The sequence below is a fragment of the Rhodoferax ferrireducens T118 genome (assembly GCF_000013605.1).
GTDB classification, from domain to species: domain Bacteria; phylum Pseudomonadota; class Gammaproteobacteria; order Burkholderiales; family Burkholderiaceae_C; genus Rhodoferax; species Rhodoferax ferrireducens.
In genome coordinates this window covers 2,514,851-2,745,536 of the sequence record NC_007908.1, presented here as the reverse complement: position 1 = coordinate 2,745,536, position 230,686 = coordinate 2,514,851, and the positions used below count along the sequence as shown (strand labels likewise).

The window sequence follows — 230,686 nt, the reverse complement described above, 5'->3', positions numbered from 1 at the left end:
GATCAACCAGGCCCCGGCGTCAGCATGGGAAATCTGAAGTGTGTGCTGCTCAACGGCACAAAGGCTTGCGTCGTCCTGCGCCAGAAAATTGAAGCCGTATTCGTTGGGTGCCGCGGCCAATAAAGCCAGACGGCCCACATCGTGCAACAGGCCTGCCAGATAGGCTTCTTCGGCGTGCGGATAGGCCATTTTTTTTGCGATCTCGCGCGCCACGACGGCGGTGGTCAAGGAGTGCTTCCAGAAGCTGCGCAGATCCGTGCTGCCGGAATGCGGAAATCCACTGAAGGTCTGGAACACCGACTCGCTGATGACCAGGGTCTTGATCATGTCTGAGCCCAGAACGCCCAGCGCCTGAAGCAGTCCCACTTTGTTGCCGCCGCGGTGGTAGGCGGCGCTATTGGCAACGCTCAGCACCTTGGCGGTCATACCCGCATCGTTGGCGATCAGTTTGGCGAGTTCAGCCATGCCCGCTTCGTCGGCCTGACACAGTTCGATCAACTTGAGGAGGATCTGTGGCATCGACGGCAACCGGGCCACCAGCAGGCGGTTGCGAATATCCTGATTATTTGGGGACATTTTTACGGATGTTATTGCCAATAAATTGTCAGACAGTCAACGCACGATCGGCATCCAAAACAGCAAGCCCAGTTCATTTTTTGTCTGGCCTCAAGATTTGTTTAACCCAAAATTGCCGCCTCAATCCAAGAATCAAAGCCGAAAATCCAATTTGTAAATCAATATAGCATCATGTTACAGAATGTGAAAGCGATGCTGACAAGCTGAGCACGAAAAGTGGTGCTAATTGGTCACATTGGCGCTGGGATGCCGTCAAAGTCATCGACGGGTTTGCCCGCTGCACGTTTTCAAACATGACCTCGCCCCCCTGGCTGCAATGGTCTTCATGGCGCGTCAGGGTCAATGCATGTTGATGACGCGCACGTCGGAAAACATATCCACTTGCGGCAGCATCTGGTTTGACTTTTGAATCAAGCACACATATTGGGCCAGCGCTTCGTCCTGAATAAAGCTTGCCGAAGACTCGGCTTTGAGCAGTCTGTCAGGGTGCTGGGCTCGTGCCACGGCAAATCCCTGCACATAATCAACCCCGATCTCGGTCAGGGTCTGCACCGTGGCATTGTCCTCGGCCCACTCGGCAATCACCTTCATGCCCAGGTTTTTGGCGAGGTTAACGATAGCTTCGACAATGGCGATGTTGGCTGGGTGCTTGTTCATGTTGACAATGAAGCTGCCATCGATTTTCAGCAGGTCTGCCGTGAACTCCTTCAAGTAAGAGAATGAGGTGTAACCGGCGCCGAAGTCGTCCAGCGCCACTTTGGCACCGTAGCCGCGCACCTTGTTGACGAAGCGGCGGGTATTTTCCAGATCGTGCAAGGCCACGCTTTCGGTGATTTCAAGGCACAGTTGCCCAACCAGATGCAGGTTTTGTTCAAGCATGACATACACCTCCTGCAGGAACTTCTCATCATTCAGTGAAGCACCGCTCAAATTCATGCAGACGAATTTCGTGTGCTTCAGTTGCGTGTAATTGGTGTTGAGCCAGGCCAGCGTGGTGGACAAGACCCAGCGGTCAATCATGCCCATGCGTCCGCTGTTCTCGGCTGCAGCAATCAGCCGGTCGGTGGGAACGACATTGCCATCGATGTCGCGCATGCGCAGCAGCACCTCAAAGTTAAGCGATTCATACGGCTTTGTGAGTGACATGATGGGCTGCATTTCCAGATACAGGCCATCGGTGGCGGAACTGGTGGCAAGCAGCGCAATCAGTTTGAGCTCGGCCTCATGCTTTTTGAACGCGATGGCATTTTTTTCATACACCACCAGGCCGCCACTGCTGCCGGACTTGGCCTGGCGACACGCGCGGTCGGCAGTGGACATGGCGTCGTTGAACTGCATGCCGGCCCTGACCTCGATAAGTCCGATGGAGCCGCGCACATGAAACGCGTTTTCGCCAACATGGTAGGGCAGGGTGTCAATGCTGTCGATGATGCCGCGGCACATGACCGCGGCCCGTGCAATGGGCGTGTCGGGAAACACGATGACGAACTCATCACCGCCAACGCGGCCAAATTGGAGTTCGCGGGAAAGCAGGTCCGACACGCGCCCGCATACTTGCTGCAACACTTCATCGCCGACCCCGTGGCCAAACAGGTCGTTGATCAGCTTGAAACGGTCGAGGTCAAGATAGGCCAGGGCCACGGGTGCATTACGGTCAGTCAGACTGGCAATGGCGCTGTTGAACGCTTTCGCGATACCGCGCCGGTTCAGCACCTTGGTCAGTGAATCATGGTCGGCCAGGAAATACAGATCCGCGGTGGCCCTGGATTTTTCGGTGACGTCCTGCAATGAACCCTCGATCTTGTCGCCAGCCAGCGTTGCCTTGACGAGAAAACATTTTGAACCACTGTAGCCAGGCACGGGTTTGCCCTGGATTTCCATTTCATCTTCACTTTTGTTATGCACCATTTGATGCAGCTGGGTCCAGGCACCATTGGTGAAATACTGCTGCCAGGCATTGGCGCCATCGGTCAGCACATTCGGTCCCAGCATGCCGACCAGGGCGGGGTTGGCACTCGTGAAGCGGCCACGCAGGTCGAGGGTGAAGAGGCCGATCGGCATGGCCGCGTAGGTGTGCTCCAGTTTGGCCTGCACTTCCAGGCGCTGCACATGCTCGTGCCGCATTTGTTCGGCAATCGCCAAGGCGGCCAGCAGGCTTGACACCAAGGCGGCAGTCACGCTATTGACCGATCCGATTAGTCCTTTGATGCCTAGCGCCGCAGAAAGAACCTCGTAAAAACTTGCGACCAAGGTGATGCTGATGGCGGCGCCATACCACATTGCGACACGGGAACGCGTTTTTCGCAGAATGCGAACCAGAAGGTATGCCAACATTGAAATGCCAGCGCCAACAACGGGCCAAAACAGCGGTAGATACGAAGAGGATGGCAGAAAACTTGACAGTATGAGCAAGGGAAAACATGTCCACTGAAATACACGCACGAGCCACTCATGTCCAACGTGCAATAAATCATCTCTGAAAAGTGACGTGAACAGTATCAGTGTCAGCACGTAGTACAGGGTAATGGTGATCATCCTGCCTTGTAACAACCAGTCGTAGGGCACCGTGTAGCCAAGCCACTGCGTATCCCACCCGGCAGAAAGAGCCCCCATTCTCAGATTGATCACGAGCCAAGCCGCGAACAGGACATACAGGCGGTTTCGATTGATCAAAGCCGTGACCAGCACAAAAATCGCCAGCACGATGATCCCGCCATCCAGCAGGCCTGACTTGCGGTGAAACTCCTGGGCGGAAGTTTGTAAATTGTTAGCTCGCCAAATCAGAGCGGATAGACGGGCCGGGCCGATAGCACTGGTGCGGCATACCACTTGCTCGTCTTTGAGTGCTGGACTGAGTTCAAGCGCAAAACCCGCCTTGATAGCGGTAATGCCGCCAGTCGTGCCTTGGTGATTGCCAGTGCCAAGCGCTTTCAGCGTCCTGGCATCCCAGCAGGCGATGTCCATGGCATGCCGCGAGGGAAATTCGACCATCATGGGTGTGTGTTCAACGTCTTCGGGTACTACAAAGGTCAGCCAGACAGGAACCTCGGAAAGCCGGGTGTCGTGGAATTGGCTGATCGAGCTCTCCCGTAACTGCGCCAGGGCCTGAGCGGGACCCGCCACGGCGGCTGACTCTTTGATCACCCGAATTTGCAGCTGTTGTGGGTCGGCCGCCGGGTATTGCGTTTTCCAGGCAAAAAGGGCCAGTAAAGACATCAATCCGATAAAGAAGGGCAGTGCGTAGGTCGAGAGCGCGTACAGCAGCCGGTCCAGTCCCTGATTGAGATTGTCCATTTGCTTCCCGAGGAGCTTAGATACTTTTGGCATTTTGTTGTTCACGGCTTCGGACCGGGATCTTTAGCATGGCATGGTGGCGCTCCATCGCGCCCTTCCGTGGCGAAGAACTCATCCAAAAAAAGTCGTGCACTTTGTCCTTTCGGTTTGTTGTCGAGCATTCCATATATTTATTTCATATATCGGCAAGGGCGGTGACAAATAAACATTACACCTGCTAAAAATGCACGATAACGGAATTCAATGACTGGTGTTATTTAAAAACAACATATTTATCATGGAGTTGCAGCAAAAACCTGATGTGTTACTTGTAATGTTAAATTTACATGCCTGGTCAATAATGCAATTGAGAACGCTCAATGACATGAAGCGTCGATGTCGGGGCTGTTGCGTTCAGGAGACATGCCGGATGGAACATGCCCGATCGGGTGGTCCACCGCTGACGCTTGGGGGAGATGCAAGGGGATCTCGCGGATCCGCCCCGCACGTGGAGGATGGGGTAATCCGAGTGCTGTTGTGTGGGCGCCCGGTCATGCTTGCCTACATCGGAAAGGCTGTTCCCTGAGCCGGAAACGCCGACATTGCCATATGCGGGACGTTCTGCCGACGTTGGCCGCCGAGGTTGATGTCTGGATGATGGGTGTGGCACATGAAACCGAACAGGGGATGTTTGGCCTGGGCCCAGCGATCCTCTGCGGTATTGACATCGAATAACATCACGCGGTGCGGCAGGTTGCCGGCGTGGGCCAGGGGAATGTAGCCCATGCCCGGAAATACGTCCTCGAACATCAGCCGGTCATACATCCGATCGACGGGCGCACGGCCCGCGACGACCATCCATTCGATGCCGGTTTGCTGGCAGTACTGAAAAAAGGCCTTGAAGAGCACGGTGGTGACAAGGCGCCCGCCCTTGCCGTCGGTCACGCCCAAGCGGGTGGCCTCTGCCAGCGGTCGTCTCTTGAGCCAGGCCGGCAACTGGACCGACTGTTCCAGACAGAGTGGTTTGAACTGGTTGGTCTGGATACGCATGGTGCCCAGCGGTGAGCCGTCCAGTTTCGATTCCGCCAGCAACACCACCACGCCATTTTCGGCATCAGCGGTCTCGGCTGATTTGAGCGTCTCAGCGAAGTCCGGCAGATGGCGGGCATACGCCGAGTGGCGGATCTGCACCGCCTTGCTCAGGTCGTCTTGGTCCCGCACCAACCTGACGGTGAACGGCAGCAGCTCCTCGGTCATGGCGGGTACGTTCGGTGCGCCGACGCGTGACAAAAGCGTCTTGATGCGATCAGGCTGGGAGACGGTAGACGTGGTTTGGTGAATCATGGTGATAATTCCTATGAGGAAGGTTGGTTGGATGCGTCGGATGGCCCGATTTGGCTCACGCGACGTATTTCAGTCTACGAGGTAACGGTGCCCTCCAGAAAGTGGTTTCCACGTCGGGACACAGCAGGTGTAGGGCGAACCCCACAGGCCAACTGTCAACTCCGCCTATGGCAAACTCGCGCCCTTCATTCAGTTTTAGTCAGCGCAAGGCTGGCGCCTCTTTTAGTCATGCAGAAAATCATCGCGCAAATCGCGCAGGAACTCCGGGTTCAAAACAAACAGGTGCAGGCCGCAGTCGATTTGCTCGACGGTGGTGCCAGCGTGCCTTTCATCGCCCGCTACCGCAAGGAAGCCACCGACGGGCTCGACGACATCCAGTTGCGCGAGCTGGAGGCGCGCCTGGGCTATCTGCGTGAGCTGCGTGACCGCCTCCAGACCGTCATCAAGGCCATCGATGAGCAGGGCAAACTCACGCCTGAGCTGCTGGCGGCGCTGGTCGCGGCTGCCAGCAAGCAAGAACTTGAAGACCTGTACCTGCCATTCAAACTCAAGCGCCGCACCAAAGGCCAGTTGGCGCGCGAGGCTGGGCTGGAGCCGCTGGCCGACGCCCTGTTTGCCAACCCTGAGCTGGTCCCGGCGGACGAAGCCCAGGCCTACGTGATTGCCATGCGACCGGTGGTGGAGGGCGAGGACAAGCAGCCTGATTTCTCCACCGTGCCAGCGGTGCTGGACGGCGTGCGCGATATTTTGAGCGAACGCTGGGCCGAGAACCCGGCCGTGGTGCAGGACTTGCGCGAATGGCTGTGGCAAGAGGGGCTGTTGAAATCCAAGCTGATGGACGGCAAGGACGAAAACCACCCCGATGTAGCCAAGTTCCGCGATTATTTTGACTATGACGAGCCGATTGGCCGCGTGCCTTCGCACCGCGCTTTGGCGGTGTTTCGTGGTCGTGGTCTGGAGATACTCGATGCCAAACTCGTGGTGTTTGAGCCAAATCAGGCGCCAGCCACCGTCGCACCTGAACATGCAGCTATTAAAACAAGAGTGGCCCCGGCCGTGTCGCTGGCCGAGGGTCGCATCGCTTTGAGGCTCGGTTGGAACCACCAGGGCCGCGCAGCCGATGATTTGATCCGCAAATGTGTGGCCTGGACCTGGCGCGTCAAACTGAGCCTGTCCACCGAGCGGGATTTGTTCACCCGCCTGCGCGAAGACGCCGAGCGCGTGGCGATCAAGGTGTTTGCCGACAACCTGCGCGACCTGCTGCTGGCCGCGCCGGCCGGGCCGCGGGTGGTGCTGGGCCTGGACCCCGGCATCCGCACCGGCGTCAAGGTGGCGGTGGTGGACGCCACCGGCAAACTGGTCGATACCGCAACCGTCTATCCGCACGAACCGCGCAAGGATTGGGACGGCTCGCTGCACATCCTGGCCAGGCTGTGCGAGAAGCATGGCGTCAGCCTGATCGCCATTGGCAACGGCACCGCCAGCCGCGAAACCGACAAGCTGGCTGCCGATCTGATCAAGCTCATGGCCAAATCATCCGAGCGCCTGATGGACAAAGTGGTGGTCAGTGAGGCGGGAGCCTCGGTCTATTCGGCGAGCGAATTTGCCTCGCAAGAGATGCCCGACGTGGATGTGAGCCTGCGCGGCGCGGCCAGCATCGCCCGGCGCCTGCAAGACCCGCTGGCCGAGCTGGTCAAGATCGACCCCAAATCCATCGGCGTGGGCCAGTACCAGCACGACGTGAACCAGGGCGAGCTGGCCAAAACGCTGGACGCGGTGGTGGAAGACTGCGTGAACTCGGTCGGCGTGGACCTGAACATGGCCAGTGTGCCGCTGCTCAGCCGCGTCTCGGGTTTGAGCGGCAGTGTGGCCAAGGCGGTGGTGCGCTGGCGCGAGGCCAATGGTGCCTTTGCCAACCGTCAGCAATTGTTGAAGGTAGCAGGCCTGGGGGCCAAAACCTTTGAGCAAAGCGCGGGCTTTTTGCGTATTCGCGGGGGCGACAACCCGCTGGACATGACCGGCGTGCACCCTGAGACCTATGCCGTGGTGGAGCGGATCATTGCCAAGACCGGCCAGCCGGTGGCCGACTTGATGGGCCGCGCCGACATGCTCAAGACCCTCAAGCCCGAGCTGTTTGCTAACGAGACATTTGGCGTGATCACAGTCAAGGACATTCTGGGCGAGCTGGAAAAACCGGGCCGCGATCCGCGACCGGACTTCAAGGTGGCACGCTTCAACGATGGCGTGGAAGACATCAAAGACCTGAAAGAAGGCATGGTGCTGGAGGGCACGGTGAGCAACGTGGCCGCCTTCGGTGCCTTTGTTGATCTCGGAGTGCATCAGGACGGGCTGGTGCATGTGAGCCAGTTGAGTCACAAGTTTGTGACCGATGCGCGCGAGATTGTCAAAACCGGCGATATCGTCAAGGTGCAGGTGGTCGAGGTTGACGTGGCACGCAAACGCATTGCCCTGACCATGAAGCTGGGCGCCGCCCCCAGCCGGCAGAGCAGCGCCGGCGACAACCGGTTTCAGGGCGTGGCCAACCACCAGCGCGCAGGGCGTGGCGCTCAAGGCGCGGCGGCGTCGGCAAACCCGCCCGCAACCTCCATGTCGTCGGCTTTTGCCAAACTCAAGGGCCTGGGTCGTTCCTGATCAGTTGAGGACAGCGCTTGCCCACCGCGTGTGGCGGCGGTCTGTTACGTCAGGTTTCAGGACATAATGATTTTGTCAGCCTCATCCATCCCTCGAATTTGTCAACGGAGTTGTGTAGCCGTGGATCTCAATACCCTGCTGGCCTCACAGTTTGTCCTGCCCAGTATTCCGAAGGTGGTGGCGCTTTTGCTCAGCGAGCTCGGGCGCAGTGAGCCCGATCTCAAGACCATCACCCAACTCATCAGCACCGACCCGGCCCTGACGACGCGCTTGTTGCAGACCGCCAATGCGGGCTTTTTCAAGCTCTCGGGCAAGATCAACAGCGTGTCGGAGGCGCTGGCCATCCTGGGCCTGGCGCATGTGCGGGCCATGGCCGCCCAGGCGGCATCCGCAGCTTCGCTGAAGGCGGTGCCGGGCATCAACCTGCAGCAGTTTTGGGCTTACAGCCTGAACGTGGCCAAGCTGTCGCGCTCACTGGCCGGGGTGGTGCGGCAAAACCCGCAGGCGGCTTTTACCTGCGGCTTGATCCATGCAGTGGGCGAACTGGCCATGCACATCGGCATGCCCGACGAGGTAGCGGCGCTGGACCGCGAAGTGGACCCGCTTGATTTGCGGCGTGCCAGGCTGGAGCACCGGTCTTTTGGTTTTTGTTACGCCGAGGTGGGTGCCGGTTTTGCCAGCAAGTGGCAGTTTCCGCAGCCGATTGTGGATGCGCTGGCGCACCAGTACGCGCCGTTCCAGGACGAGGTCTATGAACCGCTGGCAGGGGTTATTCACCTGGCTACCTGGCGTGTGCGCGCCCGCGAGGGCGGGCTATCGGCCAATGCCCTGGCGGTGACGTTTCCGGGCGCGGTGGGAGAGGTGCTGGGCCTGGACATTGACATCGTGCTGCAGCAGGACCCGATTGACTGGTCAGCCCAGATGCCGGGGCGATCCTTGATTTAAATACTGATCCAACGCAACCCTTCATCAAACCTGAAACGCTATAGTTTCTATTGCAGACGTCATTTTCCACGAAAGCCATCATGAAACTAAGCCTCAAGTTACCTCTGGCGTTTGCCTGGGCGCAGCTCTTTCTGTTCTGTGCGGCGCTGTTCGGCATCTACAGCTTGAACCAATCGCTTGGGACGTTTGAAAATGCGGTGGCCGCCACAGCCAACACCAATCACGAGGCCCAGGTCGCTGATATGGCGCTGGTTTTCAAGACCCAGGTACTGGAGTGGAAGAACGTCCTGCTGCGCGGTTCAAACGCTGAAAAGATGAGCACACATTGGGCCGGTTTTGTTCAGCATGAGCGCGATGTGGCAGAGCGGGCCAAGAAGCTGATGGCCGCATTACCCGAGGGCGAAAGCCGGGCGCTGGTGGCTAAGTTCGCGCAGGCGCACACCCAAATGGGGGAGAACTATCGCAAGGGTCTGGAATTTTTCAAGGCCGCCAATATGGATCCGGCCGGTGGCGACAACTCGGCGCAGGACATGGACCGGGAGCCCTTGAAGCTGCTTGAGCAGGCGGTTGCCCGGATCAAGGCCGACAATGCCGCCGTCTTGGCCCAGGCAGCGGCATCGGGCCGCCGGGCAACCCTCATCAGCGTGGTTCTCATGCTGCTGGTGTGCGCCGGTGGCATCGTGTTCGGTATTTTGTTGAGCCGAAGCATCATCAAGCAGCTCGGGGGCGAGCCGCAGGATGCCGTGAACCTGGCACAGCGCGTGGCCCAGGGTGATCTGAGCGAGGAAAACATGCTCAAGGCAGGCGACACCAGCAGCCTGATGGCCCATCTGGATCTGATGCAGGCCAGCCTGGCCCGGGTCGTTGCCAATGTTCACCGCGGCTCCGAGGGCCTGCAGGTCGCCAGCGCCGAAATTGCGCAGGGTAACCAGGATCTGAGTGCCCGCACGGAGAGTCAGGCCAGCGCGCTGGAACAAACCGCGTCTTCGATGGAGCAACTCAGCGCCGCCGTCAAACAAAATGCCGACAGCGCGCGCCAGGCCAACCAACTGGCTTTGAGTGCCAGCGCGGTGGCCGTCAAGGGCGGCGAAGTGGTGGCGCAGGTGGTGGACACCATGAAGGGCATCAATGATGCCTCACGCAAAATCTCAGACATCATCAGTGTGATTGATGGCATTGCGTTCCAGACCAATATCCTGGCTTTGAACGCGGCGGTGGAAGCCGCCCGGGCCGGTGAACAGGGGCGTGGCTTTGCGGTGGTGGCCAGCGAGGTGCGCAGCCTGGCCGGGCGTTCTGCCGAAGCAGCGAAAGAAATCAAGTCATTGATCAACGCCAGTGTGGAGCGGGTGGAGCAGGGCAGCACGCTGGTGGACCAGGCCGGCGTCACCATGGCCGAGGTGGTGAGCAGCATTCACCGTGTGACCGACATCATGGGCGAGATCAGCTCCGCCAGCAGCGAGCAGGCGCTGGGCGTGTCGCAAGTGGGTGAGGCGGTGACTCAGATGGACCAGTCCACGCAGCAAAATGCCGCGTTGGTGGAGCAAATGGCGGCTGCAGCCAACAGCCTCAAGTCGCAGGCGCAAGATCTGGTGCAAACGGTGGCCGTGTTCAAGCTCGTCAGCGTTGACTCGCCCCGGCGGGCACCACCACCGGCAGCGCTGCGCTCGAATCAGCCTGCCCCGGGTGTCCGCCAGCCCGTCGCGCGCCGCGCCCTGGCGGCGCCGTCGTCAGGTGCTGCGTTGAAGAATTCCGCCAAAGCGCCGGCGAAAACGCTCGCTAAAGACGCCCCAGCGGGTGAAGCGGATTGGGAAGCTTTCTGACCGGCAAAATAGAAGGTGACCTGGACCCTGGTTTGAGTGGAGCATTGTTTTAACCACAACGCCAAACGTGAACAGCATCCTGATCAGCCCGAACATCAGACACCCTTACGGCCTTCTCCTGTTTGTGTTTCTGGTTGCTGCCGGTCTGGCGGGCAACTATTTCAGTTTTCCGGTTTTTCTCAATATTGATTTCCTGTTCGGCAGCATCTTTGCGATGCTGGCCCTCCAATACTTCGGGCTCGGTTGGGGCACACTGGCTGCCGCGCTGATCGGCAGCTACACCTACGTTCTGTGGAACCACCCTTACGCCATCATCATCCTCGGCGCTGAGGCGCTGTGGGTTGGTGTTCTGATGACGCGGCGCCGGGTCGGCATGGTGCTGGCCGATACCTTGTTTTGGCTGCTGGTTGGCATGCCACTGGTGTTCTTTTTTTACCGCCTGGTGATGCATGTGCCGCTCAGTAGCGTTACCTTCCTCATGACCAAGCAGGCCAGCAACGGCATGGCCAATGCCCTGCTGGCCCGGCTGATTTTTACCGGGTTGGTGCTCGGGTTTCGATCGTCGCAGACCTCATTTCGCGAGATCATCTACAACCTGCTGACCGCTTTTGTCGTGTTTCCGGGCTTGATCATGCTTGCGATTGGCAGCCGCGCTGATTTTGCTGAAACCGACCACCGGATTCGGGCCTCATTGCTGCAAGACAGCGCCCGCCTGGATCACTATGTGAACACATGGGTGATCAACAGGAAATCTGCCGTTCTCAAGCTGGCCGAGACGGCGGCCGTAAAGACGCCGCAGCAGATGCAAGCTCATCTGGAGCAGGCGCAGAAGTTGGATTCCAATTTTTTGCGCCTTGGGCTGATGGACGCTCAGGCGACAACTACTGCCTACTATCCATTGCTTGATGAGTTAGGGCACAGCACCATTGGAAAGAACTTCGCGGATGGACCGTTCATTCCAGACCTCAAGCGAACCCTTCAACCGATGGTCTCGGAGGCCATCATGGACAGGATCGGCATCGCCAGGCCCATGGTGGCGGCGCGAGCGCCCGTGCTCCTGGATGGGAAATACGGCGGCTATGTGACCGGCATACTGAGTCTGACGCAGATACGCGAGCAACTTGACAGCAGCACGGTGGGTCATGCGGTGCTCTACACCTTGCTGGACAAAAAAAACCAGGTCATCATGAGCAATCGCAGCGACCAAACGGTCATGACACCTTTTAAACGCGGCAGAGGCCAGCTCAGTCAACTCGATGCCGGCATCAGTCAGTGGGTGCCTTCAGTGGCTGCCAATACCTCAATCTCCGATCGTTGGCAAGAATCGGTTTATGTTGCTCAAACTGCCGTCGGTGATCTGGCCGAGTGGACATTGATCCTGGAGCAGCCGGTCGCGCCTTTCCAGAAAACGCTCTACAAGAATTACAGCGACAAACTGACCCTGTTGTTTGTGATTTTGCTGGCGGCGTTGATACTGGCCGAAGTCCTGAGCCGCCAAATCATGGGCACGCTCGATGTTCTGGGTGCATTGACCCGCAACTTGCCGTTCAGGGTTGCAGCCAGCGACAACGACATTGTGTGGCCTGAAACAGCGATCAAGGAGACCAATGATCTGATTGGCAATTTCCGGGAGATGTCCAAACTGCTGAAGGCACAGTTTGATGAGATTCAGGAGGTCAACGAAACGCTGGAGCAGCGAGTGGCAGATCAGACCGCAGAGTTGAAGGCGAGTGAATTGCACTTGCAGACCATCATCGAGAACGAACCCGATTGCATCAAAATTATTGATGCCCAGGGGCGCTTGCTGCACATGAATCCGGCCGGACTGGCGATGATCGAGGCCGACGCGCTGGCGCAGGTGGCAGGGCGCCCGGTGCTTGATCTCATCGCCCCCGAATACCGCGCTGCTTATTGGGATTTGCATCAGCGTGTGCTGGCGGGTGCAAGGATGCAAATGCAGTTCGAGGTGATCGGTCTCAAGGGTGGCCGGCGCTGGCTGGAGACCCATGCAGTGCCCATGCTCGACCATGCCGAGACGATGCAGCTGGCCGTCACCCACGACATTACCGAGCGTAAACAGATGGAAGAGCAGGTGCGTCAACTCGCCTTCTATGACCCGCTGACCCTGCTGCCCAACCGTCGCCTGCTCACCGATCGCTTGGGCCAGGCCATGGCAGCCAGCAAGCGCAGTGCCTGCTATTGCGCGCTGATGATTCTGGACCTGGACAATTTCAAACCACTCAATGACACGCATGGGCACCTGTTGGGCGATTTGTTGTTGATTGAGGTGGCCAGGCGCCTGACCCATTGTGTGCGCGAGATCGACACCGTCGGGCGTTTCGGTGGCGACGAGTTTGTGGTGATGCTCAGTGAGTTGAGTACCGATCAGGCGCTATCGACCGCGCAGGCGCAAGCCGTTGCCGAGAAAATCCGCAGCAGCCTGTCTGAACCCTACCTGATCACGGTGCATCACGAGAGCCGCAGCGACACCTTGTTGACGCATTACTGCACGGCCAGCATCGGTGTGGTGATCTTCATGGACAACGAAACCCCGCAGGACGACATCCTCAAGTGGGCCGATGCGGCCATGTACCGGGCCAAGAAAGTTGGGCGCAATACAGTCAGGTTTTATGACTCAAAAGCCTGATGCGAGACCCCGATCCCCAGGCTGACAGGCCAGTTTGCTTCGCCTGGATCGGTTTGATTATCGCCATGCCACGGGTAAGAATGCTATATTAATAATAGCTACTTGTTGAGTATAGACGGGGGCTAGAGGTCAGTTTTTGTCGATAACTCGGGTAAACCCGTGTGACGGCGTGCGCATTGCAAGTCATAGTGGAGCACTACGCGCTCCGCTGACGCGAGAACAAAAAAACAGGATGCCCCATGCCCGATTCAAAACTGATCCTCGACTACGTCTACGACCACGCCGACGCGCACCCCGACCAGGTTTTCCTGAGTCAGCCCGTTGGCGGCGGGAAGGTGACGGACTACACCTGGGCGCAAACCGTCGATCAGGCGCGGCGCATGGCGGCGCATCTGCAAAGTCGCGGCCTGGAACGCGGCGCACGCGTCGCCATCCTGTCCAAGAATTGCGCGCACTTCTTCATGGCCGAATTGGCGATCTGGATGGCCGGCTACACCACGGTGGCGATCTTCCCGACCGAAGTCGCCGAGACCGTGCACTTCGTGCTGGAGCACAGCGGTGCCAGCCTGCTGTTCGTGGGCAAGCTCGACACCTGGGAGGCGCAGAAGCCGGGCGTGCCAGCCAGTCTGCCACGCATTGCCTTTCCGCTGGCGCCGCAGACCGACTACGACACCTGGGATGCCATCGTGGCGCGAACTGGTCCGCTCGGTGGCCGCCCGCAACGCGGCGCCAACGAGTTGGCGATGTTGATCTATACCTCGGGTTCGACCGGGCAGCCCAAGGGCGCGATGGTGAGCTTTGGCGCCATCACCCGCGCGGGGGAAGGTTTTTCCAACTACACCCGTGAGCGCCTCGGCCGGGAAACCGAAATCCGACTCCTGTCTTACCTGCCACTGGCGCACAGCTTCGAGCGCTCGTGCGTCGAAGCGTCGACGCTGGTCGGCGGTGACGCGCACGTCTTTTTCGCCGAGGCGCTCGACACCTTCCTGACGGACCTGCAGCGTGCACGGCCGACGGTCTTCATCTCGGTGCCGCGGCTGTGGCTCAAGTTCCAGCAGGGCGTCTTCGCGAAGATGGCGCCGGAAAAGCTCGATCGATTGCTCGGCATCCCGATCCTCGGGCGCATCGTCGCGAAGAAGGTGCTCAAGGGTCTGGGGCTGGATCAGGTCCGCAATGCGGCCAGCGGGTCGGCGCCGATCCCGCCCGACCTCATCGCCTGGTACCGGCGCCTCGGCCTGAAACTGTACGAGGGCTACGGCATGACCGAGGACAATTCGTTCTCGCACGGCTCGAACGAGAAGTTCAACGAGCCCGGTTATGTCGGGGTGGCGATGCCCGGCGTGCAGGTACGCATCAGCGACGAAGGCGAGATCCTGATCAAGTCGCCCGGGCAGTTCAGCGGCTATTACAAGCAGCCGGAGCTGACGGCGGCGTCGTTCACAGAGGACGGTTTTTTCCGTACCGGCGACCTCGGCGAGTTGAGGGCCGACGGGCTGCTCAAGATCACCGGCCGCGCCAAGGAGCTGTTCAAGACGGCCAAGGGCAAGTACGTGGCACCGGCGCCGATCGAGAACCTGCTTAATGCGCATCCGATGGTCGAGCTGTCGCTGGTGTCGGGCGTCGGTCAGCCTTCTGCCTATGCGATGGTGGTGCTGGCCGAAAGCCTGCGCCCGCAAATGGGTGACCCGAATGTTCGAGCGAGAGTGCAGGACGAGCTGGGCCAGTTGCTTCAGGACGTGAACCAGCAGGTGCCTGAATATGAACACCTGCGCATGATCGTCGTGGCACGCGAGCCCTGGTCGATCGAAAACGGCTGCCTCACGCCGACCATGAAAATCAAACGCGGTCGCATCGAAGCGGCGGTGGCGGCCCAGGTAGAGGTCTGGTACACCGGCCGCGGCCCGGTTCATTGGGCTTAGGCGGGAAACACGACAACATGCCAAGCACATCCATCCGCCACGGCGGTGACCGCGTCGCCGAAGCCCTGCAGGCACACGGCGTGCGCTGTGTCTTCACGCTCTGCGGCGGTCATATTTCTCCCATCCTGAGTGCCTCCAAAGCGCGTGGCATCCGCATCCTTGATGTGCGCGACGAAGCCACCGCGGTGTTTGCCGCCGACGCCACGGCAAGGCTGTCAGGCCTGCCAGGTGTCGCGGCCGTCACGGCGGGGCCAGGCATCAGCAACACCATCACGGCCCTGAAAAATGCGCAGTTGGCGCAGTCACCGGTGATTCTCATCGGTGGCGCTGCGCCCACCGCACTGCAGGGGCGCGGCGCCCTGCAGGACATCGACCAGCGCCCGCTGGTGGCGCCGCATGTCAAGCGCTTCATCAAGATTCAACGCGTGTCTGAACTCGGCCCCGCCGTTGATGAAGCTTTTGCCGTGGCGCAGGCCGGGGTGCCGGGGCCGGTGTTCATCGAGTGCCCGGTTGACCTGCTGTACGACGAGGTCTCGATTCGCCAGTGGTATGCCGACGCGGCGGGCAAAGGCACTTCCGTCGCCGACCGGTTGTTGCGCTTTTATCTGAATCGCCACGTTAAAAAGATGTTCGATGGCAGCGCGGCGGTGAGCGCGCCGCAGGTGCGCCCCGTGCTGCCGCCGCGCGCGCCTGATGGCCGCCTGCAGGCGGCGCTGGCAGCGCTGGCCAAGGCCGAGCGGCCGCTGCTGGTGATCGGCAGTCAGGCGCTGGTGCTCTCAAAACAAGCTGAGCATCTGGCCGAGGCAGTGGCCAGGCTCGGTATCCCGGTCTATTTGTCCGGCATGGCGCGCGGCTTGCTGGGGCGCGACCACCCGCTGCAGATGCGCCACCAGCGTCGCCAGGCTCTGCGCGAAGCCGATTGCGTGCTGCTGGCGGGCGTGCCCTGCGACTTCCGGCTCGATTACGGCAAACATGTGCGGCGCAGCGCCACGCTGATCGCCGCCAACCGCAGCGCCAAGGATGCGCGCCTGAACCGCAAGCCCGACATTGCCGCCATTGGCGACGCCGGCCTGTTCCTGCAGGCGCTGGCGCAGGCGCAACCGGCCAGCACCGCAGCCGGGTCACGCCTGGCCGCGTGGGTCGCGCAACTGCGCGGACGTGATGCCGCACGCGAGCTGGAGATCGACCAGCAGGCTCAGGCCAGCGGTGAGTTCGTCAACCCGATTGCGCTGTTTCGCACGCTGGAGAACGAGCTGGGCGATAACGCCCTGCTGGTGGCCGACGGCGGCGACTTCGTGGCCACGGCCTCCTATGTGCTGCACCCGCGTACGCCGCTCAGTTGGCTCGACCCCGGCGCTTTCGGCACCCTGGGCGTTGGGGCCGGCTTTGCACTCGGTGCCGCGCTGGCGCGTCCGGGCGGCGAAGTCTGGATCATCCTGGGTGACGGCGCCTGTGGTTATGGTCTGGTGGAGTTCGACACCTTTGTGCGTCACGGTATCCCGGTGATCGCGCTGGTTGGCAACGACGCCGGCTGGACCCAGATTGCCCGCGAGCAGGTCAAGATGCTGCATGACGACGTGGCCACCGTGCTGGCCCGCACCGACTACCACGCGGTGGCGGCCGGCTTTGGCGCCGAAGGCATCGTGGTGAAAACCATGATGGAGCTGCCCGCCGCCCTGGCCCGTGCCCGCGCGCTGGCGCACAGCGGCAAGCCGGTGCTGGTCAACGTCTGGCTCGACAAGACGGAGTTCCGGGAAGGGTCGCTGTCGATGTAGCTGGCGGGCGAGCGAGTGCCCCGAACACAGTGGGCAGGGCGATGGCTGCCGGTTTTGGCACAAAGGATTGCCTTTAAACTGCGGCTCATCACAAGGGACCTTGACCATGACTATCGGGGACATCGTGGCCAAGCCACGGCAAAGCATTGCGGCGGCTTTGCTGCTGGCGTCAACCTTCATTTCCGGCCTGGTTGCGGCGCAGGTTATGCCTGTTCGACCGGTTCCTCTGCACGTTCCGACACGCCTGGTTGTGCCCGATGCGCGCTTGCCTGTACGCCTGGAAAGCGTGCTGGTTCAGGCGGAAGTTCTGGGGGCCGCAGCGCATACGCGCATCGAGATGGTGTTCTACAACCCCAACCTGCGTCCGTTGGAAGGCGAGTTGCAGTTTCCCTTGCTCGATGGCCAGACGGTGACCGGCATTGCGCTGGACATCGACGGCGAATTGCGTTCAGCGGTGCCTGTAGAAAAGGTCAAGGGCCAGCAGGTGTTTGAGGATGTGGCGCGCGCAGAAGTTGACCCTGCGCTGCTGGAGAAGACCCAGGGTAACAATTACAAACTGCGCGTCTACCCCTTGCCGGCCAAAGGCACACGGCGGGTGGTGTTGGAGCTTGATGAAATGTTGTCACGCAACAGCAGCGGGGGCAGCACACAGTCTGCCTATTACACCGGCTACCGTTTGCCGCTGCAATTTGCAGAAACCGTTGAGCAACTTGATGTCACCGTGCATAACGCCGCTTCGCCTGGCCGGCACTCTGCCATGGCGGTTCGCGCCCTGCTGGGTGCTGAGCGCATCAAGGTCAGCTATGAATTTGACAAAGAACCACACACCGGTTCCAGGGTGAGCTTTTCACGCAGGAAGTTCACCGGCAAGGGGCTGCTGACGGTTGATTTTCCGCGCGTGCAAACGTCCTTGATGGCGACCGAGACGCGTGACGGTCAAACCTATTTTTATGCCGAAGTGCCAGCGCTGCTGACCAATTCCGCCCCCAGAGTGAATCCCAAAACCGTGGCTTTGGTGTGGGATGCCTCGGGTTCGGGCTTGGCGCGGGACCATGGCCGTGAGCTGGCCCTGCTCGATGCCTATTTCAAAGCCTTGAAAGACGTCAAGATAGAGCTGCTGGTGGTGCGCGACCAGGCCGAGGCGCCACAATTCTTCGCAGTAAAAAATGGCGACTGGCGCCTCTTGCGCGCCGAATTGGAGCAAATGGTTTACGACGGAGCCAGCAGCGCGATCGCGCTGTCTCCAGGCCATACCGCCGATCTGACCCTGATGTTTTCGGACGGCTTGAGCAATTACGGTGCGGGCCAGTTTGAGGCGGGCGATGCGCCGCTGTACGCTGTCAACGCGGCCGTCATGGCCGATGTGCCTCGCCTTCGCGCCATGGCCGAAAAAAGCGGCGGGCGTTTGCTCGATTTGCTGGCGACCACACCCGCCCAGGCCGTCACTGAGTTGACGCATCGGTACCCGCGTCTGCTGGGACTGCACAGCAACGGTGCCAAAGACTTGGTGAGCGCGTCGATTTATCCTGAAGCCAACCTGATCAAGATTGCCGGCATCCTGACCGAGCCGAAAGCCAGCGTTGAGTTGGATTGGCTCAACACCCAGGACCAGCACCAGCTACAACAAGTGACGGTTCAAAATGGGGCCAAAGCCGGGTCCTCTCTGGCGGCCAGTCGCTGGGTCAGCTTGAAGATCGCGCAACTGGAGGCCGACTACGCCACCAATCGGAGCGCTATTCGCCAACTGGGCCAGCGTTTTGGCCGGGTGACGCGTGAGACGTCGCTGATTGTGTTGGATCGTGTCGAGGACTACGTTCGCTACGAGATTGCGCCGCCCGCGTCGCTGCGGGTCGAATACGAAGCGCGGCAGGCTCAAAAAATACGCCAACTCAGCGATGAGCGCCACGACCATCTTGAGGACATCGCGAAGCGGTTCGCGCAAAAGGTAGCCTGGTGGGAACGAGGCTTCCCTAAAAGTGACATGCCGCAGCCAGCCGTCCACCAAGATACATCGGCCGGCGAGCGCACGGGCATGTCCGCATCGGCGCCAGTTCCGGTGGCCACGGCGATGGCCATGGCGCCACCGCCCGTACCGGTGGCGATGCTGCCGGCAGCGGCAGGTTCGGCCTCTGCGTCAATCAGTGCTGCGGCGACGGCGCCCGCCAGAATCGAGTTGAAGAAATGGCAGTCGGACGCCCCTTACGCCCAACGTTTACGCGACGTTGCCGCTGAGCAGATGTATCGGGTTTATCTGGATGAACGTCCGGCCTATGCCAACAGCACGGCATTTTTCCTCGATGTGGCAGATGTTTTCATGGAACGTGGTCAAGTGTCATTGGGCCTGCGTATCTTGTCCAACCTGGCAGAAATGAATCTTGAAAACCGGCAAATTTTGCGCATCCTGGCCTATCGCCTGTTGCAGGCCAAGCAATCCAAACTGGCGCTGCCGATTCTGCAGCAAGTGGTGGTTCTGAATCCCAATGAGCCGCAATCCTGGCGCGATCTGGGTTTGGCCTACGCGCAAGATGGTCAGTATCAGCGGGCCGTGGACAACTTATGGGAGGTCGTGGCACGTCCCTGGCACAACCGCTTCCCCGATATTGAATTGATCGCGCTGGGTGAATTGAACGCCATCGTGGCCCAAGCCGCGCCAGCAAGTGCGGTCGATACCAGCCGTTTTGATGAACGGCTGATGCGCAACTTGCCGCTGGCGGTGCGCGCGGTGTTGAGCTGGGATGCCGATAACACCGACATTGACCTTTGGGTGACCGATCCGAACAACGAAAAAGTCTATTACGGCCACCGGCTTGGGTATCAGGGTGGCAGCATGTCGCGCGATTTCACCCGTGGCTACGGCCCGGAGGAGTATTCCTTGCGCCAGGCCAAGCCCGGCAAGTACAAGGTGCAGGCACACTTTTACGGTAACCGTCAGCAAATTATTGCAGGCGCCACGACCCTGATGCTGCGCCTGAGCACGGGCTTTGGCAGCGCGCAGCAAAAAGATGACAACATCATCCTGCGCTTGAGTGGGCAAGGCGCGGTGGTTGATGTTGGCACGTTTGAGGTCGGCAACGTGGCCCCATGACCCGGCTTGGCCTGAAGAAGAGTCATCAAAAATTGAAGATTGGAAATGGCGACACGGTCGGTGATGGTCCTGTTTTTCAGGAAGTGGTGATGCAAACCGCTCCGCATCACACCGCTGGCACAACCGGACTGATTTTTCCAGCGCTGCTTGGTTTTGTGCTTGGCACTGCCGGGCAGTTGCAGCAAGCAACACTTTGGCCCTGGCAGGTCTATGGGTGTTTTATGCTTCTAGCCCTCGTGCTGTTTGCTCTAGCAGCTACTAAATATGTAGCAAATAATTCTCGGACGATATTGGCCGCGCTGCTTGCTCTGGCCTTTGCCTTGGTGGCTTTTTCCGTGGTGGGGCTGCGCGCCTCGGCTTATGCAGAGCAGGCGCTGGACGCCGGTCTGGAAGGGCGCGACGTCGCAGTGAGCGGCGTCATTGCCGCCATGCCGCAGCGCAGCGAGACGGGTTTGCGTTTTCGCCTGGACGTGGAGTCGGCGCAACAACAGGGGCAGACCGTTCGCCTGCCGTCGCGCCTCTATCTGGCCTGGTATGCCGACCGTTTTGCCGGCGGTGATGCAGATCTGGGGGATGAACTGCAGCGCCAGCCCGCCGCCCTGCAGGCAGGCGAGCGCTGGCAATTCACCGTGCGCCTGAAGGCACCGCATGGCGCCAGCAACCCCTTTGGCTATGACTTCGAGCTCTGGCTGTGGGAGCAGGGCTTGCAGGCCACCGGCTATGTGCGCGCCGGGCCCAAAGACCCGGCGCCGCAGCGGCTGATTCAGACGTATCGGCATCCGGTGGAACTGGCTCGCCAACTGGTGCGCGAGCAGATAGTTGGGCAGGTAGAGGATCGCAAATATGCCGGACTGATCGCCGCCCTGGTGGTGGGCGACCAAAACGCCATCGACCGCGCGGACTGGGATGTTTTTCGGGCCACCGGCGTGGCGCACCTGATGAGTATTTCAGGCTTGCACGTGACCATGTTTGCCTGGCTCGCCACGCTGGTGGTGGGCTGGTTGTGGCGGCGCTCCAGTCGGCTGTGCCTGTGGCTGCCGGCGCCCAGCGCTGCCCTGGTCGGCGGCGTGTTGCTGGCGGCGGCCTATGCCCTGTTCAGCGGCTGGGGCGTGCCCTCGCAGCGCACCGTGCTGATGCTCGCGACCGTGGGTTTGCTGCGCCTGAGCGGCAAGCGTTGGCCCTGGCCGCATGTCTGGCTGCTGACCTGCGCGGTGGTGGTGGCCGTGGACCCGTGGGCGCTGTTGCAGGCCGGGTTCTGGCTCAGCTTTGTTGCCGTGGGCATCCTATTTGCTTCTGATTCAGGAGCTGATTACGAAGAAAGGACGGGGGCTAGAGGCCGATTAGTCTCCATGTTTCGGGAGCAGGCGGTGATCACACTGGCGCTGACGCCCTTGACGCTGCTGCTGTTTGGGCAGGTCTCGGTGGTGGGGCTGGCGGCCAATGCGCTGGCTATTCCCTGGGTCACGCTGGTGGTGACGCCGCTGGCGATGGCGGGTGTGGCGGTGGCGCCGCTGTGGGATGTGGCGGCGTGGGCCATTGCCGCCTTGACCTGGTATCTGCAAATGTTGGCGGCCTTGTCCTTTGCAACGATCACCGTGGCGCAAGCGCCGCTGTGGGCAGGCGTGGCCGGTGTCATCGGCGGCGCCGTGCTGGTCATGCAGTTGCCCTGGAGTCTGCGACTGCTGGGCCTGCCCTTGATGCTGCCGGTGTTACTGTGGCAGGCGCCGCGCCCCCCAGAAGGCCAGTTTGAGCTGCTGGCCGCCGACATCGGGCAGGGCAATGCCGTGCTGGTGCGCACCGCCCACCATGCCTTGCTGTATGACGCCGGGCCGCGCTTCAGCCGTGAGAGTGATGCGGGTCACCGCGTGCTGGTGCCTCTCTTACGCGCACTCGATGTGCGACTCGATACCTTGCTGCTGAGTCACCGCGACAGCGACCACACCGGTGGCGCGCTGGCGCTGTTGGCGATGCAGCCGCAGGCGACGGTGCTCAGTTCGATTGAGGACACGCACGAGTTGCAGGCGGTGCACCCGGTTACGCGTTGCGCGGCCGGGCAGCGCTGGCGTTGGGACGGTGTTGATTTTGAAGTGTTGCACCCGCAAGCCGCTGACTACGGCGCGGTGCGCAAGAGTAACGCCATGAGCTGCGTGCTGCGCCTGTCCAATGGCGTCCAGTCGGCGCTGCTGGTGGGTGATATTGAGCAGGCGCAGGAAGCCCGGCTTGTGAGCGAGGGGGGCAATCTGAGGTCCGATGTGTTGCTGGTACCGCATCACGGCAGTAGATTCTCCAGCAGCGCGGCGTTTCTGGACGCTGTGCAGCCGCGGACTGCGCTGGTGCAAGCCGGTTACCGCAACCGCTTTGGCCACCCGGCGGAGTCTGTTTTGGTGCGCTACCAGGAGCGTCACATTCAGGTGATCGATTCGCCCCATTGTGGTGCTGCGACCTGGCAATCGGCCCTGCCGCAAGAGCTGCGATGCCAGCGATCAGATGGCTTGCGCTATTGGCAGCATCGTCTACTGTAAGCACGAAATTTTGCAATCTGTTGGGAATACCCGACACCACGCTGATTTCGGCGGTGATAACTTTGCGCCTTCATTCCTAACTTGTCATGCACCATGCCCAAAACCCTGATTGAACCGTTTCGTATCAAAAGCGTCGAGCCCATCCGAATGACCACCCGACCCGAGCGTGAGCGACTGCTGGCAGCCGCCAAGCTCAATGTCTTCAAGCTGCGCGCCGAAGACGTGCTGATTGACTGGCTGACCGATTCCGGCACCGGCGCCATGTCCTCCAAACAATGGGGCGCCATCATGGAGGGCGACGAAAGCTACGCCGGGGCGCGCAGCTTCTACCGGTTAGAGGCCGTGATCCAGGGCATCACCGGCATGCAGCACTTTGTGCCGACGCACCAGGGGCGCGCGGCCGAAAAAGTGTTGTTCACCGCCGTCTGCAAAAAGGGCGATCTGGTGCCCAACAACAGCCACTTCGACACCACCCGCGCCAATCTGGAATACCTCGGTGTCGAGGCGGTCGATCTGGTCATCCCGGAAGGCTTGCAGCCCGCGCTGCTTTACCCGTTCAAGGGCAATATCGATCTGGCCCGGGTCGAGGCGCTGCTCAAAACCGAGGGCGATCGCATCCCGTTTGGCATGATCACCGTGACCAACAACACCGGTGGCGGCCAGCCGGTGTCCATGGCCAATATCCGCGCTTATGCCAAGCTGCTCAAAGCCTACGGCAAACCCTTGATCATGGACGTTTGCCGCTTCTCGGAAAACGCCATGTTCATCAAGATGCGCGAGCCGGGGTACGAAAACACCCCCATCAAGCAAATCGTGCAGGAGATGTTCAGTTACGCCGACGGGGCCACCATGAGTGCCAAAAAAGACGGCATGGTCAATATCGGCGGCTTCATCGTGCTGCGCAGCGAAGAGTGGATGGACGCCGTGCGCAATGTGCTGATCATGACCGAAGGTTTCCCCACTTACGGCGGGCTGGCCGGGCGTGATCTGGAAGCGCTGGCTGTGGGGCTGGAAGAAGGCATGCAGGAAGACTATCTGCGCTACCGCCTGCGCACGGCAGAGTACCTGGGCGAGCGGCTGGAAGCTTCGGGCGTGGGCTTTGTCAAACCCACCGGCGGCCACGCGGTTTACATCGATGCCAAAACGGTGCTGCCCAACATGCCCATTCAACATTACCCGGCCTGGGCGTTGTGCAATGCGCTGTATCTGGAGGGTGGCATTCGCGGGGTTGAAATCGGCTCTGTGATGTTCGGCAAGCGGCTGCTTGACGGCAGCGAGACCTACCACAGCATGGAACTGGTGCGGCTGGCGTTTCCGCGGCGCATGTACACGCAGAGCCACTTCGATTACGCCGCCGAGGTGATTGACGAGGTCAAGCAAAAAGCGGCCAGCATCCGGGGCGTGAAGATCACCAAGCAGCCCCAGTACCTGCGCCACTTCACTTGCGAATGTGACTGGGTTTGAGGTTCGCTGGTTACCTGGGCTGGTGCAAGGGCTTGTCTTTCCCATTCACTCAGACCACGCGTTGACAAAAAAGTAACAATCAGACCAGTGCACCAAGTTGGATTGGCGCAAACCTTGCTAAGCTAGAAGCAGGAGCGATCAAGTTTATGCAGAAATTCGACGAGATGTATACCCGGCTGCCCTACCAGTTTTATACGAAAGGGGCGCAGATTCGGGACCACTACAAGATTTATGACGAGTGGCTGGCGCGCCAACCCGGCGACATGATGGCCAAGCGGCGTGAAGAGGCTGAGATGATCTTCCGTCGCGTCGGCATCACCTTTGCCGTTTATGGCGAAAAAGACGAAGAGGGTGCCGGCACCGAGCGCCTGATTCCGTTTGACCTGATCCCTCGCATCATTGCCGCCCAGGACTGGGCTTTTCTGGAGCGTGGACTGGTACAGCGTGTCACCGCGCTCAATCGTTTTTTGCATGACGTCTACCATGAGCAGGAGATCGTCAAGGCCGGGGTGCTGCCACGTGAGCAGCTTGAGCACAACGCCCAGTTTCGCGCCGAGATGATGGGCGTGGATGTGCCCAACAACATCTATTCGCATATTTCGGGCATCGACATCGTGCGCGCGCCCGATGCCGCAGGCGAGGGTGTGTACTACGTGCTGGAAGACAACCTGCGTGTGCCCAGTGGCGTGAGCTACATGCTGGAAGACCGCAAGATGATGATGCGGCTGTTTCCTGCGTTGTTCAATGCGCACCGCGTGGCGCCGATTGCGCATTACCCCGATTTGCTGTTGGAAACCCTGCGTGACAGCAGCCCCGCCACCACGGCCGAGCCCACGGTGGTGGTGCTGACCCCGGGCATGCACAACAGCGCCTACTTTGAACACGCGTTTCTGGCGCAGCAAATGGGGGTGGAACTGGTCGAAGGGCAAGACCTGCTGGTGAAGGACAACTTTGTCTACATGCGCACCACGCGCGGCCCGCTGCGGGTGGATGTGATTTATCGACGGGTGGATGACGACTTTCTGGACCCCACGGTGTTCCGGTCCACCTCAACCCTGGGGTGCGCCGGCCTGCTGGACGTGTACCGCGCGGGCCACGTGACCATTTGTAATGCGGTGGGCACCGGCGTGGCCGATGACAAGTCGATCTACCCCTACGTGCCCAAGATGATCGAGTTCTATCTGGGTGAAAAACCGATTCTCAACAACGTGCCCACCTACATGTGCCGCAACAAGGACGATCTGGCCTATACGCTGGCTCACATGAAGGAGCTGGTGGTCAAAGAGGTACATGGGGCCGGTGGCTATGGCATGCTGGTCGGACCGGCCGCCACCAGCGCCGAGATCGAAGTTTTCCGAAAAGCGGTGCTGGCCAACCCAAGTGGCTACATTGCGCAGCCGACACTCAGCCTGTCGAGCTGCCCCACTTTTGTGGAGAGTGGCATTGCGCCGCGCCACGTCGATTTGCGCCCCTATGTTCTGAGCGGCAAGACGGTGCAGATGGTGCCCGGCGGCTTGACCCGCGTGGCGCTGAAAGAGGGCTCGCTGGTCGTCAATTCGTCACAAGGCGGCGGTACAAAAGATACCTGGGTTCTGGAGACGGACGAAACGCCCCGCACCGCCGCTTTGCCAACACCGTCCGGGGCGTCGACCGCCACGCAGACCCAGAATCAACCTCAAACCCGGTCGTCCTGAGCACAAGGAGAAATTTCATGTTGTCACGCACTGCCGATCACCTGTTCTGGATGTCGCGTTACACCGAACGGGCCGAGAACACGGCCCGCATGCTGGATGTGAATTACCAGACCTCACTCTTGCCCCAATCCAATGCGGCGGCGCAAGTGGGCTGGAAAGGCTTGCTGAGTATCAGTGAGTTGCTGCCGAGCTACACCCAAACCCATGGCGGGATCAATGTTCGCAACGTGATGGATTTCATGGTCAAGGACGACAGCAATCCATCGAGCATCGTCTCGTGCCTGAGTGCAGCGCGCGAAAATGCGCGGGCGGTGCGCGGCACGCTCACCACCGAAGTGTGGGAGACGCAGAACCAGACTTGGCTGGAGGTCAAACGCATGATCAAGTCGGGCGAGTTTGAACGCGATCCGGGTCAGTTTTTTGAATGGGTCAAGTTCCGTTCGCACCTGTCGCGCGGCGTCACGGTGGGCACTATGCTGATGGACGAAGCGCTGCACTTCATGCGGCTGGGCACTTTTTTGGAGCGCGCCGACAACACGGCGCGTCTGGTGGATGTGAAGTTTTATGCGCTGCAAAGCGACCCTTCTGATGCGTCCAATGGCAAGGCGACGGAGTACGACTTCTACCACTGGAGCGCGATTTTGCGCAGCGTGTCGGGTTTTGAGGTCTATCGCAAGGTGTACCGTGACATCATCAAGCCCGAACGTGTGGCCGAACTGTTGATTTTGCGGGCCGACATGCCGCGCTCGCTGCACGCCAGCATGAACGAAGTGGTTAGCAATCTGGAGTTGGTGGGCAGTGAGCAATCGGGCGAAACCCAGCGCCGGGCGGGCAAGCTGCGGGCCAGTCTTCAGTATGGGCGTATTGATGAAATTCTGGCGACCGGACTGCATGCCTTCTTGACGCAGTTTCTGGACCGCGTGAACGACCTGGGTGTCAGTATCAGCCGCGATTTTCTGGTTCCAGCCCCCGCCTGAAGTGATTGAGCTGACAGGGCTGTGGCCGCGGCCCATTAATGTCATCAAATCAGCGATGAATTCGGGGATAATCCGTGCTTGCTAGAGGTGTCGCCTGCGGGTGACTGAGACATACTCTTTGAACCTGATCTGGGTCGTACCAGCGTAGGGAAGCTTCATTTTTTCCTTCCTCGCCAGTCTGGCCCATGTCTTCTTTTTTCAGGAACCACATGGCCGCAAAACTTTCATTTTCTGATCTTTGGTCTGATGTCTGCGCGGTGCGCGACCGCTCTCCTCTTGTGCACAGCATCACCAACCTGGTGGTGATCAATTTCAATGCCAATGTGCTGTTGGCGGCCGGGGCGTCACCGGTCATGGCGCACGCGCATGAAGAGGTGGCTGACATGGTGGGCATTGCCCAGGCTCTGGTGCTCAATATTGGCACGCTGGACCCGTACTGGATCGAGAGCATGCAGTTGGCGCTGCGCGCTGCCGCCAAGCGAGGCATTCCCGTGGTGCTGGACCCGGTGGGGGCAGGTGCCACCAAGTACCGAAACGAAGCCATTGAACAGCTTTTGATGACGTCCTTGCCGACGGTGGTGCGGGGCAACGGCTCGGAGATCATGAGCGTGGCAGGCTCCGCCGCACAGACCCGCGGTGTGGACAGCAGCGCCGCCGCCACCGATGCGCTGGGCGCGGCCCAGTCCTTGGTCCAGCGGACTCAGGGCGTCGTTTGCGTCAGTGGGCAAATCGACCATATTCTGGATGCCAGCCATCGTTGGGCGCAACTGTCCAACGGGCATGCGTGGATGACACGTATCACCGGCGTGGGGTGCTCGGCCACCGCACTCATTGGCGCTTTTTGTGCCGTGCAGCCCGATGCCTGGCGCGCCACAGTGGCCGCGATGGCCTTGCTGGGCGTGGTGGGTGAAGTGGCGGCGGAAAAGGTAATCGCACGTGGCAAGGGTGTCGGCAGCTTGCAAATGGCTTTGTTGGACGAGTTACAGCTGCTTGACCAGGGCACTTTTGAGCAGCGGCTGAAACTCGAAGTCGCTCAGTGGTAGGCGCCAGCACCTTGGCACACGACGTGCGCTTGCAGGCACTGCGTTTGTATCTGGTCACCGACCAGTTCTGCGCCGGTGGCCGTACGCTGGCTGATGTGGTGGCCGCGGCGGTGCAAGGCGGCGTCACCTGTGTGCAGCTGCGCGAGAAGCAACTCAATACCCGTGATTTTTTAGCCCAAGCGCTGGCATTGAAGGATCTGCTCGCGCCGCATGGCATTCCACTCGTCATCAATGACCGGATTGACGTTGCGCTGGCCTGTGGCGCGCAGGGTGTGCATCTGGGGCAGAGCGATATGCCGGTGACGCAGGCGCGCCGGCTGTTGCCACCCGAGGTCTTCATCGGCTGGTCGGTTGAGACCCTGGAAGACGTTGCGCGCAGTGCCGAGCTGCCGGTGGATTATTTGGGCGTCAGCCCGATCTTTGCCACACCCACCAAAACCGATACCTTGCCACCGTGGGGACTGGAGGGCTTGCGCCAGGTCCGGCGGGCGACAACCGTACCCTTGGTGGCGATTGGGGGCATTCATGTTGGCAACGCGCGCGAGGTGCTATTGGCCGGTGCCGATGGGCTGGCGGTGGTGAGCGCGCTGTGTGCGGCGCAAGACCCCTGTGTGGCGGCGCTCAGGCTGAGACAACTCATCGACGCGGTCTGATCGAGACCCGACAAGCGAGGACTAATTGATGATTACCAATATATTCAAATTTGAGTACCCCCGGGTTCTTTCCATTGCAGGCTCAGACAGCGGTGGTGGCGCGGGTATACAGGCTGATCTGAAAACATTTTCGGCGCTGGGTTGCTACGGCATGACCGCCATTACCGCGCTCACGGCGCAAAACACCTGCGGCGTGCGCGCGATCCATGCCGTGCCGCCGCAGATGCTGCGCGACCAGATTGACGCCGTGATGGAAGACATTGGCGCTGATGCGGTCAAGATCGGCATGTTGCACTCGCCGGAAATCGTGCAAACGGTCGCCCAGGCGATTGACCGGCATGCCATGCACCATGTGGTGTTCGACCCGGTGATGGTGGCCACCAGTGGGGCGGTGTTGATTGACGACGCTGCGATCGAGGTGCTGGTGCGCGAGCTATTTGGCCGCGCTGCAGTGATCACCCCCAACCTGGATGAGGCCGCGCTGCTGGTGGGCTACCCCCTGGTCTCAAAGCAAGATATGGAGCGGGCGGCACTTGACTTGCTGGCCAAAGGCGCGCGCGCTGTTTTGCTCAAAGGGGGTCACTTGCCGGGCCACAACGTGATGGACTTGCTGCTGAGCGCCGGCGGTGAAAAACTCTGGATGGAGGCGCCACGCATTGACAGTCCCAACACCCACGGCACCGGCTGCACCCTGTCGTCGGCCATCGCGGCCTATCTGGCCCTGGGCGCTTCACTGCCCGATGCCGTGCAACAGGCCCGCAACTTTGTGCGCGAGGCCTTGCAGGCGGGTGCACAGGTGCGTACCGGCAAGGGCAGTGGACCGCTTAACCATGGCTACGCACCGATTGCCATGCGACCGCGTAAATCTTGATTTTTTTTTGAGCGGTTCTGCTCGCTGCTTGAGCCCTTAACGCCGGTTCTTCTTGGTGGAAGTTCCGAGGTTTTCCCGGTTTCTGTCAATTCGATCCTGCCTGCGACTATTTTCACGTTCCATCGCTTTCTTTTTTGTGTAGCCGGAGTTGTCAGCCCATGCCCACCAGAGCACGGCGAGGCCAAAGGGCGCCAGAACAACCCACCAACTCCATGCCGCCACTGGGCCGACCTCCAGATACTTCATGACGAGAAAAGCCAGCCCCAGTCCTAATAAATACATATCAAAATCCTGTCATTTGTTGCATGTCATTACGGCGGTGAGTGTCAACGCCAATCAATACAATGGCGTTTATCAGCTTTAAGCCAACCGATAAGGTGTCAATGATTAAACGTTCCATTCTCGCTTTAATTGCCGCTGTCGCGGTAACTCTTCCTGCATGGGCCGATCTGGCGCTTGCCAAATCCAAGAATTGTTTGGCCTGTCATACCGTCGACAAAAAATTGGTGGGTCCGGCGTATCAGGATGTTGCGAAGAAATACGCCGGTCAAAAAGACGCGGCCGGCAAGCTGGCAACAAAAATCATGAAGGGCGGCTCTGGCGTCTGGGGTGCGGTGCCGATGCCGGCCAATACGCAGGTCAACGAAGCGGAAGCCAGAAAACTGGCAGAGTGGGTTCTGAGCCTGAAATAAGTTGCCGAATCGATTGTTCCACGGCACCCGCGCGCAACGCCCAGCATCTCAAAGCGCGGGCTCAGGCGCCATAGCCGAGAGCCTGTCGTTGATCTTGGCTTGCAGACTATTGGCCATGACCTCAGGATTTTCAGCGGCCACCAGGGCACGTACCACCGCAATCGATCCCACGCCGCAGTTCAGCACGTCCAGCAGTTTGCTGGCGTCAATTCCCCCAATCGCCACTTTGGGGTAGTCACGCATCAGCCGGGCATAAGCACCCAGTCGTGCCAGGCCTTGCGGTGGTGTCAGCATGCGTTTGAGCGTGGTGGCAAACACCGCACCCATGGCGATGTAGCTCGGACTGTAGTGATCTGCCCGCAGCATCTCGGCGTAACCGTGACTGCTCAGACCCAAACGCAAGCCCGCCGCCCTGATCTTTTCCAGGTCTGCTTCGACCATGTCCTCCTGCCCCAGATGCACGCCATAGGCCCCGGCATCGATGGCGGCTTGCCAATGGTCGTTGATAAAAAGCCGGGCATTCGTGCCTTTGACCGCCATAACCGCAGCGCGTACTTCACGGGCAATGACCACCGTGTCATCGGATTTGAAGCGCAGTTGAACGGTGGACACGCCAGCGCGTGCCATACGCCCCACCCAGACCGCATCGGGCAGGACCGCGTACAGGCCCAATTGACGCGGGCAAGCCGCAAACGCAGTTGGGCGCGGCCAGGCCTGCATACTGAAATCCTCAGGCTGGTCGGGCCAGACCGTCACGTCAAAATGCCCGGTGCGATCAGTCTGGTTTTGCCAGGCCAGTGCCACGCATTCGGCATCCGCCTCAATGAAACCGAGCGCCAGGCAGGCGCTTTTGGCGGCGCGGTAAGCCGCTGCATCACAGGTGAAGGTGGCGGTGGCTGCGCGCTGCGATGTGCCGGCGCCAGGCGCCAAAGCGAGATCGGCGTGGGCCGTGACGATGGTCTGCACCATGCTGTCATGCTGGCTCATGTAGCGGCTCCAAGCTGATGCCAAAAGGGTGTGCCCAGCACGGGGGTGCTGGGCTGCGCCGCCTGCTGCTCGGGCATGGCGCCGCTTAAATATGCAGTGCGTCCCGCCTGGGTGGCAGCGGCAAAAGCTCCTGCCATGGCCACGGGGTCTTGCGCCAGGGCCACGGCGGTGTTGAGCAGCACGCCGTCAAAACCCCATTCCATCACCTGGCAAGCGTGTGATGGCAGGCCCAAGCCGGCGTCCACGATCATGGGCACGCTCAGGCGCTCACGCAGGGTGCGCAGCGCGTAGGCGTTGATGGGGCCTTTGCCGGTGCCAATCGGCGCCGCCCACGGCATGATGGCCTGGCAACCTGCGTCCACCAGGCGCTGGCACAGCACCAGGTCTTCCGTGCAATACGGCAGCACGTTGAAGCCCTCCTTGATCAGCTGGCTGGCCGCCTGCACCAGATTCAGGGTGTCAGGCTGCAAGGTGTAGTCGTCGCCAATGAGTTCGAGCTTGATCCAGGGCGTCTCAAACACCTCGCGTGCCATCTGCGCGGTCGTGATGACCTCCTGCATGCTGTGGCAACCGGCGGTGTTGGGCAGCACCGGCGTACCCAGTGTTCTTAGCAGTTCCCAAAACCGGTTAGGTGTATCCGGGTCGCTGACGTTTTGTCGCCGCAGCGATGCGGTGAGCATGGCCGGCTGGGCCAGGCGCAGCGCCGCCTCCAGAATGCGTGGCGAGGGGTAACGGGAGGTGCCCAGCAACAAGCGGCTGTCAAAGCGCTGGCCGTACAGCAGCAATGGATCGGCGCTGGGGGTATCTGCGCTTGAATTCAGGGAGGTCATTGACATGGTGAAAATTTTCTAAAACGTTCCGGGACCCCTATCCGCCAGTGACCGGTGCAATGATGTCGATCCGGTCGTCGCGCTGCAGTCGGGTTTGGCTGTAGCGGGTATGGGGCACAAACTGCAGGTTCACGGCCGCCGCAAAAGGCGCCCGCGCTTGCAGCAACTCAATCGCATCGGCCAGTGTGGCACCCTCAGGGAGAGTGTGCCGGGTCTGGTTGATGATGACGTTCATGGCAATTGGTGGATCGACAGGGCAAAATCGTTCGCCAGCGGCGATGCGCCGGTTTCAAACAGTTCCAGCGCCACATCCAGCAGGGCCGGGGCCATCAGGTAGCCGTGGCGATAGAGGCCGTTGATTTGCATCACGCGCGGGCCCAACTGGCGGATGCAGGGCAGGTTGTCGGGCAAGGCTGGGCGGCACTGGGCGACCAATTCCACAATGCGCGCCTCGGCAAAACCACTGTCCACCGTATAGGCGGCGCCGAGCAGCTCCAGCGCTGAGCGCACGCTCATCGGTGAGAGGTCATCGGACTCAATTTCGGTGGCGCCGACCAGAAAATAGCCGTCTTGTTTGGGCGCAATGTAGATCGGGTAGCGCGGATGGAGCAGTCGCGTGGGGCGCGACAGTTTCACGTGCGGCGCCAGCAGCGTGATGATCTCGCCGCGCACGCCACGCAACGCGGACCACTGCGGGTGCGCACCCAAGCCCCGGCAGTCAAATACCCAGTGGGGCTGCCCCGGCTGCCCCGGGGAGAAGTCGCTGAGGACGCGTGGACTGTTCCAGTGAATCGTCACCTGCAGTCGCTGGAGTTGATGCAGCGTGGCGGCGAGCAACTGGTGGTTGTCCAACTGGCCTTCGCCCGGCAGGTAGAGGCCTTGTGAAAAATGCGCAGCCAGACAGGGCTCCAACCGAGCGATGCCCGACGCATCCAGCGGCTGCGCTATGGGCAGCGTTGGCAGGCGTTGCGCCGTGGCATCAAGCTGGCGTGAAAAGCGTGTTGCCTCAGCCACATCTTGCCGATGCCAGACCACCATCGTGCCCTGCTGCTGAAAGAACACCGGCTCATCGAGTTGCGCAATCAGCGCAGGCCAGCGGCCGAGCCCGTACACGCCCATTTTCACCACCGGGTCCTCGGCGACGGCCGACTCCGCCAGCGGTGCCAACATGGCTGCCGCGGCACGGGCCGCCGAGTTCAGCGCCTCGGGGCCACCCGCATCAAATAATTCAAGCTGGTGACCTGCACGGGCCAATTCACACGCGAGCAAGCGCCCCATCAGACCGGCACCCAAAATAACGATGTTCATGCGGGTTCTCCCAATTGATTCATAGACACGTTGGCGCGTGTCAACCAGGCCAAGCCAAAGGTCAGTGCCAGCGTGGGTAAGGCAGCACCCCATTGCGGCGCCCATTTCGCCAGCAAGTGATAGACCGCAATGCCAGCCAGCCACAGCAAAGCGGCACTGAAGTCCACCTTGCGCTGCATTGGTTGCAAGCGCACTGAAACACCGCTCAGGCGCCCCAGAATAACCCCGTACAGCGGCACAAAAACCGAGCTCAACAACAACAAAAACGGCTCCAGACTGTGCATCGGCAACACCAGCGCCAGGCCCGTGCACAGCAACGCCAGCCCGAGCCCCCATTGCCGCACCGTCCATGACGACTTGATGCTGTGCGCCGACACCGCGCCAGAGTAGACGTCGCCATAGGCGTTGTCAATTTCATCCACCAGGATCAGGCTCAGCGCGATCAGCCCGCCCTGTGCCAGCAGCAGGGCGCTGACCAGATTGACATCGGGCTGCGCCACACTGACCACCATCACGCCGAGTGCGTAACACCAGATGTTGGCCAGCGCGTAGCCGAGCCAGGTGCCGCTCAGGGCGCTGCGGCCTGACTTGCCGTAGCGCGCATAGTCGGCCACCAGCGGCAGCCATGACACCGGCATGGCGATGACCAGGTCCATCGCCGAGAGCATGCCCATGCTGCCATCGCCCTCTCTGGCCCAAAACGCTTCAAGCCCCTTGCTGTGCAGTTGGCCGCCAAACTGCCAGGTCAGCCACAACAGCGACGCAATCACCAGCGGCAGGCCGACCCGGCTGATGACTTTTCGCACCAGCTGCGTCATGGAGCCTGCCAGCAGCAGCGTCAGCACCGCGCCCCACAACAGCGTGGTGACGACGATGCCGCCCGTGCCGTCCAGCGACAGACCCAAAGATTGTTGGGCGATGGCGGCCGTGCCGTCGCGCATCACCACCAGCTCAAAGGTGGTCCAGCCGATGAGCTGGGCCAGGTTCAACAGCACCGGCAAACGTGCAAAGTAACTGCCATAGGTGGCGTGCATCAGGCCGGCGCTGGACAGGCCGCTGTCGCAACCCAGCTTGGCCGTCCAGGCCAGCAGGCCGGCGCCCAGCAGCGATCCCAGCACAATGGCAATGACCGCATCACGGCTGCCCACGGCCGGCACCAGGTAAGCGCCGACCTGCATCACCAGCAGGCCCACGCCCAGGCTGAACCAGAGGGAGGCGTGGTCGTGCCAGCTAAAGACCCGCTCAGCGGTCCCCACTGGCGTTAAAGCCTGGTTGACCTGGTCGGTGAAATTTGTATTTGCCATCTATTTGCTCCATGCAAAAAAGTTGGCAGGTTGGCTGAATCTGAAAACGCAGTTGTGTCAGCAGAGAAGGCGGTGACACCTATGTTCAGACTTGCTTCCCTGCGCGAGGATTACCTCAGTCAGGTTCAAAGGGACTTTCTCAGTCACCCGCTTTCATTAAAAGCCTGGCAACACCCCTAGCGAAATGCGCTCCAGCGAAAGAGCGCGATGCAGATTCTACTCAGTCAAACACCGGCGACTCTACCCCCAACACTTTGTGCAGCTTCGGACTGGTGGTGGTGTACTGCAAAAAGACCTTTTTTTCGGGCGAAATGATCGGCATGGCGCCAAAGGCGGCGAGTGCGCATTCATGAAAGCCACTCAAGATCAGTTTCTTTTTGCCGGGGTAGATGTTGATATCGCCGACGGCAAAAATACCTGGCTCGCTGGTTGAAAACTTCTCGGTGTCCACCTTGAGCTGTTTGCGCTCGATGTCCAGACCCCACTCGGCAATGGGGCCGAGTTTGGGCGACAAACCAAAAAATACCAGTAACACATCGAGCGGCACGACACGGGTGACGCCGTCAGCACCGGTGACTTTGATGCCGGTCAGCAGGCTGTCCTGGGCTTCAAAGCCGGTGACTTGACCCACGATGAACTGCATCTCCAGCGCGTCGCACAGTTCGCGCATCTTGGCCACACTCGCCGGCGCCGCCTTGAAGCCGTCGCGACGATGGATCAGGATCACGCTGGCGGCTTTGTTGGGGCCGTCCTTGACAAAGTCCAGGGCCCAGTCGAGGGCGGAATCGCCGCCACCGACGATGACCAGATTCTTGTCCGCAAAATCGGCCGGGTTGCGCACGCGGTAAAACAATTGCGAGTCTTCAAACACCTCCAGGCCGTCAACCTTGAGGGTGCGCGGCTGGAAGGCGCCCACGCCTGCAGCAATGAAGATGGTTTTGCTCAGGAAGCGTGTGCCCTTGGAGGTTTCTACAAAAAAACGTCCGTCGCTTTGTTTTTCCACCACCGTGACTTCCTGCCCGTAGTGAAAGGTGGCACCAAACGGCGCAATCTGTTTCAGCAGGTTTTGCGTCAGCTCCCGGCCGGTACAGACCGGCACCGCCGGAATGTCATAAATCGGTTTGTCCGGATAGAGCTCAATGCACTGACCGCCGGGGTAGGCCAGCGAATCGACCACGTGGGCCTTGATTTCGAGCAGGCCGAGTTCGAACACCTGAAACAGCCCGACCGGGCCGGCACCGACGATCACAGCGTCGGTTTCTATGGGGTCTTGATGGTTGCGCACCGGCGGGTCAACGAATCAGATACGGCAGCTTGCCGGTCTTGTCTTTCCACTCTTCGGCCTCAGGCAGCGCGGGCTTGCGCTTGGTGATGGTTTTCCAGCCTGGTAACTTGGCCAGCTCGGCGTTGATTTTGGTCATGTGCTGCTGATCTTTGGGCACGTCTTCTTCGGCGTAGATGGCGTTGACAGGGCACTCGGGGATGCAGACGGCGCAGTCAATGCACTCATCGGGGTCAATGGTCAGAAAGTTGGGGCCCTCGCGAAAGCAATCCACGGGACAGACATCAACGCAATCGGTGTACTTGCATTTGATACAGGCTTCAGTGACGGTATGTGTCATGTTGTGTTTTTCGACAAGGTGGGTGAAAAGCAGTGATTTTATTGGGTTTCAAGATCGATTGATCCAAATTGACCTTGCAGGCCACGGGATTACTTGAACGGAGTCAATTGATCAGCACCGCGCCCGAGGTTTTGTGCGAGGCCGTGTCCACCAGCACCAGCGCACCCAGCACCCGGGACTGGCTGAAGGGCCGCGCCGCTATCGGCTCTTGCAGCAGCAGCTCGACATGGCCGATGGCATTCGCGGCCAGCGCCGTGGCGGCTTCTTCGGCCAGGGTGTTGATGTCGAGCTTGTGCACGATGCGCTTGATCCGGGCTTTGACCCAGCGGTGCCCATGCAGCGCCCAATAAACGCGACCCGCGACCAGCGGCTCGTCGTCCATCCAGGCAACGGTGACCTTGAGTTCGCGGCTGGGTGCCAGGCTGGCGCTGGCTGGCACGGTATCGAAATCATCCTCGGCCATCGGGGTCTCTGTTGGAGCAGGTTCAACCGCCAGCAGCCAGTCGCCGCGCGACACATCGACCTCACGGTCCAGCACAATGCCGGCGCTGTGCCCGGCGGCCACCGCGCCGGGTTGGCGCGTGTGGCCCAGCACCTGTGCAATGCTGGCGCTCTGGCCGCTGGGCAACAGTTTGACGGTTTGCCCGACCTGGGCAAAACCGGTGGCGACACGGCCCCAAAAGACACGCCGACCCTGCGAGGTGTCGCTGCTGGAGGAGAATTTTTCGACCCACTGCACCGGAAAGGCCAGCGGCAAGGCGGTATCCGCCGGGGTCACGGGCAACAATTCCAGAATGTCGAGCAGACTCGGGCCGCTGTAGCCGCACCAGCCCTCGGCCGCTTCCACCACGTTGTGCCCCTTGAGCGCAGAAATCGGCACGATCGCCGCCACCTCAATGCCAGCGGCTTGCGAAAATGCTGCCAGCGCGTGGCTGATATTGGCAAACGCCAGTGCGGCCTGGCCCGCCGTCTCGGGCTTGGCCGTGTCTTCCAGCGCATCGAGCTTGTTGACGGCAAACACGATGCTGTTGACGCGCAGCAAGTGGGCCAGCAGCGAATGGCGCCGGGTTTGCGGCAGCAACTCCAGGTTGGGGCTTTGCCATTGCAGTTTGGTGGCATCGACCAGCACCACGGCGGCATCGGCGCTGCTGGCGGCGGTGACCATGTTGCGGGTGTATTGCTCGTGGCCGGGGGCATCGCCAATGATGAATTTGCGCTGCGCGGTGTTGAAGTAACGGTAGGCCACGTCGATGGTGATGCCTTGCTCGCGCTCGGCCGACAGGCCGTCGGTGAACTGCGCCAGGTCCGCCTCGCCGCTCTTGGAGACGTTGGCCAGTTGGTCCAACAGCACCGAGCGGCTGTCGATCAACAGGCGGCCAATCAGCGTACTTTTGCCGTCATCGACGCTGCCGCAGGTGATGAAGCGCAAGGCCGATTGCGTGTCAATATTTATATCATTTCGGCCGCTAGCCCCCGTGGAATAAGCGCGAGCAGCTATTGAAGTCGTAGTGTCCATCAGAAGTATCCGTCTTTCTTGCGCTTCTCCATCGAAGCCTCAGAGGTTTTGTCGTCCATGCGGGTCGCGCCGCGCTCGCTCACATCGGCGGCCAGGGTTTCGATCACGATGTCGTCCGGCGTCGCGGCCCGGCTTTCCACCGGGCAGGTGCAGGTGATGTCGCCCACGGTGCGAAACCGCACGTTGCGTGTTTGCACTTGCTCACCCGGCTTGGCCGGGGTCAAGTCGGTCACCGGCACCAGCAGGCCTTTGCGCTCCACCACCGCCCGTTGGTGCGTGTAATAAAGCGAGGGCAGGGCGACCCGTTCACGGGCAATGTACTGCCACACATCGAGCTCGGTCCAGTTGCTGATCGGGAATACCCGGAAGTGTTCACCTGGGTGCAGGCGAGTGTTGAACAGCGTCCACAGCTCGGGGCGTTGCTCTTTCGGTTGCCATTGACCAAAACTGTCGCGGTGGCTGAAGATGCGCTCCTTGGCGCGCGCCTTTTCTTCGTCACGCCGGGCCCCGCCAATCAGCGCGTCAAAGCGGAATTCTTCAATGGCTTCGAGCAGCGTGACCGACTGGTGCACGTTGCGGCTTTCGCCCGGATGCGCCAGCCGCACGGTGCCACGCGCCATCGAGTCTTCGACGCTGCGCACAATCAGCTCGGCGCCCAGCTCTTTGGCCCGGGCGTCACGGAAATCAGTGACCTCATGGAAGTTGTGGCCGGTGTCGATCATCAGCAGCGGGTAGGGAATGTGGCCGCCGGTTTTGCTGTCCATAAAGGCTTTTTCAGCGCACTTGAGCATCACCAGCGAGTCTTTGCCGCCGGAGAACAGCAAGGTCGGGCGCTCAAACGCGGCCGCCACCTCGCGCAGGATGAAGATGGTTTCTTCCTCCAGCGCATCGAGATGGGCGTTGCTGAGATGGTCAGGGCGGGGGTGGTGCGTCATGGGTTGCAGCAGGTTGGAAAGTATCGGGGCATTCATGTGGGGGCCTTTTCTGGCAGTGGGCTGGCTTTGACATGCAGGCCGCATTCTTTGGCTGTCTCGTCTTCCCACCACCAGCGCCCGGCGCGAAAATCTTCGCCCAGGCTGATGGCCCGGGTGCAGGGCGCGCAGCCGATGCTGGGGTAAAACTGGTCGTGCAGCGGGTTGTAGTCAATCTTGTTGATGGCGATGAAATGCCAGACGTCACCCCAGGTCCAGTTGGCCAGCGGGTTGAGCTTGACGCGGGTGGCATCTGAGGTGTCGATCAGGGGCACGTCCGCGCGCGCGCCGGACTGCTCGCGGCGCAGGCCGGTGATCCAGGCGGCTTTGCCTGTGAGGGCGCGGTTCAAAGGTTCCATTTTCCGGATGTTGCAGCAGGCTTTGCGCAGTTCAATGCTTTTGTACATCGCCTCCTTGCCTTCACGCGCCACAAACTGCACGACCGCCTCGGTGGCCGGGGTGAAGACCTGCACCGGGGCGCGTGACGAGGCTTTGAGGCGAGCCAGCAAGTCAAGCGTCTCGGTGTGCAGCATGCCCGTTTCCAGCACAAAAATGCCAATGTCGAGCTGCAAGCTGTTGATCAGGTGTGCAATCACCATGTCTTCGGCGCCCAGACTGCAAGCCAGCGTGACACGCGGCGCAGTACCTGCGCTCAGCGGCGCGTAGTCACGCGCGGCCTGTTGCAGCACTGCAGTTGTCTCAAGCAGTTTGGCTTCAAAGTTGCCTGAGGCGCGGGCGTTGAGATCAATGGCGCTCATGCCGCAACTCCTTCGGTGTTTTGACGCCGGCAGAGACGCCGGTTGCCGCCGCAAACAGGGGCGCTCGCTGCACATCACCTTGGTAAAAGCCGCTGAAGCGCTCAAGCTGGCGCTGCGCCTGCTCGATGTCCTGGTCAGCGCGCAGCACGGCGGCATCAAAGCCGCTGCGCTGCATTTGCAGCACTTGGTCGATCAGCACGTCGCCGGTGGCGCGAATCTCGCCCTTGAAGCCCAGACGGCGGCGCAGCAACAACGCCTGGCTAAAGGCGCGGCCATCGGTGAACTTGGGGAAGTTCAGCTCAACGCGGTCCACCCCAGCCAGCGCCACGGTGCGCGGGTCGGCATCGTTCGCCAAATTTATGACATTCAGGCCTGTAGCCAGCGTTGAATCTAGGTTGGCAGCTATTAATTTGAGAGTATTTTGCATAAGGGTTTGATCTCAATCGGTCAAGGCATCGGCCGTGGTCAGATGAATATGGAGTTCTTTGCCGCTGTTGCCGGTCTCGCTGCGCACTTGGTTGGCGGCAGCGCGAAACGGCTCCAGACCGAGGCGCCGCACGGTGGTGATAAAACGCTCACCAGGCAAACGCTGCAGGCGGTAGGTGTCCAGCAGCGCCTCCACCACATCGGTCACTTCAGACGCCGCAAATGACGGCCCAATCACCTTGCCCGGCACGGCGGCGCCAGACAGTGTGCTGCCGTCCGAGCCGCCGAGCGACACCTGGTACCACTCGCGCCCATCCTTGTCGACGCCCAAAATGCCGATGTGACCGCTGTGATGGTGACCGCAGGAGTTGATGCAGCCGCTGATGTGCAGGTCAATCTGGCCCAGGTCAAACAGCTCGTCAAGGTCCTGGAAGCGCTCGCTGATCGCCGCGGCCACGGGAATGGAGCGGGCGTTGGCCAGCGCGCACAAGTCGCCGCCGGGGCAGGCAATCATGTCGGTCAACAGCCCGATGTTGGCTTTGGCCAGACCGGCTTGACGGGCCGCCTGCCACAGCGCGGGCAACTGGTCGGCGCGTACCCAGGGCAGCAGCAGGTTCTGCTGGTGCGTGACGCGTACTTCACCGGCGCTGAACCGGTCCGCCAGATCAGCGGCGGTATCCAACTGATCGGCGCTGGCGTCGCCCGGGGCCTGACCCAGGCGCTTGAACGACAGGGTGACGGCGCGCAAAGCGGGGTCTTTGTGCGGCGCCACGTTTTGCCTGAGCCAGCGCTGGTACTCGTTGGCGTCCTTGTCCGACCATTCAGTCGCTTCATTCTTGATAGCTGCTTGTCCTTGCTGCGCAAGGGCAGGCGGCCTGAATGATGCTGAAACCCGGTCCAGCTCGGTCTGCGGAATCGTGTGCGGCGCGCCGTCGTGGGTCAGGATGTCCTGGTACTCGGCCTCGACCTCGTCGATGAAGCGCTGGCCCTCGGCCTTGACCAGAATCTTGATGCGCGCCTTGTACATGTTGTCGCGTCGGCCCCAGCGGTTATAGACGCGCACCACGGCTTCCAGAAAGTTCAGAATCTCGTTCCAAGGCAAAAAGGAACGGATGGTGCTGGCAATGACCGGTGTGCGGCCCATGCCGCCCCCCACCTGGACCTTGAAGCCGATCTGGCCGTCCGCGTCGCGCAGCAGGTGCAGACCAATGTCGTGCCAGGCGGTGGCCGCGCGGTCCTCCCGTGCGCCCGAGACCGCGATCTTGAACTTGCGCGGCAAAAACGCAAACTCGGGGTGCAGCGTGCTCCACTGGCGCATGATTTCGCAATACGGGCGCGGGTCGATGTCCTCGTCAACCGCCACACCGGCCAGCGCGTCGCTGGTGATGTTGCGAATGCAATTGCCGCTGGTCTGAATGCCGTGCATGTCCACACTGGCCAGCAGTTCCATCACATCGGCACTCTTGTCCAGCGGGATCCAGTTGAACTGCACGTTGTGGCGGGTCGTGAAGTGGCCGTAACCGGTGGGCAAATGCGGCGTGCCCAGCGCGGCCTGGGTCGTCGTGGCGGTCTCATAAACCTGCGCGCTGGGTTGGTCAAACTCGCGCGCAATGCGGGCCAGCACGCGCAGTTGCCGGCTGGCCAGCTCGCCGTACGGCACCGCCACACGCAGCATGGGCGCGTAGCGCTGCACATACCAGCCGTTTTGCAGCCGCAAGGGGCGGAAATCATCGTCGCTGAGCTGACCGCTCAGGTTGCGCTCAAGCTGGTCGCGGTACTGCGCGGCGCGTTGATGAACAAATTGGCGGTCAAAGTCGGTGTATTGGTACATGGTGGATTAAGGTCAAAAGGGCTGAACCGACGGTTTAAAGAGGGTGGATTGTCCGGTGAAGTGTCACAGGGCGATTAATTTGGTGCCGGCATAGGCCAGCAGCACGGACAGCAGGGAACGAATCATCCGCTCTGGAATGCGCGACATCAGGTGCGAGCCGACCCAGATGCCGGGAATCGAACCCGCCAGCAGTTTGGCCAGCAAGGGCCAGTCCACCGAACCCAGCGAGGCGTGGCCCAGCCCCGCCACCAGGGTGAGCGGCACGGCATAGGCAATATCGGCCGCCACAATGCGCGGCAGCGGCAGCAAGGGGTACAACACCATCAGCACGGTGACGCCAATGGCACCCGCGCCCACGGAGGTGAGGGTCACGAGTGTGCCAATCACGGCACCAAACAGCAGCGGCAGGCTCCAGTGCAAGGGCTTGGCGGCCAGTGCCTCCTGGCCGCGCGCCACAGACGTGGGTGCTGCCTTGCCGCGCATGGCCTTGTACAGGGTGGCTGCCGCCGTGAGCAGCAAGGCCACGCCCAGCGTGCTGGTCATCAGATGCTGAACATGGGCGCTGGCCGCACCCACTCGGTTGAGGATCAAAAGGGTAATCAATGCCGCCGGAATGCTGCCCGCCGAGAGATGAAACACGACACGCCACTCCACCTGACGCGCGCGTGCCATCTTGACGGTGCCGCCCATTTTGGTAAACGCGGCAAACAGCAGATCGGTGCCGACGGCCATGTAGGGCTTGACGCCAAAAACAAAGATCAGGATGGGTGTCATCAGTGAGCCGCCGCCGACCCCGGTGAGGCCGACCACGATTCCAACAAAAAAGCCGGCAAAAATGAAAGCGAAGTCTTGCATAGGAGGTGGACTCTAAAGGCAAGGCTTTATATTTCAAACTATCTTTTGATGATTTGGATATGCGATCTGGCTATAAAGGAGGTCTTCAGACACCTGAACTTGTGCAAGTTCGGGTTTGAGGTGGGCTAAATTTTGCTGCTACAATTTGCGGCTGATGACAATTTCAGGCGCATAGCTCAGCTGGTTAGAGCACCACCTTGACATGGTGGGGGTCGTTGGTTCGAGTCCAATTGCGCCTACCAAATTCAAAGCCCCTTCTCCCGCGGAGATGGGGCTTTTTTTTTTAGCGCTTCAGGGCGGGATTGCCGGCATAAACAAGCGCGGAGCATCGATGCGAGGATTTCAATGACGACTGAACCCGCAGCCGCCCGGCCACTCAGTCCCCGCCCCCAAACAGGTCATCAAGTTTCTTGGCTCCATCTGGATCAGCGCTGGAGGTCATCGGTGTGCCCTTCGGGTACTCCTCCGCGATCCGGTCCTCCCAGTACGCCGCCGGGTTGGGTGCGCTGCAAAGGCGCCGATACACCTCTTCGGGAACATGCTTGTAGGCCAGGACGGTCTTGTTGTCCCAATGCAGGTCCAGCTGTCGCGACGCAGTGTTGTAGTCGGCCTTCTTGATGCGGCCGCTTGTGAACGTCTTGGTGGGCATGTTTGAAGTCTCTCGAAGGGCGTCGGCAAGGGGTGATGCGGCAAGTCTATCCAGTTGGTGGTGGCTGGCGTCGGCGCCGCCATGAATGCCCGCAAGAGACACAAAGCGGGTATACATTGCGAAATCGTTGCTCCGTACCGGCCAGTCAGAAAGAACTGGGGGGTGTCACTCGGCTTGGCGTTGCCCATTTGACGGACCTGAACGCCTGCTGTCGAGCAGTGCCGACATTGGAGGACGCCCAATAACGGCCCATCACCGAATCGAATTCCCGGTACCAGTCGTTCGGGGTTAAAAATCGAGTCTTGACGGTGGGCTGCTCTTGTGGTGCAGTGCTTCATGTCGGCGCACATCAAGTCGCAAGCCAATTCATGCATTGCCGCTAAAACCACAACGCCAAGCAAGAACGGGCGCTACGTGTTCAGGCTTGCGGTCTGGAATGCGCTTAGGTGTGCCATCACGGCAGCGGTATGAAACTCGTCATTGTCCAAGGGGTAGCATCGGTCATAAGCCAATCGGTTGACAATACCAGTGTTTGCAATAGGCGTCCTAATGACGAATGCGCTGCACACGATGTCTCAACTGCCTCGGCAAGGGAGAAGCGACAGCACTGGCTTATACGCCTCCCGGAGTCGACACCATGTTTACAGAAATAAACCACCTTGTTCTGGTCGGCGACCTGATGCAGCAGATGTGCGTGTATCTGGTGGTTGCCTACCTCTTGAGCAAGACGCCACTATTTGCGCCATTGATGCAGGTCACCGTGCGCCTGCCCGACAAGCTAGTCTGTTATTTTGTTTTCTCGGGCTTTTGCATCATGGGCACCTATCTTGGCTTCCAGATCGAAGGCGCGATTGCCAATACGCGTGCGATCGGTGCCGTGCTTGGCGGTCTTCTGGGTGGTCCCCTGGTTGGCTTCGCGGTCGGACTTACTGGCGGTCTGCACCGCTATTCACTTGGTGGTTTTTCGGCCTCGGCCTGTGCCGTTTCGACCATCACAGAAGGCATCATCGGCGGCTGCGTGCATCTCTATCTGCTGCGTCGTCATCAAGCCGACCGGCTGCTCAGCCCGATGATTGCGTTCGGTACGACGCTGGTCGCCGAACTGGCGCAGATGAGCATCATTTTGCTGATGGCCAAGCCATTTGATAAGGCAGAGCATCTGGTGGCCCAGATCATTCTGCCGATGCTCCTTACCAACTCGTTTGGCGCCGCCTTGTTCATGCGCTTGATTCTGGATCGCAGGGAGACATTGGAAAAGTACTCAATTGCATTTTCGGCCAAGGCATTGCGCATTGCCGAGCGTTCCGTTGGCGTATTGATGCAGGGCTTCAACGAGCAGAACTGCGCCCGTATGGCCACTATCATTCAGGAAGAAACCGGTGTCGGCGCGGTCGCCATTACGGATTGCGAGAAGCTGCTTGGTTTTGTCGGCGTTGGCGCAGATCACCATCTGCCAGGCACACCCATTGCTTCATCGCACACTTTTTATGCCATCACCCACAATGAAGTTGTTTACGCCGACGGCGCCGCTGTACCCTATTGCTGCTCGGTGTCAAAGGACTGTAAATTGGGTTCCTGCTTGGTTATACCGCTGCGCGGCGAGCAAAACCGGGTATTCGGGACCATCAAGCTTTATGAGCCGACATCGAAATTTTTCTCCTCGCTCAACCGCACCCTGGGCGAAGGTATCGCCCGCCTCTTGTCCAATCAGGTTCTGGCCGGGAAAATCGAGGAGCAGAAACGGCTGCTGACGCAATCAGAAGTCAAACTGCTGCAGGCGCAGATCAATCCGCACTTCCTATTCAATGCGCTGAATACGCTGGCGGCGGTCATTCGACGCGATCCGGAAGCGGCTCGACATCTCGTGCACTACCTCTCGACCTTTTTTCGCAAGAGCCTCAAGCGCGTCGGCAATGACGCCACACTCAAAGATGAAATCGAACACGTCGATGCCTATCTGCGCATTGAACTTGCACGCTTTCCTGACCGCCTCAATGTCGAAATCGCGATTGCGGACGAGTTGTTGGGTCTGCGACTGCCTGCCTTTTCCCTGCAGCCCATTGTCGAGAACGCCATTAAACACGGCATTTCGCAGATGCTCGAGCCAGGCAAGATCACCATCAGCGCGCAGCTGGAAAACAAATTGTTGACTATTTTCGTTGAAGACAGCGCCGGCCTGTACCAGCCGAGACCGGATAGCGACGGCTTGGGCATGAACCTGGTGGATCGACGTATCAAGTTGCGCTACGGCGTCGCCTATGGGGTCGATGTGACGTGCCAGCCAGAGAGTCTTACCAGGGTTTCCATCTGCCTACCCATTGAAGAAGAGCTTGTCCCATGCTAACCGCGTTGATCATCGATGACGAGGCCCCGTCCCGGGATGAGCTCAAAGCGCTGCTGGCGGTCGAGCCCGATGTCGAGATTCTGGGGGAGTGCGCCAATGCCATCGAGGGGCTGGCAGCCATCCATCGTCTCCGTCCGGACGTTGTGTTCCTGGATATTCAGATGCCGCGCGTGAGTGGCCTGGAGATGGTCAGCATGATCGAATCCTCGGCTCTTCCGCGTATCGTGTTTGTGACCGCCTACGACGAGCATGCCCTGCAAGCATTTGAGGAGCACGCGGCTGACTACCTCCTGAAACCGATTGATCCACAACGCCTTGCCAAAACACTGAATTGGCTGCGCACTGGCGCACATTCCGCGCTCAAGGTCGTTCCGGGAGCAGGCAGTGCGCTGCGGCAAATCCCCTGTATTGGCCACAACCGAATATTTTTACTGCAACTCGATGCCGTTGAATTCGTTCACACCGACATTGCCGGCGTGCAGGTGGTGGGCGCCACGCAACAGGGCACCACCGAGCTGACTTTGAAGCTCCTGCAGGAGCGCACGCCGCTGATCCGCTGTCATCGGCAGTACCTGGTCAACATTGACCAGATCGCCGAGATCGCCTTGCTGGAGAATGGCGTGGCTGAAATCCGCACCCACAGCGGCAAATGTATCCCCGTCAGTCGTCGGTACCTGCGCGAGGTGAAGGACAGACTGCTCATTACCTGAACGATGTGGCCACCGTTCAAACTGCCTTGGGCACCGCTCAATCCTTCAGGAAACCGCTCGCCCGATAGCGGGCAATCCAGCCTTCAAACCAGCTATATTCCACCCGCTCTACCTAGGGGGAAGGGGCGCTGCGAGCAGCCCAACTTTCTTGAGCGGTGGATATGTAGCCGGTTTTTCAGGCTTGGATGATCGGTATTTTTCGAGGCGGCTGTAACGGTATTTCCAGAATGCGTGACAGAACGTCTGGCCATAACTTATTGCTGGAGGGGTCATGAATCTCGTTTCCAAACATGCCATTTGGTTGTTTTTGACGGTGGTCGGGGTATTTTCCCTTGGCACCGTGGCGTTGTCCCGGGGCGAAACCATCAACGCCTTGTGGATCATTACGGCTGCAGTTGCTATCTACCTGGTCGCGTACCGGTACTACAGCCTGTTTATCGCCGAAAAGGTCTTGCAAATTGATCCGACGCGGGCGACGCCAGCGGTGCGCCACAACGACGGTCTTGATTTCGTTCCAACCAACAAGTACGTCCTGTTCGGCCATCACTTTGCCGCCATTGCCGGTGCGGGCCCCCTGGTCGGGCCGGTGCTGGCAGCGCAGATGGGCTACCTGCCGGGAACGCTCTGGATCATCGTCGGTGTCGTGCTTGCGGGCGCGGTGCAGGACTTCATGGTGCTGTTTGTATCAATGCGTCGGGACGGACGCTCACTTGGCGACCTCGTCAAGTCGGAACTCGGTCTCGTTCCGGGCATGATTGCTCTGGTCGGCACTTTTGTGATCATGGTGATCATCCTCGCGGTGCTGGCACTGATTGTGGTCAAGGCGCTGGCCGCAAGCCCATGGGGAACCTTCACCGTGGCCGCTACGATTGTCATTGCCATGTTCATGGGCGTCTACAGCCGTTATATCCGCCCCGGACGTGTGGGCGAAATATCGATCATCGGCTTTGTGTTGCTTATCGCCTCCATCATCCTTGGTGGCCAGGTCGCGCAAAGCGCGACGTGGGCGCCGCTGTTCACTTTCGACGCCAAACAGCTGAGTTGGATGCTGATCATCTACGGTTTTGTGGCCTCGGTCCTGCCCGTGTGGCTGCTGCTCGCGCCGCGTGACTATCTGTCGACCTTCCTGAAGATCGGAACCATCGTCGGCTTGGCGCTGGCCATGGTCTTTGTCGCACCGAATTTGCGCATGCCAGCGGTCACCCAGTTTATCGATGGCACCGGTCCGGCTTGGTCGGGTAGCCTCTTTCCGTTCATTTTTATCACGATTGCCTGCGGCGCGGTCTCGGGATTCCATGCGTTGATCGCGTCCGGAACCACCCCCAAGCTGCTCGACAACGAGAAGAATACCCGCATGATCGGTTATGGCGCCATGTTGATGGAGTCCTTTGTGGCCATCATGGCGATCGTGACAGCCTCGGTGATCGATCCGGGCGTCTATTTCGCCATGAACAGCCCGGCCGCAATCATTGGCACGAGTGTCGACGGCGCCGCACAGATCATTTCCCAGTGGGGTTTTATCATCACGCCTGACGTGCTGCTTCAAACCGCAAAGGATGTGGGTGAGAGTTCCATTCTTTCGCGTGCGGGCGGTGCGCCCACGCTGGCAGTTGGCATGGCCCAAATATTCTCTCAGGTGATTGGCGGCAAGGCCATGATGGCCTTCTGGTACCACTTCGCCATCCTGTTCGAGGCGCTATTCATCCTGACCGCCTGTGACGCCGGTACGCGTGCCGGACGCTTCATGCTGCAGGACCTGCTGGGCACCTTCGTTCCCTCCTTGAAGCGGACCAACTCCTGGGGCGCCAGCCTGACCGCCACCGGTCTGTGCGTCGCGGCCTGGGGATATATTCTTTACCAGGGTGTAGTCGATCCTCTTGGGGGCATCAACAGCCTGTGGCCGCTCTTCGGCATTTCCAACCAGATGCTCGCTAGCGTTGCGCTCATGCTTTGCACGGTGGTGCTGTTCAAAATGAAGCGGCAAAAATACGCATGGGTCACGATTTTGCCAACATCCTGGCTGCTGATTTGCACCCTGGCGGCGGGCTGGGAAAAGGTTTTTGACAGCAATCCAAAAATTGGTTTCCTCGCCCTTGCCAACAAGTTCCAGGCGGCTGTGGACAAAGGCGTTCTTCTCGCTCCGGCAAAAAGCCTTGAACAGATGAAGCAGATTGTTTTCAATAATTATTTGGACGCCGCACTGGCCGTCTTCTTCATCTTCGTGGTGGTTAGCATGTTGTACTACACGGTCATCGCCTGCATGAAGGCTTTGCGTGAGGACAAGATGACCAGTTGTGAACTGCCGTACGTGGCCATACCTGCCGCGCTTTGACATGCTGTTTAACGATTTGTCTACTGTTGGCAAGTACCTCGGGCAGGCTGCAAGGCAAATGGTCGGCCTGCCCGACTACCAAACCTATGTGAGGCACAGGCGCCTAACGCATCCCGACTTGCCTGTCATGACCGAGATCGAATTCTTCCGGAATCGTCAGGAGGCACGTTACGGCTCCGGGCGGTCTGGGGGGTGTTGTTAATCCTGCGTAGGGCAGCCGCGAGTCATCAAAACGCGGCTTCAAAGGTTGTGCAGTCAGGCAGAGCAAGCCGGCCCGGCCGGTAGAATTTTGTAAGGAGTTCAATGGCGCTCAGATGGGATCAAGGGTCAAGGACCACCGCCACTCCACGGTGCCAGAAGTCTTCAGCTCTGGTCCAATGACAACGAACAAGATGAGTACCAGTGCCGAAATCATTACCACAGGTATCCACAAGCATCGCCTCCTCTGGACAAGTTGACGTAAAGCTCGGGATTAAGGCAAAGTAATTTTTATTATTGTGACATTTGCATGATGGTTGATATGCTAGTGGCGGCATTGCGCACAGGACCTCTCTGATCAGGCTACCGAGGGCTTCTTTGGGAACCAGCCGTCCAGTACCACCTACTTCTGACTGGCAATCAAAAGCATGCAATTGAGCTTCCCTGAAGCAGACGCTGGCCAACACCCGCAAACGCTGCTCAAGAGCCCGTCAACCAAGAACACTGGCGTCCTCGGTCGAACGACAGCTTCCGAGTTTCTGGAACCCGAGAATGCCAAAACTGGACCAGCAGCGGCAATGACCGGTTCGGAGAACTCGACAGAAATTCCTGACTCGCGGCGAAGGTCCGGCTACGCTGCTCACCCGAATTACGTTTTTCCCAATTGCTGACGTTCAATTTTGACGGTCGGGTTCGGAGAAAGTTGACTGGCTCCGGAAGACACATTCCTGACATAGAGTTTGCCGAACTGCCTTCTCCAAAGCCGACATAGACATCAGCAGCTGACGGTCGGTTATGTCATACGGGGTAGCTCCAGTGTCTGCAGCAATCTTGCGACCTTCCGAGTCGGCAACGGACAGGAACTCCGCATCGGAATCAATGAATTTCCTGATCAGCCAAGGAAACGCAATCCGGTCAATCTTGGGACGCTTGCGGGAGATCCACTTCTGCTGCACTCCCTTCCATCTGAACGGGGGTGATGGATTGACCTTGTGCCTGCCATGCGGAAATTCCGCCCTCCAAGTGACAGGCGTCAGCTCCCATTGCTTGAAGTGTCGCGGTCAGACCTTGACTGATTTCGTGCCCGTGGGCGCAATACACAACGATGGGAAGGTCATGTGCAATTTCATCTTTCCAATCCAGCCAAAGCGCCGGGTCCTTCCACTGGGCACCGGCGATCTGCACACCCGACGCCGCGAGCGCTTGTGCGCGCCGTACATCGAGCAGTCGAAGAGGCTTTCTCCGCTCCAGTTGATTCGCCAATTCCGATACGGAAATAGATCGCATGGGATGCTCCTGACATCAAGGGTGGGTAAGCGGATAGAGGATAAGTCCGATGAGCGCTGCAGATACGACGACCACAGGCTCCTGTAGCTTCTTGTACCTCCACAGGATGGCGACGGTCAGCAGTGCTATCACTGCCGTGGGCACATCCACGATGCTGCGCTTGGCGATCACGATGACTGAACCAGTGATGGCGCCCACGGCCGCTGCAGTCACACCGTCCACAAATGCCACGATGGCCGGGAGCTTGCCGTACTTCTTGAAATACGGTGCTGGAATGATGGTGAACAGGTAGCAGGGCAAAAAGGTCGCAAGTGCTGCAACACAGGCACCTGGGAAGCCAGCGACCAGGTAGCCAATGAAGCCCACGGTGATCACCACCGGACCCGGCGTGATCATGGCCACGGCCACTGCATCAACGAACTGTTTCTCATTGAGCCAATGGTGTTCGGTGACTACGCCGCCATACAAGAAGGGAACGATTGCCAAACCTGAACCGAAAACAAAGGCGCCAGCCTTGGCAAAGAAGACACCAATCTGCGTCAGCAAGGACCAATCCAGCGTCGCCATGAAGCTACCGGTTTGCGCCATGTCAACGGGTAGAGCTGCTGCCAGCTCACCACCGCTCCAGCGTTTGGGAGGAGCACGCCAAAGCCATGTCACCACACCTGCCGCAAGAAACAACCAAGCGATTTCCGACTCGGTGATGACGGTGACGGATGCCAGAACAAGGAAGATCGCCCAGAGTAACTTGTCCTTGCCGATGCATTTTGTGGTCAACTTGTGCGCACTGATGGCAATGATGCCAATGACCGCCGCGCCCACGCCGTAGAACACGGCCTGCATCCATGAAAGCCCGCCAAATTGGCTGTATGCCCAACCCAGGACCACGACCATGCAGAACGATGGCAGTACGAAGGCGATTCCGGCTAGGGTGGCACCGAGGATGCGGTAGTGAACATATCCCAAGTAGATGGCCGTTTGCGCTGCCATGGGTCCTGGTGCCAACTGAGCCAGTGCCAAGCCTTCCTTGTAATCGGCCTCAGTAATCCAGCCCCGTTGCTCCACGAGATCGCGGCGCATGTAACCCACCAGCGCCACGGGCCCGCCAAAGCCCATGGCTCCCAGGCGCAGGAAGTACAGAACCAGTTGCCACAAGGTGTACCGAATTGCGTCGGTTGCTGTGGCAGGTGTCACTTCATTGGTTGCCATGGCGTATCACCTCCTTTGAAAAGGTCTGCAGCAGACCATCGAACACGGCACTGGCGGCCTGCAACAGACGGTCATCACTCTGGATGGACTCACGCATTCCAGCCAGCACGCTTTCAATCCCGGCAGCTTCCGGTGGCTGCAAGCCACCCACGTCCAGAAAGTGCACCAGGTGGCCCATGCGCTGAAGCTGCGGTGTTTCCAGATTGAAGCTGGCCAGCATGACCTCGAAAGTCACCCTCGCACCAATGTGGCTGAAGGTTGCGCCATCAAAGTCAAAGCTGATAGCGTCCTTGGGACACTTCTTCGGACTCTCCAGCCATATGAACTTGGCCTTGACGTCTATGAAGGTCCGGATCAACCATGCGCTTGCAAGACGGTCCACCCATGGGCGCTGGCGTGTGGCCCATGTTTTGCCCCTGAAGGCTTTGGGGTCCAACTGTGCGATGGCGGCTTCGACCGAGTGAGGCTCGTCCGGAGAAAGAATTCGGGATAGCGCGAGTTCTAAAGCCTGCAATGCAGCTTCGGTTTGCTTCTGGGCTTCAGAACCAAAGAAGTCAATTTCTACAATACCGGCGAAGGCCTTGCGCAGCTTGCGAGCCTTCTTTGCCTGCTCGGAGGCGCTTTCTTCGTTGACTTCAGCAGTTACAGCCCATATGTCCTCAAGCAATACCGAAAACTCATCCCTGCGATCAAACATCGCCTTGAAATCTGCACCTCCAGGCTCTTCGATTCGGATGACATAGGACGTGCCACCTGAGCCGGAAATTTCAGCTGCCACGCTCTGAAAGACTGACCGGCACGCATCCCGTTCGGGCATCAGGTAAACACCGTCGCGCAGCACTGCAGCACCGGAGGCCTTGAGCACACGCCAAGTTCGCATACGGGTGTTCGCGTTCTCGGTGGGGAGACTGATGATCAGGGATAGCCAATATTTCATGCAATAGATACTACATAAATGCAGTAATCATTGCAAATATTATTAACCAATACCAACGCTGCCTCCATGGCTGCTTCCAACAACATCGGACATTCACTCAGGAAGACTTTGTACCCGCTAAGGCACGGTGCCGAACGCCATGATCGGCTTCTCACCGGAGTCGAATTGGGTAACCGGTAAGCTGCCTGTCGTGAACGGCTTATGTGTCTGTTCTCGACGGTGGCAGCTGTCCCGAACAGTTTTCCAGGCCAATACCGGCTTCAGACACGGAAGCGATATTCGGCTTTCGGAACTGCTCGCTCCAAACCCGCCATTTATATCCGCCCCGTTTGATTGAGTTGCCTTGTGGGTCGCGCCGGTTGTTGCGGAACACTCAAAGGCCGGTTCGTTTTTCCAGTGCTTCGGGATATCGATCTCCTTGCACGGAGATTTTCGATGCGGCGGTGTCGATCTCGCGGAGATCGTCGGGTGTGAGTTGGACTGCTGTCGATCCGATGTTCTCGTCCAGTCGTGCGAGCTTCGTTGTACCTGGGATTGGAACAATCCACGGTTTCTGCGCGAGCAGCCAGGCGAGCGCGATCTGGGCTGGTGTCGCCTTCTTCTGTGCAGCGACCCGTGCCAGCAGCTCTACCAGGACCTGATTCGCCTTGCGCGCTTCCTGCGTAAAGCGAGGCACGATGTTGCGAAAGTCGTCTTTGTCGAACTTCGTTTTTTCGTCGATCTTTCCTGTGAGGAAGCCTTTGCCGAGTGGGCTGAATGGAACAAACCCGATCCCCAGCTCTTCGAGTGCCGGCAGAAGTTCCACTTCGGGGCGTCGCCACCACAATGAATATTCGCTCTGGATGGCTGTGACCGGCTGAACCGCATGCGCACGACGTATCGTTTTTACGCCAGCTTCAGACAGGCCAAAGTGCTTGACCTTGCCTTCCTGAATCAAATCTTTTACTGCGCTCGCCACGTCTTCGATCGGCACCTCCGGGTCAACGCGGTGTTGGTAGTAGAGGTCAACGGAATCGACCCTGAGTCGCTTGAGCGAGCCCTCCAGGCTCTGCCTGATGTGCTCGGGCCGACTATTCGTGACCTGCTGTCCACCTTCCAACTTGATCCCGAACTTTGTGGCTATCGCCACTTTCCCGCGAAAGGGCGCGAGGGCTTCACCCACGAGTTCCTCGTTCGTGAACGGGCCGTAGATTTCGGCTGTGTCAAAGAATGTGACACCGTTTTCGACGGCTTTGTGTATCAACGTGATCATTTCCTTCTTGTCCGCAGGCGGGCCGTAGGCCATGCTCATGCCCATGCAGCCAAGCCCGATGGCCGAGACTTCAAGGTTGCTGTTTCCGAGTTTGCGTGTTTGCATTTTGTGAACTCCTTGTTTCCAGATGAGCTATGCCCTGGCTTACAACCCGGTCATCTTCAGCACACTTTCGGGAAGCCGGGAACCCTGCAGCGTGATCTTCGATTCGGCTGCGTCGATTTCATGGAGATCGTCAGCCGTGAGTTCGACCGCAACCGCCCCGAGATTCTCTTGGAGACGGTGCAACTTCGTGGTACCTGGAATCGGTACGATCCACGGCTTTTGCGCCAGCAGCCAGGCAAGGGCGATTTGTGCGGGAGTGGCCTTCTTTCGTGCAGCTACGTCACGTACGAGATCAACCAGTGCCATGTTCGCCTTCATCGCCTCCGGTGCAAAGCGCGGAACCTTGGCACGAAAATCCGAACTGTCGAACTTGGTGGTTTCGTCGATCTTGCCCGTGAGGAAACCTGCTCCCAAGGGACTGAAGCAAACAAAGCCAATACCCAGTTCTTGCAGTGTTGGCAGGATTTCCGCCTCCGCGCCACGCCACCACAGCGAATACTCGCTCTGAACCGCCGAAACGGGTTGGACCGCATGGGCTCGTCGAATCGTCTGCGCTGCTGCCTCTGAGAGCCCGAAGTATTTGACCTTGCCCTCCTGAATCAGCTCTTTGACCGCGCCAGCCACATCCTCAATGGGCACCGAAGGGTCAACCCTGTGCTGATAAAAGAGATCAATGGTTTCAACGCCAAGTCGCTTCAGGGATGCTTCGGCAACGGCCTTGATATGTTCGGGACGGCTGTTCACGCCGCCTTGGCGTTCGCCCGTAGTCAGATCGATGTCAAAGCCGAACTTGGTGGCGATCACCACCTTGTCCCGAATCGGTGCCAGGGCTTCTCCAACGATGATTTCATTGGTGAAAGGGCCATAGGCTTCCGCCGTATCGAAAAAGGTCACGCCCTCATCAAAGGCAGATCGGATCAAGGAAATGGCAGCCTCCTTGTCCACGGTTGGACCGTAAACGGGGCTCAAACCCATGCAGCCCAGTCCGATGGCAGATACCTCAAGCCCACAAGTTCCAAGTTCTCTTTTCAACATAGTTTGATTCCTTTTGTAGGTGACCCCATTACTGGGGGCAAAGTTGCGTTCGCGGGCGAACGATGAATGAGAGCACAAGCACCAATGAGATCGACAACATGACAGCGCTTGCGGTGAAGGTGTTCGCAATGTGGTGAGCCAATTGACCTGAGGCATCCATCGCAACTGAACCACCCGTTGCAAACACCACGACCAGAACGCTGAGCCCCAAGGATCCGCCCAACTGGTGAGCAACGTTCACAAGACCAGAGGCGGCACCCGCATCTTCACTGGCGACATCTGTCAAGGCAGCGACCGTTAGGGGCGCCAAAGCAAATCCTTGACCCATGCCAATCAGAATCATCGGAAGTGCGATCCCCGTGATGTAAGGCGAATGCTCCGAAATTTGGGCAATCCAGGCCATGCCAACTATGGCAAAGACCAGTCCCACTGCAAGCAGCCTTGCATTGCCGAACTTGCGTGTTAATCGAGGTACCAACACGGCCGCGACAAAGTTGGGAATCGTCGTTGGCAGAAATGCAAGACCAGCATGCAAGGGCTTGTACATCAACACCCCTTGCAGGAATTGCGTGGTGAAGAACCAGAAGCCCACCATGCCCCCCAAGAACAACATCCGGGCCGCGTAGGCCGCGCTGCGTTCACGATTGGCAAACAGGTGCAAGGGGAGAATGGGCTCGCTGGCACCTGATTCATGGATGACGAAGAACGTCAGCAGCGTCAACCCAGCGACCAGGGCTGCAGTGGTAACGGAGTCACCCCAGCCCAACTCGGCAGAACGAACGATGCCAAAGACAAGAACACTCATGCCCAACGTGGAGCTTACCGCTCCGGCCAGATCGAGCTGGCCTGACTTCAACGGAGTTTCAACAAGATAGCGCTTTGCACCGAGTATCAGTGCGATGCCGATGGGGAGGTTGATAAAAAAACCAACACGCCAAGAGATCACTTGTGCAACAAGTCCGCCCAGAACCAGGCCCAAACTGGCCCCGACTCCGGCTGCCGCCGCATACAGCGCAAGCGCACGGGTCCGCTCATGACCTTGCGCAAAGTGGATGGAAAGCAATGCAAGGGTAGAGGGAGCCAGAATCGCGGCCCCCACGCCCTGAATGGCACGCCCAAGCAGCAGCCAGGTCGGTGATGGCGCAAGGCCGATAGCCATGGAAGCCGCTGTAAAAAGAGTCAGTCCGGCAATGAACATGCGCTGGCGACCCAAGATGTCACCGGCACGCGCGCCCAGCAGCAGGAACCCGCCAAAGGCCAATGTGTAGGCGTTCTGAACCCACGAAAGCTCCGCATGCGAGAAACCCAGTTCTGCCTGGATATTGGGCAATCCCGTCAGGACGATAGAGATGTCCACCACCAACATGAGGTAGCTTGTCACGATGATGGTCAGAACTGCGGCCTGGTTGGTGCCGTTCTGACGATGGCTCTCACTTGCAGGTCGCGCAGGTGAGGTGGGTTCTAGACTGTTCATTTGAATTCTCGATCTCAAAAGGTTGTGTTCCTTAGTCCAAGTGCCTGGACTTCAGGAAGTTCGACAGCAAGTCAGCAATATTTGCGTTGTTGAGGTCCGAGAATGCGAAGTGCGTATTGCCGCGGATGCCCACTTCGGGCAAATGCACAACCGTGACATCCCCGCCGTGGCGATTTACCGCATCTCGCCACAGGCGCGCCATCTCCAGTCTGATGCGCCAGGAGTCTTGCCCCGGGTTGGCCATTGGCTTGGCGGGAATGTTGTCGCCGTAGAAGATGATGATTGGAATGCGGGTGAGTTTCATGAAGTCATCCATAGAAACGCCTACCGCTTCCAGCGAGCCACCGGCGCTCTTCAATGGCGCGGGCAACTCTTCTTTGGGGAACACAAAACCACTTCCCGGCTCATAGGAAACGATGGCGCGCACATTGGGGGCCTTCATTGCAGCCAACCAGCCCGGACCACCTGCCTGAGAGTGCGTAATCAAGACGCCAGGCCCGATTCTTTTGAACAGTGCTGCAGTGGCATCTGAAATCACTTCAGCGTCATAAGGGCCAGTATTTGGGGCCATCTGGCGGAAATACTGGTCCAGTGCCTCCGGGTCGTGTGAGAACTGCGCATTGGTGAAGAAATTTGGCCACACACCGAGCCGAAATTGGTTGAACCATATCTGCTCATCCGGGTTGGTCGTCACATTGAAAGGTACGGTACTGCGTCCAGCCTTGCCTCGGCGCGGTTGATCCAGCAGGTAGACGGGGAAGCCGCGGCGCACAAAGATGTTTTGAAATCCCTCGCGACCGTCCGGCGTGGTCTCCCATGTCTTGGAGGATTGCCCGGCCCCATGCCACATGACCAGTGGCAACGGCCGTGCATTGACCGGCACCTGGTAGTACACATAGGCGTGATCGCCGTGGAAGCTCTGTCCCTCTGGACTGGGTTTGAACTGGTCAAAGGTGCCTGGGTTTTGAATGACAGTACCGCCAACCGCAAAACTGCCTTGCGCTTGAATGACCAACGGCGCACGGGCTCCTGCTTGCGCGGCGGATACGACTGCAGGTATGGCAAGCGTTGCGAACAGGAGTAGCGGTCCGGCCAGCACTGTCTTAAGTGACATCCGATGTGAAAACTTGCTGCAAATGCGTGTGCTCATGGCGGGTCATCCCTCAGTACAAAGATGGGGTCAGGGTTTGGCAAACACTTCCTTGGCCATGGTGGCCGCAGACACGGCACTGGGCCAACCGGCGTAGAAGGCCAGGTGAGTGACTGTTTCAATCAACTCGTCTTGCGAGAGTCCGTTCTGGCGGGCAAGAGTCATGTGCGAACGCAATTGGTCAGGCCGATTCATCGCGATCAGTGCGCTCACTGTCACAAGGCTGCGATCACGTGGCGACAAACCCGGTCGCGCCCACACATCGCCATAAAGCACGTTGTCGGTCAGATCCGCCAACTTGGGAGCAACGTCACCAAACAACTGCTGCGCTCGGGAGGGGGTTGGTGAAGTTTTGGCTGCCCCCATCGATGCTGGCAGGTATTGCTCGTCGCTGACCTGTTCCAACCAGGCGACCGTCTTGCCATCCTTTTGCTCCTGCACTGCCAAATGCGTCATGGCGTTATTCGGTGCAGCCCCATGCCAGTGTTTCACACCAGGCGGGATCCGCACCACATCGCCAGGCCTGATTTCTTCAATGGCTTCCCCCCAGCGCTGAACACGTCCGACACCGGCGGTGACGATCAGCGTCTGACCCAACGGGTGGGTGTGCCATGCAGTGCGCGCTCCTGGGGAAAACGTGACGTAAGCCCCGGATGCGCGTTTAGGCTCCTCTGCTCTAAAGAGGTAGTCAATCTTCACTGAACCGGTGAAGTTCTCGGTTGACCCCTGACCTGGTGGCCGCGTGCCTGATCGAGAAATAACAAGCGCAGGTTCAGACCCCGCACTGTTGGCACTCACTGTTTGAGCTGAAAGCGGATTCAGCAGAGAAACAAGCATCGTTGTTGCGAGGATCGTTTTCATCAGAGACCTTTATGTTGAGAGCTTGAACGTCACGCCCGGCTTACACCCAGGCTGCGGCGCACCTCCAGCGTCGGAGATAGTGCAAGTTTCACAATCAAATCAGACAGGCTGTTGAGCGACACGTCATGACCCCGGAATGACTCGCCTTTCTGCGTGAGCTGGTAGTCGATCTCGGCACCATGGGTGAACCAGCCTGGTCGCAGGATGGTGTAGTCGAGGTCAGATGCCTCGATTACGGCGGCTGAATCTCGGTAGGGGTCAAGCACGCTGGCGTATTTCTCCCCCGGCACTTCGCTGTAGATGCCCATGGAGCTGATGAAGATCAGCCGCTTCAATCCGGCCGCGTGCATCGCGTCCACGATCGTCCGGGCCTGCTTGGCCATGTCGCCGGTAAGGCTGGCAAAGACCACGTCCTGTCCCTGCATGGCGGCCCTGAGCGCTTCGCGGTAGGTCACATCGCCTTCAACCACGCTGGCCCGCGCCGGGTCCGGGTTCTTGAGGCGGCTGGCACGGCGCAGGAACAGGGTGAGATGCGCGTCGGTGCGCTGTAAGAAGAACGCCGTTGTATGGCGCGCGACTTGCCCGTTGGCGCCGAGGATGAGGATGCGGGTCATGCTGCGTCCTTCAGCGACGCCATGTCAATCACAAAGCGGTACTTCACGTCGCTCTTGAGCAGGCGCTCATAGGCCTCGTTGATGTCCTGGATGTTGATCACTTCAATGTCAGAGGTGATGCCGTGCTGGCCGCAGAAGTCCAGCATCTCCTGCGTTTCGGCAATGCCACCAATCAGCGAGCCTGCCACTGCCTTGCGGTTCATCACCAGAGGAGCGGAGTTCAGCATCGGATCCAGCGGACCGAGGTAACCCACCAGCACCAGTGTGCCGCCGATGGCGAGCGTCGGCATATAGGGGTTGACGTCGTGCACATAGGGCACGGTGTCGATGATCAGGTCGAAGCGGCCAGCGACTTCGGCCATCTGCGCTTCGTCGGTGGACAGCACAACCTGGTCGGCTCCCAGTCGGCGCGCGTCAGCCTCTTTGCCCGGCGACCGGGTGAACAGTGTGACCTCGGCACCCATGGCCTTGGCCAGCTTCAGGCCCATGTGGCCCAAGCCACCCAGGCCCACAACGGCCACCTTGCTGCCGGCGCCCACCTTCCAGTGGCGCAGCGGCGAATAGGTGGTGATGCCGGCACACAAGAGCGGCGCGGCGCCAGCCAGGTCCAGGCCATCCGGCACTTTCAACACAAAGTCTTGTGTGACGACGATTGTTTCTGAGTAGCCGCCTTGCGTGCGTGTGCCATCAATACGGTCCTCGCCGTTGTAGGTGTAGGTGGCGCCGCTTTCGCAGTACTGCTCCCAGCCCTTGCCGCAGGCGGCGCAGTGGCGGCACGAATCCACCATGCAGCCTACGCCGACGCGGTCGCCGGCCTTGAAGCGCGTCACCTGGGCGCCAACATCAACCACGCGACCGATGATCTCGTGGCCCGGCACCATCGGGTAATTGGCGTTGCCCCAGTCATTGCGCACGTTGTGCACGTCCGAGTGGCAGACCCCGCAGTAGAGGACTTCGATGACCACGTCGTTGTCCCTTGGGCTGCGCCGGTCGAAGCGGAACAAGCCCAATGGACTGGTGGGGGAATGGGCAGCGTAGCTGCGGACGTTGGTGGTCATGATGTCAATACTCCTTGGATAGGTCTTGATAGCAGCCATTCTTGAGACGCTCTGCGGGCATGGGCTCATTGCAGTTGCGTTGTCGTTTGGCAGTGACGTGACTTTAGGGCGATCTGTTTCGACGGACTAGCCCCTGATTCCTTGTGCAAGAAGCAAGTAAAACTTGATAATGGAGGGCAACCAAGGAGTTCCAACCATGCCCATGAATGAACTGCGTGCGATTGCCACCTTCGCCAAGGCGGTGGAGTTGGGCAGCCTGCGGCGTGCCGCCGTCGCGCAAGGTGTCTCTCCTCAGGCGGCCAGCCAGACACTGGCACAACTGGAACAACACCTGGGCGTCCGATTGCTGCACCGCACGACACGCAATTTGGCGCTGACCGACGAGGGCCGGCAGTTGCTTGAGGCCACTCAGCCCGCATTGGCAGCGCTGGAGCGGGCACTACAGCGCGTTCGCGCGTCCAAGGACGACATCGCCGGGCCCTTGCGTATCGTGGGTCCCCAGTCCTCCTTTGTCCCCCTGCTATGGCCGGTGATCGACGAGTTCTGCCGACAACACCCGGATGTACAGCCCGATGTGCAACTCGATGACAGCATTGGAAACTGGGTGCAGGACCGAGTGGATGTGGGGTTTCGCATTGGCGCACCACCCCAGGACGGATTGATCGCGCGGCGGCTGTTCCCGGTGCAACTGATCATCTGTGCAGCACCGGATTACCTGGCCCGCCACGGCGCGCCAAGGACATTGGAAGAACTGGCCTCACACCGCTGCAGCGTTTTTCGCCATCCTGGCACAGGGCAGGTACTGCCGTGGTATTTGCAGGTTGATGGTGAAGTCGTCCATCGCGATATGCCCCTGGCCCTTTCGACCAACGATACTGAGTTGGAACTTCAAGCTGTGCTGTCCGGTCAGGTCATTGCTCAGCTGTCTGGCATGTCTGCCGCACCGCTCATTCGCGAAGGGCGTTTGGTCCCTATACTCACGCAACATATGACGGATCACATGAGCGTTTATGTCTACTACGGCAGCCGTACCTCGCAGCCGGCTCGGGTGCGCGCTTTTATCGATTTGGCGGTGGAGCGTTTGCATGGGGGTGCTGCGGTCATGCTGTCAAAAAGGGAACTCACTTCGGCTGAGGCGGCTGGGCGGAAATTGGGCAACCACCACCGTTGAAACAGGACACCATACTGGCCGAACGCGGCAACCGTATCTAACAGAGAGCGAATTGGGCGTTCAGCAAGCAGCAATTCGCCAATGCCCGCACATGCTGCATCGTCAGACGCCATTTATGGTTTTGATCCGCGTTGAATTGGACAACCAGTAAGCTGCCGGTCGTGAGTGACTCTTTACGCTGCTCAACCGAATTACGGTTTTCCCCATTGCTGACGTTCAATTTTGACGGTCGGCTTCGGAGAAAGTTGACTGGCTCCGGAAGACACAAAGCGGGTGCAGAGATTTCCGATCTGCCTGCTCCAAACCAGCCGTTGAAGGCAACAAGCTGTCAGTCAGCAAGGCGGCCATGAATTTGCGGATGGCGACAGACATGGCGTTCAGGGTCGGCGTGAGGACAACGATCTGGATGGACATGGCACCCAGTGTGTGTGCTTGCAGGCGTTTGAGACCGCAGAAGCGGCCAGGCTTTGTGCTTGTCGGCAGTCTGGACAGCGCCGGAAGCAGTAAGCTGCCGTAACTACAAAAGGATCCCTATGAAAACCGTCCTGATTACCGGCGCCAACCGTGGCATCGGTCTGGAGCACGTGCATCGCTTTGCCAAGCGTGGCATTCAAGTTCTCGCCGCCGTCAGATCACCAACTGATGCCGTGGAATTGCATAAACTGGCCGATACACCTGGCAACTTCATCACGGTCTTGCCCTATGACGCGTCTGATCCCGCAGCCCCGGCTGGTTTGAAGGCCGCGCTGGGTGACACGTCCATTGATCTTTTGTTTGCCAACGCCGGTGTCATGGGCGAGCGAAAACAGTCGTTCGGCTCTGTCGATGTTGAAGAAGTGCTGCACCTTGTCCGGGTTAATTCACTGGCCCCGTTAAAACTTGCCGAAGCCCTTGCAGACAACGTGGCGAACTCAGCCAACAAGTTGATCGCACTTCAGTCAAGCCAGATGGGTTCCATCGGTGACAACAGCTCAGGCGGCTACTACGCATACCGGGTATCCAAGGCCGCACTCAACATGGTGGCCAAAAGCATGTCAAACGATCTGAGGTCGCGTGGCGTGATTACCGTCGCTCTGCATCCAGGTTGGGTGCAGACGCGCATGGGTGGTGCAGGTGCACCCGTGACGGTCGCGCAATGTGTTGCCGGACAACAAGCGTTGTTTGATCGAGTAACCCTGTTGGACAGCGGCCACTTTTTCAATTACGACGGGCGGGAATTGCCTTGGTAGTTTGAAAACGTGATACGTGGCATGAGCAGAACCTAACGTTATGCGGCAGGTTCAGTCACAGAGGGGCTGTACAACTGTTCAATCTGCTTGCTCCATACCGGCCACTCAAACCTAGTGGCGAGTGTCGCCAAACTGGCTGTCAGTTGAATGCCTACAACACCCGCCATCAACCACTTGGTGTCAGCCAGATGCGGCCATTCGGGTTTGGAGAACATCCGAGTCGCGGATGACATTCAGCCCGTGAGAATGATGCAATCAGCAAATGACGAGATCCGTATGCCCGAAGCCCTTGGAGTAATCAAGGACGGAAATGACCGAGGGCGTTACGCGGAACAGGCGGACTTCGTCCGGGCTCGGCATCTTCATCGGCAGAGGTTTCACCTCAGGGTATTTCAGCGGTAGCATGCGCAAGATTTTCTCCGCTTCGGCCTGATCAACCACCGCATGCGCGCGTGCTGCCATCGACAGGCCGGTGATCGTCATCAAATCCGCCGTGTCGTGATCGATCGTCAGCGAGAGCCGATCATCTCGCGCCAGGTTCTTTGCCTTCTGACTGTCCAGCCCGCAGAGAAAATACAGGATCAGGCCCTCGTTCGCGTAGCCGACAGTCGTTGCCTGCGGCCAGCCATCCGGTCGTAGCGTCGCAACCGTCATGATCCGATGTTGGTCCAACAGTGCCAAGATTTTCCGTCTGATTTCGTCATCCATGAGTCGCCTCCACAATCGTTAACAGGTAAAGTTCCACAACATTCTTGGCTTGTTCAAGCGCCCGGCCTGTGCCGCCATGCAGATACAAGAGCAGCTACGCCAGCAACGATGAACAGGATGGGAACGAGCCAACCCGAGATCGGCGCCTTGTCCAACTGCAGGTGAAACAGTCGCGAAAAGCCGGCCACTGCAAAGCCCACGCCGAGCGCCAGCCCAAACTTGTCAAGTTTCAGCCCAAAGTACGTCCGCGCCGCCTGAGCGCCAAGGATGATGACGCCTATTCCAACGAGACCCCCGCCCCAGCCAACGTTGGCGAGGAAAGCAATTCCTACCCAGATGAAGAGAAGGCCCCAACCGATCCTCTCGATGGTCTTGGCGACGACTTGCTTTGCTTCATTCGTTACATCAATTCGAATATCCCTCATGTGACACCTCGTTTCTTCGTCCAGTGCTCAGTAAATCCAACTTCATCGTGAAATTGGCCCAAACTCGCTATTGCGAGAATTCCTTACCCAGTCGATAGGCGCGCTCCAAATACCCTTGCAGGGTGTCTTTGTCCGCCATATTCACTGCATAAAAAAACTCATGTTCGACGGCTTGAATTCCGGGGTAGTGAAAACAGAAGTCGTCGATGAGCCGCCGCATGGCTTCGCGTAGTCCACGTTCCTGATAGGACTCTTCGTTGAAGATCGTGGTGTTGATGATCAAGGCCTTCTCGTGCTTGAGGAGACCGATTCGACCCTCGATGTCACCTCGCCAGCCGGCTGACGTCAAGGAGAAGGCAAACCCAAGCGTAAATACCCGCTTAATCCAACCCTTGAGGATCGCCGGGAATCCGACAAACCAAACGGGGGAAATAAGGACCAGCGCTTGCGCGTCTGCCACCTTGTGCTGCTGTTCCCGAACGTCTGCAGGGCCCATTTTTCGCAGCATGGCCATCACTCCCAGGGGACTCTTGTTGTGAAACTTGCTCCACGCGACAATCCGCTGCAGCAGTCCTGCATCGGGAGCGAACACACGTTCCTTCACGACCTTTTCGACAACATCCGGTGCGTTTTCATCGGGAAGCCAGTTGGCAAAATCTCGGGTCGTGAGAACGGGATTGAATCCGATGGTATAGAGATCAACCACTTCGTTGGTGTGTCCCGCGTCCTCCAGTCCCTTGGTGAACTGCTGCAGCACGGCATGACAAAACGACTTGGGATCCGGATGCGCATAAACGGTCAGAATTTTCATTGCACACTCCACAACCGCGCTGCGTCTTCTCAAGGTGGTGCTGAGCAACACACGCTCACCAACTCGCCATTCGGTTGCGCAACTTCAACGCTGAAATTCTGCTTCTCGTATATCGCTAACGCTTGACAATTAGCAAGACACTGACGACTTGCGCCAAAAATCACCATTGGAAGGTGGCGATGAGGGCGACGGTCCATCCGGTGATGCTGAAAAAGCTGACTTGGGGACTACCGCTCCATTGAATATTTGGAGTTCCTATCGCCAAACTAGCCTGCGGTGGTTCATCAGAATATTTGACTCAGGTCAATGTCCGCTCGTTTCAATGTCAAGGCGGCCGGCCGAGTGAAGAAGTGCCGAACTCCCGGCCACTGAATCCAAAAGACTGAGGTTGTGTGAAAACGTCAACTTTCTGTCCACTGTGCTGAGCCCTCAAATGTTGATATTGAAATCATCGAATTGATGAGGGTCCGCAGATGACGCGATACATCCAGGGGAGTGACCGTAGCCAGGTCACATTGCTGCCAGAGTGCCTTGATGACTACATTGATGAAAACAACCCGGTGCGAGTTGTAGACGTCCTTGTTGATGAACTCGATTTGACGGGGCTTGGGTTTGAACGCGTTGTCCCCGCGATCACAGGACGACCCGGTTACCACCCCGCGGTACTTCTCAAGCTCTACCTCTACGGCTACTTCAATCGCATCCAATCCAGCCGGCGTCTGGAGCGCGAAGCCCAACGCAACGTTGAACTGATGTGGCTCACCGGACGTTTGGCCCCCGACTTCAAGACCATTGCCGATTTCCGTCGCGACAACGGCGTTGGCATCCGCAATGTGTGCCGCCGCTTTGTGGCGATGTGCCGTCAACTGAAATTGCTCTCGCAGGTCGTATGCACGAATGGAGAATCTCAGCGGAACCACTTATAGGGCAACATGGCAGAAAGAACTCCATCTTTAAGAATTAAGTGATGGTAAATAGCGGCAGCGGCGTGCAAGCCGACAATCCACATAATTGCATCTCCTAGAAATTGGTGTACGTCGCCCCAATCGGCCAGTTTTGCGATTGAAGCGTTGGCAATCAGGGGCAATTGGTCGACGCGTACACCGCCGAGTAGCGTCAATGGATGGGCCTTACTGCCCAGCGCCAGGACTGCGGTAGCTGGCAGTGCCAACAGAAGCATCCATAACGCAACGTGAACAAGCTTGCTCGTCAACTGCATCCAACTTGCCATTTGGACCTGCGGCGCTGCTGGACGAAACGCCACCCAGATGAGGCGTAACACGGTCAACGCGAAGACCAATATGCCCAGGGACTCGTGCCAAACAATGTCGCTTCGGGTAGCAGGATCGATGCCTTCGCGCATGAGTCGACCGAAGCCACCCGGCCCAAGGACGAAAGCGATGGTCACGACAACGGCCGTAACCCAATGAAAAACTCGGCTGGGGAAGTCGTATCGGGAAGTGTGTTGTTGATTCATAAAGTTCCCATGAAATTTTGAGCAATTGTGCGACACGTTTGTTATTCAATGATGAAGCTTTCGCATCTGATTCACTGGCCTACGGCCTCCGTTTTCTCTATGAGAAATGGCCGCTCCCAATTTTGAGTGGATCCTCTGCGGCGCATGTCGACCGTCCGCTGTTGGTCGGTTGTCCCTGGCCAGTTGAAATCCGCAGCCCTGGCCAAATCTGCGTAGACCGCCACATCACCCTATCAAATGCATATTTAAGCAACGAACTGGCCACCGGGCGCCTTAAACAGGTCAAGTCGCCCCTTATCGACAAGGACCCTTTGGGTTTAGGCTCGGATCAGATCTGCGCCATGACGCGCAAGCCTTAGGCGCGGCGCCAAATGGGGTTGGGCAGGACGTCCCGAGCGACTGCTCGCGTTTAGACGGTCATCCAAAATCAATTACTTAAAAGTAATTGCAGAATCACCCCAGTGGCGATTGCAACTAAAACATAGTCGCCCCCGGTTTGGACCCAATGGTAGCCGCGCGGTGGTGCACTCAGTTGGTGGCCACGCCAGTCGTCCACCACGTATTGCCTGCTGCGGTACTGTGCTGGAATACGCTCGCCCCTATAAAACGCATGGTCTGGACCTGCGCCACGTTCACCACGATGTGCACTGTCGTTTGGGTGTGACTGGTATTGAGGGGGAAGCGGTCGGCGCGCATTGTGGTCACGACGATCTTGCTGTCCCCGACCATTCTGCTGGTCGCCACGCTGCGCCTGTCCATTTCTATACTCGTCTTGGCGATTCCCATTGCCCTGTGCGAAAGAAAATCCTCCCATGCTCATCGTCACGGCCATGATGGCCGAAATAGCTGCTTTACTTTTCATACTGATCTCCATTTGGTTGGTCGTTGTCAAACTACGTGCTCATGCGCACTGCCAAGCACTCTGTTCCGACTGATTGCCGATTCAGCAGTTCAGACTAAGTCTAAGAAGCCATAGGGTCTGTGCGCCAGCGAACCAAAGATGCATAACTCACCGCCAAATAGCGTGGCAGGTCGTTGGCCCCCGAATAGGGAGGTGTACGTAATCTTGCAAAGATTGTTAATGAACGCGCGAAGGGGTCATTCAAGGACTGGAACGACTTCATCGTGCGCGTCAAAGGCATCGGTGAAGTGAAGGCCGCTAAATTGTCGTCCCAGGGGCTGACTGTCGGTGGCACTGGTTACAAGGGCGTGCCTGCGACCGCTGCAGCAGCCAAGAAAGAAGACAAACCAGTGGCAAAAACGCCGGAGAAAAAGGCTGAAGAAAAACCCGTTGCCGCCAAGGAAGTCGCGAAGGACGCGACAGCGTCCGACTGTGAAGCCCAAGCCCTTGACAAGACCGGTAAGCCGCTTGCTGGCGCTGCCAAGTTGGCATTCGTGAAAAGCAAAGCTGCGTTCATCAAGAAGTGTGAGGCTGGTGCGAAGGCCAGCAAGTAATCAACAGCACTCTATCGCGAGGGTGCCGACCAAGGTTGGCACCCTCATGTCGCGTTAATTCGGGTACTGCACGGCGCCTCGGGCAGAGCGCCGGGATGGCGGCCGCTCTTTGCGGGCTCCAGACCCTCAACCGAAGAACTTGCCTTTTAGTAGATTCATCCCCTGCGCCAGGAGATCTCCGCCTTCTGGGACCGTGCCCTGCGGTGTGAGCTTATCAATCACTTGCGGCAAATATTCAGCCAAGCGGGCTGACGCCTGATCGGGGTCGATGCCCAGTCGGCTGGCAAAATTCTGGATCTGCTCGCTGCCCAGCACACTTTGGATTTGCTCGGCGGAGATAGATTGATTCTGACCCGTCGAGACCCAGGACTTGACAACCTCGCCTAAACCGCCGGTCTCAAAGGACTGAAGGATTCCAGCGAGGCCACCGGTCTGGGGGTTGTTGACCAACTGAAGAATTGCGCCGAGCGGAGAGTTACCGCCTTCGCCTTGTTGGCCCGACAGACCTCCCGTCGCGCTAAGAATCTGATCGAACAAGCCCATGATGAAGTCCTTTCGGAAGGTATTGAAACTGGTGGTGAAATCAATTCACGCCCTTGCTGCTTCTTGCCTTTTTAACGAGGCGTGGCAATTATCCCGCATCCCCATTTGTTCTGCTGTTTGAGACACAGTGCCCGCCGAATCCTCGATGAAAATAACGACCCAGTGGCATCAGGATCTTCATTACACTTAAAACCGGTTACCGAAAAATAATGGCCGCATCACTTAAGGAGAGCATCAAATGAGCATTGCATCTGACTTCAAAGAGTTTGCCATGAAAGGCAATGTCGTCGACCTCGCGGTCGGTGTCATCATTGGTGCCGCATTCGGCAAGATCGTCGATTCGATCGTCAAAGATCTCATCATGCCGCTGGTCGGAAGGGTTGTGGGCGGTCTTGACTTTTCCAATTACTTTTTTGTGCTTTCTGACCCGCCAGCTGCGTTCAGGGGTCCGATGACCTATGAGGCACTGACCAAGGCTGGCGTTCCGGTCTTCGCCTACGGAAACTTCATCACGGTGGCTGTGAACTTCGTGATCCTGGCTTTCATCATCTTCATCATGATCCGCCAGATCAACCGCATGAAGAAAGAGACGCCTGCTGCACCACCACCTTCGACGCCGGAAGACATCGTACTTTTGCGACAGATTCGCGACGCGCTCTTGAAGTAGTTCATCAGAGTCGCCGGTTTAATTTTCGTCACGGCCAGCGCGCTGCGGTCTTGACTCAATTCCTGGCGCCCGCGGTTCAACGACCAAGGGCTTTTTTTTTTTAGAAGGACACTCCTGTGAAAAAGATCATGAAATTCATGGCTGCTTTGATTGTCGGCTTGGCCACGACATGGGTTCAGGCCGAAGGACTGGCCGGCATCAGCAGCAGCGATGCCAGTGCCAGCGTCAAGGAGGCGCTGACGACAGGTGCCAAATACGCAGTGTCCTCGCTTGGCAAGGAAAACGGTTTCCTTGGCAACAGCAAAGTCAAAATCCCATTGCCGGAACCGCTCAATCGCGTTGAAGGATTGATGCGTACCTTCGGCATGGCAAGACAGGCCGATGAACTGATCGAGACGATGAATCATGCGGCCGAAGCGGCGGTCGCCCAAGCGGGACCGATCCTGATGGATTCCATCAAGAAGATGTCAGTCAAGGACGCCAAGGATATTCTCACTGGCGGTGACGACAGCGTTTCTCAGTATTTCAGACGAACATCGAGTGACGCGTTGACACAGAAGTTCAGGCCAATCGTCAAGCGCGCTACGCAAAAGGTGCAACTTGGAGAGAAGTACAACAACATCGCCGGCAAGGCCGCCAGTGCCGGCCTCATTGACCAGAAGAATGCCGATCTCGACAGTTATGTCACCCAGAAAAGTCTGGATGGGCTTTTCGCAATGATTGCCGAACAGGAAAAGTCCCTGCGTTCAAACCCGCTGGGTGCCAGCAGCAGCTTGCTGAAAAAAGTCTTTGGTGCACTGTAATCAATATATCAAAGTACAAATATTTCGGAATTCGACTTGGAGATGAGCGTGTCAGCAGGGCTGCCTCTTCTCTCCGTCAAACTATTGCGTGGTTTGAACAATTGACAATGCGCAACACAAGCGAACTGTTTTTTGCGTAGGCTGCAAGCTACAGCGCTGGGGGCGCGTCTGGAGGCCGTATCCAACTTGGACTGCGGCTCAGGCGGCTTGGACCGATGATTCGCGGCCCCTTTTTTTGGAACGGAGCAATTCATGGACACGGGAAGAATTGCCACGTGGATGGATCAGGCACAACCCATTCTGGTGGCCTTTGGCCTGAAGGTCGTCGGCGCCATTGCGGTCTTTGTCGTGGGTCGCTGGTTGATCAGCTTGGTGACGAAGCTGGTGGGTGCCGCCATGACCCGGCAACAGCTGGACCCCACGGTGCAGCGCTATCTTGTCAGCTTCATCACGGTCGCGCTGAACATCATCCTGGTGGTCGCCATCCTGGGTTATTTCGGTGTTGAGACGACTTCGTTTGCCGCCTTGGTGGCTGGTGCCGGCGTGGCCATTGGTGCGGCGTGGAGCGGATTGCTCGGCAATTTTGCGGCGGGCATCTTCCTGCTGGTGCTACGCCCCTATCAGGTCGCTGACTACGTGATGATTGGTGGCATCGAGGGTACGGTGCTGGAACTGGGTCTGTTCGGCACGACGCTCACCACTCCCGACAACGTCAAGACCCTCGTCGGCAATGGCAAGATCATGGGCAGTGACATCAAAAACTACTCCGCCAATCCTTATCGTCGGGTCGAACTGGTGGCGCAACTCGCGGGCAGCGCCGATCTTCACAAGGCGATTGCTCTGTTGAAACAGGAGGTGTCGAAGGTGGCCAATATCAACACGACCCCACCGGTCGACGTCGAGATCCTGGAATTCAACGAGTTTGGCCCCAAGCTCGCGGTGCGGCCCCATTGCCATACCGAACACTACTGGCAAGTCTATTTCGATACCAACAAGACGATTGCGGATACCCTGGGCGCTGCGGGCTTCCCGGTCGCAACCCGCCCAGTCAAGGTCTACCCGATTTGACATGACCGCCTGCCCGAATCGGGCGTGGCAGCTCGGCATATCGAGCGGCAGGGTATCCAATTGACTGAATGCACGATGCGGCTTGACTGGCAATGTGTTGGAGCGCCATAAAGCTGCCGTTCGCGAACGTCGGCTTGTGCTGCGCTGCCGACCTTAACGCCCAAGAAACCAGCTTGTCACTTTCTCCAAGCAATCCCGTTCCACGCCGGGTTTAAGCCATCAACGCCTTAAACCTCAAACGCCGTCTCCATCACCCGCCCCGCCTCAATCGTGATGCAGCGCGCGCAACGCGAGGCAATGGCGCGGTCGTGGGTGACCAGCACCAGCGTGGTGCCGAGTTCGCGGTTCAGGTCAAACATCAGCTCCATCACTTTTTCACCGGTGGCAAAGTCCAGGCTGCCGGTGGGTTCATCGGCCAGCAGCAGCGCCGGTTTGACGACAAAGGCGCGCGCCAGCGCCACCCGCTGTTGCTCGCCGCCACTGAGCACCTTGGGGTAATGGCCCAGGCGCTCGGACAGGCCCACGCGCGCCAGCATGTCGGTCGCGGCCTGTCGGGCATCGCGCCTGCCAGCCAGTTCCAGTGGCAGCATCACGTTCTCCAGCGCTGTGAGATTGCCCAGCAATTGAAAACTCTGAAACACAAAACCGACTTTTTGGGCCCGCACGGCCGCGCGCTCGTCTTCATTGAGGGCGAACAAGTCCTGCCCGCCCAGCCGGACGGTGCCACGGCTGGGTGTGTCCAAACCCGCAATGATCGACAACAGCGTGCTTTTGCCGGAACCCGAAGCCCCGACAATGGCGACTGTTTCCCTGGCATTCAACGCAAAATCAATATCGCGCAAAATGTCGAGCGTGCCGGTGGAATCGGTGACCGACTTGAACACGTGTTCAACAGAAATAATTGAATCAGACATGAGGCTTTCTTTGTATCGAACTGACGAGCATCGGCGACACTTTATCGCCACAGGCGTACTCGCAGCAGTTGCGGGGGTATCACTGTTATCACCGGCCAATGGCGCTGCCTCAGCCCCTAAAACCATCCAAGCCAGAAAAATCCTGGTGTTGGGCGATTCGCTGAGTGCCGAGTATGGCCTCAAACGCGGCAGCGGCTGGGTGGCGCTGCTTGAGCAGCAACTCAAGGCCGAAAAGATTCCGGCCAGCGTGATCAACGCCAGTATCAGCGGCGACACCACATCCGGCGGACGCGCGCGGCTGGGGTCGCTGCTGACCCAGCACCGGCCGACCCATGTGCTGATTGAACTCGGTGGCAATGACGCACTGCGTGGCTTGCCGCTGGAACTCACCCAGGATAACCTGACGTTCATGACGCAGGCGGCGCAACAGGCCGGCGCCAAAGTGCTGCTGATCGGCATGCAGATTCCACCCAACTATGGCAAAGACTATGGCGAACGTTTTGCCGCGATGTTTGCCAGCGTGGCAAAAGCCAGGCGCGCCGCGTTGGTGCCGTTCTTGCTCAAAGGTATTGCCGAAGATGACGCGACCCGCTTGTTTCAGGCCGACCGCATCCACCCCAAGGAAGAGGCCCACCCTCTCATGCTGGCCAATGTGTGGCCGGAATTGAAAAAGATCCTGTAATGAGCCTGAACATCCTGCCCGCCACCGAGGTCATCGCTCGTTTGCATGAGTTTGACACCGTCATCGACGCCCGCAGCCCCGGCGAGTTCGACGAAGACCACTTGCCGCACGCCGTCAACTGGCCGACTCTCAACAACGAGGAACGCCGCGATATCGGCACCCTGTACAAACAGGTCAACGCCTTTGAAGCCAAAAAACGCGGTGCGGCGATAGCGGCGCGCAATATTGCAGCGCACATTGAACGTGCGGTGATCGACAAACCCAAAGACTGGCAGCCGCTGGCCTACTGTTGGCGCGGTGGCCAACGCAGCGGCGCGCTGGCGCTGATTTTGAGTCAGATTGGTTTTCGGGTCACGCTGGTCGAAGGTGGCTACAAGGCATTTCGGGCCGCTGTGGTGCAGGATATTCCACGGCTGGTCAGTGGCCTGGACTTGCGTGTGATCAGTGGCACCACGGGTTCGGGCAAAACGCGCCTGCTGCAGGCCCTGTCCGAACAAGGGGCGCAGGTGGTGGACCTGGAAGCGCTGGCCCGGCACCGCAGTTCGGTGCTCGGTGCCATTCCGGGACAGGCGCAGCCGACCCAAAAGCGCTTTGACACGCTGGTGTGGCAGGCGTTGCGAGCGCTGGACCGCACGCGACCGGTCTTCATCGAGAGCGAAAGCAAGAAGGTCGGCAATGTGGCCGTGCCGACCGCGCTGATCGAAGCCATGCGCCAAAGCCCCTGCCTCAACCTGGTGCTGCCGGACGCCGAGCGTGTTGCCTTGTTGATGGAAGACTACAGTTTTTTTGTCAGCGACGTCGAGAGCTTTTGCGCGCGTCTGCAGGTATTGACCGAGTTCAAGGGCAAGGTTCTGGTACAGGGCTGGCAGGAGCAGGTGCGCGCTGGCAACATCGCCCCGGTGGTGCAAGCCCTGCTCACGCAGCACTATGACCCGACCTATCTGCAGTCGATGCAGCGCAATTTTTTGCGCTTTTCAGATGCAAAAATAATAGCGCCCCAAGACCATTCGATGGGGGCTATGGCGCTTTTGGCTCAAAAAATAATGGAAGAAGCGTGGTGAGCGCAACGTTGGTATAAAACGGGCCTTTTCAAGCCAGCGCTTCCATCAGTTCCGTCTCGATCTCGATCTGCGCGCGGTTGTGTTGCAGCTCCGGCCCCTCAATCAGGAAGGTGTCGTCCACCCGTTCCCCCAGCGTGTTGATCTTTGCCAGTTGCAGGTTGATTTTGTGCCGCGCCAGCACCCGCGCCACGCAGTACAGCAGCCCAACCCGGTCACTGGCGGAGATGTTGAGCAGCCAGCGCTGCCCTTTCTCGTCCGGGCGCAGGGTGACACGGGGCGTGATCGGGAAGCTTTTCACCCGGCGTGACACCCGCCCGCGACTGGGCGGCGGCAACGGGCCCGCTTCTGCCAGGACGCGACTGAGCTCACTCTCCACCATGCTGGTCAGCTCGCGATAGTGCTCGGGCAGGGCAGAGGTGACCACTTGAAACGTGTCCATGGCGTAGCCGTTGTTGGCCGTGTGCACACGCGCGTCCAGAATGCTGAAGCCGCCCTGGTCAAAATAGCCGCAGATGCGGGCAAACAGGTCGGGCTGGTCCGGTGTGTAGACCACCACCTGCAGTCCCTCTCCCACCGGTGATTTGCGCGCCCGCACGATTGGTTTGCCGGCGCCCACGTGGCGCGAGAGTTGCCGCGTGTGCCAGGCAATGTCGGCCGCATCGTGGCGCAGAAAATAGCCCACGTCCAGTGTCTCCCACAGGCGTTTGTGGGCCTCAAACGGCTGGGCGTGCAAGGCCAGCATGATCAGTGCATCGCGCTTGCGGGCTTCCACTTCATCGTGCGGATCGGAGGCGTGACCACCCAAAACCCGCAAGGTCAGGCGATACAGGTCTTCCAGCAGCTTGCCTTTCCAGGCATTCCAGACCTTGGGCGAGGTGCCGCGAATGTCGGCCACGGTAAACAGGTACAAAGCGGTCAGATAGCGCTCATTGCCCACGCGTTTCGCAAACGCGGCGACGATGTCGGGGTCGCTCAGGTCGGATTTTTGCGCCACCCGGCTCATCGTCAGGTGCTCGTGCACGATGAACTCGATCAGTTGGGTGTCTTCTTTTGAGAACGCGTGCTGCTTGCAAAAGCGGCGTGCCTCGACGGCGCCCAGTTCCGAGTGGTCGCCGCCGCGGCCTTTGGCGATGTCGTGAAACAGCGCCGCCGTGTACAGGATCCAGGGCTTGTCCCAACCCGCGGCGAGCTGGGAGCAAAACGGGTACTCGTGGGCGTGTTCAACGATAAAGAAGCGCCGCACATTGCGCAGCACCATCAAGATGTGCTGGTCGACCGTGTAGACATGAAACAAGTCATGCTGCATCTGCCCCACAATTTTGCGAAACGCCCACAAGTAGCGCCCCAGCACCGAGGTCTGGTTCATCAGACGCATGGCGTGGGTGATGCCGCTGCGTTGCAGCATGATTTGTTTGAAGGTTTCGCGATTGACCGGGTCGTTGCGAAATTTGCCATTCATCAGGTCGCGGGCGTTGTAGAGCGCGCGCAAGGTGCGGGCCGACAGTCCTTTCAGGCCGGGCGTGGTCTGATAAATCAGGAAGGTCTCCAGAATGGCGTGCGGCTCGCGCTGGTACAAGTCGTCGCTGGCCACCTCCACCAAGCCCGCCTTGTCATAAAAGCGTGCATTGATGGCTTGCGGCGCTTGGGTCGACGGGTTGAGCCGCTCCTCAATGTTCAGCAACAAAATCTGATTGAGCTGGGTCACGGCCTTGGCCGACCAGTAATAGCGCTTCATCAGTGCCTCGCTGGGGCGCACAAACGCCCGATTGTCGGTGTTGTCAGGGGGCGCCTCAAAGCCAAAAGACTGGGCCATCGCGTTTTGCAAATCAAACACCAGCCGGTCCTCGCGCCGCCGCGCAAGCAAGTGCAGGCGCGCCCGGATCAGCCGCAAAACCGCTTCGTTGTGTTTGATCTGTTGGACTTCAAAAGCGGTGGCCAAGCCGCTTTTGGCCAGCGCGTCCCAATCGTTGCCGTAGCCAGCCGCCTTGGCCACCCACAGAATGACCTGCAAATCACGCAGGCCGCCCGGTGACTCCTTGCAATTGGGTTCCAGCGCGTAGGGCGTGTCTTCAAATTTGCTGTGGCGCTGGCGCATCTCCAGCGTCTTGGCGATAAAAAAAGCGCCGGGGTCGATCGCTGAAAAAAACTGACGTTCAAATCCGGCAAACAGCTCGGCGCTGCCCGTGATCAGCCGGGCTTCGAGCAGCGAGGTCTGCACCGTCACGTCGCGGGCGGCTTCCTCCAGGCATTCGGCAACCGTGCGTACGCTCGAGCCGATCTCCAGCCCGGCGTCCCAGCAACTGCCAATAAAACCTTCGATCTGGGTCTTGAGTTGAGCGTCGTTGGCGGGTGAATGCTCGTTGGGCAAGAGCACCAGCACGTCGACATCGGAGTAGGGAAACAGCTCGCCGCGCCCAAAGCCACCGACGGCAATCAGGGCAAACGGGCGGGTAAAACCGGCCTGCCGCCATAATATTTTGAGCGTGCCATCGGCCAGCGCAGAGAGTTTGCCCAGCGTGGCCCGAACACCGCGCGTGGTGGTCCCGGGTGAGGCAATGGCTTCCAGGATGGTGGATTTTTGCGCCCGATAACGGCTGCGCAGCGCTTGAAGATCGGTCATGCTGGGCCCCATAGTGCCTGCGTCGCTTGTTTCCAGGCGACGGGTTGGCTGATCACTTTGTGACTGATAAGTCAGCTGGCACCGGTACAAATGACGGAATGGCGGGGCCACCAGCGGACAGGGTCAGGACCTCGTAGCCGGTCTGCGTGACCAGCACCGTGTGTTCCCACTGCGCTGACAGCGAGTGGTCTTTGGTGACAATGGTCCAGCCGTCGCCGAGCTCCTTGATGTCCTTGCGCCCGACGTTCAGCATCGGCTCGATCGTGATCGTCATGCCGGCTTGGAGCTGCTCCAGTGTGCCGGGCCGGCCGTAGTGCAGGATTTGGGGTTCTTCGTGGAAGTTGCGCCCGATGCCGTGGCCACAAAACTCCCGCACCACGCTCAAGCCCTGGCCTTCGGCGAAAGTCTGGATGGCGTGGCCAATATCGCCCAGATAGGCTCCGGCCTTGACCATGACAATGCCGCGCCACATGGCCTCGTAGGTTAGACGGCAAAGCCGTTTGGCGGCGACCGACACGTCACCCACCATGAACATGCGGCTGGAGTCGCCATGCCAGCCGTCCTTGATGACGGTGACGTCAATGTTGACGATATCGCCTTTTTTGAGCGGCTTGTCGTTCGGAATGCCGTGGCAGACCTGGTGATTGATCGAGGTGCAAATCGATTTGGGGTAGGGGTTGTGGCCGCCGGGTGCATAGTTCAGCGGCGCGGAAATGGCCCCCAGCACTTGCGTGGTGTGTTCTTCAGCCAGCCGGTCAATCTCATTGGTGGTCACGCCGGGTTTGATGAACGGAGTCAGGTAGTCCAGCAGTTCGCCCGCCAGACGGCCCGCGACCCGCATGCCCGCAATGCCCTCGGCGTCTTTGTAAGTAATAGTCATGGGGCCAGATTATCCCATCGTGTTTTTGTTGGCGCTGGCGCGGGGTGTATAGCCCTTTTGACTGGCGCGCGGGGAGCGACGGGTAAAATTGGCAAGCTCTGGAATCCGTCGCTCGCGCGGCGTGCGCCGGAGCCTATTTCAATCTGACAAGTCCCTCATCCAGGCCCCAAAAGTGACCCTGCACATCACCCCCTTCGAGGGCGGCTGCGCCCTCAGCCCGTTCCGTGTTCAACAGCTTCTGCCCAGCTTGCAGGCGATTCACGACAAGATCAACGGCGTGGCCGCACGCTTTGTGCATCTGGTCACGTCCGACGGCGAGCCGGCTCAGGCGCTCAAAGACAAGTTGGCGGCTTTGCTGACCTACGGCGAGCCCTATGGGGGACCCGGCGATGGCGCCCTGATCGTGGTGACGCCGCGTTTTGGCACCGTGTCGCCCTGGGCCTCGAAAGCGACCGATATTGCGCACAACTGCGGTTTGGCCGTGCGCCGGGTCGAGCGGGTGGTGGAGTATCGCGTCACTTTGAGAAGCGGCTTGCTGGGCAAGAAGCCGACTTTGACCGAAGTGCAACTGGCGCAGATCGGCACCCTGCTGCACGACCGCATGACCGAGAGCGTGATGTTTGACCGCGCCAGTGCCTACGGTCTGTTCGCCGAGCTGCCACCCGTACCGATGGCGCATGTGGACGTGCTGCACGGTGGCAAAGCGGCGCTGATGGCTGCCAACAGCCAGTTTGGCCTGGCGCTGGCGTCGGATGAAATCGACTACCTGGTGCAGGCCTTCACCCAATTGCAGCGCAACCCGACCGACGTGGAGCTGATGATGTTTGCGCAGGCCAACAGCGAGCACTGCCGGCACAAAATCTTCAACGCCGGGTTCACGATCGATGGCGTGGTGCAAGACATGAGCCTGTTCGGCATGATCCGCCACACGCATCAAACCCATCCGCAGCACATGCTGGTGGCGTACTCGGACAACGCCTCGGTCATGGAAGGCTCCCAGGTCGAGCGGTTTATAGCAAAATCAGCCTCTAGCCCCCGTGAAATAAGCCTGAGCAGCTATCAAAAGCAAAGTGCGACCCAACACATCCTGATGAAGGTGGAAACCCACAACCACCCGACCGCCATCTCCCCCTTCCCCGGTGCCGCCACCGGGGCCGGCGGCGAGATTCGCGACGAAGGCGCCACTGGGCGCGGCTCCAAACCCAAGGCAGGCTTGACCGGCTTCACCGTGTCCAGACTCTGGCCCGATGCTTGCGCCGTTTCCGGCTCTTTTCCCGAACGGTCCATGGCTTATGGCAAACCGGACCACATTGCCAGCCCCTTGCAGATCATGATCGAAGGCCCGCTGGGTGGCGCGGCTTTCAACAACGAATTTGGCCGGCCCAACTTGCTGGGTTACTTCCGCGAGTACGAGCAGGGTTTGAGTTACTCGGTGGTCGATGCCGCTGGCCTTGCAACGCAGCAGCAAGAGCAGCGCGGCTACCACAAGCCGATCATGATCGCCGGCGGCCTGGGCGTGATCGATGCCACGCAGACACACAAGATCGAGTTCCCGGCGGGCAGTTTGCTGATCCAGCTCGGTGGCCCCGGCATGCGTATTGGCATGGGCGGCAGCGCCGCCAGTTCGATGGCGACCGGCGCGAATGCGGCGCAACTTGACTTTGACTCGGTGCAGCGCGGCAACCCCGAGATCGAGCGCCGGGCGCAGGAGGTTATCAACCAGTGCTGGCTGCTGGGCAATGGCCTTGAGCGTGCAGGCGGGCAGGGCGCAAGCCCTGGCAACCCCATTCTGGCGATCCACGACGTGGGCGCGGGTGGTTTGAGCAACGCCTTCCCTGAGCTCACCAACGACGCCGGGCGCGGTGCCCGCTTCGACCTGCGCGCCGTGCCACTGGAAGAATCCGGCATGGCGCCGAAAGAAATCTGGTGCAACGAGAGCCAGGAGCGCTACGTGCTGGCCATTGCGCCCGAGTCGCTGGACCTGTTCACCGCCCTGTGCGAGCGCGAGCGCTGCCCGTTTGCCGTGGTGGGGGTCGCGACTGACGCGCGCCAACTGGAACTGCTTGATGCGGGCAACGAGTCGCCGGTGAACATGCCGATGAACGTGCTGCTGGGCAAGCCGCCCAAGATGCACCGCGACGTCAAAACGGTGGCGCGCACCTTTGCACCCGTCAACCTGACCGGTGTCGATCTGCAAAAAGCCTGCATCGACGTGCTGGCTAGTGCGACCGTGGCGTCCAAGCGTTTTCTGATCACCATCGGCGACCGCACCGTGGGCGGTTTGAGCCACCGCGACCAGATGGTCGGACCGTGGCAGGTGCCGGTGGCCGATTGCGCCGTGACGCTGGCGGATTTCAAAGGCTTTGCCGGTGAGGCCATGAGCATGGGCGAGCGCACGCCGCTGGCGAGCGTCAATGCGCCAGCCAGCGGGCGCATGGCCGTGGCCGAGGCCATCACCAATTTGCTGGCGGCGCCGATTGAACTGCCCCGCGTCAAGCTGTCGGCCAACTGGATGGCCGCCTGTGGTGAGCCGGGCGAGGATGCCGCGCTTTACGCGACGGTGAAAGCCGTCGGACTGGAACTGTGCCCCGCTCTGGGTATTTCCATCCCAGTCGGGAAAGATTCACTTTCCATGCGCACGCAGTGGAAAGACGAGGAGGGCGCCAAAAAAGTGACCTCCCCCGTGTCCCTGATCGTGACCGCCTTTGCCACCCTGCCTGACGTGCGCGGCACCTTGACGCCACAACTGAACGCGACAGAGGACACGACGCTGCTGCTGGTCGACCTGGGCCGGGGCCAAAACCGCATGGGTGCCAGCATGTTGGCGCAAACGCTGAGCCAGGTGGGCGACGAAGTGCCGGATCTGGATCACCCGCAAGACCTGGTCAACCTGGTCAAGGCCGTGAACGCCTTGCGCGCGCAAGGCCAGATTTTGGCCTACCACGACCGCAGCGACGGCGGCCTGTTTGCTGCGGTGGTGGAGATGGCGTTCGCCGGCCACATCGGTGTTGCGCTCAACGTGGACATGCTGGTGTTGGAGGGCGACGGCATCACGGACAGCCGCATGGACTATGGCGACGCCAAAAACTGGGCCGGCCAGGTCAGTGGTCGGCGCGAAGAGCTCACGCTCAAAGCCCTGTTCAGCGAAGAGCTGGGTGTCGTACTGCAAGTGCGCACCGCGCAGCGCAACGCGGTCATGCAGACCCTGCGCGACCATGGCTTAAGCAAATACAGCCATGTCATCGGCAAGACCCGCCCGGTCGACTCGACCATTCGGGACGGCATCGGCGAGGTGCAGGTCTGGCGCGACGCCAAAGTGGTGTTCAGCGCCAAATTGCAGGACCTGCACCAGGTCTGGGATGCCACCAGCTGGAAGATCTGCCAGCAACGCGACAACCCGGCCTGTGCCGAAGCCGAGCACGCCAGCGCCGGTGACCCGCTGGACCCGGGGCTGCACGTCAAATTTATACAAAACAAGGCTCTAGCCCCCGTCGAATATGCGCAAGAAGCTACTAAATCAGTAGCAAATATGGCAAGCCCCGCGCTCATGCTGACGCGCCCCAAAGTGGCCGTGCTGCGCGAACAGGGCGTCAACTCGCACGTCGAGATGGCCTACGCCTTCACCGAGGCCGGTTTTGAAGCCTTTGATGTGCACATGACCGACCTGCAAAGTGGCCGCGCCAACCTGGCCGACTTCAAGGGCGTGGTGGCGTGCGGTGGCTTCTCTTACGGCGACACGCTGGGTGCCGGCATTGGCTGGGCGCGCTCCATCACCTTCAACCCCGTGCTGGCCGAGCAGTTCAAGGCCTTTTTTGGCCGTCTGGATACCTTCGGCCTGGGCGTCTGCAACGGTTGCCAGATGTTCGCCGAGCTGGCCGACATCATTCCCGGCGCGCAGGACTGGCCGCGTTTCACCACCAACCAGAGCGAGCGCTTCGAGGCGCGCCTGAGCATGGTGGAAGTGCTGGAATCCCCGTCGCTGTTCTTCAAAGGCATGGCGGGCAGCCGTTTGCCGATTGCGGTGGCGCACGGCGAGGGTTTTGCCAACTTCAAGTACCGCGGCAACGCGGCACGAGCCATTGCCGCCATGCGGTTTACCGATAACCAGGGTGCCGCGACCGAGGCCTATCCGTTCAACCCGAACGGCAGCCCCGGCGGTTTGACGGCCGTGACGACGCTTGATGGCCGCTTCACCGCGATGATGCCGCACCCGGAGCGCGTGTTTCGCAATATCCAGATGAGCTGGACCGACGGTGACCTGTCTGCGCTCAGCCCGTGGATGCAGTTGTGGCACAACGCCAGAAGGTGGGTGGACTGATCATCAGCCGGGAATATCGACCCTGATCCCACACGGTGCAGCCATGAAACCCTTTGGTCGACAAGCTGCGCAAATTCTCAGGCACCCCGGGGCATTCGCCATCCGCACGCTGAAGGGATTTCGCGCCAACCAGGGCCTGCTGCTGGCCGGGGCAGTCGCGTACTACGCCTTGCTGTCGATTGTGCCGATGCTCATCCTCACGGTGATAGCGCTGTCGCACTTTGTCGATCAGGCGGCGCTGCTGCAGACCCTGGGCCGGTACCTCGAATGGCTGGTGCCCGGACAGTCCGGGGTGATCATTGCCGAACTCGCGAACTTCCTGCTGCACCGCGATGTGCTCAGCTGGGTGTTGCTGGTCAGCATGCTGTTCTTCAGTTCGCTCGCCTTCACGGTGCTGGAGAACGCCATGTCGGTGATCTTTCATCACCGTGTGGCGATACGCCGGCGCCACTTCCTGATCTCGGCCGTGATTCCCTATGCCTACATTCTGTCGCTCGGGCTTGGACTCTTGCTGGTGACGCTGGTGGCGGGCAGCCTGCAGGCGATAGGCCAGGAGCGGGTGGAGTTTTTGTGGCGCAGCTGGTCACTCGGGGGCGTGTCCGGCGCGCTGCTGTACCTGCTTGGCTTGGCGGGGGAGATCTTTGTGCTCACGTCGGTGTACCTGGTGATGCCGGTCGGCCGGCCGTCCTTGTTCCACGCCCTGCTGGGCGCGGTCGCAGCGGCTTTGATGTGGGAACTCTCACGCCATGCACTCGTGTGGTATTTCACGACGCTGTCCCAGATTGGCACTGTCTACGGTTCGCTGACCACCGCGATCGCGGTTTTGTTGAGTCTTGAGCTGGCGGCGACGCTGCTGCTGCTGGGTGCGCAGGTGATCTCCGAATACGAGCGCCTCGCGCTTGAGTTGCTCGACGCAGCACCGGAGCCCTTCACGACTCGCTCCCCCTAGGTGCGTCCGGGTCGACTCGCCGCAGGTCCTGCGCCAGGGCGCGGATGGCGTCCTCATCCAGCGTTTCTTTCTCAAGCAGCGCACGCGCGCCGCGTTCCAGCACGTCGCTGTTGGCGCTCAGGATGACCGTGGCATGCTCAAAGCCGTCCATCACGATGCTGCGAATCGCCGCGTCGATATGGCGTTGAGTTTCTTCCGACAGGCGCGCACCTTGCGGCAAGAGGCCGGGCGGCAGATCAAGCATTTGCTGCTGGCGCTGCGGCTCAAAGGCCACAAAACCCAGGTCCTCATCCATGCCATAACGGGTGACCATGTCATGGGCGATGTCGCTGGCTTTGGCCAGATCATCGGCCGCACCGGTGGACAGCACGCCAAACACCAGTTTCTCGGCGGCCCGCCCGGCCAGCAGCACCGAGACTTTTTGCTCCAGCTCGGGACGCGTCATCAGGTAGCGGTCTTCGGTTGGGCGCTGAATGGTGTAGCCCAATGCGCCAATGCCGCGCGGGATGATAGACACCTTGTGCACCGGGTCGGTGCCGGTTTGCGCCAGCGCGACCAGGGCATGGCCCATCTCGTGGAAGGCCACCGCCTCGCGCTCTTTCGGGTTGAGCACGCGGCTGCGGCGCTCCAGGCCCGCCACAATGCGCTCCACCGCCGCTGTGAAATCAGGCAAGCTCACCTGATCCGCCTTGCGCCGGGTGGCGACCAGCGTCGCCTCGTTGACCAGGTTGGCCAGGTCGGCCCCAGTGAAGCCTGGGGTCAGCGCCGCCACGTCTTCAAGTTTCAATGCGGCGTCGAGTGTGGTCTTGCGCACATGCACCTTGAGGATGTCAATGCGGCCTTTGCGGTCGGGCCGGTCGACCAGCACCTGGCGGTCAAATCGACCGGCCCGTAAGAGCGCCGAATCCAGGATCTCGGGCCGGTTGGTGGCCGACAGAATGATCAGGCCCACGGACGAGTCAAAACCATCCATTTCCGAGAGCAACTGGTTCAGGGTCTGTTCTTTCTCGTCATGGCCACCCAGGCCGGGAAAGGCGCCACGGGCGCGGCCCAGCGCGTCAAGCTCGTCAATGAAGATGATGGCAGGGGCCATGGCGCGCGCTTGTTCAAACAGATCGCGCACCCGGGCCGCGCCCACGCCGACAAACATCTCGACAAATTCGCTGCCCGAGATCGAGAAGAAAGGCACGCCCGCTTCGCCCGCCACGGCCTTGGCCAACAAGGTCTTGCCGGTGCCGGGCGGGCCCACCAGCAACACGCCTTTGGGGATGTGCGCGCCCAGGCGTCCATACTCCTGCGGATGCTTGAGGAAATCAACCACCTCTTCGAGTTCGTGACGAGCCTCGTCCACCCCGGCGACGTCGGCAAAGGTGATGCCGGTGTTGGTCTGCATGTAAATTTTGGCGCGACTCTTGCCAACCGACAAAAAGCCACCCATGCCCTGCTTGTTGGCAAAGCTGCGAAACAAAAAGAACCACAGCCCAAAGAACACCAGGGCCGGCACGATCCACGACAGCAGGTCGCGCAAAAATGTGTTGTCCACAGTCCGGCTGTAGGGCACCTTGTATTTTTCCAGGCGCGCCGCCAACTCGGGCTCGACCCGCACCGCCGCCAGCGTCGTCTTGTTGCCCTCCGGTGTTTTCAGCCGACCGATCACCGTGCGCTCGGAAATCGTGACGTCGGCGATGCGTTCTTCGGTGAGCGCCTTTTCGAACTCGCTGTAGGGCACGGTCTGCACCTGGCTGGCGCTTTGCCAGAAGTTTTGCAGCAACAGCAGCAGCATCAGCGCAATCAACCAGTAACCCACATTCCAGGTATTTTTCTTGTCCAATTCAGGCCCCCAAGACCGTGCTTTTTGAAACCGTCAGACTACGCCCGGCATTTGGCGTGCCCATGACAAATCTCAAGTGCGCTGTTGTCAGACTTCTTAGCATTCATGTCTGCGGCTTGTCGCGCTGACTCTTGAGGAGGGATAGGACATGGCACAAAATTCACAAAGCCTGACACTGGCCCGGGCACAGGCGCCGGGCGGTCGGTTGACCGTGCGCTCCAGCAAGCGCCTCTTTTTGCAACTGGAGTTGGGGTGATGGACCAGATGGCCGTTTCGGTGAAGCCTGAGCTTGACCTGCTGACCCGCCTTCTGGCGCGCCTGCAACCGCACTTTGACATTCCCCTGCGGCTGGTCTTGTGGAACGGCGCGCAGCATGATCTGGGGACTGATCCGCTGGTGACGGTGCAGCTGTCGGGGCCGCGCGCCTTGCGGCATTTTTTGCCGCCCAGCCTGGACAATCTGGCCGAAGGCTACGTCAATGGCCAGTTTGATGTGCTGGGCCGGGCGCAGGATATTGTGGACGTCGCATCCAGGCTGGCCGAAACCGGCGTGCCCATGCGCGGCCGCTTCGGGCGCCTGTTCAATCCGGCGCGCCACGACCGAACGCGGGATGCGCGCGCCATTGAACAACATTACGATGTTTCCAACGACTTTTATCGCCTCTGGCTGGACGAGGCCATGGTCTATTCCTGCGCCTATTTTCCGAGCGGCACCGAGACACTGGCTGCGGCACAGACGGCCAAGCTTGATCACATTTTGGTCAAGCTCATGCTCCAGCCAGGCGAGCGGCTGCTCGATATCGGTTGTGGCTGGGGCGCCTTGGCCATGCGTGCCGCGCAAAAATTTGGTGCGAAGGTGGTGGGTGTCACCTTGTCAAAAAACCAATACACGCTGGCGTGTGAGCGCGTCGACCAGGCTGGCCTGGCCGGCCAGGTCGAGATCAGGTTACAGGATTACCGCGATATTGACGAGCGCGATGGACTGTTTGACAAGATCACCTCGGTGGGCATGTTCGAGCACGTCGGACTCCTTCATCTGCCGTCGTATTTCGCCAAGATCAGCGCCCTGCTCAAGGACGGCGGGCTGGTGCTGAACCACGGCATTACCTCGACCGATCCGGACAGCGGGGAATGCCCCTTGGGGGCGGCCAGTTTCATTGAAAAATACGTGTTTCCCAATGGTGAATTGCCCCATGTCAGCAAAGCGCTCAGGGACATGCAAAGCGCCGGGCTCGAAGCGCTTGATGTGGAATGTCTGCGCCGCCACTATGCCCGCACGCTGGCCTTGTGGTCGGACAACTTTGAGAGTCAAAGTGACGCGATTCGCAGCGTGGTGAGTGAGACCACGTACCGCGTCTGGCGCATTTACCTGGCGGGTTGCGCGCATGCCTTTGCGCAAAATTGGGTGTCGATCTACCAGGTGCTGGCGTGCAAGGCCGGCACCAGCGAGGCGCTCAATCCAACGCCCTGGTCACGCGCCTACATGTACCCAAACAGTCAGTCCCATTGACAATTCTCAATCCATTCAGACTGCGATTGACTATAGTGAAATCGTACTTCGCAAGGAACGCCGGAAGGCGTGCCGACCGGGTACGACGCTGGGGGGTTCAAGAAATTGAACCGAGTCTTGATGCTCCACATCAAGACGGATGAGGACGTCCCCAGACGCGTCAGCCTGACACGCTGACCTGGGTTCCTCGCCACCACCGCCAGCCCCTTAAAAGGCTGGCGGGTCTTTTGGTGCTCATGACCGGGGACGCAGCTTCGCCCAGCGACCTAGGAATGGGCCTGAAGAAACTTTCCAATCTCTCCAAACGCTTCCCGACCTTCCGGCAAATCCGGGTGATAGATCTGCCAGACATGGACCATATGGCGCCAGGTCTGAAAGGTGACGGGTGAACCGGCCGCGATGGCCTTGTTGACGTAGCGTCGGCTGTCGTCGAACAGCATCTCGGACTCGCTGGCATGCACCAGCAAGGGTGGCAGTCCCGACAGATCGCCAAAGACCGGGGACAGAACCGGGTCGCTGGGACGCACGCGATTTTGCAGCCAGGTGGCCCACAGCAGCACGGTGCGTGGAATCCTGGTCAGCGGCTTGAACAGCGGCCCCAGCATGGGATCGGTGCCGAGATTGTTCTTCAGGCTCGGGCTGCCCAGGGTGGCATCGGTGGCGGGCGACAAGGCCACGGCGGCATTGGGCGCACGCAGGCCCTGGTCGCGCACCCAGGCGATCAGGGACAGCGTCAGGTTGCCACCGGCAGAATCTCCGGCCACAAAAACGGCACTGGCCGCCTCTGGACCGGCGGGCCCATGGTCGAGCAGCCAGCAGTAGGCGCTGCGGCAATCCTCGATGCCCGCCATGCGTGGATGTTCCGGCATCAGCCGATAGTCGATGGCCAATACGGCAGCATTGGCGACTTCGGAAAATTTTCGCGTCAGTCGGCGGTGGCTCTTGGGGCTGCCCATGGTGTAGGCCCCGCCATGGATGTAGAGCAGGCGACGCCGATGGTCAACGCCGGCTGCCAGCACCCATTCGGCAGGGACGCCGGACGCGTTGACGGCGATGACCTGGGTCGTCGAATCGCTGTCAGCGAACAGGTTGTCCATGTAGTGACGCAGCAGGGCCAGATGCTGGCTGCGCGGCGTGCTCTTGAGCGTTGTGGCAATGCCGCCGAGCGAGGTCACCACCGCCTGGTGCGCTTCACTGGGCGCAGCGTCGATCAGATGGCGCTGGCCGGCGGGCCGATCAAAAGCGCTCAGGTCAGCGCCTCGCAGATAGAAGGCTCCGATGGCCCAGACCGCCACGACCAGCGCCAGCACCCACAGGAGTATTTCAGTCACCTTGGATTTACTTGATGGTCGTGCTGTTCTTGGGGTAGCCCAAGCGGGCCAGCGCCTGTTTCACGCGCGCATCAAACGCGTCACTGACGCTGTTGATACTGTCGTCCACCACTTTGCTGGCGTCATTGATGCGATGCTTGAGCATGTCGGCGTTGCTGTCGATGGTGCCGCGAGCCTGGGATTCCATTTTTTCGCCGGCCTTGACCAAGGCCTCAAAGGCCTTCTCGCCTTTGGTTCCGGTCGAGGTGGTGACCTTGGCCAGTGCACCCAGGCCCGCCAGCCAGATGGCGCGCTGCGAATCGATCAGTTTGAGTGAGGCATCCCGCGTCAAGTGCACGACCGAGCTCACTTTTCTGCGGCCTTGCGTGGCCACCTGCTTCAGGGTTGTGGTCTTGGCTGGCGCATGCGACCTGGCTTTTGCCGCTGGGGCCTTCGACCTGGGTTTGCTGACTGCCTTGACGACAGCCGCTTTGGCAGCGACAGTCTTGTTTGCCAGGGTCCTTGCAGTTTTTTTGGCAGTGCTTGTGGTTTTCGAAGCCATGAAAAATCCCCTTGTTCAGTGATGAAACCGGCCGTCAATTAAATGCATGGCGGCATTGCGTGGGCAAGTATCCATCAGCTTCTCTAGGGAAGACACCTTAACTTGGGATCAACCGACCGAGGTGTTCAGGGGGCGCCTGGGAAAGAAGTTGACGGGCACTTCACCCGGCGCTGGCGCGAGGGACTTGATGGTTTGTTGCAATACCGAATTCTTGATCGTGCCCATGACATGCATTTCACACGGCTTGCAGTCAAAGCGCAGGGTGAGTTTCTCGCGTCCGTTGATGAGTTGTAATGGCTCGGCCTTCACCGTGCCCTGCACGCCGATCACGCCCTTGGCCTGTTTGGGGCACAAGCTCAATGAAAAACGCACGCAGTGCTTGGTGATCATCAGGCTGACTTCACCCAGTTCTTGCGCCGCTTCGAAAGCGGGCGCAACCACCTTGACGCCGTGGCGGGCGTAAAAGGCATGGGAGGCCTGGTTGAAAACATTGGCCAGATAGCTCAGTGTGTCTTCAGGGTAGGGTGCTGGCGGCTCCACGGCAGCGGCGCGTGGCAATCGTCTGAATGCCTTGGTGCGTGCGGTTTCCAGTGCCTCCAAAGCGTCCCGGCGCAACGGGTTGAGGACCGACGGGGGCACAAACCAGGCTTGTGAAAATTCCACCTGCACCGCCAGCGCCGTAAAAATGCTGTTGCCCATTTTGCCGAGGTGCTCACGCAGGCTCGCGTTGGCGACTTCCCTGTCCTTGGCCAGTGTGCGGACCAGGTTGGCGTGGGCCGTGGCCGTCACGCCGTCTTCGTCGGTCAGGCTCAAGGCCAGGCCCTGTGGCGTATCTGCCAGATGTAGCCAAACGCCAATGCGCCGGTCGCTTGATTTTTTCTCCAGGCCGCGCACCCACTCGGTATCGCGGTTGCGGTTGACCTCCACGCCTTTGCGCAGGTCCTTCAGATCACTCAAGGCGTCTTTGGGAAACACGCGCCAGCGGCCCTTGGCAGCGTTGAGGCTTTCAGCCCGGTTGATGGCCAGGCCGACCAGCTCTTTTTGCAAGTCGTAGTAACAAAGACCGTCGCCGTTGTGCAAGGCCTGCGCCGGATCGCTCACAGCCAGTTCCACCCAGTTGGGGCCGACCTGGGTCACAAAACCAATGGGCTGGCCGGGGTTCTTGGGCGTGTCAAACGCGCCAATGTCCGCCTGACGGCCTCGCACAAAATAATCGGTGAACTCGCGGTTGAAGTTCTGGTTCGGGTCAGGCGTAAAGCTGAATGTGGTGCTGCCGCTGGATGCGCGCGCCAGCGGCTGCTTGGAGGTCTGGCGTTCTTCAATCAGGGCGTCCAGTCGCTTGCGGTAATGGGCCGTGATATTTTTCACGTAGCCCATGTCCTTGTAGCGGCCTTCAATCTTGAAGCTGCGAATCCCCGAGTCCACCAGAGCCGCCAGGTTGTCGCTCTGGTTGTTGTCTTTCATGGACAGCACGTGTTTGTCGTGCGCCACAAAGCGACCTTTATCGTCAACCACCTGATAGGGCAGGCGGCAGGCCTGGTTGCACTCGCCCCGGTTGGCACTGCGCCCGGTGTGGGCGGCGCTGATGTAGCACTGGCCGCTGTAGGCCACGCACAGTGCGCCATGCACAAAAAACTCCAGCGTGCAGCGCTCGGGATCGGTCGCGGCACGGATGGCCAGGATTTGCGGCAGGGAGAGTTCGCGCGCCAGCACAATTTGCGACAGGCCCACGTCCTGCAAAAAACGGGCTTTCTCTGGTGTGCGAATGTCGCACTGGGTGCTGGCATGGAGCTGGATCGGCGGCAGGTCGATCTGCAGCAAGCCCATGTCCTGGATGATCAGGGCATCCACTCCCGCGTCATACAGTTGCCAAACCAGCTTGCGCGATGGCTCCAGCTCGTCATCGCGCAGCACGGTGTTGAGCGTGACGAAGACACGGCTGTTGAAGCGGTGGGCATGGCGCGTCAGCCGGGCGATCTCGGTGACGCTGTTGTCCGCATTGGCGCGCGCGCCAAAGGACGGACCACCGATGTAAACGGCGTCGGCACCGTGGTTGACGGCTTCGATGCCAATGTCGGCGTCACGCGCCGGGGCTAACAGTTCGAGTTGATGGTCAAGCAGTGACATAGGCCCGATTATCCCCGGACCCCATGGCGTTTGAAGCGCCATGAACCGATAGGTTATCGTTACACCATGACGCATCAACCCTTAACCCGTGCTGCCACTTCATCGTCCCTCCGATTTGACGCCGTGGACGCCCTGCGCGGCTTGGCGATGGTCTGGATGACTTTCTTCCATTTCAGTTTCGACCTGAACCAGTTCGGCTACATCAAGCAGGATTTTTATCATGCCCCGCTGTGGACCTGGCAACGCACCTTGATCGTGAGCCTGTTCTTATTTTGTGCCGGACTGGGCCAAGCCATTGCCGTGGCGCAGGGACAGCGTTGGCCGCGCTTCTGGCGCCGCTGGGCGCAAATATTGGGCTGTGCGCTGCTGGTCACGGTTGGTTCCTGGTGGATGTTCCCGCAAAGTTATATCTACTTTGGTGTCCTGCACGGCATGGCGCTGATGCTGATCATTGCGCGCCTGACAGCGCGTTGGGGCGGGCGTTTATGGTGGCTGGGGGCCTGCGCAATTGCTATCCAATTAATAGCATCTTACGCCCTTCAGACGGAGGCTACAGCCCAATTGGCCGAAATGTTGAATTCCCCCCAACTGAACTGGCTGGGCCTGATTACACGCAAACCCATTACCGAAGACTACGTGCCGCTGCTGCCCTGGCTGGGCGTGATGTGGTGGGGTGAGGCGGCCGGAACATGGTTGACGCGCCATGGCGCCGCCTTGTCATGGCGCCTGCCGGCGGCGTTCAAACCGCTGGCGATGCTGGGGCGTTGGAGTCTGAGCTACTACATGCTGCACCAGCCGGTGTTGCTGGGCGGTCTGATGGCCGTCGGGTGGTTGGCAAAATAGCACAGCGAGGTTCTGTGGCTGGTTATGAGCGCGTTGTTGGCCAAACTGTTTGACTTCATCTACCCAGCGGGAGCCGATGGTGTCGGCAGAGATTGGGACCCGGGCCCCAATCTCTGCGGGACGCGTCTTCTGCGGGCCGAATTCTGAAAGCTCCTGGCGATTAGGCAAGGATTGCGACCAGAGCAGCTGGCATCGGATCACTCTCGCAGAGATCATTTCAGATCCCAAGAACGGGGACTCAAAAGCTCAGCTTGCCGAAATCTCGCACTTTGCGTTTGTATCAAGGCCTCTTTGATCTGCCTCAACCCGCATCGCTATTTTTGTCTAGACCTGAAAGCTGGCTGAAGGGTTGCCGCCGACAGTCGGAAATACATTCGCTGCAGCAACGGCGCGATATGCGCTGAGCAAGCCCGACATATCAACTGCTGGCGGTGTGCAGCACGTCGAGGTTCTCGGTAAGACCGCTGAACAGAAGAGGTTAGCAATGAAAATCAAGTGGAAGACCCTAGCGCCATTGTTCGTATGGCTCGCCATCGTGCTTAGCCCGATTCCCACCGGACTTGTGGCCAACCAGTGGAACTATTTCGCCGTATTCGCGGCGGTGATCACAGGCCTGGTGTTCGAATCGTTCCCAGTGGGTGCAGTCGGCCTCATCGGCCTGACGTTCGCAGCGGTCATGGGTTATGTCGAACCCAATCCAGGCAAATCCATCAAGTGGGCGCTTGCCGGCTTCTCGGAAGGCACCGTCTGGCTGATCGTCGGCGCGTTCATGTTCGCCGTGGGTTACCGAAAAAGCGGTTTGGGCGAACGCATTGCGTTGCAACTGGTCAGGTTGCTCGGCAAAAGAACGCTGGGTCTGGGTTATGCCGTGGCCTTTGCCGACGTGCTGCTAGGGCCGGCAACCCCGTCGAACACGGCGCGCAGCGGGGGCACCATTTTCCCGATCATCAGCAACATTCCCAAGATCTTCGGATCAGAGCCCGGGCCCACGGCGGGCAAGATCGGCACCTATGTGATGTGGACGGCATTCGCCACAACAGGCGTGACCAGTTCGCTATTTTTTACCGCACTGGCACCGAATGCGGCCGCGCTGAGCATCGCCAAGAAAACCGTCGGTGTTGATGTGAGCTGGGCACAATGGTTCACCGGCTTCGCACCGCTGGGCATCCTGTTGATCTTGTTGGTGCCGCTGTTGAGTTACGTCCTGTGCAGACCCGAAGTGAAGGAGAGTCCGGAAATCGTGGAGTGGGCTGCCGACCAACTCAACATCAAAGGCCCTATGTCGCGCAACGAGTGGCTGATGACGGCGTTTGTTCTGCTCGCCATGTTTCTGTGGATCACCGGGGCCAACAAGAGCATCACGGTTCCATTCTTCGGATCGAACTACATCAACGCCACGATGGTGGTACTGGTGGTCATCTCGCTGATGCTGGTGACCAAAGTCATTGACTTCGCCGACATCATCGCCGAGAAGGGCGCTTGGGAGGTGTTTATCTTCCTGGCTTCACTGCTCACCCTGGCGTCAGGTTTGAACGAAATCGGCTTTATCAAATGGGTTGCCGAGTCGTTTGCCGCGCCCTTGCATGGGGTTTCACCGACGTGGGCGCTGATTGCACTGGTCGCGCTGTTCTTCTGGATTCACTACTTCTTTTCGAGTCTCACGTCGCACACTGCGGCAGTGCTTCCTGTCGTGCTGTCGGTAGGGGCGGCAATTCCAGGTCTTTCGGTTCCGACGCTGACCATGTTGTGTATGTACAGTCTGGGCCTGATGGGCGTAATTGGCCCGTACGCCACCGGTCCGGCACCGATCTATTTTGGAAGTGGTTACATCGGCAAAGCGCAGTTCTGGAAGCTTGGCCTGATATTCGGTCTGGTGTACTTCGCAGGGCTGATCCTGATCGTTCTGCCCTGGTTGCAGTCGGGCCTGTGAGGATCAGCGAATGAATTCTTCCAACCTCATTCCCGTCACCCTGATTCCCGGAGACGGCATCGGCCCCGAAATCGTTGACGCCACCCTGGCTGCACTTGATGCGCTGCATGCGCCCTTCGATTGGGACCGTCAGATCGCCGGTCTGGGCGGCATCCAGGCTGCGGGCGACCCCTTGCCAGCCGCCACACTCGACAGCATCCGGCGCACCCGGCTGGCGCTCAAAGGCCCGCTGGAGACGCCTTCGGGCGGCGGCTACCGCTCATCGAACGTGCGACTGCGCGAAGAGTTCCAGCTCTACGCCAACCTGCGCCCTGCCCGCACCATCATCCCGGGCGGGCGTTTCGACAAGATCGATCTGGTGGTGGTGCGCGAGAACCTCGAAGGCCTGTACATCGGTCATGAATACTACATCCCGATCGACGACGACCCGCGTGCGGTGGCCATGGCCACCGGCATCAACACCCGGGCCGGTAGCCGGCGCCTGCTGGAATTCGCCTTTGAACATGCCGTTGCGACCGGGCGCAAGAAGGTCTCGATCGTGCACAAGGCCAACATCATGAAGGCGCTGACCGGCATCTTCCTGGAAACCGGCATCGACCTGTACGAACGCAAGTACAAGGGCCGCTTTGAACTCGAGACCGTGATCATTGATGCCTGCGCAATGAAGCTGGTGATCAACCCCTGGCAATTCGACATGCTGGTCACCACCAACCTGTTCGGTGACATCCTGTCCGACCTGGTCGCCGGGCTGGTGGGTGGCCTGGGCATGACGCCGGGTGCCAACATCGGGGCCGATGCGGCCATCTTTGAGGCGGTACATGGCTCGGCCCCGGACATCGCGGGCAAGGGCATTGCCAATCCAATCGCCCTGATGCTGGCAGCCGCGATGATGCTCGACCACTGCAAGTTACCCGAACTGGCCGCTCGCCTGCGCAAAGCCATCGATGAAACCCTGAACATCGACAAGGTGCGCACCGGCGACCTCGGCGGCACGGCCAGCACCGCCGCGTTCACGAAGGCGCTGGTGAGCCGGATTAGGACCGGCTAAGAACCAGTTTGTGATGGCGGCCAATTCAAATGCATGTAATCCAGGACTACTACTCGGAGTACCAATCCTTCACTAGTGGCGGCCTGGACTGGGCGGTCGAGAATTTTTCTGACAATCCGAAGCTGAAGGACGAGATTGCCGAATTTCTGCGAAGCTGCGATCTGGAGCTGGATGGAAATATCACGGACTTCGTGACGGTCCGTGCGGCCAACAAACTGGTGGCCTGTGCCGGGATGGGTGAAAACATCATCAAATGTGTCGCCGTCTCTCTTTCGCTACGCGGTCAAAACATTACCTTGCGCCTGATATCCGAAGTGACCAATTTGGCAGCAGACATGGGGCGCTACCACTTGTTTCTGTACACGAAACCCGAGAACCAAGCGCTGTTTTCGCGCTGTGGCTTCTATCCCTTGGTCGAGATGCCGGGCACCATCGCCCTGATGGAGAATTCCCCGGTTGGCCTGGCGCGCTATTGCGACAGCCTCGCTGCCACGCGTGAGCCAGGAAACAAGATTGGCAGCATCGTGATGAACGCCAACCCTTTCACCTTCGGCCATCAATACCTGGCGCAGCAAGCCTCAGACGCCTGTGATTGGCTGCATGTATTTGTGGTCGGCGAAAATTCTTCGCTCATCACCTACGAGGATCGTCTCGCGCTGGTGCGGGACGGTCTCAAGAACATGCCCCGCACGACAGTTCACCCCGGGTCGATCTACATGATCTCCAAGGCGACGTTTCCGAGCTATTTCCTGAAAGACCGCGGCATTGTTGATCAATGTCATACCGCGCTCGACCTGATTATCTTTCGTGAGCATGTGGCACCCGCGCTGGGCATTACGCACCGTTTCGTCGGGACCGAGCCGTTCTGCGAGGTCACCAAAAAATACAACGCCGACATGAAGCATTGGCTGATGCAAGCCGCATCAAAGGCGCCCGCGATCGAGGTGGTCGAACTTGAGCGCATAGCCCATTCTGGCATGGCCATTTCGGCGTCCAAAGTGCGCCGCTACCTGCGTGCGGACGATTTCGAACACATGGCGGATCTGGTGCCGCAGGCCACCCTGGATTTGTTGCGGGTGAAGTATTTCGATCCGGGTGCCCGCGTCGCAACCGGAACCGGTTAATGCCCATGCACTTCAGTTCCTGACACCTTTTACCGAGAGATCAACATGAAAATCATCAAGGAAGCAGTCGCCGGCACGCTGGAATCCAGCGACCTGCTGGTCAAGGTGGCCCCTGGCCTGCCGGATCGGCTTGACATTCACATTCGAAGCGAAGTGATGCGTCAGTTTGGCGCCCATATTCGCGCCGTGATTGACGATACCCTGGGCAAGCTCGGCGTAACAGAAGGTGACGTCACAGTCGAAGACAAAGGCGCCTTGGACTGTGCCATTCGGGCCCGCCTGCAGACAGCCGTCTTGCGCAGTGTCGGAGACGTCAAGATCGAGTGGGAGAAATTGCAATGAAGCTGCGTCGAAGCATGTTGTTCATGCCGGGTTCCAACTCGGCGATGTTGAGTACCGCCTTTGTCTTCAAGCCCGATTCCATCATGTTCGATCTTGAAGACGCCGTCGCATTGCGCGAGAAAGACGCGGCACGCATTCTGGTCTTTCATGCGCTGCAGCACCCGCTGTACAAGGACATTGAAACCGTTGTCAGAATCAACCCGCTTGATACCCCGTTCGGGCTCGATGACCTTGAGGCGGCGGTGCGTGGCGGCGCCCACATCGTGCGGCTGCCCAAGACAGACTCCGCAGACGATGTGCGCCGCCTGGAGGCGGAGATCGCGCGCATCGAGCATGCATGCGGCCGCGAAGTCGGCTCCACGCAACTGATGGCCGCCGTCGAGTCGGCATCTGGCGTTGTCAATGCAGTGTCCATTGCAACATCAAGTCCGCGCATGATGGGCATCGCATTGGCCGGTTTTGACTACGTGATGGACATGCAGACCGAGCGCGGCGACGGCACCGAACTGTTCTACGCGCGCTGTGCCGTATTGCACGCGGCGCGTGTTGCAAAAATTGATGCATTCGACGTGGTGTTTTCCGACGTTAATGACGACGACGGTTTCCTCAAGGAAGTCGATCTGATCAGAAGGCTGGGATTCAACGGCAAGTCCCTCATCAACCCGCGCCAGATCGAGCTGCTGCACAACGCATATGCGCCAACGGAAGAGGACGTCGAATATGCCAGGCGCGTGGTCGCGGCCGCCGACAAAGCGGAACGTGAAGGCCTTGGTGTCATCGCACTCAACGGCAAGATGATCGATGCCCCCATCGTCAACCATGCCCGTCGCGTGATTCAGAGCGCTTTGGCCTCGGGTGTGCGCAAGTAAATCGCGAAAGGCAAATGACATGAACCAGGAACTTATCAAAGATCAGCTCGCGCTGTTCCAATCCAACCCGACCCTCAAGGGCTTGAAGCCATTTGAGAGCTTTTGCGCCGGTGCGCCATACCTCAAGGACTTACAACAAAAGTTGGGCCGCAAGATGGTCCAGACCCTGGAGGAGGCAGTGCAGCGGACCGGACTCAAGGACGGCATGACGATCTCGTTTCATCACGGGTACCGCGAGGGCGACCGCACCATCAATCAAGTGGTGCAACTGCTCGCCAGCATGGGTTTCAAGAACCTCACACTGGCCGCATCGTCGCTGATGTCGTGCAACACTCCTTTGATTGAACACATTCGAAGCGGCGTGATCCGGCGCATCTACACCTCGGGCATGCGCGGCAAACTGGCAGAAGCGATATCGAACGGATTGATGGAGGAACCGGTCCACATTCACTCGCATGGCGGGCGAGTGCACCTGATTCAGAGTGGTGAAATCGCGATTGACGTCGCCTTTCTTGGCGTTTCAGCCTGTGACGAATTTGGCAACGCCAACGGGGTCAGCGGAAGATCGCGCTGCGGCTCACTGGGTTATGCCAAGGTTGATGCCAAGTTCGCCCGCAATGTCATCATGCTGACGGAGGAGTTCCTACCCTTTCCGAATACGCCGGTCAGCATCTCCCAGGACCAGGTCGATTTCATTGTCAAGGTCAATGAGGTGGGTGATCCATCCAAGATCAGTGTTGGTGCGGCCCGTGTCACAAGCGATCCGCGCGAGCTGTTGATCGCCCGCTTTGCGGCCGACGTGATTGAGCATTCCGGGTATTTCAAGGACGGTTTCTCGGTTCAGACCGGTTCCGGCGCATCGTCGACCGCGGCGACACGGTTCATGGAACACCGCATGCGCAAGAAGGACGTCAAGGCGGCGTTTGCCTTGGGTGGCATCAGTGGCGGCATCGTCGAACTTCACAAAAAGGGTTTGATCGCGAAGCTCATCGACACCCAGAGTTTCGACGCTGATGCAACGGAGTCGCTGCGGACTTCGCCTAGCCACTTCGAAGTTTCGACCAACGAATACGCCAATCCGAGTTCCAAGGGGACCTACTGTGACCGCGTGGACGTGGTGATCCTGAGCGCACTGGAAATCGACATCAACTTCAACGTCAACGTGCTCACCGGTTCAGACGGTGTGATGCGGGGCGCTTCGGGCGGTCATTGTGACGTGGCGGCGGCGGCCAATCTTGCCATTGTCGTCTGCCCGCTGATTCGCAGCCGCATCCCGACCGTCGTCAACAAGGTCACCACCATCGTCACTCCGGGTGAATGTATTGGCGTGCTCGTCACCGACCATGGCATTGCCGTCAACCCCAGGCGCCCGGAAGTTGAGCAGCGACTGAAGGACGCCGGCTTGCCCGTCATGAGTATTGCGCAGCTTTATGCACGCGCGCTTGAAATCAGCGGCCGGCCTTCGCCCATCGAGTTCCTTGACAAGATCGTCGGCATCGTGCGCTACCGGGACGGAAGCGTGATTGATGTGGTGCGGCAAATCAAACCCATGGACTGACATGCTGGCGCCAGTGTCCGAGCCGATCAGCGCCCCGGTCAGCCTCGAGCAGATGCTGGCACGGCGGGAGGCGCGCGTGGCCGACCAGCAAAACCTGCTGCGGCGTTTCAAACGGCCCCTGGTGCAGTTGACGCTGGTCACGCCCGGACCGATCAAGGATACGAGCGATGCGCGCTTTGTCTTTGAGCAAGGGCTCGCCGCCATGCACCAGGCGCTCGCCGCCAATGGCTACGCGGTGCTGGCGTCGGAAGGCGCTTGCTTCATGACCGGACCGGAAGCCCTGCTGGTGGTGGATGCCGATCCGCTCACCATCAAGCGCTGCCTCATGGCGCTCGAGGAGCAGCACCCCCTGGGTCGGCTGTGGGATCTGGACGTGATGGGTCTGGAGGGCGCCAGCCTCTCGCGCCGGCAATTTGATGTGTCACCCAGACGCTGTCTGCTCTGTGATCAAGCCGCCCACGCGTGTGCCCGCGGCGGTATCCATGCGCTGGCCCAGTTGCGGCGTGCCATACAGGACAAGATCGATGCCTACCGCAACAGCCCTGCGAATTGATGCCGGAAGCGGCGCAAGCGATCTGGGTGAGGCCATTGGCCGCCTTGCCGAGCGGTCTTTGGTACTCGAACTGGAACTGACGCCCAAGCCAGGTCTGGTGGATCGTGCCAATTCCGGTGCCCATCGTGACATGGATGTTGGCACCTTCCGCGCCAGCATCGCGGCCATTTCACCGTGGTTTTCGTTTTTCTTCGAGCGCGGCGTAGATGGCAGCGCGGTGCCGGTTGAGGATTTTCTTCGCTACATTCGGGCCGACGGGATGGCCTGTGAGCGCGCCATGTTCGCAGCCACGTTAGGGGTGAATACGCACAAGGGCAGCGTATTTTCGTTCGGACTGCTGTGTGCCGCTGCCGGGCGACTGCACGGTCGTGGTCGTCCGCTTTCGCGCGCCAGCGTATGTGCTGAGGTTTCCCATATCTGCGCCGGTCTCGTCAAGCGCGAACTGCTCCTGCCTGCGGCGGCGCGCACTGCCGGTGAGCTGTTGTACTGGCAGCACGGTTTAACCGGAGCGCGTGGCGAAGCACAGAGCGGTTTCGCTACGGCTTGCGCGCATGGCGTCGTGCCCTACCTGCTGGCGCGTGCCAAAGGGATGGACGAGGAGAGATCGCTTTTTGAGGCGCTGCTGCAATTGATGGCACACAATCGCGACACAAACATCGTGTCGCGCGGCGGCATGGAAGGGCTTTGCCTGGTGCAGGCCGAAGCCAGACGGCTGCTGGATTGCCCAACGCCATCCAGGTCCGCTCGGACAGCGCAACTCGCCGCCTTCGATCAACTCTTGATCGAACGCAACCTCAGCCCGGGCGGGAGCGCCGATTTGCTGGCAGTCAGTTGGTTCCTGGCTAACCTGGACGAGCTTGTGTGCAAGTGTGTCGCTTGAATATTTTGTGATGACCTCCACGGACCTCAAGACGAACGAATTTCTGCTGGCAGCAGCTGGGCGCTACGACTTTGTGCTCGTTCCCGGTCGTTTCAACAGCGGGGCGACGCATTGGCAGTCCATCTGGGAGCATGAGTTGCCGATCTGGAAGCGTGTTGTCCAGCGCAACTGGGATGATCCTGATGTTCATAGATTGAATGGTTCCTTGCGCCGCCTGTTGGCACATTGCAGCCGCCCGGTTTTGCTGGTTGGGCACAGCCTGGGCGCACTCGCGTCGTGCTGTCTGGCCAGGGAAATGCCCCACTTGGTGGGCGCCGTGATGCTGGTAGCCCCGGCCGAACCGGCCAGGTTTTATGCGCAGGACGACGTTCCCGAATGCAGGCTGGGTGTGCCGAGCATGCTGGTCGCGAGCCACAACGACCCCTTCATGAGCTTTGCACGTGCCGAGTATTGGGCCGGAGTTTGGGGCAGCGAACTGGTCGACTTGGGTGAAGCCGGACACATCAACGTCGAGTCCGGGTTTGGCTCGTGGCGTTTCGGCAAGGAAGTGCTGTGCAAGCTGATCGAAAAGGCCGACGCCGCGACATCTGGCGGCTCAGCCAAACAGCTCGGGTAGCAAGGGTTTGACGATTTCAAGCTCGGCAGTGAGTTCGCGCACGTTGACGTCGATCATGCCGCGTGCAAACGCATCGACGGCAAGCCCCGGAACAATGCGGTAGTCACGGCAGTCAGTGATTACGGGGAAACCGAAGACCAGACCCGCAGGCACGCCGTAGGCACCGTCGGACACCACGCCCATCGTCGTCCATTCGCCTCGCGTGCCAAGCCACCAGTCCCGCATCTGGTCGATGGCCGCACTGGCCGCCGAAGCTTCGGCATAAAGCCCTCGCGCTGCCAGAATGGCTTCGCCGCGTTTATCGACGGTCCTGACAAGGGTATCGTGGTGCCATGCGATGTTGTCAATAATGGCCGGAACGCTGTCACCATCAATCGTTGTGAATCGGTCGTCGGCGTAGACCGTGGGCGAATGGTTGCCCCAGACTGCAAGGCGCTTCACGCCGCCCACCGGCCGACCGGTTTTAAGTGCCAGCTGGGCGAGCGCGCGATTGTGGTCCAGACGCAGCAGTGCAGCGAAATTGCGCGCCGGAATGCGGCTGAACTTCTGCGCCGCTTTCATCGCGACACAAGCATTGGTATTGCAGGGATTGCCTACCACCAGCACTTTGCAGTCCGGGTTGGCATGGCGGCCAATGACCGCGCCCTGCGCAGCAAAAATCTTGGCGTTGTCAGCCAAAACCTCCAGGCGTTCCGCGCCGACGGCGCGGGGACGGGCACTCACGAGCAGTGCAATCTGCGTGTCGCTGAACGCCAACACAGGATCGTCGGTGGCAATTATTTCAGTCAACAGGGGAAAGGCGCAGTCTTCCAACTCCATGACCACGCCTTGCATGGCTTTCATGGCGTGGGGCAAGTCAAACAGGACGAGTTGTACCGGCTGGTCCGCACCCAGCATGTCGCCACTGGCGATGCGAAACAACAAGGCATAAGCCACCCTGCCGGCAGCACCTGTCACGGTCACTCGAACGGGAGCTTGGTTCATCGGTGGCAGTGTAATGTCACGGCGATGTGTACCCGTTGCGCCAAGTCAAACGCGCGCATGTTCGAACTCCGCGTGCCACCGTTTCAATAGGGCGTTACGCTTGCTGCGATCCAGGTTGGCGAGCAGCCCAGGACCAATGGCAATTGGCCTGGCGGCGGAGCCAAGCAGTTTTTTCAGGGCGGCGGCGGAGCGCGGTCCGGTCATGTCGGTGCGCACCCCATACAGCCTGCCGGTTTCCGCCAGCAGGCGCTGGCCAGTCTGCGACAGCAGGTGGTCAAGCCAAAGTTTGGCGCCCTGCGGGTTGGGTGCCTTACGCGCGATAAAGGCCACACGCGAAACCACGAAGGTGTAGTCCTGCAGGTAGGCAACACCCATATCGGCATTGCTCCTTGCATAGGCATCCGCATACGTTCCTAATACGTTGTAGGCCAGCGCCGTCCGACCCGCCGCAATGCTTTCCAGCATGCTTTGGGTGTCTATATGCAGACTGGCGCGGCATTGGGCGAGTGAACGCACCAACTCCCACGACTGCGGTGAGGCCATCGCGTCGTGCGCAGCGGTCAGATACCCCAGACCTGCTTTTTCAATATCATAGGTGGCGACGCGATCACGAAAGCGTCGTGTATTGGAGCGCAGCAGGGCCGCAAGTGCCAGGTGCGTTGTTGGTATTTCGCTTTGTGCCAGCAACTGCCGGTGGTAGGCGATACCCACCGGTTCGTGGGTGGTGCCGTAGGCCTCGTTTTTCCACATCGCCCAGCGCGGCAAGAAGTCAGCATGCGGGCTCTCGTAACGCAGCGCATAGCCATCATTAACCAGTTTGGTTTGCAGGTCCTGCGCCGAACTCCAGAGCACGTCGGCATGGGCACCCTGGTCAGTAAGGAACTGAGCATGAAGTTCCACGCTGCCGAGCTGCACGTAGTCGATGTTGTAGCCAGGATGCGTCCGCTCAAAATCATCAATGACAGGCTGCACCACCATGCGGTCTGCCGTGGATAAAACCCGCACTTTCTGATCTGGGGTCGCAGCGAGCGGCAACCGCTGCGCCGCCAGCCCCAAAACGGCCATCCCGAAGTCTCTGCGCTGCATCAAGATTGTCATAAGTGTTGTACTTCCGCAGATTATCATGGCGGCTCGGTCAACCATCTTCGAGTTCACATGAAAGTATTGCTGATTGAAGACAATCTGCAGCTGGTGCACACCCTGACGCAGTCGTTTGGCATGCTGGGCATTGCGGTTGACGGCCAATCGGATGGCGCTTTGGCTGACGCAGACTTGCACAAGCACGCGTACGATGTTGTCATTCTCGATCTGGCGTTGCCGAAGATGGACGGCTTTGAGATTCTGCGCCGCTTGCGCGAGCGCGGCGATACCGTGCCGGTGCTCATACTGACGGCCAGTGGCGATATTTATGATCGGGTGCAAGGCCTGAATGCGGGTGCCGACGACTACCTTCCCAAGCCCTTTGATTTGACTGAGCTGGAGGCTAGATTGCGTGCATTGTATAGACGCAGTCTTGGGACGGCGCACTCAGTTCTGCGTGTCGGCCGGCTGGAGTTCGATACGGTATCGCGGCGCTTTAGCGTGGGCGCGCGCCAGTTCGATGATCTGCCACCGCGCGAGCACGACTTGCTGGAAATTCTGATCGCGCATGCGGGTCGCCCGGTCAATAAAAATGTGATGGCGACCCGCCTCTGTACCAGCGATGTTGTGCTGAGTCACGATGCGCTGGAGATTTATGTACATCGTCTTCGGCGCAGGCTCGATGGCAGCGGCGCGGCGATCCGAACGCTACGTGGGTTGGGCTACGTTCTGGAGGCTTGCGACGATGCGCCTTCGTAGTCATTTGCTGCGCTGGCTGCTGATCCCCACGCTTGCACTGTGGCTGCTTGGGTCGGTGATCGGTTACCTGCACAGCCTGGAGTTGGCACACGAGGCCTATGACCGTACGCTGCTTGGATCTGCAATGGCTATCAGTGAACAAATCACCGTTGTTGATGGTGACGTGGTGGCCGATGTTCCTTTTACGGCACTGGAGATGCTGCGTACCGATGCTCAGGACCGCATCTTTTACCGCGTGACCGATTTGGGCGACGGCGGTTACATCACGGGCTACGAAGATCTGCCCTCCGTGGGCAGTGGAAGCAGCGAAGAGCCCAGGTTTTATGACACTATCTACAAAGACCAAGCCATCCGCGTTGTGGCCATTGAAAGCACCGTGCTCGATGGCGATGCGCAACGCCATCTGCTGGTACAGGTGGCTGAGACCCTGGACGCGCGGCACCAACTCACCCGGAGCATCGCTGGTGACGCGGCGCTGGTTCAACTTATCTTGATCGCCACGGCCGCCAGCATGATTGCGCTAGGCGTAGCTAGGGGACTGTCTCCCTTGACGCGGCTGCAGGATGAGGTTTTGAAACGAACCGCCCACGATCTCACCCCGATTGAGACGGGCACCGTTCCCTTTGAGGTGGCGCCACTCATCCATGCCATCAACGCCCACACCGAGCGGCAGCGCCAGTTCGGAGCGGCTCAGGTCCGCTTTGTTGCCAACGCATCGCACCAGTTGAAGACGCCGCTGACCGTGCTGCGTGCTCAGGTGGACCATGCCCTGCTGCAGACTGATCTGGCGTCGATGCGCGCCATTGTGAGCCATTTGCACGAAAGCACCGACGAGACGGGGCGACTTCTTGCCCAACTGCTCTCCCTGGCACGCAGCGAAGCCCAATACGCACGCGAGGTTCAAGACCTGGATTTAACCGATCTTGCTCACGAGGTGACCTTTGAGATGCTGACCCTGGCCCGCGGCAAAGGAATTGATCTCGGATTCGAGGCTCCGTGCGCGGTGCAGGTGCAGGGCGAGCGGGTGCTGTTGCGCGAGATGATTGCCAACCTGGTGCACAACGCCCTGGTCTACACACCAGAGGGAGGCCGAGTGACCGTTTCGGTCGGCAGACAGGACGAGCGCGCAGCATTATGGGTTGTTGATAACGGTCCGGGTATTGCAGTCGCCGAGCGACCTCGCGTGCTGGAGCGGTTCTATCGCATCGCCGGATCCCGGGAGCACGGCAGCGGACTCGGCCTGGCGATCGTGCGTGAAATCTGTGATCGCCATGGCATCGTAATGGAACTGGGCGACGCGCTGGACAGCGTGAGCGGACTTCGTGTCCAATTGGTGTGGCCCGGCGAAGTGTCTGACAATGAACGCGGCTACATCTCGAAGGCAAATCATTTCAATGCATGAGCACTCCGATTTATGATTTGGCAATCCTGATTCGCGGCATTGACCCGGTTCTGAATCAGGACACCTAAGTCTGCACATCGATTCAGCGTGGAGCAGAGAAGGTCGGAGTTGAAGCGATTGCAGATCTCGGAGAGTTCGAAAGGATGACTCTGGTCGTGATCGGAAATCATATGCAGGAGTCGTAGTTGCCCATTTTCAACCGGCCATTGATAGACCTGTCGTAAGCCGCATCGGGGTTGGGGTTCCGTGATTTCTTGGGCCAACAGCCTGGTAAAACCCCATTGGCCGTAAAAAAAGCGGCCTCGGCCGCTTTTCTTTTAAGGTGCTTGCGGGGCTTATTCGATTTTGGCCTTGGCGCGCAATTCTTCCTGGTATTTGGTCATTTTTTGCTGCTGCAGTTGTTGTGCAATTTGCGGTTTGACATCGTCAAATTTTGGCAGTTGGGCATCGCGTACATCATCCAGGCGGATGATGTGGTAGCCAAACTGTGACTTGACAGGCGTCTCGGTCGTCTGGCCCTTGGTCAGCTTGATCAGGGCTTGCGAAAATTCAGGCACGTAGTTGCTGGGGTTGGCCCAGTCGAGATCGCCGCCGTTGGCACCGGAGCCCGGGTCCTTGCTGGACTTTTTGGCGATTTCGTCAAATTTCCCACCCTTTTTCAACTGGGCGATGATGGCTTTGGCCTGGTCTTCTTTTTCAACCAGGATGTGACGGGCACGGTATTCCTTGCCGCTGTTGGCGGCTGCGAACTTGTCGTACTCGGCCTTGATGTCCGCATCGGTGACGGGACTGGTTTTTTGATAGTTGGCAAAGAGTTCCCGGATCAGCAGCGTCTGGCGTGCCAGGTCCATCTGGGTTCTGAAGTCTTCCGTGGTGTCAAGACCCTGTTTTTTGGCTTCTTGCATGAAGATTTCACGTGCAATCACTTCTTCTTTCAATTGCCCCTGCATTTCAGGTGTGATCGGGCGACCCGAGCGGGCCACTTGCTGGGCGAGTGCGTCCATGCGTGCGGTGGGCACTGCTTTGCCGTTGACGATGGCCACGTTTTGCGCCGATACCGTCGGTGCCAGCGTGCTTAGGATTGCGGCCGCGGCGATGGCGGAAAGACATTTCATTTTCATTCGGGATCCCTGGTTAAAAAAATTTAAAAAAGATCAAGCAGTTGGCGCTTGGGCTTCAATGGCCAGGGCATGCAAGCCGTGTGCCATGAAATCGTGCAGCGCATCATACACAAGGCGGTGTCGCATCACGATTGACTTGCCGGTAAATAAGTGTGAAGTGATGCGCACCCGAAAATGAGTGCCAAAACCGCTGCCGTTGGCGCCGGCATGGCCGTGGTGCTGACAGCTTTCGTCGATCACCTCCAGCGCGCTGGGTTGCAGGGTGTCGCGCAAACGCTGTTCAAGCTGCTGTGCGGTGGGGGCTGTGGAGAGGGCGGCGGCGGTCATGGTGGTTGGTGGAGTCAATGGGTTCAGGCCTTGGGTTCATCGGTCTTGAGATAGCGCGAAATATAGAAACCCTGGGCGACGATAAAGACCAGTGGAAACGCGTAGCCCCAGAGCTTGAAATTGACCCAGGCTTCCGTGCTGTAGTAGGCCGCCACGTAGGCATTGATGAGCGACATGAAGACGCAATACACGACCCAGACCATGTTGAGCCGCATCCACACCGGGTCCGGCAATTCCATCTGGCTGCCCAACAGCAGCTTGAGGAAATTCTTCTTCCACACCCACACTGCCAGTGCCAAACCAATCGCCATGGCGGCGTACAAGACAGTAGGTTTCCACTTGATAAAACGTTCGTCGTGCAATACCAGGGTCAAGGTGCCAAAGACCAGTATCAGGGCCAGCGTGATCTTGTGCATGACCGTCAGTTTGCGGTCCAGCGTGTAGATCAGGCCCATTTGAATCAAGGTGGCCGCCATCAGGACGCCAGTGCCGATATAAATGTCATAGGCCTTGTAAGCGCCAAAAAACAGCAGGATGGGGAAGAAATCAATCAGTATTTTCATGTGGGGTGAATTTTAACGAAGCTGAGTTCATGCAGTAGCGCAAGCCGGTCGGGGCCGGGCCGTCTTGAAACACATGGCCCAGATGCGCGCCGCAGTCGGGGCAATGCACCTCGGTGCGTTGCATCCCCATCCTGCCATCCATCTTGGTCGCCACAGCCGCCTCGTCGATGGGCTGGAAATAGCTGGGCCAGCCGCAATGGGATTCAAATTTGGTACTGGAGTCAAACAAGGGTTTGTCACAGCAAATACAGCTGTAAATGCCCGCTGCCTGGTTGCCTTCGAGCCGGCCGGTGTAGGCGCGCTCTGTGGCTTCATGGCGGGTGACTTCAAACGCCAACGGCTCGGCGCCTTTGGCTGCCAGCAGGGCCTGCCACTGCGCGTCGGTTTTTTCAATTTTGTAGGTCATGGTATTTTTGCCTGATGAGGGCTCAGGTACATCGGTCACCGCGAGCCCGCTGTGAAATGGTTCAGTCAAGAGCTGCAACTGATTTCGATGCTGCTGGCCCAGTCGGGTGGGAAATCGGCGTATTTATCAAAACCCGGGTGTTCCTCAAAAGGCGATTCAAGCAGCATCAGCAAGGTTTCGACTTGAGAAAAGTCTTTTAGTTTTGCTGCCTGGATAGCTTGTTCGCCCAAATAATTGCGGAGCACAAATTTCGGATTTGTTTTAAGCATCAAATCAGCCGCTAGCCCCTGTGGAATATGCTCAAGCCGCTCTGAATAGCGTAGCAACCACGCATCTGCGGCGGATCGGTCCACAAACAGGTCCCGGACCGTCTGAGCGTCAGTCGCAACGCCGCAATGGCTCAGTCGTCGCCAGAAGATGGTGTAGTCAACCTGCTCCCTGGCCAGCAGTTGCAGGATGTCCTGCAGCAATGCCCGGTCGACAGTGGCCGTGCTGTCGCTGGCATCGAGCAGACCGAGCTTGGCAAACATCAGGCGCTCGAATGCGGCAGGAAATACGGTCTTGTAGGACTCCAGCGCGGCGATGGCGAGCTCCTGTTCACCGATCAGGGGAAGCAGAGCCTGCCCCAGACAAAACAGGTTCCAGTAGGCGATGTTGGGCTGCTTGTCGAACGCGTAGCGGCCTTCCTGGTCCGAGTGGTTGCAAACGTGGCCGGGGTTGAATGCATCCAGAAATTGAAACGGCCCGTAGTCGATGGTCAGACCCAGAATGCTCATGTTGTCGGTGTTCAAGACGCCATGGCAAAAGCCCACCGCCTGCCACTGTGCCACCAGGGCCGCAGTGCGTTCACTCACCGCCTCCAGCAAGGCCGCGTAAGGGTTGCCTGCGAATTTGTCGCTTGCGCGGCACTCCGGGTAGAACCGGTCAATGACATAGTCGGCCAGGACCTTGAGTTGCGCATGCTGGTCATGATGGGAAAAATGCTCAAAGTGGCCGAACCGGATGAAGCTGGGCGCCACCCGCGTCACCACCGCTGCGGTCTCAACAGTTTCGCGCCGTATCGGCGCATCCGAGCCGACGACACACAGGGCGCGTGACGTGGCAATGCCCAGGCCCTGCATGGCTTCGCTGCACAGGAATTCGCGGATGCTGGAGCGCAACACGGCACGCCCGTCGCCCATGCGGGAGTAGGGTGTCAGCCCGGAACCCTTCAGCTGCACCTCCAGGCCACCGGTTTCCCCCAGCAAAATAGCACGGCCATCACCGAGTTGTCCCGCCCACTGGCCAAATTGGTGACCGCTGTAGACGCTGGCCAGTGGCTGTGTGCCCGCCATCGGCTGGTTGCCGGTAAGCACCTGCAGCAGTTCTGGTGAATCCAGCCACGACTCACTGAGACCCAACTCACGGGCCGTCGAGGTGCTGCGGCCCACCCAGTAAGGCGCGGGCAGCGGCCAGGGCGCCAGCGGCGTGTAAAAGCTTTTGCCCAACTGGGCGAAGCTGTTGCGCCAGGCTAATCCCACATCGAGCGCTGTCAAGTTTTGTGTGGCCACGGTCATGGCCGAATTGTCTCGCAGTAGGGCCTTGCACAAAGTTCGCAGGGTTATCCACGCGCCAAGCTGCGCCTGGTTCAACTGTCAGGTCAATCCGACGGATTTTCGGGTGCTGAAAAGATGAAGCGCGTCAGTGCGTCGTCGTCGACAATATCCACGCGCCCGAATTCAAGTGTCACCAGCCCACGTTGTGCCAATGCCTGCAAAGCCCGGTTGGCGGTCTGACGCGATACCCCGACCAGATTGGCCAGTTCGTCTTGTGACAGGCCAAGTTTGCGGGTCCGGCTCCAGAACTGGCGGCTCAGGGACAGCGCGACACGCTGCTCGGGTGTGCGCAGACGGCTGGCTTCGATGAGCGCCATGGCCTGACTCACCCTAAGATTTAGCTGGCTCACCAGAAACTGGTTGAACTCAATGCTGGTCGCGCGCAGGTGGTCAAATTCGGCCAGCGGCAGGCACAACAACTCGGTATCGCGCAACGCAATGACTTCATACCTGCGCGGCTCGGTCTTCAGTGCGGAGCCTTCCCCAAACCATTCGCCGCACGCCACACCCAAAAAACTGGATGACCGCCCCTTCACAGGAACGGTCTGTACCTTGATCAGGCCCGACAGAACCGCGTAGCAGCCCTCTACCTTCGCATTGGCCTGCAGCATCACATCGCCACGTCTTCCGCTCGTGCGCAAGAGGCTTTCATCGACCCGCATTTGAGTCAAACGCGGCAAGCCGGCGAACCAGGATTGCGTGGCAAGAAAGCGTGAAGTTGATGAGGCGGTGCTGGGAAACATGGGCAAGGGTAAACACAGATCAATTGTCAGCTCAATGACAACTTGTCGCGTACGTGACAAGTTTTGCATACATTCGCCATGGACGTCAGACTCCAGTTGCAGACGCAGAGTGGATGCTATGAAATACGAAGCTGGCAATGCCAGCTTCACATGGCGTCACGGCGTTAACTTGATTGGAAACCGCAGTACCATGCGAGTGGACCCCTAGACCAATTTACAGGAGAAATTTCATGCTCGGGTTGATGCAAAACCACCAGTTGTTGATTTCGTCGCTGATCGAGTTTGCGCAGCGCCACCATGGCGAGGGCGAAATCGTGTCGCGACGGGTGGAAGGCGATATTCATCGCTGCACCTATAAGGATATTGCGTCGCGTTCACGCCAGGTTGCCAACGCCCTGGATGGGCTGAAGCTGCCCTTCAGCGACCGGGTGGCCACACTCGCATGGAACGGTTACCGTCACCTGGAACTGTATTTCGGCGTGAGTGGTTCGGGTCGGGTGCTGCATACGCTCAATCCGCGCCTGCACCCGGACCAGATTGTCTGGATTGCCAACCACGCAGAAGATTCCGTGCTGTGTTTTGACATGAGCTTTTTGCCCATTGTCAAAGCCATCCACGGCCGTTGCACCACCATCAAACATTTTGTGGCGATGTGTGATGCCGACAAACTACCGGCCGACAGCGGCATTCCCGGCCTGCTCTGCTATGAAGCATGGATTGGCGCCCAATCGAGCAGCTACAAATGGCCTGCCTTTGATGAAAACTCGGCGTCCAGCATGTGCTACACCAGCGGCACCACCGGCAACCCCAAAGCAGCCCTGTACAGCCATCGATCCACCATGTTGCACGCGTTTGCCGGCGCTTTGCCAGACGCCTTGAGTATGAGCGCGCGTGACACGGTGTTGCCAGTGGTGCCCATGTTCCACGTCAATGCCTGGGGCCTGCCGTATTCAGCGGCGATGACGGGGGCCAAACTGGTGTTTCCGGGACCAGCCATGGATGGAAAATCCATCTTTGAATTGATCGAGAACGAACGCGTGTCGTTTGCGGCCGGTGTTCCCACCGTGTGGCAGATGATGCTCAGTCACATGCAGGCGGGCGGTTTGCGTTTCAGCACACTCAAGCGCACTGTCATTGGTGGCTCGGCCTGCCCGCCGGCCATGATCACGGCGTTCAATGACGTCTATGGTGTGGAGGTACTGCATGCCTGGGGCATGACGGAAATGTCGCCCCTGGGCACGGTTTGCACCCTCAAGAACAAGCATCTGGCGATGACGCCTGAGGAAAAAATGAAGGTCCGGCTCAAACAGGGACGCGGCATTTTTGGCGTGGACATGAAAATTGTGGATGGCAACGGGGATGAATTGCCTTGGGATGGCAAGGCGTACGGTGACCTGCTGGTCAAGGGCCCCTGGATCATCAGTGACTATTTCAAAGGGGAGGGCGGCTCGCCACTGGTAGACGGCTGGTTCCCGACCGGTGACGTCGCCACCATTGATGCCGATGGCTACATGCAGATCACCGACCGCAGCAAAGACGTTATCAAGTCCGGCGGCGAGTGGATCAGTTCCATTGATGTGGAGAACGTTGCCATGGCGCACCCGGCCGTGGCGATGGCCGCTTGCATCGGCATGAAGCATCCCAAGTGGGATGAGCGGCCCATCATCGCCGTGATGAAGAAGCCGGGCGCGGAGGTCTCGCGTGACGAACTTCTTGCGTTTTATGAGGGCAAATGCGCCAAATGGCAGATACCGGACGACGTCGTGTTTGTTGACGCGATTCCGCTCGGTGGTACCGGCAAGATGCAGAAGAGCAAACTGCGTGAGCTGCTCAAGGATTACCAGCTGCCGGATGCTTGAGTCCTGAGTCGAGTCGTGTCGCCTGGGTGATTCATCGTACGGGAAATCCCTCATGGGACAAGCCACAAATGCTTGTACGCTGGACGGGTGTTGATGTATCAAAACCCAGGAGATTTTTATATGAAATTGGTCAGGAATGTTGTCGCTGCCACGGTAGCTGCTTTGTGCGTCGGTGGTGCATTGGCCCAGGCTGGATCAACCGTCAAAATCGCTTTTATTGATCCGCTGTCCGGCCCGTTTGCCAATGTGGGTCAAAACCAGCTCAAAAGCTGGCAATTTGTGGCAGAGCGCCTGAGCGGCGCCAAGAATCCGGCTGGCGTGAAGTTTGAAGTCACAGGTTTTGACAACAAGGGGTCTCCCCAGGAAAGTCTGAACTCACTCAAGGCCGCCATCGACCAGGGCTTTCGCTATGTGACCCAGGGCAACGGCTCAGGCGCTGGCCTGGCGATTTCTGATGCCGTGTCCAAGCACAATGCGCGCAATCCGGGCAAGGAAGTGGTGTATCTCAATTACGCCGCCGTTGATCCGGCGATGACCAACGAAAAATGCGACTACTGGCATTTCCGTCTGGATGCCGACACCAGCATGAAGATGGAGGCCTTGACCGCTTTCATGAAAGACCAGCCGAGCGTCAAAAAAGTGTATCTGATGAACCAGAACTACTCGCACGGCCAGCAAGTGTCCAAGTATTTCAAGGAAGACATTGCCCGCAAGCGCCCCGATGTGAAAATCGTCGGCGACGATCTGACTCCGATTGGTCAGGTCAAGGACTTTTCGCCTTATGTTGCCAAGATCAAGCAAGCCGGCGCCGATGCTATCGTGACCGGCAACTGGGGTGCTGATTTGACGCTGCTGGTCAAGGCGCTCAATGACGCGGGTCTCAAAATTCCCATGTATACCTACTACGCGCAGGTCACCGGTACACCAACCGCATTGGCGGCTGGCGGCGACAGCGAGGTTTATGTGATTGCCTATGGCCATGCCAACGAACCCGGTGAAATCGGCAAAATCGCTGAGGATTTCAAGCAAAAATTCAACGACGATTACTACACCTATGCGACATACAACGGCATCAACCTGATGGCGGCGGCGATGGCCAAAGCCAAGTCCAGCGACCCGGTCAAGGTGGCAGCTGCGCTGGAGGGCTTGACGGTCAAGAGCTTTGCCGGTGAAGTGCAAATGCGCAAATCCGATCACCAGTTGCAGCAGTCCATGTTTGTGACCAAGTGGCAAAAAGTAGACAAGAAAAACCCTTACAGCGTTGAGAACACCGGCTACACCTTTGCGCCGGTCAAGCAGATGGACGCGTTCATTGCCAGCACGCCAACCAGTTGCCAAATGAAACGGCCAGGCTAGGGCTGGTGACGCTGGGCGGGTGCTGATTAAATAAAACTCAGGAGTTTTTTTATGAAATTTGTAATGAACCTGGTTGCAGCCACAGCTGCACTATTGTGTGCCGGCGGCGCACTTGCCCAGAAAGGTGAGACGGTCAAAATTGCCATGATCGAGGGCCTGTCCGGGCCGATGGCCAACGTGGGCCAGAACCAGTTGAAGAACTGGCAATTTCTGGCCGACCCAGCCAACGGCGTCAGGAACCCGGCAGGTGTGAAGTTCGAAATAGTCGGCATGGACAGCAAAGGGTCGCCACAAGAAGCACTCAACACCTTCAAAGCAGCGGTCGACCAGGGCTTTCGCTACATCGCGCAGGGAAACGGGTCCGGCGCGGCGCTGGCCTTGTCCGACGCAGTCGCGAAGCACAACGAGCGCAACCCCGGCAAGGAAGTGGTCTACCTGAATTATTCGGCGGTGGATCCGGCGTTGACCAACGAGAAATGCAATTATTGGCATTTCCGGCTGGATGCAGACACGTCGCAGAAGATGGAAGCATTGACCAGCTTCATGAAAGACAAGCCCGAAGTCAAAAAAGTGTACTTGCTCAACCAGAATTACTCACACGGCCAACAGGTCAGCAAGTATTTCAAGGAAGGTATGGCCCGCAAGCGGCCCGATGCCCAGATGGTCGGCGATGATCTGGTGCCAATGGGGCAGGTCAAGGATTTTTCGCCCTATGTCGCCAAGATCAAGGCATCGGGTGCCGACACCATCGTGACCGGCAATTGGGGGCAGGACCTGACGCTGTTCGTCAAGGCATTGAACGACTCCGGCCTCAAGCTGCCGATGTATACCTACTATGCCGGCGTGTCGGGCACACCCACCGCGCTGGCCGCAGGCGGTGAGGGCGAGGTTTATCAGATTGCGTACAACCATTCCAATTACATGGGGGTCATGGGGAAACTGACGAACGACTTCCAGAAGAAGTTTGGCGACGACTTCTACACTTTCTCCATCTACAACGGCCTCGTGCTTTTGAGTGAAGGCATGGCCAAGGCAAAGTCCACCGACCCGGTCAAGGTGGCCGCCGCGATGGAAGGGTTGAAGTTCCAGGGCTTCAACGGAGATTCCGAGATGCGCAAATCAGATCACCAGATGCAGCAGGGCTTGTACATCTCCAAATGGCAAAAAGTGGACAAGAAGAACCCCTATAGTGCAGAAAAAACCGGCTACACCTTTGCGCCGGTCAAATACATTGAGGCGTATGTGGCCAGCACACCCACCAGTTGCCAGATGAAACGCCCAGGCTAAAACCGGCCAACGTCTGAACCCAGGGTGACCTGGGTCGTTGCCTTGGCGTTCATTGCCGGCGCTTGATGGCCGGTTTTTTTTTTGTATCAGCCATGCGGGTTTGTTGCTTTGGCTTTTGTTCACTACATCACGGGTACTGCATGGAGTTCTATACCATTTCACTGCTGAACGGCATCAGTTACGGCATGCTGCTGTTCATGCTGAGTTCCGGGCTTACGCTGATCTTCAGCATGATGGGCGTTCTCAATTTCGCCCATGCTTCCTTTTACATGTTGGGCGCCTATTTCGCGTACACGGTCACTTCGCTGATTGGATTCTGGGCGGCCCTGCTGGTGGCGCCTGTGTTGGTCGGCCTGGTTGGCGCTGCGTTTGAAAAGTATTTTCTGCGCCGGGTTCACAAGTTTGGGCACGTCCCTGAACTGTTGATCACCTTTGGCCTGAGTTACATCATTCTGGAATTGGTGCAACTGGTGTGGGGACGCAGCTCGGTGGACTACCGGGTGCCGGTGGCGCTGGATGGCCCCCTGTTCACCCTTTTCGGCACCCAATTTCCGATGTACCGTGGTTTTATGATGGGTGTCGCGTTATTGATGTTGATGGCCATCTGGCTGTTGCTCACCCGCACGCGGATCGGTCTGGTGATTCAGGCGGCCCTGACGCACCCGGAGATGGTGGAGGCCTTGGGGCATAACGTGCCGCGGGTCTTCATGCTGGTTTTTGGCGGTGGCTGTGCGCTGGCGGGCCTGGCGGGTGTGATTGGTGGCAATGCCTATGTGACGGAGCCGAGCATGGCATTTTCGGTGGGCGGTGTCATCTTTGTGGTGGTTGTGGTTGGCGGCATGGGCTCCTTGGCTGGTGCGTTTCTGGCCTCCATACTCATTGGTGTTTTGCAGACTTTTGCGGTGGCCATTGATGCGTCCCTGATGTCGGCGCTGCAGACGGTTGGTGTGACACTGACGCCCTCAACATTCGGCTACGCGTTGTGGAAGCTCAAGCTCAGCCAGGTAGCGCCTATCTTGCCGTATCTGTTTTTGGTGCTCATCCTTATTTTCCGGCCCAAGGGTCTTCTTGGCACGCGGGAGGGCTGATCCATGAGTAGCAAGGTTTATCAGTTCAAGCCGTTTAATGTCGGTCGTGTCGTGATCTGGACGCTGTTTGCCCTGGTTTTGCTGACGGCGCCCCTGTTGTTTACCAGCAGTCTGAGCCAGACCATGCTGAGCCAGATGGGCATTGCCATCATTGTTTGCCTGAGCTACAACATCCTGCTGGGGCAGGGTGGCATGTTGAGTTTCGGCCATGCGGTTTATTCGGGCATGGGCTCGTTTCTGGCCATTCACACCCTAAATCAGGTCAGCGGCGGATGGCCCTTGCCCGTGAGTCTGGTTCCCATTGCGGGTGGTCTGGCCAGTATGGCGGTTGCCATCCTGTTGGGCTGGGTTACGACCAAGAAAGCGGCAACACCGTTTGCCATGATCACGCTGGGTATTGGCGAGCTGGTGTGGGCCATGTCCTTGATGTTTCCGGAATTTTTTGGCGGCGAAGGCGGTGTATCGGGCAACCGCGTGGCGGGTGCCAAGACCTTTGGCATCAGCTACGGGCCCCAGATCGAGTTGTATTACCTGATTGCCGTCTACACGTTTATCTGTACCGGCCTGATGTTTGCGTTTACACGCACGCCGCTGGGGCGCATGCTCAACGCCGTGCGTGACAACCCCGAACGGGTGGAATTTGTGGGCTATGACACCCAGAAAGTGCGCTACATCGCTTTCATCATTGCGGCTTTTTTTGCCGGCATCTCGGGCGGTCTGGCAGCCTTGAATTTTGAAATTGTCACCTCGGAGGTGGTCAGTGGTTATCGCTCGGGCGCCTACCTGCTGTTTACTTTTCTGGGCGGCGCGACCTTCTTCTTTGGACCGATCATTGGCGCCATTCTGATGGTGCTGGCGTTTGTGTTGTTGTCCGAATTCACCAAGGCGTGGCTTTTGTACCTGGGCCTGGTTTTCCTGTTTATGGTGATGTACGCGCCGGGTGGCGTCGCCTCCTTGCTGATGATGAATCTGCGGGTGGCTAAATTTGGTCACCTGCGAAAACTCTGGGTCAGCTATCTTGCGTTGGGTCTGACGGCACTGGTCGTGCTGCTGGGTGCGGCCGCGATGATCGAGATGGTCTATCACCTGCAACTCAACTCGGCACTCGGGCCTGAATTGACCTTTCTGGGCGGCACTTTGAACTCGAAGAGTCTCAACAGTTGGTTTGGCTCCGGGTTTGTGATGTTGACCGGCTTGGGCCTGTTTGAAATCTGCCGCCGACAGTTCGCACGCGAGTGGGGGCAGATTCAGGAGAGTATCGAAAAGGAAATCAAACGGATGGAATCGCTATGACCTTTGCCCTGGAATTAAAGGACTTGCGCAAGAGTTTTGGCAAGACGGCCATCATTCGTGGCATCAATCTGGCGGTGCCACAGGGCGAGCGGGTCGGCATTATTGGCCCGAATGGCGCCGGCAAATCGACCTTGTTCAACCTGATCAGTGGCCGCTTCGAGCCCACCAGCGGCGATGTACTTCTGAACGGTCAACGCCTGAATGGAAAGAAACCGTTTGAGATCAACCGCATGGGTTTGAGCCGTAGTTTTCAGATCACCAATATTTTTCCCAAGCTCAGTGTGTTCGAGAATTTGCGCTGCGGCGTGCTGTGGAGTTTGGGCTACAGGTACACCTTTCTGAAGTTTCTGGCCGACCTGGACGATGCCAATGAGCGGGCCGATGAATTGATGAAAATGGTCAAGCTGGATAAAAAACATGATGTGCTGGCCATCAACCTGACCTATGCCGAGCAGCGTGCGCTCGAAATCGGCATCACCATTGCGGGTGGCGCCAACGTCATCCTGCTTGATGAACCGACCGCCGGGATGAGCAAGTCAGAGACCAGCCGCTTCATCAAGCTGATCAAGGAGGTGACGGTTGGAAAAACCCTTTTGACGGTGGAACACGATATGGGCGTTGTGTTTGGCCTGGCCGACAAGATCGCCGTGGTGGTGTATGGCGAGTTATTGGCCTACGACACACCCGAGGCCGTGCGCGCCAACCCGCTGGTGCAAGAGGCCTATCTTGGCTCTTCAGTGGCCGACTTGCAGGCAGGGGGGCACCAGGCATGCTGAAAATAGAAAATCTTCATGCCTTTTATGGCAAGAGTCATGTGCTGCACGGTGTTCATTTTGATGTGTCGGCCGGCGAAATCGTCTCGCTGCTAGGGCGCAACGGGTCCGGGCGATCCACCACCGCCAAAGCCATCATGGGCCTGGTTGATTGCGAAGGTTCCCTGCTTTGGCGCGGGCAGGAGCTATTGGGAAAGAAGACCTTTGAGATTGCGCATTTGGGTCTTGGCTACGTGCCTGAGAGCCGTGATATTTTTCCCAATCTGACGGTGGAACAAAATTTGTACCTGGGTCAAAAAAGTGCCCGTAAAGCGGGGCGCTGGTCACTCGATGACATGTACCAGATGTTTCCCCGGCTCAAGGAGCGGCAAAGCATGCTCGCCGGGGTGATGTCGGGTGGCGAACAACAGATGCTCACGCTGTGCCGGTCCCTGATGGGAGACCCTGATCTGATCATCATTGACGAGCCCACTGAAGGCTTGGCGCCCAAGATTGTTGAACTGGTGGCGCACTACCTTAAAGAGCTCAAGAAACGGGGTATTTCGGTATTGCTGATTGAACAGAAATTGACCATTGCGATGGATATTTCTGATCGCTGTCTGGTCATGGGCCACGGCAGTATTGTTTTCAGCGGCACCCCGGATGAATTGCGCAAAGACAGCTATACCCGCAAGGAATGGCTGGAGGTCTGAAGGCCTTGTCCCACCTGTGACAAACCCGAAGTGGACTCGTGGGTATAGTTGCCCCTTGCAATTAATCGCACGATCGTTCTATTTTTATTTCCGAGGAATGCAAGCATGACCGCTGACTACAAAGTGCATGGCGACATCGCCGTACTGACGCTCAATAACCCACCCGTCAATGGACTGGGCTATGCCACACGATTGGCACTCACCGATGGTCTGGCCAAGGCCGATGCCGACGCTTCCGTGAAAGCCATCGTCATCACCGGCGCGGGTAAAGCGTTCTCGGGCGGCGCCGACATCAAGGAGTTTGGCAGCCCCACGGCCTTGCAGGAACCCAACCTGCTCAGCGTGATTCTGATGATTGAAAATTCGAGCAAACCGGTCATTGCCGCCATTCACTCGGTCTGCATGGGCGGCGGGCTGGAACTGGCCCTGGGTTGTCATTACCGTATTGCCGCGCCTGGGTGTAGCGTTGCGCTGCCCGAGGTTAAATTGGGCTTGGTGCCGGGTGCTGGCGGTACGCAGCGCCTGCCGCGTGCGCTCGGGGTCGAGCCGGCATTGAACATGATTGTCAGTGGTGAGCCAGTCAAAAGCGAGTTGCTGGCGATGCTGCCGGGCCAGCAGTTGTTCAACAAAATGGCCACCTCGAACGAATCCCTGGCCGAAGAGGCTCTGCTCTATGCGCGCTCGGTCGCCGAAACGCGGCCGCTGCCACTGGTGCGCAACCTGCCTTGCAAACACCCGCAAGGTGATGCTTATTTCCAGTTCGCCCGTAATATGGTGGGCGGCATGTCCAAAAATTTCCCGGCGCCGCTCAAATGCGTGGATGTCGTTCAAGCAGCCACCACCAAGAAGTTTGACGACGGTATGCTGTTCGAGCGCGAGAGCTTCATCAACCTGATGTGGACTCCCGAGTGTCGCGCCCTGCGGCACATCTTCATGGCCCAGCGTGCCGCCTCCAAGATCCCGGATGTGTCCGCGGACACGCCGCAACGCGCGATCAACTCAGTAGCGATCATTGGTGCCGGCACGATGGGCGGCGGTATCTCGATGAATTTCCTCAACGCCGGCATTGCGGTGAAGATACTGGAAATGAAGCAGGAGGCGCTGGACCGTGGTATTGCCACCATTCGCAAGAATTACGAAGCCCAGGTCAAAAAAGGCAAACTCAAACAGGACAAATACGAGCAGCGCATGAGCCTGCTCAGTACCACGTTGAGCTACGACGACCTCAAAGACGCGGACATGGTCATTGAAGCCGTGTTTGAAGAAATTGGCGTGAAAGAGGCCGTGTTCAAGGAACTTGATCGGGTGATGAAGCCCGGCGCGATCCTGGCGTCCAACACCTCCACCCTGGATGTCAACAAGATTGCTTCGTTCACCAAGCGCCCGCAGGACGTGGTCGGCATGCACTTCTTCAGCCCGGCCAATGTGATGAAGCTGCTGGAAGTGATACGCGGTGAGAAAACGGCCAAAGACGTGCTGGCCACCGTGATGGCGCTGGCGAAAAAGATCAAGAAGACCGCCGTGGTATCGGGCGTGTGTGATGGTTTCATTGGCAACCGCATGATCGAGCAATATGGCCGCCAGGGTGGCTTTCTGCTGGACGAAGGCTGCACGCCAGCTCAAGTCGACAAGGCGGTGGAAAAATTCGGCTTCGCCATGGGCCCGTTCCGCATGGGTGACCTGGCGGGCAACGACATTGGCTGGGCCATCCGCAAGCGCCGCTACCTTGAAAAACCCGACATGAAGTACAGCAAGACCGCTGATTTGTTGTGCGAAAAAGGACGCTTTGGCCAGAAGACCGGTGCGGGCTGGTATGACTATGTGGCTGGCAAGCGCGATGCCATTCCGAATGCCGAAGTCGTCAAGATGATTGAAGACCATCGCGCCGCACTGGGCATCACACCGCGCAAGATTTCGGACGAAGAGATCGTGCAGCGTCTGGTCTATTCGCTGGTCAATGAGGCCGCTCACATTCTGGAAGAAGGCATTGCCTCCAAAGCCAGCGACATCGACATGGTGTATCTGATGGGCTACGGTTTCCCCATTTGGCGCGGCGGCCCGATGAATTATGCCGATGAAGTGGGTTTGTTCAATGTGGTGCAAGCCATGCACCGCTTTGCCAAGAACCCGCTCGACGATGCCAAGTTTTGGCAGCCTGCTCCCTTGCTGGCCAAACTGGCGGCTGAAGGCAAAACATTCAATTGAAAATTTGGGGGACAGACCGTCGCCACACGAAGTGGGCAAGCTCTGTCTCCAACACTTTAGAAAGATCAAAATGACTGCAGCCGTAATCGTTTCCACCGCCCGCACGCCGCTCGCCAAGAGCTGGAAGGGTTCTTTCAACATGACCCATGGCGCCACGCTGGGTGGTCACGCCGTCGAACATGCCATCAAGCGCGCCGGCATTGAGGCCGCTGAGGTCGAAGACGTCCTCATGGGCTGTGCCACGCCCGAAGGTGCCACTGGCGCCAACATCGCGCGCCAGATCGCCCTGCGCGCTGGTTGCCCGGTGACCGTGCCGGGCATGACGGTCAATCGTTTTTGCTCCTCCGGTCTGCAAACCATTGCGCTGGCTTCGCAACGCATCATCGCGGGCGAGGGCGATATATTTGTAGCCGGTGGCGTGGAAGCCATCTCCTGCGTCCAGCAAGAGATGAACCAGCACATGCTGACCGATCCTTGGCTGGTAAAAAACAAGCCCGAGGTTTACCTCAACATGCTGCAAACGGCAGAGATCGTCGCCAAGCGCTACAACATCAGCCGCGACGCGATGGACGAGTACGGTGCCGCCAGCCAGCAGAAGGCTACGGCTGCGCTGGCCGCAGGCCTGTTCAATGACGAAATCGCCCCGATTAGCGTCATCATGGGCGTGGCTGACAAAGTGATGGGTCTGACGACCAAAAAAGTCACGGTCAGCCAGGACGAAGGCATTCGCGCGGGTACCACCAAGGAGGGCATCAGCGGCCTGCGCTCGGCCGTACCGGGTGGCCTGATCACCGCCGGCAATGCCAGCCAGTTTTCCGACGGGGGCGGTGCCGTCGTGGTGATGCACGAATCTGTTGCCGCGAAAAAAGGTCTCAAGCCGCTGGGCCGTTTCCTTGGCTTTGCTGTCGCCGGTTGCGAGCCGGACGAGATGGGCATCGGCCCGGTGTTTGCGATCCCGAAAGTGCTGGCGCGCCTGGGTTTGAAGATGGACGACATCGACCTGTGGGAGCTTAATGAAGCCTTTGCGGTGCAGGTGATTTACTGCCGCGACCGGCTCGGCATTCCGAATGAGCGGCTGAACGTCAACGGCGGCGCCATTGCTGTGGGCCACCCCTACGGCGTCAGTGGCCAGCGCCTGACCGGCCACGCCCTGATCGAGGGCAAGCGCCGTGGAGCCAAACGCGTTTGTGTCACCATGTGTATTGGTGGCGGCATGGGCGCAGCGGGCATATTTGAGGTGCTGTAACGGTTCGCCGCTCGCGGCGTGATGAACAAGGGTTGGGCTGAATCAATGGAGCGGCCCGGCCTTTTTTTTATGGGAGACGACGATGTCTTTGCGTTCCACGGTTGATTTCCTGCTGTACCAATGGCTCGATGCCGAGTCGCTGAACGAGCGGCCGCGTTTTGCCGACCATTCGCGCGAGACTTTTGATGCCGTGCTCGACACCTGCGAGCGTATTGCGCGTGAAAAGTACGCGCCGTTCAACCGGCTGGTGGACACGCAGGAGCCGCGTTTTGACGGCGACCAGGTGATCCTGCCGCAGGCCACGCATGACGCACAAAAGGCCTACGCTGAATCCGGCATGTTGAGCGCGGCGCAAGATTTTGAGCACGGTGGCATGCAACTGCCGTACACGATTGAGGCGGCGGCGAATGCTTTTTTTGCCATGGCCTCGGTCAGTATCGGCTCGGGCATGCTCAGCACCGGCAACGCCAATTTGCTGATGGTGCATGGCACGCCGCTGCAAAAAGAGGTGTTTGCCAAGAATGAATTCTGCGGGCGCTTCTCGGGCACCATGTGTTTGTCTGAGCCGCAGGCAGGGTCTTCTCTGAGTGATGTGGCCACGCGCGCCATGCCGGACGGCGAGGACTATGCGCAGGATCCGCTCGGTGCGCGCTATCGCCTGCGCGGCAACAAGATGTGGATCTCGGCTGGCGACCACGAGTTGACTGAGAACATCATCCACTTGGTGCTGGCCAAGATTCCGGGACCGGACGGCCAGTTGCCGACGGGCACGCGCGGCATTTCCCTGTTCATCGTGCCCAAAAAATTGGTGAACGAGGCGGGCGTTCTTACCGGCGAGCGCAACGACGTGGCCCTGGCGGGTCTGAATCACAAACTGGGCTGGCGCGGCACGGTCAACACATTGCTCAATTTTGGCGAGGGCAAATACCCGGTTCGCAGCACAGGCGGTGGACTCGATGGCAAGGGCGCCGGCGCCGTCGGTTACCTGGTCGGCCAACCGGGCGAGGGCTTGCGCTGCATGTTCCACATGATGAACGAGGCGCGTATCGGCGTCGGCATTGCAGCCACCATGCTCGGTCTGGCGGGTTATGAAGCTGCGCTGGACTATGCCAAAACCCGACCCCAGGGTCGGCCGGCGGGGCCCGCCGGCAAAGATGCCACCCAGCCGCAAGTGCCCATCATTGAGCATGCCGACGTCAAGCGCATGTTGCTGGCGCAAAAATCTTACTGTGAAGGTGCGTTGGCGCTGGAGTTGTATTGCGCTCGTCTGGTCGATGAACAACACAGCGGTACACCCGAGGCCGCCGATGAGGCACGCCTGCTGCTTGAAGTTCTGACCCCGATCGCCAAGAGCTGGCCGAGTGAATGGTGTCTGGAGGCCAATTCGCTGGCGATTCAGGTCCACGGGGGTTATGGCTACACGCGTGACTTCCCGGTAGAACAGTATTGGCGCGACAACCGTCTGAACATGATCCACGAAGGCACGCACGGCATTCAGGCGATGGACTTGCTCGGACGCAAAGTGCTGATGGAGAGCGGGCGCGGGCTGGCGCTGCTGGCAGGGCGCATCCAGGCCACGGCCGCGCAGGCTCAACAGGTGCCTGAACTGGCGGCGCACGCAGCGGCTTTGACAGCCGCTTGGCAGCAGGTCACAGACGCCACCCGGGCGGCCTGGGCCACTGGCCAGCCGGGTGACGCCCTGGCCAACGCGGTGCCGTATCTGCAGGCCTTTGGGCATACCGTGCTGGCCTGGATCTGGCTCGACGTGGCGTTAAGCGCGCAACGCCAGGATGCTACACAATCAATAGCCGCTAACGTAGGAAGGACGAGGGCTACAGCCTATTTTTATCATTACGAGTTGCCCAAAATAGGCGCGTGGCTGCAGGTGGTGGCCAACCGTGACCTGACCTGCGCCGACATGCCTGAAGACGCGTTCTGAGGTGGCCGCTCTCAATCGGTGCTATGGTGGTTTGCGTGTAGGATAAAAAAATGCACATCAACAAAAATACGCGCCTCAATGAGTCACCGTCGTAACCCGCGCACCTTGCTGACACCTGCCATGCACAGTGTGCTGGACCGCATGACGCGCGCCAACCAGGTGCCACTGCATGCGCTCACGCCTGTGCAAGCACGCATCGCTTACGAGCTTGGTGCTGGCTTTCTGGAAATCACCTCGCCTGTGTTGCAGCGGGTGGAAGATTTCAACATTCCGGCACGCGATGGCTACAGCGTGCCGGTGCGACTCTATGCCGCCAGCGCTGAAAAGCTGCCGGTATTGGTCTATTTTCATGGTGGTGGCTTCACCATCGGCAGCATCGCCACGCATGATGTGCTGTGCCGCACCCTGAGCCACCTGGCGCATTGCGCGGTGCTCTCGGTGGCTTACCGGCTCGCACCCGAACATCAATTCCCGGTGGCGCATGACGATGCCTGGGATGCGGTGCAGTGGGTCGCACGGCACGGTGCCAGCCTGGGCCTGGATGCGACTCGCCTGGCCGTCGGTGGCGACAGCGCCGGGGGCACGCTGGCCGCGGCTTGCGCTTTGCAGGCACGGGATGTGGGCCTGCCACTGGCGCTGCAGTTGCTGTTTTACCCCGGTTGCACCGCGCACCAGGACACGGCGTCGCACAAGACCTTTGCCCATGGTTTTATGCTCGAAGAACCTCACATTGAGTATTTTTTTGACCACTACATTCCAGTGCACACAGATCGAGATGACTGGCGCTTTGCACCCCTGAATGCACCCGATGTGGAAGGCGTCGCGCCGGCCTGGTTCGGCCTGGCCGAATGCGACCCGCTGGTGGATGAGGGCGTGGCTTACGCCGATAAATTGCGCGCCGCGGCCGTGCCGGTGGACCTTGAAATTTACCGTGGCGTGGTGCACGGCTTTGCCTTGATGGGGCGCGCTATTGCAGAGGCGCGTCGCGCCCATCTGGATGCAGCACGCGCGCTGCGACATGCTTTTCAGAGCACCACTTCACCCCATACGCACCATGACTGATACGAGCCGCCAGGCGTTCCGCTTTTTCCACCGCCTGCGTGTGCGCTGGGCTGAAGTGGACATGCAAAAGATCGTTTTCAACGCGCATTACCTGATGTACTTTGACACGGCCATCACCGACTACTGGCGGGCTCTGGCCCTGCCGTACGAGGTCACTTTTGCGGCCTTGCAGGGTGACTTGTACGTCAAGAAAGCCACCGTGGAATTTCACGTGTCGGCACGGGTCGACGATCAACTGGACGTGGCGCTCAAATGCCATCGCATCGGCACCTCGTCCATTGTTTTCATCGGCTCTATTTTTCGGGGTGAAGAACACCTGATCAGTTGCGAGCTGATTTACGTGTTTGCCGATCCCGCCACACAGACTTCCCGGCCGGTCCCGGCGTCCCTGCGTGACATCCTGCTGGGCTATGAGGCTGGTCAAACCATGATTGAGGTCGCGGTCGGTGATTGGCAAATGCTGGCTGAAGGCGCGCGTACGGTGCGGGAGGAAGTGTTTGTGCAAGAGCAGCAGATTCCGATTGAGATGGAGCAAGACGAGTCCGATAAAACAGCACTCCATGTGCTCATTCGAAACCGGCTGGGCCTGCCCGTGGCCACCGGGCGACTGTTGCAGCCGACGCCGGGTATTGGCCAAATTGGCCGTCTGGCCGTGAACCGCGTGCTGCGCGGCTCACATCTTGGCCGCGCGGCGCTGCAAGCCTTGATGACTGCGGCCGCCCATCGTGGCGACTTTGAGGTGCTGTTGCACGCGCAAAGCAGCGCCCAGGGTTTTTATGCGGTACAAGGTTTTGTGCCGCGCGGCGAACCCTTCATGGAAGCCGGGATTAGACACATTGAGATGGTGCGTGTGCTGAGGTAATTCAAAAAATGCTATTGTTAGGATAGCTGTTAGTGCTTTATTTGTAGGGGCTAGAGGCTGATTTCGTATAAATGTGTGCATTCTGGCGTGTTTTCTCGGCCCAGCCGGGGAAGACGGCGAATTCATCACCGAGGACGGGGCCAGCGCCTGCTGAGATAGACTTCATATGACGTATAAGTTCCTGCCTGTGTTCCTGTTGCGCTGGCAGGTTTTTTTATTGAGGAATTCTCTTTGCAATCATCCAAACCCATTGAATCACATGGTCAGCCCATCGCGGGCGGCAAGCTGCCGCTGATCTGCGTCCCGCTGGTCGGGCACACACTGGACGAGGTGATGGCTGAGCTTGCCATTGTTCTGCCCAAGAAGCCTGATGTGCTGGAATGGCGGGTTGATTTTTTTGAGTCAATTGGTGACGTAGCTGCAGTCATCGCAGCGGCCAAAGCCATAAAAAGCAAAGCGGGTGATATTCCGTTGCTATTCACCCGCCGCTCGGTCATGGAGGGCGGTGAAAAGATCGCTTTGAACGAAGACCAAGTCATTGCCCTGTATGGGGCGGTGTGTGAGAGCAAAGCCATTGATTTGATCGACTACGAGATGGCCAATGAAACGGCCAACATCGCGCAGGTGCGCGCGGCGGCCAAGTCCAACGACATCAAGCTGGTGCTGTCTTTTCACAATTTTTCGAGCACACCGGGACTGGAAGCGCTGGCGAGCAAGTTTTTGATGGCCGACCAGCTGGGTGCCGATATTGCCAAAGTGGCTGTGATGCCGCGGGATCCAAACGATGTGCTGATACTGCTTGCTGCCACGCAGCAAGCCAGTCAGAAATTGAGAATCCCACTCATCAGCATGTCAATGGGGCCCTATGGTTCGCTTACCCGTCTGTTTGGCTGGGCCTTTGGATCGGCCCTGACCTTTGCCGTAGGGGCTCGCAGTTCAGCGCCCGGCCAGGTGCCGATTGAAGACTTGAACACCGTGCTTGGCATCTTGCGCAAGGCCATGGGAGACGGGCAGACCACTCCATAGTGCGGCTTGCCGGTGCTGCACTCCTCCCATGTTCAGTTGCCGCCGCCGATCCGGCTCACCAGCGCCTTCGTGAACGCGGCGGTGCTGGCCGTGCCGCCGAGGTCGCCGGTGCGCACCTTGTCGAGGTTCAGGGTTTCATCGATGGCTTTGCGCAGGCGAGCGGCCAGTTCGGGTAACTTGCAGTGGTCGAGCATCATCGCGGCGGCCAGCATCAGGGCGATTGGATTGGCAATGCCCTTGCCCGCGATGTCCGGGGCCGAGCCATGTACCGCCTCAAAGATCGCCGCATCGGCCCCGATGTTGGCACCCGGCGTCATGCCCAGGCCACCCACCAGCCCGGCGACCAGGTCGGACAGGATGTCACCGAACAGGTTGGTGGTGACCAGCATGTCGAATTGCCAGGGGTTGATCACCAGCTTCATTGCGCAGGCATCAATGATCACGGTCTCGAGTTCAAAGCGGCCCTTGTACTTGCGTTCGTACAGGTCGATGCCGGTTTCCAGGAAGATGCCGGTCAGCGCCTTCATGATGTTGGCCTTGTGCACGATCGAGACCTTCTTGCGCCCGGTCGCAACGGCATGTTCAAAGGCGAATTCCAGCAGGCGCCGGCTACCGGCCCGGGTATTGATGCCGGTGGCCATGGCCACCGCACGCGGGTCGTCGTCGATCGGGATGTAGTATTCATGACCGATGTACAGGCCTTCGAGGTTCTCGCGCACCACCACCAGATCGATCTTGTCGAAACGCCCACCCGGGATGATGGTGCGGGCAGGGCGCAGGTTGGCGTAGAGCTGGAACTCTTCGCGCAGTCGCACGTTCGATGAGCGGTAGCCGCCGCCCGAAGGCGTCTCCAGCGGGCCTTTGAGCGCCAGCCGGGTGCGCCGGATGCTGTCGAGTGTGGCGGCTGGCAAGGGGTCGCCCGCAGCCTGGATGCCGCCCAGACCGGCGATCTGACGGTCCCAATCGAAGGGCGCATGCAGCGCATCAAGTGCAGCCAGGGTGGCGTCAACGATTTCGGGGCCGATGCCGTCTCCGGGGATCAAGGTAGCGGGAATAGTGTTTGACATGTTTAGGCCTCTCTAATAGTTGGTTGATCAACTCCGATTATCGGGGGCCGGCTAATAGCCGGGCCGCACCTGTACGTTATGCTCGTGAAAAAACTCCCTATCACCTATGAAATTTTTTATCAGAACTTTTTTTAAAACCTTGCGGCTGGTGCTTGGCCCCGTGATGCTGCTGCGCGAAAGACTCACCCGCCCTGTTGGAGCGGCGCGCCCGCCCGCAGTGCAGGCACAGGTGGATCAGCAGTGTGGCAGCCTGGTGCTGTACCAATTCACGACCTGTCCCTTTTGCATCAAGGTACGCCAGGAAATGCGGCGTCTGTCTTTGGACATTGAACGGCGAGACGCTCAGCATGATGTCAAGAACCGCGAGGATTTAGGGCGTCAGGGCGGGCAGGTCAAGGTGCCTTGCCTGAAAATCGACAATTCGACGGGTGAAAGCCAGTGGCTGTATGAATCCGGCGCGATCATCAGTTACCTGCGCGGTCGATTTGCCGCTGCTTGAGACAACAAAAAACCCGCTGTAGCCATAGGCCAAGCGGGTTCTGATACTGTCTGATATCACCAAATGGTGCCCGGGGCCGGAATCGAACCGGCACGCCTTGCGGCGCGGGATTTTGAGTCCCGTGCGTCTACCAATTCCACCACCCGGGCGACGCTTTGTGCAGCCGCGAATTATGGCACAGTGTGGGGTATGAAATATCCAACTATTGAAGATTCCATCGGAAAAACCCCTTTGGTCAGGCTGCAACGCATCGGTGCACAAGAAAACGCTGCCCGTGGCAATGTGATTTTGGGCAAACTGGAGGGCAATAACCCCGCTGGCTCGGTCAAGGATCGGCCTGCCTTGTCCATGATCCAGCGTGCGCAGGAGCGTGGTGATATCAAGCCGGGCGACACGCTGATCGAAGCCACCTCGGGCAACACCGGCATCGCATTGGCCATGGCCGCAGCCATCAAGGGCTACCGCATGGTTTTGATCATGCCTGAAGACCTGTCGATCGAGCGTGCCCAAACCATGAAAGCGTTTGGCGCCGAGTTGATCCTCACGCCCAAAAGCGGCGGCATCGAGTATTCACGCGATCTGGCCGAGCAAATGCAGCGCGATGGCAAAGGTCGCGTATTGGATCAATTCTCCAATGCCGACAATCCGCGCATTCATTTTGAAACCACAGGCCCCGAAATATGGGCCGACACCAAAGGGCAAATTACCCATTTTGTAAGTGCCATGGGCACCACCGGCACCATCACGGGCGTTTCGCAATTTTTGAAAAAGAAAAACCAAGCCATCAAAATCATTGGTGTGCAGCCCAACGAGGGTTCCCGTATTCCCGGTATCCGCAAGTGGCCACAGGCGTATTTGCCCAAGATTTACGACCCGTCCCATGTGGATGAGTTGGTCTACGTGAGTCAGGAAGATGCTGAAGACATGTGCCGACGGCTGGCGCGCGAAGAAGGTATTTTTGCCGGCATTTCAGCGGCGGGTGCGTGCTGGGTGGCGCAGGAAATTGCCAAGCGTGAATCCAACGCGACCGTTGTGTTCATTGTGTGCGACCGCGGCGACCGCTATCTGTCCACCGGTGTCTTCCCGGCATGATCTTTGAAGTCGCCCCAATTTCAAGAAAATTCAAGGAAATTCGATGCAAATAGACAAAGAACTCGACGCCCGAGGTCTGAACTGCCCGCTGCCCATTCTCAAAGCCAAAAAAGCGTTGAGCGACATGCAAAGCGGGCAGACGCTGCGGGTGGTGGCGACCGATGCCGGCTCGATGCGTGACTTTCAGGCCTTTGCCAAGCAGACTGGCAATGATCTGCTGGAGCAGCAGACGGTGGGCGCCGATTTTATTCACGTGTTGCGCCGGCGTTGACCTGACATCAGGCCTTTGTTGCGGCCCGTGATGGTCTAGCCCAGGCGCGCGAGTTGGTCTTTTATTTTGGCCAGAGTCGCACCAAAATCAGTCATGCGCTTGCGTTCTTGTTCGATGACGGCGGCCGGGGCGCGGGCGACGAACGCCTCGTTGCTCAACTTGCCTTCGGTCTTGGCAATTTCACCTTCCAGACGCGCTGCCTCCTTACCCAGACGGGTCTTTTCGGCGGCGACGTCAATGGCCATGAACAGGCAAATGCGTGCCTCACCCACCACAGCCACGGGCGCGGCTTGAGCGGCGGCGGCCCAGGCGGTTTCGTCGTCAAACACGCGAACCTCGTTCAGCTTGGCCAGCGCCTTGAGGACCGGCGCCGATTGCGTCAAAAAGGCGGCTTCATCTGCCTGGTTGGCGATCACGAACAAGGGTAGCCGGGTGGCGGGTGACACGCTCATCTCACCGCGCAGATTGCGGCAGGCATCGACAAGTTGTTTGAGTTTGCCCACATGCGCCAGCGCCGCTTCATCAATGCGCTCGGGCTGTGCCTGAGGGTAAACCGCGATCGACACCGATTCGCCGGCCCGGCCGGCGACCGGTGCCACTTTTTGCCATAGCTCCTCGGTCACAAAGGGAATCACGGGGTGCGCCAGGCGCAGGATGGTTTCCAAAGTGCGAATCAGGGTGCGGCGCGTGGCACGCTGTTGCGCCAGACCCGTCTGCGGGTCCTGGTTGTCTTTGCCTTGTTGAATCTGCACCTTGGCGATTTCCAGATACCAGTCGCAGAACTCGTTCCAGACAAAGTCGTAAATGGTGCTGGCGACGTTGTCCAGCCGGTATTCTTCAAAACCTTTGGCGACCTCGGCTTCGGCGCGCTGCAGTAGCGAGACGATCCAGCGATCGGCCGGGCTGAACTCCAGGTAGCCGTGCGCAGCACCGCCGACGGCGCATTCTTCTTTCGTGTGCTCGTTCAGGCCGCAATCCTGGCCTTCGCAGTTCATCAGCACAAAACGGCTGGCGTTCCACAGCTTGTTGCAGAAATTGCGGTAGCCCTCGCAGCGCTTGGCATCGAAATTGATGCTGCGGCCCAGCGAGGCCAGCGAGGCAAAGGTGAAGCGCAGCGCATCGGCGCCAAAGGCCGGGATGCCGGCCGGAAATTCTTTCTCGGTGTTCTTGCGCACCGCAGGCGCCGTTTCGGGCTTGCGCAGACCTTCGGAGCGTTTGAGCAGCAATTCGGGCAGTGCAATACCGTCAATCAAGTCGACCGGGTCGAGCACATTGCCCTCGGACTTGCTCATCTTCTTGCCTTGCGCATCGCGCACCAGGCCGTGGATGTAGACGTGTTTGAACGGCACCTGGCCGGTGAAATGGGTGGTCATCATGATCATCCGGGCGACCCAGAAGAAGATGATGTCGTAGCCGGTGACCAGCACGGAGGAGGGCAGGTAGAGGTCGAAGTCTTGCGTCTTTTCCGGCCAGCCCATGGTGGAAAACGGCACCAGGGCGGAGGAGTACCAGGTGTCGAGCACGTCTTCGTCACGGCGCAGGGTTTTACCCGGGGCCTGGGCTTGTGCCTCGGCCTCGTTGCGGGCCACGTAGACCTTGCCGTTTTCGTCGTACCAGGCTGGAATCTGATGACCCCACCAGAGCTGGCGGCTGATGCACCAGTCCTGGATGTTGTTCATCCACTGGTTGTAGGTGTTGACCCAGTTCTCCGGCACGAACTTGACGTCGCCGGACTGCACGGCGTCAATGGCTTTTTGGGCGATGGATTTGGCCGTAGGGTCAATCGGGCTGACCTTGCTCATGGCGACAAACCATTGGTCGGTCAGCATGGGTTCGATGATCTGGCCGGTGCGGGCGCAGCGCGGCACCATGAGTTTGTGTTTCTTGACCTCAATCAGCAAGCCCAAAGCTTCCAGGTCTTTGACAATTTTCTTGCGCGCCACAAAGCGATCCATGCCGACGTAGGCGGCTGGCGCCACCGCGTCAATCTTGGCATCCAGTGTCAGCACACAAATCATCGGCAGCTTGTGGCGCTGGCCCACGGCGTAATCGTTCTGGTCATGTGCGGGCGTGACCTTCACCACGCCGGTGCCGAAGGCTTTGTCCACGTAGTCGTCGGCAATCACGGGAATGGTGCGGCCGCACAAGGGCAGGGTGACGTGTTTGCCGATCAGGTGCTGGTAGCGCTCGTCGTCAGGGTGCACCATCGCCGCCACGTCACCGAGCATGGTTTCCGGGCGCGTGGTGGCAACCACCAGGCCGGGCGCCAGTTCACCGTTGACCAATTGCGGGCCGTCGGCGAAGGGATACAGGATGTGCCACAGAAAGCCGTCTTCCTCTTCGCTTTCCACTTCCAGATCGCTGACCGCGCTTTGCAGCACCGGGTCCCAGTTCACCAGCCGTTTGCCGCGGTAGATCAAGCCTTGCTCATAAAGCTGGACAAAGGTCTCGGTCACGGTTTTGGACAGTTTCGGGTCCATGGTGAAGTATTCGCGGCTCCAGTCCACGCTGTCACCCATGCGGCGCATTTGGGTGGTGATGGTGTTGCCGGATTTTTCTTTCCATTCCCAGACCTTGGAGACGAAATTTTTTCGTCCCAAGTCGTGGCGGCTGACCTTTTGGTCCTGCAACTGCCGCTCCACCACGATTTGCGTGGCAATGCCGGCATGGTCGGTGCCCGGAATCCACACCGTGTTGTCGCCACGCATGCGGTGGTAGCGCGTCAGCGAGTCCATGATGGTTTGGTTGAACGCGTGCCCCATGTGCAACGTGCCGGTGACATTGGGCGGCGGCAGCTGGATGGCGAAGGCCTCGGCGCCGTCTTTCGGCACGCCCTTGCCCCGGTAGCCGGCGTGCGCGTACTCCCGGCGTTCCCATTCCGGTCCCCAATGGGCTTCCAGGGCGGCGGGCTCAAAAGATTTGGACAGGCTGTTGAGGCCGGGTTGTTGCAGTTCGTCGTTCATGGTGTCTTTGGCTGTTTCGCTGGCAAGTTCCAGCGAACGCGACATAGGGATACAAATGCCGCAGGGGGAGGGAGTGTTAATCAATTATGATTTTATTCGACACCGACTCTCTAATTGGCGCAGACCTGAATCCCCGCGCCTAAACGCCTGATTCGCCAGGCGCGGTATTGTGCTGCTGGCTGTTGATGATTATCAAAATTACTTTTTTCATAGTCAAAAACAATTTGCGGCATTGAGGCAGCCAATTAGACGCCGCCCCCGATCGTGGCTAAGCTTTCATCGTCTTTGACAAACGGTTGTTCAAGGCAAGTGCTTCAAATTTTTAACTGATGAAGGAGATTTCCATGGCAGCACTCAAAGGCTCCAAGACGGAAGACAACCTGAAAGCCGCCTTCGCAGGCGAGTCCCAGGCCAACCGCCGTTATTTGTATTTCGCAAACAAGGCCGACGTTGAAGGCCAGCCCGACGTGGCTGCCTTGTTCCGCTCCACCGCCGAAGGTGAAACCGGCCATGCGCACGGTCACCTGGAGTGGCTGGAAACCTGCGGCGATCCCGCCACCGGTCTGCCGTTTGGCGGCACCCGTGACAATCTCAAGTCGGCAGTCGCGGGCGAAACCCACGAGTACACCGATATGTACCCCGGCATGGCCAAAACCGCGCGTGACGAAGGTCATGACGAGGTGGCTGACTGGTTTGAGACCCTGGCCAAGGCCGAGCGCTCGCACGCCAATCGCTATGCCAAGGCATTGCTTGAACTGGTTGATTAATCCCGGTTGAATCGTCTGTGTTGGGCGTTGCTGGCAGCGCCCAATGCAGAACATTCAACACCTGATAAACACCAACCATCCACGGTATCCCCACATGGCACGCGAAGGCAATTTATCGGCTCCCACCCGACACCCGATCGACTGGAAGGGGCTGGACTACTACAACGAAGAGGCGACTTTCCATGAGCTGGAGCGCATTTTTGATATCTGCCACACCTGCCGCCGCTGTGTGAGCCTGTGCGGCGCTTTCCCTACATTGTTTGACCTGGTCGACGAGAGCAAGACGCAGGAGGTGAATGGGGTTGACAAAAAGGACTACTGGAAGGTGGTGGACCAGTGTTACCTGTGTGATATGTGTTTCATGACCAAGTGCCCGTATGTGCCGCCGCATCAGTTCAATCTCGACTTTCCGCACACCATGCTGCGCGCCAAGGCGATCAAATTCAAAAAAGGTGAGGTGTCAACGGCCGAGAAGTTTTTGGCCTCGATCGATGTACACGGCCAGCTGGCCGGCATCCCGGTCGTGGTGCAGGTGGCCAATGCCGTGAATCAGACCAAGCTGGCGCGCAGGGTGATGGAAAGCGTGGCGGGCGTCGATAAAAATGCCTGGCTGCCCTCGCTGGCGACCAGGAGATTTCGCTCGGGCACGCCTGCCGCCAAAGCCACGGTGGTGATGGACGGCGAGAAAACACCCGGCAAGGTCGCCATTTTTGCCACCTGTTTCATCAACTACAACGAACCCGGCATTGGTCTGGATTTGCTCAAAATTCTGGATCACAACGACATTCCTTATGTGATCGTCGAGAAGGAAAAATGCTGCGGCATGCCCAAGCTCGAACTGGGTGATCTGGATTCAGTCAACGCCAGCAAGGAGGCCAACATCCCGGTGCTGGCGCGTTACGCCAAGGATGGTTTTGCCCTATTGGCGGCAGTGCCCAGTTGCGCCCTGATGTTCAAGCAGGAAATTCCCTTGATGTACCCGGACGAGCCGGACGTGCAACTGGTCAAGGACGCGATGTGGGACCCGTTTGAATACCTGATGCAGCGCAAGCGCGATGGCCTGCTCAAAGTTGATTTCCCGGTACCGTTGGGCAACGTGAGTTACCAGATTCCGTGTCATGGGCGGGTGCAGAACATCGGCAAGAAGACCGAAGAGATGCTCAAGATGATTCCGGGCACCACGGTCAACACCTTTGAGCGTTGCTCCGGCCATGCCGGCACTTTTGGTGTCAAGAAGGCGCACCACGAGCAGGCCATGAAGATCGGCAAACCCCTGTTCAAAGGCATGGCAGCCATGAAGGATGGCAGCAAGCCGGACTTCATCAGCTCGGATTGCCCCCTGGGCGGCCACCATATTGCGCAGGGTTTTGAGGTCAACCAGCTTGGCACGCCCGAGTTGCTGCACCCCTTGAGCCTGGTGGCCAAGGCCTATGGTTTGAAGTGAAAAACGGACAAGGTTAATGGGGTGATCCTTGAATGCCCTGTCACTTGGTCAGCCATCCATGCGAGGGTAGGGGGTGGAAATAGACCAAATGATTGCACGCTTCGGCGTGCTTTTTGGGCTGTTTTCACCTCCTGCCCGACCAGCGAAACCACCTCTTTTGAAATTTGGAGCATTCATGCAAATGACCGGAACCATCACCCCCGACAGTCTCATGTCGCTGGAGGCCTACAGCAAGTGGCGCAAGGTCAACCAGCCGGTCGTCATGGCGCACCGCAAGCTGCGCAGCGTGCGCCTGGGTGAGTTCATCAACCTGCAGTTCGAGAGCGAGATGACCATTCGCTACCAGATCCAGGAGATGCTGCGCATCGAGAAGGTGTTTGAAGAAGACGGCATCCAGCAAGAGATTGACGCCTACGCGCCGCTGGTGCCCACCGGCAGCAACTGGAAAGCCACGGTCATGCTGGAGTACCCGGATGTGAACGAGCGCAAACGCGAGTTGGCGCGCTTGATCGGGGTGGAAGACCGTTTGTTTGTGGAAGTCGAAGGCCAAGCACGCGTCTATGCCATTGCCGACGAGGACATGGAGCGCGAAAACGACGAAAAAACATCGGCCGTGCATTTTGTGCGCTTTGAGTTGACGCCAGCCATGTGCGCTGCCGTCAAGGCCGGCGCCAGCGTCAAGCTTGGCTGCGACCACACCCATTACCCGGCACATGTCACGATTGCACCTGAAACGCTGGCCTCGCTGGCCGGTGACCTGACGTAGCCGATCGGCCCACTGTCACGATAATCAAGGCTTCGTCATGAAGCCTTTTCTTTTCTTAACGCGCCTTTGAAGCGAGTTTGTCCGCCATGCTTTTTTTGCTGTCCCCCGCCAAATCCCTTGATTTTGAAAAACCCGCAGCTCCCGTGCCGCACACGCAGCCGCTGTTCATTCCCCAAGCGGCCGAATTGATCGATATCCTGAAGAAGAAATCACCGCGACAGATCGCCTCCCTGATGAGTTTGAGCGACACCCTGGCCGGCCTGAACGTGGCCCGCTACCAAGCCTGGGTGCCGAAATTTACCGCGAAGAACGCCAAACAAGCGGTGCTGGCCTTTAACGGTGATGTTTATGAAGGGCTCGATGCCAAGAGTCTGCCCGTTGATGATTTGAAGTGGTTGCAAGACCATGTCTGCATCCTGAGCGGTTTGTACGGCGTGCTGCGCCCGCTCGACTACATGCAGCCCTACCGGCTGGAAATGGGCACAAAATTGGCCAACCCGCAGGGCAAGGACCTGTACCAGTTCTGGGGCGCACAAATCTCCGATTACCTCAACATCCGCTTGCACAAGAATGCCGCCCCGGTGGTGGTGAACCTGGCGTCGCAAGAGTATTTCAGGGCGGTGGACCGCAAGGCGCTGCAGGCCCGGGTGCTTGAATGCGTCTTCCAGGAGTACCGGGGCGGTCAGTACAAGATCATCAGCTTTTACGCCAAACGGGCGCGTGGTCTGATGGCACGTTTCGCCGCCGAGCACCGGCTGAGCAAGCCTAAACAGCTTGAAGGCTTTGATGCTGAGGGCTACGCGTTCGACGCAGCGGCCTCCGAGCCGGACCGACTGGTTTTCCGGCGTCAGCAGCCTTTGTCATAAATTTATAACAAATCAGGCTGTAGCCCCCGTGAAATATGCGTAAATAGCTATGAAAATAAGAGCAAACAGCATTGACATCGAAGTCGAAGACAGCGGCCCTGGCGCCGCTGGCCAAGTGCGCCCGGTTATCTTGCTGATCATGGGGCTGGGCATGCAGCTGGTGGCCTGGCCACCCGCGTTGGTGCAGGGGCTGGTCGATGCCGGTTACCGGGTCATCCGCCACGACAACCGCGACGTCGGCTTGAGCCACCATTTTGATGCCCTGGGCAAGCCGCATCTGCTCTGGCAGGGCCTCAAGTACAAGCTTGGCTTGATGCCGCGTGCACCCTACAGCGTGGCGGACATGGCGGCCGATTCGCTCGGTGTGCTGGACGCCTTGGGCATTGAAAAGGCGCATGTGCTGGGTGTCAGCATGGGCGGCATGATTGCGCAACGCATGGCGCTGGCCGCACCCGGGCGGGTCTTGAGTCTGAGCAGCGTGATGAGCACCAGCGGCGCCAAAGGCCTGGCGCAGGCGCGCCCCGAGGTGATACGCGTTTTGCTCAGCCGGCCCAAGGGCCGCGATCCGCAGACGGTACTGAACCATTACGTCCGCTTGTTCAAAGCCATTGGCAGCCCGGGTTTCCCGACGCCTGAACATGAGCTGCGCGAGCGTATCTTGCTGGGGGTGCAACGTGGCTATTACCCGGTGGGCACGCTGCGGCAGATGCTGGCCATCATGGCCGATCAGACCCGTGCCGCGCAGTTGCGGCGCATCACCTTGCCGACGCTGGTGTTACACGGCAAAGCCGACCCGCTGTTGCCGTTTGTCCATGGCGAGGATACGGCCCGGCGCATTAGCGGTGCCAGACTGGTCGGTATTGAAGGCATGGGACACGACCTGCCGCCCGGTGTGGTGGCCCATCTGCTGGCGGCTCTGCTGCCGCATCTGAAGGCTGCTGAGACCAGCCGCATGACCTTGTCACCAACTTAAACTCCAACCCCCGCCCACTTTTCAGACCAGAGCCCACGCCCATGAACACGCCACAAAATTCCCCCTTGGGCCAGGCCACCGCCTACCTCGACCAGTACGATGCCTCGTTGCTGTTCCCGATCGCGCGCGCAACCAAACGCGCTGAGATCGGCGTGACCGGGGCACTGCCGTTTCTGGGCGCCGACATGTGGACCGCGTTCGAGTTGAGCTGGCTCAATTTGCGCGGCAAACCGCAGGTGGCGCTGGCACGCTTCACGGTCCCGTGCGAGAGCCCCAACATCATTGAGAGCAAGTCCTTCAAGCTCTACCTCAACAGCTTCAACAATACGCGCTTTGCCGATGTAGACGCAGTGAAAGCCCGTCTGCGCGCGGACTTGAGCGAAGCGGTCTGGCGTGATGCCGGGAAAAATGTTTCACCCGACGCTGCCGCGCCCCCCAGCATTGGCGTCACCCTTTTGCTGCCTGAGCTGTTTGACCGTGAACCTATTTACGAGCTTGATGGCCTGAGCCTGGACCGGCTCGATGTCGAATGCACACACTACACCCCGGCGCCTGATCTGTTGCGGGTCGTGCCGGACGAGGCGCCGGTGAGCGAGGTGCTGGTCAGCAACCTGTTGAAAAGCAATTGCCCGGTCACCGGCCAGCCCGACTGGGCCAGTGTGCAGATCAGCTACAGCGGTGCGCCGATTGACCAGGAGGGCTTGCTGCAGTACCTGGTGAGTTTTCGCAACCACAACGAGTTTCATGAGCAATGCGTCGAGCGTATCTTCATGGACCTCTGGACGCGCTGCAAGCCCGTCCGGCTGGCGGTGTATGCGCGTTATACGCGCCGCGGCGGGCTCGACATCAATCCGTTTCGAACCAGCTATGCGCAGGCGTTACCAGCCAACGTCCGCAACGCGCGGCAGTAGAAAGTCACGCTGGCCTGAGGTTTCCAGCCCTGAGTCTTCACTTTCAGCGCCGGGCAGTGGCCAGCGTCGGCTGTTCAGACAGGGGTGTTCCCCGACGCCAAGCCGGATATTTCCTCAATCATGAACCTGCCATAGTGTTGTGCCGCGACTGCTTTTGTGGCTCGCGCCACGCTCGCCACTGACTCGGCTTGCGCGTCTTCGGGCGCATGCACGATCAGGAAGCTGCATCCATCCTCGGCCAGGGCACGGTGTTTCTTGATGAGGTCAAGTTCATAACCGAACGCGGCAAACGCGCTCGCGTTCTCCAGTTCCGCATCGACCTGCGCCTTCATCTCCTCGGGGGAGTAGCGCACCAAGGCCGAGTCCGAAAACTTCTGATCGAGTAATGCGTTCACGGCTGCCTGCTGGTCAATGGCGGACCGAAACGCCATAACGGTGTGCCCCACCGGTTTGAATACCCCAAATGTTTCCGGGGGATGTGTTTTGTCCATGGTTGTTACCTTCAAATCTGTCACGGCATCAGGCCGCGTGTTTTTTCACCCAGGCAACGTACTTGTCCATCCAGCCTTGCAGGAATTTGCTGCTGTCGGGGCCAATATTCCCGGACGCGTCAAACAATCCATCCTTGGCCTGGATGAAGGCTTCGGGCTGGCCCAGCGTCGGGACGTCCAGATACGCCAGCACATTGCGCAAATGCTGTTGTGCGAGGGCTGTACCGGTGGCGCCGACCGAAACGCCCAACACACCCGCTGGTTTGCCTGCCCAGGCGTTTTGCCCGTACGGGCGTGAGGCGTGGTCCATCGCATTCTTGAGAACACCAGGGATGGAGCGGTTGTACTCGGCCGTGACGAACAACAGGCCCTGAGCGGTCCCGATATCGCTCTTGAGTCGCTTGACTGACTCGGCCTGGTTGGCGTCATCGTCCTGGTTGTAAAGCGGCAAGTCGCCGATTTGTACCTGCTTGAACGAAAACTCCGAAGGCGCCAATTTCACAATGGCGTTGGCCAGCTTGCGGTTGAATGAGTCCCGACGAAGGCTGCCGACGATAACGGCTATCTGGAATTTGCCCATGAATATCTCCATTGAATGAGGAAGACGACCAGGGTACAGCGAATCTGCAATTGAGTCTGTGCGGCAGATAACACAAGCCGACGCACAAGAGACCTGTCTGTGGCCGAACGTGGCCCCGCCCTTTGTTCGGCACCGCACAGACTATTGGCATCGGTTTGCGTAACGTACAGCCAGTTATGTTGTATTGCGCCTGTCGGCCTGGTCAATGTTGCGCGTTCTTGTAGTAGCCCGTCCACTCTGGAGATATCCATGGAAGACATCCTCGCTCCCTGGCCTGAGCCATCGCGAAGCCCGTGGATGCGCGGCCGTGCGCCTGAAGCAGCCTGCAGCCACCCTGGATACACAAAGGACGACCCGACCGACCACCAATTCATCGCCACGCTGGACTCCTATCGGGACACTGGCGGGCTCGCATCGGTGCAAGAGGTGGTCACGCTGTTCAAACGCTGCAAGGGTTCCGACCTCACGCCGCTTGCCAGCCTGATTGCCGGCAAAAAGGTGATCTGCTTCGGTTGGGAAGCAAGAGTGTGGCTTCCCCTGTTTCAGTTCAACCGCGTCGACATGACGCCGCAAATAGGTCTCGGCCAGGTGCTGGCGCAGCTGAGCTCCGTCTTCAGCGCGTGGGAGCTGGCGAACTGGTTTGCGCAGCCCAACCCATGGCTTGGGGATCGCACCCCGGCCGCCAGGCTGGGATGGGACCTGCCGGCGGTCCTGAATGCTGCGCGCGCTGACCGATTCGTTGTGGATGGACAAGACCATCCACGGACAAGTGTTGTAACAGGTGGCCAGGACATGGATTACGCCAATTAGGACGGTCCTGCATGAGCACCACGCGCATCGAATCGGGCAGCTTCGGCCTCATTGAGGTCCCGTTCGATGTGTTGCGGGGTGTGCAAACAGTGCGCAGCCTGCACGCGCCGGCGCAGGTGAGTCCCATTGCTTGCCTGGGCCTGTGCGGCGAAAATAGGCCCATTGATGTCTAGCCAGGAGATCGCCATGCTGCACGCCTTTGCCGCTACCCTCAAGACCTTCAAAACCGCCTCCGGCAAGGCGGGAAAATTCTATTCGCTGCCCGCACTCGCGCGGCAGTTCCCCAACATCAAGCGCCTGCCGGTGTCCCTGCGCATCGTGCTCGAGTCGGTGCTGCGCAACTGCGACGGCAAGAAGGTCACGACCGGCCATGTGGCGCAGTTGGCAAGCTGGCAGCCCCACGCGACGCGCACCGACGAAATTGCATTTGTGGTGTCGCGCGTGGTGCTGCAGGACTTCACCGGCGTCCCGCTGCTGGCCGACCTGGCCGCCATGCGCAGCACGGCCCAACGCCTGGGGCTGGACCCGCGGCTTATTGAGCCGCTGGTGCCGGTGGATCTGGTGGTGGACCACTCGATCATGGTGGATCACTATGGCCAGAAGGATTCGCTGGACCTGAACATGAAGCTTGAATTCCAGCGCAACCGCGAGCGCTACGAGTTCATGAAATGGGGCATGCAGGCCTTTGACACATTTGGGGTGGTGCCGCCGGGTTTTGGCATCGTGCACCAGGTCAATCTGGAATTCCTGGCGCGCGGGGTGCACAAAACGAAAGACGGCGTCTACTACCCCGACACGCTGGTGGGCACCGACAGCCACACCACCATGATCAACGGCATTGGCGTGGTCGGCTGGGGCGTGGGCGGCATCGAGGCCGAGGCCGCCATGCTGGGCCAGCCGGTGTACCTGCTGACGCCCGATGTGGTGGGCTTTGAGTTGAGCGGGCGCCTGCGCGAGGGCGTGACCGCCACCGACCTGGTGCTCACGGTCACCGAGACGCTGCGCCAGCAACGGGTGGTGGGCAAGTTCGTGGAGTTTTTTGGCGCAGGCACGCGCACCCTGGCGTTGCCGGATCGCGCAACAATAGCCAATATGGCGCCCGAGTATGGCGCCACCATGGGCTTCTTCCCGGTGGACGAAAAAACCATCGCCTACTTCACGGGCACCGGCCGCACCAGGGACGAGATCGAGGCTTTTGAGGCTTACTTCAAGGCGCAGGGCCTGTTTGGCGTGCCGCTCGCCGGCGAGATTGACTACTCGCAGGTGGTCAAGCTCGACCTGGGCGATGTCACCCCCAGCCTGGCTGGCCCCAAGCGCCCGCAGGATCGCATCGAGTTGGGCCAGGTGGCCAGCCAGTTCACCTCGCTCTTTAGCAAGCCCAATGCCGAGAACGGGTTCAACCAGAGCGCCGAGCGTCTCATGCAGCGCTACCCGGTCAATTGTGGCGCGGGCGAGTCGGCGGGCGAGGCGCCGCCGCTGGCGCCCGGCGCTCGGCGTGACGTGGAGGAGATGGTGAGCAACCGGCCAGCGCTGGCGGCGGTCGAGGGGCCCTCTTCGGTGGTGTGCGACATCAAGGCCCCGGCAAAAGCCGGGTTTACCTTGGGCCATGGCGACGTGCTGATCGCCGCCATCACCAGTTGCACCAACACCTCCAACCCCAGTGTCCTGCTGGCGGCAGGCCTGTTGGCTAAAAAAGCCGTCCAGGCGGGGCTGCGGGTGCAGCCGCACATCAAGACCTCGCTGGCACCCGGCTCACGCATCGTGACCGAGTACCTCACGCAAACCGGCTTGCTGCCCTACCTCGAGAAGCTCGGCTTTGCCCTTGCTGGCTACGGCTGCACCACCTGCATTGGCAATTCCGGCGATCTGACGCCCGAACTCAACGCGGCCATCACCCAGCACGACCTGGTCTGCGCGGCCGTGCTGTCAGGCAACCGCAACTTCGAGGCGCGCATTCACCCCAGCCTCAAGGCCAATTTTCTGGCCAGCCCGCCGCTGGTTGTGGCCTATGCGATTGCAGGGACGATCCTGCGCGACCTGATGACCCAGCCAGTGGGGCAAGGCACAGGCGGCAAGGATGTGTACCTGGGCGACATCTGGCCCAGCAGCGAGGAAATCAGTGCGCTGATGCAGTTCGCCATGAACGGCCGCGCGTACCAGGAAAACTACGCGCGTGTTGCCTCCACGCCCGGCCCGCTGTGGGAAGCCATCACCGGCGTGACCGGCACCACCTACACCTGGCCCAGGAGCACCTACATTGCCGAGCCGCCGTTTTTTGCCACTTTTGCTATTGATAATATAGCTACTAAATCAGATAAGGCGGGGGCTAGAGGCCAGCAAGGCTCTGAATCTGTGCGGGGTGCGCGCATCATGGCGCTGTTTGGTGATTCCATCACCACGGACCATATTTCTCCGGCGGGCGCGATCAAAGAGAGTTCACCGGCGGGCCAGTGGCTGCTGGCGCATGGCGTGCAAAAGGCCGACTTCAATTCCTATGGCGCACGCCGGGGCAACCATGAGGTGATGGTGCGCGGCACCTTTGCCAATGTGCGCATCAAAAACCTGATGATCGCGCCGCTGGCCGACGGGTCGCGCGAAGAGGGTGGCCTCACCTTGTACCAGGCGCCCGCCGAGGGCCCGGGTGTGCGGGGGCCGGGTGAAAAGCTGTCCATCTTTGACGCCGCCACCCGTTACATGGCGGCGGGCATACCGACCGTGGTGTTGGCGGGTGAAGAATACGGCACCGGGTCGAGCCGGGACTGGGCGGCCAAGGGCACGCAACTGCTGGGCATCAAGGCGGTGGTGGCCCGAAGCTTTGAGCGCATCCACCGCAGCAACCTGGTCGGCATGGGGGTGTTGCCCTTGCAGTTCAAGGCCGGCGACAGCTGGCAAGGTCTGGGCCTGACCGGCAACGAGGTCATTGACATCGTGCCCGATGTTGACCTGCGCCCGCAGAGCGACGCCCAGTTGGTGGTCACCCGCGCCGATGGCAGTCGCCTCACGCTGACGGTGCTGCTGCGCATCGACACGCCGATTGAGGTGGACTACTACCGTGCGGGCGGCATTCTTCCCTTTGTACTGCGCCAGTTGCTGCAGGCTTGACTTTCTAACTCAATAAGTCTGGAGTCGATTCATGGCCCCCACACGCACCGAGTCCGACAGCTTTGGTCCCATCGAAGTCCCTCTCGAGGCCTTGTGGGGCGCACAGACGGCGCGCAGCCTGCGCTTCTTCGCCATTGGCGAGCAGCGCATGCCGCTGCCGGTGATTCACGCGCTGGCCTGGGTCAAGTGGGCCGCGGCCATCATCAATTGTGATCTGCACCTGCTGGACGGCACCAAGTCGCAGGCCATCGCGGATGCTGCGCGGCGCGTGGCCACTGGCGAGTTTGATGCCGAGTTTCCCTTGTCGCTGTGGCAGACCGGCTCGGGCACACAGAGCAACATGAATGTCAACGAGGTGGTGGCCAACCTGGCCTCGCGCGCACTCGGCGGTGACGTGGGTGCAGCGCGAAAAATCCACCCCAATGACGATGTCAACCTTGGGCAGTCGTCCAACGATGTATTCCCCACCGCCATGCACATCGCGGCGGCCCTGCAGGCCAAGCTGAATTTGCTGCCGGCGCTGCAAGCCTTGCGCAGCGCACTCGCGGCCAAGGCCCTTGAATTCGAAGCGGTCGTGAAGATCGGCCGCACGCACCTGCAAGACGCGACGCCGGTGACGCTGGGCCAGGAGTTTGGTGGCTACGAGGCGCAACTCGCGCTGTGCGAGAAAAGCATCCGTTACGCCCTGCTGGCGCTGCACAGGTTGGCCATTGGCGGCACGGCGGTGGGTACCGGGCTGAACACCCACCCGCAGTTCGCCGCGCGCGTGGCTGCCCTGCTGGCAAACCAGCTCGACCTGCCACTGGCGCAGGCCGACAATTTATTTGCGGCGATGGCCGGTCACGAAGCGCTGGTGGCCTTGCATGCCAGTCTGAAGATGCTGGCCATTGCCTTGACCAAAATTGGCAACGACATTCGCTTGATGGGCAGCGGGCCACGGGCGGGTCTGGGCGAACTGCAATTGCCCCAGAATGAGCCCGGCAGCTCGATCATGCCCGGCAAGGTGAACCCGACCCAGGTCGAGGCGCTGACCATGGTGTGCGCCCAGGTGATCGGGCATGACGCCGCCATAGGTTTTGCCGCGAGCCAGGGCCACTTTGAACTCAACGTGTACAAACCCCTGATCATTTTCGACACACTCGACAGCCTGCGTCTGCTGACGGACACGATGCGCAGCTTTAACCAGCATTGCGTGGCGGGCCTGTCTGTCAACGCGGCGCGGGTTGAAGAATTGTTGCAAAGCTCGCTGATGCTGGTCACTGCGCTCACGCCACATATCGGTTACGACCGCGCGGCTCAGATCGCCAAGCATGCGTATAAAAATGGCACGACGCTGCGCGAAGCGGCGCTGGCGCTCGGCGCCGTGAGCGCGGAACAATTTGACGCCTGGGTGGACCCTCGGCAGATGCTTCAGCCCCGCGATTCGACCAAGGCAGACCAGTGAAGACGAGCGGTCGAACGGCTCCGTCACGATGCGTGTGAGGTCACTGCGCTGTCAGGCATCCGGGCTGCGGGCCTGCGCCCGGGCTTCTTCGTTCTCGCCCCACATGGCGTTCAGAATGGCCAGCAGCACCGCAAAGCTGACGCCCAAAATCCAGGCAAAGTACCACATGTGATGTCCTTTTATCAGTAGGCGCCGTGCTCGTTTTCCTTCACATACGCCGCCGTCACCTTGCCGCGCATCACGCGGTAAGCCCAGGACGTGTAGAGCACGATCAAGGGCATGAAGATGAGTGTGACCCCCAACATGATGCCCAGCGTCAAGTGGCTCGACACGCTGTCCCACACGGTCAGGCTGGCGCCGGGCATGGAGCTTGATGGCATGATGAACGGAAACATGGACGCGCCGGCCGTGCCGATGACGCCCAGCAGAGCCAGTGCCGAGCAAACAAAAGCAGTCAAAGTGCGGCGCAGGCGCAGCTGCAGCACTGCCAGCAGCGCACCCAGCACGCCGATAACGGGCAGTAGCCACAGCAGGGGTTGATGGCCGTAGTTGGCCATCCAGGCACCGGCCTCGCGCACCACGGTCTTGTTCATCGGATCAGGCAACGCGCCCGGGTTGATGATGGATGTGATGCGGTAGCCATCCAGGAATTGAAGCCAGACACCTGCAGCGACAAAGGCCAGCACCATGACGAGGGCCGCGCCCATGGCACCCTTGATGGCGCGCGCCTGAATCACCCCTTCGGTGCGGTGCGCCAGATAGACGCCGCCGTGCATCGTGATCATGGCGCTGCTCAGCACCCCGGCCAGCAGGGCAAACGGGTTAAGCAATTGCCAGAAGCTGCCGCTGTAGGTCGAGACCAGATAGGTGTCAAACTGGAACGGCACACCCAGCAGCAGGTTGCCAAAGGCCACCCCAAAAATAAGCGGCGGCACCGCACCGCCCACAAACAGGCCCCAGTCCCACGCGCTGCGCCAGCTGGCGTTGTGAATCTTGCTGCGGTAGTCAAAACCGACCGGGCGAAAGAACAAGGCCCACAGTACCACCAGCATGGCCCAATAGAAGCCGCTGAACGCGGCCGCATAGACCAGCGGCCAGGCCGCAAACAGGGCGCCACCGCCCGTGATGAACCAGACCTGGTTGCCCTCCCAGTGCGGGCCCACGGTGTTGATGATCACGCGGCGTTCCATGTCGCTGCGGCCAACAAAGGGCAGCAGCGTGCCCACCCCCATGTCGTGGCCGTCCATGATGGCAAAGCCGATCAGCAGCACGCCGATCAGAAGCCACCAGATGATTTTGAGCGTTGAATAATCAAACATGGCTGCTTCCTTAGACTGGCGCCGGGACGGCGTGCGTGATGGACTCGTCCTGGTAGCGGCCAGTCCCCAGGCTGCCCGGGCCCAAGCGCGCAAACTTCACCATGAGAAACATCTCGACGACCAGCAGCGCGGTGTAAAAAACAATGAACCCGGCCAGCGAACCGTACAGGTTGTTGACGCTGAGCGTTGACACACTCAAGTGCGTGGGCAAGACGCCGTAAATCGTCCAGGGCTGGCGGCCATATTCGGCCACGAACCAGCCCAACTCGGCCGCAACCCACGGCGCGGGCAGCATCCACAGCGCCCACTTGAGCAGCCAGGGCTTTTGCATGTTGGCCGATTTGATCGTGCTCCAGAATGCCAGGCCGAACAAAGCCAGCATGGCAAAACCCAAACCCACCATGATGCGAAAGCCCCAGAACATCGGCGTCACGCGAGGCACGGTGTCGTTAACGGCGCGCTCAATGATCTCGGGTGTGGCTTGATTGACGTCGCTCACATATTTCTTGAGCAGCAGGCCAAAGCCGAGGTCGGCTTTGTGACGCTCAAACACTTGTTGGGCCACCACGTCAGCGCGTTGGCGGCGCAGGGCATCGAGCGCGTTGACCGCCACAATGCCGCGCAGGATGCGCTCACGGTTCTTGGCCTTGATCTGGAGAATGCCCGGAATTTCCTTGGTGAGGGAGCGTGTCCCGATCAGGCCCATGACCCATGGGATCTCGACTTCCCAGTTGTTCTTCTGCGCCGCTTCGTTGATGCTGGCCATCACCGTGAGCCCGGCCGGTGCAGGCTTGGTTTGCCACATCGCCTCCATCGCCGCCAACTTGGTCTGTTGGGATTCCCCCACCGTGTAGCCCGATTCGTCACCCAGCACAATCACGCTGAGCGCCGAGGCCAGTCCAAAGGCGGCGGCGACCCGAAAGCTGCGCTTGGCAAATTCGACATCACGTTTCTTCAACAGGTACCAGCTGGAGATCGACAACACAAACATGGCGCCCGTCACATAGCCCGCCGATACCGTGTGCACAAACTTGGCCTGCGCGTCGGGGTTGAACACCACGGACCAGAAGTCGACCATTTCCATGCGCATGGTCTGGTAGTTGAATTCGGCACCCACCGGGCTCTGCATCCAGCCGTTGGCAATCAAAATCCACAGCGCACTCAGGTTGGAGGCAATCGCCAACAGGAGCGTCACCATCAAGTGCTGTGTTTTGGACAGGCGATCCCAGCCGAAGAAAAACAGCCCGATCATGGTCGATTCGAGAAAGAAAGCCATCATGCCCTCTATCGCCAGTGGGGCGCCAAAGATGTCACCCACGTAATGGGAGTAGTAGGCCCAGTTGGTGCCAAACTGGAACTCCAGCGTGATGCCGGTCGTCACGCCCAGGGCAAAGTTGATGCCGAACAGCTTGCCCCAAAAGCGCGTCATGTCCTTCCAGACCACGTTGCCGGTCATCACATAGACGCTTTCCATGATGACCAGCAGCCAGACCATGCCAAGGGTGAGCGGCACAAAGAGGAAATGGTAAAGGGCGGTGACGGCGAATTGCAGCCGCGACAAATCGACCAGTTGTTCAGAAATCAAGGTTTTTCTCCTTTGGCCGGTGTTGCAGCCGGTTGTAGAAACTGGGCCGCGACGCTGTCCCCGTCAACGTGGACACGCTGTTCACGCACAAAACCCACCCACAATGCCGTCAGCACGGCGAGTTTGAGAACCAGCACGACGGCCAGTTTTTTAGCGAGACTCTTATCCGGTGATTTCATGACAGTCGATACCGCTCGGTCGCACTGAGAAAAATTGCATACAGATGCATGTGTACAAAATACCAGTAGGCTAATCCTCTCCACGTTGAACCGGAGAGTCTGTACGCAAGCGCACAGAGAGATTTTTCATTATTCTTTAATATGAATCAGTCGTTAATTTTTGATCTGCCGGTGGGGTCGCCGCTTGACTATTCGTAAACACATCAAAGAAAAAGGAGTCTGTATGAAAGGATTTGTGCAAGACATCGAGGGCCTCGCCCACAAGAACGACTTGTTTCGGCGTGTGCTTTACACGGCAAAGAACTGCCAGTTGGTGCTGATGACGTTAAAGGCCAAAGAGGACATTGGCATCGAAGTCCACAAGCTGGATCAGTTTTTTCGCGTAGAGGAGGGCAGTGGCGAGGCGGTTCTTGATGGTGTTCACACACCGATCCGCGACGGCTTTGCGGTCCTCGTTCCTGCCGGTACGACGCACAACATCATCAACACCGGCACGGTGCCCATGAAGCTCTATACCTTGTACTCACCGCCCAATCACCGGGACGGTGTGGTTCACGCCACCCGCGCCGATGCGCTGGCCGACAAGGAAAGTTTCGACGGTATTACGACAGAATAAATGATGTAACCAAGGGGAATCAACATGCCAGATTTCGGATCACCCTTTTCAGGGTTGGCCAATGACAGAAAGCTCACGGATGAGGAACTCATCAGAGCCATTCGTTTCATGGTGGCTGCGGAATATGAAGCGGTTCAGTTGTACACGCAACTGGCCGAGTCCACCGACAACCAACTCGCCGTCACCGTGCTCAAGGAAATCGCAGACGAAGAACGGGTCCACGCAGGGGAATTTCTCAGATTGCTCCACGAGCTGGCGCCTGATGAAGCCAAGTTCTATGCCAAAGGGGCCAAAGAGGTAGAAGAAGAAATCAAGAAAATGAAGTAGCCAGACGTTTGTCCGGGCAAGACCGCATGGGTGTGCTGACGAATAGACTGTCTGACGGTTGCTTCGTGCCCGAAGAACCTCAGCTGTCGCGCGCTCCAGAAATAGATCCTGCGGCGCCGCTGTTGTTCATCATCAATGCGGCTTCGGGCCGCCACGATTCTGATGCGACACGCCAGCAGATCGAAACGGCGCTGCACACCAGCGGGAGAACGGGTGAGTTACTGTTCACCCACCCCGATCAGTTGGCACAGGTCGCCCAGCAGGCCGCCAGGGCGGCGTGTGCCAGGCACGGCATCGTGGTAGCCGTGGGGGGCGATGGCACCATCAATTCGGTGGCGCAGGCCGCGCACGTCCAAGGCTGCGTCATGGCCGTGCTGCCGCAAGGCACCTTCAACTACTTTGCCCGCACGCATGGCATTCCCGCCGATGCCGCGCAGGCGGCGCAGGTTCTGCTGCGTTGTGAGCCCGTGCCGGTACAGGTCGGCTTGATCAACGAGCGCGTGTTTCTCGTCAACGCCAGCCTCGGTCTCTATCCAGAGCTGTTGCAGGACCGTGAGGCCTACAAGACGCGTTTCGGCCGCAGTCGGGTGGTGGCGTTCGCCGCCGCCTTGGTGACCTTGCTGGGGCAGCACCGACAGTTGCGGCTTCGCATCGAACGCGGCACCAACGTGCGCGACCTGACGACACCGACGCTCTTTATCGGCAACAACCGGCTGCAACTCGAACAGGTTGGCCTGGCACAGGCAAGCGCGCTGGACCAGGGTTGCCTGGCAGCGGTGATGCTGCGGCCCATCGGCGCGCTGGCAATGTCCTGGCTGTTGCTGCGCGGGTCCTTCGGCACACTGGGCGAGGCCGACACGGTGGAGAGCTTCCAGTTCCATCGCATGCTCGTCAAGCCGCGGCTCGCCTGGGGTGGGGGCAGGGTCAAGGTGGCATTCGACGGCGAGGTGAACTGGATGCGCGCGCCGCTTGAATTCCGGGTCTCGCCCAAACCGCTTTACCTCATCAAGCCGATAACCGAAGACGGGGCAACCGGCCGCGCCGGAGGCGGTGCATGAGTGTCTTGTTGCAGATTTCCGACCCCCATTTCGGCACCGAGCAGGCGGCAGTTGTTGAAGCTTTGGTGGCGCTGTCGCAGCACCAGCAGCCCGATCTTCTGGTGCTCTCGGGCGACATCACCCAGCGCGCCCGTCGCGCCCAATTCGCTGCGGCGCGGGCCTTCATGGACCGGCTCGGCGCGCCGCTGCTGGCGATCGCAGGCAACCACGACATTCCCCTGTTTGATCTGGGCCAGCGTCTCTTTCATCCGTACGCCCGGTACAGCCATGCGTTTGGCGACGAACTGGAACCGGTGTATGGCTCGCGTGATCTGCTGGTGCTGGGCGTCAACACCACGCGCTGGTATCGGCACAAGAATGGAGAAGTGTCTTTGGCCCAGACTGAGCGGGTGGCCAGGCGCCTGGGCAGCGCAGAGCCGGAACAACTGCGTGTGGTGGTGGTGCATCAACCGGTTGCCGTATTGCGCGCCGGGGAAGACCACAATTTGCTGCGCGGGCACGCCGGAGCACAGCAGCGCTGGGCCGCCGCTGGCTGCGACCTGGTCATGGGCGGCCACATTCATCTGCCCTATGTGACGCCGCTGGCGGGCCTGGCGCGTCCTATGTGGGCCGTGCAGGCCGGGACCGCCGTATCAAAACGCGTGCGCGACGGCGCGCCGAACTCAGTCAACCTGTTGCGTTGGGGTCGCCATGCACCGTCTGGGTGCTGCATGATCGAACAATGGGACTATGCTGCCAGCGCCCAAGCCTTTGTTTGCACCCGCGTCACCGAAGTCAATCCGTCGCGTGCGGCCGGAGTGTCCGTTGAAAGCTGACGCAGGCTTGGTGCCAGCCGCTTGTTCCTGCGTTGGTGGTGCTCAGGCAGTGGCCGGGGCCCGGTGTCCGTGGCTCTCAGGCCTCGTGCCCGGGTTTTTGCGCGATGGTGATACCACCCACCTCCTTGATGCCACGCAGTGTGGCGGCGCCGTCGCCGTCAAAACCCGACACAATCACGGCAATCAGCTTGCCGTCCCAGTACTGGGTGAGGGACTTCAAAAAAACCGTGATCACATCCGGCCAGCCGCGCGGCTTGGAGATGGGTCTGAGCTGGAATACTTCGCCATCAACATGCAAGTCGCGGTTGGCCGGGATGATGTAGACATGGTTGGGCTCGATCACCAGGTTCTCGGTGATCAGCTCCACCGGCATCTTGGTGAAAGGCGGCAGCACCTGATGCAGCTGCGTTGGCATGAGAGTGATGTGATTGACGACGACGATCGCCACCCCCATATCGGGCGGCAGATTTTTCAGCAGCCGGATATAGGCGTCCAGTCCGCCGGCCGAACCACCCACGCAGACAATCGGAAAGTTTTTTATTGGGGCAGTTTTGCAGCTTCCAGCGCCACATCGAAGGCCTGCATCAGCTCCTTGATTTTGATGGGCTTGGTCAGGTAGCGAAGAAAGCCTGCCGCCAGGCCAGCTTGAATGTCGTGGGGCATGGCATTGGCACTCAGGGCCAGCACCGGGATGTGTTGGGTTGCAGGGTCCTCACGCAGGGTTTTCAAGGCCTGAAAGCCATTGATGCCAGGCAGATTGATGTCCATCAGGATCACCTGGGGCAGATGCATGCGCGCCAGCGCGATACCGCTCGAACCATTGCCCGCCTTTAACAAGCGCAGCTCGGAACGGCGCTCAACGATCCGCTCGACCAGTTCCATGTTGGCGGGGTTGTCCTCGATATACAGCAAGGTGTGTACCTCGGCCTCATCCTGAACCTGCGCCTGTGCCAGCTCCGACGCCTCACCGCTGACGGCCGTTGGCGGTGGCGCTGCGAGCTTGAGCTCAAACCAGAACTCGCTGCCAATCCCAACGCGGCTATGGACACCGATTTCACCGCCCATCATTTCAACCAGCCGCTTGCAAACCACCAGACCGATGCCGGTGCCCTCCTGCGTGCCAGCCTCCTGGCCGAGACGATTGAAGGGCTGGAACAGTTGGGCCAGTTTGTTGTCGGACAAACCCGGTCCGGTATCAATCACGCTGATGCGGATACGTCCCGCTGCGGGCGTGCTGCAGGTCACTTCGACAGAGCCGCCAGCGCGGTTGTATTTGATGGCATTGCTCAGCAAATTGACGATCACTTGCTTCAGGCGGGTGCGGTCGGCCTCAACAAAGCATGGACTGTCGAATGACGCAAAGCTGACACGGATGCCGGCCTTTTGCGCCTGCGGGTCGATCATGGCTCGGCAATCGGAAAACTTTTCGGACAGCAAGACCGGTTCCATCGACAGCGACAGCTTGCCGGACTCGACCAGGGACAGGTCAAGAATTTCGTTGATCAGCGTCAGCAAATACCAGCCGCCCCGCAGAATCTGTTCCAGGCTGGCTTGCTGGCCCGGCGTGGGCGCAGGCGTGCCCGTCTCAATCAACTGCGCAAAGCCCAAAACCGCATTCAGTGGTGAGCGCAACTCATGGCTCATGCCCGACAGAAACTCCGACTTGGCAAGGTTGGCTTTGTCGGCCAGAAACAGGGCACTCTCCAGCTTGACGTTGGTCTCCCGCAGCGACTGATCCAGCAACTTGCGTTCGGAGATGTCGTTCAGCACGATGCGCAATATGGTCGCGCCATCTGTTTCCTGCGCGACGGTGGCGGCCAAACTGACCCAGAGCGCGGAGCCCTCACTGTGCAGCACCTGCAGCTCGCAGGTCTGGGCTTGACCCGTTTCCACGAGCTGTTTGCGGTACTGGTAGTAGATATCCTGCTGCGACTTGACAATGAAGCGGCTGATCGGCCGCTTCACCAGCGCGCTGCGCGGCACGCCCAGCAGGGTGGCTGCGGTGAGGTTGGCCTCCAGGATCATCCCGGCGTCACTGACGGTGATGTAGCCCACCGGGGCCAGGTCATACAGGTCGAAATAGCGTGCGCGTGAGGTTTCCAGTTCCTGTTGTACCCGGCGCAGTTCGTCGTTTTGCATCTCCAGCTCGATCTGATGCACGGCCAGCTCGTGCATCAGTTGTTGCATCTCCCCGGGTGACAGCACTTGCAGACTCTGGGGCAATTGCGCCAATTTTTCAAGGGCCATGTCTTCGGCTCGCCGACGCATCAGCTGCGCCGCACTTGGCGCGTCGTGGGTGACAGAAGACTCACGACCATTGCTGCTGGGGGTATCAGGATTGCTCATAGATGCCTCCGGAATATGACTTTGGCATTCTCGCATGCCTTTCAGCCCATCTGAAGCCGTGGAGCGCCCTGATCGAGGGCAAGATCGGCACCTGTTCAAATTGAACAAAAGCTATATATTTAATAGCAATATACGCATATTCAACGGGGGCTAGAGGTCTAAAACGTATATAAGTCCGCCATGACAACAGGGCGGGCATGGAAGGCGCTTAGCCTTTCGCGACCGGGTCATCGCTGGGCCGTTCGGTGGTGGCAATCGCATACACCTGGCCCGCCTCATCGAGCAAGGCAGTGGCGGTCAACAACACGTTCAGCACCCGGCCGTCCTTGGTCAGCCGCCGGGTCGGGTAGGGCGCCAGCGTTTGCGCCTGACTGAGCAGGTGTACCTGGGCCAGGGCTTCTTCTTGCAGTTCCGCGGGGATGCGGGTACGCACGTTCATTTGCAGTGCTTCAAGCTCGCTCCAGCCATACAAGCGCTCCGCGCCCGGGTTCCAGGCGATGATGCGTCCACTCAGGTCCTGCACCGTGATGGCGTCATGCGCGTCGCGCACCACCACCGCCAGGCGCAGCAGTTCATTGGTTTTGTGCAGCGCTGCGCGCGTGCGCTTGACTTCGGTGATTTCAACAAAAGTGATCACCGCGCCTTCAATCACGTTGTCGAGCGTGCGGTAGGGCAGGATGCGCAGGGTGTAGGTCTTAGCGTCGGTGGTCTGCACCTCCACCTCTTTGGGGATCAGGGTTTTGAGCACGGCCTGCAGGTCTTCCACCAGGGTGTTGTAGCCCACCATATTGCTCACGATGTGGGCCACCGGACGCCCCACGTCGCTCAGAATCAGGTTGATGATCTGGCTTGCGGCCGGGGTAAAGCGCAGGATGCGCAAGGCATGGTCCACAAAAATGGTGCCAATGCCGGTGCCTGCCAGCAGGTTGTTCATGTCGTTGTTGGCGCGTGACAGATCGCTCACCTTGGTTTGCAGCTCGGTGTTGACCGTGGACAGCTCCTCGTTGATCGACTGCATTTCTTCCTTGGAAGTCTCCAGTTCTTCGTTGGTGCTTTGCAGCTCTTCATTGACCGACTGCATTTCTTCGTTGCTTGATTTGAGCTCTTCGTTGGTGGTTTCCAGCTCTTCATTGGCCGCGTGCAGGTATTCTTCTTTGGCTTGCAGCTCTTCGTTGAGTTCGGCAATCTGGGCGCTGGCGTCAGAGCGCAGCTTGTCGCTGCCGCCGGCCGCGCTGATGGCCGGCAGGGTGGCGGGGGCTGGCGGGCTTTTGGACTCAGCGGCGTTGGCATCGGGTGCTTTTTCCAGCATCACCAAAAACAGAGGCGACTCCAGCGCTGCCGCCGGGCCGCCCGCCACCGGGCAAATGCTGAGGTTGACCAGCGTGAAGTGGCCGTTGGTCTTGACCCGCACACCCGACGCGCGCACGGTGTCGCGGCTGGTGGCGGCTTTGTGCAGGGTGGTGGTCAGGTCGCGGCGCAGGCCTTCACGCGCCATTTTCAGGATGTTGTTGATACCCGCTTCGCCCGGCGCGGGCTCCAGGTACAGGCCCGTGCGCCCATGCAGGTAGAGGATGTCGCCGTGGCCGTTGACAAGCGCCGCTACCGGGGCCACTTGCTGCAACAGGGTTTGCTCGGTCAGCTCGCGCAATGACAGCTTGGGCAGCTGTGCGCCTTTGCCAGGTGCAACCGGCCGTGTGATGTCCTGGTCGGTCAAGGGTGGCAAAAACCGGCCCAGGGCGGCGCGCTGCGCCCCTTGAAAATCCTCCTTGCGCTGGTATATCTTGGCTTTGCGCTGCAGCACGGCAAACAAACCGCCGGCCTCGCCAGCCGTCTCCGAGGTGCCCAAAAACAGCACCCCACCGGGTTGCAGAGCGTAATGGAAGAGCGAAATCAATTTCTTTTGCAGTTCGGGGCCCAGGTAGATCAGCAGATTGCGGCAACTGATCAGGTCGAGCTTGGAAAACGGTGGGTCTTTGATCACGTCCTGTTCGGAAAACACCAGCAGGTCACGAATGTTCTTGTGGATGCGGTAAGCGCTGCCGTCGGGCTCAGCGGTGAAAAATCGGGCCAGTCGCTCGGGTGAGATATCGTCGGCAATGCTGCCGGGGTAGAGTCCGGCCCGGGCCACGGCGATGGCGCGGCTGTCGATGTCGGTGGCAAACACCTGCACCCGGTAACTGACTTTAAGGGTCTCAAGTCGCTCTTGCAGCAGGATGGCGATCGAATAAGCCTCTTCGCCGGTTGAGCAGCCGGCGCACCAGACGCGCACCGCGCTGCCGGCGGGTTTGCCCTCAAACAGCTTGGGGATCACTTGCGACTCCAGCACGGCAAAGGCGTCGGGGTCGCGGAAGAAATTGGTCACGCCAATCAACAGGTCATTGAACAGCGCCTGCACTTCAACCGGCGTTTGCTGCAAGTATTTGACATAGCCACCAATGCCGTCGATCTGGTGCACCGCCATGCGGCGCTCAATGCGGCGGTAAATGGTGTTGGGTTTGTACTGGGAAAAGTCGTGCCCGGTCTGGCTGCGCAGCAAGACAAATATTTTTTTCAGCGCGTTCTCGGTGTGCGGCTCGGCCACGGTGGCCGACTGGGGTGGGTGGCCAAAGGCATGGGTGACGTAGGCGATCAGCTGGGGCGCCATCTCGGCCGGCGGCAGCTCATAGTCCACCAGGCCCGTGGCCAGCGCGCTTTGCGGCATACCGTCAAACTCGCACGAGGCGGGGCTTTGCACCATGACCATGCCGCCGTCAATTTTGATGGCGCGCACGCCCAGCGTGCCGTCACTGCCGGTGCCGGAGAGCACGATACCAATGGCGTGCTCATGCTGGTCCAGGGCCAGTGAGCGGAACAAAAAGTCAATCGGCAGGCGGTGCCCGCGTGGCGCGGCGGGCTCCAGCAATTGCAGTGTGCCGTTCAGAAACGCCATGTCGCGATTCGGCGGAATGATGTAGACGCAATTGGGTTGCACCGGCATGCCGTCCTTCACCTCGGATACCTGCATGCGGGTGGTGCGCTGGATCAGTTCAGTGAGAATGCTCTTGTGGTCCGGGTCCAGATGCTGCACCAGCACAAAGGCCATGCCGGGGTCAACATCGGCAGGCATACCCGAGAAAAACGCTTCAATCGCGGCCAGGCCGCCGGCCGAGGCACCGATGCCGACGATAGGAAAGCTGCTGGGCGGCGGCGTCGGGACGGCTTGTGTTGGGGCAGGACTTGGGTCTTGGCCGGTCATGAAGGTTTTTGCGCAGCAAGCGTGGGGGCTAGCGGGTCACGCCCGCAATGACAGCCGGGAGGGTGTTGACAACTGAGGGGGCGTTGACTGCTGGACGCGCGGGAGCATGGGCGACGGGTTGCCAGCGCCGGAACTCGGAATTTTGAAGGTGCCGACCACCTCAGCCAGGCGCTGGGCCTGCTCGCGCAGGCTCTCGGCGGCGGCGGCTGATTGTTCGACCAGGGCGGCGTTTTGTTGCGTCATCTGGTCGAGTTGCACCACTGCGGTATTGACTTCGCCAATGCCCTGGCTTTGCTCGGCCGCTGCGCCGGTGATCTCGCCAATGATGTCGGACACCCGTTGCACGGAATTCACAATGTCGGTCATGGTTTTTCCGGCGTCTGTCACCAAGCGCGAGCCGGTCTCGATGCGTTCGACGCTGGCGCCGATCAAACTCTTGATTTCCTTGGCCGCCTCGGCCGAGCGGCCCGCCAGGCTGCGCACCTCGCTTGCCACCACGGCAAAGCCACGGCCTTGCTCACCGGCGCGGGCGGCCTCCACCGCGGCGTTCAAGGCCAGGATGTTGGTCTGGAAGGCGATGCCGTCAATGACACCGATGATGTCGCTGATTTTTTTGGAGCTCGTGTTGATGTCGTTCATGGTGCTGACCACTTGCGAAACGACCGAACCCCCGCGCGCCGCCACGTCGCCTGCCGTCGAGGCGAGTTGGTTGGCCTGGCGCGAGGCATCGGCAGACTGCTGCACCGTGTGCGTCAGCTGGTCCATGTGGGAGGCGGCGCGCTGCAAGTTGCTGGCCGTCTGCTCGGTGCGCACACTCAGGTCCTGGTTGCCGGATGCGATCTCGGCGCTGGCGGTGGCGATGCTGTCGGTTGACATGCGCACCTGGCCGACCAGTTGGCCCAGCGATTGGCGCATGGCCTCCAGGGAGCGTAACAGCCGGGCGGCCTCGTCGTTGCCGCGGCAGTCAACGTTATGGTCGGTCAGATCGCCCTGGGCAATGTCCTGAGCGACTTGCTCGGCCTTCAGGATGGGCACACAAATGGCGTTCATGTTCCAGATGGTCAACGGGATGAACACCAGCAGCAAGACGCCGGTGGCCCCGGCGATGAGCCAGACGACCTGGTTGACGGTGCTCTGCAATTTGCCCTGGCTGGTTTCGGTGGCGCGCTGCAGTCCAGTCGCCAGCGTGGTCAAAGTGGAGTTGGCTTTGTCGTAAATCGGCTGCAGCTTGCCAATGGTGGCCGAGGCGACCTGCGCGGACGGAAATGCCAGGCTCTCCAACTGCTGGGCCAGGGGTGCAAATTCGGTGCGAAATTGCTGCATGCCCGTCACCACTTGCGCCAGTTCGGCGCGTTGGGCATCCTGCGGCAGCAGGGGTGCAAGGGCCTTGGCAGAGGCTTCAAGCCGGGCAAATGACGCCGTCCAGGCTTCCTTGTATTTGGCGGCCTCCACACTGTTCTCGTATTGAATGATCATCTCTTTTTCATTCAGCCGCACGTTGCCCATGGCCTGTTGCAGGCGGGCAAGTTCAGTCAGGGAAGTGATGTCGCGCGCCACCAGGTCGGTCGCGATGGAGTTGGCATACAACTGGGCCGCCACACCAATCGCGCCAATAAACAACAGGGCCATGGCCACCATGGCAATGGCACCTAACATTCGAAAACGGATGGTGAAGCGGCGCATGAAAGTGACGAATTGCATGGGAGTCCTCAAAAAAACGACTGCATGTGAATAAATTTTCGATGCCGGACTTTACGCCAAAGTCAGCTGCCTAAAAGAGCTGATTGTTCCGTGCTTCTATATCAATAGCGGATTGTGTCTGTTTGACGGGGGCTAGAGGCTGATTTGTTATAAATTCCTGGACTTGTTCCGCTTTCACCAGGGTGGCCACGCGCACGCCCAGCAGGCGCAGGCGTTGCGCCAGCGGCACCCGTTTGAGACAGAGCCCGGCGGTCTGGCGAATGACGGCGAAGTCGGCGGTGTAATCGTCAAGGGTCTGGTCGCGCGTGACGCTTTTGAAGTCCTCATAACGCAGCTTGATGCCAATGGTCTTGCCGACGTAGCCTTTGGCGGCCAGGTCCGAGGCCACCTGCTGGCACAGGCGGGTAAAGATCGCGCCGAGCGCCGCCTTGTCGCGCACGGCGTGCAAGTCGCGCTCAAACGTGGTCTCGCGGCTGATCGACACGGGCTCGCTCTCCAGCACCACCGGTCGCTGGTCGCGGCCGTGCGCGGCATCAAACAGCCAGGCGCCCGTCTTTTGGCCAAAGTGGTCGATCAGCCAGTCAACCGTCTTCTGGGCCAGCTCACCGATGGTCTGAATCCCCATGCCCTGCAGCTTGACATCGGTTTTGGGGCCGATGCCGTTGATCTTGCGGCACGCCAGCGGCCAGATTTTGCTTTGCAAATCTTCTTCAAACACGACCGCGATACCCTTGGGCTTGTTGAATTCGCTGGCCATTTTGGCCAGCAGTTTGTTGGGCGCCACGCCGATTGAGCAGGTCAGGCCGGTTTGCTCAAAGATGGTTTTCTGGATCAGGCGCGCCAATACCCGCCCACCTTCACGCTGACCACCGGGCACATCCGTGAAGTCGATGTAGACCTCGTCCACGCCCCGGTCTTCCATCAACGGGGCGATGTCGGTGACGATGGTCTTGAAGGCGCGCGAATATTTGCGGTACTCGGCAAAGTCAACCGGCAGCAGAATCGCCTGCGGACAGAGCTTGGCGGCTTTCATCAGGCCCAGCGCGGAGCCCACACCAAACTGGCGCGCCGCATAGGTGGCGGTGGTGACGACGCCGCGCCCGGTGTAGCCCTGCAAGCGGGGAAAGGCGTCCAGCGCGATGCGCGCCAACGAGTTGTGTTCCTGTAGCTGGCGCAGCGTTTCGTCCTCGGCGCGCCGGGCGCCGCCTATGACAACCGGCAGGCCCTGCAGTTGGGGGTAGCGCAGCAGTTCAACCGACGCATAGAAAGCATCCATGTCGAGGTGGGCGATGCGGCGTATTTTTTCGCTCATGGGATGAGGATAGCGCGAACCCGGGTTGCTTTGAGTCAAGCTACGACGCCGGTAAAATGGCTATGCTGCGGCGCAGCAGCTAACTTTTATTGGAATCGGTATGGACAAGCACTTTCTCACGCCTCTTTTTTCGCCGAGTTCGATTGCTGTCTTTATTGGCAAGGCCGACGATCCATCGACCCAGACGCCGCAGGCGCAGGCTTTGAACCGCGCTTTGCGGGCGCAGCGCTTTGCCGGCACACTGGTGTTTCTGGATATCAACGTCAGCGGCACCCTGGCCGATCTGGCGCACACCGAGGCGGATCTGGCGATCATTGCCTTGCCGGCGGCCGAGGTGGCCGCCGCCCTGGAGATTGCCGGTCGCATCAAATGCCGTGCCGCCCTGGTGATCTCCAGCGGGATTGACGCCGCGCTGGCCGCCGAGCTGAACAAAATCGCGCGCCGTGACGGCATGCATCTGTTGGGGCCAAATTGCCTCGGTTTTCAGCGCCCGCACCTGCTGCTCAATGCCAGTGTGGCGGGTGTTTTGAGCGCACCCGGGCCGCTGGCGCTGGTGTCGCAATCAGGCGCATTGACGTCTTCTATTCTCGACTGGGCGCAAAAAAATGGCGTGGGGTTTTCCACCGTCGTGTCGCTGGGCCCCAATACCGCCGTGGACATGGCCCAGGTGCTCGATTTTCTGGCCTCCGACGCCCACACCCACAGCATCGTCGTCTATCTGGAGGGCATCAGCAGCGCGCGCCGTTTCATGAGCGCCCTGCGTGCGGCTGCCAATGCCAAACCGGTGGTGGTGCTCAAGGGCGGTCGCAAAGCCGCAGGTAACCGGGCCGCACTCACCCACTCGGGCGCGATTGTCGGCAGCGACGATGTGTTTGACGCCGCCTTGCGCCGGGCTGGCGCGGTGCGGGTGCGCTCGTTTGTGGCGCTGTTCTCGGCGGCCAAGTGTCTGGCCTCGCGCTATCGCCCGGTTGGGCGCCGCCTGTCAATCGTGACCAATGGCGGCGGCCCCGGTGTGCTGGCAGCCGACTGGGTGAGTGAAATCAACCTGCTGTTGGGCAGCCTCACCCCTGAGCAGGCGCGAGCGCTCCAGCCTCAATTGCCGCCACTGGCGTCGCTGTGTGATTTGATCGATATTTCGGAAGAAGCCGGCCCCGAGCACTTCAAGACAGCTGTGCAAGCGGCGGCCAAAGCACCGCAGATTGATGGCGTGTTGGCGATCTTTTCACCCAAGGTTGACGTTGACAGTGCAACGATTGCCACGGCGCTGGCTGATGCCAACAAGCAGCTCGGCAAGCCGCTGTTCACCTGCTTAATGGGGGATGCGACCGTGGGGGACGCACGGCGCATCCTGAGCGATGCGGCAATCCCGACCTTTCGCACGCCGGAGGCTGCCGTGGGCGCTTTTGGCAATATCGCGGCCTTTTACCAGAACCAGCAGTTGCTGCAGCAGACGCCGCCGCCCATGTCCGACCTGGCCAAGCCCGACGTGGAGGGTGCCCGCTTGTTGATTGAGAGTGTGCTGGCCGAACGGCGCAAGGTGCTCACCGAGATGGAGTCGAAGTCGCTGCTGGCGGCGTTTCATATTCCGGTGACACGAACCATCCTGGCGCGCAGCGTCAACGAGGCGATCATGATCGCGACCCAACTGGGTTTTCCGGTGGCCCTCAAAATTGACTCGCCCGATATCAGTCACAAATCGGATGTGCAGGGCGTGGCGCTGAATATTCTCAATGCCGTGGGCGTGCGCGATACCTATGTCGACATGATGGAGACGGTGACCAGGCTGCAGCCAGAAGCGCGCATCAATGGCGTCACGATCCAGAACATGTCGAGCCAGCAGCGCGGTCGTGAGGTCTATGTGGGGATGGTCACCGATGATCCGTTTGGCCCGGTGATCGCGTTTGGTTCGGGTGGCACCATGATCGAACTGATCAATGACCGCGTCATGGAGTTGCCGCCGCTGAATCAATTTTTGGCGCGCCGACTGATTGAGCGCGCCCGCGTGGCCGAGACGCTCGGTGACTGGCGCGGCGCAGCACCGGTCAATATGGAGGCACTGGAGCAGATATTGCTGCGGGTGTCCGAGATGGTGTGCGAGCTGCCGCAATTGCGCGAGATGGACATCAACCCCATCATCGTGGACGAGACCGGCGCCGTGGCGGTGGATGCGCGCATCGTGATCGACAACACACCACCCTCAGCGCGTCACTACAACCACCTGGCGATCCTGCCGTATCCGTCGCGTTACGAACAAGTGTGGCCGCTCAAGGGCGGTGGCGATTACACAGTGCGCCCGGTGCACCCGGATGACGCCAGCATGTTGCAGGAGTTTGTGCGCAAGCTCTCGCCCGAGAGCCGCTATTTCCGCTTTGTGTCCTCCATGCAGGAGTTGCCAGCGACCATGCTGTCGCGTTTTACGCTGATCGACTACGACCGTGAAATGGCGTTGGTGGCGGTGTACCGGGAGCGCCGCGTTGGTGCTGGCGGCGAAGTCAGCGAGGTGCCGCGCATCGTGGGCGTGTCGCGCTACATCACCAACCCGGATCGCACCACCTGCGAATTTTCTTTGGTGGTGTCCGATGACTTCAAGGGTCAAGGACTGGGATCGCGCCTGATGCTGTCGGTCATGGACGTGGCCCGCGACAAGGGCCTGTCCGAGATCGAGGGCCTGGTGCTGGCAAAAAATCCGACCATGCTCAAACTGATGAAAGGCCTGGGGTTTGTGATCAAGCCGTTCCCGGAGGATGCTGATTTCAAACTGGTGACGCAGAGTCTCTAATCAGTTGGGGGAGTAGGTTCCAGGCAACAGAATGCTCTGGTCCACGGTGTTGATGTCGGTGCGGCCGCAAAACGCCATGGTCAGGTCCAGTTCTTTGTGGATGATTTCGAGCGCTTTGCTGACGCCCGCTTCACCCATCGCACCCAGACCGTAAATGAAGGCACGGCCGATGTAGACGCCGCGCGCACCCAGGGCACGGGCTTTGAGCACGTCTTGTCCGCTACGCACGCCGCCGTCCATGTGAATTTCAATGTCCTTGCCCACGGCCTCGACGATGCGGGGCAGGGCGCGGATGCTGCTTTCCGCGCCGTCGAGTTGGCGGCCACCGTGGTTGGAGACGATCAGTGCGTCAGCCCCTGCGTTGACCGCCAGGCGCGCATCTTCTGGGTCCTGGATGCCCTTGAGAATCAGCTTGCCGCCCCAGCGCTTCTTGATCCATTCGACATCGTTCCAGTTCAGCGTCGGGTCGAATTGCTTGCTCGACCATTCCGACAGCGAACCCATGTCTTCGACGCCGCCGACATGGCCCACGATATTGCCGAAGCCTCGCCGCCGGGTGCCCAGCATGCCGATGCCCCAGCGCGGCTTGCTCATCATGTTGATGATGTTGGGCAGTGTCAGCTTGGGCGGCGCGCTCAAGCCGTTCTTCAAGTCCTTGTGGCGCTGGCCGATGATCTGCAGGTCCAGTGTCAGCACCAGCGCCGAGCAGTTGGCGGCGCGGGCGCGCTCGATCAGGCGTTCGATGAAGCCGCGGTCCCGGATCACGTAGACCTGAAACCAGAACGGATGGTTGCCGGTGCCGGCGGCCACGTCCTCGATCGAGCAGATGCTCATCGTGGAGAGCGTGAATGGCACACCGAAGGCCTTGGCGGCGCGCGCCGCCAGAATCTCGCCGTCGGCGTGCTGCATGCCGGTGAGGCCAACTGGCGCCAGCGCCACCGGCATTGCCACGTCCTGCCCGATCATGGTGCTGCGCGTGCTGCGGTTGTCCATGCTGATGGCGACGCGCTGGCGGAATTTGATGGGCTGGAAATCGGCTTCGTTGGCGCGGTAGGTCGACTCGGTCCATGACCCGGAGTCGGCGTAGTCGTAGAACATGCGCGGAACGCGCTGTTGCGCCAGAACGCGCAGGTCTTCGATATTGGTAATGATGGGCATGAGATTTTCTTTCGGGATGCCTGAATGGTAAGGGCGATTGCCGATGTTCAACTTGAATACAAACACGCGGGCATCGAAAGTATGGGCGCGCCAGCGGTGTCCAGTGTTGGCTTACAGGTTTCTGACCGGGTGGCCAGCTTGGGCACGAACCGAGGGAAAACCCGTTCGGTGTTGCCGGGCCGGTTACTTATCATGAGCGCATGAAATTGCATCATTGAGGTAGCGACCAAACCAGGGTTTTGTATGTCTTTATCGAATTCACTTCTTCGTCCCGGGGTGGCTTTGTTGCAGCGCTTGAGTCTGCGTGTGCGGCTGTGGCTGATGGCTTTGTTGCTGCTGCTGCCCTTGCTGATCTTGGGTCTGCTGTTGGGTTATCAGTCTTATGCGCAGCAGTCTGGCGTCAGCCTTGCCATGGTTCTTGGGTTGCTGGGATTTCTTTTGGTGCTTTACTTGTCTGCGGCTTTTTATCAAAGCCTCACGCTGGCTGTGGACGTCCTGACGTGCGTCGTGCGCAGCAGCGCACGAGGCGACCTGTCGCACAGCGTGGTGGTGCCGGGGCACGATGAGTTGTCGCAAGCGGGTCGCCATCTCGAATCCATGAGCGAGAACTTTTCTGGTTTGGTCGGCACCATTCGCAACCAGGCCGTACATGTGGCGCAGGCGGGTGAATTGCTGGCGAGCGGCATGGGGGATCTTTCGCAGCGCACTGAGGCGCAGGCTGCCAGCCTGGAGCAGGCCAGTGCCAGCATTCTTGGCTTGAATGAGTCGGCACAGGCCACGGCGCGGCATTCCAAGGAGGTGGATGCCCTGACCCGGCGCGTGCGCGACGAGGCCGAAGCCGGCGCGCAGGCGATGGATGTGGCGGTGCACGCCATTGGCGAGATTCAGGACGGATCCAAGCGTATGGGCGAGATCATTGGGGTGATTGATGGCATCGCCTTCCAGACCAATATCCTGGCACTCAATGCGGCTGTGGAAGCCGCGCGCGCCGGTGACTTGGGGCGTGGTTTTGCCGTGGTGGCAAGCGAGGTGCGCACACTGGCGCAGCGCAGTGCCACCTCGGCGCGCGAAATACGCGCCCTGATTGCGCGCTCGGGTGATCAGGTCAGCGTAGGTGTCACCCGCATCGAGGCTGTCACCGGCAGCCTGCGTACCGTGGTCAGGGGCATTCAAGAGGTGGCTGAAGGTCTGGATGGCATCACAGCGGCCAGCAACGAGCAAAGCACAGCCCTGTCTGAGATTGCGCAGGCGGTCAAGGAACTTGACAACATCACACAGCGCAACGGGGCCATGGTGGACCAGGCCTTGCAGGCAACGGTTGGCTTGCGTGACCGGGCCTCTAATCTCAGCGAAGCGGTTGCGGCCATCAAACTGCGTCGCGGCACTGCGGATGAAGCCCATGCGCTGGTCAAGCGAGGCTTTGATCTGATCAGCCAGATTGGCCTTTCAAACGCTGCCGCGCGCTTTCATGACCCGCACGGTGGTTTTCGCGATCGGGACTTGTACCTCTTTGCATTCGACCGCCGGGGCGTTTATCAGGTGTTTGGGTCCACGCCGGACCGGGTGGGCAAGACGGTGTATGACGTCCGGGGACTCGACGGCGATCATATTTTGCGCGAAGGCTTTGACGCCGCTGAGCGTGGCGGTGACTGGATTGACTACGAGGTGGTGAATCCGGTGACCGGCATGGTGGATGAGAAAACCTCTTATATCCTGCCCTTGCCAGATGGACGACTGCTTGGTTGCGGCGTCTTTAAGCCCAAGGGCGGATTTAGCCTTCAGGTCTCGTAGATTGAGCAACAAATTGAAAAGGGTTAGCAGGTAAAACCCTGCTAACCCCTTTTTTAATATTGGTCGGGGCGAAAGGATTCGAACCTTCGACCCTCTGGTCCCAAACCAGATGCGCTACCAGGCTGCGCTACGCCCCGACGAGGTGGGATTGTAGCGGGTTGCTGCACTGAATCCGGGGTTAACATCTAATAATGTCCTCTCAACCGCCACCGCTGCCATGGCTGGATCCAAACCAGGACTTCCCGCCAACCAGTCAGGCGTGGGATGAGAATTCTCCCGCGCCGGGACTGCTGGCTGCAGGTGGCGTGCTGGATGTTGAGACTTTGCGTCGCGCCTATAGCCAAGGCATTTTTCCCTGGTACAGCGAGGGGCAGCCCACGTTGTGGTGGAGCCCCAATCCAAGAATGGTGCTGCAAGTCGCCAATTTTCGTTTGCGCCCATCCTTCAAGAAGAAGATCCGGCAGTTCTGCCAGACGCCGGGTTGTGAAATTCGGATCGACTCGGCTTTTGAACAAGTCATTGAAGCCTGCGCCAGCAGTGCGCGTATTGGCCAATCCGGCACCTGGATCGTGCCTGACATGAGGGCCGCCTATGGCGAGCTGCACCGCGTTGGGTTAGCCCACAGTGTGGAAACCTGGGTCAATGGCGAGCTGGCTGGGGGCTTGTACTGCGTGGCGCTAGGCAAAGCCGTGTTCGGTGAATCCATGTTCAGCCGCGTCAGTGACGCCTCCAAAATTGCCCTGGCCGCGTTGATCGGATTTTGTCGTCACCATGGCGTCAAGCAGATTGATTGCCAGCAAAACACGCCCCACCTTGCCTCGTTGGGAGCGGGTGAAATTTCGCGCGATCTGTTTTTGAAGGGCCTGGCTGCTGGGCTTGCCGAAGCAGGACCAGCTTGGGAATTTGACCGCCGGTTCTGGCAACAGCTGCTGACCCCAGAGTCAATGTCAACGTGAAGGCAATGTGATGCAACTGAAGGAACTTCCGCTGAACGCGCTGCAGTTTTATGCCACCTCCAGCTATCCGTGCAGCTATTTGCCCGGGCAGCAGGCCCGCTCGCAAGTGGCAGCGCCCAGCCATTTGGTGAATGGCGTCATTTACGCTGAGTTGGTCCGACAGGGATTTAGACGCAGTGGTCTTTTTACGTATCGACCCTATTGTGATGGCTGCTGTGCTTGCACACCGGTGCGGGTTCTTGTCGCGGAATTTCAACCCGATAGAAGTCAGCGCCGCGCGTGGTCGCGCCATTCCACTCTGCAAGCGAGGGTGCTCAAACCTTCTTTTGTGCAAGAACACTATGACCTGTATCTTCGCTATCAAAATACGCGACATGCCGGTGGGGGCATGGACCATGACAGCGTCGATCAATACACGCAGTTTTTATTGCAGAGCCGGGTCAATTCGCGATTGATTGAGTTCCGGGAAACGCTGGCTGATGGTGAACCGGGTCCGTTGAAATTGGTGTCAATTCTCGATGTGCTCGATGATGGCCTGTCGGCGGTTTATACCTTTTACGAGCCCGAGAGCAGTGGCAGTCTGGGCACTTATGGCGTTCTTTGGCAAATTGCCGAAGCCAAAAAATTGGGGCTCGCCTATGTTTACTTGGGTTTCTGGATCAAGGACAGCCAAAAAATGAACTACAAGACAAGGTTCAGACCGCTGGAGTTTCTTGTGTCAGGAAACTGGCGTGCGGATTACCCGTCCATGCCGGCATCCCAATTGTCCTGAGTCAAAGCTCCCTGCAAAAGGGTTTACCCTTGTTATCTATTTCACAAGATAAAATGGCGGCAGTCATTCAGGAGTAATTATGCGAAAGATTGAGAGCAGCATTCCCAGTACCCCAACCGTTCAGGTGATTGAGCGCATGTTTACCTTGATGGATGTTCTGGCGTCAAGAAAAGAATCGATTTCCCTGAAAGAGATTAGTGAGAAAACTGGTCTGCACCCCTCAACCACCCACCGCTTGTTAAATGACCTTGCCACCGGTCGTTTTGTGGATCGGTCACAGCCCGGCAGTTACCGACTGGGCATGCGCCTGCTTGAACTGGGCAATCTGGTTAAGAACCGCCTCAACGTGCGTGACGCAGCGCTGGTGCCGATGCGGCGATTGCATAAATTGATTCAGCAACCTGTCAACCTGAGTATGCGTCAGGGTGACGAGATCATTTATATTGAACGAGCTTTCAGCGAGCGCTCGGGCATGCAGGTCGTTCGCGCCATCGGCGGGCGCGCTCCGCTGCACCTGACGTCGGTCGGAAAATTGTTTCTGGCGACGGATGATCCACAACGGGTCCGGGCGTACGCCACACGCACAGGCTTGAGCGGTCACACCAAAAACAGCTTGACCGAACTGTCAGGGTTGGAGAAGGAACTCTCGAAAGTGCGCCAGTATGGCTATGCACATGACAACGAGGAGCTTGAACTTGGCGTTCGTTGCATGGCTTCTGGCATTTACGATGATCAAGGCACGCTGGTGGCGGGCTTGTCAATTTCTGCCCCGGCAGGTCGTCTGGAAGACGAGTGGCTGCCCAAGCTTCAGGCGACCACCCATGAAATCTCAACGACGTTGGGTTTTAAACCTGAAGCCAAGAGTGTTTGACGCCTGAGCGGCTATTGAAAGGTAGCGATTTTTTCACCAGCGGCGCTAGCTAACGGTACCGAGTTGGACCTGATGGCAGGCTTGGACTCTACCCAGCGGCGAACCCGCTCGGCATCGGCGATACGGGTTAATTTTCCGGCTGAATCCAGAAACACCATGATCAACTTGCGGCCGGCGATTTTGGTTTGCATCACAAGACACCGACCAGCCTCAGAGATGTAGCCTGTCTTTTGCAGGCCGATGTCCCAAGAAGGATTCTTGACCAGTCGGTTTGTGTTGTTGTATTGCAGTGTTCGGTTGCCGACAGCCACCTGGTAATCCGGCGAGGTGGTCAATTCACGCAAGATCGGGTCGCCATGCGCAACGTTGACCAACTTGGCCAAATCACGGGCACTGGACTGGTTCTTGCTGGAGAGTCCAGTCGGTTCGACATAGTGGGTGTCGGTCATGCCGATCAATTGGGCCTTGGCATTCATCAGGCCAACAAACACAGGTAAGCCGCCTGGATAACTGCGGGCCAGTGCATGCGCCGCACGGTTCTCACTTGACATCAACGCCAGATGCAAGAGTTCACCTCGGTTCAATGTTGTTCCCACTTTAAGTCGTGACGTACTGCCTTTTTCGGTGTCCACGTCGTCTTGAGAAATGGTGATCATCTGGTCCGTGGGCAGGTGGGCCTCCTGCAGGACCAGTCCGGTCATGAGCTTGGTGAGAGACGCAATCGGCAAGACCGCCTGTTCATTTTTGCTGAACAATACTTCATTGGTCTCCTGGTCGATGACCAGTGCCACGCTGGATTTCAGATCAAGGGTGTCAGATGCACCGTGCAATCCTGCAATTTGTCCAAACGATGGCTTCAGGGAAACCTCTTTTGCACGGGCGAGCGACGCGTGTTTTCCGACAACAAAGACCCTGGTAACTTTTCGTTTCGCAACGACGGTGCTCTTGGAGGACTTGGCAAGCGGATGTTTTTTCTGACCGGCCTGCGCTTGCGGCAGTGAGACAGCAGCAATAAAAAGCGTCAGGCCAAAGAAAAATAGTAGTTTGCGCACAATGTCTCCAAATGGAATCCGTCAAAAATGGGTTTTGCACCCAATTCCAGACCTATTTCTCAAAGACACAAGTTTAAACAAAAAAGTCGCACAATATCAAATACTTGCACGACTTTCTTAAACAATTACCAGCGAAGCAAGCAATTTTCTCGGATGCTACCCTTGCGCGGCCACCCGATCAGCTTTGCTGTGCAGTTTGCTGAGCGCACTCAGATAGGCTTTGGCGGAGGCAACAATGATGTCGGGGTCGGCCCCGACGCCGTTGACCACGCGGCCGCCGTGTTGCAAGCGCACGGTCACTTCGCCCTGGCTCTCGGTCGAACCGCTGATGGCGTTGACTGAGTAGAGCACCATTTCGGCGCCACTCTTGACCTGTGCCTCGATTGCTTTGAGTGATGCATCTACCGGACCGTCCCCATCGGATGAACTTTTCACTTCCTTGCCGTCGGCGGTAAAAACAATACTGGCTTGGGGGCGTTCTCCTGTTTCGCTGTGTTGCGACAATGAGACAAAACTGTATTGTTCCTTCTCGCGAGCCACACTTTCGCTGCCGACAAGTGCCAGGATGTCTTCATCAAAAATCTCGCTCTTGCGATCTGCCAATTCCTTGAATCTGGCGAATGCGGCGTTGACATCAGATTCACTTTCCATCTGCGCCCCCAAATCCTGCAAGCGTTGCTTGAAGGCATTGCGGCCACTGACTTTGCTCAGCACAATTTTATTGGCGCTCCAGCCGACATCTTCGGCGCGCATGATTTCATACGTGTCGCGCGCCTTGAGCACGCCGTCCTGGTGAATGCCCGCAGCGTGGGCAAACGCATTGGCCCCAACGATCGCCTTGTTGGGTTGAACCACAAAGCCAGTGATTTGGCTGACCATGCGACTGGCGGCCAAAATGTGTTGAGTCTCGATGTCGACGTCAAGGCCGAAATAATCGCGTCGTGTCTTGACCGCCATCACAACCTCTTCCAGGCTGCAATTGCCAGCCCGTTCACCGAGACCATTGATGGTGCATTCGACCTGACGGGCGCCACCAATTTTGACGCCCGCCAGTGAGTTTGCGACCGCCATGCCAAGATCGTTGTGACAATGGACCGACCAGATGGCTTTGTCTGAATTAGGGACGCGCTCGCGCAGCGTCTTGATGAAAGTGCCATAGAGTTCAGGAATGGCGTAACCGACGGTGTCGGGCACATTGATGGTGGTGGCACCCTCGTTGATTGCGGCCTCGATGACACGACATAAAAAATCCTCATCGCTGCGGTAGGCGTCTTCGGGACTGAATTCCACATCGGCTACCAGATTGCGCGCAAAGCGCACTGCAAGTTTGGCCTGCTCAAACACCTGATCGGGTGTCATGCGCAGTTTCTTCTCCATATGCAGCGCCGAGGTGGCAATAAAAGTATGGATACGGCTGCGGTTGGCGCCTTTGAGCGCTTCGGCGGCGCGTGAAATGTCGCGGTCATTGGCGCGTGACAGCGAGCAAATGGTGGAGTCCTTGATGGCCCTGGCAATGCCTTGCACGGCTTCGAAATCGCCGTTGGAGCTGGCCGCAAAACCCGCTTCGATGACATCCACTTTCAGGCGTTCCAGCTGGCGCGCGATGCGCAGCTTCTCGTCTTTGTTCATGGATGCGCCGGGTGACTGCTCGCCGTCACGCAACGTGGTGTCAAAAATAATCAATTGGTCGGCCATCTGGTTTCTCCTGTGTTCAACAATATCCGCAATCAAAAATGCCGGGGTAAAAAAACCAAAAGCCCGTTGCGGATGCATACGGGCTTTTGGTTTGGGTGCGTGCGTACGCTACCGTCTCCGCCCGTCGGGCAGTAGTAGCAGGGCTAGCAACATTTTTTTCATAGGGTCAATGTACCACAAATGAGCGTTTGACCTGACACTTGAGCGCTATGCAATCAAGAAAGTCCCAAGCATGAATATTTCCAGTTTTGATGATTTGCTACAGGCGGCACGCCAGCAGACCGAACCACAACGCTTGCTCTTTGTGTTTACCCGCGCTGACTTGCCTGCCGATGCCACGTTGGCGCAGCGTGAGCGGTTCAAGGACGGGCAGGGCGGTGCGCTGGTGCCCATCATGTGTGTGGACAAGACACCCGATGAGTTGCGTACCTTTGCCGACCTGGCTGAAGAGTCACGCCAGTTTGGGCAAGAGTGGCACGTCGTCTTCGCAACCGCCATGTCCGGCAATGGTGGGCTGGTGCCAAGCAGTTCGGCGGCTGAAATGCCCTTGCAGCGCATGGTTGAAGCCATTAAGGCGGGCAACCTTGGAACGCTGATTCCATTTGACCAACAAGGCCAATCCTTGACATTGGGGTAGCTGTTCTTGCGCACCTGTTGCGCGTGCCACCAGATCATGGCTTGGCCGGTTGCAGACAGGCGGTGATATCGTGATTCGGGCCAGTCGCGGTGTGAGTCCAGCGCAATGACTGACTTCTCTGACGTCAGCGAACGGTGTCGTCCTACAGGTACAGGCGGTTGAGGCTGATGGCTGCGCAACGCCAGTGGTTCTAAAGTTCAGCCATCCAATCACACATCAACTTTAACTGGAGATTCATTATGTTCATTCGCACCACCCTCGCCGCCGCCATTGCCGCCGTTGTTTTACTGACTGCGCCTGGCTGCGCCGTTCAACGCGGACAGGAAACTGTTGGCGCTTATGTTGACGATACCGGTATCACCACGCTCATCAAGTCGCGTTTCGTCGAAAGCAAAGTGGTTAGCGCCGCGTCCATCAGCGTTGAAACCCTGAATGGCACCGTCATGTTGTCCGGTTTCGCCAAGAGTCTCACGGAAAAGAGTGCTGCAGAGAATATTGCGCGTGGCGTCAACGGCGTGAAGTTGGTCAAGAATGAGATCACCATTCGCCCTTGAGCCTTTTTCTCGCGCTCAGACGCGTAATTTAGCAAGACCAGCGGTTTGAACCGTTGGCAAGCTTTTTAGCCCCGCATTCGTTAGCGAACGCGGGGCGTTCTGTTTTTTAGGGGGTAAGCTTCACGTCATACTACCGCCATCAAATAACAGCAAGTGCCAAAGAGTACTGATAACTATGAGAGACACAAATTCATGATTTTCGCAAGCCTGCTGACTCCTGGCCTGTTGCTGATGCGCCGCGTGCGCATCGTGACCAAGTTATCGTTGCTTGCAGTCGTCTTGATGACGCCGCCGATTCTGATGTTGGTGCATTATTTTCTGACTGAGCCTGCTGGCTATGGTGCCGCGTGGATAGCTTGGCTGAGCGCTGCATGCTTGATCGTGTCCTTGTATGTTTTGCTGGCCATTTACCGCAGTTTTGCTCTGGACCTGGCGCAGGTGGCGCAAGCCATGGCGCAGATGTTGCGCGGTGATTTGCGTTTGAATGTTGTGCCTCGCGGTCGTGATGAACTCGCGGACCTGGCGTCGGCAGTCAGCAAAATGGGCTCAACCGTGTCGGCGATGGTCGCCAATGTGCGGAGCAACTCGGCCTTTGTCGCCTATGCCGGTAAAAGCCTGGCAAGCAGCAACCGGGAGTTAGCCGACCGGACTGAGCAACAAGCCGCCAATCTGGAACAAACGGCAGCCAGTGTGGAGCAGTTGTCGTCGACTGTGCAAGAGAATGCCCAAACGGCGGGTCAGGCCAACGCACAAGCTGCCGGTGTGCGCGATCTTGCCGATCAGGGGGCCAGCACCATGGCGCAGTCCATCGCCTCCGTGGAAGCCATCCAGAGCAGTGCCAAACGCATGGATGAGATTGTCAGCGTGATTGACGGGCTGGCGTTTCAAACCAATATTCTGGCGCTCAATGCGGCCGTGGAGGCAGCGCGCGCCGGGGAGTCGGGTCGTGGGTTTGCGGTGGTCGCCAGTGAGGTCCGGTTGCTGGCCCAGCGTTCGGCTGAATCGGCCAAAGAGATTCGGCAACTCATCGGCGCCTCATCGGCCCAGGTGGCCGCCAGCGTGCAGAGCATCAGGTCCGCGGGGGGCAACATCACGCAGATTGTGTCGGGCATTCGTGATGTTGCCGTCAATATGGGACAGATATCAACGTCCAGCGCCGAGCAAAGTGCCGGCCTGACCGAAATCACGTCGGCAGTGCGTCAACTTGATGAAATCACGCAGCGCAATGCCCAGATGGTGGAGCAAGCGGTGTCGCAAGCCACCGATCTGGAAAACCGCGCCTCAACGCTGGTGGATGCGGTGGCACTGTTCAAGTTGCAACAGGGCTCCGCAGAAGAGGCCGTCGAGCTGGTGAATCGGGCTGTTGCACAACGCCGACGCAGCGCCTCGGTCCAGGCCTTTGTGCGTGATGTGACTGACCCAGCGCAAGGGTTTTATGACCGGGATATGTATGTCTTTGTGCTGGATGACGAGGGAACCTATCTCTCGTTTGGGGGTAACCCGGCCAAAGTGGGGACGCGGGTACAGGACATCCCCGGCATTGACGGCCAGGGGCTGGTCGATGACATCATTGTGCAAGCCCGGCGCGAGCCCGGCTGGGTTGAATACGACATCAATAACCCCACCACCGGACGCGTGCAGACCAAGATGTCTTATGTGCAGATGGTGGATGGTTTGTACGTTGGCTGCGGCGTCTATCGAAACCTGGTGGTCGGCTAAAGCGGGTGCAATGGCTCAGAGGGATGGGCTGACGCAGCGCTTGTTGCAGTGTCACGTTTCACCCGTGCGCGGGCCAAGGCCGCTTCAATGGCAGCGCTTTTTTGTTGCTGGATGGCGACGTCAGTGTGCAATGAAGGACCGGTCGGAGCTGCTGTCATGCGACTTTTTTCTTCAGGCTTTTCAAGCCTAAAGCCGCCGTCCTTGCTACGTCTGTTGCTATTTAATTTATAGCGAATCTGGGCTAAATCCGCCTGCTGTCGTGACCAGGCCGCCCAGCCGGTGGCTGCCTTTGTCACGTTCTCCAGTTTGATGCAGTCCACCGGGCAGACCGGCAGGCACAACTCACAACCGGTGCAGTAGGCCTCGATGACCGTGTGCATCAACTTGTTGCTGCCCAAAATGGCGTCGGTGGGACAAGCCTCGATGCACAGTGTGCAGCCGATGCACCAGTCTTCATCGATGAACGCAACGCTGCGCGGTGTCTCCGCGCCATGGACCGGATTCAGCGCTCGAACTGCTTGGCCGGTGATGGTCGCCAGCCATGCAATGCCTTGCTCGCCGCCGGGCGGGCATTGGTTGATGCCCGCTGCGCCTGTAGACACCGCCTGCGCGTAGGCGGCGCAGTCCCGGTAGCCGCAGCGGGTGCACTGCGTCTGGGGTAACACCGCCAGGATTTGGGCGGCTAACGTGGTCATTACTTTTTGCGCAGAGACTTGCTTGCTACATTTTTAGTAGCTACTTCTTCCCGTTTGACGGGGGCTGCCGATGGTTTTTTCTCAATTTTCACAGGGGTAACCGGATCGACAACCGGTGCCGGTTTTGCGGCTACCGGTTGGTGACTGAGGATGAACGATTTGACCGCTGGGTACACCATCTCGCGCCAGCGTCGGCCGCTGAAGATGCCAAAGTGTCCGGCGCCCTTGACCTCCAGGTGTTTTTGCTCCGACTTGGGAACACCACTGCAGATACTGTGCACGGCCTCGGTCTGGCCTGAGCCGGAGATGTCGTCAAGCTCACCTTCAACCGAGAACAAGGCGGTGGTGGTAATGTCTTGCGGGCGGACCGGTTCAATTTTTCCGTCCACGCCCTTGATATTCCAGGTGCCGTTGAGCAGGCAGAACTCCTGAAAAACGACCCGGATGGTTTCCAGGTAGTAGTTGGCGTCCATGTCCAGCACGGCGTTGTACTCGTCATAGAACTTGCGGTGCGCTTCGGTGCTCGCGTCGTCGCCCTTGATCAGGTCCTTGAAGTAGTCGTAATGGCTCTTGGCATGGTTGCTCGGATTCATGGCCACAAAGCCCGAATGCTGCAGGAAACCGGGGTAGACCCGCCGACCAGCACCGGCAAAGTTGGTGGGAACGCGGTAAATCACGTTGTTCTCAAACCACTCAAAACTCTTGTTCATCGCCAGGTTGTTCACGGCCGTGGGCGATTTGCGGGCATCAATGGGCCCGCCCATCATGGTCATGCTCAAGGGTGTCAACTCACCACGACTGGCCATCAGGGAAACCGCGGCCAACACCGGCACCGTGGGCTGGCACACGCTCACCACATGGCAATTACCGTAAATGCCCTGCAAATGCCGGATGAACTCCTGTACATAGTTCACATAGTCGTCCAGATGAAATTCACCTTCTGACAGGGGAACCAGGCGCGCATTCTTCCAGTCCGTGATGTAGACCTTGTGATCTTTGAGCATGGTCTTGACGGTATCGCGCAGCAGCGTCGCGTAGTGACCGGACAGGGGCGCCACGATCAGCACAGCGGGCTGCCCTTTGAGCTTTCCGAGTGTGGTCTGGTCATCGGTGAACCGTTTGAAGCGGCGCAATTCGCAAAAGGGCTTGTCAATCTCTACGCGCTCGTGAATGGCGACCTCGACCCCGTCGACATCGACCGTGCGCAGGCCAAATTCCGGTTTTTCGTAATCTTTGCCCAAACGATGCATCAAATCGTAGCCAGCAGAAATACGCTGGGCAAACGGGTTTTGCCCGAACATGGACAGCGGATTACCGTAGACCTTGGAAGCAGAGTGCGCCAAGTCGGAGAAAGGCTCCATCAAAGAGCGTTGAGTTTCGTAGATTTTGTACAGCACGATGAATTCACTTTCAGGAAATGTTGCAGTGCAATATAACAGTTTTGACGGGCATTGCGCAGGAGTGAAAGCACCAATTTCCCAGCCATCCGTCAGGTTTTTGCAAGACTCAAACCGGTCAAAATTTTCGCTTGATAGGCTCTTTATAAAGGAAAATCAAGGACACTGCTTGCGTCGCAAGGCATAGGGTTTTGGCCGCTTGTGCGATGGCGCCACTGGTGCCGATAATTTTTGGAGATTTGATGACTGTCATGTCAAATGCTAGCGCCTTCGGCTCTGTCCAGGCGCTGAAAAAAACGAGAAAAATGCCGGTTATTTTTCTGGGCCATGGCAGCCCCATGAATGCCATTGAAGACAACGACTATCGTCGCAGCTGGCAATCGCTGGGGGCCAAATTTGGTGCGCAGTGGCCCATGCCACAGCTCATTTTGTGTATCTCTGCCCATTGGCTCACAAACGGCTGGTGGCTGACCGCCATGACACAGCCCAAAACGATTCACGATTTTGGCGGTTTCCCGCCAGCGCTTTTCGATCAGCAGTACCCGGCTCCGGGTTTTCCGCAAGCCGCGCAGGAAATCAGTCAGGGCCTGCGTCAGCCGGGCAGCGCCAAGCCCTTATCACTCGATTTTCAGGAATGGGGCCTTGACCATGGCGCATGGTCCGTGCTCAAGCCGATGTTTCCTGCTGCCGATGTGCCGGTCATTCAACTCAGCATGGATTACAGCCGCCCCCCTGCAGAGCACTATGCGCTGGGCCAGCAGCTCAAAGGTTTGCGCGAGCTTGGTGTGCTGATTGTGGGCAGCGGCAATATGGTGCACAACTTGCGCACCCTGCAGATGGGAGCCGGGCCGGACCAGGCGTATGACTGGGCGCTTGAATTCGACCAAACCATTGCCGACTATCTGCAGAACGGGAATCTGGACGCGCTACAGAATTTCCAGACGCTCGGGGCGGTTGCAAAACAGTCACATCCCACACATGAGCATTTTTTGCCCCTGCTTTATGCGGCCGGGGCGGTCGATGCCAGCGAAACGCCGCAGTTTTTCAATACCAGTTTTCAGGCTGCATCGATCTCGATGCGTTCGGTCATCTGGGCCTGATTACGGTGTCGCGCTGGCTTTCAGCACGCCGCGCACCATGTTGCGGCTGTGGGCGCCAAAATTACCCATCAGTTCGGTCGTGACATGGTCCAACCCGGCCCGTTTGGCGGCATCTTGCTGGCTCAGTTCAGCCACCAGATCGATACCCGATTCCTTCACGCCGAAATCAAATGACGGGTCGGAAACATAGCCAGGTGGCAGGGTGTTGACAAGAGTGTCGGTCAGCCGGGTACCAAGGGCATGAGACTGGCGACTCACGACATCGCGTGCATACAGGTCGGACCAGGCCGGGTAGCTGGCGTCTTTGTCGCTGTTGCGCAGTGACTTTTCGATGCTGGTCTCCTGCCTGGCCAGCGAGGCGTTATAAATGAGCTGATTCTGGTATTTTTCCAGCGCGAGATGGCGATTGGACAGCAGCACAATCATTTCGTCTTTCATTTTGGGCAGCCCGGCCATCGCCAGCAGGTTGATGCCGATCAGTTTCAGGGATGAATTGCCGGGCGACAGGCTGGCGTGATACGGTTGGGTCAGATCCTGCACATAGTGCAGCGCCAGCCCGGTGAAGCGCCAGCCCCAGTAAGGGTGGCTGGTTCGGAAAGCCAGCGCGGCCAGGCTGCTGTACTGGTGGATACGAAGCAGAGGAAAAGTCTTCTTGATAAAGGGCGCCGCCAGGTAAATAACGCGGTCTTCGTGGTAGAAGCCCATGTGAAACGGCGCCTGGGTCGAGAAGTACAGCGCGGGGTTGCCAAACGGCAAGGCGCCAAAGCCGTAGACCTTGCCCCAGTCCGACGGGCTGTCGGCCCACAGATTGATGTCCAAACCATAGTCCGGCTCATCGGTGGCCGAGGCCAGCACGCTCAGTGGCGAGACCTTGTCGCCCGCCTTGATGCCGACAAAACGGTAGTTTGAGTTGGGTTGCTCGGGCAGCGTGTTGACGCTAGCGTGTGCCAGCAGCGTGGCAGCGTCCGGGCGCGGGCTCCAGGGATCGGGTTGAATGTAGAGTGCCAATTTGCTGTTGGGCGCCACCCGCAAAGCCATCAGAAATGCCAGTCGCCGGGCCTCGTCGGTTCGCGTTGGGTTGGCCCTGAAAACCAGTGCTGCCGGACGGGGTGGGTAGACGTCCAAGTGGGTTTGTGCCCAGGTTTCCTGGCTGAGCAGCAGGGTTTCAATGGATTTCTCCTGCGCCTTCAGGAAGGCTTCCAGCGGCTCGACCGTGACCACCGCTGCCTTCGCCACTTCGGGCATATTTTCAAAAGTGCGGTAGGCGGCAAAGCTGTGATTGCTCCAGGCCAGGGCGTTACCGGCTGCCAGCCCAAGTACGCTGGCCAAAGCCACCGCGAATCGTTTCATCTGAAGTCTCCTGTGCATATTTCATACCTGGATCGGGCCGGCGTCAGGCCCTGCGTGCCATTGGGATTTTGTCATGCGTCGCAGTCATGGAACGCAGCGGCATTGCGCCCCGCTTCTTTGGCTTTGTATATTGCGATATCAGCCCACTTCAGGAAGTCGTCTGTGCTGCCTTTGTGGTCCATGAACAACGCCACACCGATGTTCACCGTGCAATGATGCTCAACGGTGGTGTTGGTGTTCGACCCGTGATTGAGAGTCAGCAGATAGGGCGGAGCCAATGCAACGCGGACTTTTTCAGCAATACACCGGGCCTGCAGGGCCGCTTGCGGCAGATTCACCTCCAAATCGACCAACATCACCACAAACTCATCGCCGCCGAAGCGCGCAACAGTGTCTATTTCACGTACACACCGCGTGAGTCGATCCGCCGCCTCAACCAGCAGCAAATCGCCCACCTCATGCCCGTGCGTGTCATTGAGCGGCTTGACGTTGTCCAAACCAAGAAACATCAATGCGCCATAACAGGCACTGCGCTTGCTCGCTGCCAGGGCCTGGCTCAGGCGGTCGCTGAGAAGACGACGGTTCGGCAGTTGAGTCAGCGCGTCATGAAACGCCAGATTCCTGATTTCGTCTTGCGCCCGCTTGCGCACGGTGATGTCGGTTAAGGTGGCAACGTAGTTGGTGATTTCTCCCGCGTCGCCCTTGACCGCGGTGATCCTGAGCCATTCGGGGTAGACCTCGCCGTTCCTGCGCCGATTCCAGAGTCCTCCCTGCCATCTGCCGCTACATCGCAGGCTGTCCATCATGGCAGCATAAAAGGCTGTGTCGTGTCTGCCAGATTTGAGCAGGCGCGAATTCTGACCCACGGCCGCTTCGGCCGTATAGCCGGTAATGTCCGTGAAGGCCCGGTTGACGCGCAGGATCGTGCCGGCCGCATCGGTGATGAACATGCCCTCCTGAGATTCAAAGGCAGTGGCGGCAATACGTTGCTGCGAGTCGGCCAGCTTGCGCTCGCTGATATCCATGTAGGTGCTGACGAAACCGCCGTCTGGCAGGGGCATGCCACGGATCTCCAGCACCGTTCCGTTGGGGCGAACTCGCTCGAATTTGTGGGCCTGAAAGTGGCTTGCCCGGGCAACGATGGCTGCGATCTGCTGCTTGGGGTCACCGGGGCCGTACTCGCCGCGACCCGTGTTGTAGCGAGCGATGTCTTCGAAACCCACCCCGGGATTGCCGAGCAGCGAATCGGGAAGATCGAGCAACTGCTTGAACTGGTCGTTGTGCGCCGCCAGGCGCAGCTCAGCGTCGAACAGTGAGATGCCGCCTGGGAAGTTTTCGATGACGGCGGACAGTATGTAGTTCTGCCGTTGCAGTGTCTCTTCGATGCGCTTACGTTCAGTGATGTCGCGCCAGACACAATAGATGACGGGCCTGCTTTCCAGTTCGACGATCGAGAGCGTGACCTCGGCGACGAAGTTCGTGCCGTCGGCCCTGGTGTGTATCCATTCAAACCGGTGCAAACCCTTGTCCATGGCAATGGCCATCATGTGCTCGGCCTTGGCGAAGGAATCTTGACCATCGGATTGCGTTGGGGGGTGAGAGTTTTGACGGATGGACATTCAGGAACTGGCCGCGGCTTGTGTAGCCCAGCATCCTGACGGCGGCCTCATTGCACTCGACAAACCGGTTACCGTCGATGATCCGGGCGGGATTTGATGATGACTCAAACAACTGCTTGAACCAGCGTTGATCGGACTTCAGGTTGGGGCGGGACATTCAAGTGCCTGTTGATGCGCGTGTTAAATGATGCCACCTTAGTCGACCGGGGGCAAATAGCCGTTTTCCCCCGAACGTCATGGGAGTTGACGAGCCCTGCAGCCGCTGACGTTCGCGCCACGTCTTCGTGCAGGCACAGGATATTGCCTTCGGTGTCCTCAAACCAAGCCGCCTTCTCCGTGCCGAGCACGCAGACATGGCCGACCGTTTTCAGGTTGGGGGTAGTCGTAGTCGGCAAAAGTTACGCCACGCGCCCCAAGCCGTGCAATGGCATCAGCGATGTTGTCGACGCGAAAACTCAAGGTCGTGTATGGCGCCTTTCCGCCCGCTGGCTTGCCTCCCATGGGCCGCAGGCTTCGCGCGGCTGTCCTTGACCGGAAGCATGCATGTCACTCTGGTAATAGGAATGATGCTCATTTCAGAAAATCCTTGTAAGGTTTAAGAAATTGACTATATTGAAAGCGGCATGTGCGGATTTCAATGCGCAGGACTGCGCCGGGATCAGTGTCTGACGACGAAGTGACGTCCATGGCGGCGATGGTGCCCGGCCTGCCTAAGCTGAACCCCAGGGACGGACAAGGCGCGAAGACGGATCAAAGCGAGATCCGCATTATTCATGGAAATGGAGGCGAAGTATGGAAAGCTTGAAAGTGCTTCAACTGTCTGGAGAGCGTGCCACATTTGATGAAGCCACTGTCGAAAAATTGAGATCCTCTTTGCGAGGTGGGCTGCTGCTTCCGAACGACGAAGGCTTTGATAAAGCGCGCACCGTTTGGAACGCCATGATCCATCGCAGCCCTGCGTTGGTGGTGCGTTGCGCCGGCGTGGCCGACATCCGCCAGGCCGTGACATTTGCGCATGAGCATCGCCTGCTGACGGCCGTCAAGGGGGGCGGACACAACATCGCGGGCAATGCCGTGTGCGAAGGTGGTTTGCTCATCGATTTATCGGCTATGCGCGCGGTGACGGTCGACCCCATCGCGGCAGTCGCGCAGGTCGAGCCGGGAGCGACGCTGGGCGACTTTGACCACGAATGCCAGGCCTTTGGATTGGCCACCCCGGTGGGCATCAATTCGACCACGGGTGTGGCAGGACTCACGCTTGGCGGTGGATTCGGCTGGCTGTCTCGAAAGTACGGCATGACGGTCGACAATCTGATGGCCGCCGACGTGATCACCGCCGATGGGCGCCTGCTGCGCGCCAGCGACAAGGAGAACCCCGATCTCTTTTGGGCGATTCGGGGCGGTAGCGGCAATTTTGGCGTCGTCAGCCGGTTCGAATTCAAACTTCACCCGGTGGGGCCGGAAGTTCTGAGTGGTTTGATTGTCTATGCGCTAAAGGACGCGACGTCCGCGCTGAAGTTATTCCGTGACTACGTCAAGAAACTCGGCAACGATACGAACGTCTGGACCGTGATGCGCAAGGCGCCTCCCTTGCCGTTTCTCCCCCCAGAGGTGCACGGGACCGAAATCATCGCCTTCTGCGTGTTCCACGCCGGCGATCCGGACGAGGGACGAAAGGCGATTGAACCCTTGCGCAAATTGGGCACGGTGCTTGGGGAATATATCGGCATGCAGCCCTATACGGCCTGGCAACAGACGTTCGACCCGCTGCTCGCCCCGGGAGCCCGGAACTACTGGAAATCACACAATTTTGTCGACCTGAGTGACGGTGCCATTGATGTGGCGGTGAAATACGTTCAAAGCCTGCCCTCGCCGCACTGCGAGATATTCTTTGGCCTGATCGGCGGCGCCACCACCCGTCCCAAGCCCGATGCCACGGCATATTCCCATCGGGATGCCATTTACGTCTGCAACGTTCATGGCCGCTGGGAGACCGCGGCCGAAGACCAGAAAGGTACCGCCTGGGCGCGCGGGTTCTTCCGCGAGGCCGCGCCTTATGCGACCGGCGGTGTGTACGTCAATTTCCTGACCGATGATGAACCCGAGCGCATCAAGGCCGCTTACGGACCCGGGTACGAGCGCCTGGTCAGCGCGAAGAAAAAATACGACCCAGATAATCTGTTTCGCATGAATCAGAATATTCGACCCAGCCCCTGAGGCGCATTGTTGGCCAGTGGGAGATCACGCTTGATCTGGTTTTTTCAATTCTCCGGATAACCCGTGATCGCCTGAATATCCCGGTACAGCGGCTGCAGCCGCCGGTACATGCGGCAGTAGACACGGCGGTAGAGCTGCTCGTAGGTATTGGCATGCGCGGGTTCGGGTTCAAACACCTGGCCGATGCGGGTCATCTCATGAACGGCGGTGGCAAAGTCAGGGTGCAGCTTCAAACCCACGGCGGCCAGAATGGCGGCGCCCAGGCCGCTGGTCTCGTACAGGTGCGGCCGCTCGCACGGCAGGTTGAAGACATTGGCCGTGATCTGCATCGCCGCATCGCTTTGCGAGCCGCCGCCCGACACCCGCACGCGCGTGACACGCTGCCCGCCACGCTTCTCGATTCGTTCCTTGCCTTCACGCAGCGCATAGGCCAGGCCTTCCAGGATCGCGCGGTACAGGTGGGCGCGTGTGTGCACGTCGCCAAAGCCAATGACCGCGCCCTTGGCCTCCGGGCCGGGCACCTTGATGCCGGGGTTCCAGAACGGCTGCAGCATCAGGCCCAGTGAGCCGGGCGGCACAGTGTTCACCAACTCGTCAAACAGGCTCTCGGGTGCCACGCCGCGCTCCAGCGCAAGCTGCTGCTCATGCAGACCAAACTGCGCCTTGAACCAGCTCACCATCCAGAAGCCGCGCGTGATCTGGATCTCGGTGTTGTAGTGGCCCGGCACGGCCGCCTGGTAGGGCGGAATGAAGCGCGTGGCCTCCAGGTAACGCACTGTGGTGGTGTTGATGGTGGCGGCGGTGCCGTAAGACAGGCATGCAATCTCGGGCGTGAGGCAGCCCGCACCGATGACCTCGCAGGCTTTGTCGGCGGCACCGGCGATCAAGCTCAAGCCTTGCGGAATGCCGGTGGCCAGCGCCGCCTGCGCGCTGACCTGGCCGATGAGGGCGCCCGCAGGCACCAGCTCGGGCAACATGGCGGCGGTGATCGGCATGGCCTGCCATTTCCAGTCGTGTTTGGGAGCCCAGCAACCCTTTTTGTAGTCGAACGGGATGTAACCCACCTGCGCGGCCACCGAATCAACAAAGCGGCCGGTAAAGCGGTAGTTGAGGTAGCCCGACAGCAGCAGGTATTTGTCGGTCTTGGCCCAGAGTTCAGGCTGATGCTGCGCGATCCAGTTGGCCTCGGCTTCGCGCTGAAAAAAGCGCACGGTCTCACGCATGCCGATGGCGCGAAAGGCGGCGTCCCACCACCACGCCAGCTTGGGCAACTGGTCGGCGCGGCGCTGGTCCAGCCAGATCATGGCCGGGCGCAAGGGCAGGCCGCCTTTGTCCAGCGCGATGGTGGTGCCACGCTGGGTGGTGATGACCACGCCTGCAATCGCGCTCTTGGGCACGCTGGTGACGGCCCACAGGCGCTGGCAAGCGTCGCACAGGGCTTGCCAGAAGGCCTCGGGGTCGTTCTCCATCCATCCCGGTTGCGGTGACTGGTAGCTGGTGATGGTGACCTGCGCCTTGTCCACCAGATTGCCTTGCAAATCAAAGAGCAGGGCGCGTACGCTCTGGGTGCCGTTGTCGATGGCGAGAAGGTAGGTCTTGCTCATGGGGGCTCAATCAGTTGAGGACAGAGCTGGCCTGCTGCGCAGGCTGCGGTCTGCCCCGCAAGGTATCACGAGTGGGTCGGGCGCTTGATAGTGTGCGGCAATCAGCGCGCGGTAGCGCTCGATCTCAGTTTGCCATTGGGTATCGCTCCACAGCAAATGCGACTCGCACAGCGACCGGATGCGCGCCAGATGGTCCAGGCCACCACGCGGCAACAGAATGCCCAGCCGCGTGCGGCGCAACAGCAGATCGTCCAGATGCTCGATGGCCTCATGCTTGGCCGCGATTGCGAGCTCCAGCCACAGGGTGTTGGTGCCGGGAATGGTTTGCAGCTCAGCGTCGGTCGCGCCAGCGCAGAGTGCCTGCGCCCGATAGCCGTAGCGCGCCGCCAGCCGGTGCCGCACGGCCGCGCTCCAGCGTGGATTCAATTCGCCTACCGGGGTGAACACGGCGGCGGCTTCTCGCGCAAACGGCTTGCCGACATGCGGCGCCGCCAGCGCCAAGGCGTCTTGCGCCATCAGCCGAAAGGTCGTGAGCTTGCCGCCGGTCAGCGTCACCAGGCCCGACTCATCCAGCACCACATGGTCCCGCGCGGCGTGGGAGGCCGAACCCGTGCCGTCATCCACCACCGGACGCACCCCGGCGTAACAGGCGCTGATATCGGCGGCGCGCAGGGCGGCGGCGGGGAACTGGTCGTTCACGGCGGCCAGCAGGTAGTCCACCTCTTGCGGCGTGATGGAGGCCTCGACATCCAGATCCTCGCGGTGATCGAGGTCGGTGGTGCCAATCAGCGTGGCGCCCTCCCAGGGGTAGAGAAACACGGGTCGGTCGTCCGTCGGGTGCATCAGGCTGATGGATTGCGCGACGGGCAAGCGCCAGAACGGCACCACCAAGTGACTGCCGCGCAAAGGGCGCAGCATGGGCTTGCCGCCCACCGCTCCACGCAGCCGGTCGGCCCAGGCGCCGGTGGCGTTGACCACGGCTTTGGCACGTACCTGAAATTGCTGGTGGGTGAGCACGTCTTGCAGCGTGATGCTGGACACGCGACCCGCATCAAGCTGCAAGCCAAGTGCGCTCACGTAGTTCAAGACCAGTGCGCCGTCGCGCTGCGCCTCCATCAGCACACGCCACACCAGACGCGCATCGTCGGTCTTGGCGTCCTGGAATACCAGCGCGCCGCGCATTTTGGGTGGCGCCAGACCCGGCGCCAGCGCCTGCGTGGTCGCCAGATCGGCCCAGAAATGGCTGCGAAGACCTGCCATCCAGTCGTAAATCGTCAAGCCCAGTTGAAACAGCCAGCGGCCCGGCTTGCGCCCTTCGCAATTCGCAAACAAAAAGCTCTGCGGCTCGATCAATTCTGGCGCCTCGCGCATCAGGCGCTCGCGCTCGCGCACCGAGTGCAGGGTGGTCTTGATGTCGCCTTCCTTGAGGTAGCGTAAGCCCCCATGCACCAGCTTGGAGGAGCGGCTGGACGTGCCCCAGGCAAAGTCGCGCTGCTCGATCAGCAGCACGGTCCAGCCGCGGCGCGCCGCCTGCTGTGCCACCCCGGCGCCGCTGATGCCGCCGCCAATCACCACCAGGTCCCAGGTGGGGGCGTCGAGCCGCGCCAGGCCTTTGGCGCGTTCTGTGCCTGCGTTTAACTCGCCCATGGTCCACCGTCCTGCAGCAGCTTGCCGGGGTTCATGATTTTTTTCGGATCGAAGTGGCGACACAGCTCAGCCAGCGTGGCCATGCCCAGTGGTCCTTTCTCGTCGGCCAGATGGGCGGCGTGGTCGCGCCCGACACCGTGCTGGTGGCTCACCGTGCCGCCGTGTGCAGCGACGGTGGCGGCCACTGCCGTTTTGAGGCGCTGCCAGCGCTCGAAATTGGGCGCAAAGCCGCCCGGTGCAGTAGCCCACACAAATTGCGAATAAATGCTGCTGCCCTGCGGGTACAGATGCGACAGATGGGTGAACGCGTGCACCCGCTCGCCGTAGGGGGCAAATACATCGCGCGCCGCCTGCTCCATGGCCAGCATCAGGTGCTTCACCTGCGGCCAGTCCACTGCCGTCTCGATCGTGTCGGCGGAGTAGCCCTGTTCCCACAGCGTGTTGCGCAGGTAAGGGCCTTTGAAGCGGTTGGCCACCCATTTGTTACCCATGGCGCGCCCGATGTAGACGGCGCCGTGGGTTGCCAGCAGGCGCCGCGCCTCGCGCAGGGCGTGCCGCGCGGTGTGTGTGTCGGCCGTCACGCCCAGCATCAGCATGCACTTGCCCACGCCACAGCCGCGCCAGGACAAATAGCGCTGCAGCCAGCCGATCAGGCGCGCGTGGCCGGCCAGCGTGAGGTTGGTTTCGGTCTCGATGCCGTTGGACAGGCGCAGCAGACTCAAGGGCAGTTTGCGCTGCACCAGCTCGCGCACCGCAGCCTCGGCAGCGTCCCAGTCGGGGAAAAACAGGGCGTGAAAACTCTCGTGCTCCGGCAGCGTCGAAACCCGCACCGTGGCCTCGGTCAGAATGCCAAAGCGGCCCTCCGAGCCCAGCACCAGCTCGCGCAGGTCCGGCCCGGCGCTGGCCGCCGGCACGGTCGGAATGGTCAGCGTGCCGACGGGGGACTCCAGCCTCCCGCCCGCAAACAGCTGCTCGATACGCCCATAGCGCAGCGACTGCTGGCCGCTGGAGCGTGTCACCACCCAGCCGCCCACCGTGGAGTACTCGAAGGACTGCGGAAAATGCCCCAGCGTGTAGCCGTGCGCGCGCAATTGCGCCTCCACCTGCGGCCCCGGCGTGCCCGCGCCGAAGGTGGCCAACTGGCTGGCCTTGTCCAGGTGCAGCAGTCGGTTCATGCGACTCAAGTTGATCGACAGGATCGGCCGCTGGCTGATCGGGCAATCCAGATGCCCGGCCACGCTGGTGCCACCGGCAAACGGGATCACGATCCAGTTGTTTGCGTTGGCCAAGTCGATCAGCTCGCGCACCTGTTCGGAGGATTCAGGAAAGGTCACGCCGTCGGGCACCGGGGGCAGGGCGCCAAAGCGCTTGCGGATCCAGTCGCCAAAGCTCTCGCCCAGCGCCATGGCAAAGCGGGTGTCGGCGTCGGTTTGAATCAGCGGGTGTGTGGGCAGGCGCGAGGCCGGAACCTGCGCCAGCATCGCGTCGCGCGTGGCGTCAACTGCGGGCAGTCCAGGCCCCAGGCGCGTGTTCAGCATGGCGCGCGCGGCCTCGCTCAGGTCTATCGAGGTCGCGTCGTCGCCCCAGCCGTTCCATCGTCGCATGCCGTGCTCCTTGTTGCTTCCGTATCAAGCCGACTGTAGAACAAGGCCAGTCATTTGCCGTTTCGCGATGCCGCCAATCGATTGTTCTATCGCGCCAGGTTTGACCACTACGCTGTTCGAACTTTATGTGTTTTAGGCCTCTAGCCCCCGTTGAATATGGGTGAGCTGCTATTTATTTTGCATCTATTGGCCGCTATGACGGACTATTGATCCGACGTCGGTTTACTTTACAGTTCGCCGCGTGACCTCGGAAGTATCTCCCGCAAGCCCTTGAAATCTAACAATTTTTTGCATTTGGCCTGAATCTTGCGCATGTTTGACGAATTGCGAATGATGTGTCGCAATTCCTTCAGGAATGTGCTCGTGCCAACGGGGCGTGCCGTTCGCTGTGACCGAGGACTTGAATGGGGGTGCGGAAAATGCTTGAAAAGATATTACGTGGCGTCTTGACACTCGTTCTCACGTGCGCTTCTGTCGCGGCGGCGGCTACGCCGTACACGTCGATCACCGTCTTCGGCGACAGCCTCTCGGACGGTGGCAACGCCTATGCCTACACTGAAGCCATTTTCGGGCCGGGGAACGGCTTTCCACCCGCTCCGTATGCCCAGCGCTTCAGCAACGGCCCCGTCGCCGTCGAGCGACTGGCTGCCAATCTGGGGCTTTCGTTGACCCCGTCGCTGCTCGGAGGCAGTAACTATGCCTACGGGGGCGCAGAGACGGGATCGACGAACTACCTCAGGTTGAATTCGAATCCGTTGGTTGCTGCGGCATTTTCCGGCAGCAACACCGGCGTGCTGGCACAAGTGGCCGATTTCACTTCATTACACAGTCTTAATCCCTCAAGTCTGGTCGTGCTTTGGGCCGGACCGAACGACCTTTTCTCGGCGCTCGATTCCGCAGCCGATCCTGTGGCTGCCATGTCCCTGGCGTTGTTCAACCTGCAGTTGGCGACGCAGCAGCTGTACCTTGACGGGGCCCGTACCATCCTGATGCCGAACATGCCCAACATAGGGCTGACGCCTTTTGGACTGTCTTTAGGGGCAGCAGCGTCGGCCCAACTCACAGGGATAACCGTGGGTTTCAACACTGGGCTTCATTTGTTGGCCGACGCATTGAATGCAGCAGATCCCGGCCTCAATATTCTCGAGTTTGACACTTTCAGCCTGTTGAACAGTCTGATCAACAACCCCGCTGACTACGGTCTCTCGAACGTGACGCAGCCGTGTTTCAACGGCGTGGCGGTCTGTGCGAACCCCGACTCCTACCTGTTTTGGGACAGCGTGCATCCGACGACGAGCGCACATCAAGTCATCGGGGACCGCTTCACGACAACCGTGCCCGAGCCACCCCTGACTGCACTGATGGCAGTCGCCTTGATTGGCCTGTACGCGTCGCGCCGGCGCAAACGTTGAACAGAATCGTTTTTTACGAGAGTCCCGCATCGGCGCGGGCTTCTGTCTTGTGTGCCCTCGGGAGGGGCTGAGCCAATCCAGGTGTCGAGGTCGCAGGCCGCGTTTCAAAACTGCTGGCCCAATACAAATGTTATTTGACAGTGGAGATGCCATGTCGGCAGACATAGCCTGGATCAGCTTCGTTGCTGCTTGATACTCCCGCGCCGCCGGTTCTTCACGGGATAATGTGCGCATAGGAGGGGGCTCCACGAGCCTCAATAACCCATGACCATGACCTCAGCCATGCCCGCCAGCGCCTACACCGTGTTGGACAGTGGCGCCTACCATGCCAGCTTACTCACGCGCGGTCCCTGGCACCCCGCGCACCAGCACGCCGGGCCACCTATTGCGCTGGTGTGCCGCGCCATTGAACACGCCGCCGCCGCCCACGGCTTGACCCACATCGCGCGGCTCACCGCCAACCTGCTGCGTCCGGTGCCAATTGGCGAGGTCGCGGTCGAGGTCGCCACCGACTATGCCGGACGCAACGCCGGCCATTTCTCGGCGCGGCTCCTGGCTGGCGGGAAGGAAGTCGCGCGCTTCACGGCACTGGCCCAGCGCGAGAACGACCTGCAACTGCCCGACGGCCTGCCGGGCCACCCGCTGCCACTGGCACCGATGGGGCCCGAAGCGTCGCAAGCGGCGACGTTCCCGTTCGCCAGCAAGCATGTGGGCTACTCCGACCTGGTCGAGACCCGCGTCGCGCACGGCCGCTTCTTCAACGGTCCCTGCGCCATCTGGTTCCGCTTGCGCCACCCGCTGCTCGGCAGCGAAGCACCCAGTGTCTACCAGCGCGTCGCCGTTGCCGCTGATTCGGGCAATGGCATCAGCGCGATTCTCGATTTAAAAAGCTACAGCTTCGTCAATTCGGACCTGACCATCAATCTCTTGCGTCGGCCTCAGGGCGAGTGGATCTGCCTTGATGCCCGTACCTACCTTGGCCCGAACGGTGGCGGCCTCGCCGAGTCAAAGCTCTACGATATACACGGGCTCATTGGCCGGGCCACGCAGAGCCTGTGCGTCAGTCAGCGCAGTTGATGATGCCGCCAACCAATTGTCCGATCGCGCCAGGTACGAAACCTTTTTTGCTTCATTCGAACCTTGCCCCTTGATCAAAGAGTACGCACATGACAACAGAAACCCCGATCGACCGCAGGCAATTGCTGCGCAGCATGTTCGACGCAGCCGTTGCGTCAGCGCAGCCGGCGCTGTGCCTGCCGCTATTTTTGCCAGCACAGCCAAAGGGCAGAACAATCGTCATCGGCGCGGGGAAAGCCTCTGCTGCCATGGCGCGGGCGCTGGAAGAGCATTGGAGCGGTCCGCTCGAAGGTCTGGTGGTCACGCGCTATGGTTACGAAGTGCCTTGCAAGCGAATCAACATTGTGCAGGCGGCGCATCCGGTACCCGATGCAGCCGGTCTGCTTGCCACCCAGCGCATCTTGGATGCCGTGAGCGACCTGACCCCTGACGATTTGGTGATTGCACTGATCTCCGGCGGCGGCTCCTCACTGCTGGTCGCACCGGGCCCAGGCTTGACGCTGGCGGACAAGCAGGCCGTCAACGTTCAGTTGCTCAAGAGCGGGGCGAGCATCTCCGAGATGAACTGCGTGCGCCGTCACCTCTCAAGCATCAAGGGTGGGCGGCTCGGTGCAGCCTGCCACCCCGCCAGACTGCTCACCCTGCTGATTTCGGACGTGCCCGGCGACGCACCGGTTGACATTGCCTCCGGCCCCACGGTGGCGGACCCAAGCACCTGCGCCGATGCGCTGGCCATCGTTGATCGTTACCGCATTGAGTTGTCGCCCGCAGTGCGCTCGATGCTGGAATCCGGCCAGGGCGAGAGCGTCAAGCCTGGCGACTTGCGGCTGGTGGGAAGCGAGACGCGCATGATCACAGCGCCCCAAATGGCACTCGAAGCTGCGGCACGCGTCGCCCGCAGCGCGGGCCTTGCAAGCTACATCCTCAGTGACAGCCTGGAGGGCGAGGCACGCGAGGTTGGCAAGACGCTGGCTGGCATCGCACGGCAGGTGGCTCTGCACGGTCAACCCTTCACACCGCCCTGTGTGCTGCTGTCGGGCGGCGAGACCACAGTGACGGTGCAGGGAACAGGCCGGGGTGGTCGCAATGTGGAGTTTTTGCTCGCGCTCGCTGTTGCCCTCGACGGACTGACCGCCATCCATGCCATTGCCGGCGATACCGATGGCGTTGATGGCGCCGAGGAAATTGCCGGTGCCGTCATCACACCCGACACCTTGGCTCGGGCCTGGGGCCTTGGCATCAATCCACGTGCCAGTCTCGACAACAACGATGGTCACGGGTTCTTTCAGGCGCTGGGTGACTCTGTGGTGACCGGGCCCACCCTGACCAATGTGAACGACTTTCGGGCCATCGTCATCGACGCCGGTCCGGCCGACAGAATGCCCTGAATGCAGCGCAGGCGCTGGAACTTGTTGAAGCCATAGCGGCCAAGCAATTCAAGCTTCAATGCAAAGGCGCGCGACTATCATTGCGCGATGCCGTTAACCGACTGTTCAATCCCGGCCGCAGCTCCAAGCGCGCGTGTGGTGGCGCCCTATGCCCACACGCTGTGGGATGCAGCGCGTGCACAGGGGCTGGATGATGCGCTGTTGATGGCGACGCTCGGGCGCACCGCCATCGGCGATGACGATGTTTCGGTAGCGGCCTACCTGGACCTGCTGCGGGCGGCCCGTGAACAGGGTGGGCCGCTGTTTGGCTGGCGTCTGGGGCAGTGTGTCAAACCCACCTCCTATGGCGTCAACGGTATCTTGCTGCTGGCTTGTCCAACCCTGGGGGATGCACTGCAACAGGTACTGCGTTTTGAGTCGCTGGTGCATGACCTGGGCCGCTCCAGCTTCACCCGGCACGCAGACAGGGTGGTTTACGCCTGGCGCAACGACTGCGCCGTGCATCCGATGGCCGGTGTGCTGGCGGAATCTGTGTTCTCTGGCATTCAAACCTGCGCCCAGTGGCTGATCGGCAAGCCCCTGATCGATTTTGACCTTGAGTTCACGCACGTCACCGACGCCGCCACATCGGCGCGCATTGGGCAGTGGAGTGGGGCGCGTGTGCGCTGGGGCGCGGCTGAAAACCGGGCAGTCTTTCCGGCCTCGGTACTGGCCTGCCCGATCCCGCAAGCCAACAAAGCCCTGTTGCCTCTGCTGCAGCAGCACGCCGAAGCCTTGCTGCAAGCGCGTTATCCGCAGGATGTGGGCATCGTGGCCCAGGTGCGCCAAAGTATTTCCGGTCGTCTGGGCAGCGGTTCGGTCAAACTCGCCGGCGTCGCCTCAGACCTGCACCTGTCCACCCGCACCTTGCAGCGCCGCCTGGCGGATGTGGGGGTGGCTTATCAGACGCTGCTGGACAGCAGCCGCCACGAATTGGCTCGCCATTACCTGAGCAACTCGGCCATGCCGGTGGCCGAGGTGGCTTATCTGCTGGGTTTTCAGGATACGCCGGCGTTTCATCATGCCTTCAAGGGCTGGCAAGGTCAGGGGCCAGGGCAGTACCGCATGTCGGTTTGCCAAAAAGTTTAAGGCTTTTTGGCTTCTAGCCACCGTTAAATAAGGATGTATTGCTATAAAAATAATAGCTAATATCAGCTGACCTTTGCGGGCCGGCTTGATCCTGCTGCCAGTCAACCGAGCCCGGCCATCAGCTGACCCGGCGCTCAATGCCCCAGAATCTTAGACAAAAAGTCTTTGCTGCGCTCGTTTTGCGGGTTGTTGAAGAAGTCATGCGGATTGTTTTGTTCCACGATCTGACCCTGATCCATAAAGATCACGCGGTCGGCCACCGCCTTGGCAAAGCCCATTTCGTGCGTGACGCACAGCATGGTGATGCCCTCATCGGCCATGGCGATCATCACATCGAGCACTTCCTTGATCATTTCGGGGTCCAGCGCCGAGGTGGGCTCGTCAAACAGCATGATTTTGGGCTTGAGGCACAGGGCACGCGCAATGGCGACCCGCTGCTGCTGGCCGCCCGAGAGTTGCAGCGGGTATTTCTCGGCCTGCTCGGCGATGCGCACCCGGTTGAGCTGGTGCATGGCCTTTTCCTCGGCTTCCTTTTTGGGCATTTTTCCGACCCACATCGGTGACAGCGTCAGGTTCTCCAGGACCGTCAGGTGGGGGAACAGATTGAATTGCTGAAACACCATGCCGACTTCCTTGCGCACCTGGTCGATGGCCTTGACGTCGTCAGCGAGTTCGATCCCGTCCACAACCAGACGCCCTTGTTGGTGCTCTTCAAGGCGATTGATGCAGCGGATCAGCGTGGATTTTCCCGAGCCCGACGGTCCGCAAATGACGATGCGTTCGCCCTTGGCCACGGTCAGGTCAATGTCGCGCAGCACATGAAAGTTATTGCCGTACCACTTGTTGACCTTGTCGAAAATGATGATGGGTTGTGGGGTTGAGGACTCGGACATGATTGTTTTCTTTTGGGTGAGAGGGTTTCAGCGCAGCTTGCTTTTGTTGACTTGTTTTTCCACCCAGTGGCTGTAGCGCGACATGGAGAAGCAAAACACAAAGTAAATCAGGGCAATAAAAATGTAGCCTTCAATCGTGAACGGGCGCCAGTTGGAGTCGGAGTTAAGCGCCAGGCTCATGGCCCCGGTCAATTCATAGAGGCTGACGATGGTGACCAGCGAGGTGTCCTTGAAGGTGGAAATGAAGTTGTTCATGATGCCCGGCACCACCATCGCCAGGGCTTGTGGCAGCACGATCTTGCGCTGGGTTTGCCAGTACGACAGCCCCAGGGTGGCGGCCGCCTCGACTTGCCCCTTGGGAATGGCCTGCAGACCGCCGCGAATGACCTCGGCCGAATAGGCCGCGGCAAACAGGGTGATGCCCACCAGCACGCGGATCAGCACGTCGATCTTGAAGCCTTGCGGCATGAACAGCGGAAACATGAAGGAGGCCATGAACAGCACCGAGATCAGCGGCACGCCGCGAATCAACTCGACGTAAATGGTGCAAAAACTGCGGATGGCGGGCAGGCTGGAGCGCCGCCCCAGTGCCACCAGCAGTGCAATCGGGAACGACATCACCAGGGACAGCGAAGCCAGCAGAATGGTCAGCGGCAAGCCGCCCCAGCGATCGGTGTCCACTTGGGTCAGGCCCAGCGAGTTGCCGTACATCAGAGTGAAAAATGCCGCCAGCACGACCACCCACAGCAGCGGCAGCCAGGTTTTCCAGAACATGCGCACGCAACTGGCCACCAGCAAGCCGGTGAGCAACACAGTGGCAATGAGCGGGCGCCATTGTTCCTCAAACGGGTAGCGTCCGAAGATGATGACACGGTATTTTTCGGCGATCACGCCCCAGCAGGCGCCCACACCGGGGGCGCGGCAGGCCTCATAGTTGGGCAGCCAGGCGGCTTTGAACACCGCCCAGTTCAGGATTTGCGGTACCAGCCACAGTAAAACGCCGCCAACGATCAGGGTCGCCAGGGTGGTTTTCCAGTCAGCCAGCAAATTGGCTTTGACCCAGGCGACCGGGCCCTCGGTGTCGACCGGGGCAGGGCGCGCAGCAATAGGTTGAAAAATAGTTGCAGTCATGGTGTGGGTCCAGGGTCAACGTTCTTTGATGGCAGAGCGGCTGTTGTACCAGTTCATCAGAACGGCGGTACCCAGTGAGGTGCTCAGGTAAACCAGCATCACCAATGAAATGCACTCCACCGCGCGGCCGGTCTGGTTGAGCGCGGTGTTGGCAATGGAGACCACATCGGGGTAGCCAATGGCCACCGCCAGCGAGGAGTTTTTGGTCAAATTGAGGTATTGGTTGGTCAGCGGCGGGATGATCACGCGCAACGCCTGTGGCAGCATCACCAGGCGCATTTCCTGCTGGCGGCTCAGGCCCAAGGCGGCCGCCGCTTCACTCTGGCCCAGCGCTACCGACTGGATGCCACCGCGCACCACTTCGGCTATGAAGGAGGCGGTGTAAAGCGTCAGACCCAATAACACAGCCAAAAACTCAGGTGTCAGCGCCCCCCCGTTTTCAATCGAAAAATCACCTTTGAACGGTCGGTTCAATGCCGTGGGTGCGCCACCGAGCAACCATCCGAGCAGGCTGGCCGCAAGAACAATCACCAGCGGCATCCAGACCATGCTGCGCACCCGGCCGGTCGCCTCAAACTGGCGCTTGGCCCAGCGCCGGTAAACCCAGGCCAAAACCAAACCGGGGATCAAACCATAAGCGGCCCACAATTGCCCGATAGACCACACCGGAATCGGGTAGTTGAGCCCGCCTTTGCTCAAGAAAAAAGAGCCGAACACCCAGGCATCAGATGCGGCGGGCAATACCTCGGTCAAGATCACGTACCACAGCAGCAGTTGCAATAGCACGGGGATGTTGCGAAAAAGCTCCACGTAGACCTGGCACAGGCCGCGCACCAAGGCATTGCGCGAGAACCGCCCCACGCCTAACAGGGTGCCTAACACGGTGGCCAGAATAATGCCCAGCACGGCCACGCGCAGGGTGTTGGTGACGCCCACCAGGAAGGCTTGCCAGTACGGTTGGGCCGAGTCAAACGGATACAGGCTTTCGCCGATATCAAAGCCGGCCGCTTGTTTCAGAAAGTCAAACCCGCTCTGGATGCCACGCACCCGCATGTTGAGCAGGGTGTTGTGGGCCAGAAACCAGACAAAGCCGCCGATAGCCAGAATGGCGATGACCTGGTAAATCAGGCCTCGAAAGGCCTGACTGCGCCAGGACCAGTTATTCTTTTTAGGAGGATTTTTTGAATTCATTGTGCTTTGCGATTTGCAGTGCGTCCTGAAACAACAAGAGGGGCACCCGAACAGAGCGTCATAAAAAGAGCGCCGCGTGAATCGCTCAGGCGAAATCAGGCGGCGCCGGTTAGTACTCGGGTAACGTTTTAGCGCACCGGGTAGGCGTACATCAAGCCGCCCTTGTTCCACTGGTTGTTGACGCCACGGGGCAGGCCCAGAGGCGAATTGGGGCCGACATTGCGTTCAAAAATTTCACCATAGTTGCCAGTCGCCTTGATGGCGTTGGCCATCCAGTCCTTGCTCAGACCCAGCAGCTTTCCGGAGTCTTCAGAGGTGCCCAGGATGCGCTGCACCACGGGGTCTTTGCTGGTAGCCTTCAAACCTTCCAAATTGGCTTGGGTGATGCCGTACTCTTCTGCTTCGAGCAGGCCATAAATCACCCATTTGACAATCGCAAACCACTCGTCGTCACCGCGGCGCACCATCGGGCCCAAAGGCTCTTTGGAGATGAGTTCAGGCAGGATGATGTGTTCTTTGGGGTCCTTGGCAACCTTGTTGCGGGTCGAAGCCAGACCAGACGCGTCGGTTGTGTAGGCAATGCAACGACCGGTAAAGTAAGCGTTTTCAGCGGCCTCAAGCTTTTCAAACACGACCGGTTTGATGTTCAGCCCGTTGGCCTTGGAGTAGTCGGTCAGGTTCTTTTCCGTGGTGGTGCCCGATTGCACACACACGGTTTGGCCCTTGAGCTGCTTGGCGCTCTTGATCTTGCTCTTGACGGGCACCATGAAGCCTTGACCGTCATAGTAGGTCACTGCAGTGTCGTGCAGGCCTAGAGACGCATCGCGGGTCAGGGTGAATGTGGTATTGCGCGAGAGCACGTCCACTTCGCCCGACTGCAGGGCAGTGAAGCGTTGCTGCGCATTGAGCGGCACATATTTGATCTTTTCAGCATCGCCCAAGGTGGCGGCGGCGATGGCGCGGCATACATCCACATCCAACCCAGTCCATTTGCCCGCCGAGTCAGCCGCACCAAAACCGGCCAGACCGGTGTTGACACCGCAGACCACCTGGCCACGGGCCTTGATGCCGTCCAGGGTCTTGCCCGCATGGGCAGGAGCGCTCATGAAGGCGCCCACGGTTGCCACAACAGCGGTCAGGGTTTGTAATTTACTCAGGTGCATTTGCATTACTCCAGTGGAAAAAATGAATCAAAAAAAGGACAGCGGCAGTTTCCTGCGGATTTATCCCTGGGGCGAACTTTAGCCCCCCTGGGGATAGCTTGGCATCGGGGTTTACTCTTGCCGTTCATGCAAAATATTTATAACCTGATCCAACTATGTCGCTTGCCCCATATGCCATGAGCAAAATCTGTACCAACTGACAGATACCCTGAACACTTGCGGTTTAATTGACCAGTACCCCAAAATGTTCAACTTCCTAAAGGAAAGCCTGCCATGTTGCTAGATGCTGCCCAATCCCAACTCGTGCTGGTGGATTACCAGAACCGCCTGATGCCCGCCATTTTTGAAGCCCCGCTGGTGCTGGCCAACGCGCTGCGCCTGGCGCAAATTGCGCGTTTGCTGGAGGTACCAATTTGGGGCACTGAGCAAAATCCGTCCAAGTTGGGCGAAAACGCGCCCGAATTGCGGGCGCTGTGCGCGCAGACCTTGAGCAAAATGCACTTCAGCGGTGTCGAAGAAGGCCTGGGCGAGTGGCTGCGCCCACCAGCCAAGCCGGTCGCGGGCAACGCGCGCAGCTTGCCCAAGCACCTGCAAAAGCCGACTGCAAATGCGTCCGAGCGCAACACGGTTGTGATTGCCGGCTGCGAGGCGCACGTTTGCCTGCTGCAAACCGCGCTGCATTTGCTCGAAGACGAGTTTGAAGTCTGGGTGGTGACCGACGCCTGCAGCTCACGCACCGAGCGCAACCGCGACGCTGCCTTTGACCGGCTGGCGGGCGCTGGGGCCGAACTGGTGACGACCGAGATGGTGGCATTTGAGTGGCTGCGCGGCGCCGAGCATCCCCACTTCAAAGCAGTGCAGAATTTGATCAAATAGGGTCATAGCCGGCGTCATCATTATATTGTTTGCTGCTATTTGGATAGCATTCAAGTGCCGGCCGTTGATCGAAGGGTCTTACCCAGGCAGCCACGGGCCAAACCAATGTCGCGCTCGCTGTAACGCAGCTCTGTGTCCCGGTGAATAGGCGCAAGGTAGTGCAGCAGGGTCAGGGGCTGACGCGACAAGTCAGTTTGCAGCAAGTTCAAAGTCCATAATTATGAATTCAGTTTCATGACCCTTGGAGACCCGCAATGACAAACTACGCTGAATTTCACCGCCGTTCACTCGAAGATCGCGACGCATTCTGGGGCGAACAAGCCCGACTGGTGGATTGGAAAACGCAGCCACAGCAGGTCTGTGACTACAGCAATCCGCCATTTGCCAAGTGGTTTGTTGGTGGCACCACCAATTTGTGCCACAACGCGGTCGATCGCCATCTGAAAGACCGGGCTGACCAGGCGGCGCTGATTTTTGTGTCGACCGAGACCAACCAGGAGAAGGTCTATTCGTTTCGTGAGCTGCACGCCGAGGTGCAGCGCATGGCGGCGGTGCTTAAAGACCTGGGGGTGAAAAAGAGCGACCGGGTGCTGATCTACATGCCGATGATTGCCGATGCCGCGTTTGCCATGCTGGCCTGCGCGCGCATAGGTGCGATTCACTCGGTGGTTTTTGGCGGCTTTGCCTCGGGCTCACTGGCCTCGCGTATTGAAGACGCCTCGCCCAAAGTGATCATCAGTGCCGACGCCGGTTCGCGCGGCGGCAAAGCGGTGGCGTACAAACCCCTGCTGGATGAAGCGATCCGCCTGTCCAGCCACAAACCGGAGGCGGTGCTGCTGGTGGATCGCGGTCTCGTCCTTATGAATCTGGTAGCGGGCCGGGACCATCTGTGGGCGGCTCTGCGGGAAAAACACATGAGTACCGTGGTGCCCTGCGAGTGGGTCGATGCCACGCACCCGAGCTACACGCTCTACACCAGCGGTACCACCGGTAAGCCCAAAGGTGTGCAGCGCGACACCGGCGGTTACGCCGTCGCGCTGGCCGCCAGCATGAAACACATTTACTGCGGTAATGCCGGTGAAACCTATTTTTCCACCAGCGACATCGGCTGGGTCGTAGGCCACAGCTACATCATTTACGGCCCCCTGGTTGCGGGCATGGCGACCATCATGTACGAAGGCCTGCCGACGCGACCGGATGGCGGCATCTGGTGGAGTCTGGTCGAGAAATACAAGGTGACGGTGATGTTCAGCGCGCCCACGGCGATCCGGGTGTTGAAAAAACAGGACCCGGCGCTGCTCAAAAAATATGATTTGTCGTCACTGCGTGCACTGTTCCTGGCCGGCGAGCCCCTGGATCAGCCCACCGCCCAATGGATCAGCGAGGGCCTGGGCCGACCGATTGTCGACAACTACTGGCAGACCGAGACCGGCTGGCCGATCCTGAGCATTTGCAAAGGCGTTGATGATTCGCCGACCAAGTTCGGATCGCCAGGCAAGGCGGTCTACGGCTACAACGTCAAACTGCTCGACGAAAACACCGGCGAGGAACTCAAGGGCGCCAACCAGAAGGGCGTGGTGGCCATCGAGGGTCCGTTGCCGCCCGGCTGCCTGCAGACGGTGTGGGGTGACGATGCGCGCTTCGTCAGCACTTACTGGACCACCATCCCGGGGCGCATGGTCTACAGCACTTTTGACTGGGGCATTCGCGATGCCGATGGCTACTACTTCATCCTGGGCCGCACCGACGATGTGATCAACGTCGCCGGGCACCGGCTGGGCACGCGCGAGATTGAAGAAAGCATCTCGGCCCACCCCAACATTGCCGAAGTGGCGGTGGTCGGTGTCGCCGATCAACTCAAGGGCCAGGTCGCGATGGCGTTTGCGGTGGTCAAGGACATGACCCTGGTTGCCGACGAAGCCGGTCGCCTGAAGTTGGAGGGCGAGATCATGAAACTCGTGGACGGTGACCTGGGTGCCGTCGCCCGGCCGGCGCGCGTGCGCTTCGTCACGGTGCTGCCCAAAACCCGTAGCGGCAAGCTGCTGCGCCGGGCCGTGCAGGCGGTTTGTGAAGGACGCGACCCCGGGGACCTGACAACCATGGAAGACCCGGCAGCGCTGCAACAGATCAAGGATTTGGTAACAGAGTAAGTCGGTATTTGGGGGCGGCGCCGAATGCCCGCCGCCTGACCCAAAGTTCTCATTAGTGGCACAATTGCGCCTTGTCACAGGGCCCTTCCAGCCACAGTCGCATCCGCCAAACGGTCAAGCCGTGACGCGGAAGGTTTTTAAAAACAGCTTTAACCAGCTCAAGTTTCCTGCAGGGAAACGGAGGTCAGCGCAATATGAGTGAAACAACGTCTCAAGGGGCGAGTTCGACATCGTCGGTCTATCAGGCCTATCAGGCCAATACCTATCTTTTTGGTGGCAACGCGCCGTACGTCGAAGAGATGTACGAAAACTACCTGGCCAATCCCGGTGGTGTGCCAGACAGTTGGCGTGACTACTTCGATGCCTTGCAGCATGTGCCCGCCGCAGATGGCAGCAACGCCAAAGACGTGCCCCACCTCCCCGTCATCAATGCATTTGCCGAGCGTGCCAAACAGGGCGGCACCAAGGTCGTGGTGGCCAATGTTGATGCCGAAATGGGGCGCAAGCGCACCGCCGCGCAGCAGTTGATTGCAGCCTACCGCAACGTTGGCGTCAGTTGGGCGGATCTGGACCCTTTGAAGCGCGCCGAGCGGGTGGTGATTCCTGAATTGGAGCCCTCGTTTTACGGTTTCAGCGATGCCGACCAGGAAGCGGTGTTTGACACCAGCAACACCTTCTTTGGTAAAAACAGCATGAGCCTGCGCGAGTTGATGAACGCGTTGCGGCAGACTTATTGCGGCACCATCGGTGCGCAGTTCATGCACACCACGGATCAGAACCACAAACGCTGGTGGCAACAAAAATTGGAGAGTATTCGTTCCAAACCGAGCTTCTCGGTGGAGCAACAAAAACACATTCTGGATCGGCTGACCGCCGCCGAAGGCTTGGAGCGGTTTTTGCACACCAAGTATGTGGGGCAAAAGCGCTTTTCCCTGGAAGGTGGCGAGAGTTTTATCGCCTGCATGGATGAGCTGATTCAATCGGCTGGCGTCAAGGGCATCCAGGAAATCGTGATTGGCATGGCGCACCGGGGGCGTCTGAACGTGCTGGTGAATTCGCTGGGCAAGATGCCTGGTGATCTGTTTGCCGAGTTCGACCATACCGCACCCGAAGAATTGACCAGCGGGGACGTGAAATACCACCAGGGTTTCAGTTCTGACGTCACCACCCGCGGTGGCCCGGTGCATTTAAGTCTGGCGTTCAACCCCTCGCATCTGGAGATCGTCAACCCGGTGGTTGAGGGTTCAGTGCGCGCCCGCATGGATCGCCGCGCTGACCCGCTCGGCAAGCAAGTGCTGCCGGTGCTGGTGCATGGCGACGCGGCCTTTTCGGGCCAGGGTGTCAACATGGAAACCTTTGCGCTGGCTGAAACCCGGGGTTACTCCACGGGTGGCACGGTGCATATCATCATCAACAACCAGATCGGTTTCACCACCAGCGATCCACGCGACAGCCGCTCCACACTGTATTGCACCGATGTGATCAAGATGATCGAGGCGCCGGTGGTGCATGTGAACGGCGATGACCCGGAAGCCGTGGTGCTGGCCACTCAGTTGGCGCTCGAGTTCCGTCTGGAGTTTCGCAAGGACGTGGTGGTCGACATCGTTTGTTTCCGCAAGCTCGGCCACAATGAGCAGGACACACCGGCGCTGACGCAGCCGCTGATGTACAAGAAAATTGCAGCTCACCCCGGAACGCGCAGCCTGTACGCCGACAAACTGGCAGCGCAGGGTTTGGGGGCCACGCTCGGCGATGACATGGTCAAGGCCTTCCGCGCCGCCATGGATGCGGGCAAACACACGGTAGACCCGGTACTGACCAACTTCAAGAGTAAGTACGCTGTGGACTGGGCGCCCTTTATTGGCCAGAAGTGGACCGATGCCGCCGAGACCGCGATCCCCCTGGGTGAGTGGAAGCGTCTGGCTGAAAAAATCACCACCATTCCGGCCAGCGTGACGCCGCACAACCTGGTTAGAAAGGTCTATGAAGATCGCGCCGCCATGGGCAGGGGCGACCTGCCGGTGGACTGGGGCATGGGCGAGCACATGGCCTTTGCCTCGCTGGTGGCCAGCGGCTACCCGGTGCGCCTGAGCGGCGAAGACTGCGGTCGCGGCACCTTTACCCACCGGCATTCGGTGATTCACGACCAAAACCGTGAAAAGTGGGATGTGGGCACCTATATCCCGCTGCAAAACGTGACCGACAACCAGGCTCCGTTTGTCGTCATCGACTCGATCCTGTCAGAAGAGGCCGTGCTGGCCTTTGAGTATGGCTACGCGTCGAACGAACCCAACACGCTGGTGATCTGGGAAGCCCAGTTTGGCGATTTTGCCAATGGGGCGCAAGTTGTTATCGACCAGTTCATCGCCTCCGGCGAGGTGAAGTGGGGCCGCGTCAACGGCATCACCCTGATGCTGCCGCACGGCTACGAAGGCCAGGGCCCCGAGCACAGCTCGGCCCGACTGGAGCGCTTCATGCAGCTCAGTGCCGACACCAATATGCAGGTCGTGCAGCCGACCACGGCGAGCCAGATTTTCCACATTTTGCGGCGACAGATGGTGCGCAACATTCGCAAGCCCTTGATCATCCTGACGCCCAAGTCGCTGCTGCGCGCCAAGGATGCAGCGTCTCCCGTGTCCGAATTTACCAAGGGCAGCTTCCAGACCATCATTCCGGAACAAAAAGCGCTGAAGGCCGACAAGGTCAAGCGCCTGGTGGCTTGTTCCGGCAAGGTCTATTACGACCTGGTCAAAAAGCGCGAAGAAATCGCTGCCGACGACGTGGCGATTATTCGGGTCGAGCAGTTGTATCCGTTTCCACACAAGGCGTTTGCCGCTGAACTCAAAAGATATCCGAATGTGACGGAGGTCGTATGGTGTCAGGATGAGCCGCAAAACCAGGGCGCCTGGTTTTTTGTGCAGCATTACATCTACGAAAACATGTTTGACGGGCAAAAACGGGGCTATTCGGGCCGCGCGGCGTCCGCATCGCCCGCCGTGGGTTATGCGCACCTGCACCAGGAGCAGCAAAAAGCGCTGGTTGAAGGCGCATTCGCCAAGCTCAAAGGCACTGTCCTCACCAAATAAAGAACGAAAGAAATATCATGGCTATCGTAGAAGTGAAAGTCCCGCAACTGTCGGAATCCGTGGCTGAGGCCACCATGTTGCAGTGGAAGAAGAAGGTCGGTGACGCTGTCGCCGTGGATGAAATCCTGATCGACATCGAAACCGACAAAGTGGTGCTGGAAGTTCCCGCCCCGTCGGCTGGTGTGATTGTTGAGATTCTGGTCGCTGACGGTGGCACCGTGGCGGCCGAGCAGGTGATTGCCCGCATCGACACCGAAGCCAAGGCTGGTGCGGCGGTTGCGCCTGCGGCGGCTCAAGCTGCCGTGGCCGCGCCAGTCGCCACGGCGTCGGCAGCAGTGGTGGGCGGCGGTGCGATGGCCGGTGTGCCGATGCCAGCGGCGGCCAAGCTGATGGCGGATAACCAGCTGGCCGCAGGCTCCGTGGCAGGCACAGGTAAAGATGGCCGCGTCACCAAGGGTGATGTGTTGAGCGCTGTTGCGGCTGCTTCTGCGCCTAAAGCAGCAGCCGTTGCCGCAATGCCAGCAAGGGCTGTAGCGACTTTACTGCCTCAGGTCGCAGCACCGGCTGTCAATCTGGGCGAACGCCCGGAGCAGCGCGTGCCCATGAGTCGCCTGCGCGCCCGTGTCGCCGAGCGGCTATTGCAATCGCAATCCACCAATGCCATTTTGACCACGTTCAACGAGATCAACATGGCGCCGGTGATGGACATGCGCAAGCGCATGCAGGAGCGGTTTGAGAAAGAGCATGGCGTGAAGCTGGGCTTCATGAGTTTCTTCGTCAAGGCGGCGGTGCATGCCCTCAAGAAGTTCCCGATGCTCAATGCGTCGGTGGATGGCACCGACATCGTCTATCACGGCTTTTTTGATATTGGTATCGCTGTGGGCTCACCGCGCGGTTTGGTAGTGCCGATTTTGCGCAATGCCGACCAGATGAGCTTTGCCGACATTGAGAAGAAGATCGCCGAATACGGTGCCAAAGCCCGTGACGGCAAGCTGGGCATGGAAGAAATGACCGGTGGCACGTTCTCGATCAGCAATGGTGGCACCTTTGGCTCCATGCTGTCCACTCCCATCATCAATCCGCCGCAGTCGGCCATTTTGGGGGTTCACGCGACCAAAGACCGCGCCGTGGTGGAAAACGGTCAAGTGGTGGTGCGCCCCATGAACTACTTCGCCATGAGCTACGACCACCGCATCATCGACGGCCGCGAAGCCGTGCTGGGCCTGGTGGCGATGAAGGAAGCGCTGGAAGACCCGGCGCGCCTGTTGTTCGACATCTAAGCCATCTGGTTCGACCCACCCGCAGCGGCGCACTTCATGTGCCCGAATCCGGTGGGTTTTCAATTCAAAGAACGGAATTTTTATGAGCAAGCAATTTGACGTGATCGTGATTGGTGCTGGCCCCGGCGGCTATATCGCTGCCATTCGTGCCGCCCAACTCGGCAAAAACGTGGCCTGTGTGGATGAGTGGAAAAACAGCAAGGGCGGCCCGGCGCTGGGCGGCACCTGCACCAACACGGGCTGTATTCCGTCCAAGGCCCTGCTGCAGTCGTCGGAGCATTTCGACCATGCCAGCCATCACTTTGCCGAGCACGGCATCGAGGTCAAAGGCGTGAGCATGGATGCGGCCAAGATGGTGGCACGCAAGGATGCCGTGGTGAAGCAAAACAACGATGGCATCCTGTACCTGTTCAAAAAGAACAAGGTCAGCTTCTTCCATGGCCGCGCCTCGTTTGTGAAAGCAGTGGAGGGCGGCTACGAAATCAAGGTGGCAGGCGCTGCCGAAGAAACGCTGCTGGGCCAGCAAGTCATTGTGGCCACGGGTTCTAGCGCCCGCGCGCTGCCGGGTGCGCCGTTCGACGAGAGCCAGGTCCTGTCCAACGAAGGCGCTTTGGCCATGACGGCCGTGCCGAAGAAGCTGGGTTTGATTGGCTCGGGTGTGATCGGCCTGGAGATGGGCTCGGTCTGGCGTCGTTTGGGTTCTGAAGTGACCATTCTGGAAGGTCTGCCGGCTTTCCTGGGCGTGGTCGACGCGCAGATTGCCAAGGAAGCGCACAAAGCCTTTGTCAAGCAGGGTCTCAAGATCGAGCTGGGCGTGACGGTTGGCGACGTCAAGGTCGGCAAAAAAGGTGTCAGCGTCGCCTGGACCAACGCCAAGGGTGAGGCTCAAAAACTGGACGTGGACAAGTTGATTGTGTCAATTGGCCGGGTGCCAAATACCGTCGGCTTGAACGCCGAAGCCGTCGGCCTGCAACTCGACGAGCGCGGCGCGATTGTGGTGGACGGTGACTGCAAAACCAACCTGCCCGGCGTGTGGGCAGTCGGTGACGTGGTGCGTGGCCCGATGCTGGCGCACAAGGCGGAAGAAGAAGGCGTTGCGGTGGCCGAGCGCATCGCGGGCCAGCATGGGCATGTCAACTTCAACACCATTCCGTGGGTGATTTACACCAGCCCGGAGATTGCCTGGGTGGGACGCACCGAGCAGCAACTCAAGGCCGACGGCGTGGCCTACAGAGCGGGTACCTTCCCGTTCTTGGCCAATGGCCGTGCCCGCGCTCTGGGGGACACCACCGGCATGGTCAAAATGCTGGCCGATGCCACCACGGATGAAATTTTGGGCGTACACATTGTCGGCCCCATGGCCAGCGAGTTGATTGCCGAATGTGTGGTGGCGATGGAATTCCGCGCCAGCAGCGAGGACATTGCACGCATTTGCCACGCCCACCCGACTTTGAGCGAGTCCACCAAGGAAGCGGCGCTGGCGGTGGACAAACGCACACTGAATTTCTAAATTTATAGGAAATAGGCCTCTAGCCCCCGTTCTATATGCGCATATAGCTATTAATAGTATAGCAATTTTGAGTTGAGTTCGTGACTGTCAGACAAGCCTATAAAGCCGAGATTGCCGCCCGTGGCTACACCGCTGACCCAGCGCAGTGGCGCGCCGTGGAGGCATTGGGGCGCTGTGCCCGTGAGTGGACTGCTTTTCGGGAGCAGCGCTCCAATTCCCTCAAGAAGCTGATCAACCGCCCCGCCATTCCGCGCGGCGTTTACCTGTACGGCGGGGTCGGGCGGGGCAAGAGTTTTCTGATGGACTGCTTTTTTGGCGCGGTGCCGCTCAAGCGCAAGACGCGGCTGCATTTTCACGAGTTCATGCGGGAAGTGCATCGTGAGCTCGCCGAGCTGACCGGCACGGCCAATCCTCTGGATGTGCTGGCCCGGCGCATGGCGAAAAAATACCGGCTGATTTGCTTTGATGAGTTTCACATTGCCGACATCACGGATGCCATGATCCTGCACCGGCTGCTGGCGGCCTTGTTCAGCAACGGTGTCGGATTTGTGACGACCTCAAATTTCAAGCCGGACGATCTGTACCCCAATGGTCTGCACCGCGGCCGCATTCTGCCCGCGATTGCCTTGCTCAAACAGCAACTTGAAGTCGTCAATGTGGACAACGGCGTTGATTACCGTCGCCTGATGCTGGAGCAACTCGATTGCTACCATGTGCCCCTGGGTGCGCCAGCGGATGCGGCCATGCGTGATGCCTTTGAGCGCTTGGCGGAAACGCAGGACGAACAACCCGTGCTGCAAATTGAGGCCCGGCAAATTCACGCGCGGCGCAAGGCGGGAGGACTGGTCTGGTTTGACTTCAAGACTTTGTGCGGTGGGCCTCGCTCACAGAACGACTATTTGGAGATTGCCAGCCGGTTTCACACCGTTTTATTGAGTGACGTTCCCCAGATGCCGCCTCGCATGGCGTCGGAGGCGCGGCGTTTTACCTGGCTGGTGGATGTGCTGTATGACCGACGGGTCAAGCTGATCATGTCAGCGGCGGTACCGCCGCAAGAGTTGTATTTGGAGGGGCCGCTGCTGCATGAATTTCCGCGCACGGTGTCGCGCTTGAACGAAATGCAATCGGCTGAGTTTTTGGCGCTGGAGCGTCGTCTGGTCGACACCTGTTTGACGTAAAAAATAGCTTTCGGCTTTGACCTGGCTCTTGCTCAATGACCGCTGAAAGTCAGGTTCCCAACGGTTCGAGCTTGACCACCACCAATGACAGGTTGTCGCCGCTGCCATGGCCACGGGAGCGCGCTTTTTCGATCAAAAACTCGGTGGCTTCCCTGGCGGACAGGGTGGCGAGAACCGATCCGATTTCATCACTCGTGAAGTAGTGCCAGATGCCATCACTGCAAGCCATCAGGATGTCCCCCGCGTGCAGTTGGGGAATGAAATGCGTGCTGACCGGTGGATCGTTTTCGGTTCCCAGACAACCCAGAAGAATATTGGATTGCGGATGTGCGTTGGCCTGCTCTTCGGTGAGTTCACCCCGATCGACCAGCGCCTGAACGTAGGAATGATCCAGGGTGCGCTTGATCAGCTTGTTGCCACGGTAGTGATAAATTCTTGAATCGCCGGCGTGCGCCCAGTAGCAGTCACCGCCGGGATTGATCAAAAAAGCCGCCACCGTGCTGTGGGGTTCTTCTTCCGATGAAACAGCGGTCAGTCTGATGACCGTATGGGCCTCCTGTACTAGTTGTGTCAACGCGACCACGGCATCGTCGGTTTCGGGCGCGTAGCGCTCAAACAGTTGCCGGGCCGTCATCATGACCTGATCGGAGGCCTTGCGTCCGCCGCTGCGTCCGCCCATGCCGTCTGCAAGTACGGCCAGCACACAGCCACTGACCCGCGCGTGGCGCAGCAATACAACCTGGTCTTGCTGATAATCGCGGTCACCCTTGTGGATGCCGGTTGATGCGGTGAGACGGTAGCCTTTAGGCATGGTGAATTATCAAAGTGAGAGCTCCCCTGGATATTCTTATTAGGCCGCTATTATCAGGCCAAGCCATGAACCCTATGAACACAACACGTGCCAATTTCTCCGACGGACTGTTTGATTTTGGCAAGCGCCCAGGCCTCAACCGGCTTCAGGGGCTCGCATTCGCAAGCCGGACGGCTTTGTGACTTAAGTGGCTTGTCTGATCCATGAATTTGCAAAATCTGACGCGTGAGACCTTTGCCCCCGGCGGCTTGTTGTCGCGCATGGTCGAAGAGTTCACACCCAGAGTGGGCCAAACCGACATGGCCGTGGCGGTTGCGCGAACGATCGAGGACGGCGGGGTGCTGGTGGTCGAGGCGGGCACTGGCATTGGCAAGACGTTCTCGTACCTGGTTCCTGCCCTATTGAGTGGCACGCGGGTGCTGCTGTCGACCGCCACCAAGACATTGCAGGATCAATTGTTTGGTCGCGATCTTCCGCGTTTGATGAAAGCCTTGAGTTTGCCAGTCCGTACCGCCTTGCTGAAAGGCCGGGGCAGCTATTTGTGTTTGCATCGCCTGGCCGTGGCCCGGCAGGACGCCGATCCTTCTGATCGTGTGCTAGGGCGGACTCTGGCCAAAATCGAAGCTTGGGCGCAGCTTACCCGCAGTGGTGACTTGGCTGAGTTGCCGGGTCTGGATGAACGCTCTCCCGCGATTGCGGTGGTGACGTCAACAAGGGACAACTGTCTGGGCTCGCAATGCCCCGAGTTTCGGGACTGTCATGTCAATCAGGCTCGGCGCGAAGCTCTGGCCGCCGATGTGGTTGTCATCAACCACCATTTATTTTTTGCTGATTTGGCGATTCGCGAGTCGGGTATGGCGGAGTTGCTGCCGTCTGTGCAAACGGTTATTTTTGATGAAGCGCATCAACTCAATGAAACTGGCGTGCAGTTTCTGGGTCAGCAATTGACCACCGGGCAGCTATTGGATTTTGTTCGCGATCTGCTGTTTCATGGCCTGCAGCATGCGCGAGGGTTGCAGGACTGGCAGACCCTGGCATTCGATGCCGAGCACGCCGCGCGCGATCTGCGACTGGTCGTGGGCCAGGCCAGCCCAGGTGCCAAACTGCGCTGGGTCGGGGCGGCACCGGATCAAGTGGATGAGTCGGCCTGGCATGATGCTCTTGGCGCTCTGCAGGCGGCGTGTGCCCGGGTGATGCTGGCCCTCGATACCGTCAGCGCCGTCGCGCCGGATCTCATGCGTTTGCGTGAAAGAGCGAGCGTTTTTATCGAGAGGCTTGCTTTTTTCTCAGACGACTGTGCGTCTGAATCGGTGCGCTGGCTCGATGTTGGCGTGCAACTCAGGCTGGTCGAGTCACCCTTGGATATTGCGAACGCGGTTCAGACGCGACTGATCAAGTCAACTGCAGCGGATGCTTCACAACGCGCCTGGATATTTACCTCCGCAACCTTGGGTGCAGACGCCCAGTTGCGCTGGTTTACCGAGCCCTGCGGTTTAGCCGATGCTGAAATTCTGAAAATTGACAGCCCATTCAACTATGCCGAGCAGGCGGCCCTGTATGTGCCGCGGCATTTGCCCAGGCCTAGCGATCCGGGGCACAGTGCGCAAGTGGCCGAATTTGTGGCTCGGGCGGCGTGTGTGATCGGTGGGCGCACGCTGGTCCTGACAACAACCCTGCGTGCACTGCAAGCCGTGAGCGAGTCATTGCAGCGCCATTTTGCCGAATCAAGATCTCTGGAAATACTGGTGCAGGGACAACAGCCGAAACGCGAATTGATGCAGCGCTTTCGCCAGGGTGACCAGGGCGACAGGCAAGGTTGCATTCTGGTGGCGTCAGCGTCTTTTTGGGAAGGTGTGGATGTGCCCGGCGACGCGTTACAGATGGTGGTCATTGACAAGCTTCCTTTTGCACCGCCCACCGATCCACTGGTGGAGGCGCGCTCCAGACGGCTGGTGGCCGCTGGTCGCAGCGTGTTTAAAGACTATGCTTTGCCCGAGGCGGCTATCGCCCTCAAGCAAGGTGCGGGTCGCCTGATTCGACGCGAGTCTGATCGTGGTATTTTGGTGGTGTGTGATACCCGCCTGGCTCTCATGGGCTACGGAAAGAAGCTGCTGTCAGCCCTGCCGTCGATGAGGCAAATCAGTTCAGAAGAAGAGCTGACCGAGGTGCTCCAGGCGCTTACCAGACCTTCCACCAGGGATCAGTGTTCGTTTTAAAGCCACGGGTCAGGTACTCAGTCTGGGGGTAGTTCTTTTCAAGCACCCGTTTGGCGTCGTCCCGGAGTTGGGTCAGACCCAGTGCGTCATAAGACTTGACAATGATAAACAAGGCTTCTTCAACGGCCGGCACGCCTTGGTAATCGGTCACGGCGACTTGCGCCCGATTGATGGCAGCCACATAGGCGCCTCGACCATAGTAATAGCGCGCCACATGCACCTCGTACTGAGCCAGTGAGTTGACAATATAGGTCATGCGCTGGCGCGCATCTGGCGTGTAACGCGACTCCGGGAAGCGAGTCACCAACTCTTTAAAAGACTCAAACGATTCCTTTGATGCCTTCTGGTCCCGTTCAGCCAGATCCTGGCGGGTAACGGCAGAAAACAGGCCCAGATCATCATTGAAGTTGATGATGCCCTTGAGATACAGGGCGTAATCAAGTGCCGGACTGGCTGGATGCAGTTTCATGAAGCGATCCAGGGTGGCAAGGGCTTGTGCCGATTCGCCAGACTTGTACTGCGCATACGCTTTGTCCAGTTGTGCCTGTTGCGCCAACGGCGTTCCGGCGGCACGTCCTTCAAGCTTCTCGAACAGCACAACGGCTTTGTCATAACCGCCTGAACTCAACTCATCTTTGGCTTCGGCGTAAATTTTGTTGGGACTCCAGTCAGCCGTTTGATCCGGTGGTGTGGACGAACACCCAGGCAGCAGCAATACCGCACCCGCCAGTGACCAAGCGCAGACCACCGATAATTTAGCTCGAAGCATGAGGAACAACTTTCTTGAAAATGACCGAATTGATTATATCGGGCGGGCCTGATAGCGAAGAACCCGAAGACCGCGGCGACACCGGGCCAGACGTCGAATTGCGTCAGCTGGTTTTTGGTTCGGTCCAACATGGACAGCGTCTTGACCGGGCGCTGGTTGAGTTGGTGCCGGAATTTTCGCGCAGCTACTTGCAGCAGTTGATTGATTTGGGGGGCGTCACCATCAATGGGATCGTGATTCACAAGCCGTCAACGCGAGTCAAGGCTGCAGATGTCGGAACGATTGAATTGCGACCAACACCCCAAAGTCAGGCCTTCAAGCCGGAAACAATGGCTCTGAATGTGGTGTTTGAGGATGAGCACTTGATGGTGATCAACAAGCCGGCGGGTCTGGTGGTTCACCCCGCCCCCGGCAACTGGAGCGGAACACTGCTCAACGGCTTGCTGGCCCGCGACGCGAAGGCCATGAACTTGCCGCGCGCCGGGATTGTGCATCGGCTGGACAAAGATACCAGCGGTTTGATGGTGGTGGCCCGGACACGCCCGGTGATGGATGCCTTGATACGATCCATTGCGGCGCGCGAGGTCAGCCGCCAGTACGTGGCATTGGCCCATGGGCCCTGGACGGGTAATCGTCGGGTTGAAATCAACGCGCCGATCGGCCGGGATCCTCGCAACCGCTTGCGTATGGCGGTGGTGGATTTGGCCAGAAATCCCGGTAAACTGGCCAGAACAGATGTTGAACTTCTTCAGAATTGCGACCAGGGATGTTGGGTTCTGTGCACCTTGCACACAGGTCGAACCCATCAGATTCGCGTTCACATGGCAATGATCGGCCACCCGCTGGTCGCCGATGTGCTTTATGGGGGGCGTGCCGAGGCGGGTATGCAACGGCAGGCCTTGCATGCTTGCCGTCTGGCTTTTACCCACCCGGTGACATTGGAGTCGATGGTGTTTCAAGCCAGCTTGCCCGTGGACTTGAATCTTGCGCTGGCAAACTGGGGCCTCAGTTACAATCAAACATAATGGTGAGAGAAACCAACGCCCAGGCCAGCAGCCAGGGAATGCGCGGCAGATTTGTCAATCTGCCTGCTGCGCCCCATGAATCCTACTAATTTTGCGCCTTGAGGGTGCTATTGCCGGAGTCACAAGACCATGAATACGGTGGCTGCCAAGCGCATCCTGGAAACCGCCCTGATTTGCACGTCGCAACCTTTGCCCTTACGCGATATGCGGGTGCTGTTTGACGATCGGTTGGGTTTGGACACGCTCAAAGTGTTGTTGCGGGAACTCCAGCAGGACTGGGCTCAGCGCGGGGTTGAATTGGTCAACGTGGCGAGCGGATGGCGTTTCCAGAGTCGGCCTGAAATGCGGGAGTTTCTCGACCGCTTGCACCCTGAAAAGCCGCCGCGTTACACCCGCGCGACGCTGGAAACACTGGCCATCATTGCCTATCGGCAACCGGTCACGCGCGGCGACATAGAAGACGTACGGGGTGTCACGGTTAATTCCTTGCTTATCAAGCAACTTGAAGACAGGGGCTGGATTGAGGTTATTGGTCACCGGGAGACCGTTGGACGGCCAGCACTTTTTGCGACGACCAAACACTTTCTCGATGATTTGGGGCTTGAGTCCCTTGACCAGTTGCCCCTATTTGATACCCCGGAGCAGCGCACCGATGTGATGGATGGGCTCCAGTCGAGCGAATCCAGCGCGCAGGCTGAACTGGATATGCCGCCTGCGCTCGAAGAGAGTGCGACTAATGAGGGGGTTGCGCTGCAAGCCATCGCGACAGGTGACTTGAGTACCGATGGTGAACTATTTTTCTTGAACAGGACAGAACCATGACTGCAGACAGCTCCGACACGCCAACAGAAGCAAAAGTGGACGCTCAGCAACAAGCTGATACGCCGATAGTGGAAACAAATGTCACGCCAACGGCCGAGACGTGCATTGACGACAAATCAAAGTCGGAACGAGCAACGCAGACCCCCGTGGCAGGGCAACAGAAGTCAGTGCCGGTGGCTTCGGAGAATCGTTTTGAGGATGTGGTGTCTGGGCAATTTGACGCAGATGAGGAGTGTGCAGACACGATTGCTCTCAAGCGGGTACTGGCGCCCTTGGCCGAAACGCCCAAGTTGCATAAAGTCCTGGCTCAGGCTGGGATGGGGTCGCGGCTGGAAATGGAACAGTTGATCATGGAAGGCCGCATTACCGTCAACAATGAACCAGCGCATATTGGGCAGCGTATTCAGTTTGGTGATCACGTTAAGGTTAATGGCAAGCCAATCAGGTTTCGAATTGATGCGCCGCCTGCACGGGTGATTGCGTATCACAAACCGGTCGGAGAAGTAGTCACCCATGACGATCCGCAGAATCGCCCGACCGTTTTTCGCCGACTGCCCAAGTTGTTTCAGGGTAAGTGGCAATCGGTGGGGCGACTTGATCTCAACACCGAAGGCTTGCTGCTGTTCACCAGTTCGGGGGAATTGGCCAATAACCTGATGCATCCCCGGTTTGGTCTGGAGCGGGAATACGCGGTCCGCGTGCTGGGGGCGTTGAACAAGGATGAGAAGCAACGTTTGCTTGATGGTGTCAAGCTGGATGATGGAGTTGCCCAATTCGGATCGATTGAGGCGGGTGGGGGTGAAGGTGCCAACTGTTGGTACCGGGTCACGATCGCTGAGGGGCGTAACCGTGAGGTTCGCCGCATGTTTGAGGCGGTCGGTCACGCGGTGAGTCGATTGATCCGAATCCGTTATGGCGCCATGATGCTGCCGCGCGGTCTCAAGCGTGGTGCCTGGATGGAACTCGATGAGAGCGATATCAAGTCACTGATGCAGGCCGCGGGGCCGCGAAGTTCCAGTGCACAGGGGAATGAGGCTGGCGAGGGCGGCGTAGATGTTTCGCGCCGTGAAGGCGCCGAGCAGGGGCCTGGGTCACGAAACCGGCGCCGGGGCGCCCGCGGCAATGGTGTGCGCAACACAGGAAACGGTCAACGCAATGCGACAGTGGGTGGTGCGCCAAAGAGTGGCGCAGGTTTTTCGCAAGGCTCGGGGCAGTCGCGGAAGAAGCAGGGGCAGACCGGGGACCGTCAAGCTGGTGCAAGTCAACCAGATCCAATGAAGACGGCCTTTGGTTACATTGGAGCGGACAGTTTTACCCGGCAACGGCAGGATCTGGGGCAACGTGGCGGCGGCAATGGTTCGGGCGGCGGACAACGTCGCGGTGGACGGAGCCGCTAGGCTAAAATAATAAACTTTGCCCGGTGGGCACAATCTCATTTCAATTCAGGAATAAATCATGACAGTCGAACGTACTCTTTCTATCATCAAGCCCGACGCCGTGGCCAAAAATGTAATTGGTCAAATTTACGCCCGCTTTGAAGCGGCTGGCCTGAAAGTGGTCGCTGCCAAGATGGCTCATTTGTCGGCTCGTGAGGCGCAGGCGTTTTACGCTGTGCATAAAGATCGTCCATTCTTCAAGGACCTGGTTGACTTCATGATCTCCGGCCCGGTCATGATTCAGGCGCTTGAAGGTGAGAATGCCGTGCTGAAGAACCGTGATCTGATGGGTGCGACCGATCCCAAGAAAGCTGCGCCTGGCACTATTCGCGCCGACTTTGCTGACAGCATAGATGCCAATGCAGTGCATGGCTCAGACGCTGCTGAAACCGCCGCCGTGGAAATCGCGTTCTTCTTTCCTGGCATGAATGTATACAGCCGGTAAAATGGCCCCCACGCTCCGTTGCGTATCGCTCACCGAGGGGGGCACAGCGCGCCTGGGGCGGCCCGGCGCCGCGCAGATCCGATGACGGCCAATCTGCTTGATTTCGATCTTGATGGTTTGGCTGTTTTTTGCGAACGGCTGGGTGAGAAGCGCTATCGCGCCGTTCAATTGTTTCGCTGGATTCATCAAAAAGGTGCCTCCAACTTTGATGACATGAGCGATCTCGCCAAGTCCTTGCGCGAGAAGCTGAAAGTCTCCGCGCAGGTCAAGGCGCCCGATCTGATTTCGCAGCACATATCTTCGGACGGCACGATCAAATGGTTGTTTGACGTCGGTGGCGGCGATGCGGTTGAGGCCGTTTTTATTCCTGAGGAAGATCGCGGAACCCTGTGTATTTCATCGCAGGCCGGTTGTGCCATGGGCTGCCGTTTTTGTTCTACCGGGCATCAAGGCTTTAGCCGCAATCTTAAAACCGGTGAAATCATTGCTCAACTTTGGTTTGCCGAGCATTTTTTGCGCAAGCACCTGCAGCGTGATGAAAGGGTTATCTCTAATGTTGTGATGATGGGGATGGGCGAACCCCTACAGAATTACGCCGAATTGGTGCCGGCACTGCGCGCCATGCTGGATGATCATGGCTATGGTTTGTCCCGTCGGCGGGTGACGGTTTCCACCTCGGGTGTGGTCCCCATGATGGACCGTTTGGCGCGGGACTGCCCGGTTGCGCTGGCCGTGTCGTTGCATGCGCCCAATGATCTGTTGCGCGACGACTTGGTGCCCCTCAATAAAAAATACTCGCTGGCCGAGTTGTTGAACGCCTGCAATCGCTATCTCGCCTACGCGCCGCGTGACTTTATTACGTTTGAATATTGCATGCTGGAGGATGTGAACGATCAGCCGGAGCATGCGCAGCAGTTGGTCAGATTGGTTCAACATTATTCAAGCGGTGGCGTTTGGTGCAAGTTCAATTTGATTCCCTTTAACCCTTTCCCTGCCTCTGGGTTGACGCGATCGACGCCAGAACGCATTCAGGCTTTTGCCAAAATTTTGAGTGATGCAGGTATCGTGACCACCATCCGCAAGACGCGCGGCGATGACATCGACGCTGCATGCGGTCAACTGGCCGGTGAGGTGAAAGACCGTACCCGGGTCGGCGAGCGGATCGCGCGACAGCGTACCTTCATGCTGAAGCCCGTGTCTGAAATCAATACTCAGGTCAAGGAGAACTGAAGCATGTCAATGAATAATTCAGGATGGATTCAAATTGGCGAGCGCTTGTTCTGCGCTTGGTTGCTTGCCACTGGCTTGGTCAGTATTTTAGGCTGCGCTTCAAAAGTGGCGGGTGTTGACCCAACAGGCAATGGGGTCGAGATAATGACTGCTTCGGATGAGCCGGATGCCCGCAGGCGCGCTCGTATTCGGCTGGAACTCGCGGTCGGCTATTTTGAACAGGGCCAAACAACAATCGCACTCGATGAACTCAAGCAATCCATCGCCGCGGATCCGACTTTCGGTGAAGCCTACAACTTGCGCGGTCTGATTTACATGCGGCTCAATGATTTCCGGTTTTCAGAGGAGAGTTTCAGGAAGGCGCTGAGCATCAATCCACAGAATTCAAATATTGTGCATAACCTCGGTTGGTTGTTGTGTCAGCAGGCGAGATACCCTGAATCGATGCTCATGTTCTCGCAGGCGCTTTCAAACCCGCAATATGGGGGGCGCGCCAAGACCTTGATGGCGCAAGGCTTATGTCAGATCGGGGCCGGGCAGGCCGCCGACGCCGAGATTAGCCTATTGAAGTCCTATGAGTTTGATGCAGGCAACCCGGTCACGGCTTATAACCTGGCCAAATTGCTGTTTCAGCGCGATGATTTTGTTCGTGCTCAATTCTATGTGCGACGTCTCAACAACAGTGAGTTGGCTAATGCGGAGTCACTGTGGCTCGGGGTCAAGGTGGAGCGACGTATGAACAATCGAGACGCCATGTTGCAGCTTGCCACTCAGCTACAGAAGCGTTTTCCGCAGTCTCGTGAAGCGGCCTCCTATCAACGGAGTGCCTTTGATGAATGAGCGTTTTTTGCCTGTCTCTGAAGATGTGATCCCTGCCCCTGATCCAATGGTGCACATGTCGGGCGGCGCGATGCTGCGAATGGCGCGCGAAGCACAAGGTTTGCACATCGACGCTTTGGCCGTTGGCCTCAAGGTTCCTGTCTCCAAACTGGAAGCCCTTGAAGCTGATCGGTTTGACTTGTTGCCGGATACCGTTTTTGTTCGCGCTTTGGCTGCCAGCATTTGTCGTACGCTGAAGATTGATGCGGCGCCGGTCCTGGAGCAACTGCCACGTACAGCGGCGCCGCTTCTCAAGACTGATGAGTCCGGAATCAATACACCATTCCGTCCGTCTGGTGATGGTTTGGGCTTGTCGTCTTGGCATCAACTCTCCAGGCCTTTTGTTCTTGCCGTGCTTGCATTATTGTTGGGAATAGCGGTGCTTGTTTTTTTCCCTTTCGGACAGCAAACTGAGGTCGCCAGCGCACCGGAGAACGCTTCGACTGTCTCGGCACAGCCGCTGTCGGCACCGGCTTCTCCAGACACTGAAGATTCAGTGTCCGTTGAGGCGACTGCACCAAGCTCGGCGACGAATTTTGCGCTTTCAGGGTCAGAAGTTGCGGTGGCGCAAAATTCAAACACGGCTGCGGCTTCAGATGCGTTGCAGGGTGCTGCCAGTTCGCCGCCCGTCATCGTGCCCGGCTCTGGTGCAACAACAGGCATGCTCATCTTCAAGGCTCGGGGCTCCTCTTGGATCGAGGTGGTCGATTCCAATCGGGTCGTTCAAGTGCGCAAGACGCTGAGTGATCTTGAGGTGGTCGGTGTGTCCGGGGCCTTGCCACTGTCGGTGGTGGTTGGCCGGGCTGATGCCACGGAGGTCCAAGTCCGTGGCAAGCCTTTTGATTTGACGGGCATTGCAAAAAATAATGTGGCCCGGTTTGAGGTGAAGTAATGGAATCTTTATTACCAATCGCATCTGCAACAGCCAAGCCGCGGCAATCCCGTCAGGCTCGGGTGGTATGGAACGCGCGTGTGGTCACCGTCGGCGGTGATGCCCCTGTGCGTATTCAGTCCATGACCAATACCGACACAGTCGATGTCATCGGCACGGCTATTCAGGTCAAGGAATTGGCGCGTGCTGGTTCTGAAATGGTACGTCTGACGGTGAATACGCCAGAAGCGGCCCAGGCCGTTCCGCACATTCGCGAGCAACTTGATCGCATGGGAATTGATGTTCCCCTGATTGGCGATTTCCATTACAACGGTCATCGGCTGTTGATTGACTATCCGGCGTGCGCACAGGCCTTGTCTAAATACCGGATCAACCCCGGCAATGTTGGCAAGGGTGACAAGCGCGACAAACAGTTTGGACTGATGATTGAAGCGGCCATGCGATGGGATAAGCCGATACGTATCGGCGTGAACTGGGGCAGCCTGGATCAGGAGTTGTTGGCGAGTTTGATGGATGAGAACAGTCGTCGTTCCTTGCCCTGGGGTGCCAAGCCGGTGATGTATGAGGCATTGATTACTTCTGCGATTGAGTCGGCCCGTCATGCCGTCAGGATGGGCATGGATGAAAACCAGATCATCCTGTCGTGCAAGGTGAGTGGTGTTCAGGATCTGATTTCCGTTTACCGTGAACTGGCCAAGCGCTGTGACTACCCGCTTCATTTGGGTTTGACCGAAGCCGGCATGGGCACCAAAGGTGCAGTGGCATCCGCCACGGCGCTCTCCATTTTGTTGCAAGAAGGAATTGGCGACACCATTCGCGTCTCCTTGACGCCCCAGCCGGGCGAATCCAGGACGCAGGAGGTTGTGATTGCGGCAGAAATTTTGCAGGCGCTGGAGCTCAGGTCATTTGTTCCCAGTGTCACGGCCTGTCCCGGTTGTGGTCGCACGACCAGCACCACGTTTCAGGAACTCACCCAGCAGATTGAAGGTTATCTGCGGGCGCAGATGCCAGTCTGGCGTGAAAAATATCCGGGCGTGGAAAAGCTCAAGGTGGCGGTAATGGGTTGTATCGTCAATGGACCTGGCGAAAGCAAGCAAGCCGACATCGGTATCAGTCTGCCCGGTACGGGGGAAGCCCCTGCTGCGCCCGTCTTCATTGATGGTGAAAAGCGCTTGACCTTGCGCGGCGACGCCATTGCGCAAGAATTCCAGAAAATTGTTGAAAACTATGTTGAAAAACGTTTTGGTGTGCAAGCCGCAACCGAATCGTCCTGATTAAGCCCATGAGTGAACAATCTGTTGCCACCCGGCTGGAAAAATTGACTGCCATCAAGGGTATGAACGATGTGTTGCCGCCTGATTCTGCGGCCGTTGAATGGCTGGAAGCCAAAGTGCGAGCCTTGATGGCGTGTTATGCGTACCGGAACATTCGCACGCCCATTGTGGAGCGCACGCCGCTGTTTATTCGCGGCCTGGGTCAAGTCACTGATATTGTCGAAAAAGAAATGTATTCCTTCGAAGACAGCCTCAATGGGGACCTGTTGACGTTGCGACCTGAAGCAACTGCCGGTGTGGTGCGGGCAGTAGTGGAGCATTCCATGTTGTACGACGGCGGAAAACGTCTCTATTACATCGGCCCGATGTTTCGTCATGAGCGGCCCCAGCGTGGGCGCTATCGGCAGTTTGATCAGATTGGCGCCGAGGCCCTTGGATTCTCGGGCGCAGAGGTGGATGCAGAACTGATTTTGCTGGCCGTGGCGCTATGGAAGGATTTGGGGTTGACAGACGTTCGGCTTGAACTCAACAGTCTGGGCCAACCGCAGGAGCGCCTGGCGCACCGGCAAGCGTTGATTGATCACTTTGAGCGCTACGCTGATGTGCTGGATGAAGATGCCAAGCGGCGTCTTTACAGCAATCCGCTTCGGATTCTCGACACCAAAAACCCGGCGATGCAAACCGTGGTCGAGTCGGCACCCAGACCACTGGATTACTTGGGCGAGGCGTCACTCGCTCATTTCAACACGTTGAAGACCATTTTGGATGCCAACGGCGTTGCCTACATTGTCAATCCACGCCTGGTTCGCGGCATGGATTACTACAACCTCACGGTATTCGAATTCACGACCGATCGCCTGGGTTCCCAGGGAACGGTATGTGCCGGCGGTCGCTATGACTATTTGATCGAGCAACTGGGCGGCAAGCCGGCGCCGGCTGTCGGCTGGGCTCTAGGCGTTGATCGGGTGCTTGAACTTATCCGGGAACAAGGCTTGGACAGTGTCGTGCCACCGCTCGATGCCTATGCCATCGTGCCTGATGTTGAGGCCCTGCCTTTGGTACTGCAGACACTGCAAACGCTACGGACGGCGGGGGTTAGTGTTCAGATGCATACCAGCTCGGGTGACGGGATGGGCAGCATGAAATCCCAATTCAAACGCGCCGATGGCAGTGGCGCCCGGTTTGCCCTTGTTTTTGGTGCTGATGAAATAGCAAAGAATCTGGTCATCGTTAAATCACTGCGTGATGGCAGTGGCGCACAAGTCAGCCAATCGCTAACAGACGTGCTGGGCTGGTCGTCCACCCTACAATCGCAAACTTAATCAAAAAAAATCTCATGGCAAATCAATTAGATCTCGAAGAACAAGAACAACTTGACCAACTCAAACATTTTTGGAAGAGTTACGGTAATGCGATTACCTGGGCCCTGATTCTGGTGTTGGGTGCGTTTGCCAGCTGGAATTTCTACCAGTATTGGCAGCGCAATCAGGCCACGCAGGCAGCCGCCATGTATGACGAAGTGGAGCGTGTCGTGACTTCGGCAGACACTGCAAAAATTGACCGGGCTTTTGCAGACATGAAAGACCGTTTTGCATCAACGACTTACGCCCATCAGGCCGGGCTACTGGTAGCCAAATATTATTACAGTGTGGGTAATGCGCAAGCCGCCAAGTCGGCGTTGGGCTGGGTCGTAGACAAGAGTTCGGATCCTGGTTACCAGGCCATTGCGAAGCTGCGATTGGCAGGCCTGTTGATGGACTCCAAAGCTTTTGACGAGGCCTTGCAACAATTGAGTGGATCGTTCCCAGCCAGTTTTGAGGCGCTGGTGGCAGATCGCAAAGGTGACATCCTGTTGCTGCAAGGCAAGAAAAAAGACGCAATTGCAGAATACGAAAAAGCTTTTAAAAACTTTGATCAGCGTACCGAGTACCGGCGCTTGGTGGAAGTTAAGTTGAACTCGCTCGGGGTTGACCCGTTGGCGGGCAGTCATGTTGCTGCGTTGACAAATGCTGGCGCCGGAACCGCGGTGATTGCGCCGACATCGGAAGGGACAAAGTGAAGCTTGTCAATTTATTAACTGCAGCCACAAAGGTCGCTTTTGGCCTGGTCGTCGTGAGTTCCCTCATCAGTTGTTCAAGTACGCCAGACAAACCCAAACCAGTCGAGTTGGCGCCCAACGCGGGTCTGCTGGGTGTGCGTTTGGCGTGGACAGCGAAAGTGGGGGCCGTCGACTTCCCGCTGGATGTCAAAGTTAACGATAGCACGGTGGCGGTGGCCAGTTCAGATGGCATTGTGGCCATGTTGGACGCGCGCACGGGTGCGGAGCGATGGCGTGCCAGTGTTGGTGGCCAGATTGCAGCGGGCGTGGGAAGCGATGGCAGATTTGCCGCCGTGGTAACGCGTGGCAATGAGTTGATTACCTTGGATGGTGGACGCGAGATTTGGCGTCAAAAACTACCGGCCCAAGGCTTTACGGCCCCGCTGGTGGCGGGTGGGCGCGTTTTTGTGCTGGCCGCTGATCGGTCGGTCACTGCTTTTGATGGTCTTTCGGGGCGCAAACTCTGGACACAGCAGCGTCCCGGAGAGTCCTTGGTGCTGCGTCAGGCGGGCGTCTTGCTGGCCGTTGGCGATACGCTGGTGGCCGGCTTATCTGGACGACTCGTCGGCATCAACCCATCCAACGGTGCCATTCAGTGGGAGTCCCCCATTGCCTCGCCACGTGGCACCAACGATATCGAGCGGCTGGTGGATCTGGTTGGACGTGTCAGCCGTGAGGGTGATGTGGTGTGCGCCCGCGCCTTCCAGGCGACTGTTGGGTGTGTCAATGCAGCCCGTGGCACCTTGCTTTGGACCAAGCCTGCGTTTGGCTACACGGGTGTTCATGGTGATGACAAGTATGTTTATGGCGTCGAGAGTGACGGGAACATCATGGCTTGGCGACGTATCGACGGTGAGCGCGCCTGGGTGTCTGAGCGTCTGCGCTACCGCAGTCTGACCGCCCCGTTGGTTGTGGGGCGTTCAATCGCGGTGGGCGATGATGCGGGCCTCGTTCATTTGCTCTCGCGTGAAGACGGATCTGCCCTGACGCGCGTCGCAACCGATGGCTCGGCGGTGGTTGCCGCACCGGTGTTGGCTATGGGCACGCTGGTGGTCGTCACGCGCAGCGGTGGCGTTTTCGGATTTGTGCCTGAGTAACGGCAAGATTCCAGATCATGAAACCTGTTGTAGCCTTGGTCGGTCGCCCTAATGTGGGTAAATCGACGCTTTTCAATCGACTGACCAAGTCGCGGGACGCCATCGTGGCTGATTTCGCCGGACTGACCCGTGACCGTCATTACGGCAACGCAAAACAGGGCAAGCACGAGTTCATCGTCATCGACACGGGTGGTTTTGAGCCCGATGCTGCCGGTGGCATTTTCAAGGAAATGGCGAAACAGACGACGCAGGCAGTTGCCGAAGCCGATGTTGTGATCTTTGTGGTGGATGCGCGGGAAGGCATTTCGGCGCAGGACCACGAGATCGCCAAGTATCTTCGCCGCCTCGGTAAACCCTGTGTGCTGGCAGCGAACAAGGCCGAGGGCATGCTGGCAGGAGCCCAACTGGTTGAATTCTTTGAGTTGGGTCTTGGTGAGGTCCATGCGATCTCGGCCGCGCACGGCCAGGGTATTCGCACGCTGGTAGATTTGGCCCTGGCGCCACTTCATTTGGAAGATCAGGACGATGCTGATGAGCAACGCGAGCCTGGCATCATCAAACTGGCGGTGGCGGGTCGCCCCAATGTGGGCAAGTCGACCTTGATCAACACCTGGCTGGGTGAAGAGCGCCTGGTTGCGTTTGACTTGCCAGGGACAACGCGGGATGCGATTTCCGTGCCGTTTGAGCGCAACGGTCAAAAATTTGAACTGGTTGATACCGCCGGTCTGCGCCGCCGCGGCAAAGTGTTTGAGGCCATCGAGAAATTCTCGGTCGTCAAAACCCTGCAAGCAATTGAGTCATCCAACGTTGTGTTGTTGTTGATTGATGCCACCCAGGGGGTTACAGACCAGGATGCTCACATTGCTGGTTACATTCTTGAAAATGGACGGGCCGTGGTGATCGCAGTGAACAAATGGGATGCGGTGGATGAGTATCAGCGCGAGCTCGTTAAACGCTCGATCGAGACCCGTTTGCCGTTCTTGAAGTTTGCCACCATGCACTTGATATCCGCCACAAAAAGGCAAGGTTTGGGGCCACTGTGGGCATCCATCGCACAAGCTTACAAGGCGGCCAATTGCAAGATGTCGACACCGATATTGACGCGTCTGTTGCTGGAGGCGGTTCAGTTTCAGAGCCCCAAACGTTCGGGCATGTTTCGCCCGAAATTGCGCTATGCGCATCAAGGCGGCATGAATCCGCCCGTAATTATTATTCATGGCAATTCGCTCGAGCACGTAACCGACGCCTATAAACGCTTTCTGGAAGGTCGTTTTCGTAAGGAATTTGATTTGGTTGGTACACCCATGCGCATTGAGTTCAAATCATCGACCAATCCCTATGCCGACAAAGCCACTGCTTGAATGCTGGCCGGACTGACGCCAGTCTTGGCGGGGTAGGTGCTTTTTTTCACGTGACAAGTGACTGCGCGGGCGGGTCCGATTTATTGTGGGTTTAAGCTTTCCGGTCCAGAGATCACACTTTGCTGTGGTATCGTCAATGCTTCTTTAATTTTTGAACACGGAGAATATCGTGAGCAACAAAGGTCAGCTACTCCAAGACCCTTTTCTCAACGCCTTGCGTCGAGAACATGTACCGGTCTCCATTTATCTCGTCAACGGAATCAAGCTGCAAGGTCAGATTGAATCTTTTGACCAGTATGTCGTCTTGCTTCGCAACACGGTCACACAAATGGTTTACAAACACGCTATCTCCACCATTGTGCCGGGGCGTGCGGTGAATTTTTCAACCGGTGAGGGTGACGAACCTGCAGCCGCCTGATCGTCAGTCTGCCCCGACCCTCTTGGTGGGGGTTGATTTCGGATACCCCAATTTTGATGGTGAACTCGCAGAATTGGGCTTGCTGGCGCAGACGGCAGGATTAAACCCTGTAGCCCGGATCACTTGCAAACGCAAAGCACCCGATGCCGCTTTGTTTGTGGGTAGTGGCAAAGCCGATGAAATCAAATTGCTGGCCACTCAGTCTGGCGCGGTTGAGGTGCTTTTCGATCAAAGTTTAAGCCCGGCGCAGCAGCGCAATCTCGAACGTCATCTTGAACTGCCGGTCAATGACCGCACGCTTCTGATCCTTGAAATTTTCGGTCAGAGAGCGCGCAGCCATGAAGGCAAGCTGCAGGTCGAACTGGCTCGACTGCAGTATTTGAGCACACGCCTGGTGCGCCGGTGGTCTCACCTGGAGCGTCAGAGCGGCGGCATTGGCATGCGCGGTGGCCCCGGTGAAAGCCAAATCGAATTGGATCGCCGGATGATTGGCGACAACATCAAAAAGATCAAAGAGCGTCTGCTCAAGGTCAAGAAGCAACGGCAGACGCAGCGGCGTCAACGCGAGCGCCGTGATGCCTTCAATATTTCCCTGGTCGGCTATACCAACGCTGGTAAATCCACGCTGTTCAATGCTTTGGTCAAAGCTCGAACGTACACGGCAGATCAGCTGTTTGCAACCCTTGACACCACCACACGCCAGCTGTATCTGGGTGAGGCTGGACGTTCGATTTCGCTCTCAGACACCGTGGGGTTTATTCGGGACCTGCCGCATGGGCTGATTGATGCATTTCAGGCCACTCTGCAAGAGGCGGTTGATGCTGACTTGCTACTGCATGTGGTCGATGCTGCCAGTCCTCAATTTTTGGAACAGATTGCCGAGGTGCAGCGCGTACTGGGCGAAATTGGCGCAGCCGATATCCCACAGATATTAGTTTTCAATAAGCTTGACGTCATTGACCCGGCGCAGCATCCATTGCAACTGGAAGATGTTTTTGATTTGAACGGAGTTCCAACACCACGCGTATTTTTGAGTGCCAAAAATGGTGAGGGTGTTGCGGCGCTGCGCCAGCAGTTGGCGCGCAGGGTGAGCGGGGACGTCTTGCCCGATACAGGTGCTGCGTAATTCCCTGAATATCATGAGGTGGCCTGCGGATTGGTCACAATGCCTTAACGATACACGAGAGAACATGAGATGAAACTTCATTTACACACCTTTCGCTGGGCCTATTGGCCAGAGCGGATTCGGGGGATGTTCAATCTGAATGACCCCAGGTGGGGTCGCGGTGAGGATAAGCCAGCGGACTCAGGCGAGCCCGAGGTCGAGCCTGAGCGCCAGGAAACCAAAGCACCCGATACGCCCCCCAGGAATGGCAATCAACGCGGTCAAAAGCGGGGTCCCAACCAGGGGCCACCCGACCTCGACGAGTTGTGGCGTGATTTCAATCGCAAGTTGGGTGGTTTGTTTGGTAATGTGAAAAACCCAATCCGCGGCAGTGTGGGCGGCGGCATGGGCGGCAATGGCTCTGGTGGCGGTTTTCAGCCAGACATGAAGAGCGCCGGGATTGGCATTGGCCTGATTATTGGCGTTGTACTGTTGATCTGGCTGGGAACAGGCTTTTTCATTGTGCAAGAAGGCCAGCAAGCGGTGATCACCCAGTTTGGCAAATACCGGTCGACCGTGGGTGCCGGTTTTAACTGGCGTCTGCCTTACCCAATTCAGCGCCATGAACTTGTTTTTGTGACCCAGATACGCTCGGTGGATGTCGGGCGCGACACGATCATCAAGGCCACCGGCCTGCGAGAGTCCGCCATGTTGACTCAAGATGAAAACATTGTCGAAATCAAGTTTGCGGTCCAGTACCGGCTCAATGATGCGCGCGCTTTCCTGTTTGAAAGCAAGGACCCGACGGCGGCCGTGGTTCAGGCTGCGGAAACCTCCGTGCGTGAAGTGGTTGGCAAGATGCGCATGGACAGCGCGTTGGCTGAAGAGCGGGACCAGATCGCTCCGCGCGTACGTGCCTTGATGCAAAAGATACTCGACCGCTACAAGGTCGGCATTGAAGTGGTTGGCGTCAATCTGCAGCAAAGCGGTGTACGTCCTCCCGAGCAAGTGCAGGCCGCTTTCGATGATGTGCTCAAAGCCGGCCAAGAGCGCGAGCGGGCCAAGAATGAAGCACAGGCCTATGCCAACGATGTGGTGCCACGGGCCATCGGTTCTGCATCACGGCTGAAGGAAGAGGCCGATGCCTACAAGGCAAGAATTGTGGCGCAGGCGCAAGGTGATGCGCAGCGCTTCAGGTCCGTATTGACGGAATACCAAAAAGCACCACAGGTGACGCGCGACCGTATGTATGTGGACACCATGCAGCAGATTTACAGCAGCGTGACCAAGGTCATGATTGACTCCCGGCAGGGCTCCAATTTGTTGTACCTGCCACTCGACAAAATTGTCCAGATGACGGGGCAGGGCGCTGATGCCGCTACGTTGACCGCGCCGGCGGCGGCACCGACGAATTCGGCAGCCGTCCCCACCATTGACGCGCGTGCGCGGGACGCTGCCCGTAGCCGTGATCGCGATACCCGCTAGGAGCCCCGCATGAACAGACTAGGTCTTATTTTTTCAACGTTTTTGGTGGCGCTTGCGCTTGCCAGTTCGATGCTGTTTGTTGTGGATCAAAGGCAATTTGGTATTTTGTACGCTTTGGGTCAGATCAAGGAAGTCATTACCGAGCCTGGTTTGAACTTCAAACTGCCACCGCCGTTTCAGAATGTGTCATATATCGACAAGCGATTGTTGACCCTGGACAGTACCGACAATGAACCGGTGCTGACGGCCGAGAAGCAGCGGGTGGTGATCGATTGGTATGTGCGTTGGCGCATTTCAGAACCGACTGAATACATTCGAAATGTTGGCACCAATGAATCGGCTGGCGCCAGTCAGCTCAATCGTGTGGTTCGAAATGCATTTCAGGAAGAAGTCAACAAACGTACAGTGAGGGAACTCCTGTCCGACAAGCGTGAAGCATTGATGGCGGATGTGAAACGCGAGGTGCTGGCTCAGGTGCGTGGTGCCAAACCCTGGGGCGTGGACGTGATTGATGTGCGCATCACGCGGGTCGACTATGTGGACGCCATCACCGAGTCGGTTTACCGGCGCATGGAAGCCGAGCGCAAGCGTGTAGCGAATGAATTGCGCTCAACCGGTGCGGCCGAGGGTGAAAAAATTCGGGCTGATGCGGATCGCCAACGGGAAATCACGATTGCCAACGCTTACCGCGATGCCCAGAAGATCAAAGGCGAGGGTGATGGCGAAGCTGCGCGCGTCTATGCGGAATCGTTCGGGCGTGACCCCCAGTTTGCGCAGTTTTATCGCAGTCTGGATGCCTACAAGGCCAGCTTCAACAAGAAGAGCGATGTGATGGTGGTGGATCCTGCCAGCTCCGAATTTTTCAAAGTCCTGCGCGGCAACGCTGCCCCCGCGCCGACCAAAAAGTGAGATGAGAAGAAACGGGTTTGGACGCTAAGACCTTCTGGTTGGCCCTGGCCCTCGTTCTGGTGATCGAGGGCCTTTTTCCGTTCTTGTCTCCCGCGCGCTGGCGCCAAATGTTTTTGCAGATCCTTCAGCTGACTGATGGTCAGTTGCGTTTCTTCGGGCTGTGCACCCTATCTGCAGGTGCACTGATGATTTGCTGGCTGCTGTGACCGATTCTGGTCTGATAGCCCGGTAAAATCACGTTTTTAACAGCACCCCAAAATCACATGTCTGCTTGGGTCCTGCCGGATCACATTGCCGATGTCTTGCCGTCTGAAGCGCGGCACATCGAAGAACTTCGTCGCAGCCTGCTCGATACAGCGCGTTGCTATGGCTACGAGTTGGTTATGCCACCCCTGCTGGAGCATCTTGAATCGCTGCTCACCGGCGCCGGGGCCGCGCTCGATCTGCAAACTTTCAAGTTGGTCGACCAACTCTCCGGTCGCATGATGGGCTTGCGGGCGGACAGCACACCGCAGGTGGCCCGCATCGATGCCCACCTGTTGAATCGACCGGGCGTGACCCGTTTGTGCTACTGCGGCCCGGTGCTGCATACGCGCCCTGGGGCGCCCCATGCCAGTCGTGAGCCCCTGCAATTCGGGGCTGAAATCTATGGCCATGCCGGGCTGGAGGCTGATCTTGAAATACTGATGTTGGCACTGGACTGCCTCAAAGTGGTCAAGGTTGCGTCGCCCAGCGTGGATCTGGCCGATGCCCGCATCGTTCACGCGCTGCTCAAGGGCGTGCCGGTCGAGATCGCCTTGGCCGAACAAATTTATGCGGCGCTGGCAGCCAAGGATGCCAGCGAATTGGCCGTATTGACGAAAAAATTTCCATCATCTTCACGTCAAGGGCTGTTGGCCCTGGTGCAGCTCTACGGCGATGAAAAGGTCTTGCTTGAGGCTGAAAAAGCACTCCAGCCCTTGCCGGCTATTACTGAGTCGCTATCAAACTTGAAGTGGCTGGCGAGTCAGCTCGACGGCGCCAAGGTCAGCTTCGATCTGGCTGATCTGCGCGGTTATGCCTACTACACCGGCACCCGGTTTTCAATTTACGCGGCCGGCGCCAGCGATGCCCTGGTGCGCGGTGGCCGCTATGACGAGGTCGGCGCTGTGTTTGGCCGCAATCGTCCTGCCGCCGGCTTCAGCCTGGATGTCAAGGCCCTGGTGGGCGTGCTGCCAGCGCGGCCCTTGCGTGCGGCGATCCGTGCACCGTGGCGTGAGGCGGCTGACTTGCGCGTGGCCATCGCGTCCTTGCGTGCGCAAGGTGAGACCGTGGTCTGCGTTCTGCCGGGCCATGAGAGTGAAGTTGATGAATTCCGTTGCGATCGCGAATTGGTCCCGCGCAACGGGCAATGGATTGTGGCAAGTATTTAAGAACAACTGAAACGAAAGCGGAAAATGATAGCAACCAAAGGACGTAATGTCGTGGTCGTGGGCACTCAGTGGGGCGACGAGGGCAAGGGCAAACTGGTCGACTGGCTGACTGAAAGTGCACAAGGGGTGGTACGTTTTCAGGGCGGCCACAACGCCGGCCACACCTTGGTGATCCATGGTGTCAAGACCGCGCTGCATCTGGTGCCCAGCGGCATCATGCGTCCGGGCGTGAAATGCTACATCGGCAATGGTGTGGTGCTGTCGGCGGCCAAGCTGTTTGAAGAAATCGAGGCGCTGGAAAAGGCGGGGGTTGAATTGCGTTCACGCCTGCGTATCAGCGAAGCCTGCCCTTTGATTCTGCCGTTTCACGCTGCGCTGGATGTGGCGCGGGAAGCGGCGCGCGAGCAAGGTGGCCAGGCCAAGATCGGCACCACCGGGCGCGGCATTGGCCCGGCCTACGAGGACAAAATTGCGCGGCGCGCCCTGCGCGTGCAAGACCTCAAGTTCCCGGAGCGTTTTGCGCGCAAGCTGCACGAGTTGCTGGACTTGCACAACCATGTGCTCACCACCTACCTCGGTTCTGTCGCGTTTGATTTTGGTCCGACCTTAGCGCCGTACATGGCAGACGGCAAAGTGTTGTTTCAGCCGGTGTTTGACGAGGCGATGCGTCATGCACAACTCCTCAAGCCCATGATGGCCGATGTGTCACGCGAACTCAATGAAGCCCACCTCAAGGGCGCCAACCTCTTGTTTGAAGGCGCGCAGGGCACGTTGCTGGATGTGGATCACGGCACCTATCCCTATGTGACATCAAGCAACTGTGTGGCAGGCAATGCCGCCGCTGGCTCCGGTGTCGGCCCGGGCATGTTGCATTACGTCCTGGGCATCACCAAGGCCTATTGCACCCGTGTCGGTGGCGGTCCGTTTCCGACCGAACTGGCATGGGAAGTTGAAGGCACGCCGGGTTACCACATGAGCACCGTCGGCGCTGAAAAAGGCGTCACCACCGGCCGCAGTCGGCGCTGCGGCTGGTTCGATGCGGCCTTACTCAAGCGTTCGGCCCAGGTCAACGGCTTGACGGGGCTGTGCATTACCAAGCTCGATGTGCTCGATGGACTGAAAGAACTCAAGCTCTGCACCGGTTACCAACTCGACGGTGAATTGACCGATATCCTGCCGATGGGTGCTGATGACATTGAGCGCTGCACACCGGTTTACGAGACCATTTCCGGCTGGAGCGACAGTACCGTGGGTGTCACCCAGTTCGACAAACTGCCGACCAACGCGCGCCTGTATCTGCAGCGCATTGAGCAGATCACCGGCGTGCCCATTCACATGGTGTCCACCGGGCCGGACCGGGCGCAGACCATTCTGATGCGTCATCCCTATTTGGCCGACTGACCCTGTCCAATGTCAAATAATTTATGCAAAATCGGCCTCTAGCCCCCGTGCTATAAGCGTGGCAAGCTATTAATTCAGGAGTAAATTTATGTTGACGGAAGACGGTAGGCACCTGTACGTGAGTTACGACGAGTACCACAACCTGATCGAAAAGCTGGCCATCAAAATTCACCAATCAGACTGGCCGTTCGACACCATTCTGTGTCTGGCTCGTGGCGGCATGCGTCCGGGTGACATCCTGTCGCGCATTTTTGACAAGCCGCTGGCCATCATGTCCACCAGTTCTTATCGGGCCGATACCGGCACGGTGCAGGGAACACTGGATATCGCGCGCTTTATCACCACCCCCAAGGGCGAGATTGCCGGCAAAGTGCTGCTGGTGGATGACCTGGCCGATTCCGGCCACACGCTCAAGGCGGTGATCCATCAACTCAAGAACAACTACAAGCCCATCACTGAGCTGCGTAGCGCCGTGATCTGGACCAAAGGCTTGTCCACGTTTACGCCGGATTACTCGGTCGAATTTTTGCCCACCAACCCCTGGATTCACCAGCCCTTTGAAGGTTATGACGCCTTAAGCCCGGAGCAGTTGATCAAGAAGTGGAGCGTCTAGTGAATTGCTTGAAGCATCGGAGCTGACCATGGCCGACCTCACCACCACGCTGATTCATCACCCGTATGTTCCTCCGGCAGGCTTCGCCGCGCCGCAGCCGGGCGTGTTCAAGGCCTCAACGGTGATCTTTCCCAATGTGGCGGCCATGCGCAACTTTGAGTGGAAGGACAAGACCGCCTACACCTATGGTCTGCATGGCACGCCTACCACGTACATGCTCGAAGAGCGTTTGTGCACGTTAGAGGGCGGCCTGCAGTGCCTGCTGCTGCCCAGTGGGCTGGCGGCCATTGCCAACGTGGCCTTGTCGCTGCTGCGCACCGGTGACGAGGTGCTGCTGCCAGACAACGCCTATGGTCCCAACAAGGTGCTGGCCGAGGGCGAACTCAAAGCCTGGGGCATCACCCACCAAACCTACGATCCGATGAATCCGCAGGACCTGGCGGCCAAAATCGGTCCGCGCACGCGTCTGGTGTGGCTGGAGGCGGCCGGCTCCGTCACGTTGGAGTTTCCCGATCTGCGCGAGCTGGTGCGCGTGTGCCAGGCGCGTGGTGTGCTGACGGCCCTGGACAACACCTGGGGCGCCGGTCTGGCCTTTGCGCCGTTTGACCTGACGCCCGGCGCCAGTCCGGCCCTCGGTGTTGACATCTCGGTGCATGCGCTGACCAAGTACCCCAGCGGTGGTGGCGATGTGCTGATGGGCAGCGTCATCACCCGTGACGCCTCGCTGCACATGAAGCTCAAGCTGACCCATATGCGCCTGGGGCTGGGCGTGGGGGCCAACGATGCCGAAGCCGTGTTGCGGGCGCTGCCCAGCATGGCGCTGCGCTACCGGGCGCACGACGAGACAGCACGCATACTGGCCCGCTGGTGCGAGGCCCGCGCCGAATTTGTTCAAGTTCTTCATCCGGCGTTGATCGATTCGCCTGGGCATGGGCATTGGCTCACGCTGTGTCAGACTGAATCCGGTGGTGCAGCGGGCCTGTTCAGCGTGATTTTTGACGAGAAGTTCAACCAGGACCAGATTGATGCATTTTGCAACGCGCTCAAGCTGTTCCGGCTGGGTTACAGCTGGGGCGGGCCCATGAGTCTGGTCATGCCTTATGAGCTGGCCTCCATGCGTAGCACCTGGCCGGTCTACCTGAGGCAAGGCACGCTGGTGCGCTTTTCGGTCGGTCTGGAGGCGGTAGCGGATTTGCAGGCCGATCTTCAGCAGGCCTTGCAGGCAAGCCTGGCTTGAGCATCTTCAAACAAGTGGCGTCTTGAGCGAACTGCCCTCAATGAAGTTCAGAAACAGACGCGTCAGCTCAGGATCGTGTTTCTCGCCGCTTTCCGCGCGCAAAATTGTGATGATCTCGCCATGCTTTTTAGCTGCATGGTAGGACCGGGTAACAGCCATCGCATCGTAGCTGTCAGTGATCGAGATGATGCGTGCCGCAAGCGGAATCTGCTCGCCACGAAGGCGGTCGGGGTAACCCCTCCCATTGAAATGCTCGTGATGGTGGCGAATCGCCAGCGCGGCGGATTTTGCGCCTTTCAGATCGGTGCTCAACAGGATCTGTTCTCCAATCTCGGAATGGCCTTGCATGCATTGCCACTCAGCCTGATCCAGCTTCCCCGGTTTGAGCAATACATCATCCGGAATGCCAACTTTCCCGATGTCATGAAACGCGGCACCTATTCGAAGCGCGTCGATTTCGCTGGCAGACAAACCGCAATGCAGTCCCATTTCGACCGACAAAGCAAGCACACGGTCGGAATGCAAACGCGTCAGTTGATCGCGGTAGCCGAGCGCGACCGACAGCGCTTTGGTGTACTTGTATAGAGCATTGAAAGTAGAGTTGGTGGTCATAAGGATGCTCTTCAACAAATGCCCCTAACTCTGCCACGTTTTCTGGGTCGTTGCCAGAGGCGACTAAAATCTCCCTTGCCTCGACCGCTTCGGCCGCAGAGCGACGGCCCCGACCGCAGCCGGGATGCCGTAATTGATACAGCCGTGCGTGCGCCACTGCCGCAGCAAAATATCTTGTCTTTTCGGGTCTGCCAAACTGGCTGGCCTATAGCCAACGAACATGAACCGCTAAAGGAATAACAATGTCCCCAAACCCGTCGCAACAGTCCAGTGCCGTGGCCTTCCATCCGTCGGCAGCGCCCATCACCTTGCCGGAATCGGCCACCTGGCCGCTGGCTGACGTGCTGGCCTTATTTGAGTTGCCCTTTAACGACCTGATGTTTCAGGCGCAGCAAACACACCGCGCCCATTTCCCCAAGGGTGATGTCGAGCTGGCAACGCTGCTGTCGATCAAGACCGGCGGCTGTGAGGAAGATTGCAGCTACTGCCCGCAAGCGGCGCGTTACGACACCGGCGTTGAAGCCCAAAAAATCCTGGAGCTGGAGCAGGTGCTGGACGCCGCGCGCGAAGCCCGGGCCAGCGGCGCGACCCGTTTTTGCATGGGTGCAGCCTGGCGCTCACCCAAAGAGCGCGACCTGGAAAAGGTTGAAGCGATGGTGCGCGGCGTCAAGCAACTGGGTCTGGAAACCTGTGCCACGCTGGGCATGCTGGAAGAAGGCCAAGCTGACCGTTTGAAACAAGCCGGGCTCGATTATTACAACCACAACCTCGACAGTGCCCCAGAGTTTTACAGCAACGTGATCTCCACGCGCGAATACCAGGACCGTCTGGATACATTGGGGCGAGTGCGTCAGGCCGGACTGAAGATCTGCTGCGGCGGCATCGTCGGCATGGGCGAATCGCGCCAGCAGCGCGCTGGCCTGATTGCGCAACTGGCCAACCTGAACCCGTATCCGGAATCGGTGCCGGTGAATCATCTGGTGCAAGTTGAAGGCACGCCCTTGTATGGTATCGAGCCGCTTGATCCGATCGAATTCGTGCGCACCATTGCGGTGGCGCGCATCACGATGCCGAAAGCGCGCGTGCGGCTGTCAGCTGGCCGTCGTCAAATGGGCGATGCGGTGCAGGCGATGTGCTTCCTGGCTGGCGCCAACTCTATTTTTTACGGCGACAAGCTGCTCACCACCGGCAATCCGGAAGCCGGGGACGACCTCGCGCTGCTGGCGAAGCTCGGTTTGAAGACCCATGCCTCGACCCTGACCGAAGCGCAGAAAGAGCGCTGCGGCGGCTAAATCAACTGGATGCAAAGACGCCAGGGATCATGCTTTCACCTGCAAATGCGGGCAACAAGTGGGAAAGACCGGTCACGATCAGCCAGAATACCTACTTGTCTAAAATTTCGCGCAGATCACCATCCACCTATGAAAACCGTCACCAAGTCCGTCCTCATCTGGTACAGCACGTCCGAGATGTATGTGCTTGTCACGGACGTGGATCAATATCCCAAATTTTTACCTTGGTGTGATCGCGCCCGCGTCGTCATGGGTGACGAGACCGGCATGACGGCGGAAATCGGCATTTCTTTCAGTGGCATCCGTCAGACGTTCACCACGTGCAACACGCATGTGCCGAATCGGCAGGTGGCCATCAAGTTGGTGAACGGCCCGTTCTCTAGACTGGATGGCGAGTGGAATTTTGTGCCGATTGGTGACGACTCCCAGCGCGCTTGCCGGGTCGAACTGACGCTCAACTACGGCTTTGACAATGCCACGCTGGGCAAACTGGTGGGCCCGG

Annotated in this window: 201 protein-coding genes, 3 tRNA genes, 1 pseudogene and 2 riboswitches (2 of these 207 cut by a window edge); of the genes and pseudogenes, 118 read left to right on the top strand and 87 right to left on the bottom strand. The window is 59.1% G+C overall.

What is annotated here, in order from left to right; genetic code table 11:
* The 3 genes from RFER_RS12560 to RFER_RS12550 all read right to left on the bottom strand — a co-directional run.
* Positions 1-576, bottom strand: the beginning of a protein-coding gene (locus RFER_RS12560) for an HDOD domain-containing protein (RefSeq protein WP_011464771.1). It extends 1,575 nt beyond the left edge of the window; 576 of the gene's 2,151 nt are visible here — the first part of the coding sequence; the start codon lies at positions 574-576; its stop codon lies beyond the left edge, outside the window.
* Between the two features lie 339 nt (positions 577-915).
* A complete protein-coding gene (locus RFER_RS12555; protein ID WP_011464770.1) occupies positions 916-3,870 on the bottom strand; it encodes a putative bifunctional diguanylate cyclase/phosphodiesterase in 2,955 nt (984 codons plus the stop codon).
* Positions 3,871-4,410: 540 nt separating this feature from the next.
* The gene (locus RFER_RS12550; protein ID WP_011464769.1) at positions 4,411-5,193 is read right to left on the bottom strand and encodes a hypothetical protein; all 783 of its coding nucleotides are present in this window, start codon (positions 5,191-5,193) and stop codon (positions 4,411-4,413) included.
* Between the two features lie 228 nt (positions 5,194-5,421).
* On the opposite strand from RFER_RS12550, the gene RFER_RS12545 reads away from it, so the two are divergent.
* From RFER_RS12545 to thiD, 14 genes are all read left to right on the top strand, one after another.
* Positions 5,422-7,845, top strand: coding sequence for a Tex family protein (locus RFER_RS12545; RefSeq protein WP_011464768.1), 2,424 nt, complete (start codon positions 5,422-5,424; stop codon positions 7,843-7,845).
* A 120-nt stretch (positions 7,846-7,965) separates the two neighbouring features.
* Positions 7,966-8,790: an HDOD domain-containing protein gene (locus RFER_RS12540; protein ID WP_041790673.1), complete on the top strand. Its 825-nt coding sequence runs from the start codon at positions 7,966-7,968 to the stop codon at positions 8,788-8,790.
* 80 nt (positions 8,791-8,870) lie between these two features.
* Positions 8,871-10,610 carry a methyl-accepting chemotaxis protein gene (locus RFER_RS12535; protein ID WP_011464766.1) on the top strand — a complete coding sequence of 580 codons (1,740 nt, stop codon included), beginning with the start codon at positions 8,871-8,873 and terminating at the stop codon, positions 10,608-10,610.
* Between the two features lie 67 nt (positions 10,611-10,677).
* Entirely contained in the window at positions 10,678-13,257 is a 2,580-nt protein-coding gene (locus RFER_RS12530) for a diguanylate cyclase domain-containing protein (RefSeq protein WP_011464765.1), read from the top strand.
* A 239-nt stretch (positions 13,258-13,496) separates the two neighbouring features.
* Positions 13,497-15,176 carry an AMP-binding protein gene (locus RFER_RS12525; RefSeq protein WP_011464764.1) on the top strand — a complete coding sequence of 560 codons (1,680 nt, stop codon included), beginning with the start codon at positions 13,497-13,499 and terminating at the stop codon, positions 15,174-15,176.
* Between the two features lie 17 nt (positions 15,177-15,193).
* Positions 15,194-16,951: a thiamine pyrophosphate-binding protein gene (locus tag RFER_RS12520; RefSeq protein WP_011464763.1), complete on the top strand. Its 1,758-nt coding sequence runs from the start codon at positions 15,194-15,196 to the stop codon at positions 16,949-16,951.
* A 106-nt stretch (positions 16,952-17,057) separates the two neighbouring features.
* Positions 17,058-20,036: a VIT domain-containing protein gene (locus RFER_RS12515; protein WP_011464762.1), complete on the top strand. Its 2,979-nt coding sequence runs from the start codon at positions 17,058-17,060 to the stop codon at positions 20,034-20,036.
* 89 nt (positions 20,037-20,125) lie between these two features.
* The gene (locus tag RFER_RS12510; RefSeq protein ID WP_049765746.1) at positions 20,126-22,558 is read left to right on the top strand and encodes a DNA internalization-related competence protein ComEC/Rec2; all 2,433 of its coding nucleotides are present in this window, start codon (positions 20,126-20,128) and stop codon (positions 22,556-22,558) included.
* Positions 22,559-22,651: 93 nt separating this feature from the next.
* Positions 22,652-24,022 carry a tryptophanase gene (locus RFER_RS12505; RefSeq protein ID WP_011464760.1) on the top strand — a complete coding sequence of 457 codons (1,371 nt, stop codon included), beginning with the start codon at positions 22,652-22,654 and terminating at the stop codon, positions 24,020-24,022.
* A gap of 146 nt (positions 24,023-24,168) precedes the next feature.
* A complete protein-coding gene (locus RFER_RS12500; RefSeq protein ID WP_011464759.1) occupies positions 24,169-25,716 on the top strand; it encodes a circularly permuted type 2 ATP-grasp protein in 1,548 nt (515 codons plus the stop codon).
* Between the two features lie 17 nt (positions 25,717-25,733).
* Positions 25,734-26,693 (top strand): alpha-E domain-containing protein, encoded by a 960-nt coding sequence (locus RFER_RS12495; RefSeq protein ID WP_011464758.1) that lies wholly within the window; start codon positions 25,734-25,736, stop codon positions 26,691-26,693.
* Positions 26,694-26,766: 73 nt separating this feature from the next.
* Positions 26,767-26,861, top strand: a riboswitch (TPP riboswitch).
* A gap of 41 nt (positions 26,862-26,902) precedes the next feature.
* Positions 26,903-27,736 carry a hydroxyethylthiazole kinase gene (thiM, locus tag RFER_RS12490; protein ID WP_011464757.1) on the top strand — a complete coding sequence of 278 codons (834 nt, stop codon included), beginning with the start codon at positions 26,903-26,905 and terminating at the stop codon, positions 27,734-27,736.
* Positions 27,730-28,389, top strand: coding sequence for a thiamine phosphate synthase (thiE, locus tag RFER_RS12485; protein WP_011464756.1), 660 nt, complete (start codon positions 27,730-27,732; stop codon positions 28,387-28,389). The genes thiM and thiE overlap by 7 nt, the downstream gene beginning before the upstream one ends.
* Positions 28,390-28,417: 28 nt before the next feature.
* Entirely contained in the window at positions 28,418-29,260 is an 843-nt protein-coding gene (gene thiD, locus RFER_RS12480) for a bifunctional hydroxymethylpyrimidine kinase/phosphomethylpyrimidine kinase (RefSeq protein ID WP_011464755.1), read from the top strand.
* A gap of 36 nt (positions 29,261-29,296) precedes the next feature.
* Here thiD and RFER_RS12475 read toward each other — a convergent pair whose 3' ends face one another.
* The gene (locus tag RFER_RS12475; protein WP_011464754.1) at positions 29,297-29,542 is read right to left on the bottom strand and encodes a TIGR04438 family Trp-rich protein; all 246 of its coding nucleotides are present in this window, start codon (positions 29,540-29,542) and stop codon (positions 29,297-29,299) included.
* A gap of 101 nt (positions 29,543-29,643) precedes the next feature.
* On the opposite strand from RFER_RS12475, the gene RFER_RS12470 reads away from it, so the two are divergent.
* Positions 29,644-29,952, top strand: a complete 309-nt coding sequence (locus RFER_RS12470) for a c-type cytochrome (RefSeq protein ID WP_244095720.1) — start codon at positions 29,644-29,646, stop codon at positions 29,950-29,952.
* A gap of 48 nt (positions 29,953-30,000) precedes the next feature.
* Here RFER_RS12470 and RFER_RS12465 read toward each other — a convergent pair whose 3' ends face one another.
* The 13 genes from RFER_RS12465 to RFER_RS12405 form a co-directional block, all read right to left on the bottom strand.
* Positions 30,001-30,939: a thiamine phosphate synthase gene (locus RFER_RS12465; protein WP_011464752.1), complete on the bottom strand. Its 939-nt coding sequence runs from the start codon at positions 30,937-30,939 to the stop codon at positions 30,001-30,003.
* On the bottom strand, positions 30,936-31,775 hold the full coding sequence (locus RFER_RS12460) for a thiazole synthase (protein WP_011464751.1): 840 nt from the start codon (positions 31,773-31,775) through the stop codon (positions 30,936-30,938). Before RFER_RS12460 ends, RFER_RS12465 begins: the two co-directional genes overlap by 4 nt.
* Positions 31,776-31,806: 31 nt before the next feature.
* The gene (gene thiS / locus RFER_RS12455) at positions 31,807-32,004 is read right to left on the bottom strand and encodes a sulfur carrier protein ThiS (RefSeq protein ID WP_011464750.1); all 198 of its coding nucleotides are present in this window, start codon (positions 32,002-32,004) and stop codon (positions 31,807-31,809) included.
* Positions 32,001-33,077, bottom strand: coding sequence for an FAD-dependent oxidoreductase (locus RFER_RS12450; protein WP_011464749.1), 1,077 nt, complete (start codon positions 33,075-33,077; stop codon positions 32,001-32,003). The genes thiS and RFER_RS12450 overlap by 4 nt, the downstream gene beginning before the upstream one ends.
* The gene (locus RFER_RS12445; RefSeq protein WP_011464748.1) at positions 33,074-34,381 is read right to left on the bottom strand and encodes a purine-cytosine permease family protein; all 1,308 of its coding nucleotides are present in this window, start codon (positions 34,379-34,381) and stop codon (positions 33,074-33,076) included. Before RFER_RS12445 ends, RFER_RS12450 begins: the two co-directional genes overlap by 4 nt.
* 79 nt (positions 34,382-34,460) lie before the next feature.
* Positions 34,461-34,569, bottom strand: a riboswitch (TPP riboswitch).
* Between the two features lie 32 nt (positions 34,570-34,601).
* Positions 34,602-35,666 carry an NAD(P)/FAD-dependent oxidoreductase gene (locus RFER_RS12440; RefSeq protein WP_011464747.1) on the bottom strand — a complete coding sequence of 355 codons (1,065 nt, stop codon included), beginning with the start codon at positions 35,664-35,666 and terminating at the stop codon, positions 34,602-34,604.
* A gap of 7 nt (positions 35,667-35,673) precedes the next feature.
* The gene (fdxA, locus tag RFER_RS12435; RefSeq protein WP_011464746.1) at positions 35,674-36,003 is read right to left on the bottom strand and encodes a ferredoxin FdxA; all 330 of its coding nucleotides are present in this window, start codon (positions 36,001-36,003) and stop codon (positions 35,674-35,676) included.
* Between the two features lie 103 nt (positions 36,004-36,106).
* Positions 36,107-37,519, bottom strand: a complete 1,413-nt coding sequence (locus RFER_RS12430) for a sulfate adenylyltransferase subunit 1 (RefSeq protein ID WP_011464745.1) — start codon at positions 37,517-37,519, stop codon at positions 36,107-36,109.
* Complete coding sequence (cysD, locus tag RFER_RS12425; protein ID WP_011464744.1) at positions 37,519-38,490, bottom strand: sulfate adenylyltransferase subunit CysD; 972 nt, start codon at positions 38,488-38,490, stop codon at positions 37,519-37,521. The genes RFER_RS12430 and cysD overlap by 1 nt, the downstream gene beginning before the upstream one ends.
* On the bottom strand, positions 38,487-39,248 hold the full coding sequence (locus RFER_RS12420) for a phosphoadenylyl-sulfate reductase (RefSeq protein ID WP_011464743.1): 762 nt from the start codon (positions 39,246-39,248) through the stop codon (positions 38,487-38,489). Before RFER_RS12420 ends, cysD begins: the two co-directional genes overlap by 4 nt.
* A complete protein-coding gene (locus tag RFER_RS12415; RefSeq protein WP_011464742.1) occupies positions 39,235-39,675 on the bottom strand; it encodes a DUF934 domain-containing protein in 441 nt (146 codons plus the stop codon). Before RFER_RS12415 ends, RFER_RS12420 begins: the two co-directional genes overlap by 14 nt.
* A 12-nt stretch (positions 39,676-39,687) precedes the next feature.
* The gene (locus RFER_RS12410) at positions 39,688-41,505 is read right to left on the bottom strand and encodes a nitrite/sulfite reductase (RefSeq protein ID WP_011464741.1); all 1,818 of its coding nucleotides are present in this window, start codon (positions 41,503-41,505) and stop codon (positions 39,688-39,690) included.
* Between the two features lie 63 nt (positions 41,506-41,568).
* Positions 41,569-42,360 (bottom strand): sulfite exporter TauE/SafE family protein, encoded by a 792-nt coding sequence (locus tag RFER_RS12405; RefSeq protein ID WP_011464740.1) that lies wholly within the window; start codon positions 42,358-42,360, stop codon positions 41,569-41,571.
* 165 nt (positions 42,361-42,525) lie between these two features.
* Between RFER_RS12405 and RFER_RS12400 the strand changes: the two genes are divergently transcribed.
* Positions 42,526-42,602 (top strand) — tRNA-Val (locus RFER_RS12400).
* 134 nt (positions 42,603-42,736) lie between these two features.
* On the opposite strand, the gene RFER_RS12395 is transcribed toward RFER_RS12400, so the two are convergent.
* Positions 42,737-43,126, bottom strand: a complete 390-nt coding sequence (locus RFER_RS12395; RefSeq protein WP_011464739.1) for a KTSC domain-containing protein — start codon at positions 43,124-43,126, stop codon at positions 42,737-42,739.
* A gap of 439 nt (positions 43,127-43,565) precedes the next feature.
* On the opposite strand from RFER_RS12395, the gene RFER_RS12390 reads away from it, so the two are divergent.
* The 4 genes from RFER_RS12390 to RFER_RS12375 all read left to right on the top strand — a co-directional run bounded on the left by RFER_RS12390 (position 43,566) and on the right by RFER_RS12375 (position 48,597).
* The gene (locus tag RFER_RS12390; protein ID WP_279587672.1) at positions 43,566-45,353 is read left to right on the top strand and encodes a sensor histidine kinase; all 1,788 of its coding nucleotides are present in this window, start codon (positions 43,566-43,568) and stop codon (positions 45,351-45,353) included.
* A complete protein-coding gene (gene btsR / locus RFER_RS12385) occupies positions 45,347-46,063 on the top strand; it encodes a two-component system response regulator BtsR (RefSeq protein WP_011464737.1) in 717 nt (238 codons plus the stop codon). Before RFER_RS12390 ends, btsR begins: the two co-directional genes overlap by 7 nt.
* Before the next feature lie 271 nt (positions 46,064-46,334).
* Positions 46,335-48,395 (top strand): carbon starvation CstA family protein, encoded by a 2,061-nt coding sequence (locus tag RFER_RS12380; RefSeq protein ID WP_011464736.1) that lies wholly within the window; start codon positions 46,335-46,337, stop codon positions 48,393-48,395.
* 4 nt (positions 48,396-48,399) lie between these two features.
* The gene (locus RFER_RS12375; protein WP_041792164.1) at positions 48,400-48,597 is read left to right on the top strand and encodes a YbdD/YjiX family protein; all 198 of its coding nucleotides are present in this window, start codon (positions 48,400-48,402) and stop codon (positions 48,595-48,597) included.
* 670 nt (positions 48,598-49,267) lie between these two features.
* Here the strand turns inward: RFER_RS12375 and RFER_RS25115 are convergent.
* From RFER_RS25115 to RFER_RS12325, 11 genes are all read right to left on the bottom strand, one after another.
* Positions 49,268-49,549, bottom strand: a complete 282-nt coding sequence (locus RFER_RS25115; protein ID WP_011464734.1) for a chromate resistance protein ChrB domain-containing protein — start codon at positions 49,547-49,549, stop codon at positions 49,268-49,270.
* Positions 49,509-49,880 (bottom strand): rhodanese-like domain-containing protein, encoded by a 372-nt coding sequence (locus RFER_RS12370; RefSeq protein WP_011464733.1) that lies wholly within the window; start codon positions 49,878-49,880, stop codon positions 49,509-49,511. Before RFER_RS12370 ends, RFER_RS25115 begins: the two co-directional genes overlap by 41 nt.
* Positions 49,881-49,895: 15 nt before the next feature.
* Positions 49,896-51,089, bottom strand: coding sequence for a chromate transporter (locus tag RFER_RS12365; RefSeq protein ID WP_011464732.1), 1,194 nt, complete (start codon positions 51,087-51,089; stop codon positions 49,896-49,898).
* Positions 51,076-51,969 (bottom strand): chromate resistance protein ChrB domain-containing protein, encoded by an 894-nt coding sequence (locus RFER_RS12360; RefSeq protein ID WP_341799092.1) that lies wholly within the window; start codon positions 51,967-51,969, stop codon positions 51,076-51,078. Before RFER_RS12360 ends, RFER_RS12365 begins: the two co-directional genes overlap by 14 nt.
* 430 nt (positions 51,970-52,399) lie before the next feature.
* Positions 52,400-53,383, bottom strand: coding sequence for an aldo/keto reductase (locus tag RFER_RS12355; protein ID WP_011464730.1), 984 nt, complete (start codon positions 53,381-53,383; stop codon positions 52,400-52,402).
* 39 nt (positions 53,384-53,422) lie between these two features.
* Complete coding sequence (locus RFER_RS12350; RefSeq protein ID WP_011464729.1) at positions 53,423-54,418, bottom strand: aldo/keto reductase; 996 nt, start codon at positions 54,416-54,418, stop codon at positions 53,423-53,425.
* Between the two features lie 28 nt (positions 54,419-54,446).
* Positions 54,447-55,892, bottom strand: coding sequence for an MFS transporter (locus tag RFER_RS12345; protein WP_011464728.1), 1,446 nt, complete (start codon positions 55,890-55,892; stop codon positions 54,447-54,449).
* Between the two features lie 31 nt (positions 55,893-55,923).
* Positions 55,924-57,006, bottom strand: a complete 1,083-nt coding sequence (locus RFER_RS12340) for an alpha/beta hydrolase (RefSeq protein ID WP_041790667.1) — start codon at positions 57,004-57,006, stop codon at positions 55,924-55,926.
* A 66-nt stretch (positions 57,007-57,072) separates the two neighbouring features.
* Positions 57,073-57,879 (bottom strand): (R)-mandelonitrile lyase, encoded by an 807-nt coding sequence (locus RFER_RS12335; protein ID WP_049765745.1) that lies wholly within the window; start codon positions 57,877-57,879, stop codon positions 57,073-57,075.
* A gap of 53 nt (positions 57,880-57,932) precedes the next feature.
* Positions 57,933-58,517, bottom strand: a complete 585-nt coding sequence (locus RFER_RS12330; RefSeq protein WP_011464725.1) for an NAD(P)H-binding protein — start codon at positions 58,515-58,517, stop codon at positions 57,933-57,935.
* Entirely contained in the window at positions 58,514-59,575 is a 1,062-nt protein-coding gene (locus RFER_RS12325; RefSeq protein WP_011464724.1) for an NAD(P)-dependent alcohol dehydrogenase, read from the bottom strand. Before RFER_RS12325 ends, RFER_RS12330 begins: the two co-directional genes overlap by 4 nt.
* Positions 59,576-59,771: 196 nt before the next feature.
* Here RFER_RS12325 and RFER_RS12320 point away from each other — a divergent pair, with 196 nt between their 5' ends.
* On the top strand, positions 59,772-60,746 hold the full coding sequence (locus tag RFER_RS12320) for a LysR family transcriptional regulator (protein WP_011464723.1): 975 nt from the start codon (positions 59,772-59,774) through the stop codon (positions 60,744-60,746).
* A gap of 216 nt (positions 60,747-60,962) precedes the next feature.
* Here the strand turns inward: RFER_RS12320 and RFER_RS12315 are convergent, their stop codons facing one another.
* Entirely contained in the window at positions 60,963-61,160 is a 198-nt protein-coding gene (locus RFER_RS12315) for a hypothetical protein (protein ID WP_041790664.1), read from the bottom strand.
* Positions 61,161-61,279: 119 nt separating this feature from the next.
* Here RFER_RS12315 and RFER_RS12310 point away from each other — a divergent pair, with 119 nt between their 5' ends.
* Complete coding sequence (locus RFER_RS12310) at positions 61,280-61,975, top strand: SDR family oxidoreductase (RefSeq protein WP_011464722.1); 696 nt, start codon at positions 61,280-61,282, stop codon at positions 61,973-61,975.
* 255 nt (positions 61,976-62,230) lie between these two features.
* Here RFER_RS12310 and RFER_RS12305 read toward each other — a convergent pair whose 3' ends face one another.
* The 3 genes from RFER_RS12305 to RFER_RS12295 form a co-directional block, all read right to left on the bottom strand.
* Positions 62,231-62,683: a pyridoxamine 5'-phosphate oxidase family protein gene (locus tag RFER_RS12305; protein ID WP_011464721.1), complete on the bottom strand. Its 453-nt coding sequence runs from the start codon at positions 62,681-62,683 to the stop codon at positions 62,231-62,233.
* Between the two features lie 53 nt (positions 62,684-62,736).
* Positions 62,737-63,108, bottom strand: coding sequence for a hypothetical protein (locus tag RFER_RS12300; RefSeq protein ID WP_011464720.1), 372 nt, complete (start codon positions 63,106-63,108; stop codon positions 62,737-62,739).
* 67 nt (positions 63,109-63,175) lie between these two features.
* Positions 63,176-63,919, bottom strand: a complete 744-nt coding sequence (locus RFER_RS12295; protein WP_011464719.1) for an NAD(P)H-dependent oxidoreductase — start codon at positions 63,917-63,919, stop codon at positions 63,176-63,178.
* A 473-nt stretch (positions 63,920-64,392) separates the two neighbouring features.
* On the opposite strand from RFER_RS12295, the pseudogene RFER_RS23490 reads away from it, so the two are divergent.
* Positions 64,393-64,803 (top strand): annotated as a pseudogene (locus RFER_RS23490) (transposase); the annotation flags it as partial.
* Between the two features lie 23 nt (positions 64,804-64,826).
* On the opposite strand, the gene RFER_RS12285 reads toward RFER_RS23490, so the two are convergent.
* Both RFER_RS12285 and RFER_RS23485 read right to left on the bottom strand, forming a co-directional pair.
* On the bottom strand, positions 64,827-65,396 hold the full coding sequence (locus RFER_RS12285; RefSeq protein ID WP_041790659.1) for a cytochrome b: 570 nt from the start codon (positions 65,394-65,396) through the stop codon (positions 64,827-64,829).
* Positions 65,397-65,823: 427 nt separating this feature from the next.
* Positions 65,824-66,258 carry an RcnB family protein gene (locus RFER_RS23485; protein ID WP_011464716.1) on the bottom strand — a complete coding sequence of 145 codons (435 nt, stop codon included), beginning with the start codon at positions 66,256-66,258 and terminating at the stop codon, positions 65,824-65,826.
* A gap of 263 nt (positions 66,259-66,521) precedes the next feature.
* Here RFER_RS23485 and RFER_RS24610 point away from each other — a divergent pair, with 263 nt between their 5' ends.
* Complete coding sequence (locus RFER_RS24610; protein WP_011464715.1) at positions 66,522-66,851, top strand: hypothetical protein; 330 nt, start codon at positions 66,522-66,524, stop codon at positions 66,849-66,851.
* A 126-nt stretch (positions 66,852-66,977) separates the two neighbouring features.
* Here RFER_RS24610 and RFER_RS12265 read toward each other — a convergent pair whose 3' ends face one another.
* Positions 66,978-67,394 carry a YidB family protein gene (locus RFER_RS12265; RefSeq protein ID WP_011464714.1) on the bottom strand — a complete coding sequence of 139 codons (417 nt, stop codon included), beginning with the start codon at positions 67,392-67,394 and terminating at the stop codon, positions 66,978-66,980.
* A 238-nt stretch (positions 67,395-67,632) separates the two neighbouring features.
* Between RFER_RS12265 and mscL the strand changes: the two genes are divergently transcribed.
* The 3 genes from mscL (at position 67,633) to RFER_RS12250 (ending at position 69,932) form a co-directional block, all read left to right on the top strand.
* The gene (mscL, locus tag RFER_RS12260; protein ID WP_011464713.1) at positions 67,633-68,061 is read left to right on the top strand and encodes a large conductance mechanosensitive channel protein MscL; all 429 of its coding nucleotides are present in this window, start codon (positions 67,633-67,635) and stop codon (positions 68,059-68,061) included.
* A gap of 116 nt (positions 68,062-68,177) precedes the next feature.
* Positions 68,178-68,864, top strand: coding sequence for a DUF4197 domain-containing protein (locus RFER_RS12255; RefSeq protein WP_041790651.1), 687 nt, complete (start codon positions 68,178-68,180; stop codon positions 68,862-68,864).
* A 252-nt stretch (positions 68,865-69,116) separates the two neighbouring features.
* On the top strand, positions 69,117-69,932 hold the full coding sequence (locus RFER_RS12250; RefSeq protein WP_011464711.1) for a mechanosensitive ion channel family protein: 816 nt from the start codon (positions 69,117-69,119) through the stop codon (positions 69,930-69,932).
* A 227-nt stretch (positions 69,933-70,159) separates the two neighbouring features.
* Here RFER_RS12250 and RFER_RS12245 read toward each other — a convergent pair whose 3' ends face one another.
* Positions 70,160-70,846 (bottom strand): ABC transporter ATP-binding protein, encoded by a 687-nt coding sequence (locus tag RFER_RS12245; RefSeq protein WP_011464710.1) that lies wholly within the window; start codon positions 70,844-70,846, stop codon positions 70,160-70,162.
* On the opposite strand from RFER_RS12245, the gene RFER_RS12240 reads away from it, so the two are divergent.
* Positions 70,845-71,528 (top strand): arylesterase, encoded by a 684-nt coding sequence (locus RFER_RS12240; protein ID WP_084795503.1) that lies wholly within the window; start codon positions 70,845-70,847, stop codon positions 71,526-71,528. The genes RFER_RS12245 and RFER_RS12240 overlap by 2 nt on opposite strands.
* Complete coding sequence (mnmH, locus tag RFER_RS12235; RefSeq protein WP_011464708.1) at positions 71,528-72,589, top strand: tRNA 2-selenouridine(34) synthase MnmH; 1,062 nt, start codon at positions 71,528-71,530, stop codon at positions 72,587-72,589. The genes RFER_RS12240 and mnmH overlap by 1 nt, the downstream gene beginning before the upstream one ends.
* A gap of 28 nt (positions 72,590-72,617) precedes the next feature.
* Here the strand turns inward: mnmH and RFER_RS12230 are convergent, their stop codons facing one another.
* Together RFER_RS12230 and map are read right to left on the bottom strand one after the other, a co-directional pair.
* Positions 72,618-75,209, bottom strand: coding sequence for a [protein-PII] uridylyltransferase (locus RFER_RS12230; RefSeq protein ID WP_011464707.1), 2,592 nt, complete (start codon positions 75,207-75,209; stop codon positions 72,618-72,620).
* Positions 75,210-75,261: 52 nt separating this feature from the next.
* Complete coding sequence (gene map / locus RFER_RS12225) at positions 75,262-76,089, bottom strand: type I methionyl aminopeptidase (RefSeq protein ID WP_011464706.1); 828 nt, start codon at positions 76,087-76,089, stop codon at positions 75,262-75,264.
* A gap of 172 nt (positions 76,090-76,261) precedes the next feature.
* Between map and purL the strand changes: the two genes are divergently transcribed.
* Complete coding sequence (purL, locus tag RFER_RS12220; protein WP_041790647.1) at positions 76,262-80,407, top strand: phosphoribosylformylglycinamidine synthase; 4,146 nt, start codon at positions 76,262-76,264, stop codon at positions 80,405-80,407.
* A gap of 43 nt (positions 80,408-80,450) precedes the next feature.
* Positions 80,451-81,356, top strand: coding sequence for a YihY/virulence factor BrkB family protein (locus RFER_RS12215; RefSeq protein WP_011464704.1), 906 nt, complete (start codon positions 80,451-80,453; stop codon positions 81,354-81,356).
* On the opposite strand, the gene ftsH is transcribed toward RFER_RS12215, so the two are convergent.
* Positions 81,337-83,187 (bottom strand): ATP-dependent zinc metalloprotease FtsH, encoded by a 1,851-nt coding sequence (gene ftsH, locus RFER_RS12210; RefSeq protein WP_011464703.1) that lies wholly within the window; start codon positions 83,185-83,187, stop codon positions 81,337-81,339. The two genes, RFER_RS12215 and ftsH, sit on opposite strands and share 20 nt — an antisense overlap.
* A 264-nt stretch (positions 83,188-83,451) precedes the next feature.
* Between ftsH and RFER_RS12205 the strand changes: the two genes are divergently transcribed.
* The gene (locus RFER_RS12205) at positions 83,452-84,696 is read left to right on the top strand and encodes an SAM-dependent methyltransferase (protein WP_011464702.1); all 1,245 of its coding nucleotides are present in this window, start codon (positions 83,452-83,454) and stop codon (positions 84,694-84,696) included.
* A gap of 266 nt (positions 84,697-84,962) precedes the next feature.
* Here RFER_RS12205 and RFER_RS12200 read toward each other — a convergent pair whose 3' ends face one another.
* From RFER_RS12200 to RFER_RS12190, 3 genes are all read right to left on the bottom strand, one after another.
* Positions 84,963-86,027 (bottom strand): alpha/beta hydrolase, encoded by a 1,065-nt coding sequence (locus RFER_RS12200; RefSeq protein WP_011464701.1) that lies wholly within the window; start codon positions 86,025-86,027, stop codon positions 84,963-84,965.
* A gap of 7 nt (positions 86,028-86,034) precedes the next feature.
* The gene (locus RFER_RS23005) at positions 86,035-86,568 is read right to left on the bottom strand and encodes a phasin family protein (RefSeq protein WP_011464700.1); all 534 of its coding nucleotides are present in this window, start codon (positions 86,566-86,568) and stop codon (positions 86,035-86,037) included.
* A 108-nt stretch (positions 86,569-86,676) separates the two neighbouring features.
* Positions 86,677-88,695 carry a peptidase U32 family protein gene (locus RFER_RS12190; RefSeq protein WP_011464699.1) on the bottom strand — a complete coding sequence of 673 codons (2,019 nt, stop codon included), beginning with the start codon at positions 88,693-88,695 and terminating at the stop codon, positions 86,677-86,679.
* Between the two features lie 66 nt (positions 88,696-88,761).
* Here RFER_RS12190 and RFER_RS12185 point away from each other — a divergent pair, with 66 nt between their 5' ends.
* The 10 genes from RFER_RS12185 (at position 88,762) to RFER_RS12140 (ending at position 98,458) form a co-directional block, all read left to right on the top strand.
* Entirely contained in the window at positions 88,762-89,538 is a 777-nt protein-coding gene (locus RFER_RS12185; protein WP_011464698.1) for a heparan-alpha-glucosaminide N-acetyltransferase, read from the top strand.
* A 484-nt stretch (positions 89,539-90,022) separates the two neighbouring features.
* Positions 90,023-91,468, top strand: a complete 1,446-nt coding sequence (locus tag RFER_RS12180) for a DASS family sodium-coupled anion symporter (protein WP_011464697.1) — start codon at positions 90,023-90,025, stop codon at positions 91,466-91,468.
* Positions 91,469-91,478: 10 nt separating this feature from the next.
* Positions 91,479-92,516 (top strand): isocitrate/isopropylmalate dehydrogenase family protein, encoded by a 1,038-nt coding sequence (locus RFER_RS12175; protein ID WP_011464696.1) that lies wholly within the window; start codon positions 91,479-91,481, stop codon positions 92,514-92,516.
* A gap of 29 nt (positions 92,517-92,545) precedes the next feature.
* Positions 92,546-93,640: a [citrate (pro-3S)-lyase] ligase gene (gene citC, locus RFER_RS12170; protein WP_011464695.1), complete on the top strand. Its 1,095-nt coding sequence runs from the start codon at positions 92,546-92,548 to the stop codon at positions 93,638-93,640.
* 45 nt (positions 93,641-93,685) lie between these two features.
* Complete coding sequence (gene citD / locus RFER_RS12165; protein ID WP_011464694.1) at positions 93,686-93,982, top strand: citrate lyase acyl carrier protein; 297 nt, start codon at positions 93,686-93,688, stop codon at positions 93,980-93,982.
* A complete protein-coding gene (gene citE, locus RFER_RS12160) occupies positions 93,979-94,851 on the top strand; it encodes a citrate (pro-3S)-lyase subunit beta (RefSeq protein ID WP_011464693.1) in 873 nt (290 codons plus the stop codon). The genes citD and citE overlap by 4 nt, the downstream gene beginning before the upstream one ends.
* Positions 94,852-94,870: 19 nt before the next feature.
* On the top strand, positions 94,871-96,409 hold the full coding sequence (gene citF / locus RFER_RS12155) for a citrate lyase subunit alpha (RefSeq protein ID WP_011464692.1): 1,539 nt from the start codon (positions 94,871-94,873) through the stop codon (positions 96,407-96,409).
* 1 nt (position 96,410) lies between these two features.
* Entirely contained in the window at positions 96,411-96,962 is a 552-nt protein-coding gene (gene citX, locus RFER_RS12150) for a citrate lyase holo-[acyl-carrier protein] synthase (RefSeq protein WP_011464691.1), read from the top strand.
* Positions 96,934-97,842, top strand: coding sequence for a triphosphoribosyl-dephospho-CoA synthase CitG (citG, locus tag RFER_RS12145; protein WP_011464690.1), 909 nt, complete (start codon positions 96,934-96,936; stop codon positions 97,840-97,842). Before citX ends, citG begins: the two co-directional genes overlap by 29 nt.
* Positions 97,843-97,852: 10 nt before the next feature.
* Positions 97,853-98,458, top strand: a complete 606-nt coding sequence (locus tag RFER_RS12140; protein WP_011464689.1) for an RBBP9/YdeN family alpha/beta hydrolase — start codon at positions 97,853-97,855, stop codon at positions 98,456-98,458.
* Here RFER_RS12140 and RFER_RS12135 read toward each other — a convergent pair.
* Positions 98,438-99,442: a malate dehydrogenase gene (locus RFER_RS12135; protein WP_011464688.1), complete on the bottom strand. Its 1,005-nt coding sequence runs from the start codon at positions 99,440-99,442 to the stop codon at positions 98,438-98,440. The two genes, RFER_RS12140 and RFER_RS12135, sit on opposite strands and share 21 nt — an antisense overlap.
* A 45-nt stretch (positions 99,443-99,487) precedes the next feature.
* Positions 99,488-100,597 carry an ABC transporter substrate-binding protein gene (locus tag RFER_RS12130; RefSeq protein WP_166485717.1) on the bottom strand — a complete coding sequence of 370 codons (1,110 nt, stop codon included), beginning with the start codon at positions 100,595-100,597 and terminating at the stop codon, positions 99,488-99,490.
* Here RFER_RS12130 and RFER_RS12125 point away from each other — a divergent pair, their 5' ends adjacent.
* Both RFER_RS12125 and RFER_RS12120 read left to right on the top strand, forming a co-directional pair.
* Complete coding sequence (locus RFER_RS12125; RefSeq protein WP_011464686.1) at positions 100,598-101,281, top strand: response regulator; 684 nt, start codon at positions 100,598-100,600, stop codon at positions 101,279-101,281.
* Positions 101,178-102,683, top strand: coding sequence for a sensor histidine kinase (locus RFER_RS12120; protein ID WP_084795498.1), 1,506 nt, complete (start codon positions 101,178-101,180; stop codon positions 102,681-102,683). The genes RFER_RS12125 and RFER_RS12120 overlap by 104 nt, the downstream gene beginning before the upstream one ends.
* 335 nt (positions 102,684-103,018) lie before the next feature.
* On the opposite strand, the gene RFER_RS12115 is transcribed toward RFER_RS12120, so the two are convergent.
* The 6 genes from RFER_RS12115 to RFER_RS12090 all read right to left on the bottom strand — a co-directional run bounded on the left by RFER_RS12115 (position 103,019) and on the right by RFER_RS12090 (position 107,438).
* Complete coding sequence (locus tag RFER_RS12115; protein ID WP_011464684.1) at positions 103,019-103,804, bottom strand: peptidylprolyl isomerase; 786 nt, start codon at positions 103,802-103,804, stop codon at positions 103,019-103,021.
* Between the two features lie 33 nt (positions 103,805-103,837).
* Complete coding sequence (locus RFER_RS12110) at positions 103,838-104,131, bottom strand: BolA family protein (RefSeq protein WP_011464683.1); 294 nt, start codon at positions 104,129-104,131, stop codon at positions 103,838-103,840.
* A gap of 23 nt (positions 104,132-104,154) precedes the next feature.
* The gene (locus RFER_RS12105; RefSeq protein ID WP_011464682.1) at positions 104,155-104,694 is read right to left on the bottom strand and encodes a septation protein A; all 540 of its coding nucleotides are present in this window, start codon (positions 104,692-104,694) and stop codon (positions 104,155-104,157) included.
* Entirely contained in the window at positions 104,678-105,100 is a 423-nt protein-coding gene (gene msrB / locus RFER_RS12100; RefSeq protein WP_011464681.1) for a peptide-methionine (R)-S-oxide reductase MsrB, read from the bottom strand. The genes RFER_RS12105 and msrB overlap by 17 nt, the downstream gene beginning before the upstream one ends.
* 65 nt (positions 105,101-105,165) lie before the next feature.
* A complete protein-coding gene (locus RFER_RS12095; RefSeq protein ID WP_011464680.1) occupies positions 105,166-106,656 on the bottom strand; it encodes a protein adenylyltransferase SelO in 1,491 nt (496 codons plus the stop codon).
* 83 nt (positions 106,657-106,739) lie between these two features.
* The gene (locus tag RFER_RS12090; RefSeq protein WP_041790639.1) at positions 106,740-107,438 is read right to left on the bottom strand and encodes a Crp/Fnr family transcriptional regulator; all 699 of its coding nucleotides are present in this window, start codon (positions 107,436-107,438) and stop codon (positions 106,740-106,742) included.
* A gap of 230 nt (positions 107,439-107,668) precedes the next feature.
* Between RFER_RS12090 and RFER_RS12085 the strand changes: the two genes are divergently transcribed.
* From RFER_RS12085 to aroD, 13 genes are all read left to right on the top strand, one after another.
* Positions 107,669-109,297 carry a 3-(methylthio)propionyl-CoA ligase gene (locus RFER_RS12085; protein WP_011464678.1) on the top strand — a complete coding sequence of 543 codons (1,629 nt, stop codon included), beginning with the start codon at positions 107,669-107,671 and terminating at the stop codon, positions 109,295-109,297.
* Positions 109,298-109,417: 120 nt separating this feature from the next.
* On the top strand, positions 109,418-110,653 hold the full coding sequence (locus RFER_RS12080) for a branched-chain amino acid ABC transporter substrate-binding protein (protein WP_011464677.1): 1,236 nt from the start codon (positions 109,418-109,420) through the stop codon (positions 110,651-110,653).
* Between the two features lie 51 nt (positions 110,654-110,704).
* Positions 110,705-111,940: a branched-chain amino acid ABC transporter substrate-binding protein gene (locus RFER_RS12075; protein ID WP_011464676.1), complete on the top strand. Its 1,236-nt coding sequence runs from the start codon at positions 110,705-110,707 to the stop codon at positions 111,938-111,940.
* Positions 111,941-112,080: 140 nt separating this feature from the next.
* Positions 112,081-113,028 carry a branched-chain amino acid ABC transporter permease gene (locus RFER_RS12070; protein WP_011464675.1) on the top strand — a complete coding sequence of 316 codons (948 nt, stop codon included), beginning with the start codon at positions 112,081-112,083 and terminating at the stop codon, positions 113,026-113,028.
* A gap of 3 nt (positions 113,029-113,031) precedes the next feature.
* Positions 113,032-114,321, top strand: a complete 1,290-nt coding sequence (locus RFER_RS12065; protein WP_011464674.1) for a branched-chain amino acid ABC transporter permease — start codon at positions 113,032-113,034, stop codon at positions 114,319-114,321.
* Entirely contained in the window at positions 114,318-115,097 is a 780-nt protein-coding gene (locus RFER_RS12060; protein ID WP_011464673.1) for an ABC transporter ATP-binding protein, read from the top strand. The genes RFER_RS12065 and RFER_RS12060 overlap by 4 nt, the downstream gene beginning before the upstream one ends.
* Entirely contained in the window at positions 115,091-115,786 is a 696-nt protein-coding gene (locus RFER_RS12055; protein WP_011464672.1) for an ABC transporter ATP-binding protein, read from the top strand. The genes RFER_RS12060 and RFER_RS12055 overlap by 7 nt, the downstream gene beginning before the upstream one ends.
* A gap of 105 nt (positions 115,787-115,891) precedes the next feature.
* On the top strand, positions 115,892-117,991 hold the full coding sequence (locus RFER_RS12050) for a 3-hydroxyacyl-CoA dehydrogenase NAD-binding domain-containing protein (RefSeq protein WP_011464671.1): 2,100 nt from the start codon (positions 115,892-115,894) through the stop codon (positions 117,989-117,991).
* 70 nt (positions 117,992-118,061) lie between these two features.
* Positions 118,062-119,237 (top strand): acetyl-CoA C-acyltransferase, encoded by a 1,176-nt coding sequence (locus RFER_RS12045; protein WP_041790636.1) that lies wholly within the window; start codon positions 118,062-118,064, stop codon positions 119,235-119,237.
* Between the two features lie 82 nt (positions 119,238-119,319).
* The gene (locus RFER_RS12040; RefSeq protein ID WP_011464669.1) at positions 119,320-121,176 is read left to right on the top strand and encodes an acyl-CoA dehydrogenase; all 1,857 of its coding nucleotides are present in this window, start codon (positions 119,320-119,322) and stop codon (positions 121,174-121,176) included.
* Positions 121,177-121,254: 78 nt separating this feature from the next.
* Positions 121,255-122,238, top strand: a complete 984-nt coding sequence (locus tag RFER_RS12035) for an alpha/beta hydrolase (protein WP_011464668.1) — start codon at positions 121,255-121,257, stop codon at positions 122,236-122,238.
* Positions 122,231-123,100, top strand: coding sequence for a YbgC/FadM family acyl-CoA thioesterase (locus RFER_RS12030; protein ID WP_011464667.1), 870 nt, complete (start codon positions 122,231-122,233; stop codon positions 123,098-123,100). Before RFER_RS12035 ends, RFER_RS12030 begins: the two co-directional genes overlap by 8 nt.
* 231 nt (positions 123,101-123,331) lie before the next feature.
* Positions 123,332-124,126 carry a type I 3-dehydroquinate dehydratase gene (gene aroD, locus RFER_RS12025; protein WP_011464666.1) on the top strand — a complete coding sequence of 265 codons (795 nt, stop codon included), beginning with the start codon at positions 123,332-123,334 and terminating at the stop codon, positions 124,124-124,126.
* Positions 124,127-124,158: 32 nt separating this feature from the next.
* On the opposite strand, the gene RFER_RS12020 is transcribed toward aroD, so the two are convergent.
* The gene (locus tag RFER_RS12020) at positions 124,159-125,193 is read right to left on the bottom strand and encodes an isocitrate/isopropylmalate dehydrogenase family protein (protein ID WP_011464665.1); all 1,035 of its coding nucleotides are present in this window, start codon (positions 125,191-125,193) and stop codon (positions 124,159-124,161) included.
* Positions 125,194-125,299: 106 nt separating this feature from the next.
* Between RFER_RS12020 and RFER_RS12015 the strand changes: the two genes are divergently transcribed.
* Positions 125,300-125,692, top strand: coding sequence for a glutaredoxin family protein (locus tag RFER_RS12015; RefSeq protein WP_011464664.1), 393 nt, complete (start codon positions 125,300-125,302; stop codon positions 125,690-125,692).
* Positions 125,693-125,756: 64 nt separating this feature from the next.
* Here the strand turns inward: RFER_RS12015 and RFER_RS12010 are convergent.
* A tRNA-Leu gene (locus tag RFER_RS12010) sits at positions 125,757-125,841 on the bottom strand.
* Between the two features lie 40 nt (positions 125,842-125,881).
* Between RFER_RS12010 and cysM the strand changes: the two genes are divergently transcribed.
* Both cysM and RFER_RS12000 read left to right on the top strand, forming a co-directional pair.
* A complete protein-coding gene (cysM, locus tag RFER_RS12005) occupies positions 125,882-126,784 on the top strand; it encodes a cysteine synthase CysM (protein WP_011464663.1) in 903 nt (300 codons plus the stop codon).
* A gap of 43 nt (positions 126,785-126,827) precedes the next feature.
* Positions 126,828-127,055 carry a sulfurtransferase TusA family protein gene (locus tag RFER_RS12000; protein WP_011464662.1) on the top strand — a complete coding sequence of 76 codons (228 nt, stop codon included), beginning with the start codon at positions 126,828-126,830 and terminating at the stop codon, positions 127,053-127,055.
* Positions 127,056-127,090: 35 nt separating this feature from the next.
* Here the strand turns inward: RFER_RS12000 and RFER_RS11995 are convergent, their stop codons facing one another.
* A complete protein-coding gene (locus tag RFER_RS11995) occupies positions 127,091-130,018 on the bottom strand; it encodes a valine--tRNA ligase (protein ID WP_041792126.1) in 2,928 nt (975 codons plus the stop codon).
* Between the two features lie 110 nt (positions 130,019-130,128).
* The gene (locus RFER_RS24915; RefSeq protein ID WP_279587671.1) at positions 130,129-130,251 is read right to left on the bottom strand and encodes a hypothetical protein; all 123 of its coding nucleotides are present in this window, start codon (positions 130,249-130,251) and stop codon (positions 130,129-130,131) included.
* Positions 130,252-130,362: 111 nt separating this feature from the next.
* Between RFER_RS24915 and RFER_RS11990 the strand changes: the two genes are divergently transcribed.
* From RFER_RS11990 to queF, 6 genes are all read left to right on the top strand, one after another.
* On the top strand, positions 130,363-130,785 hold the full coding sequence (locus tag RFER_RS11990) for a rubrerythrin family protein (protein WP_011464660.1): 423 nt from the start codon (positions 130,363-130,365) through the stop codon (positions 130,783-130,785).
* Between the two features lie 94 nt (positions 130,786-130,879).
* Positions 130,880-132,229 (top strand): (Fe-S)-binding protein, encoded by a 1,350-nt coding sequence (locus RFER_RS11985; protein WP_041792121.1) that lies wholly within the window; start codon positions 130,880-130,882, stop codon positions 132,227-132,229.
* Positions 132,230-132,404: 175 nt separating this feature from the next.
* Positions 132,405-132,995, top strand: coding sequence for a DUF3501 family protein (locus RFER_RS11980; RefSeq protein WP_011464658.1), 591 nt, complete (start codon positions 132,405-132,407; stop codon positions 132,993-132,995).
* 86 nt (positions 132,996-133,081) lie between these two features.
* The gene (gene yaaA, locus RFER_RS11975; RefSeq protein ID WP_011464657.1) at positions 133,082-133,861 is read left to right on the top strand and encodes a peroxide stress protein YaaA; all 780 of its coding nucleotides are present in this window, start codon (positions 133,082-133,084) and stop codon (positions 133,859-133,861) included.
* 49 nt (positions 133,862-133,910) lie between these two features.
* Positions 133,911-134,834 (top strand): alpha/beta fold hydrolase, encoded by a 924-nt coding sequence (locus tag RFER_RS11970; RefSeq protein WP_011464656.1) that lies wholly within the window; start codon positions 133,911-133,913, stop codon positions 134,832-134,834.
* A gap of 41 nt (positions 134,835-134,875) precedes the next feature.
* Complete coding sequence (queF, locus tag RFER_RS11965) at positions 134,876-135,745, top strand: NADPH-dependent 7-cyano-7-deazaguanine reductase QueF (RefSeq protein ID WP_011464655.1); 870 nt, start codon at positions 134,876-134,878, stop codon at positions 135,743-135,745.
* Between the two features lie 74 nt (positions 135,746-135,819).
* On the opposite strand, the gene RFER_RS11960 is transcribed toward queF, so the two are convergent.
* Both RFER_RS11960 and RFER_RS11955 read right to left on the bottom strand, forming a co-directional pair.
* On the bottom strand, positions 135,820-136,236 hold the full coding sequence (locus RFER_RS11960; RefSeq protein WP_049765653.1) for a hypothetical protein: 417 nt from the start codon (positions 136,234-136,236) through the stop codon (positions 135,820-135,822).
* A 28-nt stretch (positions 136,237-136,264) separates the two neighbouring features.
* Positions 136,265-136,816 (bottom strand): NADPH-dependent FMN reductase, encoded by a 552-nt coding sequence (locus tag RFER_RS11955; protein WP_011464653.1) that lies wholly within the window; start codon positions 136,814-136,816, stop codon positions 136,265-136,267.
* A 249-nt stretch (positions 136,817-137,065) separates the two neighbouring features.
* On the opposite strand from RFER_RS11955, the gene RFER_RS11950 reads away from it, so the two are divergent.
* The 4 genes from RFER_RS11950 to fumC are packed head-to-tail and all read left to right on the top strand — an operon-like array spanning position 137,066 to position 142,172.
* The gene (locus tag RFER_RS11950) at positions 137,066-137,626 is read left to right on the top strand and encodes a hypothetical protein (protein ID WP_011464652.1); all 561 of its coding nucleotides are present in this window, start codon (positions 137,066-137,068) and stop codon (positions 137,624-137,626) included.
* Between the two features lie 11 nt (positions 137,627-137,637).
* A complete protein-coding gene (locus RFER_RS24120; RefSeq protein WP_166485716.1) occupies positions 137,638-137,799 on the top strand; it encodes a hypothetical protein in 162 nt (53 codons plus the stop codon).
* A 13-nt stretch (positions 137,800-137,812) separates the two neighbouring features.
* Positions 137,813-140,728 carry an aconitate hydratase gene (locus RFER_RS11945; RefSeq protein ID WP_279587670.1) on the top strand — a complete coding sequence of 972 codons (2,916 nt, stop codon included), beginning with the start codon at positions 137,813-137,815 and terminating at the stop codon, positions 140,726-140,728.
* 31 nt (positions 140,729-140,759) lie between these two features.
* Positions 140,760-142,172, top strand: coding sequence for a class II fumarate hydratase (gene fumC, locus RFER_RS11940; protein ID WP_011464650.1), 1,413 nt, complete (start codon positions 140,760-140,762; stop codon positions 142,170-142,172).
* 51 nt (positions 142,173-142,223) lie between these two features.
* On the opposite strand, the gene cydX is transcribed toward fumC, so the two are convergent.
* Genes cydX through cydP form a run of 4 tightly spaced genes read right to left on the bottom strand, consistent with a single transcriptional unit; the run spans position 142,224 to position 145,255 of the window.
* Entirely contained in the window at positions 142,224-142,340 is a 117-nt protein-coding gene (gene cydX / locus RFER_RS23480) for a cytochrome bd-I oxidase subunit CydX (RefSeq protein ID WP_011464649.1), read from the bottom strand.
* Positions 142,341-142,354: 14 nt separating this feature from the next.
* A complete protein-coding gene (cydB, locus tag RFER_RS11930) occupies positions 142,355-143,491 on the bottom strand; it encodes a cytochrome d ubiquinol oxidase subunit II (RefSeq protein WP_011464648.1) in 1,137 nt (378 codons plus the stop codon).
* Between the two features lie 10 nt (positions 143,492-143,501).
* Complete coding sequence (locus tag RFER_RS11925; protein ID WP_011464647.1) at positions 143,502-145,076, bottom strand: cytochrome ubiquinol oxidase subunit I; 1,575 nt, start codon at positions 145,074-145,076, stop codon at positions 143,502-143,504.
* Positions 145,073-145,255, bottom strand: coding sequence for a cytochrome oxidase putative small subunit CydP (cydP, locus tag RFER_RS11920; RefSeq protein ID WP_041790628.1), 183 nt, complete (start codon positions 145,253-145,255; stop codon positions 145,073-145,075). The genes RFER_RS11925 and cydP overlap by 4 nt, the downstream gene beginning before the upstream one ends.
* A gap of 223 nt (positions 145,256-145,478) precedes the next feature.
* On the opposite strand from cydP, the gene RFER_RS11915 reads away from it, so the two are divergent.
* The 4 genes from RFER_RS11915 to RFER_RS11900 are packed head-to-tail and all read left to right on the top strand — an operon-like array spanning position 145,479 to position 148,071.
* Complete coding sequence (locus RFER_RS11915) at positions 145,479-145,871, top strand: cupin domain-containing protein (RefSeq protein ID WP_011464646.1); 393 nt, start codon at positions 145,479-145,481, stop codon at positions 145,869-145,871.
* Between the two features lie 24 nt (positions 145,872-145,895).
* Positions 145,896-146,198, top strand: coding sequence for a ferritin family protein (locus RFER_RS11910; protein ID WP_011464645.1), 303 nt, complete (start codon positions 145,896-145,898; stop codon positions 146,196-146,198).
* Positions 146,199-146,224: 26 nt separating this feature from the next.
* Positions 146,225-147,256 (top strand): diacylglycerol/lipid kinase family protein, encoded by a 1,032-nt coding sequence (locus tag RFER_RS11905; RefSeq protein ID WP_011464644.1) that lies wholly within the window; start codon positions 146,225-146,227, stop codon positions 147,254-147,256.
* Positions 147,253-148,071, top strand: a complete 819-nt coding sequence (locus tag RFER_RS11900; protein WP_011464643.1) for a metallophosphoesterase family protein — start codon at positions 147,253-147,255, stop codon at positions 148,069-148,071. Before RFER_RS11905 ends, RFER_RS11900 begins: the two co-directional genes overlap by 4 nt.
* A gap of 76 nt (positions 148,072-148,147) precedes the next feature.
* On the opposite strand, the gene RFER_RS11895 is transcribed toward RFER_RS11900, so the two are convergent.
* The 5 genes from RFER_RS11895 to dinB all read right to left on the bottom strand — a co-directional run bounded on the left by RFER_RS11895 (position 148,148) and on the right by dinB (position 156,665).
* Positions 148,148-148,588: a chemotaxis protein CheB gene (locus RFER_RS11895; protein ID WP_011464642.1), complete on the bottom strand. Its 441-nt coding sequence runs from the start codon at positions 148,586-148,588 to the stop codon at positions 148,148-148,150.
* A 20-nt stretch (positions 148,589-148,608) separates the two neighbouring features.
* Positions 148,609-150,417 carry a hybrid sensor histidine kinase/response regulator gene (locus RFER_RS11890; RefSeq protein WP_011464641.1) on the bottom strand — a complete coding sequence of 603 codons (1,809 nt, stop codon included), beginning with the start codon at positions 150,415-150,417 and terminating at the stop codon, positions 148,609-148,611.
* 208 nt (positions 150,418-150,625) lie between these two features.
* Positions 150,626-153,652, bottom strand: a complete 3,027-nt coding sequence (locus RFER_RS11885; protein WP_011464640.1) for a chemotaxis protein CheB — start codon at positions 153,650-153,652, stop codon at positions 150,626-150,628.
* A 36-nt stretch (positions 153,653-153,688) separates the two neighbouring features.
* Complete coding sequence (locus RFER_RS24910; RefSeq protein WP_011464639.1) at positions 153,689-155,353, bottom strand: methyl-accepting chemotaxis protein; 1,665 nt, start codon at positions 155,351-155,353, stop codon at positions 153,689-153,691.
* 70 nt (positions 155,354-155,423) lie between these two features.
* Positions 155,424-156,665, bottom strand: a complete 1,242-nt coding sequence (dinB, locus tag RFER_RS11875; RefSeq protein WP_011464638.1) for a DNA polymerase IV — start codon at positions 156,663-156,665, stop codon at positions 155,424-155,426.
* Between the two features lie 100 nt (positions 156,666-156,765).
* On the opposite strand from dinB, the gene RFER_RS11870 reads away from it, so the two are divergent.
* Positions 156,766-159,444 carry a bifunctional acetate--CoA ligase family protein/GNAT family N-acetyltransferase gene (locus tag RFER_RS11870; protein WP_011464637.1) on the top strand — a complete coding sequence of 893 codons (2,679 nt, stop codon included), beginning with the start codon at positions 156,766-156,768 and terminating at the stop codon, positions 159,442-159,444.
* On the opposite strand, the gene RFER_RS11865 is transcribed toward RFER_RS11870, so the two are convergent.
* Positions 159,445-160,602, bottom strand: coding sequence for an alpha-hydroxy acid oxidase (locus RFER_RS11865; RefSeq protein WP_011464636.1), 1,158 nt, complete (start codon positions 160,600-160,602; stop codon positions 159,445-159,447).
* A 243-nt stretch (positions 160,603-160,845) separates the two neighbouring features.
* On the opposite strand from RFER_RS11865, the gene RFER_RS11860 reads away from it, so the two are divergent.
* The gene (locus RFER_RS11860) at positions 160,846-162,393 is read left to right on the top strand and encodes a methyl-accepting chemotaxis protein (RefSeq protein WP_011464635.1); all 1,548 of its coding nucleotides are present in this window, start codon (positions 160,846-160,848) and stop codon (positions 162,391-162,393) included.
* 60 nt (positions 162,394-162,453) lie between these two features.
* Here RFER_RS11860 and RFER_RS11855 read toward each other — a convergent pair.
* Positions 162,454-162,530 (bottom strand) — tRNA-Pro (locus RFER_RS11855).
* A gap of 54 nt (positions 162,531-162,584) precedes the next feature.
* Between RFER_RS11855 and aat the strand changes: the two genes are divergently transcribed.
* From aat to RFER_RS11840, 3 genes are all read left to right on the top strand, one after another.
* Complete coding sequence (gene aat, locus RFER_RS11850; protein WP_011464634.1) at positions 162,585-163,349, top strand: leucyl/phenylalanyl-tRNA--protein transferase; 765 nt, start codon at positions 162,585-162,587, stop codon at positions 163,347-163,349.
* Positions 163,350-163,359: 10 nt separating this feature from the next.
* Positions 163,360-164,121: an arginyltransferase gene (locus RFER_RS11845; RefSeq protein WP_011464633.1), complete on the top strand. Its 762-nt coding sequence runs from the start codon at positions 163,360-163,362 to the stop codon at positions 164,119-164,121.
* A 79-nt stretch (positions 164,122-164,200) separates the two neighbouring features.
* A complete protein-coding gene (locus RFER_RS11840) occupies positions 164,201-164,992 on the top strand; it encodes an IclR family transcriptional regulator (RefSeq protein WP_011464632.1) in 792 nt (263 codons plus the stop codon).
* Between the two features lie 11 nt (positions 164,993-165,003).
* Here the strand turns inward: RFER_RS11840 and pbpG are convergent, their stop codons facing one another.
* A complete protein-coding gene (pbpG, locus tag RFER_RS11835) occupies positions 165,004-166,044 on the bottom strand; it encodes a D-alanyl-D-alanine endopeptidase (RefSeq protein WP_011464631.1) in 1,041 nt (346 codons plus the stop codon).
* A 156-nt stretch (positions 166,045-166,200) separates the two neighbouring features.
* Entirely contained in the window at positions 166,201-167,739 is a 1,539-nt protein-coding gene (locus RFER_RS11830) for a 2-isopropylmalate synthase (protein WP_011464630.1), read from the bottom strand.
* A 232-nt stretch (positions 167,740-167,971) separates the two neighbouring features.
* Between RFER_RS11830 and RFER_RS11825 the strand changes: the two genes are divergently transcribed.
* From RFER_RS11825 to RFER_RS11815, 3 genes are all read left to right on the top strand, one after another.
* Positions 167,972-168,376 carry a hypothetical protein gene (locus tag RFER_RS11825; RefSeq protein ID WP_011464629.1) on the top strand — a complete coding sequence of 135 codons (405 nt, stop codon included), beginning with the start codon at positions 167,972-167,974 and terminating at the stop codon, positions 168,374-168,376.
* 239 nt (positions 168,377-168,615) lie between these two features.
* On the top strand, positions 168,616-168,930 hold the full coding sequence (locus RFER_RS11820) for a BON domain-containing protein (RefSeq protein ID WP_011464628.1): 315 nt from the start codon (positions 168,616-168,618) through the stop codon (positions 168,928-168,930).
* 192 nt (positions 168,931-169,122) lie between these two features.
* The gene (locus RFER_RS11815; RefSeq protein ID WP_011464627.1) at positions 169,123-170,649 is read left to right on the top strand and encodes a methyl-accepting chemotaxis protein; all 1,527 of its coding nucleotides are present in this window, start codon (positions 169,123-169,125) and stop codon (positions 170,647-170,649) included.
* Here RFER_RS11815 and RFER_RS11810 read toward each other — a convergent pair.
* The 3 genes from RFER_RS11810 to RFER_RS24905 form a co-directional block, all read right to left on the bottom strand.
* Positions 170,646-171,344, bottom strand: coding sequence for an RnfABCDGE type electron transport complex subunit B (locus tag RFER_RS11810; protein ID WP_011464626.1), 699 nt, complete (start codon positions 171,342-171,344; stop codon positions 170,646-170,648). The genes RFER_RS11815 and RFER_RS11810 overlap by 4 nt on opposite strands.
* Positions 171,344-172,741: a polyhydroxyalkanoate depolymerase gene (locus tag RFER_RS11805; protein WP_011464625.1), complete on the bottom strand. Its 1,398-nt coding sequence runs from the start codon at positions 172,739-172,741 to the stop codon at positions 171,344-171,346. The genes RFER_RS11810 and RFER_RS11805 overlap by 1 nt, the downstream gene beginning before the upstream one ends.
* 118 nt (positions 172,742-172,859) lie before the next feature.
* Positions 172,860-172,994, bottom strand: a complete 135-nt coding sequence (locus tag RFER_RS24905) for a hypothetical protein (protein ID WP_279587669.1) — start codon at positions 172,992-172,994, stop codon at positions 172,860-172,862.
* On the opposite strand from RFER_RS24905, the gene ygiD reads away from it, so the two are divergent.
* Positions 172,984-173,841 (top strand): 4,5-DOPA dioxygenase extradiol, encoded by an 858-nt coding sequence (ygiD, locus tag RFER_RS11800; RefSeq protein ID WP_011464624.1) that lies wholly within the window; start codon positions 172,984-172,986, stop codon positions 173,839-173,841. The genes RFER_RS24905 and ygiD overlap by 11 nt on opposite strands.
* Here the strand turns inward: ygiD and RFER_RS11795 are convergent, their stop codons facing one another.
* The 3 genes from RFER_RS11795 to RFER_RS25110 form a co-directional block, all read right to left on the bottom strand.
* Positions 173,842-175,191, bottom strand: coding sequence for a hypothetical protein (locus tag RFER_RS11795; protein ID WP_011464623.1), 1,350 nt, complete (start codon positions 175,189-175,191; stop codon positions 173,842-173,844).
* Between the two features lie 71 nt (positions 175,192-175,262).
* The gene (locus tag RFER_RS23000) at positions 175,263-176,810 is read right to left on the bottom strand and encodes a PAS-domain containing protein (protein ID WP_011464622.1); all 1,548 of its coding nucleotides are present in this window, start codon (positions 176,808-176,810) and stop codon (positions 175,263-175,265) included.
* Complete coding sequence (locus RFER_RS25110; protein ID WP_084795491.1) at positions 176,698-176,967, bottom strand: PAS domain-containing protein; 270 nt, start codon at positions 176,965-176,967, stop codon at positions 176,698-176,700. Before RFER_RS25110 ends, RFER_RS23000 begins: the two co-directional genes overlap by 113 nt.
* Before the next feature lie 635 nt (positions 176,968-177,602).
* Here RFER_RS25110 and RFER_RS11785 point away from each other — a divergent pair.
* Complete coding sequence (locus RFER_RS11785) at positions 177,603-179,027, top strand: FAD-binding oxidoreductase (RefSeq protein WP_011464621.1); 1,425 nt, start codon at positions 177,603-177,605, stop codon at positions 179,025-179,027.
* A 44-nt stretch (positions 179,028-179,071) separates the two neighbouring features.
* Here the strand turns inward: RFER_RS11785 and RFER_RS11780 are convergent, their stop codons facing one another.
* The 3 genes from RFER_RS11780 to RFER_RS11770 are packed head-to-tail and all read right to left on the bottom strand — an operon-like array spanning position 179,072 to position 183,882.
* Positions 179,072-180,631 carry an FGGY-family carbohydrate kinase gene (locus RFER_RS11780; RefSeq protein ID WP_011464620.1) on the bottom strand — a complete coding sequence of 520 codons (1,560 nt, stop codon included), beginning with the start codon at positions 180,629-180,631 and terminating at the stop codon, positions 179,072-179,074.
* Positions 180,632-180,637: 6 nt separating this feature from the next.
* On the bottom strand, positions 180,638-182,278 hold the full coding sequence (locus tag RFER_RS11775; RefSeq protein WP_011464619.1) for a glycerol-3-phosphate dehydrogenase/oxidase: 1,641 nt from the start codon (positions 182,276-182,278) through the stop codon (positions 180,638-180,640).
* Positions 182,266-183,882, bottom strand: coding sequence for an FAD-binding oxidoreductase (locus tag RFER_RS11770; RefSeq protein WP_011464618.1), 1,617 nt, complete (start codon positions 183,880-183,882; stop codon positions 182,266-182,268). Before RFER_RS11770 ends, RFER_RS11775 begins: the two co-directional genes overlap by 13 nt.
* A 419-nt stretch (positions 183,883-184,301) precedes the next feature.
* Here RFER_RS11770 and RFER_RS11765 point away from each other — a divergent pair, with 419 nt between their 5' ends.
* The 4 genes from RFER_RS11765 (at position 184,302) to RFER_RS11750 (ending at position 188,887) form a co-directional block, all read left to right on the top strand.
* Positions 184,302-185,294 carry an SGNH/GDSL hydrolase family protein gene (locus RFER_RS11765; protein WP_011464617.1) on the top strand — a complete coding sequence of 331 codons (993 nt, stop codon included), beginning with the start codon at positions 184,302-184,304 and terminating at the stop codon, positions 185,292-185,294.
* A gap of 264 nt (positions 185,295-185,558) precedes the next feature.
* On the top strand, positions 185,559-186,371 hold the full coding sequence (locus tag RFER_RS11760; RefSeq protein WP_011464616.1) for a thioesterase family protein: 813 nt from the start codon (positions 185,559-185,561) through the stop codon (positions 186,369-186,371).
* 89 nt (positions 186,372-186,460) lie between these two features.
* Complete coding sequence (locus RFER_RS11755; RefSeq protein WP_011464615.1) at positions 186,461-187,759, top strand: glycerate kinase type-2 family protein; 1,299 nt, start codon at positions 186,461-186,463, stop codon at positions 187,757-187,759.
* Positions 187,760-187,846: 87 nt separating this feature from the next.
* Entirely contained in the window at positions 187,847-188,887 is a 1,041-nt protein-coding gene (locus RFER_RS11750; protein ID WP_011464614.1) for an AraC family transcriptional regulator, read from the top strand.
* 134 nt (positions 188,888-189,021) lie between these two features.
* Here RFER_RS11750 and RFER_RS11745 read toward each other — a convergent pair whose 3' ends face one another.
* The 4 genes from RFER_RS11745 to RFER_RS11730 form a co-directional block, all read right to left on the bottom strand.
* Positions 189,022-189,780, bottom strand: a complete 759-nt coding sequence (locus tag RFER_RS11745; RefSeq protein WP_011464613.1) for an amino acid ABC transporter ATP-binding protein — start codon at positions 189,778-189,780, stop codon at positions 189,022-189,024.
* 27 nt (positions 189,781-189,807) lie between these two features.
* Positions 189,808-190,911, bottom strand: a complete 1,104-nt coding sequence (locus RFER_RS11740; RefSeq protein ID WP_011464612.1) for an amino acid ABC transporter permease — start codon at positions 190,909-190,911, stop codon at positions 189,808-189,810.
* A 15-nt stretch (positions 190,912-190,926) separates the two neighbouring features.
* Positions 190,927-192,102, bottom strand: a complete 1,176-nt coding sequence (locus RFER_RS11735; protein WP_011464611.1) for an amino acid ABC transporter permease — start codon at positions 192,100-192,102, stop codon at positions 190,927-190,929.
* A gap of 128 nt (positions 192,103-192,230) precedes the next feature.
* Positions 192,231-193,265, bottom strand: a complete 1,035-nt coding sequence (locus tag RFER_RS11730; protein ID WP_011464610.1) for an amino acid ABC transporter substrate-binding protein — start codon at positions 193,263-193,265, stop codon at positions 192,231-192,233.
* A 273-nt stretch (positions 193,266-193,538) separates the two neighbouring features.
* On the opposite strand from RFER_RS11730, the gene RFER_RS11725 reads away from it, so the two are divergent.
* Positions 193,539-194,141, top strand: coding sequence for an isochorismatase family protein (locus RFER_RS11725; RefSeq protein ID WP_011464609.1), 603 nt, complete (start codon positions 193,539-193,541; stop codon positions 194,139-194,141).
* 50 nt (positions 194,142-194,191) lie between these two features.
* Here the strand turns inward: RFER_RS11725 and RFER_RS24115 are convergent, their stop codons facing one another.
* The gene (locus RFER_RS24115) at positions 194,192-194,344 is read right to left on the bottom strand and encodes a hypothetical protein (RefSeq protein WP_166485714.1); all 153 of its coding nucleotides are present in this window, start codon (positions 194,342-194,344) and stop codon (positions 194,192-194,194) included.
* A 51-nt stretch (positions 194,345-194,395) separates the two neighbouring features.
* Between RFER_RS24115 and RFER_RS11720 the strand changes: the two genes are divergently transcribed.
* The 5 genes from RFER_RS11720 (at position 194,396) to zapE (ending at position 203,345) form a co-directional block, all read left to right on the top strand.
* The gene (locus RFER_RS11720) at positions 194,396-196,291 is read left to right on the top strand and encodes a propionate--CoA ligase (protein WP_011464608.1); all 1,896 of its coding nucleotides are present in this window, start codon (positions 194,396-194,398) and stop codon (positions 196,289-196,291) included.
* A gap of 194 nt (positions 196,292-196,485) precedes the next feature.
* On the top strand, positions 196,486-199,377 hold the full coding sequence (locus RFER_RS11715) for a 2-oxoglutarate dehydrogenase E1 component (RefSeq protein WP_011464607.1): 2,892 nt from the start codon (positions 196,486-196,488) through the stop codon (positions 199,375-199,377).
* A gap of 17 nt (positions 199,378-199,394) precedes the next feature.
* Positions 199,395-200,657, top strand: a complete 1,263-nt coding sequence (odhB, locus tag RFER_RS11710) for a 2-oxoglutarate dehydrogenase complex dihydrolipoyllysine-residue succinyltransferase (protein ID WP_011464606.1) — start codon at positions 199,395-199,397, stop codon at positions 200,655-200,657.
* Positions 200,658-200,739: 82 nt separating this feature from the next.
* Positions 200,740-202,167: a dihydrolipoyl dehydrogenase gene (gene lpdA, locus RFER_RS11705; RefSeq protein ID WP_011464605.1), complete on the top strand. Its 1,428-nt coding sequence runs from the start codon at positions 200,740-200,742 to the stop codon at positions 202,165-202,167.
* Positions 202,168-202,247: 80 nt separating this feature from the next.
* Complete coding sequence (zapE, locus tag RFER_RS11700) at positions 202,248-203,345, top strand: cell division protein ZapE (RefSeq protein WP_011464604.1); 1,098 nt, start codon at positions 202,248-202,250, stop codon at positions 203,343-203,345.
* 49 nt (positions 203,346-203,394) lie between these two features.
* On the opposite strand, the gene RFER_RS11695 is transcribed toward zapE, so the two are convergent.
* A complete protein-coding gene (locus tag RFER_RS11695) occupies positions 203,395-204,156 on the bottom strand; it encodes a PP2C family protein-serine/threonine phosphatase (RefSeq protein ID WP_011464603.1) in 762 nt (253 codons plus the stop codon).
* A gap of 203 nt (positions 204,157-204,359) precedes the next feature.
* Between RFER_RS11695 and RFER_RS11690 the strand changes: the two genes are divergently transcribed.
* Positions 204,360-206,372, top strand: a complete 2,013-nt coding sequence (locus RFER_RS11690; RefSeq protein ID WP_011464602.1) for an ATP-dependent DNA helicase — start codon at positions 204,360-204,362, stop codon at positions 206,370-206,372.
* Here RFER_RS11690 and RFER_RS11685 read toward each other — a convergent pair.
* A complete protein-coding gene (locus RFER_RS11685; RefSeq protein ID WP_011464601.1) occupies positions 206,335-207,141 on the bottom strand; it encodes an outer membrane protein assembly factor BamD in 807 nt (268 codons plus the stop codon). The genes RFER_RS11690 and RFER_RS11685 overlap by 38 nt on opposite strands.
* Positions 207,142-207,161: 20 nt before the next feature.
* Here RFER_RS11685 and RFER_RS11680 point away from each other — a divergent pair, with 20 nt between their 5' ends.
* The 21 genes from RFER_RS11680 to RFER_RS11580 all read left to right on the top strand — a co-directional run bounded on the left by RFER_RS11680 (position 207,162) and on the right by RFER_RS11580 (position 228,280).
* Positions 207,162-208,166: an RluA family pseudouridine synthase gene (locus RFER_RS11680; RefSeq protein ID WP_011464600.1), complete on the top strand. Its 1,005-nt coding sequence runs from the start codon at positions 207,162-207,164 to the stop codon at positions 208,164-208,166.
* Positions 208,167-208,295: 129 nt separating this feature from the next.
* Entirely contained in the window at positions 208,296-208,988 is a 693-nt protein-coding gene (scpB, locus tag RFER_RS11675; protein WP_011464599.1) for an SMC-Scp complex subunit ScpB, read from the top strand.
* Positions 208,985-210,385, top strand: a complete 1,401-nt coding sequence (locus tag RFER_RS11670) for a pseudouridine synthase (protein ID WP_011464598.1) — start codon at positions 208,985-208,987, stop codon at positions 210,383-210,385. The genes scpB and RFER_RS11670 overlap by 4 nt, the downstream gene beginning before the upstream one ends.
* Positions 210,386-210,443: 58 nt before the next feature.
* Entirely contained in the window at positions 210,444-210,869 is a 426-nt protein-coding gene (gene ndk / locus RFER_RS11665) for a nucleoside-diphosphate kinase (protein WP_011464597.1), read from the top strand.
* A gap of 81 nt (positions 210,870-210,950) precedes the next feature.
* Positions 210,951-212,099 (top strand): 23S rRNA (adenine(2503)-C(2))-methyltransferase RlmN, encoded by a 1,149-nt coding sequence (rlmN, locus tag RFER_RS11660; protein WP_011464596.1) that lies wholly within the window; start codon positions 210,951-210,953, stop codon positions 212,097-212,099.
* Between the two features lie 3 nt (positions 212,100-212,102).
* Entirely contained in the window at positions 212,103-212,939 is an 837-nt protein-coding gene (pilW, locus tag RFER_RS11655) for a type IV pilus biogenesis/stability protein PilW (protein WP_011464595.1), read from the top strand.
* Positions 212,932-213,870, top strand: a complete 939-nt coding sequence (locus RFER_RS11650; protein WP_011464594.1) for a helix-turn-helix domain-containing protein — start codon at positions 212,932-212,934, stop codon at positions 213,868-213,870. The genes pilW and RFER_RS11650 overlap by 8 nt, the downstream gene beginning before the upstream one ends.
* Positions 213,870-215,144: a flavodoxin-dependent (E)-4-hydroxy-3-methylbut-2-enyl-diphosphate synthase gene (ispG, locus tag RFER_RS11645; protein ID WP_011464593.1), complete on the top strand. Its 1,275-nt coding sequence runs from the start codon at positions 213,870-213,872 to the stop codon at positions 215,142-215,144. Before RFER_RS11650 ends, ispG begins: the two co-directional genes overlap by 1 nt.
* A 35-nt stretch (positions 215,145-215,179) precedes the next feature.
* Entirely contained in the window at positions 215,180-216,466 is a 1,287-nt protein-coding gene (gene hisS, locus RFER_RS11640) for a histidine--tRNA ligase (protein WP_041792064.1), read from the top strand.
* Between the two features lie 14 nt (positions 216,467-216,480).
* The gene (locus RFER_RS11635; RefSeq protein ID WP_011464591.1) at positions 216,481-217,203 is read left to right on the top strand and encodes a YfgM family protein; all 723 of its coding nucleotides are present in this window, start codon (positions 216,481-216,483) and stop codon (positions 217,201-217,203) included.
* Complete coding sequence (gene bamB / locus RFER_RS11630) at positions 217,200-218,339, top strand: outer membrane protein assembly factor BamB (RefSeq protein WP_011464590.1); 1,140 nt, start codon at positions 217,200-217,202, stop codon at positions 218,337-218,339. The genes RFER_RS11635 and bamB overlap by 4 nt, the downstream gene beginning before the upstream one ends.
* A 17-nt stretch (positions 218,340-218,356) precedes the next feature.
* Positions 218,357-219,700, top strand: a complete 1,344-nt coding sequence (gene der, locus RFER_RS11625) for a ribosome biogenesis GTPase Der (protein WP_011464589.1) — start codon at positions 218,357-218,359, stop codon at positions 219,698-219,700.
* Between the two features lie 169 nt (positions 219,701-219,869).
* Complete coding sequence (gene hfq / locus RFER_RS11620; protein WP_011464588.1) at positions 219,870-220,118, top strand: RNA chaperone Hfq; 249 nt, start codon at positions 219,870-219,872, stop codon at positions 220,116-220,118.
* Positions 220,096-221,244 (top strand): GTPase HflX, encoded by a 1,149-nt coding sequence (gene hflX, locus RFER_RS11615; RefSeq protein ID WP_011464587.1) that lies wholly within the window; start codon positions 220,096-220,098, stop codon positions 221,242-221,244. Before hfq ends, hflX begins: the two co-directional genes overlap by 23 nt.
* Positions 221,245-221,313: 69 nt before the next feature.
* Entirely contained in the window at positions 221,314-222,708 is a 1,395-nt protein-coding gene (hflK, locus tag RFER_RS11610) for an FtsH protease activity modulator HflK (RefSeq protein WP_011464586.1), read from the top strand.
* A gap of 9 nt (positions 222,709-222,717) precedes the next feature.
* Positions 222,718-223,617: a protease modulator HflC gene (gene hflC, locus RFER_RS11605; RefSeq protein WP_011464585.1), complete on the top strand. Its 900-nt coding sequence runs from the start codon at positions 222,718-222,720 to the stop codon at positions 223,615-223,617.
* A gap of 17 nt (positions 223,618-223,634) precedes the next feature.
* Entirely contained in the window at positions 223,635-223,823 is a 189-nt protein-coding gene (locus RFER_RS11600) for a DUF2065 domain-containing protein (protein ID WP_011464584.1), read from the top strand.
* Between the two features lie 57 nt (positions 223,824-223,880).
* Positions 223,881-225,029 (top strand): ATP phosphoribosyltransferase regulatory subunit, encoded by a 1,149-nt coding sequence (locus RFER_RS11595; protein ID WP_011464583.1) that lies wholly within the window; start codon positions 223,881-223,883, stop codon positions 225,027-225,029.
* Between the two features lie 24 nt (positions 225,030-225,053).
* Positions 225,054-226,430 carry an adenylosuccinate synthase gene (locus RFER_RS11590; RefSeq protein WP_011464582.1) on the top strand — a complete coding sequence of 459 codons (1,377 nt, stop codon included), beginning with the start codon at positions 225,054-225,056 and terminating at the stop codon, positions 226,428-226,430.
* Between the two features lie 88 nt (positions 226,431-226,518).
* Positions 226,519-227,043: a phosphoribosyltransferase gene (locus RFER_RS11585; RefSeq protein WP_011464581.1), complete on the top strand. Its 525-nt coding sequence runs from the start codon at positions 226,519-226,521 to the stop codon at positions 227,041-227,043.
* Between the two features lie 28 nt (positions 227,044-227,071).
* Complete coding sequence (locus RFER_RS11580; protein WP_011464580.1) at positions 227,072-228,280, top strand: PLP-dependent transferase; 1,209 nt, start codon at positions 227,072-227,074, stop codon at positions 228,278-228,280.
* A 6-nt stretch (positions 228,281-228,286) separates the two neighbouring features.
* On the opposite strand, the gene RFER_RS11575 is transcribed toward RFER_RS11580, so the two are convergent.
* Positions 228,287-228,892, bottom strand: a complete 606-nt coding sequence (locus RFER_RS11575) for an HD-GYP domain-containing protein (RefSeq protein WP_011464579.1) — start codon at positions 228,890-228,892, stop codon at positions 228,287-228,289.
* 242 nt (positions 228,893-229,134) lie between these two features.
* Here RFER_RS11575 and bioB point away from each other — a divergent pair, with 242 nt between their 5' ends.
* Positions 229,135-230,184 (top strand): biotin synthase BioB, encoded by a 1,050-nt coding sequence (gene bioB, locus RFER_RS11570; RefSeq protein ID WP_011464578.1) that lies wholly within the window; start codon positions 229,135-229,137, stop codon positions 230,182-230,184.
* 129 nt (positions 230,185-230,313) lie between these two features.
* Positions 230,314-230,686: the 5' portion of a type II toxin-antitoxin system RatA family toxin gene (locus RFER_RS11565; RefSeq protein ID WP_011464577.1), read on the top strand. It continues 71 nt past the right edge of the window; only the first 373 of its 444 coding nucleotides appear in the window; the start codon lies at positions 230,314-230,316; its stop codon lies beyond the right edge, outside the window.

Bases quoted from the DNA above. Each gene is read 5' to 3' on its own strand.
- RFER_RS12495 (WP_011464758.1), top strand. From the start codon at position 25,734: ATGTTGTCACGCACTGCCGATCACCTGTTCTGGATGTCGCGTTACACC.
- RFER_RS12305 (WP_011464721.1), bottom strand. From the start codon at position 62,683: ATGGATGACGAAATCAGACGGAAAATCTTGGCACTGTTGGACCAACAT.
- thiM (WP_011464757.1), top strand. From the start codon at position 26,903: ATGGCCGCAAAACTTTCATTTTCTGATCTTTGGTCTGATGTCTGCGCG.
- RFER_RS11690 (WP_011464602.1), top strand. From the start codon at position 204,360: ATGAATTTGCAAAATCTGACGCGTGAGACCTTTGCCCCCGGCGGCTTG.
- RFER_RS11860 (WP_011464635.1), top strand. From the start codon at position 160,846: ATGTCTTTATCGAATTCACTTCTTCGTCCCGGGGTGGCTTTGTTGCAG.
- cydX (WP_011464649.1), bottom strand. From the start codon at position 142,340: ATGTGGTACTTTGCCTGGATTTTGGGCGTCAGCTTTGCGGTGCTGCTG.
- RFER_RS11960 (WP_049765653.1), bottom strand. From the start codon at position 136,236: ATGGACAAAACACATCCCCCGGAAACATTTGGGGTATTCAAACCGGTG.
- RFER_RS12325 (WP_011464724.1), bottom strand. From the start codon at position 59,575: ATGACCACCAACGTCCGCAGCTACGCTGCCCATTCCCCCACCAGTCCA.
- map (WP_011464706.1), bottom strand. From the start codon at position 76,089: ATGACTATTACTTACAAAGACGCCGAGGGCATTGCGGGCATGCGGGTC.
- btsR (WP_011464737.1), top strand. From the start codon at position 45,347: ATGCTAACCGCGTTGATCATCGATGACGAGGCCCCGTCCCGGGATGAG.
- citG (WP_011464690.1), top strand. From the start codon at position 96,934: ATGCCTACCGCAACAGCCCTGCGAATTGATGCCGGAAGCGGCGCAAGC.
- RFER_RS12180 (WP_011464697.1), top strand. From the start codon at position 90,023: ATGAAAATCAAGTGGAAGACCCTAGCGCCATTGTTCGTATGGCTCGCC.
- RFER_RS11910 (WP_011464645.1), top strand. From the start codon at position 145,896: ATGCCAGATTTCGGATCACCCTTTTCAGGGTTGGCCAATGACAGAAAG.
- RFER_RS12045 (WP_041790636.1), top strand. From the start codon at position 118,062: ATGACTGCAGCCGTAATCGTTTCCACCGCCCGCACGCCGCTCGCCAAG.
- RFER_RS12515 (WP_011464762.1), top strand. From the start codon at position 17,058: ATGACTATCGGGGACATCGTGGCCAAGCCACGGCAAAGCATTGCGGCG.
- mnmH (WP_011464708.1), top strand. From the start codon at position 71,528: ATGAGCCTGAACATCCTGCCCGCCACCGAGGTCATCGCTCGTTTGCAT.
- RFER_RS12190 (WP_011464699.1), bottom strand. From the start codon at position 88,695: ATGTCACTGCTTGACCATCAACTCGAACTGTTAGCCCCGGCGCGTGAC.
- RFER_RS12215 (WP_011464704.1), top strand. From the start codon at position 80,451: ATGAAACCCTTTGGTCGACAAGCTGCGCAAATTCTCAGGCACCCCGGG.
- odhB (WP_011464606.1), top strand. From the start codon at position 199,395: ATGGCTATCGTAGAAGTGAAAGTCCCGCAACTGTCGGAATCCGTGGCT.
- RFER_RS11590 (WP_011464582.1), top strand. From the start codon at position 225,054: ATGATAGCAACCAAAGGACGTAATGTCGTGGTCGTGGGCACTCAGTGG.
- RFER_RS12525 (WP_011464764.1), top strand. From the start codon at position 13,497: ATGCCCGATTCAAAACTGATCCTCGACTACGTCTACGACCACGCCGAC.
- RFER_RS11785 (WP_011464621.1), top strand. From the start codon at position 177,603: ATGGAAAGCTTGAAAGTGCTTCAACTGTCTGGAGAGCGTGCCACATTT.
- scpB (WP_011464599.1), top strand. From the start codon at position 208,296: ATGAATACGGTGGCTGCCAAGCGCATCCTGGAAACCGCCCTGATTTGC.
- RFER_RS11755 (WP_011464615.1), top strand. From the start codon at position 186,461: ATGACAACAGAAACCCCGATCGACCGCAGGCAATTGCTGCGCAGCATG.
- RFER_RS12095 (WP_011464680.1), bottom strand. From the start codon at position 106,656: ATGACCGTGGCCACACAAAACTTGACAGCGCTCGATGTGGGATTAGCC.
- thiD (WP_011464755.1), top strand. From the start codon at position 28,418: ATGATTACCAATATATTCAAATTTGAGTACCCCCGGGTTCTTTCCATT.
- RFER_RS12015 (WP_011464664.1), top strand. From the start codon at position 125,300: ATGAAATTTTTTATCAGAACTTTTTTTAAAACCTTGCGGCTGGTGCTT.
- citC (WP_011464695.1), top strand. From the start codon at position 92,546: ATGCATGTAATCCAGGACTACTACTCGGAGTACCAATCCTTCACTAGT.
- RFER_RS12390 (WP_279587672.1), top strand. From the start codon at position 43,566: ATGCGCTGCACACGATGTCTCAACTGCCTCGGCAAGGGAGAAGCGACA.
- RFER_RS12070 (WP_011464675.1), top strand. From the start codon at position 112,081: ATGGAGTTCTATACCATTTCACTGCTGAACGGCATCAGTTACGGCATG.
- RFER_RS12265 (WP_011464714.1), bottom strand. From the start codon at position 67,394: ATGGGCTTGTTCGATCAGATTCTTAGCGCGACGGGAGGTCTGTCGGGC.
- RFER_RS23485 (WP_011464716.1), bottom strand. From the start codon at position 66,258: ATGAAAAGTAAAGCAGCTATTTCGGCCATCATGGCCGTGACGATGAGC.
- RFER_RS12355 (WP_011464730.1), bottom strand. From the start codon at position 53,383: ATGCAAACACGCAAACTCGGAAACAGCAACCTTGAAGTCTCGGCCATC.
- RFER_RS12285 (WP_041790659.1), bottom strand. From the start codon at position 65,396: ATGAATCAACAACACACTTCCCGATACGACTTCCCCAGCCGAGTTTTT.
- mscL (WP_011464713.1), top strand. From the start codon at position 67,633: ATGAGCATTGCATCTGACTTCAAAGAGTTTGCCATGAAAGGCAATGTC.
- RFER_RS24910 (WP_011464639.1), bottom strand. From the start codon at position 155,353: ATGCAATTCGTCACTTTCATGCGCCGCTTCACCATCCGTTTTCGAATG.
- RFER_RS12055 (WP_011464672.1), top strand. From the start codon at position 115,091: ATGCTGAAAATAGAAAATCTTCATGCCTTTTATGGCAAGAGTCATGTG.
- RFER_RS11720 (WP_011464608.1), top strand. From the start codon at position 194,396: ATGACAAACTACGCTGAATTTCACCGCCGTTCACTCGAAGATCGCGAC.
- RFER_RS12330 (WP_011464725.1), bottom strand. From the start codon at position 58,517: ATGACCCGCATCCTCATCCTCGGCGCCAACGGGCAAGTCGCGCGCCAT.
- RFER_RS11885 (WP_011464640.1), bottom strand. From the start codon at position 153,652: ATGACCGGCCAAGACCCAAGTCCTGCCCCAACACAAGCCGTCCCGACG.
- ispG (WP_011464593.1), top strand. From the start codon at position 213,870: ATGGAATCTTTATTACCAATCGCATCTGCAACAGCCAAGCCGCGGCAA.
- RFER_RS12175 (WP_011464696.1), top strand. From the start codon at position 91,479: ATGAATTCTTCCAACCTCATTCCCGTCACCCTGATTCCCGGAGACGGC.
- RFER_RS12060 (WP_011464673.1), top strand. From the start codon at position 114,318: ATGACCTTTGCCCTGGAATTAAAGGACTTGCGCAAGAGTTTTGGCAAG.
- RFER_RS11680 (WP_011464600.1), top strand. From the start codon at position 207,162: ATGACCGAATTGATTATATCGGGCGGGCCTGATAGCGAAGAACCCGAA.
- RFER_RS11945 (WP_279587670.1), top strand. From the start codon at position 137,813: ATGCTGCACGCCTTTGCCGCTACCCTCAAGACCTTCAAAACCGCCTCC.
- RFER_RS11745 (WP_011464613.1), bottom strand. From the start codon at position 189,780: ATGTCCGAGTCCTCAACCCCACAACCCATCATCATTTTCGACAAGGTC.
- hflK (WP_011464586.1), top strand. From the start codon at position 221,314: ATGAAACTTCATTTACACACCTTTCGCTGGGCCTATTGGCCAGAGCGG.
- cysM (WP_011464663.1), top strand. From the start codon at position 125,882: ATGAAATATCCAACTATTGAAGATTCCATCGGAAAAACCCCTTTGGTC.
- RFER_RS11750 (WP_011464614.1), top strand. From the start codon at position 187,847: ATGCCGTTAACCGACTGTTCAATCCCGGCCGCAGCTCCAAGCGCGCGT.
- RFER_RS11765 (WP_011464617.1), top strand. From the start codon at position 184,302: ATGCTTGAAAAGATATTACGTGGCGTCTTGACACTCGTTCTCACGTGC.
- RFER_RS12020 (WP_011464665.1), bottom strand. From the start codon at position 125,193: ATGTCAAACACTATTCCCGCTACCTTGATCCCCGGAGACGGCATCGGC.
- RFER_RS12465 (WP_011464752.1), bottom strand. From the start codon at position 30,939: ATGAGCCAGCATGACAGCATGGTGCAGACCATCGTCACGGCCCACGCC.
- RFER_RS12550 (WP_011464769.1), bottom strand. From the start codon at position 5,193: ATGATTCACCAAACCACGTCTACCGTCTCCCAGCCTGATCGCATCAAG.
- citX (WP_011464691.1), top strand. From the start codon at position 96,411: ATGCTGGCGCCAGTGTCCGAGCCGATCAGCGCCCCGGTCAGCCTCGAG.
- RFER_RS12230 (WP_011464707.1), bottom strand. From the start codon at position 75,209: ATGACCGATCTTCAAGCGCTGCGCAGCCGTTATCGGGCGCAAAAATCC.
- RFER_RS12090 (WP_041790639.1), bottom strand. From the start codon at position 107,438: ATGTTTCCCAGCACCGCCTCATCAACTTCACGCTTTCTTGCCACGCAA.
- RFER_RS12050 (WP_011464671.1), top strand. From the start codon at position 115,892: ATGACCGCTGACTACAAAGTGCATGGCGACATCGCCGTACTGACGCTC.
- RFER_RS12405 (WP_011464740.1), bottom strand. From the start codon at position 42,360: ATGCAAGACTTCGCTTTCATTTTTGCCGGCTTTTTTGTTGGAATCGTG.
- RFER_RS12360 (WP_341799092.1), bottom strand. From the start codon at position 51,969: ATGCGAACTTGGCGTGTGCTCAAGGCCTCCGGTGCTGCAGTGCTGCGC.
- RFER_RS12340 (WP_041790667.1), bottom strand. From the start codon at position 57,006: ATGTCACTTAAGACAGTGCTGGCCGGACCGCTACTCCTGTTCGCAACG.
- citE (WP_011464693.1), top strand. From the start codon at position 93,979: ATGAAGCTGCGTCGAAGCATGTTGTTCATGCCGGGTTCCAACTCGGCG.
- RFER_RS12140 (WP_011464689.1), top strand. From the start codon at position 97,853: ATGACCTCCACGGACCTCAAGACGAACGAATTTCTGCTGGCAGCAGCT.
- RFER_RS12510 (WP_049765746.1), top strand. From the start codon at position 20,126: ATGCAAACCGCTCCGCATCACACCGCTGGCACAACCGGACTGATTTTT.
- RFER_RS12535 (WP_011464766.1), top strand. From the start codon at position 8,871: ATGAAACTAAGCCTCAAGTTACCTCTGGCGTTTGCCTGGGCGCAGCTC.
- RFER_RS11900 (WP_011464643.1), top strand. From the start codon at position 147,253: ATGAGTGTCTTGTTGCAGATTTCCGACCCCCATTTCGGCACCGAGCAG.
- RFER_RS24905 (WP_279587669.1), bottom strand. From the start codon at position 172,994: ATGACAGTCATCAAATCTCCAAAAATTATCGGCACCAGTGGCGCCATC.
- RFER_RS11905 (WP_011464644.1), top strand. From the start codon at position 146,225: ATGGGTGTGCTGACGAATAGACTGTCTGACGGTTGCTTCGTGCCCGAA.
- RFER_RS12555 (WP_011464770.1), bottom strand. From the start codon at position 3,870: ATGGACAATCTCAATCAGGGACTGGACCGGCTGCTGTACGCGCTCTCG.
- RFER_RS11995 (WP_041792126.1), bottom strand. From the start codon at position 130,018: ATGAACGACGAACTGCAACAACCCGGCCTCAACAGCCTGTCCAAATCT.
- RFER_RS11760 (WP_011464616.1), top strand. From the start codon at position 185,559: ATGACCATGACCTCAGCCATGCCCGCCAGCGCCTACACCGTGTTGGAC.
- RFER_RS12035 (WP_011464668.1), top strand. From the start codon at position 121,255: ATGAGTCACCGTCGTAACCCGCGCACCTTGCTGACACCTGCCATGCAC.
- RFER_RS12315 (WP_041790664.1), bottom strand. From the start codon at position 61,160: ATGTCCATCCAGATCGTTGTCCTCACGCCGACCCTGAACGCCATGTCT.
- RFER_RS11980 (WP_011464658.1), top strand. From the start codon at position 132,405: ATGCAAATGACCGGAACCATCACCCCCGACAGTCTCATGTCGCTGGAG.
- RFER_RS11715 (WP_011464607.1), top strand. From the start codon at position 196,486: ATGAGTGAAACAACGTCTCAAGGGGCGAGTTCGACATCGTCGGTCTAT.
- RFER_RS11870 (WP_011464637.1), top strand. From the start codon at position 156,766: ATGGACAAGCACTTTCTCACGCCTCTTTTTTCGCCGAGTTCGATTGCT.
- RFER_RS12365 (WP_011464732.1), bottom strand. From the start codon at position 51,089: ATGGCAACCAATGAAGTGACACCTGCCACAGCAACCGACGCAATTCGG.
- RFER_RS25110 (WP_084795491.1), bottom strand. From the start codon at position 176,967: ATGTCCCGCCCCAACCTGAAGTCCGATCAACGCTGGTTCAAGCAGTTG.
- RFER_RS12460 (WP_011464751.1), bottom strand. From the start codon at position 31,775: ATGTCAATGACCTCCCTGAATTCAAGCGCAGATACCCCCAGCGCCGAT.
- RFER_RS11845 (WP_011464633.1), top strand. From the start codon at position 163,360: ATGCAACTGAAGGAACTTCCGCTGAACGCGCTGCAGTTTTATGCCACC.
- RFER_RS11595 (WP_011464583.1), top strand. From the start codon at position 223,881: ATGTCTGCTTGGGTCCTGCCGGATCACATTGCCGATGTCTTGCCGTCT.
- RFER_RS12205 (WP_011464702.1), top strand. From the start codon at position 83,452: ATGGCCGTTTCGGTGAAGCCTGAGCTTGACCTGCTGACCCGCCTTCTG.
- queF (WP_011464655.1), top strand. From the start codon at position 134,876: ATGAACACGCCACAAAATTCCCCCTTGGGCCAGGCCACCGCCTACCTC.
- citF (WP_011464692.1), top strand. From the start codon at position 94,871: ATGAACCAGGAACTTATCAAAGATCAGCTCGCGCTGTTCCAATCCAAC.
- RFER_RS11815 (WP_011464627.1), top strand. From the start codon at position 169,123: ATGATTTTCGCAAGCCTGCTGACTCCTGGCCTGTTGCTGATGCGCCGC.
- cydP (WP_041790628.1), bottom strand. From the start codon at position 145,255: ATGAAATCACCGGATAAGAGTCTCGCTAAAAAACTGGCCGTCGTGCTG.
- RFER_RS12395 (WP_011464739.1), bottom strand. From the start codon at position 43,126: ATGTATACCCGCTTTGTGTCTCTTGCGGGCATTCATGGCGGCGCCGAC.
- RFER_RS12250 (WP_011464711.1), top strand. From the start codon at position 69,117: ATGGACACGGGAAGAATTGCCACGTGGATGGATCAGGCACAACCCATT.
- thiS (WP_011464750.1), bottom strand. From the start codon at position 32,004: ATGAACGTCATCATCAACCAGACCCGGCACACTCTCCCTGAGGGTGCC.
- RFER_RS11955 (WP_011464653.1), bottom strand. From the start codon at position 136,816: ATGGGCAAATTCCAGATAGCCGTTATCGTCGGCAGCCTTCGTCGGGAC.
- RFER_RS12370 (WP_011464733.1), bottom strand. From the start codon at position 49,880: ATGCGATCTATTTCCGTATCGGAATTGGCGAATCAACTGGAGCGGAGA.
- RFER_RS12040 (WP_011464669.1), top strand. From the start codon at position 119,320: ATGTCTTTGCGTTCCACGGTTGATTTCCTGCTGTACCAATGGCTCGAT.
- RFER_RS11735 (WP_011464611.1), bottom strand. From the start codon at position 192,102: ATGAATTCAAAAAATCCTCCTAAAAAGAATAACTGGTCCTGGCGCAGT.
- RFER_RS12105 (WP_011464682.1), bottom strand. From the start codon at position 104,694: ATGAAAATACTGATTGATTTCTTCCCCATCCTGCTGTTTTTTGGCGCT.
- RFER_RS11865 (WP_011464636.1), bottom strand. From the start codon at position 160,602: ATGCCCATCATTACCAATATCGAAGACCTGCGCGTTCTGGCGCAACAG.
- der (WP_011464589.1), top strand. From the start codon at position 218,357: ATGAAACCTGTTGTAGCCTTGGTCGGTCGCCCTAATGTGGGTAAATCG.
- RFER_RS11575 (WP_011464579.1), bottom strand. From the start codon at position 228,892: ATGACCACCAACTCTACTTTCAATGCTCTATACAAGTACACCAAAGCG.
- RFER_RS12470 (WP_244095720.1), top strand. From the start codon at position 29,644: ATGATTAAACGTTCCATTCTCGCTTTAATTGCCGCTGTCGCGGTAACT.
- RFER_RS11985 (WP_041792121.1), top strand. From the start codon at position 130,880: ATGGCACGCGAAGGCAATTTATCGGCTCCCACCCGACACCCGATCGAC.
- dinB (WP_011464638.1), bottom strand. From the start codon at position 156,665: ATGAGCGAAAAAATACGCCGCATCGCCCACCTCGACATGGATGCTTTC.
- RFER_RS11825 (WP_011464629.1), top strand. From the start codon at position 167,972: ATGAATATTTCCAGTTTTGATGATTTGCTACAGGCGGCACGCCAGCAG.
- fumC (WP_011464650.1), top strand. From the start codon at position 140,760: ATGGCCCCCACACGCACCGAGTCCGACAGCTTTGGTCCCATCGAAGTC.
- RFER_RS12185 (WP_011464698.1), top strand. From the start codon at position 88,762: ATGACGCATCAACCCTTAACCCGTGCTGCCACTTCATCGTCCCTCCGA.
- RFER_RS12110 (WP_011464683.1), bottom strand. From the start codon at position 104,131: ATGACCGCCGCCGCCCTCTCCACAGCCCCCACCGCACAGCAGCTTGAA.
- RFER_RS12380 (WP_011464736.1), top strand. From the start codon at position 46,335: ATGAATCTCGTTTCCAAACATGCCATTTGGTTGTTTTTGACGGTGGTC.
- RFER_RS12065 (WP_011464674.1), top strand. From the start codon at position 113,032: ATGAGTAGCAAGGTTTATCAGTTCAAGCCGTTTAATGTCGGTCGTGTC.
- RFER_RS23005 (WP_011464700.1), bottom strand. From the start codon at position 86,568: ATGGCTTCGAAAACCACAAGCACTGCCAAAAAAACTGCAAGGACCCTG.
- RFER_RS24120 (WP_166485716.1), top strand. From the start codon at position 137,638: ATGAGCACCACGCGCATCGAATCGGGCAGCTTCGGCCTCATTGAGGTC.
- RFER_RS12120 (WP_084795498.1), top strand. From the start codon at position 101,178: ATGTACATCGTCTTCGGCGCAGGCTCGATGGCAGCGGCGCGGCGATCC.
- RFER_RS11840 (WP_011464632.1), top strand. From the start codon at position 164,201: ATGCGAAAGATTGAGAGCAGCATTCCCAGTACCCCAACCGTTCAGGTG.
- RFER_RS12410 (WP_011464741.1), bottom strand. From the start codon at position 41,505: ATGTACCAATACACCGACTTTGACCGCCAATTTGTTCATCAACGCGCC.
- citD (WP_011464694.1), top strand. From the start codon at position 93,686: ATGAAAATCATCAAGGAAGCAGTCGCCGGCACGCTGGAATCCAGCGAC.
- RFER_RS12320 (WP_011464723.1), top strand. From the start codon at position 59,772: ATGCCCATGAATGAACTGCGTGCGATTGCCACCTTCGCCAAGGCGGTG.
- RFER_RS12295 (WP_011464719.1), bottom strand. From the start codon at position 63,919: ATGAAAATTCTGACCGTTTATGCGCATCCGGATCCCAAGTCGTTTTGT.
- ndk (WP_011464597.1), top strand. From the start codon at position 210,444: ATGACAGTCGAACGTACTCTTTCTATCATCAAGCCCGACGCCGTGGCC.
- RFER_RS11990 (WP_011464660.1), top strand. From the start codon at position 130,363: ATGGCAGCACTCAAAGGCTCCAAGACGGAAGACAACCTGAAAGCCGCC.
- RFER_RS11795 (WP_011464623.1), bottom strand. From the start codon at position 175,191: ATGAAACGATTCGCGGTGGCTTTGGCCAGCGTACTTGGGCTGGCAGCC.
- aat (WP_011464634.1), top strand. From the start codon at position 162,585: ATGTCCTCTCAACCGCCACCGCTGCCATGGCTGGATCCAAACCAGGAC.
- RFER_RS11725 (WP_011464609.1), top strand. From the start codon at position 193,539: ATGTTGCTAGATGCTGCCCAATCCCAACTCGTGCTGGTGGATTACCAG.
- RFER_RS12125 (WP_011464686.1), top strand. From the start codon at position 100,598: ATGAAAGTATTGCTGATTGAAGACAATCTGCAGCTGGTGCACACCCTG.
- ygiD (WP_011464624.1), top strand. From the start codon at position 172,984: ATGACTGTCATGTCAAATGCTAGCGCCTTCGGCTCTGTCCAGGCGCTG.
- RFER_RS11780 (WP_011464620.1), bottom strand. From the start codon at position 180,631: ATGAGCAAGACCTACCTTCTCGCCATCGACAACGGCACCCAGAGCGTA.
- RFER_RS12500 (WP_011464759.1), top strand. From the start codon at position 24,169: ATGCAGAAATTCGACGAGATGTATACCCGGCTGCCCTACCAGTTTTAT.
- RFER_RS12335 (WP_049765745.1), bottom strand. From the start codon at position 57,879: ATGCTTGTTTCTCTGCTGAATCCGCTTTCAGCTCAAACAGTGAGTGCC.
- cydB (WP_011464648.1), bottom strand. From the start codon at position 143,491: ATGTTTGATTATTCAACGCTCAAAATCATCTGGTGGCTTCTGATCGGC.
- RFER_RS12475 (WP_011464754.1), bottom strand. From the start codon at position 29,542: ATGTATTTATTAGGACTGGGGCTGGCTTTTCTCGTCATGAAGTATCTG.
- RFER_RS11830 (WP_011464630.1), bottom strand. From the start codon at position 167,739: ATGGCCGACCAATTGATTATTTTTGACACCACGTTGCGTGACGGCGAG.
- RFER_RS12430 (WP_011464745.1), bottom strand. From the start codon at position 37,519: ATGGACACTACGACTTCAATAGCTGCTCGCGCTTATTCCACGGGGGCT.
- RFER_RS11695 (WP_011464603.1), bottom strand. From the start codon at position 204,156: ATGCCTAAAGGCTACCGTCTCACCGCATCAACCGGCATCCACAAGGGT.
- RFER_RS12080 (WP_011464677.1), top strand. From the start codon at position 109,418: ATGAAATTGGTCAGGAATGTTGTCGCTGCCACGGTAGCTGCTTTGTGC.
- RFER_RS12115 (WP_011464684.1), bottom strand. From the start codon at position 103,804: ATGAAAATGAAATGTCTTTCCGCCATCGCCGCGGCCGCAATCCTAAGC.
- RFER_RS11915 (WP_011464646.1), top strand. From the start codon at position 145,479: ATGAAAGGATTTGTGCAAGACATCGAGGGCCTCGCCCACAAGAACGAC.
- RFER_RS23000 (WP_011464622.1), bottom strand. From the start codon at position 176,810: ATGTCCATCCGTCAAAACTCTCACCCCCCAACGCAATCCGATGGTCAA.
- RFER_RS11670 (WP_011464598.1), top strand. From the start codon at position 208,985: ATGACTGCAGACAGCTCCGACACGCCAACAGAAGCAAAAGTGGACGCT.
- pilW (WP_011464595.1), top strand. From the start codon at position 212,103: ATGTCAATGAATAATTCAGGATGGATTCAAATTGGCGAGCGCTTGTTC.
- RFER_RS11585 (WP_011464581.1), top strand. From the start codon at position 226,519: ATGTTGACGGAAGACGGTAGGCACCTGTACGTGAGTTACGACGAGTAC.
- RFER_RS12415 (WP_011464742.1), bottom strand. From the start codon at position 39,675: ATGCAAAATACTCTCAAATTAATAGCTGCCAACCTAGATTCAACGCTG.
- RFER_RS12085 (WP_011464678.1), top strand. From the start codon at position 107,669: ATGCTCGGGTTGATGCAAAACCACCAGTTGTTGATTTCGTCGCTGATC.
- RFER_RS11635 (WP_011464591.1), top strand. From the start codon at position 216,481: ATGGCAAATCAATTAGATCTCGAAGAACAAGAACAACTTGACCAACTC.
- yaaA (WP_011464657.1), top strand. From the start codon at position 133,082: ATGCTTTTTTTGCTGTCCCCCGCCAAATCCCTTGATTTTGAAAAACCC.
- RFER_RS12135 (WP_011464688.1), bottom strand. From the start codon at position 99,442: ATGAACCAAGCTCCCGTTCGAGTGACCGTGACAGGTGCTGCCGGCAGG.
- bioB (WP_011464578.1), top strand. From the start codon at position 229,135: ATGTCCCCAAACCCGTCGCAACAGTCCAGTGCCGTGGCCTTCCATCCG.
- RFER_RS11685 (WP_011464601.1), bottom strand. From the start codon at position 207,141: ATGCTTCGAGCTAAATTATCGGTGGTCTGCGCTTGGTCACTGGCGGGT.
- RFER_RS12545 (WP_011464768.1), top strand. From the start codon at position 5,422: ATGCAGAAAATCATCGCGCAAATCGCGCAGGAACTCCGGGTTCAAAAC.
- RFER_RS12450 (WP_011464749.1), bottom strand. From the start codon at position 33,077: ATGAACATCGTTATTTTGGGTGCCGGTCTGATGGGGCGCTTGCTCGCG.
- RFER_RS12445 (WP_011464748.1), bottom strand. From the start codon at position 34,381: ATGGCAAATACAAATTTCACCGACCAGGTCAACCAGGCTTTAACGCCA.
- RFER_RS11730 (WP_011464610.1), bottom strand. From the start codon at position 193,265: ATGCACCTGAGTAAATTACAAACCCTGACCGCTGTTGTGGCAACCGTG.
- RFER_RS11970 (WP_011464656.1), top strand. From the start codon at position 133,911: ATGAAAATAAGAGCAAACAGCATTGACATCGAAGTCGAAGACAGCGGC.
- RFER_RS11770 (WP_011464618.1), bottom strand. From the start codon at position 183,882: ATGCGACGATGGAACGGCTGGGGCGACGACGCGACCTCGATAGACCTG.
- RFER_RS12300 (WP_011464720.1), bottom strand. From the start codon at position 63,108: ATGAGGGATATTCGAATTGATGTAACGAATGAAGCAAAGCAAGTCGTC.
- RFER_RS11740 (WP_011464612.1), bottom strand. From the start codon at position 190,911: ATGACTGCAACTATTTTTCAACCTATTGCTGCGCGCCCTGCCCCGGTC.
- RFER_RS12505 (WP_011464760.1), top strand. From the start codon at position 22,652: ATGCCCAAAACCCTGATTGAACCGTTTCGTATCAAAAGCGTCGAGCCC.
- lpdA (WP_011464605.1), top strand. From the start codon at position 200,740: ATGAGCAAGCAATTTGACGTGATCGTGATTGGTGCTGGCCCCGGCGGC.
- RFER_RS12345 (WP_011464728.1), bottom strand. From the start codon at position 55,892: ATGAACAGTCTAGAACCCACCTCACCTGCGCGACCTGCAAGTGAGAGC.
- RFER_RS11950 (WP_011464652.1), top strand. From the start codon at position 137,066: ATGGAAGACATCCTCGCTCCCTGGCCTGAGCCATCGCGAAGCCCGTGG.
- cysD (WP_011464744.1), bottom strand. From the start codon at position 38,490: ATGAATGCCCCGATACTTTCCAACCTGCTGCAACCCATGACGCACCAC.
- RFER_RS12350 (WP_011464729.1), bottom strand. From the start codon at position 54,418: ATGTTGAAAAGAGAACTTGGAACTTGTGGGCTTGAGGTATCTGCCATC.
- RFER_RS12000 (WP_011464662.1), top strand. From the start codon at position 126,828: ATGCAAATAGACAAAGAACTCGACGCCCGAGGTCTGAACTGCCCGCTG.
- RFER_RS12030 (WP_011464667.1), top strand. From the start codon at position 122,231: ATGACTGATACGAGCCGCCAGGCGTTCCGCTTTTTCCACCGCCTGCGT.
- RFER_RS24915 (WP_279587671.1), bottom strand. From the start codon at position 130,251: ATGCCGCAAATTGTTTTTGACTATGAAAAAAGTAATTTTGATAATCAT.
- RFER_RS12420 (WP_011464743.1), bottom strand. From the start codon at position 39,248: ATGAGCGCCATTGATCTCAACGCCCGCGCCTCAGGCAACTTTGAAGCC.
- RFER_RS11650 (WP_011464594.1), top strand. From the start codon at position 212,932: ATGAATGAGCGTTTTTTGCCTGTCTCTGAAGATGTGATCCCTGCCCCT.
- RFER_RS12520 (WP_011464763.1), top strand. From the start codon at position 15,194: ATGCCAAGCACATCCATCCGCCACGGCGGTGACCGCGTCGCCGAAGCC.
- RFER_RS11775 (WP_011464619.1), bottom strand. From the start codon at position 182,278: ATGGGCGAGTTAAACGCAGGCACAGAACGCGCCAAAGGCCTGGCGCGG.
- RFER_RS11890 (WP_011464641.1), bottom strand. From the start codon at position 150,417: ATGAGCAATCCTGATACCCCCAGCAGCAATGGTCGTGAGTCTTCTGTC.
- RFER_RS11820 (WP_011464628.1), top strand. From the start codon at position 168,616: ATGTTCATTCGCACCACCCTCGCCGCCGCCATTGCCGCCGTTGTTTTA.
- RFER_RS12245 (WP_011464710.1), bottom strand. From the start codon at position 70,846: ATGTCTGATTCAATTATTTCTGTTGAACACGTGTTCAAGTCGGTCACC.
- msrB (WP_011464681.1), bottom strand. From the start codon at position 105,100: ATGACCTACAAAATTGAAAAAACCGACGCGCAGTGGCAGGCCCTGCTG.
- rlmN (WP_011464596.1), top strand. From the start codon at position 210,951: ATGACGGCCAATCTGCTTGATTTCGATCTTGATGGTTTGGCTGTTTTT.
- RFER_RS12310 (WP_011464722.1), top strand. From the start codon at position 61,280: ATGAAAACCGTCCTGATTACCGGCGCCAACCGTGGCATCGGTCTGGAG.
- RFER_RS12075 (WP_011464676.1), top strand. From the start codon at position 110,705: ATGAAATTTGTAATGAACCTGGTTGCAGCCACAGCTGCACTATTGTGT.
- fdxA (WP_011464746.1), bottom strand. From the start codon at position 36,003: ATGACACATACCGTCACTGAAGCCTGTATCAAATGCAAGTACACCGAT.
- hflC (WP_011464585.1), top strand. From the start codon at position 222,718: ATGAACAGACTAGGTCTTATTTTTTCAACGTTTTTGGTGGCGCTTGCG.
- RFER_RS11810 (WP_011464626.1), bottom strand. From the start codon at position 171,344: ATGACCACGTTAGCCGCCCAAATCCTGGCGGTGTTACCCCAGACGCAG.
- RFER_RS12240 (WP_084795503.1), top strand. From the start codon at position 70,845: ATGAGGCTTTCTTTGTATCGAACTGACGAGCATCGGCGACACTTTATC.
- RFER_RS11580 (WP_011464580.1), top strand. From the start codon at position 227,072: ATGGCCGACCTCACCACCACGCTGATTCATCACCCGTATGTTCCTCCG.